The following is a 223888-nucleotide window of genomic DNA, read 5'->3' as shown; positions in this document are numbered from 1 at the left end:
CGGCCGCCTTCGGCGCGCGCGGCTTTTCGGTGCTCTGCGTCGATCCGGCGCCACCCGTCCGAACGATGGAGGACAGCGGCGCCGACCTGCGGTCCACCGCCTTCCTGCAGCCTGCCCGCGACCTGCTCGATGCGGCCGGGCTCTGGGATCGGCTGGCGCCTCATGCCACGCCTTTGCAAGTGATGCGGATCGTCGAGGCCGGGCGCGACGCGCCGGTCAGTCGCGATTTCGATGCTGCAGATCTCGGTCCCCTGCCCTTTGGCTGGAACCTTCCGAACTGGCTGCTGCGCCGGGAGATGGCGGCGCGGATCGCCGACATGGACCACGTGGAATTCCGCGCCGGCACGGGCTTTGCCGGGCTGACCGCGCGCGAGGACCGGGCGCTGGTGCGCCTCACCGACGGCAGCCGGGTGGCCGCGAAGCTGGTCGTCGCCGCCGACGGGCGGAACAGCGCGGTGCGCGAGGCCTGTGGCATCGAAGTACGCACGCGGCGCTACGGGCAGAAGGCACTGGCCCTCGCGGTCACGCATGAACGCCCTCATGACAACGTTTCGATCGAAATCCACCGCTCTGGCGGGCCGTTCACGCTGGTGCCGCTGCCCGATCACGAGGGAAAGCCCTCATCGGCGGTGATCTGGATGGAGCCGGGGCGCGAAGTCGAACGGCTCGCGGCACTGCCCATCTCGGATTTCGACATCGAGGCGACGGCGCGCTCCGAGCGGGCGCTGGGGCGGCTGCATCTCGTCACCGGGAGGCAGAGCTGGCCGATCATCATGCAGACCGCGCGCGCGCTCACTGCGAGGCGCGTGGCCCTGGTGGCCGAGGCGGCGCATGTGATGCCGCCCATCGGCGCGCAGGGGCTGAACACATCTCTTGCCGATGTCGCCTGTCTCGTGGATCTCGCGGCGGCACGCCCCGAGGGTCTGGGCGACGCGGCCATGCTCGATGTCTATGCCCGCAGGCGGGCCGGTGACATCGCGCTGCGCGAGCACGGGATCGACGCGTTGAACCGGATCGCCATGGCGGGCGGGCCGTGGGCGCAGGGGCTGCGTGGGTTCGGGCTTGGCCTTATGCATGACATCGCGCCGCTAAGACGCAGGCTCATGCGGCTCGGACTGGGGGCCGGACGCTAGAGCGGGCCCGGCAGACGTTCCTCCGAGAGCAGAACGTTGGCCTCGACCGGGCCGATGCCCGGCAAGGTCATGATGCGCCGACGCAGCACCCGCTCGAAATCCTCGAGATCGCGCGCCACGACGCGTAGCCGGTAGTCGTAGAGGCCCAGCACGTGCTCGACGGTCTGCACCTCGCGGATCGCGCAGACCGCGCGTTCGAAATCCTCGAGACTGGCGCGACCGCGGCTCGCGAGCTTGACCCCCAGGAACACGGTGACGCCGAAGCCCAGCGCCGCGGCATCGAGATCGAGGCGGCGGCCCTTGAGCGCGCCGATGTCGCGAAGCCGCTTGATGCGCCGCCAGGTCGCGGGCTGCGACAGGCCTAGCTCGCGGCCCAGATCCGCGGCGGGCCGCGCGGCATCCTCGGCAAGCGCGCGCAGCAGGGCCCGGTCCATGGCGTCGAGATCGGTCATAGAGGCAACTTCTCGTCGGATTTCACCACGCTTACCGTCATCAGGCTTTCGATATCCGCGATATGCGGCAGCGCGAGGATGCGTTCGCGGTACACGACCCGGTAATGGTCGAGGTCCCGCGCCACCAGCTGAAGCCGCACGTCGACACGGCCCAGAAAGGTCTGGATCTCGATCACCTCGGCCACTTCGCGGGCCCGCGCGAGGAATTCGTCGAAGGCGCGCGGCTGGGTCTTGTCGAGCGTCACGCGCAGGCTCACCGCCACCTCGAAGCCCAGCGCCTTCCAGTTGATCACCGCGCGGCTGCCACGCAGCACGCCCGCATCCTGCAGCCGCGCCAGCCTGCGGGCGCAGCGCATCGCCGTGAGCCCGGCGCGCTCCCCGAGCTCGGCGGTGGAAAGATCGGGCGCCTCCTGCAAAAGGCGAAGAAGCCGTCTGTCGGTGTCGTCACGCATGGAAATCGCGTATCAGGCCAACTTGACGAATGATAGGCCCGATATTGGCATGATTTTCATGTAGCCCCTCCTCGTAACCGCATCGCAGCTCGGTCATGTTGCCTCCAGATATCCCCGCCCCGGCGAATGAGAGAACGAGAGGACGACATCATGCGCGTTTATTACGACCGCGACTGCGACGTGAACCTGATCAAGGACAAGAAGGTCGCCATTCTCGGCTATGGCTCCCAAGGCCACGCCCATGCGCTGAACCTGCGCGATTCCGGCGCCAAGAACCTCGTCGTGGCGCTGCGCGAAGGCTCGCCGTCGCGTGCCAAGGCCGAGGGCGAGGGCCTGCAGGTCATGGGCATCGAGGAAGCCGCCGCCTGGTGCGACGTGATCATGTTCACCATGCCCGACGAACTGCAGGCCGAGACCTACCGCAAGCATGTGCATGACCACCTGAAGGAAGGCTCTGCCATCGCCTTCGCACACGGTCTGAACGTGCATTTCGGCCTGATCGAGCCCAAGCCCGGCGTCGACGTCATCATGATGGCGCCCAAGGGACCGGGCCACACCGTGCGCGGCGAATACGTCAAGGGCGGCGGCGTCCCCTGCCTCGTCGCGGTGCATCAGGATGCGACCGGCAAGGCGATGGAGATCGGTCTCTCCTACTGCTCCGCCATCGGTGGCGGCCGCTCGGGCATCATCGAGACCAACTTCCGCCAGGAATGCGAAACCGACCTGTTCGGCGAGCAGGCCGTGCTCTGCGGCGGCCTCGTCGAACTGATCCGCATGGGCTTCGAAACGCTGGTCGAGGCAGGCTACGAGCCCGAGATGGCCTATTTCGAGTGCCTCCACGAGGTGAAGCTGATCGTCGACCTGATCTATGAAGGCGGCATCGCCAACATGAACTACTCGATCTCGAACACCGCCGAATACGGCGAATACGTCTCGGGTCCGCGCGTCCTCCCCTATGAGGAGACCAAGAAGCGCATGAAGGACGTGCTGACGGACATCCAGAACGGCAAGTTCGTCCGCGACTTCATGCAGGAAAACGCGGTCGGTCAGCCGATGTTCAAGGCGACCCGCCGTCTCAACGACGAGCACCAGATCGAGCAGGTCGGCGAGAAGCTCCGCGCGATGATGCCCTGGATCTCCAAGGGCAAGATGGTCGACAAGGCGCGCAACTGATCGCCTCCGATCGACACGAACACGTCAAGGGGCGCCACGCGGCGCCCCTATTTCTTGTGTCGCTCGAAATTTCCGATATTTCGTATAGGTTTGGCGCGTTGGTATAGGCCTCGGCGTTCGACATCGTCTCGGTGCATTCTGGCCACAATTCCCGGCGAATTGCTTCCTGCATTACCAGTAGGAGTAACCATGATGATCGGCTCGCTTTCTTCAACGATCAATTCCGTCACTTCCTCGCTCTTGCAAGAATCTCAGAGCAGCACGGCAACTTCGTCCCAAGAGGAGATCGAAGACGCCGAAGAGGTGGAAATCGACGACGACGACATTGAAACCGCGGCGGCGAACGACCCCGAGAACGCGGTGGCCGTCGCCACCAACTCGAACACCCAGTCCAGCCTTTCGGTAGCTGGCGGACAAGCAGTCGAATCCTCCGAGAAATCGAGCGGCGCCGCTGCCAGCGCCAATCGCGCGGAACCGGCGGCGGCGACGGCCCGCAGCGCCGAACTCGAAGCCGAGGACGAGGCGATCGACGACATCGCGCGTTCCCGCGCGGAGGCAATCGCCGCCCAGAACCGGGATCGCCAGAGTGCGGTGGTCGAGTCGATCGGCCAGACGCCCACCTCCGTCCCCGAGATCAGCAAGGTCGAGGCAAAGCCCTCGTCTCAGGAGGCCGCGACCCGCTACGCCGCTGCCAACGAGTCGACCGCACCGGCCCGCGCGACCGCCGAACTGCGCGCCTGACACGCCGAACTGCGCGCCTGACACGCCGAACTGCGCGCCTGACACGATCGGGGCCGGCTGTGAGGCCGGCCCCGTCGAAGCGCTTCGTATCGCCGGTTCAACGCCTGATCACGTCGAACTCGCGCGTGGCGACGACCTGGCCGTCGACCCTGAGCACGGCAACGATGTCACGCTGCACCGGGTGGCCGATATGGACCCGCACGTTGTTGTTGGCACCGGCATGGACCGGCTGGCTGCCGAGAAGCGTCTGCGTGCCATCCGAATTCATGCTGTAGATTTCGACCATCCCCATGCCTTCGGACCTGACCCGCCCGACATCGATCAGCGAGCTTTGCGCCCTGATCCGCTCGAGCGAGGTGAAGGCATTGTCACCGATCATCGCCTCTGCGCCGGTGACCGTCGTGGCGAGCAATGCCGCCGCTAGGAGTTTCCCATACATGGTGGTGGACCTTCCCTGAATAGATTCGGGTTCTGCGACCCGTATTCACAGGCTGCGCCTTGCCCATTCACGGCGCGAGTGCTGTAACATCACAAGGACGATCCGGCCTCGTGAGCCCATTTCCCCCTTGTATGGGGTGATGTGCAGGAGGGCCCGCCCGGGAGCTGAGTCGCACCTTCCCAAAGGCCCGAGGCGCACAGACTTCAACCATGACGATATGTCCCCATGCCTCGCTTGGTAACGGCTCCGTGATACTCACGTGAGGCACACGAAATTTCTAACGATGCACATCCGGAGGATGTGAGCCCACGTTACAAGGGCCTGCATAGATTTACGGCATCCATCCTGCGCCACTTGCAGATTCCTACACCGATCGGTGCTGATCATAGGTCATAGACAATACCGGTCGCGCGTGCTGAACCGGCATCATGACCGCGAAACCAAGCACCGCCGACTGGCTCTCCATCCTCCTTCTCGGCCTCATCTGGGGCGGCACCTTCGCCGTGGTGCGCGTGGCGCTCGACGGTTACGGGCCGGTCACCGTGGCCTGCGCCCGCACCACGCTCGGCGCCGTCGCCATGCTGGCGCTGATGTGGGCCATGGGACGGCGGGTCCCGCGGCTCTCGGGACGCCTCATGGGCTATCTCGTGGCGATCGGCGCGCTGTCCACCGCGCTGCCTTTCCTGCTGCTGGCATGGGGGCAGCAATACGTCCCCTCGGCCTTCGCCGGCATCTCCATGGCGGCGCTGCCGCTCTTCGTGTTGCCGCTGGCCGCGCTGTTCTCGGACGAGTTGCTGAATTGGCGTTCGGCCGCGGGCGTCAGTGTCGGATTCTTGGGCGCGCTGATCCTGATCGGCCCCGGGGTGCTGGTGCCGGGGGCCGGACTGTCGGCCTGGGGGCAGATCGCCTGCCTCGCCGCGGCGTTCTCCTACGCGGTGGCCTCGATCCTCACCCGGCGCTGTCCGCCTCTGGATGGCGTGGTGCTGACCGCACTCAGCCTCGCGGTGGGCGCGGTGATCCTGATGCCGGTGATGCTGCTCACGGAGGGCGTTCCGGGCTGGACCGGCGCGGTCCCCGGCGCGGCGCTTCTGTTTCTCGGACTGCTGCCCACCGCTCTGGCAGCGCTGATCCGGGTCACGGTGATCCGCTCCGCCGGATCGGTCTTCATGACGCTGGTGAATTACCAGGTGCCGGTCTGGTCGATGGCGATCGGCGCGCTGGCCTTGGACGAGGCGCTGCCTTGGCGCTTCTTCGTCGCGCTGGCACTGATCCTCGCCGGGCTCGGCCTCAGTCAGGGCCGGAACCTGCGCGCGCTGTTCGCCCGCGCGGCCCCGGCCGGCTGAGTTCAGGCGACCGACTGCACTTCGGCGACGATGCCCTCGACCACTTGGACGAGCAGGGCGTCATCCTCGCATTCCGCCATCACGCGGATCAGCGGCTCGGTGCCGGATTTGCGGATCAGCAGCCGTCCCTTGCCATCCAGCAGCCCCTCGGCCTCGGCGATCGCCTTCTTAACCGCCGCCGCATCGAGCGGATCGTGACCGGGCGCGTAGCGCACGTTCTTCAACAGCTGCGGCACGCGTTCGAACTGGCGCACCAGCGCCGAAGCGGGGCGCCCGCTCTCGATCATCGCCGCGAGGAATTGCAGGCCCGCCAGCAGCCCGTCGCCGGTGGTGGCGTAGTCGGTCATCACGATGTGCCCCGACTGTTCGCCGCCCAGATTCCAGCCTCCGCGCCGCATCGCCTCGACCACGTAGCGGTCGCCGACCTTGGTGCGCTCGAGCTTCAGCCCGCGCGCGGTCATGAACCGCTCCAGCCCGAGATTGCTCATCACCGTGGCGACGAGCGTGCCGCCGCGCAGCCGGTCCTCCGCCGCCCAGCGCCCGGCCATCAGCGCCATCAGCTGGTCGCCATCGGCGATCTGGCCGGTTTCGTCGATGATCATCACCCGGTCGGCATCGCCATCGAGGCAGATGCCCAGATCCGCCCCTTCCTCCAGCACCCGTGCCGCCGCGTGGCGCGGCGCGGTGGAGCCGCAATTCTGGTTGATGTTGGTGCCGTCGGGATCCACCCCCACCGGGATCACCGTCGCGCCCAGCTCCCAAAGCACTTCGGGGGCGACCTTGTAGGCCGCACCGTTGGCGCAGTCGATCACCACCTTGAGACCGTCGAGCCGCTTGCCCTGCGGAAATGTCGATTTGAGCCGCTCAGCATAGCGGAAACGGCCGTCATCGACGCGCTTGGCGCGGCCGATATTGGCAGCCTTGGCGGGCTCCACCTGACCTGCCACCAAAGCCTCGATCTCGGCCTCGGCCTCGTCCGAGAGCTTGAAACCGTCGGGCCCGAAGAACTTGATGCCATTGTCATGATGCGGGTTGTGAGATGCCGAGATCATGATGCCCACATCGGCGCGCATGGAATGGGTCAGCAGCCCCACCGCAGGGGTCGGCACCGGCCCGAGCAGAAGCGCGTTCATGCCAGTAGAGGTGAGACCGGCGGTCAGCGCGTTCTCGAACATATAGCCGGACAGCCGCGTGTCCTTGCCGATCACGACGCGGTGGCCGTTCGAGCCGTCATTGCGGAAATAGCGCCCGGCGGCGGCGCCGATCCTGAGCGCGACCTCGGCCGTCATCGGCCAGGTATTGGCGGTACCGCGCACCCCGTCGGTGCCGAACAGCTTGCGTGTCATGGCTCTTCCCTCATCAATGCGTGCTGCAGGTCGAGCGCCTGCCGCGTTTCTTTTATGTCATGCACCCTGATCACCTGCGCGCCCTGTCGCGCCGCCCAGAGCGCCACCGCGATCGAACCGGGCATCCGATCCTTCGGCGCCTCGGCACCGCCGATCGTACCGATGAAACGCTTGCGCGAGACGCCGATCAATAGCGGCAGGCCGAAACCGTGAAAGGCGGTGAGGGATCGCAGAAGCGCGAAATTGTGGCCGAGATGCTTGCCGAAGCCGATCCCCGGATCGACCAGTATCCTGTCACGCGGGATTCCCGCCGCCACCGCCGCGTCGATCCGGTCGCCGAGCGCATCCATCACCTCGGCGAGCACATCATCGTAGCGCGGCGCCCGCTGCATCTCCTGCGGCGTGCCCTTGGCATGCATCAGGCAGATCGGCACGCCCGCCTCGGCCACGACACCGGCCATTCCCGGGTCATGGGTCAGGGCCGAGACGTCGTTGATCATGTCGGCGCCTTCGGCAAGCGCCGCGCGCGCCGTGGCGGCATTGCGGGTGTCGATGGAGATCGGCACGGTCAGACCGGCGGCGCGCAATGCGGCCACCACCGGGACCACGCGGGCCATCTCCTCGTCCACCGCCACCGCCTGCGCGCCGGGCCGGGTCGATTCGCCGCCGATATCGAGGATCTCGGCCCCCTCCTCGACCATGGCCCGCGCCCGTGCCACCGCATTGGCATGGCCCGCATGGTCGCCGCCATCGGAAAAGCTGTCGGGGGTGACGTTGAGAATGCCCATCAGTCGCGGCCGGTCGAGCGAAAGCCCGCAAAGCTTCGGGCGCGGCGCGCTCAGTCGCTCGATCGTCGTTGCGTCGAGCCCTTGGGCCGTGATCTCTCGTCCCTCATGATCGAGCGCATGCGCAAAGCGCAGCCCCGTCATGCCAGCCAGGAGCAGGCCACGCTCAGGCCCCAGCGGCCAGAGAGGCAACGGTACCACCGGCCTCATGCCGAACCGAGCGACCGAAGCGGTCGATCCGTCGAGGGGGCCGCAGCCCCCACGAGGAGGATTTCCCGCGCATCGAGGGTCTCGGCCAGCCAGGCCGCGAGATCCGCGCCTGTCGTGCTCTTCGGCCCGGCGACCGCCGAGACAGCCATGCGCGTCGGCGCCCACAGGCTGGGTGCCCCCTTGCGCTGCGCCCAGTCCAGCTCGGTGCGATTATCGCGCACCTCGATCTCGGGGAGCAGGGCCGACAATCGCCACGCGGCCTGGTCGAGCTCCAGAAGTTCGATCCGGCCCCGCGCGGCGGCGTCCGTCACGTCGGGCGCAACGCGCGCCGCTTCGACGCACAAGACCAACGGGCCGGTTTCGGCCAGCAACGCCTCGCGCCAGTCCTCGGGCCGTGCGGCGGCCTCGGCGGAGATCAGCGCCACGACGGGGCGCGGCGCGGCGCTGGGCGACACGCTGCTCGGACCGGAGCGGACGATCTCCACCCCCAACGCACCGGGGCCGCGGTCCAGCTTGCGGATGCGCACGAAGACCCGCTCGGCCTGCGGCTCGGCCAGAATGCGGTCGGCGATGCGCTCGGCCAAGGTCTCGAGCAGATCGAGGCGCTCCGTGGCCAGCGCGTCGGACACCGCCTCGGTCAGCCGGTCATAGGAAAGGATGCGGTCCACATCGTCGCCCGCCGGCGGTGCCGGGCGCAGCTCGGCCACGATGTCGAAGGCGAGGCGCTGCGTGGCGCCGCGTTCGGCGCGGAAGGCGCCGATTTCCACCTCGACCACATGGTCATCAAGCAGGATACGGTCCCGAAGCGTGTCGGCGGTCGCCGCGGCGCGCGCCCGAGGGTGCGCGAAGGCCTGGCGGGTTTCATCGGTCATCTGGCCACTCCGGGCTTGCGGGCATGGGGCATCTAACCTTCCCCTGCCCGCCCGGCAAGCCGTTGACGCCCGGCTCGCGTCTCAGTTCGAAGCGGTGCGGGTGGCCTCGCGGTAGAACAGATGCGCGCCGATCGCGGCCGTGCGGGGAATGCGCCCGGCCCAGGACGGGTTCACGGCGGTGGTGTGGTAATGGGTGGCGCCGGCGGTCAGCTCGCGCGGGCCGTCCTCGATCATGATCTCGGCGATCCGACCCAGCTTGTTCCAAGAGCGCTGGTCATTGACCGTGTCCGGAATGCCGTCGCAGGTATAGGAAAATTGGCAGGCATATTTGCGGCCGGTTCCCTGGTTCACCACCTTGCAGATGGTATCGGGATAGTCCGGGCTATCCACCCGGTTCAGGATCACTTCGGCAACCGCGAACTGCCCTTTCACGGATTCACCACGCGCTTCGAAATAAAGCGCCTCGGTAAGGCATTCCCATTGGGCATCGCCCTTCGCAGAAGGCTGCGATGCCAACAGAACGTCGTAATCCTGCTTGCCGTTGCTAATGTCGGTCTTCAGCCCCCGATCGGCAGCGGCAGGAAGCGCATCACCATCAGCCACGGCGGGAACAATCTGGCCCGCGTCGCGTTGATCGCCCAGAAGCAGGGAAAGACGGGTATCGGCCGCAGGCGCGGCAGCAACTCGGATATCCGCTTTCTGCGCCGCGACGAGGCCATCCTCGCCCGCGCTGGCTGGTGCTGCGGCTACAACCGTCGCAAGACAAGCCATCGCGCCAAACATGGGTAGGCGCAAAAAGTTCAGTTGCTTCATGATGATGTCCCCGGTTCCTCGCGGTCTGCCCCGCGCTGGCAGGGGGGACCTATGGGATCGAGGACGGGGTGTCTACCTTAAGGTCAGGAACCCTGATGGAACCGGCGAATCTCTGCCAAAATGGCAAGCGAAAAGTCGCCATTTTTTCAGAAAAAACGTCCGACCGTGACTTTTTCGTCGATATCGAGCCGTTCGCGCAGTGCCAGCTGTGCCGCGCTGAGGCGCGCCACCGGCACCCGGAATGGCGAACAGGACACGTAATCAAAGCCCTGTTTGCGACAAAACTCGATGGCGCTGCGCGATCCGCCATGCTCCCCGCAGATCGACAGGGTCACGTCGGGCCGTCCGGCGCGACCGCGTTCGGCACCGATCTTGAGCAGCTCCCCCACCCCTTCGAGATCGAGGCTATGGAACGGGTCCTCTTCGTAGACCCCGTTCTTGACGTAGATCGACATGAAGCGTCCCGCGTCGTCGCGCGACAGCCCGTAGGTCATCTGCGTGAGATCGTTGGTGCCGAAGGAGAGGAAGGCCGCGTGCTGGGCGATGTCGGCGGCGCGCAGCGCGGCGCGCGGCGTCTCGACCATCACCCCGAGCCGGTAATCGAACTCGATGCCGGACTGGGTGCGCACCTGCGCCGCGACCGCATCGATCCGCGCCTTGACCAGCTCGACCTCGCGCATCGCCGATACGAGCGGGATCATCACCTCGGGCACGACAGGATCCCCATCGCGGCTGGCCTGCACGGTGGCCTCGAAAATGGCGCGGGCCTGCATCTCGTAGATCTCGGGCACGGTGATGCCGAGGCGCACGCCCCGCATGCCGAGCATCGGATTGTACTCGGTGAGCGCCGAGACCCGCGCCTCGACATCCGACAGCGACACCGCGAGCCCGTCCGCCAGATCGCGTAGCCCGGCCCGATCCGAGGGCAGGAACTCGTGCAAAGGCGGGTCGAACAGGCGGATGCAGACCGGCTGGCCCTGCATGATCTCGAACAGCCGCGCGAAATCGGCGCGCTGCATCGGCAGAAGTCGCTCCAGCACGGTCCGGCGCGCCGCCTCGTCCTTGGCAAAGATCATCTCGCGCATCATTCCGATGCGCCCTTCCTCGAAGAACATGTGCTCGGTGCGGCACAGCCCGATGCCCTGCGCCTGGAAATTGCGGGCGGTCTGGGCGTCGGCCGGTGTGTCGGCATTGGCGCGCACGCCGATGTCGCGGAAATCGTCGGCCCAATCGAGCAGCCTGCGGAAAGCGCCGTCCAGCACCGCCTCGAACATGGCGGGCTCGCCCGCCAGCACCTCGCCCGAGGTGCCGTCGAGGGTGATGATCTCACCCTCCGACAGCCGGCGCCCGCCCGGCGCGATCACCTGCCGTTTCTTGCGGTCGATGGTGAGATCCGAAGCGCCCACCACGCAGGGCAGGCCGAGGCCGCGTCCGATCACCGCCGCGTGGCTGGTAATGCCGCCGCGGATCGTCAGCACGCCTTCGGCCGCATGCATGCCGCGAATGTCCTCGGGCGTGGTTTCGCGCCGCACAAGGATGCATGGCTCGCCGCGCGCCGCCGAGGCCTGCGCCGCGCTGGCCGAGAAGACGATCCGTCCCGTGGCCGCACCCGGCGAGGCCGCGATGCCCGAGACGATCAGGTCGCGCGGCGCCGAAGGGTCGACATGGCGGTGCAGCAACTCGGAAAGCGCCTGCGGCTCGACCCGCAGCACCGCCTCCTCACGCGGGATCATCCCGTCCTCCGCCAAGGCAACGGCGATCCGCACGCTCGCACGCGAGGAACGCTGCACCCGCACGGCGTCGAGCACATGCAGCTTTCCTTCCTGCAGCGTGAACTCGATCTGCATTTCCTCGCGCAGCCGCTCGCGGCACAGATCGCCCATGCGCAGGAGCCGCGCGAAGGCGTCGGGGCACAGCTCCTCGAAGGAGGGGCCGCGATCGTCGCGGGTGAGGTAGATCGCCCCCGCCCCGGCCTTGAGCGCGTCGCGCCCCTGGCTCTGGCTCAGGTAGCGCCCGGTGACCTGCGGCAGGCCGGTGAGACTGTCGACGAACTGGATCACGCCCGAGCCGCATTCCCCCTGCCCCACGCCAAGCGCCATCTGCTGCACCACGAGGCCGAGCCCGGCATCTGCGGGCGCACCCTTGGCCTGACGCAGCAGCCGCGCCGTGGTTCCCTCCCAGGCGCGGGCCATGGAGCGCAGGACTTCGCAAAGCTGTACGCTCGGATCCTGGGGGAACGGCTCGTCGGCCTCGACCTCGTAGGCGGCGAGCATCGCCTGCAGCGCATCCGGGCCGGGATGGTCGGGAATGTCGAAGCTGTCGGGATCGAGCCGCGCGACATGAACGGCCCAGCTCTGGATAAAGCGCAGGTAGAGCGAGGTCGCCGCCTCTTCCCCCAACTCGTCGCACATCCGGGCATGGCGGCTGTCGTTCATGCCGATATTGAGGATCGCGCCCGGTCCGCCCCAGTCGGGATCCTGGCTCGACGGCCGCACCGACAGGAGCGGCGCCTCGCCGAAATGGCGCATGATCTCGTCCATGTCCGGCATCCGGCCATTGGCGATGGCGTGCACGCAGGAGAAGGACAGCGCCACCGTGGTCGGCAGCGGCAGGTCCATCCGCACCAGCCTTTGCAGGCATTTCGCGCGGCCGCCATGGCGCGCGGCCGACATGTCGGCCTCGGGGGTGATCAGCAGGATCTTCGGGTCGCGCGGAAATTGCTGCACTGCGGCACTCCTTGATAGCCGCAAGATAGGCCGTGCAAGGCCTTCCGCCAAGCACGGCCTTCGTATCAGACGATCAGCCCTCGATCTTCGACAGATCCGCCACCGATCCGCAGGTCGTGCGAATCCGCGACAGCAGGTTCAGCCGGTTGCGTCGCAGCACCTGATTCTCGGTGTTCACCTGCACCGCTTCGAAGAAGGCGTCGATCGGCGCCCGCAGGCTCGCCATCGCGGCCATGGCACTGGCGAAGTCCTCGGAAGCCATCGCGGCATCGATCTTCGGCTGCGCCCCGTCGAGCGCGGCAAAGAGCGCCTTTTCCTCGGAGGCTTCGGCGAATTTCGCATCGGCGCCAAAGGAATACTCGACCCCGTCCTTCTCCTCGGCCTGGGTCAGGATGTTGTTGGCGCGCTTGAAGCCCTGGGTCAGGTTCTCGCCATCTTCGGTCTTGAGGAACCCCGCCAGCGCCTCGGCCCGCGCGACCAGCAGCGTCAGGTCGTCATTGCCGGGCATGGCGATGCAGGCGTCGATGACATCATGCGGGATGCCCTCGGCGCGCAGATGCACCTTGAGGCGGTCGTGGAAGAAGGAGAGGAGATCGTCGGCTTCCTCAAGAAGTTCATCCCATCCCTCTACGGCGCTGTGGCCCTCACCGATATCACCCAAGCCGGAAACGAAATTTCCGACTTTTCTAAGCCATGGGCGCTCATCATAATAGGATTCAAGCTCGAAATCGGGCACATCGTGCACATGCGGCGCATTGTCGATGTGTTCGGCGAGAACTTTCAAATGATCTTTAATTGCTTGCACTAGTGACAGCCGCAGCCCGTTCGACAGGACCAGACGGATCACGCCCAGCGCGGCGCGGCGCAGCGCGAAGGGGTCCTTGGAGCCGGTGGGCTTCTCGTCGATCGCCCAGAAGCCCGCCAGCGTGTCGAGCTTGTCGGCCAATGCCACGGCGACCGAGACCGGCGCGGAAGGCACGGCGTCGGAGGGGCCGAGCGGCTGGTAGTGCTCCTGCGCGGCGGCAGCGATCGCCGGTGAAAGCCCCTGCGCCTCGGCGTAGTAGCGTCCCATCAGACCCTGAAGCTCGGGGAATTCGCCCACCATCTCGGAGCGCAGATCGGCCTTGGCCACCTTCGCTGCCCGCTCGGCCTCGTCGGCCTCGGCCGAGACCTGCGGCGCGATCTCGCGCGCCAGCGCCGCGATACGGGCAACCCGGTCGGATTGCGAGCCGAGGCGGTTGTGGAAGGTCACGTTGGACAGCCCCTCGCCCATCGCTTCGAGGCCGCCCTCCTTCACCACGCGCAGGTCGTTCTCCCAGAAGAACTTGGCATCCGAAAGACGCGCGGCGAGCACCTTGCCGTTGCCGGCGAGGATGGTGGCGCCGTGATCGCGCGTCTCGATATTGGCGACGGTGACGAAGCGGGTGATCTTGCCCGATTTCGGATCGCGCACCGAAAAGAACTTCTGGTGCTCCTTCATCGAGGTCTGCAGCACTTCCGGCGGCAAATCGAGGAACTCGTCGCCGATCTCGCCCATCAGCACCACGGGCCATTCCACGAGACCCGCGACCTCGTCCAGAAGCCCGCGATCCTCGACCAGTTCGAGCCCCTGCGCAAAGGCCTGGCTGGAAGCCTCGGACCAGATCGTCTCGGCCCGTTCCTCGGCGCGCAGCAGCACGCAGCCGCGCTTCAGCTTGGCCTCGTAATCCTCGAAGGAGCTGACCGTGAATTCGTCCGGCCCCATGAAACGGTGGCCGCGCGTGACGTCACCGGCCGCGATCCCGTCGATCTGCATCGGCACCACCCGCGCGCCCTGCTCGTCCGACAGCAGGCACAGGATCGAGTGCAGCGGCCGGACCCAGCGCAGGTCGCCCGCACCCCAGCGCATCGATTTCGGCCAGGGGAAGTTGCGGATCGCGCCCTCCAGCACCTCGGCCACGATTTCTTCGGCCGGGCGCCCCTTGTGGGTGATCTTCGCGAAATAGGCCTGACCCTTCTTCTCGTCGCGGATCTCGAGCTGTTCCTTGGTCAACCCGGTGGAGCGCAGGAACCCCTCCAGTGCCTTTTCCGGCGCGTCGTTGCGCGGGCCCTTGCGCTCCTCGACGGTGTCGCGGCTCGCCTCCGAGAGCCCCTCGACCGAGAGCGCGAGACGGCGCGGCGTATGGAAGGCCCCGGCGGAGGCGTAGGTGAGGCCCGCCTCGACGAGGCCATCCGTCACCATGCGCTTCAGATCCTCGGCGGCACGCGCCTGCATGCGGGCCGGGATTTCCTCGGAAAACAGTTCGATCAGCAGGTCGGGCATCAATAGGTCCCTTCGGGTGGGGTCGGGCAGCCGGCGGGAGCCGGGTCGCCGTCGAAGACGGTTTCGCCGCAAAGGTTGATCTGGTTCCAGGCGAGGCCGCGCCCGTCCGGCATCACGACGAGAATCCGGTCGATGCCGTAGGGCTCGTTGAGTTTCCAGGCATAGGCGCGGGCCTGCCCGCTCTCGAGCGCCTCGCCCACCTCGCGCGCGTCGAAGCAGTCGAACCAGCCGGGCGCGACCAAGGGCTCGGCGTTCTCATGCTCGATGGCGTGCTCGAAAGGCGCGGCATCCTCGATCCGCATGCAGGCGCGGAAGCGGATCGGCGAGCTGTCGCTGTCGATCGCGCGCAGGTCGGAGACCGCGACGCGCACCGGTGCGGCCCGGTCGTCGAGCACCACGACCTCGCCCACCTGCGCGGGCGTCAGCTCCTCGTAATAGGCATAGACCTGCAGGTACCACATCAACACGCCCGACAGGAGCGCGAAGGCCAAGAGCGCCGAGATGACGATGCGGGTGATCATGCGGTGGCGCCGCCCGCCTCGGTGGTGACGAAGGCGTCGGCGCAGGCCTTGGCCAGCGCCCGCACGCGCCCGATATAGGCCTGCCGTTCGGTCACCGAGATCACGCCGCGCGCGTCGAGCAGGTTGAACAGGTGGCTGGCCTTGATCGCCTGGTCATAGGCGGGGTGCGCCATGACGATGCGCTTGCCGGTGCGCGGATCCTCGGCCGGCTGGCTCAGGATCTTCGCGCATTCGGCCTCGGCATCCTCGAAATGCCGCAGCAGCATCTCGGTGGTCGCGGTGTCGAAGTTGTGGCGGGAATACTCTTCCTCGGTCTGGCGGAACACGTCGCCATAGCTCAGCGCGATCGGCGCGTCGGGGTCGTTGAACGGCATCTCCATGACGTGGTCGACGCCGAGCACATACATCGCCAGACGCTCCAGCCCGTAGGTCAGCTCGCCAGAGACCGGACGACAGTCATGGCCGCCCACCTGCTGGAAATAGGTGAACTGCGACACTTCCATGCCGTCGCACCAGACTTCCCAGCCCAAGCCCCATGCGCCCAGCGTCGGGCTTTCCCAATCGTCCTCGACGAAGCGGATGTCGTGCAGAGAAGTGTCGATGCCGATCGCGCGCAGCGACCCGAGATAGAGATCCTGCAGATCCTTGGGCGAGGGTTTGATGATGACCTGATACTGGTAGTAGTGCTGCAGCCGGTTCGGGTTCTCGCCATAGCGCCCGTCGGTCGGGCGGCGCGAGGGTTGCACATAGGCCGCGGCCCAGGGGTTCGCGCCCAGCGCGCGCAGTGTCGTCGCCGGGTGGAAGGTGCCCGCCCCCACCTCCATGTCATAGGGCTGCAGCACGGCGCAGCCCTTGGTCGCCCAGTAGGACTGGAGCCGCAGGATGATCTCCTGGAAGGAACGGGGAGCATCGGTCATCTGGGGGCCTCTCGCCGGGTCACGGATCGCGGGCCTGCTTACGGCGCGCCGCTCAGAGGGTCAATCATGGCGCCGCGGCGCAACAGGCGGGGCCACTGCGGCGCTTTGGCATGGCCCACCCCGAGGGCGGTGCTATGCTCTTCGGCCAGATCCAGCAAAACGGGACGCGCGATTCACATGAAACGACTGCTTGCAGCCCTACTCGCCACCGGCTTCTTCTCCGGCCCCGGCTGGGCCCAGGATGGCGGCGTCTGGCTGCAGGTCGAGGCGCGACCGACGCTGAGCCAGGCCGAGGCCCGCGCCCGCGCCTATGCCGGGCGGTTCGACGCGGTGTCGGGCTACGCGCTGGGCTCGGGCTGGTACGGCATCGCGCTGGGCCCTTACGATCCGGCCGAGGCGCGCCGGCTCCTGGGCGAGCTGAAGGCCGCGGGCGCGATCCCGGGCGATGCCTTCGTGGCCGATGGCACGCAATATCGCTCGCGCTTCTGGCCGGTAGGCGCGCGCGGCGATGCGCCCGGTCGCGCATCTGCCGCGACCGCACCGGACAGCGCGGCTGCGCCCGAAACCGAGGCGACCGCCGCCCCCGCGCCTTCCGAACTCCCCGCCGCGCCGCGCGAGACCTTGGCCGAAGCCCGTGCCTCGGAAGCGCGGCTCGACCGCGCCGCGCGCGAGCAGTTGCAGGTCGCCCTGCGCTGGGCTGGCGTCTATGACGCGGCCATCGACGGTGCCTTCGGGGCGGGCACGCGCGCCGCGATGGCCGAATGGCAGCGGCAGAACGGCTTCGAGGCGACCGGTGTGCTCAGCTCGACCCAGCGTGCGGCGCTGATCGACGCCTACGAGGCCGTGCTCGACGGGCTTGGGCTGGAACTGGTGAGCGACGATCAGGCCGGGATCGCGGTGGAGATGCCGACCGCGCTGGTCGCACGCGGCGAGGTGCGGCCACCCTTCGTGCATTACGACGCGACCGGCGATCTGGACGCGCAGGTATTGCTGATCTCGCAACCCGGCGGCGCCAAACGGCTCGCCGGGCTTTACGAAATCATGCAGACGCTGGAAATCGTGCCCCCGGAGGGCCCGCGCGGCCTCGACGCGCGAAGCTTCGTGATCGAAGGCGCGGACGCAAACCGCGTCACCCATGTCGAAGCCGCGGTGATCGACGGCGCGATCAAGGGCTTCGCACTGATCTGGCCCGCCGGTGACGAAGGCCGTCGCCAGCGGCTGCTGTCGCGGATGCAGGCCAGCTTCGCGGCGCGCCCCGGCGTGTTGGAGCCGGCCGCGGTGCCCGCCGACGAGGCGCAGTCGATCGACCTCGTGGCCGGGCTGGAGCTGCGCCGGCCGCTGCGCGAGCGGGCCGGCATCTTCGTCGACGAGGCCGGCACCGTGGCGACCGCAGCCGAAGCGGTGGCGGGCTGCGGCGACGTGGCGATCGACGGGCTGCGCGGCGCCTCGGTCGAGATGGCAGATGCGGCCTCCGGGCTGGCGCTCCTGCGTCCTGCCGCGCCGCTGGCGCCGCGCGGCATCGCCACCTTCCAGACCGGGGTGCCACGGATCGGCGACAAGGTGGCGGTGGCGGGCTTTCCCTATGGTGGGGCGCTGTCTCTCGCGACGGCCACCTTCGGACGGCTGGCCGATATCAGGGGGCCAGGCGGCGAAGAAGATCTCAAGCGGCTTGAGTTGAAAACCCAGCCCGGCGATGTAGGCGGGCCGGTGCTCGACATGGGCGGCGCGGTGCTGGGGCTCTTGCTGCCGGGCGATCGGCAGGAGGACCGGGTGTTGCCCGACGGCGTGGCGCTGGTGCTGGAGAGCGAGACGCTGCTCGCCGCGCTCGATGCCGCCGGGATCGAGGCCAAGCGCAGCGAGGCGCGGGTCGAGGACACGGTTCAGGCGGTGGCCCGGCGCGCGGGCGAAATGACGGCTCTGGTGAGCTGCTGGGAGTGAGCCTCAGACCAGATCCGGCGTGAGCCGGATCAGGGTCGGCCCATCGGCCCGGAACGCACGCTCAAGCGCCGGGCCGATTTCATCGAGGCTTTCGGGCGCTTCTGACAGCGCCCCCCAGGCGCGGGCCAGGGCGCAGAAATCCGGGTTGCGTTGATGCACCGCATTCGGCGCGATCTGCGCGGCCCGCATGCTGGCCTCGATCTCGCCCAGCTGGCCATTGTCCCAGACCACGATCGGCAAAGGCAGCCCAAGCTCGACCGCCGTCCCAAGCTCGGGGATCGTGTATTGCAGCCCGTAATCCCCGGCCAGCGCCATGACCGGCAGATCGGGACGGCCCACCGCTGCGCCGATCGCGGCGGGCAGCGCGTAGCCCAGAGTGCCGAAGCCCGAGGGGTGATGCCACAGCCTCGGCACAGGCGCGGGCCAGGCCTCGACCGCCGCGTAGGCCAGCTGGGTCATGTCCGAGAACACCATCGCCTCGCAGGGCAACGCCGCGCGCAGCGCGTCGATCACCGGCAACAGGCCGGGACGCTCGCCGTCGATCTCGGCGAACCAGCGGCGCCGCGCGGCATCGACCCGGTCGGGCTGCCATTCTCCAATCGGGGCACCCGGCCCCAGCGCCTCGTGCAGCGCCGCCAGCCCCGCGGTCGCGTCACCCGCCAGCCGCAATTCGGAGCGCCGATCGGCGGCCAGAATCGCCGGGTCGAGGTCGAGGCGGATCACTCGCGCCGCCGGATCGAAGCCCGGCGCTTCGCACCACAGGTCGGTTTCCGACAGGGCACAGCCCACGATTAGCACGGCATCGGCCCGGCCGATCTCGCGGGCGCTGCCGGGGCGCGCTAGAAAACTGCCGTAATGCAACGGGTCGCCCGGGGCGATGACGCCGCGCCCGGCAATGCTGACGAAACTCGCTGCGCCAAGCCGCGCAACCAGGGCCCGCGCCTCGGTGGCGGCACCGGCGGCACCGCCGCCCAGGATCAGCAGCGGTCGCCGCGCCTCGCCAAGGATCCGCGCGGCCCGCCTCACCAATCCGGGATCGGGGGCGCGGGGTGGCGTCGGCTGGACCGGCGGCGGTGCCGGCGGCGCCCCGGCCTCGAGCAGCGGAATCGGCAGTTGCAGGTGGACCGGACGCGGGCGCCGCTCGGCAAAGCCGGCGAAGGCGCGATCGAGCAGCGCATAGGCGTGCTCGGCGTCGCGCGCCTCTTCGGACCAGGCCGTCACCGCCGCCGCGGCACCACGCTGGTCGCGCATCTCGTGCAGCCGGTGGTCGGGCGGACCGCCATTCGGCAGGCAGGAGGAGATCGCGAGGACCGCGACGCTGTCGGACCAGCTCTGGCCCAAGGGCGTCATCAGGTTGCACAGGCCGGGCCCGGAGATCACGCAGGCCACGCCGGGGCGGCCGGTGGCGCGGGCATAGCCGTCGGCCATGAAACCCGCGCCCTGCTCGTGCCGGGCCAGAACGTGGCGCAGCCCGGCGGTGTCGAGGCCGCGATAGATCTCCTGATTGTGGACGCCGGGGATGCCGAACACCACCTCGACGCCGCGATCTGCCAGCGCCGCCGCGATCTCCACCCCCAGCGGGCGACCTTCTGCACCGGACCTGTTCATGAGCGCCAGAACTCCCTCGTGACCACGACCAACACCACCAGAAGCTCCAGCCTGCCGATGAACATGGCGATGGTGAGGATCCATTTCGCCGCGTCGGGCAGCGGCTCGAAATTGCCGGCAGGTCCGATGATCGGCCCGAGGCCGGGACCGACATTGGCAATCGACGTCGCCGCCCCCGACACGCTGGTGATGAAATCGAGACCGGTCAGCGACAGCAGCACCGAGGTGATGCCGATCGAGACGATGAACACGACGAAGAACGACATCACCGAGGACAGCGCATCGGGCGGGACCGGCCGACCGTCATAGCGCGGAGTGAAGATCCCGTGCGGCTGGTGGATCTTGCGGATCTGGGCCGAGATCGAAGCGAAGAGGATCTGGTAGCGGAAGATCTTGACCGAGCAGGCGGTCGATCCGGCGCAACCGCCGATCAGCCCGATGAAGAAGAACATCGCCACCGGGAACGGACCCCAGGTCATGTAGTCGGCGCTGGCATAGCCGGTGCCGGACATGATCGAGATCACGTTGAACAGCGCCTCGCGGAAGGCCTGCTCGGTGAAGCCCTGGCTGTAATCCGCGAGCGACAGCGAGATCAGCAGCACGCAGACGAGGATCACCAGGAAGAAGTCGCGCACCTGGGCGTCGCGCAGCAGGGGCCGCGCCTGCCCCGCGGCGAGTTGGACGTAGCGAACGAAGGGCAGCGCCGCGAGGAACATGAAGGCCGCACCGACATACTGCACCCCGGCCCCGTAGGCGGCGAAGGAGGCGTCGGAATTGGCGAAACCGCCGGTGGCGATGGTGGTCATCGCGTGCACCGCCGCGTCGAAGGGGTCCATCCCGGTGGTGATATAGGCCAGCATGCAAGCCAAGGTCATGCCGACATAGATCACCGAGATACCGCTCGCGATCTCGGCGGCACGGGGCAGGATCTTCCCCATGGTCTCGAAAGCCTCGGAGCGGAACACCTGCATGCCGCCGACCTTGAGCTCGGGCAGAAACACCATTGCGACGACGATGATGCCGATGCCGCCCAGCCATTGCAGGATGCCGCGCCACAGCAAGAGCCCGCGCGGCAGGTCGTCGAGCCCGACCAGCACGGTTCCACCGGTGGTGGTGATGCCGGACATCGCCTCGAACACCGCATCGGTGATGCTGCTGTCGGTGACGCCGAGGATGAAGGGCAGCGCGCCGAAGCTGGGCAGCGTGATCCACACCGAGGAGGTGATCAGGAAGGTCTGCCGCAGCGTGAGCCGCGGCTTCACCCCGTTCTGGCACGACAGCGCCATCAGCACGCCTGTCAGAAGCGTCAGCACCGCGCTTTCGAGAAAGACCGGCCAGTGGCCATTGCCGGCGGCGATATCGGCCAGCATCGGGCCCAGCATGGTCAGGCCGAGCACCGACAGAAGAAGGCCGTTCACGTATCCGACGGGGCGCAGGTCGATCATGTCGGAGCGTTGGCTTAGCCCCTTCGCCCTGTCAAGCGAAGGGAAAATACCGTCGGCAGGCGTGGCAAGAGCGCCGCGCCCGCCCTGCCCGGATCAGCCTGCGTGCAGCAGGCTGGCAAAGAGCTGCGGGTCGAGGCTCTCCTGCGCGAAGGTCGGCCCCTCGGTCAGCAGGCTCACCGCGTCATGGCTGTGCAGGCTTTCCTGGTGGCTCGCCATGACCCGGAAATCGCCTACGCGCTCATCGGCCAGGAGCTGTTCGGCGAAGAGCCGGGCCGCGTCCTCGACGAAGATCGGATTGGCGGCGTTGAGTTCGGCAAAAGCCTGCTCGTCCTCGCGCTTGACCATCACCTGGGTCTCGGTCGGCACCGCGGCGCGGGCCATCTCGACCAGATCCTCGAACCACAGGACCGGACCCGGATTGACCACCACCGAAAGCCGCGCGACCGAGCGCTGCGAATGCGGCGTCGCAAGCTGGCCGCGGAATTGGCGCGCATGCTCAGACAGTTCCAGCGAACAGGGGCAGGTCGAGGAATAGACGTAGTCGAGATGCACGATCCGCTTGGCGACGCCGGCCTGCTCGATCAGCTCCAGCGTCAGGTCGTAATACTGGTAGCCCGAAAGCCCCGAGCGCAGCGAAGGGCGCAGCATCGGGAAGCGCACGCGCATCTGGATCCGCGCGTCGAAGCTCTTGAGATCGGCGATGTAATCGGCCAGAGCCGCCTCGATCACCTCGAAGGAGAAGGTCTTGTCGGCATGGCGGTAGAAGGACCGCATGATGCGCGACATGTTGATGCCCTTCTTCTCGGCCTCGAGGCTCACCGTGCCGGTCACGCTCGCCTCGAGCGCGATGTCGCCGCCGTCACGGGTGTGGAACTTGATCGGCAGGCGGAAGTTCGAGATGCCGACATGCTGGATCGGCCGCGCCGCGCCGCGGATCAGGCTGGCCGGCCCGTTCTGCAGGTCGGGCAGCATCTCCCGGTAGGCTTCGTCCACGACGAAATCCTCGGGATAGGCACGGGCCAGCGCCGGGTAGTTCGACAGTTCCTGGCCCGGCAGCAGACGACCGACCAGCGGATCGAGCGTCGCCACCTCTTCGGGGCTGGCCTGAGCCGCCCAGGCACGCAGCAGCCGCAGTGCCGCCGCCGCGTCGTCACGGCCGGGGGCGTCGGGATTGGCGGGCGCCGCCGGGCGATGCAGATCACGTGTGGCTTGGGTCACGATACAAATTCCTCCGGCGACGCGGCACTTAAGTATAGGTTTCTATACCGTTAGTGAGGGGTTGCATGGCCTTTCCGTCAACCCTCTTTCGACATGGTTCGAACAAAATTAAAGCATTCCGATCGCCTGGCGCAAATCGGCGATCAGATCTTCGGCATCTTCGAGTCCGACCGAAAGCCGGATCAACCCGGGCGTGATGCCGAGCGCGCTCTTCTGGGCCTCCGGCAGCCGCTGATGCGTCGTCGAGGCGGGATGCGTGGCGATCGACTTCGCATCACCCAAGTTATTAGAGATGATCACGATGTCGAGCGCGTTCAAGAGCTTGAACGCGGCGTCACGGCTGCCCGCGTCGAACACCACCACCGTGCCCCCGGCACCCATCTGCCGCATAGCGAGGTCGTGCTGCGGGTGCGCCGGCAACCCAGGATAGAGAACCTTGGTCAGCTTGCTTTCTTGCGACAGCGCCTCGGCAATTCGTATCGCGCTCTCGGCCTGAGCCTTGACACGGAGTTCGATAGTTTCAAGCCCCTTGAGCATCAACCAGGCGCTGAACGGCGAGAGCGAGCCGCCAGTGTGCTTCATGTAGGGCTCGACCGCGCCGCGGATGTGCTCCTCGGTGCCGAGGATCACGCCGCCGAGCGCCCTTCCCTGCCCGTCGATATGCTTGGTGGCGGAATAGACGACCACGTCGGCGCCCTGTGCGATCGCATCGGAGAAGACCGGGGTGGCGAAGACGTTGTCGCAGATCACCTTGGCCCCCACCGCGTGGGCAAGCTCGGCCACGGCGGCGATATCGACCACCTCGAGCGCCGGGTTCGAGACGCTTTCGAAGAAGACCGCCTTGGTGTCGGCGCGGATCGCGGACTTCCACTCGTCGATGTTCTTGCCATCGACGAAGCTCACCTCGACGCCGTAGCGCGGCAGGATTTCCTCGAGGATATAGAGGCAGGAGCCGAACAGCGCCCGGCTCGACACGACGTGGTCACCGGCACGCAACATGGAGGTCAGCGCGCCGTTCACCGCTGCCATGCCGGAGGCACAGGCAAAGCCCGCCTCGGCGCCTTCGAGGCTCGCGAGCCGCTCCTCGAACATCGCCACGGTGGGGTTGCCGTATCGGGCGTAGATGAACTCGTCGCCCTCGATCTTCACGAAACGTTGCTCGGCGGCCTCGGCGCTGTCGTAGACGAAGCCCTGCGTCATGTAGATCGCCTCGCTCACCTCGCCGTACTGGCTGCGGCGGGTGCCGGCGTGAACGGCGCGGGTGCGCTTGCGATATTGGGTCATGTCATGGCCTCCGGGCCCAGTTGTTCCGGGCGGGGGCTGGCACGGCGCGGGGCCGCGGCCCGGCCCGGCGCCGCTGTCTGACGTGGCGATAGCCCCCGGCCCCGCTACGGTCAAGCGCACCGCCCCGCTTGCATAAGCCGCACCATGCGGCAACCCTTCGCGCGACGCAGCCAGAGGACCGCCCATGCCCGCCCCGATCGATCTGCATTACTGGCCCACGCCAAACGGCTGGAAGGTCTCCATCGCGCTCGAAGAGATGGACCTGCCCTACAGGGTGCATCTGGTCGATATCGGCGCGGGCGACCAGCGCCGCCCCGAGTTCCTCGCGCTCTCGCCCAATGGCCGCATGCCCGCGATCACCGACCCCGATGGGCCCGACGGCGCGCCGATCTCGATCTTCGAAAGCGGCGCGATCCTGCAGTATCTCGCGCGAAAGACCGGGCGCTTCTGCGGCAGGACCGAGCGCGAGCGCATCGCCGTGGACCAGTGGCTGATGTGGCAGATGGGGGGCTTGGGCCCGATGGCCGGACAGGCGCATCATTTCCTGCGCTATGCACCGGACATGACGCCGCCGCAGGACATCCCCTACGCCAAGGATCGCTACAGGTCCGAGGTGGCGCGGCTCTACGGCGTGCTCGACCGGCAACTCGCCCAAGACGAACACGTTGCCGGTCCCGACTTCACCATCGCCGACATGGCGATCTTTCCATGGGCCCGACTCTGGCAGCGCCAGGACCAGGACATCGAGAACTTCCCGCATATGAATCGTTGGCTCGACGCGCTGGAGGCCCGGCCCGCGACCGCGCGCGGCGTCGCGCTGCATCTCGACAAGCGTCAGGCCAGGGCCGATCGCGACCAGCAAAAGCACATGTTCGGCGGCCGCTAAACGCGATGCCGCCGGGTCCTCTCGGCACCCGGCGGCAACTCTGTTCCAAAAATACGCAAAACCCGCGGTCGCGGCTACTTCTCGGGCTCGATCATGTAGCGCTGCAGCGACGCGATCTGCAGCCACAGGAAAAGGAACAGTGCCGCCGGGAAGGCGAAGGTCTCGATCTTGACCCAGAGTTCCTCGGGTTGGGTGCGCCAGACGATCTCGTTGGCCACGGCGAGCGCCGCGAACATCGCGATGAGCCGCCGCGTCAGCAGCATCCAGCCTTCGTGCCGCATCGGCAGCGCCTCGCCCATCACCCATTCGAGCCAGCTGCGGCCCAATGCCAGCCCGGTAGCGAGGATCGCCGCGAAAAGCCCGTAGACGATGGTGGTCTTCATCATGAAAAACCGCTCATCGTTGAACCAGGCGGTGAGCCCGCCGAAGAAGATCACCATGAAGGCGGTAAAGACCTGCATCCGGCTCAGCGCGCCGGTCAGCGCCCAGAGCGCCCCCATCGCGACCAGCAGGATCGGAATGAAGATCAGCGTCGCGAGGATGAAACCCGAATACTCGGTGCCGGCGATCAGGAAGCTGTCATCCTTGATCCGCAGATAGACGAGGAAGAAAGCCAAGGTCGGGCCCAACTCCAGAACCTGCTTGAGCCACGGGCTGATCTTGCGTTGCGCCATCTCGTTCCCCCTGTTCCGCGCATGCCCCGCGCCGCTTGCGGTGCCGTACATACGCATCCATGCGCGGTTCGACCAGTGCAGCGGACGCATGGGAACACGTGCCGGTGATTTCCGGTTTACCTGCAGGATGAGGCAGGAGGTTACGATCCATGTTCGAGGCGCTGCAGACCGATCTCGCCACCGGGTTCCGGGCAACAGGGCCTTGGGTGGCGGCGATGCGCCTGATGGCCGCGATCATCCTGAGCGGGATCATCGGGATCGAGCGCGAATGGCGCGGCAAACCCGCGGGCCTGCGCACCCATATCCTGGTCGGGCTGGCCGCCGCGCTGTTCGTGATGCTCGGGCAGGAGGTCACGCAGCTCGATTTCGGCGGCACCGATGACAAGCGGATCGATCCGCTGCGACTGATCGAGGCGGTGACCTCCGGCGTGGCCTTCCTCGCCGCCGGGATCATCTTCACTGCCAAGGGCGAAGTGCGCAACATCACCACCGGTGCCTCGCTCTGGCTCGCGGGGGCGGTGGGGCTGGGCTGCGGCGCCGGTCAGATCCCGCTCGCCGCGATGGCCTCGATCATGGTGGTGATCGTCCTGATGCTGCTGCGCGAGGTCGAGCGGCTGCTCGGCTGGCACGACTAGGCCAGTTCGCCCTCCGCGCCGGTGAGCGCGCGCGCGAATTCCTCGGGGTCGAACGGCGCGAGATCATCGATCTGCTCGCCCACGCCGATGGCATGGATCGGCAGGCCGAAGCGGTCCGCCAGCGCCACCAGTACGCCGCCGCGCGCCGTGCCGTCGAGCTTGGTCATCACGAGGCCGGACACATCCGCGATGTTGCGGAAGATCTCGACCTGGCTCAGCGCGTTCTGCCCGGTCGTCGCGTCGAGCACGAGGAGCGTGTTGTGCGGCGCGTCGGGATCCTTCTTGCGGATCACCCGCACGATCTTCGACAGTTCTTCCATCAGGTCCTGACGGTTCTGCAGCCGCCCGGCAGTATCGATCAACAGCAGGTCGGCACCATCGGCCTGAGCCTTGGTCATTGCATCGAAGGCAAGGCTCGCCGGGTCGGTCCCCTGCGGTGCCGTCATCACCGGCACGCCGGCGCGATCGCCCCAGATCTGAAGCTGCTCGACGGCAGCGGCGCGGAAGGTGTCGCCGGCCGCAATCACCACGGACTTCCCGGCCTCGCGGAACTGGCTGGCCAGCTTGCCGATCGTCGTGGTCTTGCCCGAGCCGTTGACGCCGACCACCAGCACAACCTGCGGCTTCTTGGGGTAGAGCGGCATCGGACGGGCCACTGGCTCCATGATGCGGGAGATCTCGCCCGCGAGCAGATCCTTGATCTCGGGCACCGAGAGCTTCCGGCCCATCCGGCCCTCTGCGATGTTGGCGGTGACGCGCAGCGCCGTCTCGACACCCATGTCGGATTGGATCAGCAGTTCCTCGAGCCGCTCCAGCATCCCGTCGTCGAGCTCGCGGCGCGGCGCGGTGGTCTCCCCTCCCTTGCCGAAGAGACGTCCCAGAAGACCCGGCTTCTGCGCCGCCGGTTCCGGAGCCGGCCCGGGCTGCGGCGCGGCTTCGCGAGCGGGTTCCTCGCGCACGGGCGGTGCGGGTGGCGTCACCGGTGCGGCGGGCATGCCCGGTGTCACCGGCGGCGCGACGGGCGGTTCCGCATCCGGGGTCGCCGGGCGCGGGCCAGCGGGGGCGCTGGGCTCCGGGCGCGGCGCGGCCTCGGGAGCCGTTTCGGGCACAGGTTCCGGCGGAGGCGCGGCGCGATCGGTCTCGGCGGGCCGCGGCGCCTCGGCGGTGTCATCGCCCTCCCCGACGATCTCCTCGAGCCCGCGATCCAGCTTGGAGGATGAGGTGAAGAGCCGGTCTTTGAGTTTTCCGAAAAACGACATGCGCGGCCCGGTCCTGCTGTCCTTGAGAATACCTTCTCCACCTAACCATTGCGGATCATCTTGGAAAGGGAGGCATGCCCATGGATTCGGGGCAGTACCATGGTGGTGGAAGGCATGGCGGCCCGATCGGCAGTCCTACCCCCCAGTCCGGCAGTGACTTCCAACAATGGACCCGTACATGGCGGAATGGCGCGCAGCCTCTGCAAAATGGCTGGCGGCGCGGGCGGCTGGATGCGAGCCTGAACGCATGACGTCGCTTCGCCTGATCGCCCTGATGAGCCTCGCCGCCCTGCCTTTGCGGGCGCAGGAGGCCGAACCGCTGAGCCCCGAGGAATTCGCCGCCCGGGTGCAGGGCCGGACCCTGACCTACCAGAGCGGCGGCGCTCCCTATGGCATGGAACGCTATGGGCCCGACCGGCAGGTGACGTGGTCCTTTCTCGACGGGCGCTGCCTCGACGGTGAATGGTACCCCAATGCGGGTGCGATCTGCTTCGCCTATGAGGACGGCACCGGTCCGGAATGCTGGCGCTTCTACGACCGGGACGGACGGCTCAGCGCCGAGTTCATCAACGACCCGGACATGCCGCAGCTTTACGAGACCCAGGACAGCGAGGCCCCGCTGTCGTGCCAGCCGGAGGTCGGCGTCTAGAGCAGAGTGCCCTGCTCGGGTGGCGTCGCTGGCTTGGTGCCGCGCTTGGGCTTCGCTCCCTGCCCGACCTGCAGCCGCCCGTCGCGGAACTCGATCTCCAGCACCGTGGCCGCCTGCGCGCCGGACAGGTCGGTGACGACATGGCCGTCGCCGCGCACCACCGCATAGCCACGCGCCAGCGTCGCCTCGTAGCCCAGCGTGACGCGCAGCCGCTCGAGCGCTGCAAGACGCTCGCGCCGGCGCTCGAGGCGGGTGGTGACGAGGTCGGGCCGCAGACGCGCCGCGAGACGCTCGAACTCCCGCCGCTCGCGGCGGAGCGCCGCGTCGAGCGCCGCCGGGTTGAGCCGCAGCCCTTCGAGCCGCAGCCGCTTTTGCGCCAGCCCGGCACGATGCGCCCCCGGCAGCCGTCCGGCGGCCGCCTCCAGCCGATCGCGGCCGCGCTCGACGGCGCGGGTGACGAGGCCGGGGCGCAGCGGGTGGTCCGACAGCTCGATCCGTTTCTTCGCGATGGCGGCGCGCAGCGCCCCGGGCAGCCGGGTCTCGAGCGCGTCGAGCCGCTGCGCCGGTGCCATCAGTAGCGCCTCGGGGCGCGGCAGAGCCCGTGACAGGTCGCGCAATCGTTCTGCGCGCCGATCGAGGCCCGCATGCGTGCATTGCCCCAGCCGTGCGCCGAACTGTGCCAGCACCGCCTGCAACTCGGCCCGCACCGGCACCGCGATCTCGGCTGCCGCCGTGGGGGTGGGCGCGCGACGGTCGGAGGCGTGATCGATCAGCGTGGTGTCGGTCTCGTGGCCGACCGCCGAGATCAGCGGGATCGCGCTATCGGCCGCGGCACGGACCACTATCTCCTCGTTGAAGCCCCACAGGTCCTCGATCGAGCCGCCGCCACGCGCCACGATCAGGAGATCGGGACGCGGCAGCGCGCCGCCCGGCGACATGGCATTGAAGCCGCGGATCGCGGCGGCCACCTCGGCGGCCGAGGATTTCCCCTGCACCGCCACGGGCCAGACCAGCACCTTGCGCGGAAACCGGTCGCGCAGCCGATGCAGGATGTCGCGGATCACCGCTCCCGTCGGCGAGGTGACGACGCCGATGATCTCGGGCAGATAGGGCAGCGGCCGCTTGCGCGCGGCATCGAACAGCCCCTCGGCGGCCAGCGCCTGGCGCCGCTTTTCCAGCATTGCCATGAGCGCGCCGGCACCCGCCGGGACCACCTCCTCGACGTTGAGCTGGTAACGCGATTGCGGGCCGAAGGTGGTCATGCGGCCGGTGGCGATGACCTCCATCCCCTCCTCGGGACGATGGCTGAGCTTGGCGACCTGCCCCTTCCAGCTGACCGCGGCCAGAACCGAGCGGTCATCCTTGAGATCGAAATACATGTGGCCGGTGCGCGCCACGGTGACGCGGCCCACCTCGCCGCGCACCCGGACATGGCCGAACTCGCCCTCGATGGTCTTCTTCACCGCGCCCGAAATCTCGGAAACGGTGAACTCATGCGCGTTGTCGCCCGCCTCGGGAGCGTCGTCTTCGAACAGGTCCATGGGCTCTGTCTGCACCAGAGCGGCGCGCGGGGCAACGGGGCTAGAACCCCGGCTCGGCCTCGTCGCGGCTGTCCGCTTCCACCTCTTCGAGCCACTCGGAATAGGCCCTGTCGGCGAGGTCCCCCATGAAGTTCTCGATCCCCTCGGCCGAGCTCATGTCCGGCTTGACCTGGCCGCGCGTCGTGGCGAACAGGAAGTCAGCGGCGCCGAACAGCCCGACCGCGAATTCGGCGCCCCAGCTCGCGTTCAGATTGCCGTCGTAGAACCCGGCGCGCGCCAGTTCCTCCTGCATCGCGCGACGCTCGGCCGGCGGAAACTGCATGAATATCTCGGAGAGGGAGGCATGGTCGGCGGAGGCCGCAGGCACGGCGAGCGCCGCGACGACGGCCGCTGCCGCAATGAAATTACTGAATCGCATAGGAAATCCGCCCTGTCCTCTCCTCGTTATATGCGGCGGCCTGTTTATATGGCCATGTTCGATAGACCGGGCTCCCGGTATCGTTACCGATCGGCCACATGATTGCCCAAGGGGCAGGTCGCGCATAGAAGCGGCCCCGATGGCAAGCGGCGCAGGAGACGCGACATGAACATTCTCATCCTCGGGTCCGGCGGGCGCGAACATTCCATCGCCTGGGCGGTGCTGCAAAACCCCAAATGCGACCGGCTGATCGTGGCGCCGGGTAATGCCGGGATCGCGCAGATCGCCGAATGCGCCGATATCGACATCTTCGACGGCGACGCGGTGGCGGGCTTCGCCACGGAGAACGCCGTCGATCTCGTCATCATCGGCCCCGAGGCGCCCTTGGCCGCGGGCGTGGCGGATGCCTGTCGCGCGGCCGGGCTGAAGGTGTTCGGCCCCTCCGCCGCGGCGGCTCGGCTCGAAAGCTCCAAGAGCTTCACCAAGGCGATCTGCGACGCCGCCCATGCGCCGACCGCCCGATACGCGCATTTCTCGGACCTCGAATCGGCCCGCGCCTACCTTGCCAAGCAGCCGATGCCGATCGTCATCAAGGCCGACGGGCTGGCCGCCGGCAAAGGCGTCGTCGTGGCGACCGAGCGCGACATGGCGGTCTCCGCGCTCGAGCACATGTTCGGCGGCGAGTTCGGCGCGGCAGGCTCCGAGGTGGTGATCGAGGAGTTCATGGAGGGCGAGGAAGCCAGCTATTTCGTGCTGGTGGATGGCGAGACGGTGCTGCCGATCGGCACGGCGCAGGACCACAAGCGCGTGGGCGATGGTGATACCGGACCCAATACCGGCGGCATGGGCGCCTACTCCCCGGCGCCGATCCTCGACGAAACGGTGGCTAGAAAGGCGCTCGACGAGATCATCCGTCCGACGATGCGCGAAATGGCCAAGCGCGGTACGCCCTATTCCGGCGTTCTCTATGCCGGGCTGATGATCCGCAATGGCGAGCCGCGCCTCGTCGAGTACAACGTCCGCTTCGGTGACCCAGAATGTCAGGTGCTGATGATGCGGCTAGGTGGTCAGGCGCTCGACCTGATCCAGGCCTGTGCCGAGGGGCGGCTGGACAGCGTCGAGGCGCAATGGGCCGAGGATCACGCGCTGACCGTGGTGATGGCGGCCAAGGGCTATCCGGGCAGCTATGAGAAGGGCTCGGAAATCCACGGCCTCGACGCGCTTGAGGAAAACTCGTCGGAAATGGTGTTCCACGCCGGTACGGCCGCGCGGAACGGCGCCATCACCGCCAATGGCGGGCGTGTGCTCAACGTCACGGCGCGTGGCGAGACCCTCGCACAGGCGCGCGAGGCGGCCTACCGGATGGTCGATGCGATCGACTGGCCGGATGGGTTCTGCCGCCGCGACATCGGCTGGCGCGCGCTGCCGCAGAAGCTTTGATCGCGAATCCCGCCTAGCGGATTCGAGCGGCGGACACGGCGGTACGGGTGGATCTCTCCCGTGCCGGCTCCGCCTTCTGATCAGAGCACACCCGATGTGATGGGCATCATACGAAAGGGCCGCACCTCTCGGTGCGGCCCTTATCTCGTCGCGATATAGCCCGATCAGGCGGCGGCGGCGCGGTTCACCAGCACGCCGTCGATCTCGCGGGCGGCGGCGGTCTCGTCGTTGCCCGAAACGGCCGCGATCTCGCGGATCAGCCGCTCGAGCGCGGCCTCGTAGAGCTGACGCTCGGAATAGGACTGCTCGCGCTGGTCGTCGGCGCGGTGCAGGTCGCGGACGACCTCGGCGATGGCGATCAGATCGCCGGAATTAATCTTCTGCTCGTATTCCTGTGCCCGACGCGACCACATCGCCTTCTTGACCTTGGCCTTGCCCTTGAGGGTCTTGAGAGCATGCGCCACGACGTCGGGCGACGACAGCGAGCGCAGACCGGCCTCGGTGGCCTTGTGAGTCGGCACGCGCAGAGTCATCTTGTCCTTCTCGAAGGAGATCACGAAGAGTTCGAGCGACATGCCCGCCACTTCCTGCTCCTCGATCGAGACGATCTTGCCGACGCCATGGGCGGGGTAGACCACGAAATCATCGGGACGGAATTCGTTTTTCTTCTTGCTCATGATGTCCTTCCTGTAGATCCGCACTGTGAGTACGACACGCAAAGAACCCGGCGAACCGAAAGGGTCCGTCAGGGGCAGTTACGGCCAAGTGGGATCAGGTTTTCAGCAGCATTACCGAAACAACATACCACAAAAACGCCCCCGACGGAAGCGGGGACGCGCAGGGCCCGTTTCGACGCCGCGCAGCGGCCTCAGCCGCCCTCGCCGGGCTTCTCCGAGAAGAGCTCCATCTTGCCGGGCTTGCCGTCCATTTCCTCGGCCCCGGGCAGGGGATCCTTCTTGGTGACGATTACCGGCCAGATCTCGGAGTATTTGCGGTTGAACTCGACCCATTTCTCGACGTCTGGCTCGGTGTCGGGCCGGATCGCGTCGGCCGGGCATTCGGGCTCGCAGACGCCGCAATCGATACACTCGTCGGGATGGATGACGAGCATGTTCTCGCCCTCGTAGAAGCAGTCGACGGGGCAGACCTCGACGCAATCCGTGTACTTGCAGGCGATGCAGTTGTCCTTGACGACGTAGGTCATTGGCGGGCCCTCGATGCTTGTTGCGGCCTAGCTAGAACAGTCCGCAGGGTCATTCAAGCGCCGCCGACCCATCCTCCTTGCCGTCGTCTCCGGGTTGCGGCGCGGCGGGCGGGTCGAGATCGTCGTAGAGCATGCGCGCCTCGGGAGCGGGCCCGCGCCGTTCGCCGAGCGCGAGAATCCGGATCACCCGGATCGCGTGGCCCTGCGGAAAGGTCAGCACGTCGCCCGCGCCGACACCGCGCGAGGGGCGCGCGGCGGGCTGGCCATTGACCCGTACCCGGCCCTTGGAAACCAGCGTGGCGGCGAGGCTCCGGGTCTTGAAGAACCGGGCCTGCCAGAGCCACTTGTCGAGGCGCAGCGTATCGCGCCGCGCCTCGGCCGGGTTGGCGTCGCCCCGGCTCAATCGCGCTTGAAGCCCGCCAGCGCGGCGGCGAAGGGATTGTCGGGGTCGATCTTCTTCTCGCGCTGCGGCTGCGAGGAGAAGCTGCGCGGACGCTCGCCCTGCTCCGGCTTGGGGCCGCGGCGCTTGCCGTCGCCCTTGCCTTCGCCGCGACCGTTCGGCTTGCCCTTGGCGCCGCGCGGGGCACCGCCATCCTTGCGGGCGTGATCGGGCTTGCCGCCCTGCCGCCGGCCCTTCGCGCCCTCGCCGCCCCGGCGCTGTCCGCGACCGGCCCAGGTGAAGGTGTAGAAGGTCTCCATCTCCGCCGCTTCGGCTTCGGCGGCTTCCTCCGCGCCTTGCGGTGCGGTCTCGCCCACGGCGATGGTGCCGGGCGGGATCTCGGTCGGCGTGCCGGCCGGGATGCCCGCGGGCGGATCGCTGTCGGGCATCTCGTCGGGCGCCGGCGCCGGGCCGCGATCGGGCGATTGCCCCGGCAGTTCGGAGGGCGGCAGGTCCGGCTCGGTCCCCGGCACGTCGGTCGGGCTCGCCGGCGCATTGTCCGGCCGATCCGGCGCTTCGGGCGTCTCGTTTGGCAGGTCCGGCTGCTCGGGCGCGTCGGGCGGGGTGATGCCCGGCGCGTCGGGCTGATCCGGCGCCTCGGGCGGCGTATTGCCCGGAACATCCGGCCCCTCGGGTGCCGGCGGCGTGGTATCGGGGGTTTCGCCCGGCACCTCTTCGGGGGTGGCGGCACGGACGGGTTTGACCTTGGGGCGCTCGCCCTTCTCGGCCTTGTAACCCAGCCCGGTCATCAGCTCGGCGAACTGCTCGAGCGACAAGCCGGTGATCGAGAGCATGTCGGGCACCGCCTCGAAGCCGCCCTTGCTGTCGCGGTCACGCAGCATGTCCGCGAGACGTTCCAGCATGTCGATGCGGATCGCCCGCTCGCCGGCAGCGCGGTAACCCGCCATCGCGTAGTAGCCCGGCACGGCGCCACGCGTGGCGGGCACGGTGACAAGGCCCGGCGGCGGCGTCTCGGGAAACTCCTGCAGGTTCTTCGACAGGGCCCAGAGCACGAGGCGGATGCGGGTCGGCGCGGGTTTCAGGAGCGCCGGCATGAACACGGTGAACTGGCCGAAGCGGATGCCGTGCTTGCGGAGCGCGCCGCGCGCCTCCTGATCCAGCGCCCGCACCTCTTCGGCGACGTCGCCGCGCGGAATGATGCCGAAATTCTCGACCATGCGGTAGGCAAAGCCCTTGGCCTGGCCGGTCAGGGTCTCGTCACCGCCCAGCGCCAGCAGCGGCTCCTGCGTCGCGGCGATCTTGCGGTCGATGAAATGCTGCAGCCGGCGTTTCACCTTCTCGGTGATCTCGGGACCGGCTTCCTCATCGACATAGGCCACGACCTGCGGCTTGAACGGATCGGCGCCGGAGACCAGCTTGCCGACGGCGGAAGAGCCCCACATCAGGCCGCCCTGCTCGGTCACGTCGATCTCGGTGTCGGGCGCGTTGTAGAAGCGGTCCGCGCGCAGGTGGAACTGCGGCGCGAGCGCCTTGTCCGCGGCCTGCCGCAGGGTCTTCGCCTCGTCCGGGCCGCCCGCCTTGTCGGCGCGGAACCGGAATCCTTCCAGCCGTCCGACGAATTCGCCCTCGACCGTCACGTCGCCGTTGTCTGTCACTTCGGCCACCATGACCTCCTTCTGCTTGAGCCGCCGGGCCAGAACGCTGGTCCGCCGATCCACGAATCTTTGAGTCAGCGCGCCATGCAGCGCATCCGACAGGCGATCTTCTACTCCGCGCGTGATCTCGCGCCAATGGCTTTCATCCCCGACCCAGCCGCGGCGCTGGGCCACATAGGTCCATGTGCGGATATAGGCCAGCCGTTTCGACAGCGCATCGATATCGCCGTCGGTTCGGTCGATGCGCTGGATACGCTTGGCGAACCAGTCGTCGGGAATGCGGCCGCGATCCTGCAGATGCGCGAAAATCTGCCCAACCATCTCCGCATGCTCGCCTCGGCCGATGCCGCGGAAATCCGGGAGCCGGCAGACATCCCACAGCAGCCGCACCGAGGCCCCGTCATGCGCGCGGCTCTGGATCAGCGGGTCGGCCGCGAGCGATTTCAGCGCCGCGAGATCGTCGCTTTCGCGCACCCGGCCCAACCAAGGGTTGTTGGTGCGTTGCTCGAGCGTCTGGATCAGCCGCTTCAGCGAGCCGAATTGCAGATCGGAATTGCGCCAGAACAGGCGGGTGACGGGCCGGAACTGGTGGTTCTCGATCGCCTCGATCACCTCGTCCTCGAGCGGCGGCGCCTCGCCAGTGACGCCGAAGCTGCCATTGGTGCGGTGCCGCCCGGCCCGACCGGCGATCTGCGCCAGCTCGTCGGGGGCGAGATGGCGCATCTTGTGGCCGTCGAACTTGATCAGCGACGAAAAGGCGACATGGCCGATATCGAGATTGAGCCCCATCCCGATCGCGTCGGTGGCGACGAGATAGTCGACATCGCCGTTCTGATACATCTCGACCTGCGCATTGCGGGTCCGCGGCGAGAGCGCCCCCATCACCACGGCGGCCCCGCCCTTCTGGCGGCGGATCAACTCGGCGATCGCATAGACGCTATCGACCGAGAAACCGACGATGGCGGAGCGTTCGGGCATCCGGCTGAGCTTCTTCGAACCCGCATAGCTGAGCGTCGAGAGCCGGTCGCGGCGCATGGTCTCGGCTTCCGGCACGAGGCTGCGGATCGCGGGCGCCATGGTTTCGGAGCCGAGAAACAACGTCTCGTAGCGGCCACGGGCGCGCAGCAGCCGGTCGGTGAAGACATGGCCACGCTCGGGGTCGGCGCAGAGCTGGATCTCGTCCACGGCGAGGAAATCGGCATCCATCTCGGGCATCGCCTCGACGGTGCAGACCCAATAGGCGGCGCGCGGCGGCACGATCCGCTCCTCGCCCGTCACCAGCGCCACCACCGAGGGGCCGCGCGCCTTGACGATCCGGTCATAGACCTCGCGTGCGAGCAGCCGCAGCGGCAGGCCGATGATGCCGGTGCGATAGGCCAGCATCCGTTCGATCGCGTAATGCGTCTTGCCGGTATTGGTGGGGCCGAGCACGGCGCCGATGCGGGAGGGGGTCATGGGAGGTCCTGTGGTCGCCCGCCGAGCGGGGCGGGAAAGATCAGAGCGTGCGGCCGCCAAGCATGATGTCGAGGCGCTGCGCGGTCTCGTTGGCCTGGGGGTCATGCGGCATCAAGGCCAGCACCCGGTCCCATATCTCGCGCGCATCCTCGGGGCGGCCCATCTCCTCGAGCAGCACGGCAAAGCCCTGCAGCGCGCCGAAATGCCGCGGCTCGAGCGCCAGCGTCGCGCGCAGGTCCTCGATGGCGGGGCCGGTCAGGCCGGCGAGGTAATAGGCGTTGGCCCGGAGCGCATAGGCTTCGGCGAAATCGGGGGCGTGGTCGATCACCGCGGTCAGATGCTCGATCGCGGCCCGGCCATCGCCGTTGCCCAGGGCCTCGCGCCCACGCTCCAGCAGCAGGTCGACCGTGGCCGAGCCGCTGCGCGACCATGCCTCGCGGATCCCGGACGCGATCTCGGAGGTTTGCTCCGGGTCGGCGCTCCGCAAGTCCTCGAACAGCCGCGCGACGCGATCGGCCTCCTGCGCCTGCACGGGAAGCACAGCCGCAACGCTGATCGCCAATGCCGCAAGGACAGGTTTGAAGGGAAGAATGCTTGCACCCATAGTCCCTAGTGTAGGGGCCCGCCCGGACCGAGACCAGAGGCACCCCATCACAAGGACCAGATCGGCGGCCATCCCGGCTTCCGCGAACCCGAAGGACGACATGATGAGTGAACTGGTGAGCCAGGCGGTGACGGCGCTCAACGCCAAGATGGACGGGCAAGGCCTCGAGGGCGGCCCGGCCAAGTTCGTGATCGCGGATGAGGGCGCGATCATGATCGACGAGAGCGGCGCGCGCGCGGGCGACGAGCCGGCCGAGGTGACGCTCACCGCCGATGCCGAAACCTTCCAGGCGATCCTCGAGGGCGATATCGATCCGACTGCCGCCTTCATGCAGGGCAAGCTGTCGGTCGATGGCGACATGGGGCTTGCCATGAAGCTGGCGGCGGTTCTTGGCTGACGGCACGAAGCCCTCGGCCGCCCCCTTCTTCGCGGAGGTGGCCGATGGCCCGGCGGCGGCGCAATGGATCGCCGCCGCGGACGGCGTGCGCCTCAGGGCCGTGCATTGGGACGCGGCCGCGCCGCGCGGCACGGTGCTGATCCTCACCGGGCGCACCGAATACGCAGAGAAATACGGACGTGTCGCCAGCGATCTCGTGGCACTCGGCTATGGCTGCGCGACGCTGGACTGGCGCGGTCAGGGGCTGTCGCACCGGGGCCATGACGACGCGATGCGCGGCCATGTCGATCGCTTCTCCGAATATCAGGACGATCTCGACGCCTTCCTGACGCATGTCCAGTCCCTCGGACTGCCGCGCCCCTATCACATGCTCGCCCATTCCATGGGGGGCTGCATCGGCCTCAGAGCACTGATCCGGGGCGTTGGCTTCGACAGCGCCTGCTTTACCGCACCGATGTGGGGCGTGCTGATGCGCCCCACCCTGCGCGTCGCGGCCTGGGGACTCAGCAGCGCTTCGCGTCTCGTCGGGTTGTCGCATCTTCCGTCGCCGGGACGTTCGGCCACGCTGGAAGAGGCGGCGGAGGCGGCCGAGGCCAACATGCTGACCCGCGATCAGGAGAGCTTCGACTGGGTACGCCGACAAGTGGCCCTGCATCCCGAACTGGGCCTCGCCGCACCGTCGCTGCACTGGCTGCACGAAGCACTGCGCGAGACCTGGGCGCTGTCGCGCCTGCCTTCGCCCGCCCTGCCCTGCCTGACGCTTCTGGGCACCGAGGAATGGGTGGTCGATTCGACCCGCATCCGACAGCGGATGGCGCGCTGGCCCGGTGCCGCGCTGGAGATGATCGAGGGCGGCCGCCACGAACTCCTGATCGAGGACGCCGAGACGCGGGGCACGCGGATCGATCGGATCGCAAGGCATTTCGGCTGAGGCCGAACTACTCCGCCGCGCCGAGATGACCGACCGTGGGCAGATCCTCGCCCGGCGCGGGCAGGCGCATCCGCGCCGGGTGCCCGCCCGCCACCGTCTCGTGCAGGCGCTCGGAAGGGTCGCGCCCGACGATGCGTCGCCGGCGCGACAGGAACAGCTTGTTCCAGCCGCGCCACGTGCTGACCGAGGGTGCCTGCGGATCGCAGGGAAACCGCGATCGCCAGTCTTCGGGCAGGGTCATGCCGCGTTGCTCCAGCCGCTCCAGCATCCAGACCAGCGGGATGTTGGCCAAGGGCCGGTGCTGCAGAGAGCCGCCGATCTGGCCGCCGATATCGCCATGTGTGCCCCTGAACCAGACCTGTTCCACATGGCCGCCAAAACCCTCGGGCGTAGTCCAGAGCACGGGCGTGTAGGCGCGGCGCGTCTCGTCGAGCGCCAGCGCATGGAACCCGTGCAACACGTGGCTGCCGAGCCGGTGGTCATGGAACATGTGGTTGGGCTCGGACCAGCGCCACAGGAGCGGCAGGCGCAAGCCCAGCGAAGCCACCGTGTCCCAGACCGCTACCGCCTCGATCTCCACCCGGTCGTGGCAGTGAAGCCGCGCGAAGGCGCGCGCCGCCTCGCTCGGCTCGGAGCCGCGATGACGGTAATGGCGATAGGCGTCGCGGACGTTGCGCTCGGTGGCGGCATCGGCGCGCAGCAGCCCGATCCGGCTGATCATTCCCGACAGCGACCGCACCGCGTAGGCGCCGCGCGAATACCCCACGAGAATGATCGTGTCGCCCGGACGAAACCGCGAGGCGAGCACGCCATAGGCGCGCTGGATCAGCCGGTTGATGCCACGTCCCATCAGCACGTCGAGCGTCTCGGCCCAGCTGCGCCACTGGATGCCCGCCTCGTAATGCACCGTCAGGTTCGCGTGGCGGCCGCTCTCGCGCAGCAGCTTGTAGGTCAGACCGGCATTGGTTTCGAAGCCACGGCGGAGCGTCGACATGGTGCCGTCGAGGATGATCACATGGGTGGCGGCGCCACGGGCGCGGGGCTGACCCTCGGCCTGCCGCGGCCGGCGTCCGATCAGCCCGAGCAGCCAGTCACGGACGCCCATCGGGGCCTCGTCTCTGCGCCACTGACCTGCTCGTCGCCCGCATGATTTCCCTTCCGCCGTTAACCTTTACCCTAAGGGACGAGACCGCTCTGTCCAGAGGCGCGCGACCTCTGCCCGATCATATGTTCCATATCCGTTGAAACAGGTCGTTACCCCGACCAGATAGGCCCCCGCCGAGCAGAACAGCAGCCAGTCGCCCTCGGCCGCGCAGCCCGGCAGGCGGGTTTCGCCGGGCAGCCGGTCGAGGCTGTCACAGGTCGGGCCGAACAGGACGAAGGGCTGGTCTGTGCCGAGGGGGCGACCGTCATGCGGGACCAGATCGACGCTGGGCACGCCGATCGAGGGGCATTCGGACAGCCCGCCATAGATGCCGTCACCGAGATAGAGCGCGGTGCCGCGCCGCGCCTTGACCGGCACCGCGTAGGCCATGGAATCCGCCACGAGGCCCCGGCCCGGTTCGCAGACCAGCGCGGGCGCGTCCTCGAATGCAGCGACACCCCGTGAGATCGCCGCGAATACCGGTTCGTGATCGGGGGCGATGCCGTCGCGACCCGAGGCGAAGCCACCGCCGACATTGAGCCGCGCCAGCCGCACCCCTGCCGCCCGGGCCAGATCCGCGCAGGCGCCGATATAGGTGGTCCAGGCCGTCGGATCGGCGCATTGGGTGCCGACATGAAAGGTCATCGAGACCCGGAAACCCGCCTCTGCCACGCGCTGCAGCAGCGCCAGCGCCAGTTCCGGCACGGCGCCGAACTTGGCACCGAAATCATAGGCCGCGCCTGCCACCGGCAGCTTCAGCCGCACCGCAATCTCGGCCTCGCGCCCGATCCCTTCGGCGATGAGCTTGTCGAACTCGGCCATGTCGTCGACCGACCAGGACGCTACCCCCGCGGCGATCCCGGCCCTGATCTCGGCGCGCGAGCGCACCGGGTTGTGGTAATGCAGCACAGCCTCGGGGCAGAGCCCGCGCACCAGAGCCATCTCGGCGGGCGAGGCGACGTCGAAAGCGCGCATCCCCTCCGCCACCAGCTGCGCGATCACCGCCGCGTCGGGATTGGCTTTTACGGCATAGGTCACCTCGCCCGGAAAGCCGCGCCGGAAGCTGGCGTGACGGGCGGCGAGGGCTTCGGGGCAGCTGAGCAACACCGGCGTATCGCCGCCATGGCGACGCAGCCAGTCACGCGGCGTCTCGGCACGAGGCGGCGTGGTGGGAAGTGGAATGGCAACGGGGCTTTGCAGCATATGGGTCCTCCTTGCCCCCATGCTGCGCCGCGTGACCGCCGGAACGAAGCGGCACTCCGTGCGATATGTCTCGACCTGCCGCCATATCGTCGGCAGGATCGGCGATATGACCGAACCCGATCCGACCGATGCCCGCCTCATCGCGCTTCTGACCGAGAATGCCCGCGCCCCCGTGGCGCATCTGGCGCAGCGGCTGGGGCTCGCTCGCTCCACGGTGCAGGCGCGGCTCGACCGGCTGGAGCGCGCGGGCGTGATCGCGGGCTATACGGTTCGGCTGGCCGATCGGGCGCGCGGCGGCATCTGCGCCACGGTGCTGGTGCAGATGACCCCCGCGCGGCAGGCCGCCGTGCTGGCCGGGCTCAAGCGGATCGCCGAGGTCGAGACCGTCCATACCACCTCGGGCCGCTTCGATCTCGCCTGCCGGTTGCGAGCGCAGACCACCGAGGCGCTCGACGCGGCGCTCGACCGGATCGGCGCGCTCGATGGCGTCAAGGCGACCGAGGCGCTCATTCACCTGTCCACGCGGATCGACCGGGGCTGATCCCTTTTCCTCCCCCGCCCGCCGCGCTAGAGACAAGGCCGATCTGCACGAGGAGCCCGGGACATGGCGATGGAAAAGACGTTCGACGCGGCCGAGGCCGAGGCCCGGCTCTACGCGGCATGGGAACAGGCGGGCGCGTTCCGCGCCGGGGCCGGCGCGCGCCGCTCCGAGACCTTCTCGATGATGATCCCGCCGCCCAACGTCACCGGCTCGCTGCACATGGGTCATGCGTTCAACAACACGCTGCAGGATATCCTCGCGCGCTGGCACCGGATGCGCGGCTTCGACACGCTGTGGCAACCCGGTCAGGACCACGCGGGCATCGCCACGCAGATGGTCGTGGAGCGCGAGATGGCCAAGGCCGGCAATGAGAGCCGCCGCGAAATGGGCCGCGAGAAGTTCCTCGAAAAGGTCTGGGAGTGGAAGGCGCAGTCGGGCGGCACCATCATCGATCAGCTCAAGCGTCTCGGCGCGTCCTGCGACTGGGAGCGCAATGCCTTCACCATGTCCGGCGCGCCGGGCGCGCCCGAGGGCGAGCAGGGCAACTTCCACGACGCGGTGATCAAGGTCTTCGTCGACATGTACGAGAAGGGCCTGATCTACCGCGGCAAGCGGCTGGTGAACTGGGACCCGCATTTCGAGACCGCGATCTCGGATCTCGAGGTCGAGAACATCGAGCAGCCCGGCAATATGTGGCACTTCAAGTACCCGCTGGCCGGCGGCGAGACCTACACCTATGTCGAGCGCGACGAGGACGGCAATGTCGTCTTCGAGGAGGAGCGCGACTATATCTCCATCGCCACGACCCGGCCTGAGACGATGCTGGGCGACGGTGCGGTGGCCGTGCACCCCGATGACGAGCGCTACGCTCCCATCGTCGGCAAGCTCTGCGAGATCCCGGTCGGGCCCAAGGAGCATCGTCGCCTGATCCCGATCATTACCGATGAATACCCCGAGATGGATTTCGGCTCGGGCGCGGTGAAAATTACAGGGGCGCACGACTTCAACGACTACGAGGTCGCCAAGCGCGGCGGCATCCCGATGTACCGGCTGATGGACACCAAGGGCGCGATGCGCGCCGACGGCGTCCCATATGCCGAGGCCGCCGCCCGGGCGCAGGAGGTCGCGCGCGGCGCTGAGATCTCAATCATGGAGGCCGACGCGCTCAACCTCGTGCCGGACGAGTATCGCGGCCTCGACCGCTTCGAGGCGCGCGAGCGGGTGATCGCCGACATCACCGCGCAGGGGCTCGCCGTGATGGTGCCCGAATGGGACCCCCGCCTCGGGCCCAAGGCCGCCAAGCGCGAGGCCGCCGAGGAAGGCGGCACCCCGCCCGAGACCCGGCTGGTGCCGCTGGTCGAGCACAAGCCGATCATGCAGCCCTTCGGCGACCGCTCGAAGGTGGTGATCGAGCCGATGCTCACCGACCAGTGGTTCGTCGACACCTCCAAGATCGTCGGCCCGGCGCTCGACGCGGTGCGGTCGGGCGAGACGAAGATCCTGCCCGACCGCGATGCCAAGGTCTATTTCCACTGGCTGGAGAACATCGAGCCCTGGTGCATCTCGCGCCAGCTCTGGTGGGGCCACCAGATCCCGGTCTGGTACGGGCCCGACAGCGTCGGTGACTGCCTCGAAGGCGACCCGGACATGCCGAAGGTCGACTCCGAGCTGCCCGCGACCTTCTGCGCCCCGACCTTCGAAGAGGCCGCGAATCTTGCGCGCGCGAAGTACGGCCGCGAGGTGGTGGAGTTCGCCACCAAGGAGGAGGCGCACGCCTTCATGATGGCCGAACCGATGCAGTCCCCCGAGGGCCGCGTCGCGATCTACCGCGACCCCGACGTGCTCGACACGTGGTTCTCCTCGGGCCTCTGGCCAATCGGCACGCTGGGCTGGCCCGAAGAGACGCCGGAGTTGGAGAAGTACTTCCCGACCAACACGCTGGTGACCGGCTTCGACATCATCTTCTTCTGGGTCGCCCGGATGATGATGATGCAATACGCCGTGGTCGGGCAGAAACCGTTCGACACCGTCTATGTCCATGCCCTCGTCCGCGACGAGAAGGGCAAGAAGATGTCGAAGTCCTTGGGCAACGTGCTCGACCCGCTCGACCTGATTGATGAGTTCGGCGCGGACGCGGTGCGCTTCACCCTCACCGCGATGGCGGCGATGGGGCGCGACCTGAAGCTCTCGACGCAACGCATCCAGGGCTATCGCAACTTCACCACCAAGCTGTGGAACGCCTGCCGATTTGCGGAGATGAACGGCGCGCTGGCGCCCGAGCGCCACGCCGCCCCCGCGGTGCCGCCCAAGGCGAACGCGACCGTCAACCGCTGGATCGTCGCCGAGACCGCGAAGATCCGCGAGGAGACCGACGCGGCGCTCAGCGCCTACCGTTTCAACGATGCCGCGAACGGGCTCTATGCCTTCGTCTGGGGCAAGGTCTGCGACTGGTATGTCGAGTTCTCCAAGCCGCTGCTGCAGGGCGACGACGATGCGGCCAGGGCCGAGACGCAGGCGGTCATGGCCTGGGTGCTCGACCAATGCATGATCCTGCTGCACCCGATCATGCCCTTCATCACCGAGGAGCTGTGGGGCAACACCGCGCAGCGCGACACGATGCTGGTCCATGCCGAATGGCCGGAATACACCGCAGCCGAGCTGGCCGACCCCGAGGCCGAGGCCGAAATGTCGCTCGCCATCGCGATGGTCGAGGGCGTGCGCTCGGCGCGGGCGCAGATGAACGTGCCCGCGGGTCTTCAGGTGCCGGTGGTGCTGGTCGGGGCCGAGGATGCCGTGCGCACCGCTTGGGACCGCAACGCCGCGATGGTGTCGCGGCTGGCGCGGATCGATTCGCTGGTCGAGGCCGAGGCCGCGCCCAAGGGGGCGATCACCGTGCCCCTGCCCGGCGCGACGCTGGCACTGCCGCTGGCCGACATCATCGACGTGGGTGCTGAAAAAGCGCGGCTGGAAAAGGTGATGGGCAAGCTGGCCAAGGAGATCGGCGGGCTGAAGGGGCGACTGAACAATCCCAAATTCGCCCAGAGCGCGCCCGAGGAAGTGGTCGAGGAGACCCAGCAGAACCTCGCGGCTCGCGAAGCCGAGGCCGCGCAACTCGCCGCCGCGCTCGACCGGCTGGCCGAGATCGCCTGAGACAGGACAAGCCGCAGACAATCACAGGGGGCGGGAATCGGTTGATGCCGCCCCCTTGGCTCGGGACGACGTCGTCATGCTCTCCCGCAGCGCGAGCGCGCCGCGTGGTCAGATGGTTTCGATGAACAACAGCCGGACGGCCAGCGTCAGGACGATGCCGCCGCCCGACAGCAACAGAATCACCCATACAAACTCGAAACCGGTCCGCTCTTCGCCTTCGCTGGCTGCAAAAGCCGATATGAGCGTCCTTAAAATATCACGCATCACTTGAACCACTATCACCTACAGGTTGTTACCGCACGCTAGGTGACGCACGTGCATCGTGCAAGCGTTTGCTGCTTGTGGCGGCGTCGGGGGCGCGGCATCCTCTGGCGCATGATCGATCCGCGCCTTACCCCGCTCGCCGCCTCGCTCCCCGATACCGTGCCCTTCGTGGGCCCGGAAACGCAGGAGCGGCGCATGGGCCGCCCCTTCGCCGCCCGGCTGGGCGCGAACGAAAACGTCTTCGGCCCCGCACCCGCCGCGATCGCGGCCATGCGAAAGGCCGCCGAGGATGTCTGGATGTATGGCGATCCGGAGGCGCATCAGCTGCGCCAGGCCATCGCCGCGCATCACGGGGTGGACCCGGCGCATATCCGGGTCGGAGAAGGCATCGACGGGCTGCTGGGCCTTCTGGTGCGGCTCACCGTCGGGCCCGGCGACTGGGTCGTCACCTCGGAAGGCGGTTACCCGACATTCGATTTCCACGTCACCGGTTTCGGCGGACGGATCGAACAGGTGCCCTATGACGGCGACCGCGTCGATACCAAGGGTTTGGTGGAGCGCGCCGGCTGGACCGGAGCCAAGCTCGTCTACATCGCCAATCCCGACAATCCGATGGGGGGGCTGCACGACGCCGCGACGATCCGCGAGATGATCGAGGCGCTGCCCGCCGATGCGTTGCTGGTGCTGGACGAGGCCTATGTCGAGTTCGCGCCCGAGGCGGAGCGACCCGAGGTCGATCCCGCCGACGACCGCGTGATCCGCTTTCGCACCTTTTCCAAGGCGCATGGGCTCGCGGGCGCGCGCGTCGGCTACGCGATCGGCCCGGCGCCGCTGATCGCGGCCTTCGACCGTGTGCGCAATCATTTCGGCCTGAGCCGGATCTCGCAGGAGGGAGCGCTGGCGGCGCTCTCGGCTCGCGACCATCTCGACCACGTGCTGAGGGAAGTGGCGGCGGCGCGCGCCCGCATCGCGGCGATCGCGCATGACAACGGCCTTATGCCACTGCCCTCGGCCACCAACTTCGTCGCCGTGGATTGCGGCGGCGATGGCGCCTTCGCGCGCCGGGTCATGGAGGGGCTGGCGGCGCGAGGTGTCTTCGTCCGGATGCCGGGCGTTCCGCCGCTGAACCGCTGCATCAGGGTGACCGCCGGGCGCGAGGCCGATCTGGACGCCTTCGCGAAAGCTTTACCACAGGCGCTGGAAGAGGCCCGCATCGCGCCCTAGCTCGCGAGGGGCCAAGGAGGTCGCCATGCGCCAGCCCGCCCCGGACTTCACCAACGCGTTTCTCGCCACCCTCGGCGTGCTGCTCTTCATGGGGCTGCTGACCGTCGCGGCGATCTGGGGCTGGGCCGGGGTGGTCTTCGGCGCACTGGGCTTCGACCGCCTTGCGCAGCCCCTCGCCCGCCGCGCCCGGCGCTAGGCCCGGGCCGAGACCTCCGCCACGCTAGCCGCGATCAGGTCGAGGCAATCGGGGGTCGAAAACCGATGGTCGGCCCCGTCGACCAGAGTCAGCCGCATGTCGGGCCCATCCGCGTGCTCCAAGAGCCGCAAGGCGGTGGCGACAGAGACATCCTCATCCGCCGTGCCTTGCAGGAACCGCACCGGGAAAGGCAGCGGCAGCGACGTGCGCAGCACCAGGTGGCCGCGCCCCTCCTCGATCAGGCGCCGGGTGATCCGCAGCGGATCACCGTAATCCGACGGGTAGTCGAGATAGCCGTCCGCCTCGAAGCGATTGCGCATATCGCCGGTCATGTCCGCCCAGAACCCGTCCTCGGTGAAATCCGGCGCGGCGGCGATGGTGACGAGGCCCGCGACCTTCTCTGGCACGGCGCGCGCCAGCAACAGCGAGATCCAACCGCCCATCGAGGAGCCGACGAGGATCTGGGGCCCCCTCGTCAGTGACAGCGCCGCCGCGGCGTCTTCGGTCCAGTCGCCGATCGCCCCCTCCTCGAAGCTGCCGCCGCTGCTGCCATGGCCGGAATAGTCGAAGCGCAGGAAGGCGCGGCCATTCCTCTTCGCCCAGTCCTCCAGAAAGACCGCTTTGGTCCCCTCCTTGTCGGAGCGGAATCCGCCCAGGAACACCACGCCCGGCCCCTCCCCCGGCGTGAGATCATAGGCGATGCGGCGGCCCTGCGGGCTGGTGAAGTCGGGCATGGTCGTCTCCGTCCTTGGTCGGGGCGCAGCATCGAAGCGCGCGGCCGCAATGACAAGCCCCGCGCTTGACACGCCGGTTCCGCCCGATCATCAAGCCCCGACACACATAACCCGCAACCGGGCGTTCCGTGGGCGCCAAACCGACGAGGAGGCCGAACATGGCCCAGATCTCCCTCACCTTTCCCGATGGCAACAGCCGCGAATATCCCGCCGGGGTGACCGCCGCCGAGGTGGCGCAATCGATCTCGCCCAGCCTCGCCAAGAAGGCCATCTCCGCGAATGTGAATGGCGACCATTGGGATCTGAGCTGGCCGATCCAGCATGACAGCAAGATCGCGATCCACTCGACCAAGGATGCCGAGCCGTCGCTGGAACTGATCCGCCACGCCTTCGCCCATGTGATGGCGCGCGCGGTGCAGGAAATCTGGCCCGACGTGAAGGTCACCATCGGCCCGGTCACCGAGAACGGCTGGTTCTACGACTTCGACCGCTCCGAGCCCTTCACCCCCGAGGATCTCGGCGCGATCGAGAAGAAGATGAAGGAAATCATCGCCAAGTCCGAGCCGATCCGCAACGAGGTGTGGGATCGGGCGCAGGCGCGCGCCTACTACCAGGAGCGCGGCGAGACCTTCAAGATCGAGCTTCTGGACCGCATCCCCGAGGACGCGCCGATCCGCATGTACTGGCATGGCGACTGGCAGGATCTCTGCCGCGGCCCGCATCTGCAGCATCTGGGCCAGCTGCCCGCCGACGCCTTCAAGCTGATGGGCGTCTCGGGCGCCTACTGGTTCGGCGACGTGAGCCGCCCGCAGCTGCAGCGGATTTCGGGCGTCGGCTTCCGCAACCGCGACGAGCTCAAGGCGCATCTGACCATGCTGGAGGAGGCCGCCAAGCGCGACCACCGCAAGCTGGGCCGCGAGATGGACCTGTATCACCTGCAGGAAGAGGCGCCGGGCATGGTGTTCTGGCACCCGAACGGCTGGACCGTCTACCGCGCGCTCGAGGATTACATGCGCCGCCGCCAGAACGCCGCCGGCTACCGCGAGATCCGCACCCCGCAGGTCGTCGACCGCGTGCTGTGGGAGAAGTCGGGCCACTGGGAGGCCTATCGCGAGAACATGTTCATCGTCGAGGTGGACGAGGAAGGCGCGAAGGAAAAGCGCACCAACGCGCTCAAGCCGATGAACTGCCCCTGCCACGTGCAGGTGTACAATCAGGGGCTCAAATCCTACCGCGACCTGCCGCTGCGGCTCGCCGAGTTCGGCTCCTGCCACCGCTACGAATCCTCGGGCTCCATGCACGGGCTGATGCGGGTGCGCGGCTTCGTGCAGGACGACGCGCATATCTTCTGCACCGAGGACCAGCTCGAGCAGGAATGCGCGGACTTCATCGCGCTGCTCGCCTCGGTCTACCACGACCTCGGCTTCGAGAAGTTCGACATCAAGCTCTCGACCCGGCCCGAGACCCGCGTGGGCTCGGACGAGATCTGGGACAAGGCCGAGACCGCTCTGGAAAAGGCGATCCAGAAGGCCGGGGCCGAGTACACCGTCGATCCGGGCGAAGGCGCCTTCTATGGCCCCAAGCTCGACTTCAAGCTCACCGACGCGATCGGGCGCGAGTGGCAGTGCGGCACCTTCCAGGCCGACTTCAACCTGCCCGACCGGCTGGATGCGGAGTTCGTCAACGAAAAGGGCGATAAGGCGCGGCCCGTGATGCTGCACCGCGCGATCCTCGGCTCCTTCGAGCGGTTCCTCGGCATCCTGATCGAGAACCACGCCGGACGCCTGCCGCTCTGGCTTGCACCGCGACAGGTCGTGGTGGCCTCGATCGTCTCGGATGCCGACGACTACGTGCACGAGGTGGTCGCCGCGCTGAAAAAGGCGGGCATCCGCGCCGAGGCCGACACCCGCAACGAGAAGATCAACTACAAGGTGCGCGAGCACTCGGTCGGCAAGGTGCCGGTGATCCTCGCCATCGGCGGCCGCGAGGTCGAGGAGCGCACCGTCAGCCTGCGCCGTCTAGGCGAGAACCGCTCCGAGGTGCTGGCCCTCGACGAGGTGCTGGCACGGCTCAAGGACGAGGCGACGCCGCCGGACCTGCGCCGGGGCTAGAGCCCCTGGCGGTAGCTGCCGCCCTCTTCGATCACCGGGCGTTTCAACAGCGCCGGGTGACCCTCCAGAAGCCCGGCCACCGGCCGGGCTTTTTCGTCCTCGGACAGCCCGCGCCAGGTTGTCGATGACCGGTTGATCGCCTTGTCGCCGAAGGTCGCGACGATCGCCGCGCGCTCTTCCGCGGCGAGCGGTACGGCCCGCACATCGACCAGAACCGGCTCATGCCCCTGTTCCTTCAGCGCCTTCATCGCGGCGCGCGTACGATCGCAGTTCTTCAGCCCGAGAACCCGCATCTTTCCCTCCACTTGTGATTTGCCTTTCCTGCACGCGACCTACTGTCCTTGGCAACCGCAAGGCGTGCGGTCGGACTTCAAGTGACGGGAGTAAGTGCCATGCCGAAGGGCACCGTGAAATGGTTCAACACCACCAAGGGTTATGGGTTCATCGCGCCGGAGGATGGCGGCAAGGACATCTTCGTCCACATCTCGGCGGTCGAGCGCTCGGGCCTCACCGGGCTGGCCGATGACGAGCCGGTGGAGTTCGACCTGATCGAGGGTCGGGATGGGCGCGAGATGGCGGGGAATTTGAGGAAGGTTTAGAAACCCGACAAACACCAAGTTATTTACTTCTTCGGCTTCGCTATAGAGCCTGAACTTGGAGGCTTTCCAGTATTCTGGGGGCCGCCGGGGGCTTGATAACCGCCTTGGTATCCTCTGGTCGCGGGGTGCGTAACAGGCTTAGGCTGCGTTGCTTGACCGCGATATCCTTCACTCAGCGGCTTGTCGCGTTCTCTACCACCTTTAGTCATCGCGTTTCCTTATTGGCTATGCGCTACAAATTGAACCATAACAATATCATCCTCCGAAATCCAGACACCTCTTGCCCGCCCCGGCTCCTCAACTGGATTCCAATTGTAATCCCGGACATCCTGAATATAAATATCCCGCCGTTCGAGATCAGACGATGCAAAAGACAACCCGCCAAAATAGCCGTATATATCTTCGTAGTTTTTCAAGGTAACTACTACCCAAGTCCCCGCCTCTAGTTTACTGAAAACGTAGTCCCAAGCAGTGGGCACAGGGTGAGCAATCTTCAGATTACATCGGGCCGCTATCCTGCTAACATATTCTTTCTGATAAGAAATCCCCAAGGCTGCGCCGATTAGCAACGGGATTCCAAAGAATAGAAAAAATATTGATATCGCCCCAAAGCCAGACCACTTTAAAAAGAACGGCAGTACGGCTGAATAGTATACTGATGATGAAATCAGGAACTCTAAGTACTTGTTCGACGCAATTTCGGCTCCGCCGATGACAAACTTGGATCGCACAAAAGCTATAATGAAACCAGGGGCTAGAGCAGCAATTGTAGTTAGCAACGAGCCTATTGACCCGATGTCAAAAATACTAGAAAAATCCATAAATATGGCTACTCTCCAAATCCGCTGACCTTGCAGAACTCCCGCCACTCCCTGGCGCTCATCCCCGACGTCTCTTGGGTCACTTCCTCCCCAGCGAGCATCCGGCGCAGGCACTCTACACCGGAAGCTGAAAGCGTCACCCCCCCGAGGCGATACTCCTCGAAGGCGCGGTAGGCGGCGGGCACCCAGTCCCTGACCATCTCGCAGATCGCGTCCGCATAGACCCGGATCTCGTATTGCGCATGGCTGTCGGCGCGCAGCCGCAGGAAGTGGAACAGGTTGTGCAGATCCACCTTCCAGTACCACTGCGTGTAGATGTTGGCGGGCAGGTTCATCCGGGCCAGTTCTCGCGCGAGGCCCTGCTGGCCCTCATCCGAGATCATCTGCTCGTAATGGTCATAGGCGCGGTGCGCATCCTCGCGCAGCCAGTCGAGCACGCGGGCCGATTCCTCCGGGCCCAGCACATCGCCCCGGCCCTGGTTGTTCTGGCTCGACTGCGCGGCAAGGTCCTCAGGCCTTGGGATGTAGAACTCCCGGTCGAGGATCGAGTAGCGGGCGGAGTATTCGTTGACGTTGGCGGTGCGGTGGCGGATCCACTGGCGGGCGACGAAGACCGGCAGCTTCACGTGCAGCTTCAGCTCGCACATCTCGAACGGCGTCGAGTGCCAGTGCCGCATCAGGTAGCGGATCAGCCCCTCGTCGTTCTGCACCGACTTGGTGCCGCGCCCGTAGCTCACCCGCGCCGCCTGGCAGATCGCGGCGTCGTCGCCCATGTAGTCGATCATCCGCACGAAGCCGTGGTCGAGCACCGGATGCGCCTTGTAGAGATGCTTTTCGGCACCCTCGGAGACGGCGCGCAGCGTCTGTCGGGGGGTGGCGCGGAGATCCTCGATCTCGGCGCTCTGCTCGGGCGTCAGCGGCATGGTCGTCTCCTGTAACTCGTGGCTTGCGCCTGCATAGCCCCGTGGCCGGATTGGAACAATCGCCGAGCCGCCTGCCCGCGCGCCCGGCCCATGCGTTGACAGCCCCCACCCGGCCCCGGATGGTCGGGATCAAAGAGCCTCAGGCCGAAGGGCAGCCCCGATGATCCGACCACTTTCCATTGCCGCATTGCTGCTGCTCGCCGCCTGCGGCGACGGCCAGCCCTTCGAGTTTTCCGAAGAGGAAGTGACGGAGGAGGACGAGGAAGAGGAGGAGACCGGCGGCTTCGACGGCGACGGCACGCCGCCCGAGGGCACCGAAGGTCCCAAGGCCGGGCCCGACGAGTCGATCTTCCGCACCGAGGCCGAGGATGGCGAGGGCGGCGGCTTCGTCACCGAGGTGGTCTACAACGCCGCGAGCGACAGCTTCACCGTCGACAACATCGCCTTCGACGGCGACCGGCCCTATCAGCGGCAGGACGGCTTCGACAGCCTCGCGGGCTATGCGCTCTATGCCAGTGTCGGCACGCCCGACGACGATCTCGTCGTGCGCGACCCGGTGATCGATCCGCGCACCGGCGAGACGGTCGATCAGTTCGACTACCGTGCGATCTACGGTGTCAGCCGCGACCAGGTCCGGGTCGACGGCAAGCTGGAACCGCGCTCGCGCTTTGCCATCGTGCGCACCGGCAGCTATCGCAGCTACGGCTTCGGCGGCTTTCTCTACGAGCGCAATGGCGGCGTCGAGCTGCCGCAGAATGGCCAGGCGGTGTTCGCGGGCGATTATGCGGGGATGCGCGTCTTCTCCGGCGCCGGCGGCCTCGAATACACCACCGGCGACATCGAAATCGCCGTGGATTTCGAGGATTTCAATTCGGGCGAAGGGGTCCGCGGCGTGATCGACAACCGCCAGGTCTTCGACTCGAACGGCAACCTCCTGTCGCTGGGTGGGGGCGACGAGGCGCTGGTCGCGCCGACGCTGGTCTTCGATGTCGGCCCCGGCGCGCTGCGCGCCAATGGTGAGATCGGCGGCACGCTGTCGAGCCGGCGGACGCTCGAGGACGGCACCGTCGAGACCTATGAATCCGGCACCTATCTGGGGATCATCGGCGGCGAGGCCGAGGAGATCGTCGGCATCGTGGTGATCGACTCGGATGACCCGCGCTTCGACGACGTCACCGCGCGCGAGACCGGCGGCTTCATTGTCTACCGCTGATGCGCCTCGGGTCGCTCTGCCTCGCGGCCGCGCTCTGGCTCGGCGCCTCTGTCATGGCCGCGCCGGTGGAGATCGGCCCGGACGCGATGCGCCGCCTCGCAGCCGAGGCGCTGGCGGCGGGTGAGGTCGAGACCGCGCAGGCGCTGACGCGAGCGCTGCTGACGCGCGATCCCGAAGACGCCACGGCGCTGATCCTCGCGGCGGAGGCGGCGGTGCGAGCCGAGGATTGGGCCGACGCGGCGCGGCTCGCAGCCGCGGCGCATGGTCGGGTCGAGGGGCCAGCGCGGTTCCGCGCGGCGCGTCTCGCGGCCTTCGCACTGACGCAGCAGGGCCGTTTTACCCGCGCCCAGATCTGGCTGCGCCGCGCCAGCCCGGACGCCCCCGACGCCGCCGCCCGCGCCGGGCTGGCCGCGGATTACCGCGCCGTGGCGGCGCGCAACCCGCTGGCGTTGCGGCTCGGCTTCGGCGTGGCGCCCTCCTCGAACGTCAATGGCGGCAGCCGTTCCGAGACGCTGAGCCTGCCGGGCCTGCCGGTGGAGCTGGAGCTGTCCGGCGCGGCGCGGGCGCTGTCGGGCACGGCGGTGACCGGGTCGGCCGGGGCGCGCTACGGGATCGCCGCCCCCGCCCTGCCCGGCCCGGCCTGGATCGACCTAGAGGCGGAAGGGCGCGGCTACAGGCTCAGCGACAGCGCACGCCGACAGGCCCCGGAAGCACGCGGCGCGGATTTCGCCCAAGCTACGTTGCGGCTCGGGCTGACGCAGCGGTTCGCGCGCCCAGAGATGCCGATCGATCTTTCGGTGGAGGCGGCGCGCCACTGGTACGGCGGTGACCCCTATGTCGACACGCTGGGCCTCGGGCTGGCCCGGCCGTTGCTGCGCCGCCCACGCGCGCGCCTCGATCTGGCGCTCGCCGCCCAATACAGCGACCGGCTCGACACCGGAACCGATTGGTGGACGCCGACCCTGAGGCTGGCCTGGTCACAGCGCCTCGACAATGCCGACAGCCTAGGTCTGAACGCGCGGCTGCGCCGCCAGACCGGCGATACGCCCGATCTGGCGCATGACGGGCTGACGCTCGGAATCGATTACGACGTCGCCAGACCGCTGGGCCCCGCACGGCTCGGCTTCGGCATCGAAGTCGAATGGCGCGATTATCCCGAAAGCCGCTACAGCTTGGACGGCCGTCAGGACGCTGAGCTGCGGCTCGAGGGCCGGATCGCCCTGCCCGGCCAGGAGCGCTATGGCTTTTACCCCGAGATCGGAATCGAGACGCGACGCAGCTGGTCGGATGTCGATCTTTTCGACGAAGAGGCCGTGACCCTCAGCCTCGGCCTGCGCTCCGCCTTCTGAACCTTCTGAGCCTGCCGCACTGGCATCGCACGTGTCGCGTGCTAGGCTCCGCCGCGTCGCGCAAGACCGCGCATGAGAGGGAGACCGCCGCGATGGCATTGAAATATCTGCACACCATGGTCCGGGTGAAGGATCTCGAGAAGAGCATGGCCTTCTACGAGCTTCTCGGCCTCAGGGAGACCAGTCGCAAGGAGAGCGAGGGCGGCCGCTTCACCCTCGTCTTCATGGCGCCCCCCGGACAGGAGGAATGCCCCCTCGAGCTGACATGGAACTGGGATGGCGACGACGGGCTGCCTTCCGACAGCCGTCATTTCGGGCATCTCGCCTATCGCGTGGACGACATCTACGAGACCTGCCGCCATCTGCAGGAGAACGGGGTGACCATCAACCGCCCCCCGCGCGACGGGCACATGGCCTTCGTCCGTTCGCCCGATAACATCTCGATCGAGCTTCTGCAGGCCGGAGACGCGCTGGCGCCGCAGGAACCATGGGCGAGCATGGAGAACACCGGCCACTGGTAGGCCCGTTCCGCTCGCGCCGGATTGGCGTGGGGGTCAGTAGATATAGCGGATCTGCTCGGTCCAGTAGCGTTCGATCCGCCGCAGCGACATGGTGATGTCGTCGATACCGGACTGGTCGAGCACGCCGCGAGACAGCATGCCCGCGGCGTGGCTTGCGAAGAGCTTGTCGACGATGTCGCGGATGCGCCGCCCCCGTTCGGTCAGCCGCACGCGGACCGAGCGCCGGTCGATCTGGCATCGCTGGTGATGCATGTAACCCGCCTCGACCAGCTTCTTGAGATTGTAGCTGACATTGCTGCCTTGGTAGTAGCCGCGCGATTTCAGCTCGCCCGCCGTGACCTCGTTGTCGCCCACATTGAAGAGCAGCAGCGCCTGCACCGCGTTGATCTCGATCACGCCTATGCGTTCGAATTCATCCTTGATGACGTCGAGCAGCAGCCGGTGCAGCCGCTCCACCAATGTCAGGCTATCGAGATAGCTCGCCATGAAGGCCGTGTCGCGCGCCCCGCGCAGCGCCGGTTCCAGGGAGGAATGCACGCTCATCGTCAACTCTCCGTTCTGCCCGCCCGAAGGCAGGAATGTCGGAGAATGACGAAGAAACGGTTAAATTGCGCGACCTTGCACCTGCGCGGCCCTGCCTCAGCGGGGCCGGGTCACGCCGCGCGCGCCATCTGCGATCTCGGCCACGAGCGCCGCGTAGCGTTCGGGCACCGGCAGGGAACCGGCGATCCAGCCATAGATGTCGTGGTCGTTTTCCGAAAGCAGCCGATCATAGAGCGCGAGCCCCTCATCCGACATTTCCGAGAGGCGACGGGTGGCGAAGTCCTGGAGGATCAGGTCCATTTCCTTGATTCCGCGCCGCATCGAGCGCATCCGCAGCCGCCGTTCGCGGGTCTCGCGCGGCTCGTCCAGCGGTGCAGCGGGTTCGATCGGCAACCCGGTCACGAGGTAACCTCGCCGACGCGCTTCAAACGCTTCTCCAGCGTCGCCATGCGCTCGGCCGCCTGCATCATCTCGGCGCGCAGCACCCGCATTTCCGAGAGGATCTCCGAAAGCGCCGGGGGCGGCGTCTCGGTCGAGGCCGGCGCCTCGGGTCCGTCACCACGACCGGTCAGCAGCCAGCTCAGCGACACGTTGAGCATTCCCGCCAGCATCTGCAGCCGGTTGGCGCGCGGCTCGTCCATGTCGTCTTCCCAGGCCTGCAGCGTCCCGACCTCGACCCCGAGCCGCGTCGCCAGCGCTTCCTGGCTGAGCCCGGCCCCCTCGCGCGCGCCTGCCAGCCTGTCGCCGAAGGTGGCGGCCGTCTCGCTGTAATAGCCTTCGTCCTGCATCGCGCATCCTCCTGCCCAGCGGCCGCTTGATGGCGGCCCGCCCCCGCCATATGACACTGGCGGGGCGCGGTTTCCAGTCACGGGCGCGACCTATGACACCCGACCAGCGACATCGGAGCCGCCATGCCCTTTCTGTCCGACACCCTCGCGCGGGTGAAGCCTTCGCCCACCATCGCCATGACCAACAAGGCGGCCGAGCTGAAGGCGCAGGGGCGCGACATCATCGGCCTCTCGGCCGGCGAGCCCGATTTCGACACCCCGGCCAACATCGCCGAGGCCGGGCGCCGCGCCATCGCCGAGGGCAAGACCCGCTATACCGCCGTCGACGGCATCCCCGAACTGAAACGCGCGATCTGCGCCAAATTCAAGCGCGACAACGATCTCGACTATGCGCCGAGCGAGGTCAGCGTCGGCACAGGCGGCAAGCAGGTGCTCTACAACGCGCTGATGGCAACGCTGAACCCGGGCGACGAGGTGATCATCCCCGCCCCCTACTGGGTCAGCTATCCCGACATGGTGCTGCTTGCCGGCGGCACGCCGGTCACCGTGGCCTGCGGGATCGAGACCGGCTACAAGCTGACGCCCGAGAGCCTCGAGGCGGCGATCACGCCGAACACCAAGTGGCTGCTGTTCAACTCGCCCTCGAACCCGACCGGCGCCGGCTACAGCCATGACGAGCTGAAAGCGCTCACCGACGTGTTGCTGCGCTACGACCATGTCTGGGTGATGACCGACGACATGTATGAGCACCTCGCCTTCGGCGATTTTCGCTTCACGACGCCCGCGCAGGTCGAGCCCGGCCTCAAGGATCGCACGCTCACCGTCAACGGCGTCTCCAAGGCCTATGCGATGACCGGCTGGCGCATCGGCTATGCGGCGGGGCCCGAACCGCTGATCCGCGCCATGGCCAAGCTGCAGTCGCAATCCACCTCGAACCCCTGCTCGGTGAGCCAGTGGGCCGCCGTGGAGGCCCTCGACGGGCCGCAGGACTTCATCGCCCCGAACAACGCGGTGTTCCAGAGGCGGCGCGATCTGGTGGTGGCTGGGCTGAACGCCGCGCCCGGCGTGACCTGCCCGGTGCCAGACGGGGCCTTCTACGTCTATCCCGACATCTCGAGCTGTATCGGCAAGACCAGCGCCGGCGGCACGGTGATCGCCGATGACGAGGCCTTCGCCACGGCGCTGCTTGAGGAGGAAGGCGTGGCCGTCGTATTCGGCGCGGCCTTCGGCCTTTCGCCGAATTTCCGGGTCAGCTACGCTACCTCAGACGCGGCGCTGGAGGAGGCCTGTGCCCGCATCCGCCGCTTCTGCGAGGGGCTGCGATAACCCGAAGGGGGCACCATGACGGACCTGTCCGGCTATTATTTCCGGGTCAAGGACTCGGGCGGCATCATGTTCCGCATCGGCGACGAGACGCGGCACCGCCGGGTCGAGCTCGAGCAGCTGGCCACGATCAACACGCGCAACGGCGAAATTCGCGCCCAGGGCAATCGTGAGCTTGCACCGGAAGATTGGGCCGCCGCCGAGGCTTGGCGCGAACAGCGCCGGGAGGTCCTCGCGGCGCGGCAGATCGACGATATCCGCCGCGCCATCGATCACCTGAACCTCACCGCGCATTGGGCCCAGAGCCAGGCCAGCGAGGCCGAGCTGGAGGCGGTGACCGAGCCGCTGCTCCTGGCCATGCACGATCTGCGCATGATCCTCGTGCGCAAGAAGGCCGATCGGGTCGAGGCGGCGCGGACGCGGCCGACGGAGACCGGTTGAGCCTCAGTCGCGCTGCCTGCGGCCTTTACCCCGGAACACGCGCCACAGATAGAGCGCGACGATCACCGCGATGACGCCATTGGTCACCGGGTTCAGCCACACCTGTACGCGCTCGTATTGCGCCTCGAGCAGATAGCCCGCACCGAACAGCCCGCCGACCCAGATCAGCGACCCGGCGGTGGTATAGGCCAAGAATTTGATCAGCCCCATGTGCTGGAGCCCTGCGGGCACCGAGATCAGCGTCCGGACCGTCGGGATCATTCGTCCGAAGAAGATCGCCGCCGCGCCGTGACGCTCGAACCAGCCCAGCGCCCGTTCCACGTCGTCGCAGGACAAGGTCAGCCAGCGGCCGTAACGGTCGACGAGGCGCATCAACCGGTCGCGGCCGAGTCTGCGGCCGATCTCGTACCAGACCCATGCGCCGGCCACCGAGCCGATCAGCCCGGCAATGAGGGTGAGCACCGGCCGCGCCTCACCGGTTGCGGCGTTGTAACCCGCGAGCGGCATCACCAGCTCGGAAGGGATCGGCGGGAAGACGTTTTCGAGGAACATGAGCGCGGCGACGGCGAAGGCGCCTCCGGCGGCGATCCAGCTGGTAATGAAATCGAACATGCCCCGCCAACCAGCGGGGCCGCCGGGTGGTTCCTAGGCGGACCCGATCCGTACCGACCGCGACCAGAACCGCCACAGCAGCGTCGATGCCGCCAGACCCAGACCGACGACCAGACCGAGCCAGACCCCGGCCGCGCCAAGACCGAGCGGAAAGCCCAGCAGATAGCCAGCCGGCATGCCGATGAGCCAGTAGCTGATCGCGGCGAACACCATCGGCACGCCGGTGTCCTGCACCCCGCGCAACAGGCCCAGCGCCATCACCTGCAACGCATCGACGATCTGAAACAGCGCCGCCAGCGACAAGAGCGTGATGCCGGTCGCCACGACCGCGTCGCGCGCCGGATCGCCCGGATCGACGAAGGCCGCGACGAAGGGCTCAGGCATCGTCACGAAGATCAGACCGACGAGACCGGCAGAGACCACCGACAGCGCCACGCCCGACTGGCCGATCATCCGAAGCGCCGCTTCGTCTCGCCGCCCCAGCGCCCGGCCGGCCCGCACAGTGGCGGCCTGGCTCAGCCCGACCTGAATCATGAAGGCGACCGAGGTGATCTGCAGCGCGATGCCATGCGCCGCCAGCGGCACCTCACCGATCCAGCCGACCATCACGCCGGTGGCGACGAAGAGTCCGCCCTCGGCGAGGCTGGTCAGGCCGATCGGCACGCCCAGCCGCACCACCTGCCACAGCACGTCGAGATCGGGCCGCCACAGGCGCCGCACGAGATCGTATTCCGGCAGGCGCCGCAGCGCGTAGGCCAAGAGCACGAGCGCCTGCAGCACCGCCATCGACAGCGAGGCGATGGCCGCGCCGCGGATGCCCAACTCGGGCGCGCCCCAATTGCCGAAGATCAGCGCGTAGTTGAGAAGCGCGTTGCAGACCGCCATTCCCAACGTGCTCCACAACAGCACCGCCGTGTGCTCGAGCGCCGAAAGGAAGGAGCGCATCACCATCGCCACGAGCCCCGGCACCATCGCCCAGGCGGCGATCCGCAGATAGGCCTCGCCCGCCGCCGCAACCTCGGGCTCCTGCCCCAGCGCCAGGAACAGATCCTCGGCCCACATCAACGGTGGCACGAAGACGGCGGAATAGATCATCCCGGCCCAGATCCCCATGCGCGTCACCCGCCGCACCCGCACCGGATCACCGGCCTCCGCGGCGGTCGCCACCACCGGCATCACCGCCCAGGCAAAGCCCGCGCCGACGATGAAGATGAGGAAATAGAGCGAGGTCGCCAGCGTCGCCGCGGCCAGCGCGGTGACATCGTACCAGCCGAGCATCACCGTGTCGGTGACGTTCATCGCCATCTGCGCGAGGTTCGAGCCGATCAGCGGCAACGCCAGCACGAGCAGGCGCCGCCCGTGCTGGGCGCGGGTGAGCGCCTCGAAGGGCCTGTCGGTGGAAGCGGTGAGGTCAGCTTGGGTCATGCATGTTCCCTACGTCGCCCCCGCCGTTCGCGTCCAGTTCGGGATTGTACCGGTGACGCCTCGGGCGGGTTCAACCCCCGAGCACCTCGCGCCACGAATGGGCGGGCGCGAAGCCCAGCATCCGCTTGGCCTTGTCGTTGGCGTAGAAGGTCTCGGTCTCGCCCATGTCGCGTCGAACCTCCACGCCCTCGTAGAATTGTGCCCGCACCTCGGCATTGCTCAAGCCCACCGAAAGATCGTCGTTCGAGACGTTGAACACCTCGAAGCCGAGGCCGTCGGTCTGCAGACAGCGCTCGACCATCTGGCCGAGATCGCGGGCGTCGATATAGGCGAAGATGTTGCGCCGACGGAGAGCGGGCTCCTGCATGTAGGCCGGAAAATTCTCGGCATATTCATGCGGTTCGATCACGTTGTTGATCCGCAGCCCGTAGATGTCGAAACCGGTGCGGGCCTGAAAGCTCCTTGCCGTCGCCTCGTTCACCACCTTCGACATGGCGTAGCTGTCCTGCGGCACGGTCGGATGCTCCTCGTCCACCGGCAGATAGGCGGGCTTCACCTCCCCATCGTGGAAGCAGACGCCGTAGGTCGTCTCGGACGAGGCGAAGATCACCTTGCGGATGTCGAGCTTCGCAGCCGCATCCAGCACGTTGTAGGTGCTCATCACGTTGACGCGGTAGGTCTCGTTGTCGGGCCTGAGCAGGATCCGCGGTACGGCGGCGAAATGCACGATCGCGTCGTAGCGGGGCACGCCGGTGCCCGGCTCGAGTTCATCGAAACCGGCATAGGCATGGGCCGCGTTGAAGACCTGCCCGGCATCGGTGAGGTCGCAGATCAGGTTGTCGACACCCGGATGATCGAGCGGCACGAGATCGAGATTGGTGACGCGGTGGCCGCGCTCCAGCAGATAGGGAATGGCGTGGCGGCCGGCCTTGCCGGCGCCGCCGGTGAACAGGATGCGCATGGTGTCCTCCCTCGCGTCTTGCTCCTCTGGTCATAGTGTGGCCCCATCCCGGTGCAACCCGGAGGAGAGAGAATGACCAAGTTCCTGCTGGCCGCCTCGGCGGCGCTGCTGGCTGCGCCCGCGACGGCGCAGAACCGCATCGACCTCGTGCGGCCCGATGCGCCCGAACTCGCCGCCCATGGCGATCATGTCGTCGGCGTCACAACGATGAGATTCACGAGAGAAGGCGTGCCTGACGTGGCGCGCGCGACCGAAGACGGCGTCGAACCCTATGACCGAGAAATCACCGTCGAGATCTGGTACCCGGCGGCCGAGGGCACCGATCCGGGCGGCAGCTACACGGCGCTGCTGCGCGACGGCGTGACCGAGGTGCGGCTGACGGGCCGCGCCGCGCGCGATGCCGAACCGGCGATGGCGGGCGATTTCCCGCTGGTCCTCGTTTCGCATGGTTATCCCGGCAACCGCTTTCTCATGAGCCACCTCGCCGAGAACATCGCCACCAAGGGCTATGTCGTGGCCTCGATCGACCATCCGGATTCGACCTATGACGACATGGGGGCCTTCGGCTCGACGCTGGTGAACCGGCCCCGCGACCAGGCCTTCGTGCTGGCGCGCATGGCCGAACTCGACGATCCGATCGGCGCCATCACCGACGGCGACACCGCCGCCGTGATCGGCTACTCGATGGGGGGCTACGGCGCGCTGATCTTCTCGGGCGCCGGGCTGACCGAGGCGTTCCGCAACTCGCGCTATGCACCGCCCCAAGAGCTTTTGGAAATCAATGCCGTGGGCGCCGACACCATGGCCGATCTGCCCGACGACCGGGTCAAGGCCGTGGTCGCCATCGGTCCCTGGGGCCGCAACCGCGACGCTTGGAACGCCGAGGGGCTCGGGGCGATCGAGACGCCGCTGATGCTCATCGCGGGCGGGGTGGATGACGTGTCGGGCTATGATGCGATCCGTTCGATCTTCGAGGAGACGACCGGCACCGAGCGGCACCTGCTGACCTTCGACAACGCCAACCACAACGCCGCCGCGCCGATGCCCGCGCCCGAGGAAAGCTGGGCCGTCTCGGAAAGCCTCGGCTACGCCCCCTTCGACCATTACGCCGATCCGGTCTGGGACACGGTGCGGATGAACAACGTCACCCAGCATTTCGTGACCGCCTTCCTCGACCTGCACCTCAAGGGCGAGGCGGAAAAGGCCCGGTATCTCGACCTCGTGCCCGACAGCGCCGACGCGGTCTGGGATCGGGCCGAAGACGGCACGCCGAACGAGGCCGACAGCTACTGGGCGGGCTTTCCCGAGCGCACGGCCAGAGGCCTGCGCTTTGAAACTCTCGCCCAAGGCGAATGAGCGACGGCCGCGCGCCCCTGGCGCGCGGCCATCCTGCGGGCAACGCGCATTCCATGGGCAAAGCCGCTGCAGGCGTGACTTCGTCGCGCTACGGGACAAAATGTGAACCTTCCGGTCGCGCCGTACCGTTGCCCCCGGCCCCGCCTCCGGGTTATATGGCCGGCACCCCAGAACAAGAGCAGTGCCCATGCCCGACGATCTCCTCTCCGGCGCCGAGCCCGCCTACGACGCCTCCTCCATCGAAGTCCTCGAGGGGCTGGAGCCGGTGCGCAAGCGGCCCGGCATGTATATCGGCGGTACCGACGAACGGGCGCTGCATCACCTCGTGGCCGAGGTGCTCGACAACTCCATGGACGAGGCCGTTGCCGGCCACGCCAACCGGATCGAGGTCGAGCTTCTGGCCGATTATTCGGTGGTGATCCGCGACAATGGCCGCGGCATCCCGATCGACCCGCACCCCAAGTTCCCCGGCAAATCGGCGCTCGAGGTGATCCTCTGCACCCTGCACGCGGGCGGCAAGTTCTCAGGAAAAGCCTATCAGACCTCCGGCGGTCTGCACGGCGTCGGCGCCTCGGTCGTGAACGCGCTGTCGGATTCGATGGTCGTGCAGGTCGCGCGCAACCGCGAGCTTTTCGAGCAGCGCTTCTCGCGCGGCATCCCGCAGGGCCCGGTGGAAAAGATCGGCGCGGCCCCGAACCGGCGCGGCACCACCGTGACCTTCCACGCCGACGAGGAGATCTTCGGCCATCACCGCTTCAAGCCGGCGCGGCTTTTGAAGATGGTGCGCTCCAAGGCCTATCTCTTCTCGGGCGTCGAGATCCGCTGGAAAAGCGAGATCGACGACGGCGAAACCCCGCGCGAGGCCAGCTTCCACTTCCCCGGCGGCCTTGCCGACTACCTTGCCGAGACACTGGGCAAGTCCTCGACCTATGCCGACAAGCCCTTCGCTGGCACGGTCGAGTTCTCAGAGAAGTTCAACGTGCCTGGCAAGGTCGAATGGGCGGTGAACTGGACGCCGTCGCGCGACGGCTTCACCCAGTCCTACTGCAACACCGTGCCGACCCCCGAGGGCGGCACGCATGAGAGCGGCTTCTGGGCCGCCATCCTCAAGGGCATCCGCGCCTATGGCGAGTTGGTCAACAACAAGAAGGCGGGCCAGATCACCCGCGAGGACCTGACCACGGGCGGCTGCGCGCTGGTGTCGTGCTTCATCCGCGAGCCGGAATTCGTGGGCCAGACCAAGGACCGCCTCGCCACCACCGAGGCGCAGCGCCTCGTCGAGAACTCGGTGCGCGACCATTTCGACAACTGGCTCGCCTCGGACACCAAGTCGGCGGGCGCGATCCTCGATTTCCTCGTGCTGCGCGCCGAGGAGCGGCTGCGGCGCAAGCAGGAGAAGGAGACGGCCCGCAAGACCGCGACCAAGAAGCTGCGGCTGCCGGGCAAGCTGGTCGATTGCTCGACCAATGCGCGCGAGGGGACCGAACTTTTCATCGTCGAGGGCGACTCGGCGGGCGGCTCGGCCAAGATGGCGCGCGATCGCAAGACGCAGGCGCTGCTGCCGCTTCGGGGCAAGATCCTCAACGTGCTCGGCGCGGCCTCGTCGAAGCTCGGCTCGAACCAGGAGATCAACGACCTGACCCAGGCGCTGGGCGTGGGTCTCGGCACCAAGTTCAACGTCGACGATCTGCGCTACGAGAAGGTCATCATCATGACCGACGCCGATGTCGATGGCGCGCATATCGCTTCGCTGCTGATGACCTTCTTCTTCAGCCAGATGCGCCCGATGATCGACCACGGCCACCTGTATCTGGCCTGCCCGCCGCTTTACCGGCTGACCCAAGGCGCCAAGCGCCTCTACGTTGCCGACGACGCGGAAAAGGAGCGGATGATGCAGAAGGGTCTTGGCGGCAAGGGCAAGATCGACGTGCAGCGCTTCAAGGGCTTGGGCGAGATGGACGCCAAGGACCTGAAGGAGACGACCATGGACCCCGGCTCGCGCAAGCTGATCCGGGTGTCGATCAACGACGAGGAGCCGGGCGAGACCGCGGATCTGGTGGAGCGGCTGATGGGCAAAAAGCCGGAGCTGCGGTTCCAGTACATTCAGGAAAATGCGCGGTTCGTGGAAGAGCTGGATGTATGAGGATCAACCCTGATTGATACCGCCGAGGCCACTCCCGTAAATTGTTAACGGGAGTGGCTTTCTATTTTGGCGCGAACACTGGCATTCGCTGGCGTCAGAACCGACAAGCGCGCTCTCGTTTATCGAATGAGGGTATGGATTGTCTTACAAGTTTGTTGGTTCGCTTTGTCTTGTCTTGCTACCGAGCGAACTGCTTGCCCATAGCGGTAGATTGAACGCGCAAGGATGCCACGCCGGGTCGCAGCCTTATCACTGCCATCGCACGCAGACTGCTGTCCCACAACTGGCCCCTTCTACGGGCCGGGACCGGGACTGCTCCGACTTCTCGACGCATAGAGAAGCGCAGGAGTTCTATGAAGCTGCGGGTCCGGGCGATCCTCATGGGCTGGACCGCGATCGCGACGGCATCGCCTGCGAAAGCCTCAGCTGAACCCAAGGCACGGGGTGAGACCTTACGCCACCACCCCGTGATCCATCCGGACCACCCGGTCCATTCGCCCTGCCAGCTCCAAATTATGCGTCGCGATCAGCGCCGACAGCCCCGTTCCCCGCACCAGCGCCATCAGCGCGTCGAACACCCGGTCGGAGGTGTCGGGGTCGAGGTTGCCCGTCGGCTCGTCCGCCAGCAAGAGCCGCGGCGCGTTGGCCAACGCGCGGCAGAAGGCCACCCGCTGCTGCTCGCCGCCCGACAGCGCCGCCGGGCGATGATCTGCGCGGGGGCCGACGCCGACCTGCTCCAGAAGCTCGCGCGCCCGGCCCTCGGCTTCGCGGCGCGGCGTGCCGGCAGCCAGCTGCGGCAGGGTGATGTTCTCCAGCGCCGTGAACTCGGGCAGCAGGTGGTGGAACTGGTAGATGAAGCCGACATCGGCGCGGCGTACCTGCGTGCGGCGGCGATCCGACAGCTTGGTCATCTCCTGCCCGCCGATGGCGACATGGCCCGCATCGGGCGTGTCGAGAAGCCCCGCGATGTGCAACAGCGTCGACTTGCCCGCGCCCGAGGGCGCGACCAGCGCCACCACCTCGCCCGGCCGGATCTCAAGATCCGCGCCGCGCAGCACCTGCACCTCGGAAGGCTTGCCGCGATTGTAGGTCTTGGTGAGGCCCGAGAGCTTCAGGATCGGATCACTCATAGCGCAGCGCCTCGACCGGGTTCATCCGCGCCGCGCGGCGGGCGGGAAAGAGGGTGACGACCCAGGACAGGGTCAGCGACAGCGCCACGGCGGAGATCACGTCGCCCGCCTCCAGCTTCGCGGGCAGCGCGTAGATGCCGCGGATCGACGGGTCCCAGACGCCGCCGCCCGAGAGGTAGTTCACCGCCGAGAAGATCGGGTCGATCCAGATCGCGAAGGCGCAGCCCAGCGCCACGCCGAGCACCGTCCCCAGCGTGCCGATCCCCGCGCCGCAGATGAAGAAGACGCGCAGCACCGACCCTTCGGTCAGACCCATGGTGCGCAGGATGCCGATGTCGCGCCCCTTGTTCTTCACCAGCATGATCAGCCCGGAGATGATGTTCATCGAGGCGATCAGCACCAAGATCGACAGGATCACGAACATCACGTTGTCCTCGACCGTGAGCGCGCGCAAAAACGCGCCCGCGCTGTCGCGCCATGTCCACAGGAACGCGGTCGGTCCCGCCACCTCGAGGATCTCGGGCAGAAGCTCCTGCACGTTGTCGGGATCCTCGACCATCACCTCGATCTCGCCCGCCACGCCGTCGCGGTTGAAGAAGAGCTGCGCCTCAGACAGCGGCAGGTAGGCGCGGGTGCGGTCGATATCGTAGCGTCCGGCGGTGAAGATGTAGGTCACCTCGTAGGCCGAGACGCGCGGACTCTGCCCCATCGGGGTCTGCGCGCCGTTGGGCGAGATGATCCGCACCTTGTCGCCGATCACCACGCCAAGCTCGCGCGCCACGCCCGAGCCCAGCGCGATGCCCTTCTCGAAGCGGGCGATGTCGCCGATGCCGGTCTCGGGATCGGCGATGCGGGGCAGCGAGGCGAGGTCCTCGGTCCGGATGCCGTAGATCTCGACGCCCGCATTGCCGGCGTCGAAGCTCGCCATCACTTGCCCGCGCACCACCGGGGCGGCGCGGGTGACGCCGTCGATCTGCAGCAGCCGCTCCGACAGGTCCTCGTAATCCTCGATCACCCGGCGGGTGATGTCGGTGCCCTCGATGACGCTGTCCTGATAGACGGTGACATGGGCGTTGGCGCCGAGGATGGTGTCGATGAACTCCTCGCGGAAGCCCGCCCGCACCGACAGCGTCGCGATCAGCGCGAAGACCGCGAGCGTGATGCCGACGAGGCTGATCCAGGTCATGACGCTGACCCCGCCCTCGGCGCGGCGGGCGCGGATGTAGCGCCAGGCGATCATCCACTCGAAGGCGGAAAACGGGGCGGTGCGGTTGGCCATGGGCGGGTCCTGTCAAATGCGCGCGGACCTTGGGGGCGAGCGCGATCGGGGTCAAGCCGCGACGCCGCCGCCTCACGCCACGGTGTCGGCGCTTGACGCGAGAGCCGGCACCGGGTCAGCTTGGTCCCGGGGGATGTCATGGGCGTGACGCAGACGCCGCGCAGCATGGCCGCATTTGGGGAGGAGCGTCGATGCGCGCCGTGATCTGCCGCGCCTATGGCGGCACGGAACACCTTGAGATCGTCGAACGCGCGCTGCCCGAACCGGGGCCGGGCGAAATCCGCGTCAGGCTCTGCGCCGGCTCGGTCAGCGCCGGTGACTGGCGCATCCGCTCGCTCAGCGTGCCCGCGGGCTACGGCCTCGTGGTGCGGCTGGCCTTCGGCTGGAGCGGCCCGCGCCAGCCGGTGCTGGGCACCGCCTTTTCCGGCATCGTCGAGGCGGTGGGCGAAGGCGTGACCCGCTTCGCCCCGCATGACGAGGTGTTCGGTTCCACCGGCATGAAGATGGGCGCCCATGCCGAGGCGGTGGTGCTGTCCGAGGCGGGAGCGGTGGTCCACAAGCCGCATGTGCTGAGCCACGCGCAGGCGGCCGCCCTGCCCTTCGGCGCCAGCACCGCCTTGCAGTTCCTGCGCGACAAGGGGCGGCTGCGATCCGGCGAACGGCTCTGCGTCGTCGGCGCCTCAGGCGCGGTGGGCACGGCGGCGGTGCAGATCGGCCGGGCGATGGGCGCGCATGTGACCGCGGTATGCTCGGCGGCCAATGCCGATCTCGTGCGCGATCTCGGCGCGCGAGAGGTGATCGCCCATGACGAGAACGAAAGACCCTTTGCGGTTCCGGACCGCTTCGACGTGATCCTCGACACCATCGGCCGGGCGCCGATGCGGGACCGGATCCGGGCGCTGGCACCAAAGGGGCGGCTGCTGGTGGTCAGCGGCGGCATGTCGGACGCGCTCCGCGCGCCCTTGCCCCGGGCCGGCGGCCGGCGCGTGAAGGGCGGCGTCGCGCAGGAAAGCCGCGCCGACATGGAAGAGATCGCCCGGCTGGTCGAAGCGGGCGATCTGCGCGCCGTCATCGACAGCCGCTATGCCCTGTCCGATATCGCGCGGGCCTATGACCGAGTCGCCACGGGCCGCAAGCGCGGCGCCGTGGTGCTCGACCCGGACGAGGGCTGAACCTCAGATATAGGCGTAGATCCGGGCGATCTTCTCCACCGCCTGCTCGGGCGGCAGCTCCTCGCTTTCGCCAGTACGGCGCGAGACCAGTTCGACCACGCCGTTCTTCAGCCCCTTCGGACCCACGGTGATCCGCCACGGCAGGCCGATCAGGTCCATCGTGGCGAACTTGGCACCGGCGCGCTCGTTGCGGTCGTCATAGAGCGGATCGAGGCCCAGCGCCTGAAGGCCGGCATAGATGCCAGCGCAGGCCGCGTCGGTCTCGGCGTCGCCCTGACGCAGGTTGACGATGCCGACATGGAACGGGGTCACGCCCTCGGGCCAGATGATGCCCTTCTCGTCATGGCTCGCCTCGATGATCGCGCCCACCAGGCGGCTGACGCCGATGCCGTGCGAGCCCATTTCGACCGGTACACGCTGGCCTTCGGCATTGGTCACGGTCGCGCCCATCGCCTCGGAATACTTGGTGCCGAAATAGAAGATCTGCCCGACCTCGATCCCGCGCGAGGAGCGGCGGCGCTCTTCGGGCACCTCGTTGAACAGCGCCGGATCATGGGTCTCGTCGGTGCGCGCATAGGGGGCCGTCCACTCGGCGACGATCTCCTTGAGCTGGTTCGGGTCCTCGTAATTCACCACGCGGTCGGCGAGCTGCAGGTCGAGGATCGCGCTGTCGTAGAACACCTCGCTCTCGCCGGTCTCGGCCAGCACCAGGAACTCATGCGTGTTCTCGCCGCCGATCGGGCCGCTGTCGGCGCGCATCGGGATCGCCTTCAGGCCCATCCGCTCATAGGTGCGCAGGTAGCTCACCATGTGGCGGTCATAGGCCTCCAAAGCGCTCTCGCGGTCGACGTCGAAATTGTAGCCGTCCTTCATCAGGAACTCGCGGCCGCGCATCACGCCGAAACGCGGCCGCATCTCGTCGCGGAACTTCCACTGGATGTGGTACAGCGTCTTGGGCAGGTCGCGGTAGGACGAGACGTAGCTGCGGAAGATGTCGGTGATCATCTCCTCGTTGGTGGGACCGTAGAGCAGGTCGCGGCCATGCCGGTCCTTGATCCGCAGCATTTCCTCGCCATAGGCCTCGTAGCGCCCGGACTCTCGCCACAGATCCGCCGATTGTAGCGTCGGCATCAGCAGCGGGATGTGCCCGGCCTTCTGCTGCTCCTCGTCGACGATGCGCTCGATGTTGCGCAGCACCTTCAGCCCCAGCGGCAGCCAGGAATAGATGCCGACGGCGGCCTGCTTGATCAGGCCCGCGCGCAGCATGTAGCGATGGCTGACGATCTGCGCCTCGGCGGGCGTTTCCTTGAGCACGGGCAGGAAATAGCGGGTCAGGCGCATCGGGAGATCCTATTGTCAGGGGCCGGGTCGGCGGCGGGGCGGACGAATCCCCCTGTAGGGGAGAGCCGGGCACCTGACAAGCGCAGTCCCGCCCTGCCCGTGCGCCCATCGGACCGGTCCAAAAGGCTTGCGCGCCCGCGCCCCGGCGGCGACATAGGTGCGACATCCGCGCAAGGAGCGATACCGTGGCACTTCCGATCCAGCAGCAGGCGCGCATCTGGGCCGTTATCGCGATCGTGACCTTCGCGCTGCTCTGGTTGCTCGGCGATGTTATCCTGCCCTTTCTCGTGGGCGGCGCGCTGGCCTATCTGCTCGACCCGGTCGCCGACCGGCTGGAGCGTCTGGGGCTCAGCAGGGCGATGTCGGTGGCGGTGATCGCGCTGGGCGTGGTGCTGATCTTCGTGGCCGCCGTGCTGCTTTTGATCCCGACGCTGATCCGGCAGACAACGCAGCTCGTGCAGACCGCGCCCGAGCTGTTCTCGGGCCTGCGAGACGGTCTCGCCGCGCGGTTTCCCGACCTGATGGACGAAAGCTCGACCATCCGGACCCAGCTCGACGCCATCGGCGCGGCGGTACAGGCGCGCGGCGGCGAAATCCTCAACAGCGTGCTGTCCTCGGCCATGGGCGTCATCAACCTGCTGGTTCTGTTCGTCGTGGTGCCCGTGGTCGCGGTCTACCTGCTGGTAGACTGGGACCGCATGGTGGCGCGGATCGACGAGCTTCTGCCGCGCGAGCACGCGCCGACGATCCGCCAGCTGGCCCGCGAGGTCGACCGCACGCTGGCCTCCTTCGTGCGCGGCCAGGGCCTGGTCTGCCTGATCCTCGGCACCTATTACGCGGTGGCGCTGGCGCTGGTGGGGCTCAATTTCGGGCTCGTTGTGGGCGCGCTGGCCGGGCTCGTCACCTTCATCCCCTATGTCGGCGCGCTCTTGGGCGGGGCCTTGGCCATCGGCCTCGCGCTGTTCCAGTTCTGGGGCGACTGGGTCTGGATCGGCGCCGTGGCGGGGATCTTCGTCGCCGGCCAGATGATCGAGGGCAACATCCTGACGCCGCGCCTCGTCGGCGGTTCGGTCGGGCTGCACCCGGTCTGGCTGCTGTTCGCCTTGGCCGTGTTCGGCGCGCTGTTCGGCTTTGTCGGCATGCTGGTGGCCGTCCCCTTCGCGGCAAGCCTCGGCGTCTTCGCCCGCTTCGCCATCACCCGCTACCAGCAAAGCGCGCTCTATCGCGGCAGCCCCACCGCGATGCCGCCACCTGCCGCGCCCCCCGAGCCGCATGGCACCCCGCCCCGTCTCGAGCAGACCCCGCCGGAGAGCGCATGGCGTGGCAACTGAGTCTCGACCTGCCGCTCGCGGTGGCGCTGGGGCCCGACGACTTCATCCTGTCCGAGGCGAACCGCGCCGCGCATGAGATGGTCACCGCGATGGGCTGGCCCGAGGGCAAGCTGGCGCTGATCGGCCCGCCCGGATCGGGCAAGAGCCACCTCGCGCGGGTCTGGCAGGCCTCGAGCGAGGCGATGATCCTACTAGCGCAGGATCTTGGACCGAGCCTGCCGCCGCCAGCCCCGGGGGCGGCCATCGTGGTCGAGGACATCCAGCGCCTGCCGCGCGCCGCCGAGGTCACGCTGTTCCACCTGCACAACCGGCTCGCGGCCTCGGGCGGGCGTCTGCTCCTGACCGCCGATCGCCCGCCGGCGCGGCTTGGCATCGCCCTGCCCGATCTCGCCTCGCGGCTGCAGGCCACCGCGGTCGCCCGGATCCACGACCCCGACGACCGGCTACTGCGCGCGGTGCTGGCCAAGCACTTCGCCGACCGGCAGCTGGTGCCCATGGCCGATGTGATCCCCTATCTCGCCGCCCGCATCGAGCGCAGCTTCGCCAGCGCCGCGGCGGTGGTGGCGCGGCTGGACCGGATGGCGCTGGCCGAGTCCCGCCCGGTGAGCCGGACACTCGCGCGCCGGGCCCTCGACAGGGATTGAGGCGGGCCGCTGGACAATCCGGGCGGGCGGGCGCGATAGTGGGGGCGATCGTCACCTCAACGTTGCGAAGATGCGCCAGACAGCACCCATGACACAGGCCGATTTCCTCGCCGCGGCGTTCCCCGAACCGATCGCGCTCGACGCCGAGCTTTCGGGGCCCGCGCGCTTCGTCAATCGCGAGCTGAGCTGGCTGGGCTTCAACTTCCGGGTGCTGGAGGAGGCCGAGAACCCGCGCGTGCCGCTGCTCGAGCGGCTGCGCTTCCTGTCGATCTCGGCCACCAATCTCGACGAGTTCTATACCGTGCGGGTCGCGGGCCTGCGCGAGCTGGCGCAAGCGGGCAATACCACCCCGGCGATGGACGGTCTGACCCCGGCCGAGCAACTGCGGCAGATCGACCGCGAGGCGCGGGCGCTGATGGCGCGCCAGCAGGAGATCTTCAAGACGCTCTGCGACGAGATGGCGCGCGAGGGCATCGCGATCCTGGGCCGCGCCGACGTCACCAAGAAGGACCTCGCCTACCTCTCCGACGCTTTCCTCAACCGCGTCTTCCCGGTGCTCTCGCCGCTGGCGATCGACCCGGCGCATCCGTTCCCCTTCATCCCGAACGAAGGCCTCGCGCTGGCGCTGGCGCTGGAACGGGCCTCCGACAAGAAACCGCTGCGCGCGCTCTTGCCGGTGCCGGGCCAGATCGATCGCTTCGTGCAATTGCCCTCGGAGGAGGGCCAGCGCTTCCTGCCGCTGGAGGAACTGCTGCTGCTCAATCTCGACCAGCTGTTCCCGGGCTACCGAATGAAGGGGCACTGCACCTTCCGGGTGCTACGCGACAGCGATCTCGAGGTCGAGGAGGAGGCCGAGGATCTCGTGCGCGAGTTCGAGGTGGCGCTCAAGCGCCGCCGCCGCGGCGAGGTGGTGCGAATGAAGCTCTCCGCCGGGGCGCCGCCCGCGCTCAAGGCCACCATCATGGAGGAGTTGCACATCCGCGACGCCGAGGTGATGGAGGTCGAGGGGCTGATCGGCATCGGCAATCTCAAGGAGCTCGTCACCGACGCGCGTCCCGACCTGCTCTGGCCCCCCTTCACCCCGCGCGTGCCCGAGCGGGTGCAGGATCATGACGGCGACATGTTCGCGGCGATCCGACAGAAGGACATGCTGCTGCACCACCCCTACGAGACCTTCGACATGGTCAACCGCTTCCTGCAGCAGGCGGCGACCGATCCGGACGTGGTGGCGATCAAGCAGACGCTCTACCGCACCTCGCGCAACTCACCGATCGTCGAGGCGCTGTGCGAGGCGGCCGAGGAAGGCAAATCGGTAACCGCGCTGGTCGAGCTGAAGGCCCGCTTCGACGAGGCCGCCAACATCCGCCAGTCGCGCCGGCTGGAACGGGCGGGCGCCCATGTCGTCTACGGCTTCACCCAGTACAAGACCCACGCCAAGATCAGCACGGTGGTCCGGCGCGAGGGTGACGGCCTCGTCACCTACACGCATTTCGGCACCGGCAACTACCACCCGATCACGGCGCGGATCTACACCGACCTGTCCTTCTTCACCTGCGACGCGGCGCTGGGCCGCGACGCCACGAAGGTGTTCAACTTCATCGGCGGTTCGGCCGAGCCGCTGGGTCTCGAAAACCTCGCCATCTCGCCGCTGACGCTGAAATCGCGTCTTCTGGAGATGATCGCCGCTGAGGCCGAGCATGCCCGCGCCGGGCGTCCGGCCGAGATCTGGGCCAAGATGAACTCGCTCGTCGAGGCCGAAGTGATCGACGCGCTTTACGAGGCGAGCCGGGCGGGCGTGAAGATCTCCCTGGTCATCCGTGGCATCTGCGGCCTGCGCCCGGGCATCGAGGGGCTGTCCGAGAACATCCGGGTGAAATCCATCGTCGGCCGGTTCCTCGAACACAGCCGCATCGTCTGCTTCGGCAATGGCCGCGGCCTGCCCTCCAAGAAGGCACGGGTGTTCATCTCCTCGGCCGATTGGATGGGGCGCAACCTCAATCGGCGGGTCGAGACCCTGGTCGAGATCACCAACGCGACCGTGAAGGCGCAGATCACCGACCAGATCATGGCCGCCAACCTCGCGGACGTGGCGCAAAGCTGGGTCATGGGGCCCGACGGGCGGTTTTCCCGCGCCGACTGGCCAGAGGATGGACGCGCCTTTTCCTGTCACCGCTTCTTCATGGAAAACCCGTCCCTGTCGGGCCGCGGCACAGCGGGCGCGGGCGACGTGCCGCAGCTGACCCACGCCCACGATTGAAACCTGCGGCGTTCTCTTTCGTAGAGGATTCAACGGCCCGGGCATTTTTCCTTTGCCCCGGCCGGTCATGCGGTTAAGACCGCGCCCGATGCGGAACGTTGACACCGCGCAAGGCCGGGCCACATGCTGCGGCAGGATCATGGGGGCTTCATGAACGAACAGAGCGACGCGCAGCGCGGCGACTGGGGGCCTTTCGGTCGACCGCTTTTCGATGATCCAGAAAGCCGCGCGCTGAGCCGGGTCGGCGTGGTCGATGTGGGGTCGAACTCGGTCCGGCTCGTGGTGTTCGACGGCGCGGCGCGCAGCCCCGCCTATTTCTACAACGAGAAGATCATGTGCGCCCTGGGCGAGGGCCTCTCCGAGACCGGCAAGTTGAGCCCGCGCGGTCGCGAGCGCGCGCTGAACGCGCTCAAGCGTTTCGCGACCCTCGCCGAAGGCATGAACATCACGCCGCTGACCGCCGTCGCCACCGCCGCGGTGCGCGAGGCCGAGGACGGGCCGGAATTCTGCGAGCAGGTGCTGCGCGAAACCGGAATCGAAATCCATGTGATCGAGGGTGACGAGGAAGCCCGGCTGTCGGCGCAGGGCGTGCTTCTGGGCTGGCCCGGATCCTACGGCATGGTCTGCGACATCGGCGGCTCGTCCATGGAACTTGCCGATATCGCGGAGGGCAAGGTCGGACGGCGTCTCACCTCGGCGCTGGGTCCGCTGAAGCTCAAGGAGGTCAAGGGCGGCGAGAAGGGCCTCGACGCCTATATCAAGAGCACGATCGAGCAGATCCACGAGGAGATGGACGGCGAGACCGGCATGCGGCTGTTCCTCGTTGGCGGCTCCTGGCGCGCCATCGCGCGCTGCGACATGACGCGGCGCGATTACCCGCTCACCGTGCTGCACGAATACCGCATGAGCACCGAGTCCGTGGCCGAGACCCGCAAATACATCGAGAAGGAAGACCCCGACGACCTGCGTGGTCGCGCCGGCGTCTCCTCCGACCGGATGGCTTTGGTGCCGCTGGCGATCCGGGTGCTCGACCGGCTGGTGCAGGTGTTCCAGCCCAAGGACATCACGATCTCCTCCTATGGTATCCGCGAAGGCATGCTCTACGAGCAGATGCCCCCTGCCCTGCGCGACCGCGATCCCCTGATCGAGGCCTGCCGCTTCGCCGAGGCCAAGGATGCGCGGATGCCGGGCTTCGGGCCGATCCTGTTCGACTTCGTCCGGCCGCTGTTTCCGCATGCCGACTGGCAGCGCAAGCGGATCATCAAGGCCGCCTGCCTGCTGCATGACGTGAGTTGGCGCGCGCATCCAGATTACCGGCCGCAGGTCTGCTTCGACAACGCGACCCGGGCCAATCTCGGCGGGCTCAAGCATTCCGAACGCGTTTTCCTGGGTCTCGCCCTGATGCACCGCTACTCCAACAAGCGCGAGGGCGTGCATTACAGCCAGATGTTCACGCTGGTCCCCGATGAGGATCAGCGCGAGGCCGAGGTGCTGGGGCGTGCCATGCGGCTGGGCGCGATGCTCTGGCTCGGCGCCGAGACGGTGCCGGGCAATCTCGCCTGGAACGCGGTGGACCGGACGCTGACGCTCGATCTCGATCCGCGCGCGAAGTCTCTCTTCGGCGAAGTGGCCGAGCAGCGATTCAAATCGCTTGCCTCGGCGCTCGACGCCACCGGTGAGGTCCGCATCCGCGACTAGGCCAGAAGCTCCGAGAGCCGGGCGAGCCGCTCGGCCTCGGGCACCGAAAGCCGCCCCGGCGCGGCCCAGCCGACGCCACGAAACGGCACACCCGCGGCCCGGGCCGTCGCTTCGTCGACCTCCGTGTCACCGACATAGACCGCCCGATCAACGCCCAACGCCTCAATCACCGCGCGCAGATGGCCGGGATCGGGCTTGCGCGCCGGCACGGCATCGGCGCCTCGTATGGCATCGAATAGGTGATCGATCCCGAGCCCGGCAAGCACGGCATGCGTCAGGGCCTGCGGCTTGTTGGTGCAGATGCCGAGGCGCCAACCCGCCGCCTTCAGCGCAGACAGATCCCGTGCCACATGCGGGTAGATCGTGGTCGAGACCACGGGCGCGTCGGCGTAGCAGCGCAGATAGGCATCGGCGAGAGCCTCGATATCCGAGGGCGCGGCGGGAATTCGCTGTCGCGCCAGCAGGTCCGCCACCAGACGGTGCGCACCATTGCCGATGAGGCCGGCCACGACCCCCGGATCGGTCGCCTCCAGCCCATGCGCCACGAAGGCACGGTTCACGGCGGCCGCCATGTCCGGCGCGCTGTCGATCAGCGTGCCGTCGAGATCGAAAACGGCGGCGCAGGGGCCGCCCTCCTTCTGGTTCATGGGCCTCTCCTCTATACTTCGGGAGAGGTTAAGCGGCGATGTCACCCGGAGGCGAGAGCTCAGATTTCAATTTCCGGTGCATCGGGATCTGGGGTGAACTCGGGCGCCTCGCGCTTGCGGCGGATGATGATGTCGCCGTTCTCGAGGATTTCGGGTGCCTCGTAATTGGCGATGTCGTCGATCCGGTCGAGCACCTGCATCAGTGCCGGGCCCATCTCCGACAGCAGCGATCTGAGATGCGGCTCGGCCATCTCCGCGAAGGCCCGGAAATCCTCGATGGCGGGCTCCATCTCGCCCATGATCCCGCGAAAGAACAGCTCCGCGCCTTCCTGCATCAGGCTGAAGCCCTCATCCTCTACGGGGGCTTCTTCCACTTGCGCGGAGACGGGACCGGCGAGCAGCGCGGCGACGAGAGCGGCATGGAATGCGTGTTTCATGTCGCTGAAGCTAGTCGGCGGCCGGGGTGTTTCCAGTCGGATCGAGGTCGAGCGTGACCGGAAAATGGTCCGAGGCCGCGAGCAGTGCCTCACGCAACTCGGCATCGGCATAGATCGCCGGGTCGTCGAAAGGGTGCCAGATGCGCCAGCGCGGCGCCCGGCCCATCAGGTCGGGCGACACCATCGCGTAGTCGAGAAGCGCCGAGAGGATGCGCCAGTCGGGCGGCACTGCGAAACGCGCGGTGGCAGGCTGCGCCGCGATGGGCTGCGACAGGGCCAGCCGGGCATGCGGATCGTGCAGCCGCCGCTCGGGTGGCTCGCCCTCCCCCAGCACGATCTCCACCCCGGAGCGTCCGAACAGCCGCTCCTGCGCATCGAGACCGGGACCGTCGTTGAAATCCCCCATCACCACGAGGCTGTCGCCCGCATCCAGGTGATCTTCGACGCGCGCTCGCAGCCAGCCGCACTGCGCGAGCTGCTTGCGGCGGTTTTCGATCGCGATGCGCCGCAGGTCGCCGGGGTTCTGCGCGCCGTGGGGGGCCTTGGACTTGGCATGGACCCCGATGAGGCGCAGCGCGACGCCCTCGGCCTCGATCGCCAGCTCGAGCGGCGGCTTGGACCAGCTGATCCGCGTCTCGCCATGGCCTGCCTTGAGATCGAAGCGCGGCGCGCGGGCGCTCTCCCGGGGATCGTGGCGGGCCCGAATGCGGTCGGGATCGTGGAGAAAGGCGATCTCCTGCTGTGTATGGCTGTGAAAGCCGATCAGCGCCTCCCGTGCCCGGAGCCCCGCCCTGGCCGCGAATGTTTCGAGGGCACGGACGCCGCTGCGCTTGCCGCCGGTATCGGGAGCCTCGACCACCACGATCCCATCGGCATCGAGCGCCTGCATCACCACGGCGATGCCGTCGAGCTGCCGCGCCCGGGTGATGCCGTGACGGGCCGAGTCGCCCTCATCATGCAGCATCACGCCCGCATCATCGAACAGCCGGTCGAACCAGGCGACGTTCCACGTCGCCAGTCGCATCAGGCGCGGTTCCCCTCGCCACCCGGCGCCATGGCATGGCCCTGCCCCGCCTCGATCCGTTCCCAGGCGCGGTTGGCGGCGATCAGACGGCTTTCGGCCAGCTTCATCGCCTCCTCCGGCAAGCCCCGCGCGGCGAGCCGGTCGGGATGGGTTTCGCGCACGATGGCGCGCCAAGCGCTGCGAGCGGCATCGCGCCCTTCGTCGGGGGTCACGCCGAGGACATCCCACGGATCGGGCTCGCAATCCGGCACGAATCGCGCGCGCAGCCGCGCGAAGGCCCGCGCATCGATCTCGAAGATCTCGGCGACGCGTTTGAGAAAGGCGTTCTCCGCCGGGTGGTAGTCGCCATCCGCGAGCGCGATGTGAAACAGCCCCTCCATCAGGTCGCAAAGCGGCCCCTTCTCGCCCCCGAACATCGCGGCGATCTTGCGGGCGTAATCCTCGAATCCCGCCACGTCGGTGCGCGCGATGTTGAACACCCGAGCGGCATTGGCCTCCTCCTCGGGCGGGATCGTAAAGACCTCGCGGAAGGCCGCGACCTCGCCGCGCGTCACCTGACCGTCGGCCTTGGCCATCTTTGCGCCCAGAGCGATCACCGCGATGGCGAAGGCCACCGAACGTTCGGGCGGCGTGCGCAGCCGGTCGAAGATCGAGGCGAGGCTTTCGCCCTGCCTCAACGCGGCGATGATCTCGGCTATGCGGGTCCAGATCGACATGGGGCCACCTTAGCGCCGCGTTGCGGCATTGTCAGAGTCGTTTCTGCAGGATCGCGAGGTCGAGCCAACGGCCGAACTTGCGCCCCACCTCGGGCATGGTGCCGGTGCGCACGAAGCCCATGCGTTCGTGAAAGGCGATGCCGGCCGTGTTTTCCGCCGTAACGCAGGCCACCATGACGTGCTTGTCCGCCTCCCGGGCGGTCTCGAAAAGCCGCTGCATCATCGCCTGACCGACGCCGCGCCCCTGCAGGCCGGAGGCGAGCAGGATCGTGTGCTCGACGGTATGACGGTAGCCGTCCGTGCCGCGAAACGGAAACCAGCGGGCCATGCCTTTCACCCCATCCTCGTCCCAGACGAAAAAGGGATCGCCGGACAGGGTAATCTCGGCGATCTCTGCCTCGCTGCGCTCGGTCGCGTTGAAGATCGAAGTGGTTTCGCGGATCACCCGGTTCCAAATGGCGGAAAGGGCGGGCGCATCGTCTGGCGTGGCGGGGCGGATCATCTCGCGGGGCTCCGAAGGGCGGGTGACGTCGGACCCTGTGATGTCGCGTCCCGCCGGGCGCCGCAAGAGCCCTGTGGGTCGCGGGCGGGTGTCTTGCCTTCATATCGGGAATGCGAACCGACGGGCATGGTACTGCATGGGGAGGCGCCGTCTCCCTGATCAAGCTAGCCCGGCACCAACACGGCCAACCTTGCTCGCGACACGGAAGCGTTCGGTGCTGTGGCGAACACGTACCAGGGGGTTCATGCTTGGAGCTGAGGCGGGCGACCTTTTTCTCGGCCGAGCATGCGCCCTCTGCGATACCGCAATCTCGGTAGTCGGCGATCTTTCTTTCCGATCCCGAAACGGGACGTTGCGCCCTACCCCGCACCGTTTGTCGCAGCACCCTTCGCGTGAGCGACATTCGCGCCTATGTTGAGGGCATGACACAGTTTCATTCCCTGTTCGCGCTCCTCGCCCTGCTTTGGGCCGCCCCCCTCGCCGCGGCACAGGAGGCGCCGGAGCTTCTGGAGCGCTGGCAGGAAGAGCCGCGCGCGGCCTACCCGGTGGGCGAGGCGGAGCTGGAGGATTTCGAGTTTCGCGCCCGCCCCATCATCGTCTTCGCCGACGGGCCGGGCGATCCGCAGTTCGAGCGGCAGATGGGGTTTCTGGCGGAGCGGATCGACGAGTTGGCGGCGCGCGACGTGATCGTCCTGATCGACACCGCCCCCGAGGCGCGCAGCCCGATCCGCCGGGCGCTGCGCCCGCGCGGCTTCGCGGTGATCTTGATCGGCAAGGACGGGCGCATCGCGCAACGCAAGCCCGCCCCCTTCACGGGACGCGAGTTGATTCATGCGATCGACAAGCTGCCGCTGCGCCAGCAGGAGATCCGCGACGCCAACCGCCCCGTGGGCGGGGCGGGCGCTCAGGCATTGGAGACGCGGTAGTACCTCTGCGACACGACCGGCTAGTTGCCTGGGCCCTTACGGGGCAATGGCGGTTCACCCGAACCACACGCGATTCGAAGCGGAATGTTCGAGCCGCAGCCTCGGCTTTCCTTTTTAGGGACGTAGAAACCGGTAGGAGAGCCTCTTGTCGGCATCGTGATAGATAACGGCGGAGCGGAACGCGCCCCGGCATTATCTCGATCCCGAGACGAAAAGAACCGCCGAGGTTTCCCCCGGCGGCCCTGAAGATCAATCGCCTCCGACCAAGGCCGGAAGGCGCGGTGCGCTTAGTAGCAGCCGGCCGCGTTCGGGTTGGTCACGCAGGGCGCGATGCCGCCGATCGCACCGCCGACCAGCGCGCCGGTCACGGCGTCTTCGCCAGTCAGTTCGGCAGCGGCAGCGCCAGCCAGCGCACCGGTGGCTGCACGCTCGCCGGGGGTCGCGCCACAGGCAGCGAGGGTGGCGGCGACGCCGAGCGCGCCGAAGAGTTTGAACATGGATGCCATTCTTGGTCTCCGAAAATGAATGGTTGTGCCCCAGATGAAGACGTCACTGCCACTTCGCAGAGGCCTGTGCAAGTGAGACCGGCGCGGCTCGGGTCGCGTCCGGGTCCTGAGCCGGGGCATGGGCGACAACCCGCCGCCCCGTGGGGGAGATTTTCTCCCGAACCCGGTTCGCGAGGTCTCTACCAATCCTCGTCTTCGACCTCGTCATCGTCGTCGCTCTCGCCGAACACGTCCGGAAAGGAGCGCCGCGCCTGCGCCACGTCGATGCGCAGCAGCGCGTCGTAATCCTGCGGGTCGAAGGGGTCCTCGGCGGGTACCACCTCGCGGCCGAAGAGCCAGCTCAGCCGCCCGGCGTCGAGATTGCCACGCACGAAAGGCTCCTCGCCGAAATGCGCCCAAAGCGCGGCCATGAAGCCCTCGTCGGCGCGGCGATCGGGCGGGCGGCGGTCGCGAAAGCGCTCGCGGCGGATGATCTTGGTCGGACCCTCCTTGGCGGCGCGGCGGATGGTGAACTGGAAATCGGTGCCGGGCAGCCGGCCGGGAAATCCGCGATGCTTTTCCATGTCAGTCAAGTCCTCGGGCTGCGCCGCGTCGGGTGCGGCAGACCGGCTGATAGCCCGCCACGCGCCGCCGCACCATCCCGTGCAGCGCATTCCCTCGGCCCAAGCACGCGAGATGAGAGGCAGAATGCCGGGATGGTCCCTGCCCTGCATCATCCCGGAGAACATTTCTCGCTCCTGCTCCGAACCAATCGGGCTCCAGTCACAAGGGGCGCGCCGCCCCGAGGCCGGGACCTATCAGCTTCCGGCGGGACGCCAGCCTGCGCGGCGGGCCTCGCTCTCATTACAGAACCAGCGCTCGCCCGCGCTGGTGTCGATCTTGGTGCGTCCGTAAAGCGGATCGCCCGGCATATGATAGATACGGCCCCGGCTTGAGACGTTGCCCTTGATGGCGCATCCGCCGGCCTCGACACGTTCCTGCGTGGGCACGGAGGCTGCCTGGCCCTCGCGCTTGGCACGCCGCCAGTCCCATGGAGCTTCGACCTCACCGCGCCAGATGCCCCGTCCTGCCTGCCGCGCGGCGGCCTCGCTTTGCACATAGGCGTCGGAATATTCGACATAGGCCAAGGCCAGCCCCTCGGAGACCAGCGCCTCACCGATATCGGTGCCATCCACCGCGCAGCGCGCAACGATGCGCTCGTAGCGATCTATATCGACGGTCTCGCAGACCGCCTTGCGGCCTGCAAAGCGCAGCGAGGCTTCCTGCGTGACCCAATCACCGCAGTCCCATTGCGCCCCCGATCCGGTGCCGCAGCTCTGCGCGTTCTCTGGTGCATCGACGCCGTGCAGCCGCACCCGCGCGCCGCCCACATCGATCGTGTCGCCATCGATCACGGAGATGCGTCCCGCAGGACCGGTGGGAGCAGGCTCGGTAGAGCACAACCCGAGCAGGGCGAGGATCGCGAAACAGGCCATGCCGGAGATCTCGGCGCTTTCGAGGCCTCCGGCAAGTGTTTCGTTAACTTTAAATTAGGAACTTCGTGCTCCAGGCGAAAATCACCGTTGCGCCACACGCCATGCGGGGTGAATCCACGGTTTTTCATCCAAAGCGGCGAGGCTGCGGCCGAGGATGTGGTCCGATGCCTTTTCCCCCACCATGATCGAAGGAGCGTTGAGGTTGCCATTGGTGATGCGTGGAAAGATCGAACTGTCGGCCACGCGCAGGCCCTCGACCCCGATCACCCGGCATTCGGGATCGACCACCGCGCCCGTATCCTCCGCCGCGCCCATCCGGCAGGTGCCGCAGGGGTGGTACGCGCTCTCGACATGTTCGCGGATCGCGTCGTTCAACTGCTCGTCGGTCTGGACATCATCCCCCGGAAGGATCTCGTGACCGCGATAGGGTGCGAAGGCGCGCTGACCGAAGATCTCGCGGGTCAGGCGGATGCAGATCCTGAAGTCCTCCCAATCCTTCTCGGTCGACATGTAGTTGAACAGGATCTTCGGCGCCTCGGCGGGATCGGCGGATGCCAAGGTTACCTGCCCGCGCGAATCCGAACGCATTGGGCCGACATGGGCCTGAAATCCATGCCCTTCGGCGGCCGCCTGCCCGTCATAGCGCACAGCCATGGGCAGGAAGTGATACTGGATGTCCGGATATTCGACGCCCGCGCGCGAGCGGATGAAGCCTGCGCTCTCGAACTGGTTCGAGGCGCCGAGACCCGAGCGTGTCAGCATCCATTGCGTGCCGACCTTGCCCTTGCCCCAGAGGTTCCAGTGGCTGAACAGCGAGACCGGTTGCGTCGCGGCCATCTGGATATACATCTCGAGATGATCCTGCAGGTTACGGCCGACGCCCGGGCGATCGGCGACGACTGCGATGCCGTGCTCGGACAGATGTGCGGCCGGGCCGATGCCCGACAGCATCAGCAGCTTGGGCGAGTTGATCGACGAGGCCGCGATGATCACCTCGGCGCGCGCCCGTATCACCTCGGTCTTCGACCCGCGACTTATCTCCACGCCCCTCGCGCGGCCCTCTTCGATCACCACGCGATGCGCGAGGCCGCGCAGAAGCGTGCAGTTGTCGCGCTTGAGCGCAGGACGCAGATAGGCATTGGCGGCGGACCAGCGGGTCCCCTGCCAGATCGTCGCCTCCATGGGTCCGAAGCCTTCCTGCTTCTCGCCGTTGTAATCGTCGGTGAGTGGGTAGCCCGCCTGCCCGCCGGCCTCGACGAAGGCGCGGGTCAACGGGTTGTCGCGCGGTCCGCGTGTGACATGGAGCGGTCCGTCATGCCCCCGGCGGGCGGGATCACCCCCATGGCCCCCGTCATGCCAGTTTTCCATCCGTTTGAAATAGGGAAGCACGGAGGCGTAGTCCCAGCCCTTGGCTCCCAACTCGGACCAGGTATCGAAATCGCGCGCATGGCCGCGCACATAGACCATGCCGTTGATCGAGGACGAGCCACCGATCACTTTGCCGCGCGGGGTCGCCAGGCGCCGGCCACCCAGATGAGGTTCGGGCTCGGAGCGATAGCCCCAATCGTAGCGCGACATGTTCATTGGGTAGCTCAGCGCGCCGGGCATCTGGATGAACGGCCCGGCATCGGTACCACCATGCTCGATGACGATAACGCTGCGCCCCGCCTCGGACAGGCGATAGGCCATGGTACAGCCGGCGCTGCCGGCTCCGACGATCACGTAATCCGCTTCCATGCTGGTCATCCATGTCCTGCCGGACCGGACATTTGGAAATGTCCGGTCCGGATTATTGCAATAATCCGGCTCTCGGCCGCTCAGAAGGGCGCTTCGACCGCACCCATCGCCACGTAGACGGTCTTGAGCTGGCTCCAGTGCTCGATCGCCACCTGTCCGTTCTCACGCCCTACGCCGGACATCTTCATGCCGCCGAAGGGCGCCTCGACCGGCGTCAGATTGTAGGTGTTGATCCAGCACGACCCCGCCTGAAGCCCCGCTACCATCCGGTGCGCGCGAGCGAGATCGCGGGTGAAGACACCGGCGGAGAGGCCATAAATCGTGGCATTGGCGCGCTCGAGCACCTCCTCTTCGGTCGCGAAACCGAACACCGACATGACCGGGCCGAAGATCTCTTCGCGCGCGATGGTCATGTCGTCCTCGACATCGGCGAAGACCGTGGGTTCGATCCAGAAGCCGGCGCCCTCGGGGCGACCGCCACCGGCGACGAGGCGCGCGCCTTCCTCGCTTCCCTTGGCGATGAACCCCTCGACGATCTCGCGCTGGCGCTCGGAGACCATCGGCCCGAAATTGGTTTCCTCATCGAGCGGATCCCCCGCTTTCACCCCCTTCAGCCGTTCGCTCAGCCGCTTGAGGAAGGCCTCCCGGATGCCGTCCTGCACGAAGACGCGGGTGCCGTTGGAGCAGACCTGACCCGTCGAGTAGAAGTTCGCGTTGATCGCCGCGGAGACCGCATCCTCGAGGCTGGCATCGTCGAAGATGACGAGCGGCGACTTGCCTCCAAGCTCCATCGTCACCGACTTCATGCCCGAAGCGGCGGCCGAGTAGACCTTGCGCCCCGTCGGCACCGAACCGGTGAGCGAAACCTTGGCCACGCGCTCGTCCTCGACGAGTTGCGCGCCTACCTCGCCATAGCCCTGCACCACGTTGAACACGCCCGGCGGTGCGCCCGCTTCCAGCAGGATCTCGGCCACCTTGAGCGCCGAGAGCGGCGTGGTCTCGGAGGGCTTGAACACCATGGTGTTGCCGCAGGCGAGCGCGGGCGCGGCCTTCCAGCAGGCGATCTGGGTGGGATAGTTCCACGCGCCGATCCCCACTGCCACGCCCAGCGCCTCGCGGCGGGTATAGACGAAGTCCTCGCCCATCTGGATGTGCTCGCCCGACAGCGTCGCGGCCAGACCGCCGAAATATTCCAGCGCGTCGGCACCCGAGGTGGCGTCGGCCACCAGCGTTTCCTGCAACGGCTTGCCGGTGTCCTTCGTCTCCAGCTCCGACAGTTCGCGGTTGCGGGCGCGCATGATGTCGGCGGCGCGGCGCAGGATGCGGCCGCGCTCGGTTCCGGTCATCGCCGCCCAGGCAGGTTGCGCCCGCCTGGCTGCCGCCAGAGCCCGATCGACGAGAGCGGGCGTCGCCGAATGCAGCGTGGCGATGGTTTCCCCGGTGGCCGGGTAGATCACGGGAATGGCCGCGCCGCTGTCGTCCTCGACATAGGCGCCGTCGATGAAGTGGCTGGCCTCGGGTTGGGTCGGATAGGTCATGACTGCGTGCTTTCGCAAAGGTGAAAGGGAGCGCTCACTCGCCGCGTGGATAGCGCTGGCTCTCCTCGAGAATGTTCAGGTCCATGTGGTTGCGCATGTATCGCTCGGAAGCGGCGCGCAGCGGCTGGTAGTCCCACGGGTAGTAGCCGCCCTGGCGCAGCGCTTCGTAAACCACCCAGCGGCGGGCCTGGCTCTGGCGTACCTGGGCATCGGCGAGATCGAGGTTCCAGCGCTCCGCGGCCATGGCCCGAAACCGCTCGAGCGTCTCGGCATGGGCGGGATCGGCGGCGAGGTTGGATCGCTCGGCCGGATCGGCCTCGAGATCGAAGAGCTGTTCGGGATCGACCGGACAGGCGGTGTATTTGAAGCGCCCCTCGCGCAGGGCGATCATCGGCGCGATCGAACCTTCGGCGGCGTATTCCATCGCCACGGGCGTCTGGCGTTTCGCGCCCTGCCCGAGCGGCACGAGGCTTTCGCCATCGGTCCAGGGCGTGACTTCGGACATGTCGACGCCGGCGAGATCGCACAGCGTCGGGGTCACGTCGATGGCCGAGACCGGGTCGGTGACGAGAGCAGGCTCCATGCCGGCGGCCGAGATCATCAGCGGCACCCGTGCCGAGCCCTCGAAGAAGCTCATCTTGAACCACAGCCCGCGGTCCCCGAGCATGTCGCCATGGTCCGAGACGAAGACCACGATCGCCTCCTGTCGCGTGTCCTCGAGCACCTGCAAAAGCTCGCCCAGCTTGTCGTCGACATAGCTGATATTGGCGAAGTAGCCCTGCCGGGCCCGGCGGACCTGCTCTTGCGTGATCTCGAAGCTGTTCGCGTCGCAGGCGTCCCAGAGCCGCTTCGAATGCGGATCCATCTGCTGGTAGGGGATCGCCTCACCCGGCGCGTCGAGATGGTCGCAATCGTTGTAGAGGTCCCAGTATTTGCGCCGCGCCACGTAGGGATCATGCGGATGGGTGAAGCTCACCGTCAGGCACCAGGGCCGCGCGTCATGGCCGCGCGCCAGATCGTAGAGCTTGGTCTTGGCCTGATGCGCGACATCGTCGTCATATTCGAGCTGGTTGGTGATCTCGGCGACCCCGGCGCCGGTGACCGATCCGAGGTTGTGATACCACCAGTCGATCCGCTCGCCCGGCTTGCGCCAATCCGGGGTCCAGCCGAAATCGGCGGGGTAGATGTCGGTGGTGAGCCGCTCCTCGAAGCCGTGCAGCTGGTCGGGACCGACGAAATGCATCTTGCCCGACAGGCAGGTCTGCCAGCCGGCGCGGCGCAGGTGATGCGCAAAGGTCGGGATGTCCGAGGGGAACTCGGCGGCGTTGTCGTAGACGCCGGTGCGGAACGGCAGCTGGCCCGACATGAAGGATGCCCGCCCCGGCGCGCAGAGCGGGCTGCCGGTATAGGCATTGGCGAAGCGGGTCGAGCGCGCGGCGAGCTTCTTGAGGTTCGGCGCGTGCAGCCAGTCTGCCGGACCGTCGGGGAACAGCGTTCCGTTCAGCTGGTCGGCCATGACGATGAGGATGTTGCGGGTCGGTGTCATTTCAGCTCCAGTTCGAGCGCGGCGAGCAATTGCCTCGTGGCGGCGGGGCCATCGGCCGGACCGCCCGCGAGTCCCTGCTTCAGATACATCCCGTCGATCAGTGCCGCGAGACGCTCCGCCGCGTCCATCGCCCCGGCCCCCAGCAGCGGGCGCAGGTCATGCGCGAGATTCGCCCGCAGCCGCCGGTGATAGATCCGCAGCAGGCGCGCCGCCTGCTCCGAAGTCCGCGCCAGGACGTAGAAGTTGAGCCAGGCCGCGATCACCTCGGAGCGGAAGTTCGAGGGGCCGAAATTGGCCCGCAGGATCGCCGCGACGCGGGCACGCGGATCGCCCTTCGCCGCGATCAGCGCCTCGCGCACCTCGGTGGAATACTCGGCCAGCAGGTGTCGCATCGCGGCCAGGAATATCCGCTCCTTGTTGCCGAAATAGTGATGCGCCAGCGCCGAGGACATGCCGGCGCGGCGGGCGATCTGCGCCACCGTGACGTCGAGCGAACCCTGCGCGCCGATCTCCTCGATCGTCGCTTTGATCAATGCAGAGCGCCGTATAGGTTCCATCCCGAGCTTGGGCATCAAGGGTCTCCGATCCGCCCCGGCCCAATGACCGGGTTGCAACCGTGACCCTAATAGGGTTTTTATTGACGCGTCAATCAAGAACCCGGAACAGCAGAGAGGACGACTTCGATGAAGCTTCGCACCATGATCAGCGCAGTTGCGCTGACCACCGCCGCCACCGGCGCGTTCGCCCAAGACGCAGCCGAGTGCCGCGACATCGTGATGTCGGATGTGGGCTGGACCGACATCACCGCCACCACGGCGACCACCGCCATCGTGCTCGAGGCGCTGGGCTACGAGCCCGAGATCAAGGTGCTCTCGGTGCCCGTCACCTTCACCTCGATGTCGGATGGCGACATCGACGTGTTCCTGGGCAACTGGATGCCGACCCAGTCGAGCGAGATCGCGCCCTATACCGAGGATGGCAGCATCGAGACGGTGCACAAGAACCTCACCGGCGCGAAGTACACGTTGGCGACCAACGCCGCGGGCGCCGCGCTGGGCATCGCGAACTACGCCGACATCGCCGAGCATGCCGAGGCGCTCGACAACACCATCTACGGCATCGAGCCGGGCAATGACGGCAACCAGTTGATCCTCGAGATGATCGAGACCGACGCCTTCGGGCTGGGCGATTTCGAAGTCAAGGAAAGCTCCGAGCAGGGCATGCTGGCGCAGGTCGACCGCGCCTCCAAGCGCGACGAGCCGGTGATCTTCCTCGGCTGGGAACCGCACCCGATGAACGCCAATTACGACATGACCTATCTCGAGGGCGGCGACGACTGGTTCGGCCCCAATCTCGGCGGCGCCGAGGTCTATACCGTGACCCGGCAGGGTCTCAGCGAGGAGTGCCCCAATCTCGGCACCTTCCTCACCAATCTCGAATTCACGCTCGAGATGGAGAACGAGATCATGGGCTCGATCCTCAATGACGGAATGGACCCGCGCGATGCCGCGCAGGAATGGCTCGCCGCCAACCCGCAGGCCGTCGAGCCTTGGCTCGAAGGCGTGACCACGCTGGACGGCTCCGAGGCCCTGCCCGCCGTGCAAGGCGCGATCGAAGGCTGATCCGCGCCTCGAAAGGGCGCGCCACCGCGCGCCCCTGCCTCGGCCCCGATCGGGGCCGAGCTCTGGTTTTCCGGCCGCCTGACGCGGTCCCCGCCCATCCGATCCGCGGCCCTCAGCGCCGCCTTCCCGACACGGAGACACCGATGACCCGACCGATCCGAGGCGCCGTCCCATGGAACTGACCATTCCCAAGATTCCCGTGGGTGACTGGGCCGCCGACGGCTTCGATTGGCTCGAAACCAACCTCGCCATCGTGTTCGACACGCTCTCGATGCTGCTCGAGGCGATGATCGAGGGCATCCTGTGGCTCCTGCAGACGCCGCCCGAGCTGCTCGTTATCGCCGTCTTCGTCGGCCTTACCTACGCCTTGCAGCGGCGCTGGCAGCCGGCGCTTCTGGTGGCGCTGGGCTTCCTGTTCGTGCTGAACCAGGGCTACTGGGAGGAGACGAGCGAGAGCCTGACGCTGGTGCTGTCGGCCTGCGTCGTCTGCATGGGCGTCGGCGTGCCGATCGGCATCGCCGTGGCGCACCGCCCCAAGCTCTACGCCTGGGTCGCGCCCGTGCTTGACCTGATGCAGACGCTGCCGACCTTCGTCTACCTGATCCCGGCGATCGTCTTCTTCGGCATCGGCATGGTGCCCGGCCTGATCGCCACGGTGATCTTCGTGCTGCCCGCGCCGATCCGCCTGACCCAGCTCGGCATCTCCAACACGCCGACCGCGCTGGTCGAGGCGGCGCAGGCCTTTGGCGCGACGCCGCGCCAGCTGCTGTGGAAGGTCGAGCTGCCCTCGGCGTTTCCGCAGATCATGACCGGGCTGAACCAGACCATCATGCTGTCGCTGTCGATGGTCGTCATCGCCGCGCTTGTCGGCGCCGACGGTCTCGGCGTGCCGGTGGTGCGCGCGCTCAACTCGGTCAACACCGCGCTCGGCTTCGAGAGCGGCTTCGTGATCGTCGTGGTCGCCATCATGCTCGACCGCGCGCTGCGCGTGAAGCGAGGGTAAGTAAGACATGTCAGACAACACCCCCCGCAGCACCGGCAAACGCAACGCCGTGGAGTTCGATGCCGTCAACATCGTCTTCGGCGACCGTCCCGAGGCGGCGCTGCCGCTGATGGACGAAGGGCTCGAGCGCCCCGAGATCGCCGAAAGGACCGACCAGGTTCTCGGCGTTCACGACTGCACGCTCGACGTGCCCGAGGCGGAGATCCTCGTGCTCATGGGCCTTTCGGGCTCGGGCAAGTCGACGCTCCTGCGCGCCGTCAACGGGCTCAACCCCGTGGTGCGCGGCGACGTCCGCGTGCGCATGAACGGCGAGATGACCTCGGTCACGCAGGCCAACAAGAAGACGCTGCGCGAGATTCGCCTGCACCACGTCGCCATGGTGTTCCAGCAATTCGGCCTGCTGCCGTGGCGCAGCGTGCGCGACAATGTGGGCCTCGGGCTGGAGCTGGGCGGCATGAGCCGCGCCGAGCGCCGCGACCGGGTCGAGACCGAGCTGGAAATGGTCGGTCTCGCCGATCGGGCCGACGCGCTGGTCGGCGAGCTTTCGGGCGGCATGCAGCAGCGTGTCGGTCTTGCCCGCGCCTTTGCCACCGACGCGCCGATCCTCTTGATGGACGAGCCTTTCTCGGCGCTCGACCCGCTGATCCGTTCGCGGCTGCAAGACGAGCTTCTGGACCTGCAGGCGCGCAAGCAGCGCACCATCATCTTCGTCAGCCACGATCTCGACGAGGCGTTCAAGCTCGGCAACCGTATCGCCATCATGGAGGGCGGGCGTATCGTGCAGGCCGGCACCCCGCGCGAGATCTTCACGCGGCCCGCGAACGGCTACGTGCGCGATTTCGTGGCGCATATGAACCCGCTCGGCGTGCTCTGCGCCCGCGACGTGATGGACCCGGACGCCAAGCTCGCCGCCGAGGGCCGGGTCACGGCAGACACGCCGATCCTCGAGGTGATGGCGCTGATCCACGCCACGCCCGCGCCGCTCGACGTGACCGAGGATGGCCGGGTGATCGGTCAGGTCAGCCCCGGCTCGATCCTCGAGCGTCTCGGCCAGATGCCCGCCGACTGAGCACCGCCTCGGGCGTGGCGGCAGTCGCCGCCCGCCGCGCCCGGGTTTCGCGCCAGCTGATGAACAGCACCGATCCCATGATGATCGCGCCACCCAGAACGGTGAAGGAATCCACCGGCTCGCCGAACAGCAGCGCCCCGAGCAGCACGGCCCAGACCAGCTGCAGAAAGGTCACCGGCTGCGTGACCGTGAGCGGCGCCGAGGCGAAGGCACGCGTCATCGCGTAATGCCCGCCGGTGCCGAGCCCCGCAGCAAGGAACAGAAACACCAGATCGCCGGCGGCCGGCGCCGCCCAGACCGGCAGCGCGAATGGCAGTAGCCCCAGCGGCACCATCAGCGACAGCATCGCCACGATCACCTCCGGCGACAGGTCCTCCGACAGGCGTTTGACCACCAGATAGCCAGAGGCGATCAGCATCGCCGTCCCCATCATCGCCACGTGACCGGGATCGATCTCGCGCAAGCCGGGGCGCAGCACCACGAAGGCCCCGATAAAGGCCGCGCCCACCGCCGCGAGACGGCGCGGCGGCAGCGCCTCGCCCATCAGGAGCGCCGCGCCGACCGTCACCCAGATCGGGTTGAGGTAGTTGATCGCCGTCACGTCGCCCAAGGGGATGCGGGCGATGGCGTAGAACCACAGCCCGACCCCGCAGCTATGCAGCACCGCGCGCAGGCTGAGCAGTCGCCAGTGCCGCGCCGTGATCCGGGCCCGTCGCAAGGCGGGCAGCATCGGCAGCAGGAAGGGCAGGCCCAGCGCGAAGCGCAGCAACGCCGTCTGCGCCGCCGGAAGCGCCGTGCCCACCGATTTGATCAGCACCGTCATGCCGACGAAGCACAGCCCGGCGGCCACCATCCAGCCGATCCCGGCAATGGGCGAGCCCTCGCTGCGCATGATGGATGCTGTCGTCATGCAAATCTCCTCGCGCCACCTGATGGCAAAGCGTATGGGGATGCAAGCCCGGCCGTCGGGCATGGCGGGGCCGGGTCATGCGTATTTGCGGAACAAAGTAGCCTTCAGCCGCCCAGCACCAAACCGGCGGCAATGCTCCACATCACCAGCGCGATGCCCGCATCGAGCAGGCGCCAGGCGGTGGGCTTCGCGAAGACGGGGCGCAACAGCCGCGCCCCATAGCCCAAGGCGAAGAAGAACAGGAAGGACGCGGTGACGGCACCGCTTCCGAAGGCCCAGACCCGCCCTTCGAAGCGTGAGGCGATCGATCCCAGCAGCACCAGAGTGTCCAGATAGACATGGGGGTTGAGCCAGGTCAGCGCGAGACAGGTCAGCACCGCGCGGCGCAGGCCCGCCGTGCCCTCCTCCGCGGCCCGAAGCGCGGCCCCACCCCTCCACGCGGCCAAGGCCGCCTTGGCGCCATAGACCAGCAGGAAGGCCGCGCCGCCCCAGCGCAGCAACGGCGCGATCCAAGGCGCGGCCTCGGCCAGCGCCGCGAAGCCCGAGACACCGGCGGTGATCAGCACCGCGTCCGACAGCGCGCAGGTCAGCACCACCGCCAGCACGTGGTCGCCCCTGAGCCCTTGGCGCAGCACGAAGGCGTTCTGCGCCCCGATGGCGAGGATCAGCGACAGCCCGAGCGCGAGCCCGGCGGCAAAGGCGGAGAGCAAAGCGGCATCCATGGGGGCGGCTTAGCCGCGGCCCCCTGCCCTCGCAATATCAGAAAGGCACGTCGTCGGCCTGATCCGATGCCACGACGAAGCGCGCCACCACCTTCTTCTGCCCCGCCTTGTCGAAGGCGATGTCGAGCTTGTCGCCCTCGACCCCCACCACCTCGCCATAGCCGAACTTCTGGTGAAACACGCGGTCCCCGGTGGTGAAGGAGGACACCGCCGTCATGTCGATGGTGATGTTCTTGGCCTCGGCCGGCTGGCGCATCTGCCGGTGCTGGCCGCGCGCCTGCAGCCGCTTCCAGCCCGGGGAGTTGTAGACGTCCGCCTTGGCCGCGTTGTCGTGGAGCCGCGAGCCTTGCGCCGCGTTGATCGCCGGCGACGCCGAAGACGACATCCCCGCCGCGCCGTAACCGCCGCCATAGAGGCCCGGCGGCGTCAGTACCTCGACATGACCCTCCGGCAGCTCGTCGATGAAGCGCGAGGGCAGCTGGCTCTGCCACTGGCCGTAGACCCGCCGATTGGCGGCGAAGGAGATCGTGCAGACGGCCTCGGCGCGGGTGATGCCGACATAGGCCAATCGCCGCTCTTCCTCGAGGCCGCGCAGCCCGCTCTCGTCCATCGAGCGCTGCGACGGGAACAGCCCGTCCTCCCAACCCGGCAGGAACACCACTGGAAATTCGAGACCCTTGGCGGCGTGCAGCGTCATGATCGACACCTTCTCGCCCTCCTCGGCCTGCTCGTTGTCCATGATCAGCGCCACGTGTTCGAGGAATCCCTGCAGGCTGTCGAAGCCTTCCAGCGCCTTCACGAGTTCCTTCAGGTTTTCGAGCCGACCCGGCGCCTCCGGAGTCTTGTCGTTCTGCCACATGCCGGTATAGCCGCTCTCGTCGAGGATCATCTCGGCCAGTTCGACATGGGTGTCGCTCTCGTTCACCACCTGCCCGTGCCAGCGGTCGAGCGCGTCGACGAGGATGGTCAGCTCCTTGAGCCCCTTGCCGCCCAGAAGCTTGGTCTGCACCACGATGCGCGCGCCCTCGACGAGGCTCACCCCGTTCGAGCGGGCGGCGCGCTGGATCGTCTGCACGGCCTTGTTGCCCAGCCCGCGCTTGGGCGTATTGACGATCCGCTCGAAGGCGAGATCGTCGTCGAGCGAGACGGCGAGGCGAAAATAGGCCATCGCGTCGCGGATCTCCAAGCGCTCGTAGAAGCGCGGACCGCCGATCACCCGGTATGGCAGGCCGATGGTCAGGAACCGGTCCTCGAAGGCACGCATCTGGTGGCTGGCGCGCACGAGGATCGCCATGGAATCGAGACCCACCGGGTCCATCCCCCGGGTGCCGCGCTGCGCCGCCTCGATCTCCTCGCCGACCCAGCGTGCTTCCTCGTCGCCGTCCCAATGGCCGATCAGCCGGACCTTCTCGCCCTCCTGCTCCTCGGTCCAGAGCGTCTTGCCCAGCCGTCCCTTGTTGGCGGTGATGAGGCCGGAAGCCGCGCCGAGAATATGCGGCGTCGAGCGATAGTTCTGCTCCAGCCGGATCACCTCGGCGCCCTCGAAATCCTTTTCGAAACGCAGGATGTTGCCCACTTCGGCGCCGCGCCAGCCATAGATCGACTGGTCGTCATCACCGACGCAGCAGATGTTCTTGTGTCCGCCCGCCAGCAGCCGCAGCCAGAGATACTGCGCCGCGTTGGTGTCCTGATACTCGTCCACGAGGATGTAGCGGAACCAGCGGCGATACTGGTCGAGCACGTCGTCGCGATTCTGGAAGATGGTGACCATGTGCAGCAGCAGGTCGCCGAAATCGACGGCGTTCAGATCCTTGAGCCGCGCCTGATAGGCGGCGTAGAGCTTGCGCCCCTTGCCGTCATAGGCCGAGGCGTCGGCGGTCGGCACGTTCTCGGGCGTCAGCGCCCGGTTCTTCCAATCGTCGATGATCCCTGCCAGCATCCGCGCGGGCCAACGCTTGTCGTCGATGTTCTCGGCCGAGACGAGTTGCTTCAGAAGCCGGATCTGGTCGTCGGTGTCGAGGATGGTAAAGTTCGATTTCAGCCCGACCAGCTCGGCATGCCGGCGCAGGAGCTTCACGCAGATCGCGTGGAAGGTGCCAAGCCACGGCAACCCCTCGACCGTCTCGCCGAGCATCTTGCCGATGCGCTCCTTCATTTCGCGCGCGGCCTTGTTGGTGAAGGTCACGGCGAGGATCTCGTTCGGCCGGGCACGCCCGGTGCGCATCAGGTGCACGATCCGCGCGGTCAGCGCCCGGGTCTTGCCGGTTCCCGCCCCCGCCAGCATCAGCACGGGGCCGTCCATCGTCTCGACCGCGAGCCGCTGCGCCGGGTTCAGCCCGTCGAGATAGGGGGCGCCGCCCGGCTGCGCCATGGCGCGACGCGACAATGGCATGGAAGCGGCCTCGAAGGCCTCGTCATCGGAAAAGCTGCTCATGGCGCCAATCTAGCGCCCATGCCCCCCGATGAAAAGCAGCGTTCCATATATGTTCGCAATGCGGCAACCGCCGGGCGATTGCCTTGAAAGCGCGGCATCTTTCTCCCGCCCGCGCCGCTGGTCCCCTGACTTGTTAACCGGCCCGTAGCCGGAGCCTGCCAGTTTGCATGGGCAATCACAGGAAGGTCCCCATGACCAGAATCCGCTTTCTCGGACGCCCCCGGCTCAACATGCTGCTGATGCTGTTTCTCGGGCTGGCCACCGCCGTGGCCTGGCTGTCGGTGGTCTATCTGCCGACGCCGCTGGTCAACCGGATGATGCGCGAGGATATCAGCCGCGAGGCCGAGAACTGGCGCTTTCGAGTGCTGCACACGCTCGAGAATGGCAGCCTCGCCTTCGAGCGTGGTCACCTGAGCGAGGTCGACATCGCCTGGCTCGAAGAGGTCACGACGCTGTCGGACATCTACCGCTTCAAGCTCTTCACGGCCGATGGCCGTGTGTTCTGGTCGTCGCGGGCCTCCGACATCGGCACGATCAACGACAAGCCCTATTTTCAAAGCGTCGTGGCGCAGGGCGAGAAATACTACAAGGCCGAGATGAAGCCCATGGGGGAGGTCGACGGCCACCTGCACGGGGCTGCCGACCACCACCTGCCCGGCGACATGCTCTGCGTGGCCGAGATCTATACGCCCGTGATGCGCGACGGTCGCTTCGTCGGTGCGATCGAGTTCTACACCGACGTGACCGCCATGGGGCACACCTTTACCATAAGGCTGCGCAACATCTTCATCGGGTTGTCCGGCATCTCGCTGATCCTTCTGGTGCTGACCACCGTGGTGATCCGCCGCGCCGGGCGCATACAGGTCGCCGCGATGCGCGAGCGCGCCGAGGACGAGCGCGAGATGATGCAGGACCAGATGCGGCTGACCCGCGAGGTGCAGCTCCTGGGCGAACTCAACGAGTGGCTGCAATCCTCGCGCTCGCTCGACGAACTCTTCCAGATGGTCGGCCGCTTCATGACCCACATCCTGCCCCACTGCGAAGGCAGCATCTACGTCTACTCCAACTCGCGCGACGTGCTGGTCGGCGCGACGAGCTGGAACGGCGGCCATCATTGCGATCACATCCGGGCCGAGGATTGCTGGGGGCTGCGCCGCGGCCGCACCTACAGCTATGGTGCCGCCGAGGTCGATTTCCCCTGCGGCCATACCGAGACGCAGGATACGCGCCCGGCCTATTGCTTTCCGGTGCTGGCGCATGGCGAGACGATCGGCCTGCTGCACCTCAAGGCGCGGCCCGAAACCAACCTTCTCGATTTTCGCGCCAGCCAGAAGCGCGCCCAGATGTGCGCCGAACAGATCAGCCTCGCCATCGCCAATGTGCAGATGCGTGACCAGCTGCATGACCGCTCGATCCGCGACCCGCTCACCGGGCTCTACAATCGTCGCCACCTGACCGAGACGCTGCGCCGTCATCTCGACCGCGCCCAGCGCGAGGATCGGCCGCTTTCGCTGCTGTCGCTCGACGTGGATCACTTCAAGCGATTCAACGACAATCACGGCCACGACGCGGGCGACATGGTGCTGCGCGCTGTCGGCTCGGCGCTCGAACAGTTCTGCGATGGCGACGAGACCGCCTGTCGCATCGGCGGAGAGGAATTCATGCTGCTCCTGCCCGATTTGCGGTTGGAGGCGGCGGCGTTGCGGGCGGAAGCGCTGCGCGGCGCCGTGGAGCGGATCTCCGTGCGCTATGGCGAAAAGACCCTGCCGCGCATCACCGTCTCGATCGGCGTGGCCGCGCATCCCGATGACGGCGCGATGCCACAACAACTGATGAAGGCTGCCGACGATGCGCTCTACGACGCCAAGGGGCGCGGCCGGAACCAGGTGGCGATCGCGGGCGAGGCGGACCCCGCCAAGGACGATGCCCCCACCCTGTTCGCGAAACCGCCGCAGGCGGAGGCTCTCGATCGCGCTGGCTGAGATCGCGATCCGGCGATCGCTCCGCTCACGCAAGACCGCCCTCGGCCCTGCTGGCAAAGAGACGCCGCTATCATCTCCATGCCGGAAGACGCGAGGATACCTTACCGCCCCGTTAGCGCTATCAGTAGTGAGTGCCGCCCCCCTCGGCACAGCATCTCGGGGCTATACTGCACCGCAGAAACCCCTAGACTGCCGGCGACCAAACGGAAGGGGTGGACATGGCCGAATTCGAGAAGATCCTCGTAGCCAACCGCGGCGAAATCGCGATTCGTGTGATGCGGGCAGCCAACGAGATGGGCAAGAAGACCGTCGCGGTCTATGCCGAAGAGGACAAGCTCGGCCTGCACCGTTTCAAGGCAGACGAAGCCTACCGCATCGGCGAGGGCCTGGGCCCGGTCCAGGCCTATCTCTCGATTCCCGAGATCATCCGCGTGGCCAAGATGTCGGGCGCCGACGCGATCCACCCCGGATATGGTCTGCTATCCGAGAACCCGGAATTCGTCGATGCCTGCACCGCGGCCGGCATCACCTTCATCGGCCCCAAGGCCCAGACCATGCGCGAGCTGGGTGACAAGGCCTCGGCCCGGCGCGTGGCGATCGAGGCGGGCGTGCCGGTGATCCCCGCCACCGAGGTGCTCGGCGACGACATGGCCGCGATCCGCAAGGAGGCCGCAGAGGTCGGCTACCCGCTGATGCTCAAGGCGAGCTGGGGCGGCGGCGGCCGCGGCATGCGGCCGATCATGGATGAGAGCGAGCTCGAGGAGAAGGTGCGCGAGGGCCGCCGCGAGGCCGAGGCCGCCTTCGGCAACGGCGAGGGCTATCTCGAGAAGATGATCACCCGCGCCCGCCATGTCGAAGTGCAGATCCTCGGTGACCAGCACGGCCAGATCTACCACCTGTGGGAGCGCGACTGCTCGGTGCAGCGCCGCAACCAGAAGGTCGTCGAGCGGGCCCCCGCTCCCTATCTGTCCGAGACCCAGCGCGAGAAGCTGTGCAATCTTGGCCGCCAGATCTGCGCCCATGTGAACTACGAATGCGCCGGCACGGTCGAGTTCCTGATGGACATGGATTCGGGCGAGTTCTACTTCATCGAGGTGAACCCCCGCGTGCAGGTCGAGCACACGGTGACCGAAGAGGTCACCGGCATCGACATCGTGCGCGCGCAGATCCTGATCGCCGAGGGCAAGTCGATCGTCGAGGCCACCGGCTGCGCCAGCCAGTACGACGTGAAGCTCGACGGCCACGCGCTGCAATGCCGGGTTACCACCGAGGATCCGCATAACAGCTTCATCCCCGATTACGGCCGGATCCAGACCTACCGTTCGGCCACCGGTCCCGGCATCCGTCTCGACGGCGGCACTGCCTATTCCGGCGCCGTCATCACCCGCTTCTACGACTCGCTGCTGACCAAGGTAACGGCGCGCGCGCCCACGCCCGAGATGGCGATCGCGCGCATGGACCGGGCCCTGCGCGAGTTCCGGATTCGCGGTGTCAGCACCAATATCGACTTCGTCATCAACCTGCTGAAGCACCCGACCTTCCTGTCGAACCAGTACACCACCAAGTTCATCGACACGACGCCGGAGCTGTTCAAGTTCGACACGCGGCGCGACCGCGCGACGCGGCTCCTGACCTACGTGGCCGACATCACCGTCAACGGTCACCCCGAAACCGAAGGTCGCACCCTGCCCCCGCGCGACGCCAAGACGCCGCGGGCCCCTGCGCCCAAGGGCGAGGCGATCCGCCCCGGCACGCGGCAGATCCTCGACGAACAGGGCCCCAAGGCCGTGGCCGAGTGGATGAAGGCGCAAGAGCAACTGCTGATCACCGACACCACGATGCGCGACGGGCACCAGTCGCTCCTGGCCACGCGGATGCGTTCGATCGACATGATCCGCGTCGCGCCGTCCTATGCCGCCAATTTGCCCGAGCTGTTCTCGGTCGAATGCTGGGGCGGCGCCACCTTCGACGTGGCCTATCGTTTCCTGCAGGAATGCCCTTGGCAGCGGCTGCGTGACATCCGCAAGGCCATGCCCAACATCATGACGCAGATGCTGCTGCGCGCCTCGAACGGGGTCGGCTATACCAACTATCCCGACAACGTGGTGCAGGGCTTCGTGGCCCAGGCCGCGAAGTCGGGCGTCGACGTGTTCCGGGTCTTCGACAGCCTGAACTGGGTCGAGAACATGCGCGTCGCGATGGATGCGGTGATCGAGGCCGAGAAGGTCTGCGAGGGCACGATCTGCTACACCGGCAACATGCTCGACCCCAAGCGGTCCAAGTACGATCTGAAATACTACGTCGAGATGGCCAAGGAGCTGGAAAAGGCCGGGGCGCATGTGCTCGGCGTCAAGGACATGGCGGGCCTCCTGAAGGCCCCGGCGGCGACCCAGCTCTTCACCGCGCTGAAGGAGGAGATCGGCCTGCCGATCCACTTCCACACGCACGACACCTCCGGCGCGGCGATCTCGACCGTGCTGGCGGCCTCGGCGGCGGGCGTCGACGCGATCGACGCGGCGATGGACAGCTTCTCGGGCAACACCTCGCAGCCGACGCTGGGCTCGATCGTCGAGGCGCTCGACAAGACCGACCGCGACACCGGGCTCGACATCGAGGCGATCCGCGAGATCTCGAACTATTTCGAGCAGGTCCGCGCGCATTACGCCGCCTTCGAAAGCGGGCTGCAGGCTCCGGCCTCGGAGGTCTATCTCCACGAGATGCCCGGCGGGCAGTTCACCAACCTCAAGGCGCAGGCGCGTTCGCTGGGTCTCGAAGAGCGCTGGCACGAGGTCGCCAAGACCTATGCCGAGGTGAACATGATGTTCGGCGACATCGTGAAGGTCACGCCCTCCTCCAAGGTGGTGGGCGACATGGCGCTGATGATGGTGAGCCAGGGGCTGACCCGTGAACAGGTCGAGGACCCGAATGTCGACGTGTCCTTCCCCGACAGCGTCATCGACATGATGAAGGGCAATCTCGGCCAACCGCCGGGCGGCTGGCCCACCGCGCTGCAGGCCAAGGTGCTGAAGGGCGAAAAGCCGCTCAAGGACCGGGCGGGCAAGCATCTGAAACCCGTGGATTTCGAAGCGGCGCGCGCCGAGGCGATCAAGGCCACGGGCGAAACCGAGATCGACGACGAGGATCTCAACGCCTACCTGATGTACCCCAAGGTCTTCACCGACTATGCCCGCCGGCACCAGCAATACGGTCCGGTCCGCACCCTGCCGACCCGGACCTTCTTCTACGGCATGGAGCCGGGCGAGGAGATCTCGGCCGAGATAGATCCCGGCAAGACGCTGGAGATCCGTCTGCAGGCGGTCGGCGAGACCGGCGACGACGGCGAGGTGCGGGTGTTCTTCGAACTCAACGGCCAGCCGCGTACGGTGCGGGTGCCCAATCGCAAGGTCGCGGCCAAGGCGCAGAAGCGCCCCAAGGCCGAGATCGGCAACCCCGCCCATGTCGGCGCACCGATGCCGGGGGTGGTCTCGACCGTCGCCGCGCAGGCCGGACAGAAGGTCAAGCAGGGCGACATGCTGCTGACGATCGAGGCGATGAAGATGGAAACCGGCCTGCACGCCGAGCGCGACGGCACCATCAAGGCGGTGCATGTGACACCGGGCGCGCAGATCGACGCGAAAGACCTGCTGGTCGAGATCGAATGACCCGGCTCGGCGCGGTCAGCCTCGTCGTGCCCGATTACGACGAGGCGATCGCCTTCTTCACCGGCCCCATGGCCTTCACCCTTGCCGAGGATTTGGAGATGGGGGTCGGAAAGCGCTGGATCCGCGTGGTGCCGTCCGCGGGCGGCACCGGCATCATCCTCGCCCGTGCCGAGACACCTGCGCAGCGGGACGCGATCGGAGCGCAGGGCGGCGGCCGGGTCTGGCTGTTTCTCGAGACCGATGATTTCGTCCGCGACGCCAACCGGATGAAAGCCGGCGGCATCGTCTTCGAGGAGGAGCCGCGCCACGAGCCCTACGGCATCGTGGCGGTGTTTCGGGACCCATGGGGCAACCGCTGGGACCTGATCGAGCCGAGCCTCGCCGGCTAGGGGGGACACCTCGGGCCTCGGCCCGACCCACCGGTTCGGTCGCCCATGCCGATGCTCGGGTTTCGAGACCGCGATGCCCCGCCGGAGATTTCCGCGCCGGGCGTTCGTTTTTCCGCTTGCACCCCCCCGCTGCCTTGGCTACATCCGCCCCACGAAACGGAAGCGGGTGTAGCTCAGGGGTAGAGCATTACCTTGCCAAGGTAAGGGTCGTGAGTTCGAATCTCATCACCCGCTCCAGTTTCGATCCTCCCTGATAGCAGACGGCAGATAGACGCGCCCGGGCGCGGCGCTGCATTTCGCATGTCCTGCAGTCCACGGGTCCCAGCATGCCCTTCGTGGCTGCCGCACGCCATGGCGACCGGGTCCTGTACTGGGCACGTGCCGTCCTGCCTGCACTGCCCTTCACCTAGTGCCAATCGCCCCCCGAGAACCATGGGCGGCAACAGTCCGATCATGTTTGCGGTCACGCCCTTTCAAAGCGCGTATCCGGCCGTGCGGGACTTCCGCGAAGTCGCCCGGATTTTCTCATTCTCCCCTCTTGCACCCCACCGCGGCTCCGGCTACATCCGCCCCACGAAACGGAAGCGGGTGTAGCTCAGGGGTAGAGCATTACCTTGCCAAGGTAAGGGTCGTGAGTTCGAATCTCATCACCCGCTCCAGTTTCGATCCTCCCCGACATCGCCGAACGCGCTCTTGGCCCCGCCTCCCTCGCCGCCTATACGGTCGGCGAAACCAGCTGAGGGATGCCATGCGGACCGCCAAGATCACCCGCGCCACCGCCGAGACGTCGATCGAGGTCGAGATCGATCTCGACGGCACCGGCGCCTATGACAACAAGACCGGCGTCGGCTTCTTCGATCACATGCTCGACCAGCTGTCGCGCCATGCGCTCATCGACATGAAGGTGCGCGCAGAAGGTGACCTGCATATCGACGACCACCACACGGTCGAGGATACCGGTATCGCGCTGGGCCAGGCGCTCAGGCAGGCGTTGGGCGACAAGAAGGGCATCCGCCGCTACGGTGCGTGCCACCTTGCGATGGACGATGCGCAGGTGCGCTGCGCGCTCGACCTGTCGGCGCGGCCCTTCCTGATCTGCAACCTCGATTTCCGGTCCTCCAAGATCGGCACCTTCGACACCGAACTGGTACAGGAGTTCTTCCAGGCGCTGGCCACGCATGGCGGCATCACGCTGCACATCGACCGGATCCACGGCCACAACGCGCATCACGTCGCCGAGGCCGCCTTCAAGGCCGTCGCCCGCGCGTTGCGCGAGGCGGTGGAGCCGGACCCGCGCCGCTCGGACGCGATTCCCTCGACCAAGGGGGCGCTATGAGCCTCACCGCGCTGATCGATTACGAAAGCGGCAACCTGCACTCGGCCCAGAAGGCCTTCGAGCGCATGGCGCGCGAGGGCGATGCGGGCGAGGTGATCGTCACATCGCGCCCCGAGGACGTGGCCCGCGCCGACCGGATCGTGCTGCCGGGCGACGGGGCGTTCCCGCATTGTCGCAACGCGCTTTCGGCACAGCCCGGGCTGCGCGAGGCGCTGGTCGAGGCGGTCGAGATCAAGGGGCGGCCGTTCCTCGGGATCTGCGTCGGCATGCAGCTTCTGGCCGAGGTGGGCCATGAATACGAGCGGACCGAGGGGCTGGGCTGGGTGCCGGGCGAGATCGTCCGGATCGAACCCTCGGACCCGAAAATGAAGGTGCCGCATATGGGCTGGAACGATCTTGTGATCGACCGCCCCCACAAGCTGCTCGAAGGGATCTCGACCGGCGATCATGCCTATTTCGTGCATAGCTGGCAGTTCCGGCCCAGCGACCCGGACACGCTGCTCGCGCATGTCGATTACGGCGGCCCGGTGACTGCGGTGGTGGGGCGCGACAACGTGGTCGGCGCGCAGTTCCATCCCGAAAAAAGCCAGGCGGCGGGGCTCAGGCTGATCGCCAATTTCCTGAACTGGAAGCCTTGACGACAAGAGGCCCGCGCGATGCGCGGGCCTTCTCGTTTCACGGGCAACAGCCTCACTTCAGGAACGCGGCGAGGTCCTCGTAGAGCCGGTCGGCATGGGTCGCGGTGAGCCCGTGCGGCGCGTCATCATATACCTTGAGCGTGGCGCTGGAGCCCGCGAGCTTGGCCGCGCGGCGGCCCGAGGGGTCGATCGGCACGGTTTCGTCCTTGGCCCCGTGCACCACCAGAGTCGGGACCTCGAAGGCCGCCATGTCATCGGTAAAGTCGGTTTTGCCGAAGGCATCGACGCAGTCGAGCGTGGCCTTCGGGCTGGCCTGCATCGCCATCATCAGCGACCAGTGCAGCACGCCCTCGCTGACCTTGTTGCCATAGAAGGTCTTGAAGAACTCCCGCAGGAACTCGGGGCGATCCTTGCGCAACCCCTGTTTGATGCCTTCGAACACATCGGCGGTGACGCCGTTGGGGTTCTTGTCGGATTTCAGCATTCCCGGCGCGATCGAGGCGATCAGCCCTGCGGCGCGAATGTTGCGTCCCTCGTGGCGCGACACGTAGCGCGCGACCTCGCCGCCGCCCATCGAGAAGCCGATGATCGCCGCATCCTTCAGGCTCAGCTCGCGGATCACCGTGTCGAGGTCGTCGGCCATTGTGTCGTAATCATAGCCCTGGAAGGGCTGGCCGGACCGACCGAAACCGCGGCGATCATAGGACACGACGCGGTGCCCGGCCTCGGCCAGCCGCATCGCCTGATACTCCCAGCTGTCGGAATTGAGCGGCCAGCCATGAATCAGGACGACGGGGCGGCCTTCACCCCAATCCTTCACGTAGAGCTGGGTCTGATCCTTGGTGGTGACGAGGGGCATGCGCTGTCCTTCCCTTGTTCGCTTCCGGAAGAAAACCGGCACGCCCCCCGCGCTGTTCCGGCGCCTAGGGCAGCTTTTGCCAGACGCCGCCCTCGCGACAGAAACCCAGCACGCAGCCCGAAACCGACAGCCGATCGCCCGCGAGCACCAGCTTGGAGTTGTAGGTCTTGCCGCTGTCGGGGGCGAAGACCTTGCCGCGATACTCGCCACCGCCCACCGGCTCGGTGGCGGAGATGATGTTGCGCCCGAGGTTCGGCGAGGCGATCTCGGTCCCGCCCGGGCCGAACGCCTTTACCAGCTGACCGCAAAGCTGCGCGCCGCAGGGCGCGACCTGCACGAGGCCGCTATTGCCGTTGTCGTCAGGCGCGGTGCGCCAGGTGCCGAGCAGCGGCTCGGCCGAAGCCGCCCCCGCCAGTGCCACGAGCGCGCATGCGGCCCATGCCAGTCTCTTCATGATCGTCTCCTCCTCAATCATGCGGCGAAGCTGACGCGAAGGTCATCCGGGCTGGCAAGGCTGACGTGGCGTTGCATCCGGCGCGCTTGCATGCAACGAGGCGGCCGCAACACCCTGCCGGAGACAGCGCGATGATCCTCTACCCCGCCATCGACCTCAAGGACGGCCAGGCCGTGCGCCTGCTGCGCGGCGAGATGGACAAGGCGACCGTGTTCAACGACGATCCCGCCGCGCAGGCGCGCGCCTTCGTCGAGGCCGGGACCGAATGGCTGCACCTTGTGGATCTCAACGGCGCCTTCGCCGGAGAGCCGGTGAACGGCGCCGCGGTCGAAGCGATCCTCGCGGCCTGCCCCGGCGTCCCGGCGCAGCTCGGCGGCGGCATCCGTGACATGAAGACCATCGAGGCCTGGATCGAGAAGGGCCTCGCCCGCGTCATCCTCGGCACGGTGGCGGTCGAGAACCCGGATCTCGTGCGCGAGGCGGCGAAGGCGTTTCCGGGCAAGGTCGCGGTCGGGCTCGACGCCCGGGAAGGTCGCGTCGCCACGCGCGGCTGGGCCGAAGAGACCGACGTGATGGTCACCGATCTCGCGAAGAGCTTCGAGGACGCGGGCGTGGCCGCGATCATCTACACCGACATCGCCCGCGACGGGGCGATGGCTGGCCCGAACGTTGCGGCGACCGAGGCGCTGGCGCGCGCCGTATCGATCCCGGTGATCGCCTCGGGCGGCGTGTCCTCCCTCGACGACCTGAAGGCGCTGAAAGCGACCGGCGTGATTGCGGGCGCCATCTCGGGCCGCGCGCTCTATGACGGTGCGATCGACCTCGCCGAGGCGCTGAAGCTTCTGAACGCCTGATACGCAGAGGCGCCGCACGATCTCTCGCGCGGCGCCTTCGTGACTTTGTTCCTCAAATACGCATGGCGCCCCACTTGTCCCGGATGCGCCGGTGCGGATCATTCACCGGCCGCAGCCTTGGCGAATTTCTCCAACGCGTCTTCCATCTTCTCGATGGCTTCGAGATCATCATCCACCTGAAGGTCGTCGAAGGTCTCCTCCGGCTCTTCATAGGCCACGAAGACCTGCCCCGAGCCGTCGTCATAGGCGAGCATCTTGAGCGGCAGGTAGAGCCCGGCCAGCGGGTCTTCCTGCATCACCGGTGTCCCGAGCTGCGGGTTGCCGAAGATCAGCAGCTGGCTGTCGGCCAAGGTCATGCCGGCCTCTTCGGCGCCCGCACCGTGATCGACGCGCGCGAATACCGTCGCCCCGGCCTCGGTGACGGCGGCCTCAAGGCGGTCCATCACCTCGGCGACGGTGCCGGTGGCCTGCATGGTCTCGGTTTCGGCGGTGGCGGGCGCCGCGAGGGTGGCGGCGGCGAGCCCGGCGAGAATCGTGCGTTTCATGTGAAATGCTCCCATTGTGCTGCCGCCCAACGAGAAGCTCGGGTTTCCGTTCCGGCACTGGCCCCGGCGCGGCTTGGAGGCTAGAAGGGCCGCGACCGCAGGAGGGCCACATATGCTCAAGACCCGCATCATTCCCTGTCTCGACGTGGCCGATGGCCGCGTGGTGAAGGGCGTCAACTTCGTGGATCTGCGCGATGCCGGGGACCCGGTCGACGCCGCACGCGCCTATGACGCCGCCGGAGCCGACGAGCTGTGCTTTCTCGACATCCATGCCACGCACGAGAATCGCGGCACGATGTTCGATCTCGTCCGCCGCACCGCCGAAAGCTGCTACATTCCCCTGACCGTGGGCGGCGGCGTGCGCAGCCACCATGACGTGCGTGCGCTCCTGCTGGCTGGCGCCGACAAGGTGAGCTTCAACTCGGCCGCCGTGGCCGACCGCACGGTGGTGACCGAGGCCGCGCAGCGCTTCGGCGCGCAATGCATCGTGGTGGCGATCGACGCCAAGACGGTGGAACCGGGCCGCTGGGAGATCTTCACCCATGGCGGCCGCAAGCCCACAGGCATCGACGCGGTCGAGTTCGCCATCGACATGGAACGGCGCGGCGCCGGGGAGATCCTGCTCACCTCGATGGATCGCGACGGCACCCGGGCGGGCTTCAACCTGCCCCTCACCCGCGCCATATCGGATGCGGTCGACATCCCGGTGATCGCCTCGGGCGGCGTCGGCACGCTCGACCATCTGGTCGAGGGCGTGACCGAGGGCGGCGCCAGCGCGGTGCTCGCGGCCTCGATCTTCCATTTCGGTACCCACACCATCGCCGAAGCCAAGGCTCATATGGCCGCGGCCGGCATTCCGATGAGGATGTCATGAGCCTGCATGATCTCGCCGCGACGATCCTCGCACGGCGCGGCGCCGACCCCGAAACCAGCTGGACCGCGAAGCTTCTGGCCAAGGGCCCGGAGAAATGCGCCGAGAAATTCGGCGAGGAGGCGGTCGAGGCGATCATCGAAGCGGTGAAGGGCGACCGCGAGAGGCTCACCTCCGAGGCCGCCGACGCGCTTTACCACCTCCTCGTGATGTGTGCCGCGCGCAATGTGAGCCTCGACGATATCGAGGCCGAGCTGACGCGGCGCGAGGGCCGCTCGGGCATTGCCGAGAAGGCTTCCCGCTCCAGATGAAAAAAAGCCCGGGCGGTGCCCGGGCTTCAAGGTGTGGAACGAGGGACAGTGAAATGAAACGCATATGTTCCAGATACGCGCTCCCATGAAACCATCTAATCACCGAATGGTTCCATGCGAAGATACCTTCCCTAAAATGTGAACGCCACGTCAACCATAGCGGGTCAATCCGCCGATTGTGCACGTGCCGCATAGAGCGCGACAGCGGCTGCGTTCGAGACGTTGAGCGAGCCGAACCCGCCCGCCGCGTCGATCCGCACCAAGGCGTCGCAGGTCTCTCGTGTGCGCTCCCTGAGCCCAGGCCCTTCGGCCCCCAGCACCAGCGCCACGGGACGGTCGCGCTTGCCCTCGATCGCCCGTTCGATGCTTTGCTCGGCCTCGCCCGCGAGCCCTAGCACCAGGTAACCCATCTCCTTGAGCCGGCCCATCGTGTCGGCGAGGTTGCGCACCCGCAGATAGGGCTGACGCTCCAGCGCGCCCGAGGCGGTCTTGGCCAGCGCCCCGGTCTCCGGCGCGGAATGGCGCTGCACGCCGATCACGGCGCGGGCGCCGAACACCTCGGCCGAACGCAGGATCGCGCCCACATTATGCGGATCGGTGACCCGGTCGAGCAGCAGCAGGCGCGGCGGGCCGTCCCGCTCACCACCCAGCGCGATGTCGTCGAGCGACCCCCAGTCGAGCGGCTTCACCTCGAGCGCCGCGCCCTGATGCACCGAATCCGCGTCGATCGGCGCGGCGAATTTGCGCGGGTCCGAGATCTCGGGCTCCATGCCGCTTGCCGCGATGGCGTCGGCGAGCTTGCCTTGGGCATTCAGCGTCACGACCAGCCGCAACCGCTCGCGGCGCGGGTTCAAGAGCGCGTCGCGTACCGCGTGCAGGCCGAAGAGCCAGACCGTCTCGGCCGCCGAGGCGCGCTTGGACTGTTCCTTCTCGATCACCCATTTCGGCTTTTTCATGGTGCTCTCCGATGTGCTCCGCTTGCGCCTGATTGCGCGCTCGGGCCCGCGAAGTCCAGCCGAAGCCCCGGCCATGCCGCGCCGTCGGGGAAGCCGGATTTTCCGGTTGACGCCTCTCGGCCGAGCGCCTATTCCCGCTCTCGCACCGGGTCGAGGCCCGGCTGCGGGCGACGAGCTGCAAGGTGCGGCAGCGGACTGTAACTCCGCCGGGGAGACCCACGCCTGGTTCGATTCCAGGGTCGCCCACCATCTCCCCCCCCTTTCGAGACATGGTGGTTTGACCGGTCACGCGGCCCTCCATAGGGTCGCGCCGAGAGCGTGCGTCCCGTCGGTCGCGCGCGGGGGCACGCATGGGACAGTTCGACATCGTGATCATCGGCCAGTCGGGCCGGATCGAGGCCGAGGCGCTGCTTCTCGCCGCCTCGCTGCGCCGGCACGCACCGGGATTCGCCGGACGCCTCATCGTCGCCGAGCCCCAGACCGGCCCGCTCTGGCCCGAGAACCCGCGCATGACCGAAGACGGCCGGGCGATGCTTCGGGACCTCGGCGCCGAAATCCTGCCCTTCGAGAACCGGCATTTCGGCGCGGCCTATCCGCATGGCAACAAGATCGAGGCGCTCGCCGCCCTGCCCGCCGCGCCATTCCTGTTCCTCGACAGCGACACACTGATCCTAGGCGAGATCGGATCGCTGCCGATCGATGCGCTGCCGCCCTCGGCCTCGATGCGGCGCGAGGCCACGTGGCCGGTGCCGCGCCCCGAATGGCCCGGCTACACGGCGAGCTGGCGCTCTCTGTACGACCGCTTCGGTCTGGATTTCAAAAGCTCGCTCGACCCGACATGGCCCGAAGGTGTCTGGACCCGCTATCTCTACTTCAACGCAGGCTGGTTCTGCGGCCCGGATGCCAATGCCTTCGGCGCACGGTTCCTAGAATACGCGGTTGCGATCCGGGACGATCCACCGACCGAGATCGCCGCACAGCCCTTCGATCCCTGGCTCGACCAAGTGGCGCTGCCCTTGGTGATCCATGGCCTTGGCGGCGGCCGTCCGGGACCGGCGCTCGATGGGCTCGACGGCGCGCTCACCTGCCATTACCGCAGCTTTCCATTGCTCTATGCGCGTGAAAGCGACGCGGTGGTCGATGCGCTGGAACGTGTCGCGGCGCCGAACCGTCTCAAGATGCTGTTGAAGCGGCACGACCCGATTCGGCGTATGGTCTATCAGCGCCGTGGCGCCAAGGTGCGGGCGCTGTTCGACCGCGCCGCTCTGCCGCCTCGGGAAAGGGAAATCCGAACCATCCTGCGCGCCCACGGTTTCTGGATGAGGTGACTTGGAACCGAGGGGGTACGCGATGATCGAGAACATGTTGTTCCAGAATTGGAGCGGGATTATCCGCACCATCCTCGTCGGTACGCTCGCCTATGCCGGTCTGGTGGCCTTCCTGCGCATTTCCGGCAAGCGGACCCTGGCCAAGCTCAACGCCTTCGACCTCGTGGTGACGGTGGCGCTCGGCTCGACGCTGGCGACGATTCTGCTGTCCGAAAGCGTGGCCTTGGCCGAAGGGCTCACCGCCTTCGCGCTGCTGATCGGCCTGCAATATCTCGTGGCGAAAAGCTCGGTCGGCTCCGGGCGGATCGCCCGGCTGGTGCGCTCGGAGCCGCGGCTGGTGATGCACAAGGGCAAGATCCTGCACGATGCGCTGCGCCGCGAGCGGGTCACGAAGGAGGAATTGCTCTCGGTGATCCGCAACAATGGCAGCGCCGCGCCGGAGGAGATCGCCGCCGTCGTGCTCGAAAGCGACGGCTCCTTCAGCGTGATTCCCAAGCCCGATGATGGCGGCGCGGCGGATTTCGCCGTCGCCGACCTGCCCGGTCGCGGCTGATGCGCTCACTCGATCGCGTAGACCATGCTGACCCCGGCCGAGACCTCGACCTCGCCTTGGGCGATCGGCACGCCCGCATCGGCGGCCATGCGCATCTCCATCATCGGCCGTGGCCCGAAATCGGCCCGCGTTTCGGAGAGCGACAGGACCTCGCCCAGCTCGACCCCGGCGGCCTCGGCATAGAGCCCTGCACGGGCCTGTGCGTCGGCCACGGCGGCACGGCGCGCCTCGTCATGCGCCGCGGCCCGGTCGGCCAGCATGAACTCGATCCCCTCGAGCCGGTTCGCCCCCTCGCCCACCGCGGCGTCGAGCACGGTACCGAGCGAATCGAGATCCGTGACCCGCAACTCCACCAGCGTCGTGGCGACGAAACCCTCGGGCTCCGATTGCCCGTCGCGCATCCGCGCATAGTCCCGATCAAGGCTGAGTTGACCGGTCTGCACGTTCTCGGGCGCGATTCCGGCCGCGCTCAGCCGGTCGAGCACCCGGCCCATGGCTGCGTTCATCGCGTCGAGCGCGGCGCGGGCGGTTTCGGCAGTCTCGCTGACCCCGAGCCGCACCTGGGCCATCTCCGGCGCGGCGCGGACATGGCCCTCGCCGGTGACGGTCACGGAACGGGGCGGCGTCGCCGGGGCCTCGACCGGTTGCGCGACGGCAGCCGTGGCCAGACCGATGGCGAGCGCGACGGCGGAAAGCGTGGCTTGCTTCATGGTATCCTCCTGAATCTGGCGGCATCGAACGCCCCGGCGCGCCGCCTTGCAAGAGCGGTGCGATCACAACCTCCGGGGGGCGGGTTGCGCGCGCGGAAAGCTGCTTGCAAAATGCCGCCGGTCTGGCACGCCCGTTCCCGGACCCTGCCAGTGATGCTAAGGCCTGCCACATGACACCCAATTTCGCCCTGTCGCTCTCGCTCGAGGGCCTGAGACTGCTGCACCGCGCGCCCGCGGGCTGGACCCGGATCGGCGAGGTGCCGCTCGACAGCGCGGATCTCGCGGGCGATCTGGCGCGGCTGCGGGCGGCCGCGCTCGCCCGCGCGCCGGAAGGGCTGCGCACCAAGCTGCTGATTCCCAACGACCAGATCCGCTACCTCGTGCTCGAGGACGTGCTCGGTGCCGACGAGGTGGCAAAGGCGCTGGAGGGGACGACCCCCTATGCCGTGGACGAACTGGCCATCGACTACGTGGTCGAGAACGGGCGCACCCATGTCGCGGCGGTGGCGCGCGAGACGCTGGAAGAAGCCGAAGGCTTCGCGCGGGAGCACGCGCTGGAGCCGGTGGCCTTCGCCGCCGTGCCGGAGTCGGATGGTTTCCCGGGCGAGGTGCTGTTCGGTCCGGTGGAGGGCCTGAATGAGACGGTGACGCGCGACGAGGTCGCGGTGCACGAGCTGCCGCCCGAAGCCCAAGGCGATCCGTTGGAAATCACCGATATGGATTCCGCCGTGTCGGACGCGTCTTTCGAGGCGGAACCGCCGATCGACGAGGACGACCTCCCCCCGGCACCCCTGCCCGCGCAGCCCCCGGCCGATGCCGCCGAGGCCGGGACCGGCCCCGAGGCCGATGCGTCGGAACAGGAGATGGCTGCGATCGATACCCAGGCCCTGGAGATCGGGGCGGGTGACGAGATGCCCGCACCGCAGTCTGAACCCTTGGACACGCAGCTTGAGGTGCCGAAGGAGAGGGTATCGCGGGACCGCGACCCGACCTCGTCCGCCCCGGTCATGCCGGCCGCCGAGCCGGAAGATGAGGACGAGGCGCTGCTGGCCCCTGCCCCGGACACCACCGCACCCCGACCGGCGGAGCCGTTGCCGCAGGCGGGGGCTCCGGTGATGCCGGACCTGCCGATGCCCGACCAGAGTGGCATCGATGACGACGAGACCATGCTGGCAGAGCCCGCGCATCGCGAGCCCCCCCGCCCAGCTGCTCCCCCGGCCGCGCCGCCGCTACCGCCACGCGGTGACGCTGCCCGCGACAAGGCCACCCCGCCACGTACCGATGAGAGCGCCGATGCCGCGCGCCGGATCATGCCGCCCGCGATGCCGCGGCCCGGCGCACCTCCAGCCGTCATGCCGGCCATGCCGCCCGCGACGCCCGGTGAAAGCCAGGAGAACGGGGAGAACGCCGAGGCTGCCGCCCTCGCCGCCGGTGCGTCGCTGGTCGCGCCCGAGGCCTCCGCCGAGGCGCCCCAACCGGCGACCACGCCCCGCGCCGAACCCGGCAGCCGCCGCAGCGTCGATCTGGCCAGCGAACGCGAGCGCATGACCGTGTTCGGCGCGCGCCGCGCGACGCCCGACAAGCGGCCGGGCCGTCTCGCCCTGATCGCTGGTGCCATCGTCACCGCGCTTCTGGTGCTTCTGTTCGGGTTCTGGCTGAACGCCGCCGAAGATGATCCGCAGGCGGGTCTGTTGCGCGACACGAGCGCCGATCCGGCGGCGCTGGCGCCTGACGAACCCGAAGAAGCGCCTGCGGACACGCCCGAGCCCGAAGCCGCTGTCGCGGTGCCAGAGCAGCCCGCGCCGGAACCGGTGCCCGACTACGACGATTACCCGGAGCCCGATCGCGGTCCTGCCGCGGCGGTGAGCCCGGCCGAGGCCGAACGCGTCTATGCGGCCACCGGCGTCTGGCTGCGCGCGCCCCGCCTGCCTCTGACGCCGCGCGCGGAGCAGCTCGGCATGCCGGTCGCAGTGACGAGCGAAGCGGTCGCGGAATTCGGCATGGACGGTCTGCGCCTCGCCGCCGTCGCGCCGGATGGCGGGCTGCCGGTGCAGGCCGTGCCGCCGCCGGCAGGCAGCGTCTTCGAGCGCGACGCGCGCGGCTTCATCGCCGCCACCGCCGAGGGAACGGTGACGCCGCAAGGCCTCGTGGTCTACGAGGGACGACCCGAGGTTCTGCCGCCGACCCGGCCCGGCACGGTCGCCCCGCCCGCTGCGGCCCCTGCCGACGAGAGCGAAGCGCCCGAAGCCGAAGCAACCGAGGACGACAGCGCCGCGCTCGTCGATCCGGCTGCCACCCCCGAGGCCCGACCGGAGGGGGTGGAGCTGATTCCTGGCGCGCCGCCCGTGGTGCCGCCGACCCGGCCCGGCACTACCGCTTCGGAAACCGACGAGGCAGAGGCCGCCGGGGTGACGCCCGGCGGCGTCGCGCTCGACGCGCTGCGCCCCATCAGGCGTCCCGAAGATGCGGTGCTGCCGCCGCTCGCGGCCTATGAGGGGCCGCGTCCGCCGCTTCGCCCGGAGGGGCTGGCCCCCGATGCCGAGAGCCAGGTCACCGAGGCCACCGATGCCCAGGCAGCCGCCTTGGCCGAGGCCGTGGGCGAGACGCCTTCCCCGCCGGCGCGGGCCTCGGTCGCCGACGCGCTGGCCTCGCTGATGGCCGATGCGCCCGACCCGCTGGCCAACGCGACGCCGCAGGCGGTTCCGACCGCGCGCCGTCCGGATTCGCGGCCGCGCAACTTCGACCGCGTGGTGGCCCAGAGCCGAACCCGCGCTCCCGCTGCGGCCGCCTCGACCGCCGCCAGCGCGCCGCAGCAGGTCGCCAACGCGACCGTCGCCCCGGATGGGCCGGTGCCCGGCAGCGTCGCCCGGGCCGCCACCCGCGACAATGCCATCAACCTGCGCGACATCAATCTCATCGGCGTCTACGGCAAGCCGGGCGCGCGGCGGGCGCTGATCCGCATGGAGAACGGTCGCTACCTGCGCGTCGGCGTCGGCGACGCCCTCGATGGCGGCAAGGTCACGGCGATCGGCGACGACGTTCTGAACTATGTCCGGCGCGGTCGTACCATGGTCCTGAAGATCCCCGACTGACCCCTCTCGGTTGAACCGGCCCCGGCGATCGCCGCGTTGCCTTTGGCGGCGTCAGCGGCGATAGCTGGATCATGCAGGGATTTCTCTTTCAAGCCACGATCTATCTCGGTGCAGCGGTGCTGGCCGTACCGCTCGCCGCGCGGCTCGGCCTCGGCTCGGTGCTGGGCTATCTCGCCGCCGGCATCATCATCGGACCGGCCACGGGACTGGTCGGTGCCGAGACCGAGGATCTTCAGCATTTCGCCGAATTCGGCGTGGTGATGATGCTGTTCCTGATCGGGCTGGAGCTGGAACCGCGGGCGCTGTGGAACATGAGACAGCGGCTGATCGGACTGGGCGGCGTGCAGGTCGTGCTGACCACCGGCGCGCTGTTCATCGCGGGCAGTCTGCTCGGGCTCGACGCCAACGTGGCGCTCGCCACCGGGCTTATCTTCGCGCTCTCCTCCACTGCCATCGTGCTGCAGACGCTGTCCGAAAAGGGGTTGATGCAGACCCAGGGCGGGCGCTCCGTCTTCTCGGTGCTGCTGACGCAGGACATCGCGGTGATCCCGATGCTGGCGCTGCTGCCGTTGCTCGCGGTGTCGGGGCATGGCGGCGGCAGCGCGCATGGGGCGCCCGCGAACCCCGACGCGCCGGGCGTCAAGGAGGTCGAGGCCGCCCGCACGCTGATCGAGAACCTGCCGGGCTGGGCGGTGACGCTGGTGACGCTGGGCGCGGTGGCGGTGGTGGTGCTGACCGGCATCTACCTGACGCGGCCGGTGTTTCGCTACATCCACCACGCGCGTCTGCGCGAGCTCTACACCGCGCTGGGCCTGCTGATGGTGGTCTCCATTGCGGTCCTGATGGAGCTGGTCGGCCTGTCGCCCGCGCTCGGGACCTTTCTCGCCGGCGTCGTGCTCGCCAACTCCGAGTTCCGGCACGAGCTCGAAAGCGATCTCGAACCCTTCAAGGGGCTGCTCCTTGGGTTGTTCTTCATCACCGTCGGCGCCGGCATCGATTTCGGCGTGCTGCTGGACAACCCGATGCGGATCGCGGCGCTGACGCTCGCGGTGATCGCGATCAAGGGCGGGGTGCTCTACCTGCTGGCCCGGATCGCGCAGATGCACACACGCGACCGCTGGCTGTTCACGCTGGCGCTGGCGCAGGCGGGCGAGTTCGGCTTCGTGCTATCCTCTTTCTCGCTGCAACAGGGCGTGCTCACCTCCGGCGAGGCCAGTGTCATCCGGCTGGTGATCGGGCTGTCGATGCTGATCACGCCGCTGCTGTTCATCCTCTACGAGCAGCTGGTCAAGCGCGCCGAAAAGGCCCCGGACCCAGACCCCGACGAAATCGACCGGCAGGCGCCGATCATCATCGCCGGCATCGGTCGCTTCGGCCAGGTGGTGAGCCGTCTCGTGCAGGGCGCGGGCTTCGACACGGTGGTGCTCGACCACGACATGGAGATGATCGACACGATGCGCCGCTTCGGCTTCGGCGGTTTCTTCGGCGATCCGACCCGGCCCGACATCCTGCATGCCGCGGGGCTGGAGACCGCCAAGGTGCTGGTGGTGGCGCTCGACGACCGCCATGCCGCGCTCAAGCTGGTGCGTCATGCCCGTGCGATGCGGCCCGATCTGCACATCGTGGCGCGCGCCTATGACCGCGAGCATGTCTACCAGCTGTTCCAAGCCGGAGCGAACGACATCGTCCGCGAGATGTTCGATTCGAGCCTGCGGGCCGGGCGCTACGTGCTCGAGAATATCGGCCTGTCGCAGTTCGAGGCCTCCGAACTGGAGATGGCCTTCTACCAGCAGGACCGCGCCGTGGTCCGCGAGCTGGCACAGCTGTGGAAACCCGGCGTGCCGGTGTCGCAGAACCCCGAATACGTGAAGCGCGCGCGCGAGCTGAACAAGGATCTCGAGACCTCAATCCTCGAGCGGCTGCACCCGCAGGGCGACGCCACCGAAACCGAGCCGCTCGAAGGCGCCAGCACGGTGGGTTATCGCAGCAAGGATCGCGGTTAGCGCGCGGACGGGCGGGCCTCAACCGTCGCTGACGCCCGCTTCGGCAAAGGTCGCCATGCCCGACAGGCAGGCCAGCGCCCCGCGCAGCACGCCGATCGCCAGCGTGCCGCCCGACCCCTCCCCGAGGCGCAGCCCCAGCGACAGCAGCGGCGCCTTGCCCAGCGCGTCGAGCAGCCGCGCATGGCCGCTCTCCGCGCCCTGGTGGCCGGCGACCGCGTGGTCGAGCGCAGCCGGGGCGGCGCGGTGCAGTACCAGCGCGGCGGAGCAGCAGATGAAGCCGTCGAGGATCACCGGGATGCGGTGATGCCGGGCCGCGAGGATCGCCCCCGCCATCGCCACGATCTCGCGCCCGCCGAGCTGGCGCAGCACCTGCAGAGGATCGCTTTCTCCGGCGATCCGCGCCGCGCCCTGCGCCACCGCCTCGGCCTTGCGGGCGAGACCGGCATCGTCGACGCCGGTGCCGCGCCCGGTCCAGTCGCGCGCCTCGCCGCCTTCGAGCGCCAGCGCGATGGCCGAGGCGGCGCAGGTATTGCCGATACCCATCTCGCCCGCGACCAGAAGGTCCGCCTCGGGGTCCACCGCCCTCCAGCCCACAGCCATCGCCGCGACGAGATCGGCCTCGCTCATCGCCGGTTCGGTGACGAAATCGCCCGTGGGCCGGTCGAGGTCCAAGGGATGCACGGTCATCGTGGCGCCGAACGCCAGGGCCAGCTGGTTCACCGCCGCGCCGCCGGCCTCAAAATTGCCGACCATCTGCGCGGTGACCTCCGCCGGGAAAGCCGAGACGCCGCGCGCCACCACCCCGTGATTGCCCGCGAAGATCGCCACCTGCGGTCGGGACAATCGCGGCCGCGACGTGCCGCGCCAACCCGCATACCACAGCGCCAGCTCCTCGAGCCGTCCCAGAGAGCCCATCGGCTTGGTCAATTGCGCGTTGCGGGCGGCCGCCTCGGCCTGCGCCGTGACATCGGGAGCGGGAAGCTCCCGCAGCAGGGCACGCAGACCTGCGAGATCGGTAAAGGGGGCAGTCATGCGGCGTCCTCGTTGCATCGCGGCTCCGGCCTGCCTAACCCTAGAGGGTACGACTTGAAAAGAGGTCCAGATGCTTCAACCAATCCGCGCGGCCTTCGGCCTGCTGACCCGCCTGCCCGTCGGCCCGGCGCCGGTACAACCGGAAGGGGTCTGGGCCTTTCCGGTGGCGGGTCTGGCGGTCGGTGCGATCGCGGGTTTGAGCTTCTGGGTCGCGCTGGCGCTGGGGCTGCCGCCCGGCCCGGCGGCGGCACTGGCGCTCTTTGGGCAGATCCTGCTGACCGGGGCGCTGCACGAGGACGGGCTCGCCGACTGCGCCGACGGGCTCTGGGGCGGCTTCGAGCGGGCCGGTCGGCTCGAGATCATGCGCGACAGCCGCGTCGGCAGCTATGGCGTGCTGGCGATCGGAACGAGCCTGCTGATCCGCTGGTCGGCGCTGGTGGCGGCGGGTCCCTGGGGGTTGGTGATCGCCGCCGTGCTGAGCCGGGCGGCCATGGTCTGGCCAATGGCGCGGCTGCCGCATGCGCGCAAGGACGGGCTGGCGCGGCTCGCCGGGCGGCCCAGCGGCCGAGCCATGGCGCTGGCCTGTGGCGTCGCGGCTCTCATCGTGCTGCCGCTGGCTGGGTGGAGCCTTCTGCTGCTGGCTCCGGCGGTGGCGTTGGCGGCTCTGGCCGGCACCGCCATCGCACGCGCCAAGATCGGCGGCCAGACCGGCGACATTCTCGGTGGCACCCAGCAATTGGCTGAAATGGCCGCGCTTCTGGTGCTGGCGGCTCTGGTTTAACCCGCGCAGTCAAGCGCCAAGGCGAAACCGGCCTCTTCCAGCGGCCCGATATCGCGCGCCGACAGCGTGCCTTCCACGAGCCGTACCGCCATGATCCGACGCCATGACGCATCGGCGAGCACGAGTTCCGGCCCCTCCCCACAATCGCGCACCCCGCCCGAGATGTCGGGCGCGCCGAAGCGGTGATTGGTCAGCCCTTCCAGCGCCGCGACCTGTTCCAGCACGCCGTCCCGCAGCCGCCAGACCCGCAGCACCCGGGCCAGATGCGGCCGGTCGACATAGGCCAGCTCGATATGCCCGTCGCCGTCCAGTTCGGCAGGCGGCAGCGGCGCCAGCCAGCGATGCGAGGTGCCGATATAGGGCGTCGCGGCGATCAGCCCGTCGGGGCCGTAGACGGAAAGCCGCGCGCCCTGCGCCGCATCCGTCTCGACCACCACGGCCTCCATGGCGCCGTCGCCGTCGACATCGGCCAGCCGCGGTGCGGTGTCCTCGAAGACACGGGAATCGGGGAGCCGGATCAACCGGGTCTCGCCGGTTTCGGTCACCATCTCGAGCGCGCCCCATTCCTCGGTTTCACCGAAGACACCATGCGCGTAGCGCGTGGTGGGCTCGGTGAACCGTGCCTCGGAGAGGCCTTGGCCCTGCGCCATGGCCGGCCCGGCAAGGAGCCATGTCAGCAGGGCCGCGCGCATCAGATCTGCCGCTCGGGCATGCGCACCACGAGACCGTCGAGCGCGTCGGAGACCTTGAGCTGGCAGGTCAGCCGCGAGCGCGTCTCGTCCGGCTCGTAGGCGAATTCCAGCATGTCCTCTTCCATCGGGTCCTTCTCGGGCAGCTTCCCGACCCAGGCCTCGTCGACATAGACATGGCAGGTCGAGCAGGCGCAGGCGCCACCGCAATCGGCCTCGATGCCGGGGATGCCGTTGTCGCGCGCCCCCTCCATGACGGTCAGCCCGTTGGCCACGTCGACGACATGCTCGGTGCCGTCATGCTCGATATATGTGATCTTCGCCATCTCAGGCTCCTCTGTCGCGTTGCGCCGCCCTGTCTAGGCGAGCCGCCGCGGCGCCGCCAGTGCCCGGATGCCGCCCCCTTTCCAGAGCTGCTGCGTCCGCCGTGCCACGCGGCGCCCATGTGATCCGCCAAGGCTTCCGGCGCCGGGCGCGGGCGTCTAGGTTCGGGCGGGTAACGACCGCCGGTGCCCGATGTTCCGACTTCTACTTCTTGTGCCCCTCGCGGCCTGCGCTTCCGCCGCGCCGCAGGTGCCGGCCTTCATGTCGGCCGAGATCGAAACCGGCGCCGGAGGACGCTGCTACGGGCGCGACATCACCCCCGCGGTGATCGAGACCGTGCGCGAGCAGCAGCGTGAGCCCGGCGAGGGTCCCGCACGCTATCGCAGCATCACCCGCCAGCAGATCCTGCGGGAGCGGCGCGAAGTGCTGTTCGAGACGCTCTGCCCGCCCGAGTTCACCCCCGCCTTCGTCGAGACCTTGCAGCGCGCGCTGGTGACGCGCGGCTTTCATCCCGGCCCGGTGACCGGGCAGCTCGACAGGGTGACGCTCGACGCCGTGCAGGCGTTCCAGCGGGGCAGCGGCGGGCCGGACAGCCCGGTGCTGTCTCTGGCCTCCGCGCAGCGCCTCGGCATCGCGCCTCTGACCGCCGAACAGCTGGACATCATGAACCGCCGCTAGGGCCATGAAAAAGGGCGCCCGAAGGCGCCCTTCCCGGTCCGAGCGGATCCTCTGCGGATCACTCCGCCGTCTCTTCCAGCCCCAGCGCCACGAAGCGCGGATCACCGGCGCGCCGCACCAGGAGCAGCAGCGACTTGCGGCCGGCCTCGCGGGCCTCTTCGACGCGGGCCTCGAAATCGGCCACGGAGGCGACGGGCTGCTGCCCGGCCTCGGTGATCACGTCACCCGCGGCGACGCCCTTTTCGGCGGCATCCGAGGCCGGGTCCACATCGGTCACCACCAGGCCTTCCGCGTCCTCGGGCAGATCGAGCTGCTGGCGCAGTTCCGGCGTCAGCTCGGACAGGCTGAGCCCGAACATCTCGGTCTCGGCGCCTTCGCCCGACCCCTGCGCCGAGGCGGGCACCGCGCTTTCGGCGTCCTCGCGGCGGCCCAGCGTCACGGCCAACTCGACCATTTCGCCATCGCGCAGAACCGTCACCGGCACCTCCTCGCCCACCGGGGCGCGGCCGACCATGCGCACGAGGTCGCGCGTATCGGGCACCTCGTGGCCGTCGAAATTGACGATCACGTCGCCCGCCTCCATGCCGGCCTCCATCGCCGGACCCTCGGGCACATCGGTGACAAGCGCACCGGCGGCACCTTCCAGCCCCTCGATCGCCTCGACCATGTCGGGCGTCACGTCCTGGATCCGCACGCCGAGCCAGCCGCGCCGGGTCTCGCCGAATTCCTGCAGCTGGTCGACCACCTCGGTCACCACGTCCGAGGACATTGCGAAGCCGATGCCGATCGAGCCGCCATTGGGCGACAGGATCGCGGTGTTCACGCCGATCACCTCGCCCGACATGTTGAACAGCGGGCCACCCGAGTTGCCGCGGTTGATCGCGGCATCGGTCTGGATGTAGTCGTCATAGGTGCCCGAGAGCGCCCGGCCCCGGGCCGAGACGATACCGGCCGAGACCGAGAAACCCTGACCCAGCGGGTTGCCCATCGCCATCACCCAGTCGCCCACGCGAGCGCCTTGGCCGGTGCTGTCACCGAACTCTACATAGGGCAGATCCTCGCCCTCGACCTTCAGCAGCGCGATGTCGGTGGAGGCATCGGTGCCCACCACTTCGGCCTTGAGCGTCTTGCCGGAGAAGAACTCGATATTGATCTCGTCGGCGCCGTCGATGACGTGGTTGTTGGTGACCACGTAGCCATCGGCCGAGATGACGAAGCCCGAGCCCAGCGCCGAGGAGCGGCGCGGCGCGCTGTCGCCGCGATTCTGGAAGTCGCGGAAGAACTCCTCGAAGGGCGAGCCCTCGGGCACGATGCCCTGCGGTCCGGCCGGGGCCGAAACCATGGTCGAGGTGGTGATGTTGACCACCGCCGGGCTCACCTGCTCGGCGAGATCGGCGAAGGTGAGCGGCCGCGTCGCATCGGGCGCATCGGCCGTCGTCTGGGCCTCCGTCTCCGGCGTCACGGCGGTGTCCTGCGCAGCGAGCGGGGCCACTTGGCCCAGCCCCAGCGCGGCGCCCAGGGCCAGCACCGAAACGGCGCGGACGGGGGTGACGAGGGACGTGGAATTGGTCTTGGCGTTCACGGGCACACTCCTGTTTCGTCCTGTGCGTCGGAGCGCGATGCATCGAGCCGCTCCGGTCGGCGCAGACCATCAACGTAAGGCCGCTTCGGTGCAACTCAAGCCCGGGTCGCGACGCGTCAAAGCGGTGTGACGGGTTGTAACATGAACGGATGCGGATCAGAGCGTGGTCAGGCGCGCCATCCACAACAGCGCCACCCCGAGCGCCAGCGCCACCAGCCCCGCCAGGCGACGCTGCTCGGGCGGCATGTCGCGCAGCGTCTCAAGCATCCTAAGAACGAGCGAAGGGGCCAGCGCCCAGGCCAGCCCCTCAATCACGAGCACCAGGCCTAGGCCCAGCAGGATCGGCGTCACTGCGTCGCCACCCCGGCACCGGCGTCAGCGTCGTCCTCGGGCAGCGTCACCCGCGGCGTCAGCGCTTCGGCCTGACCCTCGGCCGCAGCATCGGCTTCGGCTTGCGCATCGATCTCGCCCTCCTGGGTCGAGAAGGTCACGGTGCCGTCCTCGCCCTGGCGGACTTGCAGGCTGTCGAGCCGGATCACGCCGGCATCCGCCTCGCCCGAGGCCGTCTCCTCCTCGGCGCCGCCACTGAGGGGGCCGCGCGCCCGCGCGGGCGCCGGGGTCATCCCCTCGGGCAGGTCGTCGTTGTAGAGGTAGTCGAAGAAGGCGCTGTCTGGGGTCAGCACCAGCTGCGAGTTGGAGCCCTGCAGCGCTCGTTCATAGGCCTGCAGCGACCGGTAGAAGTCGAAGAACTCCGGATCGGCATTGTAGGCGGCCGCGAAGATCGCGTTGGCCTCGGCATCGGCTTCGCCTCGGGTCACCTGCGCCTCGCGCTCGGCCTCCGACAGAGTCTCGATCACGGTCCGGTCGGCCAGCGCGCGAACCCGCTGCGCGGCCTCGTTACCGCGGGCGATCTCGTCGGCCGCCTCGCGCTCGCGCTCGGCGCGCATCCGCGCGAAGGTCGCGTCGAGGTTCTGGCTCGGCAGGTTGGTCTGCTTGAGACGCACGTCGACCACGTCAATGCCGAGGCCCTGCGCCGAGCGCTGCGCCTGCTCGCGGATGCGGTTCATCAGTTCGCGGCGATCCGAGGACAGGATAGTGTCGGAAGTCACCTGGTCGGCGCCGAGCACCTCGCGGATCTGCGCGTTGAGGATCGAGCTGAGCCGATCCTCGGCAGCACGCACGCCGCCCACGCCGACGGCCTGCCGGAACTGCACCACGTCGGCGATGCGGTAGCGCGCGAAGGCGTCGACCACGAGCCGGCGGTCGTCCGAGGGCGTGACCTCGATGGTCTCGGTGTCGAGCGACAGGATCCGGTCGTCATAGGTCACGACCTCCTGGATCAGCGGAATCTTGACCCCGAGGCCGGGCTCTTCCTTGACCTGGCGAATCTGGCCGAACTGCAGCACGAGCGCCTTTTCGCGCTCGTCGACGACGTAGATCGACGACAGGCCCACCGCGACGGCGATGACGATGGCGGGTAGCAGGATTGCGGTCTTCTTCATCTCAGTTCCCCTGCCCGGTGGTGGCGTTGGAGGCGGAGGCCGCGCCCTGCTGCTGCTGGTTGCCCGACTGGCGGCCCAGCTCGTTCAGCGGCAGGAACGGCACGATGCCGGTGCCGCCGCCCTCGCCGCCGGTGATCGAGGGGTCGAGCACCATCTTGTCGACGTCGCCCAGAACCCGCTCCATCGATTCGAGATAGAGACGGCGGCGGGTGACCTGCGGCGCCTGCGCGTATTCGTCCTGCACTGCCGAGAAGCGGCTGGCCTGACCCAGCGCGTCGTTGATGGTCTGGGCGCGGTAGCCCTCGGCCTGCTCGACGGTCTGCGCGGCTTCGCCACGCGCCTCGGCAAGAACCCGGTTGGCATAGGCGTCGGCCTGGCGCTGCAGGCGGTCGCGCTCCTGCTCGGCGGCCTGCACGTCGCGGAACGCGTCGATCACCTCCGAGGGCGGGTCGGCGCGGTCGAGGTTGACCCGGACGATGTTGATGCCGCTCTCGTAGGCGTCGAGCGTCGCCTGGATCGACTCCATCGCCGTGTCGGCGATCAGACCCCGGTCGCGGTTGAGGATCGGCGCCAGGTTCGAAGCGGCGATGATCTCGCGCATCACGGATTCCGACACCGCCTGCACGGTGAGCTGCGGGTCGCGGATGTTGAACAGGAACTTGGCCGGGTCGGACACGTTCCAGACCACCTGGAAGCCGATATCGACGATATTGGCGTCGGTGGTCAGCATCAGCCCGTCATTGTCGCGACCGATACCGATATTCTCGGTCCGCTCGGAGGTGACGTTGACGACCTCGTGCGTGACCAGCGGCCATGGCGCGAAGTTCAGGCCGGGGCTGCCGGTGGAGGAGTAGGAGCCGAGGAACAGTTCGACCGACTGCTCTTCGGGCCGCACCGTGTAGAAAGACATCACGCCCCAGAGCACCAGCGCGCCCGCGGCGATGAGGCCGATGGTTCCGCGCGACATGTGAAAGCCCGGTCCGCCATTGCCGCCGGATCCGGTGCCGCGACCGCCGCCGCCCATCAGCACGCGCAGCTGTTCGCGGCCCTTGTTCATCAATTCGTCGATCTGCGGGCTCTCGCCGGGCCGGCGCGGCCGCTGCGGGCCGCCGGGCCGCCTGTCGTCATCCCCGCCGCCGGGTCCGCGCCCGCCGCCACCGCCACCCCAAGGGCCGCCGTTGTTTCCAGCCATGAAGCCTCTGTTCCCCTGTTGGTTTCCCCCGCGCCGGTTTCACCCGGCACGCTTTGCATGTGTGGGCAAACGCCCGGTATTCAAGAACGCCGCACCGGCTCGCGCATGGTGACGATCTCCTCGGCCATGGTCGGATGCACCGCCACGGTCCGGTCGAAATCCTCCTTCGTGGCGCCCATCTTGACCGCGATGCCCGCGAGCTGGATCAGCTCGCCCGCCTCGGGTGCGACGATGTGACAGCCCAGGATCTTGCGGGTCTCGATCGACACCACGAGCTTCATCAGCACCCGGTCGGCCGATCCGGCGAAGGCCGACTGCATCGGCTTGAATGACGAGCAGTAGACCTCGACCGGCTCGATCTCGCGCGCCGCTTCCTCGGTCAGGCCGATCGTGCCCAGCTCGGGCTGAGTGAACACCGCCGAGGGGATCAGCGCATGATCCACCGGCGTTGGGTTGCCCTTGAATACGGTCTCGACGAACTGCATCCCCTCGCGGATCGCCACCGGGGTGAGGTTCACCCGGTCGGTGACGTCGCCGATCGCATAGATCGAAGGACAGCCGGTCTGGCTGTACTCGTCGACCTCGATGGCGCCGCCCCGCGCGAGGGTCACGCCCGCCTCCTCGAGCCCAAGGCCGTCGGTGTTGGGCTTCCGCCCGGTGGCGAAGAGCACCGCGTCATAGACCCGCTCGTCGCCATTGGTCGCCTTGACCCAGACCGGTCCCTTGGTGCCGGGCGCCGCCTCGGCCAAGCCATTCGACCCCGCAGCGTCCGAGTCGGTGCCGTGGTGGCGCACGGCGTCGCCCGCCTCGGCCTCGGGGCACATCTCGACCACGTTGGTGCCCAGATGCAGGTCGATGCCGCGCTCGCGCATCGAATCCGCGATCAGGCCGCGCGCCTCGTCGTCGAAGCCGCGCAGGATCTGCGCGCCGCGGTAGAACTGCGTCACCTTCACGCCGAGCCCGTGCAGGATGCAGGCGAATTCGCAGGCGATGTAGCCGCCGCCGACGATCAGGATCGATTTCGGCAGTGACTCGAGATCGAAGATGTCGTCCGAGACCATGCCCAGATGCGCGTTCTTCATGTCGGGGCGCACCGGGCGGCCGCCGGTCGCCACGAGGATGTGCTTGGCGGTCTTGCGGCTGCCATCGGCAAGCTCGACCGTGTGCGGATCGGCGATCTTGGCGCGGGCGTCGAACATCTCGACCCCGGAGCCGTCGAGCAGGCGGCGATAGACGCCTTCGAGCCGGTCCAGCTCGGCATGCAGCTTCTCACGGAAGGGGCGCCAGTCGAAGCGGCCCTCGCCGATCTCCCAGCCATAGGCGCGCGCCTCGTCGAGCACCTCGCCATAACCCGAGGCATAGACCATGAGCTTCTTCGGCACGCAGCCGCGGATCACGCAGGTGCCGCCCATGCGGCTCTCCTCGGCCAGCGCCACGGTTGCGCCGGTGGCGGCGGCGGTGCGCGCGGCGCGTACCCCGCCCGAGCCGCCGCCGATCACGAAGAGATCATAGTCGAATGCCATAAGTCGGTCAGTCCTAGTCGGAAATGTCTGTGAAGATGTTGTCGGGGGCGAGAAAATCGAAATGCGTCTCCTGCGCGTCGCCATGCAGATCGTAGCTCTCGACCCGGCCATCGCCATGGCCGATCACCACCGCGTCGCAGATATCGACGAACAGGCCGTTCTCGACCACCCCCGCGATCTGGTTGAGCGCGAGGCCAAGCTGGCGTGCATTGCCGATGCGGTTGAGGTGCAGATCGAGGATGTGGTTGCCCTCGTCGGTGCGCACCGGCTGGCCGTCCTTCATCCGCAGCGCCACCTCGCGGCCCAGCACGTCGAGCCCGACCAGCGTCTCCTCGACCAGCACCTTGGTGGCCTGCCAGCCGAAGGGGATGATCTCCACCGGCAACGGGAACGCCCCCAGCGTCTCGACCCGCTTGGTCGCGTCGGCGATGACGACCATTCGGTCCGAGGCCGTCGCCACGATCTTCTCGTGCAGCAGCGCGGCGCCACCGCCCTTGATCAGGTTCAGCTCGCCGTCGACCTCGTCGGCGCCGTCGATGGTCAGGTCGAGCCAGCCGGCCTCTTCCAGCGTCACCACCTCGATCCCGAGTTCGCGCGCCAGATCGGCGGTGCGGTGCGAGGTCGGCACGGCGCGGATGTCGAGCCCCTCGTCGCGCACCATCTCGCCCAGGCAGCGCACCAGCCATTCGGCGGTGGAGCCGGTGCCAAGGCCCACGCGCATGCCGCTTTCAACGAGACGGCTCGCCTGCTTGGCGGCGACGAACTTCGCCTTTTCAACGGGTGACAGGTCCTTGGCCATGCTGCGCCTCCTCGCGGGTCCGCCCCGGTTATAGGAAAGATGCCCGGCGCCTGCGAGGGGCAATCGTCCCTGTTCGGGTGCCGTCGGATCGGGCCTTGCGCGGATCGCGTGCGAATGGTCGCATCAGGAGCAGCGGCCCCAACCCGCACCTCGGAGGATGAGCCCATGACACTGCGACTGCATTACGCGCCCGACAATGCCTCGCTCTGCGTGCGTCTCGCGCTCGAGGAACTGGGCCTCGATTATCGCACCGCGCTGGTGGACCGGCGCGCGCAGGGCCAGCGCGCACCCGCCTATCTCGCGCTCAATCCTCATGGCATGATCCCGGTGCTAGAGACGGAGGAAGGGCCGATCTTCGAGACCGCGGCGATCCTGCTGTGGCTGTCGGACCGGCATCGCGAGCGCGTGGCGCTGATGCCTGCCCCCGACGCGCCCGAGCGAGGAATGGCGCTGGCCTGGCTGTTCTGGCTGTCGAACACGCTGCACCCTGCGCTCAGGATGCTGTTCTATGGTGGCGAGCATATCGCCCCGGAGATGGTCTTCGCGCTGCACGAGCGCACGGCGCAGCGCACGCTGGGCATGCTCGACAGGCTCGAGGCCGCGGCGCCGGCGCTCGGTGGCTGGCTCGGGGCGGCACAGCCCTCGGCGCTGGACTGCTACCTCGCGCCCATGCTGCGCTGGTGCGCCCTCTACCCCGAAAGCGGCACCGGCTGGTTCGAACTGAGGCGCTGGCCTGCCCTGCGAGCGGCGCTGGAGCGCTTCGAGGCCCGCGCCTCGGTCGCGGCGGCGATCCGGGTCGAGGGTCTGGGCGCCCGCCCCTTCACCGATCCGCGACCGCCACGCCCACCCGAAGGACACGCAACCTGATGTTTCTCTCCGTCTTCGACATCTTCAAGATCGGCATCGGCCCGTCATCATCGCATACCATCGGCCCGATGGTCGCGGCCGAGCGGTTTCTCGACCATCTGCGCGCGCAACCCTTCAAGGTGGCGGGCGTGTCGGCCCGGCTGCACGGCTCGCTCGCCTTCACCGGGGCGGGGCATGCCACCGACCGGGCGGTGATGCTGGGCCTCGCCGGGATCACCGTGGCGGGATATGACGCCGAGGCGGCGGAGGCTGAACTGGCCCGGCTCCGGGCGGAGAGGACGCTGCATCCCGGGGGGCTGGCACCGCTGCGCTTCGACCCGGGGAGCGATCTGGTCTTCGATTACGGCCCGCCGCTGCCGGCTCATGCCAACGGGCTGGTGCTCCGGGGCCACGACGCCCAAGGCGACGTGGTGGTCGAGCAGACCTACTACTCGATCGGCGGTGGCTTCGTGCGTACCGCCGAGGAGCTGGCGGCCGGCCCCGCCCCCGATCACGGCCCGGCCGTGCCCTACCCCTTTGCCAGCGCCAAGGAAATGCTGCGCATGGCGGCGGAGAGCGGCATGTCGATCGCGGCGATGAAACGGGCCAACGAGCGCGTGCGGCGTCCCCGTACCGATCTCGATGGCGACATCCGCAGGATCTGGCGCGTCATGTCCGATTGCATCGACCGCGGGCTCGAGGCCGAGGGCACGCTTCCCGGTGGTCTCGGCGTGCGCCGCCGCGCGGCGGCGATCCACGCCTCGCTGCGCGCCGAACGCGGCGGCAACATGGCCGCGCCGCATCTCGTGACCGACTGGATCTCGGCCTACGCGATGGCCGTGAACGAGGAGAATGCCGCCGGCGGGCAGGTGGTGACCGCGCCCACCAACGGTGCCGCGGGGGTAGTACCGGCGGTGATGCGCTACTGGCTCGACCACGTGCCGGGCGCCAGTCGTGAGCAGGTGCCGGAATTCCTGCTTACCGCCGCCGCCATCGGCGGGCTGATCAAGGAGAACGCCTCGATCTCGGGCGCCGAATGCGGCTGTCAGGCCGAGGTGGGCTCGGCCGCCGCGATGGCCGCAGCAGGGCTGGCCGCGGTGCTGGGCGGCACGCCCGCGCAGGTCGAGAACGCCGCCGAGATCGCGCTCGAACATCATCTGGGCATGACCTGCGATCCCGTGGCCGGCCTCGTTCAGGTGCCCTGCATCGAGCGCAACGGCATGGGCGCGGTCAAGGCGGTGGCGGCGGCGAGCCTCGCGCTCAGGGGCGATGGCGCGCATCTGGTGCCGCTCGATGTCGCAATCGAGACGATGCGCCAGACGGGGCGCGACATGAGCGACAAGTACAAGGAAACCTCGCAAGGGGGACTGGCCGTGAACCTGCCAAATTGCTGAGGGCGGCACCGGTCGGACGGGGCGGGATTTGCGTATTTCGGGAACAAAGTAGCCAAGCGCATTCGGCAACTTTGTTCCTTAAATACGCAGGACACGCCCTTGGCCACGCAGAGAACCTTCAGCCCCCGAAGTACCTTTCGGCTTTCATGAAGCCCGCCGCCCGCGCCGCTTCGGCCCAGTCGCGTTCGAGCGCGGTGTCACCTATCACGAGGAACCGATCGGCAGGCCCGTCGAGCATGTCGCGCAATCGGTCGCCGGTGGCACGCCAGCCCTCTGAAAGCCCCGGCGCACGCCCGGCGACGTCGATCGGAGCCGAAACGCGCACGCGCGCCGGATCGAGTGGTGGATGTACCGCCGCGACCCGGCGCGCCGCCAGGCTGGCCAGCCTGGCGCGCCGTTCCTGCGGCATGGCATCCCCCGGCCGCAGCAGCCGCAGCGCATTCGACGAAAACAGGAAGCCGATCAGGTCATGGCCAGTCGCCGCCCGCACCGAGGCATAGCTGCGATAGTCGAGACCGAGCGCCGCGGCGCGTTTCACCCGCAACCTCACGACCTCGACCGGAAGTGTAGGCAGCAATTCGCGGCGGGCCCGGGCCCAGGCGTGGCGGCGCCAGCCCGCGCCCGGCACCAGCGACGGGCCGCCATTGTGACCGAGGCTCATGCGTCCCAGTCGCGCAGCCGCGCCACGTAGCGCGCCATGGTGTCGATTTCGAGATTGATGAACTGGCCTTGGGCGATCTCGCCCCAATTCGTCACCTCGCGGGTATGCGGGATCAGGTTGACGCCGAACTCCGTGCCGTCGACCTCGTTGACGGTGAGCGAGGTGCCGTTGAGCGCGACCGAGCCCTTGGGGGCGATGAACTTGGCCAGTGCCTCGGGTGCACGGAAACGCACCCTCAGGCTGTCGCCCTCGTCGCGGGTCGACACCACCTCGGCCACGCCGTCGACATGGCCCGACACGATATGCCCGCCCAATTCGTCGCCGACCTTGAGCGCGCGCTCGAGGTTGATCCGCTTGCCCACATGCCAACCGTTGCGGCCGATATTGGTCAGGCCGACCGTCTCGGCCGAGATTTGCACGTCGAACCAGTTGCGCGGTTCGCGGCCCAGCGCGACGACGGTGAGACAGACGCCGTCGCAAGCGATCGAGGCGCCGATATCGATGGTCTCGGGATCATAGGACGTGGCGATGCGGGCGCGCAGGTCGCCCTCCTGCACCACGTCGAGAACCTCTCCGACGTCGGTGATGATGCCTGTGAACATGGGCGCGCTCCTGTCTTGCGTCCCAAGACCTAGAACCGCTGCGGGATGCGCACAAGGGTGGGCACTTTCACACGTCATCCCGACGCCATAAAACGGCCCGGAGCCGATGCGAAACGAAAGGGATCGTACGTCAACATGGTCCGCAACATGACCGATCCCGCCAAGAGACGCTTCTTGTTCCTGCAGGGCCCGCACGGCCCCTTCTTCCATAGGCTTGCCCGGATGCTGCGCGCGGCCGGCGCCACGACCTGGCGTGTCGGCTTCAACGCCGGCGACGCGGCCTTCTGGCACGACCGGGCCAGCTACATCCCCTATCGCGGCAATGCCGATGACTGGCCCGACGCCTTCGAGGCGCTGGTCGATAAGCACGGCATCACCGACATCGTGCTGTATGGCGACACGCGGCCGGTCCATGCCGCCGCCGTCGCGGCGGCACGGGCGCGCGGGCTGACCGTGCACGTCTTCGAGGAGGGCTATCTGCGCCCTTGGTGGGTCACCTACGAGCGGGGCGGCACCAACGGCCATTCGCGGCTGATGGAGATCGGCATAGACGAGATGCGGGCGGCGCTGGAGCGCTCGGACCCCGAGATCACGGAGGCGCCTGCCCATTGGGGCGACATGCGCCAGCACGTGTTCTATGGCGCGCTCTACCACTGGTTCGTGCTGTTTCGGAATCACGCCTATGCGGGATTTCGCGCGCATCGCGAGTTGCCGCTCGCGACCGAGGCGCGGCTCTACACGACGCGGCTGCTGCTGATGCCCTTCCTCGCGCTCGACCGGATCCTCGCGACGGCGCGGATTCGCCATGGCGGCTACCCCTATCACCTCGCGCTGCTGCAGCTCGAACACGATGCCAGCTTTCGCGCGCATTCGCCCTTCACCCGGATGTCCGAGTTCCTCGAACTGGTGATCGAGGGCTTTGCCAAGGGCGCGCCGCGTCATCACCATCTCGTCTTCAAGGCGCATCCGCTCGAGAACGGTCAAGCCCCGCTCCGGCGGATCATCCGCGATCTCGCCCGTGTCCACGGTGTCGACGGGAGGGTTCACTACCTGCGCGGCGGCAAGCTGGCGCGGCTTCTGGACGCCGCGCGCACCGCCGTCACGGTCAACTCCACGGCCGCGCAGCAGGTGCTGTGGCGTGGCATCCCGCTCAAGGCCTTCGGTCGCGCGGTCTACTCCAAGCCCGACCTCGCCTCGACCCAGCCGCTGGCCGAGTTCTTCGCGCAGCCGGTACGCCCGGATCGACGCGCCTATCGGGACTACCGGCGCTTCCTGCTGGAGACGAGCCAGGTCTCGGGCGGCTTCTACTCCTCGGGCGGGCGCAGGCGACTGTTGCGGCAGGTGGCCGACATGATGCTCGCTGCCGAGGACCCCTATGACGCGCTGCGCGCGGGCCGCGCCGCACCGCGTCAGCCGCTGCGCGCCTTGCCCTGACCCTCTGGCGCGTCTCGCAGGCCACACCGCCCCCGGATGCTCCCGGCTGCTGATGCGCAACAACTGGTCATGGCCCGTGTCGCGCGCTAGCCTTGCCCGCAACGGGCAGATTCTGCCCAACAATTACAATGGCAGGCCCGGGCCACAACGGGTCGCAGGCAGACCGGTCCCGGCGAGGGGCCGCAGGCAGACAGGAACAGGTCGAGGAGACCGCGCAGTGACACCCCTTACCCACCGCCTCGCACGCGGCGCGGCCCTTGCGGCCGCGCTCGCCCTCGTCGCCGGCTGCGGGCTCACCCCGCGCTCCGGCCCCAACAAGCGCGAGATCTTCGCGGGCTCGGTGCTGCGCGAGGGCGACGCCTTCGTGGTCGCGGTGGACGACCGGGTGAACCGGATCGCCGGCGTCACCCCGGCGCTGGGCTTTGCCGCCGCCTTCGAAAGTGCCGGGCTGCTGGGCTCCGACACGATCCAACCCGGCGACGTGCTCGGGCTGACGATCTGGGAAAACGTCGATGACGGGCTTCTGGTGCCGACGGGCCAGAACGCCACCGTCCTCGAAGAGGTGCAGGTCGACGGCTCGGGCTTCATCTTCGTGCCCTATGCCGGCAGGATCCGCGCGGCGGGCAACACGCCCGAGGCGATCCGCCGGATCATCAGCGAAAAGCTCGAGGCGCAGACGCCCGATCCGCAGGTGCAGGTGCGCCGCCTCGCCGGTGACGGCTCGACCGTCTCGGTGGTGGGCGATGTCGGCGCGCAGGGCGTCTACCCGATCGAACGCCCGACCCGCACGCTCTCGGCGATGCTGGCCTCGGCGGGCGGCGTCACGGTGCGTCCCGAAGTGGCGCAGGTCACGGTGACGCGCGGCTCCACGACCGGCGAGGTCTGGTTCCAGGACCTTTACGAGCACCCGCGCGCCGACATCGCGCTGCGCGCCGGCGACCGGATCCTCGTCGAAGCCGACACCCGCGATTTCACGGCGCTGGGCGCCACCGGCACGCAGGATCTCGTGCCCTTCGAGAGCCGCAACATCTCGGCGATCGAGGCGATTGCCCGGGTCGGCGGCCTCAACCCGACGCTGGCCGATCCCACCGGCGTCTTCGTGTTCCGCAACGAGCCGGCGGTGATCGCCAGCCAGATCACCGGCATTCCCGATCTCGTCGGCACGCAGCGCGTGGTCTACGTGCTCGACCTGACCAAGCCCAACGGCATGTTCATGGCCCGCGACTTCGCGATCCGCGACGACGACACGGTCTATGTCACCGAGGCGCCGATCGTCGAGTTCGGCCGGGTGATCGGCGGGCTGACCGGCACGCTGACCTCGTCCCGCGAAGCCGTCAGCGCCGTGAACTGACCTTGAGCGGCGCGCCGGGACCGCGCCCGCTCTTCGTCTGCAATGGCGGGCTGCTGCGGCGGCCGATGCGCCGGCGCCTGCGCGCCGCCGGCTACGCGCCGCGGCCAGGCCTGCCGAATGCCGGGGACCTCGTCGGCGTCTGGGGCCAGAGCCCGACCGCATGGCGCGGCGAAGCCCTGGCCCAACGGCGCGGTGCGCAGCTCGTACGGATCGAGGACGCCTTCTTGCGTTCGGTCCGACCGGGCCGCGCCGGGGGCCCGCCGCTGGGGCTGCTGATCGATCACGGCGGCACGCATTTCGATCCGGCCACGGTCTCTGACCTCGAAAGCCTGCTCGCCACCCACCCGCTCGACGACACGGCGCTGCTCGACCGGGCCCGCGACGGCATCGCCCGGCTGCGCGAGGCCGAACTGTCGAAATACACGGGCTTCGACCCCGAAGCCCCGGTGCCCGCACCGGGATACGTGCTGGTGATCGATCAGACAGCGGGGGATGCCGCGGTGCGCGCCAGCCGCGGCGACCGCAACCGGTTTCTCGAGATGCTGTTCGAGGCGCGCGAGGCGCATCCCGGTGCCCGGATCGTCATCAAGACCCATCCCGAGACCCAGCAGGACTTCCGGGCCGGGCATTTCCGGCCAGACGATCTCGGCCCCGGCATGTCGTTCTGCGATGCACCGGTCTCGCCATGGCGGCTGCTCGACGGTGCGATCGCGGTGCATGTCTTTTCCTCGCAGATGGGCTTCGAGGCGATCCTCGCCGGGCATCGCCCGGTGGTGCATGGTCAGCCCTTCTATGCTGGTTGGGCGCTCAGCGAGGATCGCGACCCGGTCTGGCGCCGGCAGAGGCGGCTGACCCGCGCCCAGCTCTTTGCCGCCGCGATGATCCTCTATCCGCATTGGCACGACCCGCTCCGCGACCGGGCCTGCAGCTTCGAGGAGGCGCTGGACGCCATCGAGGCCGACACCCGCGCCTGGCGCGAAGACCGGGCCGGATGGGTGGCTGCGGGCATGCGGTTGTGGAAGCGGCGGCACCTGCAGGCGGGCTTCGGCACCGTCCGGCCGGTGATCTTCGCCGATCCCCCATCCCGTGCGACCCGGCAGGCCGAGCACAGCGACCGCCGGCTGATGGTCTGGGGCGACCGCGAGGCGCCGGAAGGCGCGATGCGCGTCGAGGACGGCTTGCTACGCTCGAAAGGCCTTGGCGCGGCGCTGGTGCCACCGGCGAGCCTCGCGCTCGATGATCTCGGCCTGCATTACGACCCGAGGCGGGAAAGCCGGCTGGAGAGGCTGATCGCCGCCTCTCCAACCCTGCCGGATCATGCGCGGCGCCGCGCGTCGCGGCTGGTGGAGCGTCTGATCGCTGCCGGTCTGTCGAAATACAACCTCGCCGGAGTGGCGCTGCCCGAGCTGCCGCCCGGCCACCGCATCCTGGTGCCGGGGCAGGTCGAGGACGACGCGGCGATTCGTCTCGGCGCGGCGCGGGTCCGAACCAATCGCGCCCTGCTCGAAGCCGTCCGAGCCGCGCATCCCGACGCCGTGATCCTCTACAAGCCGCATCCAGACGTCGAGGCCGGATTGCGGCCCGGCGCCGTACCGGATGCGGAGCGACTTGCCGATGTGGTGCTGGCGGGCACCGACATTCTTGCCGCGCTCACCGTGGCGGACGAGGTCTGGACGATCACCTCGGGCACCGGCTTCGAGGCGCTGCTGCGTGGCGTGAAGGTGACCTGCCTCGGCACGCCGTTCTACGCGGGCTGGGGGCTGACCCGCGACCTCGGCCCGCCCTGTCCCCGCCGCGTGGCGCGGCCCGACATCACGGCGCTCGCCCATGCGGCGCTGATCGGCTGGCCGCGCTACTTCGATCCGTTGAGCGGCCGGCCCTGCCCGCCGGAGCTCGCGCTGGAACGGCTGGCCGCTGGCCTTGCTCCGCGCCGTCCCGGGCTGCGGGCTCTCGCGAAGCTGCAAGGTCTCTTTGCCACGGCCGCGCCGCTCTGGCGCCGCTGAGCCGTTCGGCGGGATGCCACCGAACGGCCCCGGCTCCATGGAACATGCGATGCGGCGCGCCGTTGCCCCCGCGAAGCGCCGGCCACACCGCCGGCCCGGCCCCGTAATGGGCCGCCGAACGACAGACGGAAAGGACATCGCATGACCTTCACGACCAAGAGCCTTACCGCCATCGCCCTTGCGGGCGGCCTCGCCGCGACCGGCGTGCAGGCGCAGGAGGCGACCTTCGGAATGGTCGACGTCGACGGGGATGGCTATCTCAGCAAAACGGAGCTCACCGACGCCTTCGGCGAGGTTGGGCTGACGCTGCTGCGCTACGACCTCGATGGCGACGGCCAGCTGACGCCGCAGGAGATCGAGGCCCGCAACGAGGCCCGTGTCGGCTCGGAAGATACCGACGAGGTGCCATCCGATGTCGACGATATCCTCGAACGGGGCCGGGTCGGTAATGATCGCGACAATGACGACGACGAGGACGTGATCGAAGAAGACGAGTTCGGCGAGACCGAGCAGCCCATGGGCGATGTCGAGGAAGACGAGGGCGACGGCTCGAATGACGAGTTCGGCAATCTCGAAGAGAACGAAATCGACGATGACGAAGCGGATGAGTCCGACGGCAACTGATCGTCATTCGAACCCATGCGTCGCAGCCGCCCTTCAGGGCGGCTGTTGTCGTATCAGCCGCCGCTCGCCCGCCAGACGCTCATCACGTCGCCGCCCACGCGGTCCAGGCCTGCGAGCCGCAGCCGCGGCGCCTCGGCCAGAGCGCCGATCCCCATGGCAGAAAGGGCCGGCGTGCCTTCGGCTCCGATCGCGCAGCCGGCGGTGAACAGCACCAACTCGTCCACCAGCCCTGCCCCGAGAAGAGATGCGGCGAGGCCGGCACCGCCTTCGCAGAACACCCGCGTCAGCCCCGCAGCCCCCAGCGCCTGCAGCACGGCGGCGGGATCGAGCTGCCTCGCCGAGATGGGGCAGCTCAGGCTTTCGGCCCCCAGCGCTCTCCACGGCGCCGCATCGGCCTCGGGGCCGTGGCAGAGCCAGAGCGGCACCTCGCGCGCGCTGCGCGCCAGCGCCCCGTCCATGGGCAGATCCAGCCGCCGCGACAGCACCACCCGCACCGGCTGCCGATCGATACCGAGACCGCGCACGTTGAGCATCGGATCGTCGGTCCGAGCGGTGCCGCCACCGACCATCACCGCGTCGTGCCGCGCGCGCATCATGTGGACCCGGGCCCGGGCCTCGGGCCCGGTGATCCAGCGGCTTTCGCCGGCACCGGTGGCGATGCGCCCGTCGAGGCTAGAGGCGAGCTTCAGCGTCACGAAGGGGCGGCCGCGCTCGACCCGGCTCAGGAACCCGGCCAGATCACGGCGCGCCTCGTCCTCCATCAACCCGGTCTCGACCGCGATCCCCGCCGCCCGCAGCCGTTCGATGCCGCGCCCCGCGACGCGCGGATCAGGGTCCTGCGCGGCGACGACCACCCGCGCCAGCCCGGCGGCGACCAGCGCATCGGCGCAGGGCGGCGTTTGGCCGTGATGGGCGCAGGGCTCCAGCGTGACATAGGCCGTGGCCCCACGCGCCGCCGCGCCGGCCTGCGCCAGCGCCTGCGTTTCGGCATGGGGCCGACCACCATCCGCGGTGCGGCCGCGCCCGAGGATGCGGCCGTCGCGGACGATCACGCAGCCGACATTGGGGTTGGGCCAGACCCGGCCCAGCCCGCGCCGTCCCAACGACAGCGCCAGCGCCATGAAGCGACGGTCGAGTGCGCGGCTCACTTCTCTGCCGGGTTGGGGCGAAGCTCGGACATGAACTTGTCGAAATCGCCCACGGCCTGGAAGTTCATGTAGACGCTGGCAAAACGCACATAGGCCACGGTGTCGATCCGCGCGAGCGACTCCATGACGATCTCACCGATCTTGGAAGACGGAATGTCGGTGTCGCCGAGGCTTTCGAGCCGTCGCACGATGCCCGAGATCATCTGGTCCATGCGCTCGGGCTCCACCGGGCGCTTTTGAAGCGCGATGCGGATCGAGCGCTCGAGCTTGTCGCGGTCGAACTCCTCGCGGCGGCCATTCGACTTGATCACCACGAGGTCGCGCAGCTGCACCCGCTCATAGGTGGTAAAGCGACCACCGCAGGAGGGACAGAACCGCCGACGGCGGATCGCGGCGTGATCCTCGGCCGGGCGGGAATCCTTGACCTGCGTGTCGACATTTCCGCAAAACGGGCAGCGCATCCGGGATCCTCATCGTCTCTTGGGGGCCTGTGCCCGTGGTCCACAGCCAGTATAGGGGGGCGCCCAAGGATTGGGTAGGGGTCGCGGCGGACCCACCATATGACGCGAGCCGCTTCAGCGCAGCAGTGCCACGACCTCGCGATGATGCGGGCGTGAGCGATGCTCGAACAGGTAGATCCCCTGCCAAGTCCCGAGCGCCATGCGCCCGCCGATCACCGGGATCTGCAAACTCGTGGGCAGGAGCGCCGCCTTGATATGGCCCGGCATGTCGTCAGGCCCCTCATAGGTATGGGTGAGATAACCCATCGACGGATCGTCCGAAGGCGGCACGAGACGATGAAAGAAGGCGGCCAGATCCGTCCGTACCTCTGGATCGGCATTCTCCTGAATCAGTAGTGAACACGAGGTGTGCCGCACGAAAAGCGTCAGGAGCGCCTCGTCTGGCGCCTCCTGCGCGATCCATTCGGCCACCTGCCGGGTGAACTCGGTCAGCCCGGGACCTCGGGTCTCGATGACGAAGCTCGTGTTCAAGGCTCAGCCGGTGACGACGCAGCGCACCGAGGGGCTGCCTGCGGCACCGCCTTCGGCGCCGACGAAGACCTGCTCGAGCGTCGCCCGGCAATCCGCGAGCTCGGCGGCGGTGACGGGGATTTCGATCGGGCCGTCGAGGTCATAGCGCGCGGCTGGCTCGGTCACGTCGGCAAAGCCCGCGGCCGAGGACAGGATCGGGGCGACGCCCATCAGCGGCATGGTGATGACGGCGGCAAAGGCGATGGCGATCAGCTTGTTCATGGCGGTGTCTCCCGTCTCGATCCTGCCTGACCAACACCGGAACATGGAGAAGGTTTCGAACTAGTTCACATGACCTTGGAGGCCAGTGTCCGAGCGGCAACACTCGCTCTTCGAGAGGCTACTCGGCGGGCTCCTGCACGCCGATGGCGCGTGGCGCCGGATCATCCTCATCGGCCTCATCGAATGCGACACCGAGGCTCTTCTGGGTGCGCGCGCCCATGGATTTCAGCATTTCGATCTGTCGCAGAACGTTGCCATTGCCGGTCGAAAGCTGCCCCATCGCATCGCCATGCGCCTTGCTGGCCTGTTCGAGGGCACGGCCCACCTGCTGCATGTTGCCGACGAAGTTCGCCACCTTGTCGTAGAGCTTGCCCGCCCGGTCGGCGATCGCCTCGGCATTGCTCTCGCGCCTCTCTACGGTCCAGATGTGATCGACGGTGCGCAGCGTCACCATCAGCGTCGAGGGGGTCATCACCCCCACCCCCTTGGACACTGCATAGGCGGTCAGGTCACCGCTCTCGGCCAGGGCCGCCGAGAGCGCCCCCTCGATCGGCATGAACATCAGCACGTAGTCGACCGACCCCTCCTCCATCGCGTGATAGCCCTTGGCGGCGAGCTGATCGATGTGGCGGCGCACGGAGGCCACGTGTTCACGCAGGTGCCGGGCCCGCTCCTCCTCGGTCTCGGCGTTGACGGCGGCCTCGTAGGCCACGAGGCTCACCTTGCTGTCGATCACGAGGCTCTTGCCACGCGGCATCTTCACCACCACGTCGGGACGCCAGCGCGCGCCCTGCTCGTCGGTGCGGCTTTCCTGCACGAGGTAATGGGTGTCGCGCTCCAGCCCCGAGCTTTCGAGGATGCGTTCGAGGATCATCTCGCCCCAGGCGCCCTGCTTTTGCTTGTCGCCCTTGAGCGCGCGGGTCAGGGCCGCGGCCTCGGAACGGATCGTCTCGGACTGGGTGGTCAGCATCTCGATCTGCTTGCCGAGCCGCGCGCGTTCCTCATCGGCCTTGCCATGGACCTGCCGCAGCTCGGACTCGAAGCGCGAGACGTGGTCGCGGAACGGGGTCAGCAGTTCGGTGAGCGTCCGGGTGTTGGCCTTGGAGAAATCTTCCCCGGTCTGGCGCAGGGTTTTCGTCGCCAGCTCCTCGAAGCGGCGCGACATCTCCTCGCGCAGTTCCTTGAGTTCCTTGATGCGCGTCTCTGCGGCCTCGATCTCGCCAGCGCGCCGGGCCTGCAGCGTCGCATGGTCGGACTGCAGCTGCGCGTGGCGCTCCTGCAGCTCGCGCATCTCGGCGGTGAGACCCGAGAGCTGCCCTTTCAGGTCGTCGCGCGCCTGCTCCAGCCCCCGCTTGGCTTCCTCCAGCGCCGCCTTGGCGGCGCGGGTCTCGCCATGCGCGGCCTCGGTCTCGAACTGGGCGCGCCGCGCTGCCCTCAGCTCGTCCTTGAGCGCTGCCAGCTCGCGCTCGCGCTCCTCGAGCCGGGTGCGCTGCCCCTCGGCCTGACCACGGATCTCGTCGGCGTCGCGCCGCCCCGCCTCCATCTCTCCGCGCAGCCCCGCAAGCGTGGACCGCGCGCCTCTCAGGGCGGTGATGGTCGCCGCAAGGGCAATCAGCAGAATAAGGGTAGTGGCCAAGGCAACGAGGCTGAGGGGATCGGAGGGCATGAAGGCATCCTTGCTGGAACTGCGGCGATGTTCACGGTTCGACCCCGATCCGTCAACCCGGCGTTGCAGGTACGAAAAACGGCGGCGGGATGTCCCGCCGCCGTTCTGGTCCCAACCGAACGAACTTATTGATCGAGGAAGCTGCGCAGCTTGCGCGACCGGCTCGGATGCTTGAGCTTCCGGAGCGCCTTTGCCTCGATCTGGCGAATACGTTCGCGGGTGACGCTGAACTGCTGGCCGACCTCTTCGAGCGTGTGATCGGTGTTCATGCCGATGCCGAAGCGCATCCGCAGAACCCGCTCCTCGCGCGGGGTGAGCGAGGCCAGAACCCGCGTCGTGGTTTCCTTCAGGTTCTCCTGAATGGCGGAATCCAGCGGCAGGATCGCGTTCTTGTCCTCGATGAAATCGCCGAGCTGGCTGTCTTCCTCGTCGCCGATCGGCGTCTCGAGCGAGATCGGTTCCTTGGCGATCTTCATCACCTTGCGAACCTTCTCGAGCGGCATCTGCAGCTTCTCGGCCAGCTCCTCCGGCGTCGGCTCGCGGCCGATCTCGTGCAGCATCTGGCGGCCGGTGCGGACCAGCTTGTTGATCGTCTCGATCATGTGCACCGGGATCCGGATGGTGCGCGCCTGATCGGCGATCGAGCGGGTGATCGCCTGACGGATCCACCAGGTCGCGTAGGTCGAGAACTTGTAGCCGCGGCGATACTCGAACTTGTCGACCGCCTTCATCAGGCCGATGTTGCCTTCCTGAATCAAGTCGAGGAACTGCAGGCCCCGGTTCGTGTATTTCTTGGCGATCGAGATCACGAGACGCAGGTTGGCCTCGACCATCTCCTTCTTGGCCTGCCGGGCCTCCTTCTCGCCCTTCTGGACCTGCTGGACGATGCGGCGGAACTCGCCGATGTCGACGCCGACATACTGGCCGACCTGCGCCATCTCGGCGCGCAGTTCCTCGATCTTGCCGGCCGAGCGCTCGAACAGCGCCTGCCAGCCGCGGCCTGGCTTCTCGGCCATGCGGTCCATCCAGGACGGGTCGAGCTCGGCGCCGCGATACTCGTCGATGAACTCGCGGCGGTTGATGCGGGCCTGGTCCGCCAGCTTCACCATGCTCGAGTCAATCGACATGATCCGGCGGTTGATGCCGTAAAGCTGGTCGATCAGCGCTTCGATCCGGTTGTTGTGCAGATGCAGCGAGTTCACCAGCACGACCAACTCGGAGCGCAGCGTCTGGTACTCGGCCTCGTTGGCCTTGGAGAAGCTCGCATCCTCGTTCAGCGTCGCGGACATCCGCGCGTCCTGCATCGCAGAGAGGCGGTCGAAATTCTCGGCGATGGTATCGAGCGTCTCGAGCACGCGCGGCTTCAGCGCGGCCTCCATCGCGGCGAGCGACATGTTGTGCTGCTCGTCGTCCTCGTCATCGTCGTCATTGTTGCGGATCGGATTGCCGTCTGCGTCGTATTCGGCCTTGTCGCCGCCGCGCTCGGCCTTCTCGCCGCCGGTCGCGGTGGCGGCCTCGACCACGGGCTCGTCGCCCTCTTCCTCGCCCATCTGGCCCGAGAAGGTGGTCTCGAGATCGATCACGTCGCGCAGCAGGATGTCCTCGGACAGAAGCTCGTCGCGCCAGATCGTGATCGCCTGAAAGGTCAGCGGGCTTTCGCAAAGCCCCGCGATCATGGTGTTGCGACCGGCCTCGATGCGCTTGGCGATGGCGATCTCGCCCTCGCGCGACAGCAGTTCGACCGAGCCCATCTCGCGCAGATACATGCGGACCGGATCGTCGGTGCGGTCGAGCTTCTCGGCCTCGGCCCCGGCCAGCGCCACGTCGCGATTGCCGCCCACCGTGGCGATCTCGCGCGAGCCGCCATCCTCGGACTCTTCGCTTTCCTCGGCCTCGGTCACCTGGATGCCCATCTCCGAGAGCATCGACATGACGTCCTCGATCTGGTCCGAGGAAACCTGATCCGGCGGCAGCACCTGATTGAGCTGGTCGTAGGTGATGTAGCCGCGCTCGCGCGCCTCGGAGATCATCTTCTTGACCGCCGCCTGGCTCATGTCGAGCGTCATCGCCCCGTCCTGGTCATCGTCCTTGCGGTCGTCGGTGTCTTTCGCGGCCATGAAGGGCTCCTCGTTCGGTGAACGTCCTGTCCAGCGCCGGGCAGTGATTCGGACTGTCCGAATCAACCCTCAAGGGTCGCGATTCGCAACCACCCTGCGCCCGATTCTTTGATGTATGCGCAACCTCCGTCGCCGAATCGGATGCGACGGGCTGCGATTCAGCTGCCCTTGGGCCCCGCCTTGCCGAAGGCGATGGTCCCCAGAAGCGCGTCGAATTCGGACCGCTCGTCGCGCCGCATCGGGGCGCCGTTGGTGCCGTACTCGTATTCGGTCGTATCCTCCCCATCGCCCCGTCCGGCGCGGTCGAGCGCCTCGGCGGCGCGCGACAATCGCCAGGTCAGCCCTTCGTCGCTGAGCCCGGACAGATCCTCGACCGCCTCCGCGAGCTCCCTCGCATGGCCGCGCCTCGCATCGAGCTTGGCCAGTTCCTCGGCCAGGCACATGCGCGCGAGTTCGGGGTCGCCAGGCTTCCGGACCGCCGGGCTGATCGCCACATGGCGTTGTGCGAACAGGGTTTCAAGAGCCTCCGCGCCGAGCCGCGCCTCAAGCGCGCCTCGCAGATCGGTCTCGTGGTGGCAGGCGAGTATGCAATGCACCAGCGCCGCGTGGTCGGGATCGCGGCAGTCCATCCGCTCCAGCGCCGGTTCGAACTCGTGCAGCACCTGCGGCGTCGCGATCAGCGTCGCGAGGATCACCGCTTCGCGCAGGTGGTCCTCGACCGCGCCGCCGGTCGCGAGCATCGAGGCGCGCGCCGAGGGGCTGGGCGCCAGCGGCAGCTGGCCCGGCTTGAAGAAGCTGCCCTTGCCGCCGCGGTCGATCCGGGTCGGACCGTTCTGGCGGCGCGGGTTGAACAGCTCCCATTTCAGCCGCTTCAGTTCCTGCTCGTAATGGCCGCGCAGGTCGGGATCGCGGATCAACGCCACCGCGTCGCGCAGCCGCTTGTCGAGAGCGGCGCGCCGTTCGGGGCTGTCGAAATCATGCCCCTCGGTCTCGCGTCGCCACAGCAGCTGCACCATCGGCTGCGCGTTCGACACGATCTCGCGCATCGCGCCCGCGCCCTTGGCGCGGATCAGGTCGTCGGGGTCGAGCCCCTCCGGCATCAGCGCGAATCGCAGGCCGTGCCCCGCGCCGATCAGCGGCAGCGCCAGATCGATGACCCGCCGTGCCGCGCGCAAACCGGCCGCGTCGCCGTCAAGCGCGATCACCGGCTCGGGATGGACGCGCCACATCAGCTGCAGCTGGCTTTCGGTGACGGCGGTGCCCAGCGGCGCCACCGCCGCCGTCAACCCGGCCTCGGACAGGGCGATCACGTCCATGTAGCCCTCGGCCACCACGAGCGGCGCGCCCTTGCCGGCGGCCTCGCGCGCGGGCGCAAGGTTGTAGAGATTGCGGCCCTTGTCGAAGAGCTCGGTCTCGGGCGAATTGAGGTATTTCGCGCGCGCATTCGGGTCCATCGCCCGCCCGCCCAGCGCGATGGCGCGGCCGCGCCCGTCGCGGATCGGAAAGATGATGCGGCCCCGGAACCGGTCGTAGAGCGCGCCACCGCCTTCGGGTTTCGCCGCAAGACCGGCCGCGACGATCATCTCCTCGGCGATGCCCTTGCCCTTGAGCGCCCGGGTCAGCGCGGCACGGTCATCGGGGGCGAAGCCCAGCTCCCAACGCGCCTGCGCCTCCGGGTCAAGGCCGCGCCCGGCGAGGTAGTCGCGCGCCGCGCTCGCGGCGTTGGTCTTGAGCTGCATGCGGAACCACTGCACCGCCTGCTCCATCACCTCGACAAGCTCGGAGCGGCGATCCGCCTTCTTCTGCGCCTGCGGGTCGCGCTCGGGCATCGGCATGCCCGCCTCGGCGGCGAGGATCTTCACCGCGTCGATGAAGTCGACATTCTCGGTCTCGCGCACGAAGGAGATCGCGTCGCCCTTCGCGTGGCAGCCGAAGCAGTAGTAGAAGCCCTTGCGGTCATCGACGTGGAAGCTCGCCGATTTTTCCTGATGGAACGGGCATGGCGCCCAGAAGTCGCCCTTGCCCTGGTTCGACTTCTTCATGTCCCACGCGACCTTGCGCCCGACCACCTGGCCGAGGCTGAGACGCGTGCGCAATTCGTCGAGGAAACCGGGAGGCAGACTCATGGCCACAATATCGGGCCGGGCCGCCGCCAAGTCCAGAACCCGCCCCACCCGTGACCGATCAATTCTTCCGCCCCGCCCCTCAGGTTCATCTCTCCGCAAATGCGCACGGCGCGACATCGCCACCGCGTATTCGGCTCATCCCTTGCGAAGCCCCGCGAAGAACCGGGTCAGCAACGCCTCGGCCTCGGCCTCCGCGATGCCATCGAAGATTTCGGGCCGGTGGTGGCATTGCGGATGCGCGAACACCCGCGCCCCTTGCGCGACCCCGCCCGACTTGGGATCCGCCGCGCCGTAATGCAGTCGCGCGAGGCGGGCGAAGGAGATGGCCGCGGCGCACATCGGGCACGGCTCGAGCGTTACCCAGAGGGCGCAGCCCGTGAGCCGCTCGGAGCCCAGCGCCGCGCAGGCGGCGCGGATCGCCAGCATTTCGGCATGGGCCGTGGGGTCGCACAGCTCGCGGGTCCGGTTGCCGGCGCGTGCGATCACCGCGCCCGAGGCATCCGTCACCACGGCCCCCACGGGCACCTCGCCGCGCGTGGCGGCGGCGCGCGCCTCGACCAGCGCCAGATCCATGTGCGAGTGAAACCTCATGCGCCCTGATGCCCCGGCGCGCGCGGCGCTGGCAAGGGACCGCGCAAGCGGGTATGGCGGGAAGATGGACAAGAACGACACCCCCGAGGGCGACCGGATCGCCAAGGTTCTCTCCCGCGCAGGCGTCGCCTCGCGGCGCGAGGCGGAGCGCATGATCGAGGACGGCCGCGTCAAGGTGAACGGCGAGCGGATCTTCAGCCCGGCGCTGAACGTCACCGCGAAGGACCGCATCACCGTCGACGGCGCGCCTCTGGCCGCGCCCGAACCGGCGCGGCTCTGGCTCTATCACAAGCCCGCCGGGCTGGTGACCAGCGCCTCGGACGAGAAGGGCCGCAGGACCGTCTTCGACGACCTGCCCGAAGACATGCCGCGCGTGATGAGCGTGGGCCGGCTCGACCTCAATTCCGAAGGTCTGTTGCTGCTCACCAATGACGGCGAGCTGAAGCGGCAACTGGAGCTGCCCTCGACCGGCTGGCTGCGCCGCTACCGGGTGCGGATCAACGGTTCGGTCAGCGAGGAAAAGCTCGACCGGCTGCGCAAGGGCATCTCGGTCGAGGGCGTGGACTACCAGCCGATGCAGGTGACCTTTGACCGCCAGCAGGGCGCCAACGCCTGGCTGACGATCGGGCTGCGCGAGGGCAAGAACCGCGAGATCCGTCGCGCCATGGCGGCGCTGGACGTGACGGTGAACCGGCTGATCCGGATCAGCTACGGCCCGTTCCAGATCGGCAATCTCGAGCCCGGCGAGGTCGAGGAAATCCGTCCCAAGGTACTGCGCGAACAACTCGGCGAAAGCGATGGCCCCAAGGTGCAGCGCCGCCGCCCCGATGGCAGCAACGGCGCCAAGCCCGGCCTGCGCGGCGGCGGCGGCCCCAAGGGGCCCGGCGGCGCGCGCAAGCAGGCGAGCGAGGCCAAGCGGTCCGGCTCGGCCAAGGGGACCACGCCCGACGCGGCCAAGCGGCCCGGCGGCACCGGCCGCGTGTTCGGGGCGAAAACCCCGGGCGGCGGCGACCGGCCCGGCCCCGGCAGCCAGCGGCCCAGCCCGAAGGGCGATCGGTCCGGGCCGAAAACCGACCGTCCGACGCGCGGGGGACCGGGAGGCAACAGGGGCGCCAAGTCTCCCAAACGCTGAGCGCCCCTCGAAAAGCCGCGCGGCACCCCCTATTATCAAAAGTGCCTAGCCAAGGGACCGCCCGGCCATGACGCGATTGATTCTGTTGCTCCTTGTCGCCTCCGCGCTGGTCTTTGCCGGGGCGCAATTCCTCGCGGCGCTGCGCGGCATGTCGCAGCGCCGCGCGGCGTTGCCAGCCACACAGGAGGACGCCATGCCCGCGCCGTTCCGTACCATCGCCTATCTCGTGCTGCTGGCCCTGATGGCCGGCACCGCCACCGGCCTTTTGGGGGCCGGCTGATGGCGCGGCGCTTCGGCGGGCGCTACAGCCCCGGACAGCAGGGCAGCCCCGCCGCCCCCGATCCGCGCGATGCCGCGCGCGTCGATCCGGCGGGCGCACGGGTGAACCTGCTCTTCGTGCCCCCGGCCCTTCTGGCGCTGTTTTCGCTTGGCGCCGGGCCGGCCGGGCTGGTCGCGGGGCTTCTCGGCGCGGGCGTGCTCACCGCGGCCGCGTTCCTGCTGCGCGACGGGTTGCGCGCCGAGGCGGAGTGGCGCGCCCGTCCGGTTGCCCGCCGCCCCGCCTGGCCGCGCAAGATGATGGCCTCCGCGCTGACCGGCGTCGGCGTGGCGCTGGCGGCCTGGTCCGGCGATGGCGGGGTGATCGGCGCGGCGCTTTACGGCATCGCCGCCGCGGGGCTGCATGTCGCGGCCTTCGGCATCGACCCCCTGTCCGACAAGCGCATCGAGGGCGTCGACGATCACCAGCAGGACCGCGTGGCGAAGGTGGTGGACGAGGCCGAGAGCTACCTCGCGCAGATGCGCGAGGCGATCGCAGGACTGCGCGACCGCCGTCTCGACGAGCGCGTCGCCGCCTTTCAGGCCAGGGCGCGGGAGATGATCCGCACCGTGGAGCGCGATCCGCGCGACCTGACGCAGGCACGGCGCTATCTTGGCGTCTATCTGATGGGCGCGCGCGATGCTTCGGTGAAATTTGCGGAACTTTGGTCCCGCAACCGCGACAGCGCCGCCCGGGCCGAGTATGAATCGCTCCTGACGGATCTCGATCGCAACTTCGCGGCCCGGACCGAGACGATGCTGCTCTCGGACCGGACCGACATGGATATCGAGATCCGGGTATTGCGGGACCGGCTGGCGCGCGAAGGCGTTGTGGCGAAGTCTGAAGAGGGGAACGAGTGATGTCCGACAAGACCCGCGACGCGGCGGCAGCCCGCCTGGCCGAGATCGAAACGCTGAACCAGAGCCGCCTGCCCGAACCGAGCGGCGAGCTGACGCTGGAAGCGGCGGCGCCGGAACAGAGCGCCGAAATCCGCCGCCGGATGACCGAGATCGATCTGGGCGACACCAATTCCATCGTGCGCTTCGGCTCCGGCGCGCAGGCCGAACTGCAGCAGATCAGCCAGTCGATGCTGGCCGGGGTGCAGAACAAGGATGTGGGTCCGGCGGGCGACAGCCTGCGCGACATCGTCGCCACGATCCGTGGTTTCGACGTGGGCGAGCTCGACCCGAACCGCAAGCGCTCGCTCTGGGACAAGCTGATGGGCCGCGCCAAGCCGCTGGCCAAGTTCACCGAGCGCTACCGCGAGGTGCAGGGCCAGATCGACCGGATCACCGACGAGTTGCTGCGCCACGAGCACGCGCTGATGAAGGACATCGAGAGCCTCGACGTGCTCTACGACAAGACGCTGGCCTTCTACGACGAGCTGGCGCTTTACATCGCCGCCGGCGAGGCACGATTGAAGGAGATCGACGCCAAGGAGATCCCGGCGCAGCAGGCCCGGATGGAAGCCGCCTCCGAAGAGGCGCAGGTGATGGCGGCGCAGGAACTGCGCGACATGCGCGCCGCGCGCGACGATCTGGAGCGCCGTGTGCATGATCTGAAGCTCACCCGGCAGGTAACGATGCAGTCGCTGCCCTCGATCCGGCTGGTGCAGGAGAACGACAAGTCGCTCGTCACCAAGATCAACTCGACCCTCGTCAACACCGTGCCGCTATGGGAGACGCAGCTCGCGCAGGCGGTGACGATCCAGCGCGGCGCGTCGGCGGCTGGCGCGGTGCGCGAGGCCAACGACCTGACCAACGACCTGTTGCGCTCGAACGCCGAGAACCTGCGATCGGCCAACAAGGCGATCCGCACCGAGATGGAGCGCGGCGTGTTCGACATCGAGGCGGTGAAGGCGGCCAATGCCGACCTGATCGCCACAATCGACGAGAGCCTGAACATCGCCGATGAGGGCAAGCGCCGCCGCGCCGAGGCCGAGGCCGAGCTGCGACGGATGGAAAGCGAGCTGAAATCGGCTCTGGGTGCCGCGCGGGGCCGGGCCGCGACGGGCGCGGGCGCGCGCGGGTAGGACGAGGAATGGTCGTGCGGTCGGTCAGGCTGGTCTACGGGGTCATGGCCCTTGCATTCGTGGCGAGTTGTGCGCCCGAGGTCGAACTCGTGCCGGTGACGCCGCCGCGCAACCAGCCGGTGGCCAAGCTGCCTGCCGTCAGCGCGCCCACCGTCGCCGCGCCGCCGCCTGCGCGTCCGGCCAACACCCCCGACCCGGTCCGCTCGACCACCAGCCAGGCGCTGAGCCAGCACTATGCCAAGCTGCAGGCCGATCTGGTCACCCAAGGGTTGCTCCGCGGCGATGGCGGCGGACCCGATACGCCCTTCACCGACACGATGCTGGCGCGCAACTTCATCCGCATCGCGCTGTTCGACGAATACGTGGCCGACGGCCCTGACCTTCGCGCCGAGGCGACGATGAGCCGTTTGCGGCGCTGGGAAAGCCCGATCCGCATGGATGTGCAGTTCGGCGACACCGTCCCGGCCAAGCAGCGGGTGCGCGACCGCAACGCCGTCGCGGCCTATGCCGCGCGCCTGTCTCGGCTCACCGGCGTGCCGATCTCGCAGACCGCGGGCGAGGGCAATTTCTCGGTGCTGATCCTGAACGAGGACGACCGCCGGGGCTACGAGGAGCGGCTGCGCCGGATGGTGCCCGGGATCGCGGAAAGCTCGGTGCGGGCATTCCTCAACCCGCCGCGCTCGACGCTGTGCCTCGTCATCGCCTTCTCCGGCGATGGCGGCAACACCTACAGCCGCGCCGTGGCGCTGATCCGGGGCGAGCACCCGGACATGCTGCGCCTTGCCTGCATCCACGAGGAGCTCGCGCAGGGCATGGGGCTTGCCAATGACAGCCCGCAGGCGCGACCTTCGATCTTCAACGACGACGAGGAGTTCGGCCTGCTGACACGGCATGACGAGCTGCTTCTGAAGATGCTCTACGACCGGCGGCTCAAGCCTGGCATGAGCGCCGTCGAGGCCGCGCCAATCGCGCGCGAGATCGCGGCGGAACTGCTGGGCGGCAACGCCTGAGCGCAACACGGGAGACGACCCATGGGCATTCTCGATTTTCTCGCCGGCCAGTTCATCGACGTCATCCACTGGACCGATGACAGCCGCGACACGATGGTCTGGCGTTTCGAGCGCGAGGGCCACGAGATCAAGTACGGCGCCAAGCTGACGGTGCGCGAGGGGCAGGCCGCGGTCTTCGTGCATGAGGGCCAGCTCGCCGACGTGTTCAAACCCGGTCTCTACATGCTCGAGACCAACAACATGCCGATCATGACCTCGCTGCAGCACTGGGACCACGGGTTCCGGTCGCCGTTCAAATCCGAGGTCTATTTCGTCAACACCACCCGCATCACCAACCAGAAATGGGGCACCAAGAACCCGGTGATGTGCCGCGATCCGGAGTTCGGGCCGGTGCGGCTGCGCGCCTTCGGCTCCTACGCGATGCGGGTCAAGGACCCGGCCCTGTTCCTGCGCGAGATCGTCGGCACGGATGGCGAGTTCACCACCTCGGAGATCTCCTACCAGATCCGCAACATCGTGGTGCAGGAGGCGAGCCGCGTGCTCGCGGGTTCGGGCATCCCGGTGCTCGACATGGCGGCCAATACCGGCGATCTCGGAAAGGTCGTCCGTGACGCCATCGCCCCGGTGATCGCCCAGTACGGGCTCGAGATTCCCGAATTCTACGTCGAGAACATCTCGCTGCCAGAAGCGGTGGAGCGCGCGCTCGACAAGCGGACCTCGATGGGCATCGTCGGCGATCTCGGCCGGTTCGGCCAGTATTCCGCGGCCGAGGCGATGACCACCGCCGCCGCCAACCCGTCGGGCACCATGGGCGCGGGCATGGGCTTTGGCATGGGCATGGTCGCGGGTCAGGGCCCGTGGGGGCCGATGCCCGGAGCGCAGGCGCCGCAGCAGCAACCCCAGGCCGCGCCGCCGCCTCCCCCGCCGCCGCCGGCCGAGCATGTGTGGCACCTCGCCAGGGACGGGCAGACCTCGGGTCCCTTCTCCAAGGCACGGCTCGGACGGATGGTGACCGAGGGCGGCTTCACCCGCGACACCTTCGTCTGGACCGCCGGCCAGGATGGCTGGAAGCGCGCCGAGGATGTCGACGAGCTGGCGCAGCTCTTCACCGTGATGCCCCCGCCTCCGCCGCCCGCCCCATGAACCGACCCGTGAGCCGCCCCGCGTGAGTGATCTTCCGAACCTATCCCGCTCCGCGCCCGGCGGCGTGATCGAGGAGCACCGCTTTCCCTGCCCGGTCTGCGGCAGCGACATGCATTTCGCCCCCGGCACCACCGAGCTGGCCTGCACCCATTGCGGCCACCGCGAGGCGATCGCGCCGCTGCGCGATCCGGACGCCACACGCGAGATCGACTTCGAAAGCGCCCGGCGCGGCGACGTGCCGGTGTCGGAAATCGAGGAGACGCGCACCGCCTCCTGTCCCAATTGCGGCGCACAGGTGGAATTCGCGCCCGGCACTCATGCCACCCGCTGTCCCTACTGCGACACCGCCGTGGTCGCAGATACCGGCACCCACCGCCACATCAAGCCGCGCGCGCTCCTGCCCTTCGAGATCGACGAGGCGCGCGCCCACGAGGCGCTGACGGCTTGGCTTGGCAGCCTGTGGTTCGCGCCGAACGGGCTGAAGGCATACGCGCGCAAGGGGCGGCGGATGAACGGCATCTACGTGCCGTTCTGGACCTTCGACGCGCAGACCCGGAGCGAGTATCGCGGCCAGCGCGGCGACACCTACTACGTCACCCGCACCGTGATGCGCGACGGCAAGCCCACGCAGGTGAGCGAGCCGCGCATCCGCTGGAGACGCGTGCGCGGCCGGGTTGCGCGGTTCTTCGACGACATCCTCGTGCTCGGCTCGAAATCGCTGCCCAAGGCGCATACCGACGCGCTCGGACCATGGGATTTGCCGGCGCTCACCCCCTACCGGCCGGAATTCGTGGCGGGCTTCATGGCCGAGGGTTATCAGGTCGAGCTCGACGCCGCCTATGAGGAGGCGCGCCAGATCATGGATGAGGTGATCCGCTCGGACGTGCGACGCGACATCGGCGGCGACCAGCAGCGGATCGAGGCGCTGGAGACGCGCATCTCGGACGTGACCTTCAAGCACGTGCTGCTGCCGGTCTGGACCGCCGCCTACCGCTACCGCGGCCAGAGCCACGCCTTCGTGGTCAACGCCAGGTCCGGCAAGGTTCAGGGCGCGCGGCCTTATTCCAAGTGGAAGATCGCGCTGGCGGTGCTCGCGGCGCTGGTCCTGGCGGCGATTCTCGCCGCTTTGGGCTATCTCAACCAGTGAGCGCGCTTGCATGACCCGGCGTCGGGCGGCATTGTCCGCGCCGATCGAGAAGCCCCAAGATCCGGAAGGAAACCCGATGATCCTCGCCTGCGGCGAAGCCCTGATCGACATGCTGCCCCGCCGCACCGAGGCGGGCGAGACCGCCTTCGCCCCCTATGCGGGCGGCGCGGTCTTCAACACCGCCATCGCGCTCGGCCGCCTCGGCGCGCCCGCCGGTTTCTTCTCGGGGATCTCCTCGGACATGTTCGGCGATATCCTGCGCCAGACGCTCGAAGCCTCGAAGGTCGACAGCTTTCCCGCGCATATCTCCGACCGTCCGACCACGCTGGCCTTCGTCAAGCTGACCGACGGCCATGCCAGCTACAGCTTCTATGACGAGAACACCGCCGGGCGGATGCTGACCGAGGACGATCTGCCCGAGCCCGGCGCCGAGGCGTTGTTCTTCGGGGGCATCTCGCTGATGGTGGAGCCCTGCGCCACGGCCTACGAGGCGTTGCAGGCGCGCGAAAGCGCCACCCGCGTCACCATGCTCGATCCGAATATCCGTCCGAGCTTCATCCGCGACGAGGCCGCCTACCGCGCCCGGATCGAGCGGATGATCGCGCGCGCCGACATCGTGAAGGTCTCTGACGAGGATCTGCACTGGCTCGAAGGCGCGGGCGATACCGCCGACCTCGCGCGCCAGATGCTGGCCAAGGGCCCGAAGCTCGTCTGCATCACAGAGGGTTCGAAAGGCGCGACCGGCTATACCGCCGAGCATGTGGTCAGCGCCGCCGCGCCCAAGGTGCAGGTGGCCGACACGGTCGGCGCGGGCGACACCTTCAACGCGGGGGTGCTGGCGAGCCTGCACCGCGCCGGTCTGCTCAACAAGGCCGATGTCGCGACGCTCGACGAGGACGAGATTCGCGACGCGCTGAGCCTCGGCGCCCGCGCCGCAGCGGTCACCGTCAGCCGCCCCGGCGCCAACCCGCCCTGGGAACACGAGCTTTGAAGGCACTGGTCCAGCGCGTCTCGGAAGCCAGCGTCAGCGTCGATGGCGAGGTGATCGGCCGCTGCGGTCCGGGGCTGCTGGTACTGGTCTGCGCGATGCAGGGCGACGGCGACGCCCTGCCCGCCAAGCTGGCCAACAAGGTCGCCAAGCTCCGGATCTTTCGCGACGAGGCGGGGCGGATGAACCGCTCGCTGCTCGACATCGGTGGCGGCGCGCTGGTGGTGAGCCAGTTCACCCTGGCCGCCGACACGCGTACCGGCAACCGGCCCGGCTTTTCCACGGCCGCGCCGCCGGAGATCGGCGAACGGCTCTATGCCGCTTTCGCCGAGGAACTGGCGGCGCTCGGGGTGCCGGTCGAGACCGGGCGCTTCGGCGCCGACATGAAGGTGGCGCTGGTCAATGACGGGCCGGTGACCATCCCGCTGGAGATCACCGGCTGAGCCGTCTCAGCAGGGCTGCGCCATCACCAGCACCCAGACCGGGCCCTTCGCGCCTTGCGCGATGCCGACGCCGAACTCGCGCGCGCGGTCGAGTTCCATCACCTGCCGGTGGCCGGGCGAGCCCTGCCAGCCGGTGATGATCTGGTTCGCGCGGGGATAGCCCCAAGCCAGGTTCTCGGCGCTGACACCGGCGCAGTAACCGGTGCGTTCGAGCCGCACCCGATGGTCGGAACCGTCGCTGCCGCGATGCCCGAATTGCCCGGTGCGGGCGAGATCGCAGGCCTGAACCTGCGCAGCCTTGGACAGGTCCCGGTCATGGGTGACCCGGCCGAGTCCCTGAGAAGCGCGGAAGGTATTGAGACCGGAAGCGATCCGCGTCGCCTTGGCATTCACCTCGGCGGGAAGCGCGCAGCCGCTCGATGCGGCGCTGGCGGTGCTGGCTGAAAAACCGGTGATCTCGGGCGCAAAGCCGAGCGCGGGCAGCGCGGCCAAGGCCGCGGCCATGATGTATCGTTTCATCTGCTCTCCTCAGACACGTTTTCGCGCTAGGTCGCAGATCGATTGTGGCAAGGGCAAGGCGGGCCGGTTTTTTGCCTACCCGCCGGCGATCATCCGCGCGCAGCCCTAAACACCCTGAGCGGCAGGCTGCCGGCAAAGAGCACCACGGCGACGCAGACGATCGAGGGGCCGACCGGGGTGTCGAGCCACAGCGCGACCTGAAGTCCGCCCAGCGCAGACACCGCCGCAGCCGCGAGCGCCAAGAGAGCCATGGTCTCTGGCGTGCGCGCGGCGCCGCGCGCAGCCGCGGCCGGGATCACCAGGAGCGCGGTGATCAGCAATGCGCCCACCACCTTGATCGCTACCGCCACCACCGCAGAGAGGAGCAGGGTCAGGACCAGCGCCTCGCGCCGCGGGGCAATGCCCGAGGCATGGGCGAGGTCGGGCGAGAGCGTCGCCGTGAGCAACCGGCGCCAGCGCCAGACCAGCACACCCACCACCAGCGCCGCCCCGCCCCAGATCCAGGCGAGGTCGCCGCGCGTCACCGTGAGGACGTCGCCGAAGAGGTATAGCTCCAGATCGACGCGCACGCCCCCGGTCAGGGCCACGGCGACGAGCCCCGTCGCCAGCGCACCGTGCGACAGCACCCCCAGCACCGTGTCATGCGCGAGGCCGCGCCCTGCGAGCGCATGCACCGCCAGCGCCATCGCCAGTGCTGAACCAAGCACGCCGGGAAACACCGACAGCCCCTGCCCCAGCGCCAGCGCGACGCCAAGGATTGCCGCGTGGCTCGTGGCATCCCCGAAATAGGCCATGCGGCGCCAGACCACGAAGCAGCCGAGCGGACCCGCAGCCAATGCGGTGCCCAGCGCGGCGAGCCCCGCGCGGATCATGAAGTCGTCGAGCATGTCAGCCCTCGGCGTGATGATGATGATGGTGGTGATGATGATGCGCGGCGCCACCGCCCTCATGGGCGTGGTCGTGCTCATGACGATAGAGCGCCAGCTGGCCACCGGTGCCGGTGCCGAACAGCTCGCGATAGGCGGGCGCGGCCGAGACCACCTCGGGCGTGCCTTCGCAGCAGACATGGCCGTTGAGGCAGATCACGCGGTCTGAGGCCGACATCACCACGTGCAACTCGTGGCTGACCATCAGCACCGCGCAGCCCATCTCCCGGCGCAGCGCCGCGATCCGGCGGTAGAACGCCGCCTGCCCCGGCTGGTCGAGACCCTGCGTCGGCTCGTCGAGGATCAACAATTGCGGCCGGTTCAGCACCGCGCGCGCCAGAAGCACGCGCTGGAACTGCCCGCCCGACAGCGCGGCCATCTGCTTGTGCGCGATTCCGTCAGCGCCGGACTGCGCCAGCGCCGCCTCGGCCTCGGCATCGCCCACCCGGTGCGGCAGGTCGAGAAAGCGCCGCACCGTGATCGGCAGAGATGGGTCGAGCACGAGGCTTTGCGGCACGTAACCGATGCGCAGACCCCGCGCACGGCGCACCATGCCGCGTCGCGGCGCCAGCGCGCCGATCATCAATCGCAACAGCGTACTCTTGCCCGAGCCGTTCGGCCCCACCAGCGTGACGATCTCGCCCGGATCGACCCGGAGCGACACGTCACGCAGCACCGGCGCGGCCTTCGGTCCGAACTCCAGTCCCTTCGCCTCGATCAACGGGCTCATGCCGCGGGGCCCTGACAAGCGGGGCACAGGCCTTCGGCCTCGATCACGGTCTGCTCGATCACGAAACCCGCCTCGGCCGCCGGCCGGGACAGGCCCTCCGCCCCTTGGGTTTCGGCCACCGCACCGCAGCCGCGACAGATCAGGAAGGCGGGCGCATGCGTCGTCCCGGGGCGGGCGCAGGCGACATAGGCCGAAAGCCGCTCGATCCTGTGGGCAAGCCCGTGATCCACCAGAAAGCCCAATGCCCGGTAGGCCACGGGGGGCTTCGAGCCCAACCCCTCGGCATCGAGCCGGGCGAGCACGTCATAGGCGCCCATCGCCGAATGCCCCTCCAGCAGGATCTCGAGCACGCGGCGACGCAGCGGGGTCAGCCGTGCGCCGTCCGCGGCACAGCGCGCTTCGGCGGCCCCGAGCGCGCCGCGGATGCAGGCCGCGTGATCGCCGCAAGCGAAACTGGGTCCGTCCATGACTGCCTCCCTTATCCCGATGACGGGTCTTGACCATCTGTTACGTTATAACATAGCGCATAGCCTCCGAGTACCGGATGCACAAGAGGTTCCCCATGCGCCCCACCCTCCCCGTCGCCGCCGCCTTCGCCCTCGTCACCTCCCCCGCGCTTGCCGAGACGCCGAGCGTGGTGGTCGACACCGCGCCATTGCACAGCCTCGTGGCGCGGGTCATGGCTGGCGCCGGTACGCCCGAGCTGTTGCTGCCGCCGGGCGTCTCGCCCCATGATGCCGCGCTGCGCCCCTCGGATGCGCGGCATCTGTCGCAGGCGGACATGGTGGTCTGGACCGGTCCGGCGCTCGTGCCTTGGCTGGCCGAAAGCCTCGCGGCGCTGGCGCCCGAAGCCGAAACACTGGCCATGCTCGACAGCGACGGCTGGGAGCGGCTGCCGCTACGCGAGGACCCGGCCTTCGAAACCGCGCATGGTCATGGAGATGCGGCGCATGACAACGATCATGATGCTGGCGAGCACGAGGAAGCCGAGGGGCATGGAGAGGCCGACGAGCATGCCGATCACGTCGAAGACCCGCAGGGCGACCACGGCGACGACCACGCGCGCGACGACGAGATGACGCAGACGAGCGAGCATGCCGGAGGCGACACGGACCCGCATGCCTGGCTCGACCCGCAGGTAGCGGCGGTCTGGATGACGCGGCTGGCCGAGGCGCTGGCCGAGATCGATCCGGAGAATGCCACGCTCTACCGCGACAATGCCGCCGCCGCGATCGCCGCGGATGCCGATCTTGGCGCGGACATCGCCGAGCGGCTGGCTTTGCTGTCCGGGCGCCCCTACCTGGTTCCGCACGACGCCTACCAGTATTTCGAGCGTCGCTTCGGCCTGCCGGCGACGGGGGCGGTCTCGCTGTCGGACGCCTCGGCTCCGGGGCCGGCCAGGCTCGCGGCGCTGCGCGAGATGATCGAGGCCGGGAGCATCACCTGCATCCTGACCGATCCCGAAACCCCGCCGGAACTCGTGGCGCTGCTGCGCGAGAACACGCAAGCCAAGACAGCCATGGCCGATCCCGACGGGCTGCGGCTCGAGCCCGGCCCCGATCTCTATCCGGCGCTGATCGAGGATCTGGCCGCAGCCTTCGAAAGCTGCCTCGGCTAGGCCGCGCTCGGGCTTACCGTGACGCGGTTTCGCCCGGTCTGCTTGGCCGCGTAGAGCGCCGCATCGGCGTGGCGCATCAGCGTTTCGGCCTCGGTCGCCGGGGCGCCGTGGCACGGCCCCGTCGCCACGCCCACCGAAACGGTGACCTCGCAAGGCAGCCCCTCTCCGGGCAGGACGAAGGGCTGGTTGCGGATCTTCAGGCGCAGCCGCTCGGCGGCGCCGCGGGCCTGTTCGAGGCTGGTCTCGGGCATCGCCACGAGGAACTCCTCTCCGCCGATCCGTGCCAGCAGGTCGGCGGGCCGCAGCCCGTCGCGCAGGCGCCGGGCGACCTGCGCCAGCACCCTGTCCCCCGCTGCGTGGCCATGGCGGTCGTTCACCATCTTGAAATGATCGATGTCGAGCAGCATCACCGCGATGGGCCGCCGCCGCTTCCGTGCCTCGTCGATCAGCCGCGCCAGATGCGGCAGCGCGTAGCGCCGGTTCCACAGCCCCGTCAGCTCGTCCGTCAGCGCGGCCTGCAACCCCTGTCGCTCCGTCGCGCGCAGCCGATCGGCCAGCGCCTTCCGGGCCAGCAGCCGCGCGGCCCGGAAGGCGATCTCCTCGGGCAGCACCCCGGCCGGCACGACATCATCCGCCCCTAGATCGAGCAGCATGGCCGCCTCGCGCCCCGGCTCCGGCAGCATCACGAGCTGCGCGGCGCGGCGGGTGGCCGATCGGCTGCGCAGCTCGGCGACGATGCGAAACAGCTCGCGCGAGGGCTGCCCTTCGGCGCGCAAGGCAGCGCCATCGATCACGTAAAGATCCTCCTCTCCCGCCTCGGCCGCAAAGCTCTGTTGCGGTGCGATGCGGCGCGTCGCCCCCCTTAGGCCAAGGCGCGCGACCGTTCCATTCTCGGCCCGGGGCGTGATGACGGCGACCTTCTGACGGGGGGTGAACCCCGTAGCGGCCTCGCAAAAGCCCAGCGCCTGATGGGTGGCGGCCCGGCGCGACAGCTCGCCCTCGGTATCGCGGGCGCGCATCAGGTTGCGGATCCGGGCCTGCAGCAGCGCCACCTGCATCGGCGCCTCGGCCACCTCGTCCGCGCCCGCGCGCAGCAGCGCCAGCCTGCAGCCCGGATCGGGCCAGCGTCCGGTCACGACCACGGGCAGCCGAGTCGTCGCTGGCCCGGCGCGAAGCCGCTCGAGCAAGCCACGGGCCTCAGCGGGATCGGCGGCACCGTCCAGCGGCAGTAACAGCAGGTCGATCCCGGGATCGGGAAGCCGGGCGAGCGCCACCGCCCCATCCCGGCAGTGCAGGCACTCGAAGCCCGCGGCCGCGAGAAGCGCGTCATGCGCGCCCCTTTGCGTTGCGATTCCATCGACGATCAGGATACGACCCGACATGAGCATGTCCTTGTTCGGGCCCATCGCCCGCTCCCGGTCACAGGGTCGGGAATATTAGTTAACAAAACCCTGCCAATACCTTCGGAGGAAAACCATGAAGCGGGAACGTGCCGAGGTGATCGCGCTGGGAGCGCTGGGCTGGCTCGCGGCCAATGACGAGTTGTGGCCGGTCTTTCTCGGCTCGACCGGCGCCGCGGCGGAGGATCTGCGCGACCGCGCGGCCGAACCCGCCTTTCAGGCCTCGGTGCTGGAGTTCCTGACCATGGACGACGCCTGGGTCACGAGCTTCTGCGACGGCGCCGGGTATGACTATGACGAGCCGCATACCGCCATGCTGGTGCTGGCGGGGCCGTCGCGGATGAACTGGACATGAAGCCCACCGCGCTGATCTTCGACAAGGACGGCACGCTGTTCGACTTCCATGCCACCTGGGGCGGCTGGTCGCGCGGGTTGATCGAAGCAGAGGCCGAGGGCGACCCGGTGCGAATCGCGGCGATCGCCGCGGCGCTCGGCTATGACCTCGAAACCGAGCGCTTCGCACCCGACAGCCTCGTCATCGCCTCGACCACCGCCGAGATCGCCGATGCAATGCTGCCGCATCTTCCGGGCTGCGACCGACGGGCCCTGATCGCGCGGATGAACGCGCGGGCTGCGGAGGCACCGCAGGTCCCGGCGGTGCCGCTCGCGCCGCTCTTTGCCAAGTTGGCGGCGCGCGGCGTGGCGCTGGGGCTGGTGACCAATGATTCCGAGGCTCCCGCCCGCGCGCATATCGGCGCCGCCGGTCTGGCCGCGGCGTTCGGCTTCGTCGCCGGGGCCGATAGCGGTTTCGGCTTCAAACCGGGCCCCGGCCAGCTGCTCGCCTGCGCCGAGGCGCTGGGCGCGGCGCCCGACGCCTGCGCGATGATCGGCGACAGCCTGCACGATCTGAAGGCCGCCCGCGCCGCCGGGATGATGGCGGTGGCGGTCCTGACCGGGCTGGCGCCGCGCGACGCGCTGGCCCCGCATGCGGATCTGGTGCTCGACGATATCGGCGCTCTCCCCGACTGGCTCGATGCGGGAGGGATCACGCAAGCGTGATGTCGAGCGTTGCAACCGGCATCGCTACGCCGCCGTGTCTGCTGGCGTCACGAGGGGGCAAGCACGCCCCCCGAACCGTCAGGGAGACGACATCATGAACCTCAAGGCCATTCTCACCGGCACCGCGCTTGCCTTCACCTCGACCATGGCTCTGGCCGAGACCCACGCCGAAACCGGCAACCCGATGGTCGGCGGCGCCGCCATGTTCCCGGAGATGAACATCGTCGAGAACGCGGTGAACTCGGCCGATCACACCACGCTTGTCGCGGCCGTGCAGGCCGCCGATCTGGTGGAGACGCTTTCGGGCGAGGGTCCCTTCACCGTTTTCGCGCCGACCAATGCCGCCTTCGAAGCGCTGCCCGAGGGCGCGGTCGAAGAACTGCTCCTGCCCGAGAACAAGGACCGGCTGACCGAGATCCTCACCTGCCACGTCGTGGCGGCGAACGCGATGTCGGATGCGATCTCCGGCATGATCGCGGACGATGGCGGCATGCACGAGGTCGAGACCGTCGGCGGCTGTACCTTTACCGTCAGCGAAGGCGAGGACGGCACCATCATGATCACCGATGGCCAGGACCGCACCGCCAGCGTCACCATCGCCGACGTCAAGCAGTCGAACGGCGTGATCCACGTGATCGATACCGTGTTGCTCCCCGCCGTCGAGTAACCCCCGGGAAGCGCGCCGGGATCGGCTTTTTCATTCCGGCCGACGAGCCCGCCGCACGTTACGCGGCGGGCTCTCTCGCGCGATATGGCACCGGTCTGCCGCGCGGCATGGCGACGCAACCCCGGCGCATGGTCTTTCAAAATGCTCTCGAAGCGCTCATGTGAGGGGCAAGACGCCACCTCCCGAGGAGCCGCGGATGAGCGAGCACCCCCCCCAGCCGAACGCAGAGACCGAGGACCGACCGACGCGGCCCGCGCTTCTGCGCGGCTTTCGCAAACGTTGCCCGAACTGCGGCGAAGGGGGGCTGTTCCAAGGCTATCTCAAGGTAGTCGACCGTTGCCCGGTCTGCCGCGAGGAGTTGTGCCACCATCGCGCCGATGACGGCCCCGCCTATCTCACCATCCTGATCGTCGGCCACCTGCTCGCGCCGGTGATCCATGTCGGCTTCACCCGGTTTCGCCCCGAACCTCTAGTGATGGCGACGGTGCTGACCGTGGTCGCCGTGGCGCTGTCGCTTTATCTGTTGCCGCGCCTCAAGGGGCTCGTGGTCGGCATCCAGTGGGCGCGGCGCATGCACGGCTTCGGCAAGGCGCATTGATGCAAGGCGCCGCGGCACCGCGCGACGCGGCGACGATCATCGTGCTGCGCCACATGGCCGAGGGCCCGACGGTGCTGATGGGTCGACGCGGCGCGGGGGCGGCCTTCATGCCGTCGAAATACGTGTTTCCCGGCGGCGCGCTCGACCCGGTCGATGCCCGCGTGCCGCTGGACGCCCCGCTTGGCCCCGATCACGAGGCGGAGCTGGGGCCGATGGCCGGGGCGCTGGCAGCCTGCGCGATCCGCGAGCTTTGGGAGGAAACCGGGCAGATCCTCGGCCGACCCGGCGATTGGCCGGACGCGCCGCCCGGCTGGCGCGGCTTCGCCCGCTCGGGCCACCGGCCCGACGCCGCGCCGCTCTTGCCGATGTTTCGCGCGGTGACGCCACCGGGGCAGTCGCGGCGCTTCGATGCGCGGTTCTTTCTTGCCCCCGCCTCGGCGCTGGCAAGCGATCCCGATGATTTCTCGGGCGCCGAGGACGAGTTGGCGCATCTGCACTGGGTGCCGCTTGCGCGCATTGACGCTCTCGACCTGCCCGACATCACCCGGCTGGCGCTGCGCGAGTTGCAGGCCCGGCTCGACGATCCCGAGGCCCGCCGCCCGGTGCCGTTCTATCACGGCACGATGGAGGCCCGCGCGATGCGCGGTTGAGCCCGGCGGCTCACTCCTGCGGATCGGGCTGGCGTTCGGGCGGGCGGCCCACCGCGGCGCCCGCGCCCTCCGGCTCGGGCAGATGCGCATGCGCCTTGGCCACGCGCGCCAGCTTGTCCTGAAGCTCCGACGGCGGCATCACCGCCCGGCGGCTTTCGAGATCGACATGCACCAGCATATGCTCCCCGGTGGCCACCAGCCGCGAGCTTTCCCACATCCGGTGGAAGATCCGCAGCCTGCGGCCTTCGGCCAGCAGCAGCCGCGTGTCGATCTCGATCCGGGCCCCCGCGTGAACCTCCGCGAGATGCCGGATATGGGTCTCGGCCGTGAAGTAGCTGTGGCCGCAGGCGATGTATTCGTCATCGCAGCCCACCAGCGCTAGGAACCGATCGGTCGCATCGCCGAAGGCCTGCAGGTAGCGATGCTCGGTCATGTGGCCGTTCTGGTCACTCCAGTCGAGCGGCACCGCGCGTGCGCCGGTGGGCAGTGGCGAGGTGAGCGACAGCGCGTCGAGGCTTCGGGCGGCGCCGCCGATCCGACGTTCGGCCGCGTTCAAAAGCCGCCCCGCGCCCCAATCGCGCGCCTTAAGCCCGCGCAGGATCGCCACGAGATTGGCGTCGCGAATGCGCTCTAGCTCCGCGATGGAGCGGCGACCGGATTGCGCGTCGGACTGGCTAGCGATCGTCTCGACCAGCTCGTCGGTCAGTTCCGGAACGTCGGTGAGCTTGCTCCAGGGCCATTTCAGCGCCGGGCCGAACTGAGTCAGGAACTGCCGCATCCCCGCCTCGCCGCCGGCGATGCGGTAGGTTTCGAACAGCCCCATCTGCGCCCAGCGCAGACCGAAGCCGTAGCGGATCGCATCGTCGATTTCCGCGGTGTCGGCGACCCCGTCCGAGACCAACCACAGCGCCTCGCGCCAGACGGCCTCGAGCAGCCGGTCGGCGATATGCGCGTCGATCTCGCGGCGCAGGAACAGGGGATGCGCGCCGATGTCGCGCAGCGTCGAGCGGATCCGGTCGATCCTCGCCGTGCCGGTGCCGGGTCCGGTGACGACTTCGACAAGCGGAATCAGGTAGACCGGGTTGAACGGGTGCGCCACGACGATCTGGCCCGGCCGCGCCGCCCCCTCCGACAGCTCCGAGGGACGAAAGCCCGAGGTCGAGGAGCCGATGATCGCGGCCTCGGTACAAGCGCCTTGGATCGCCGCGTAGATCTCGTGTTTGAGATCGAGCCGCTCGGGCACGCTTTCCTGGATCCATTCGGCGCCTTCAACCGCCTCGGCGAGGTCGTCGTGAAAGCAGATCCTGCCCTCATCGGGCAGCGCCACGTCCCACAGACCCGGCATCGCGGCGCGGGCGCGATCGATCACCTCGTTGATGCGGCGTTCGGCATCGCGGTCGGTGTCGTGGATGCGCACGTTCCAGCCCATCAGCGCAAAGCGGGCGGCCCAGCCGCCGCCGATGACCCCGCCGCCAATGATCGCCGCCGTTCTGGCCCCGGATGCCGCCATGGTTCAGCCCTCCCGTGCGGTCTTCAGAGCATCGGTGTCATAGCCGTTGAAGTCCAGCATTTCGCGCGCCGCCCGCGCCCGGTCGGCTCCGGCCTGACCGGGGCGATCCATGATCCAGCCATATTCGCCGCCCGGCGCGCCGATCACCGCGGTGCGGAAATCATCATCGGTCCAGAGCAGCCACCAAGGCTCGCCGCCGATATCGAAGCGTCCGCGCCCCTCTGCCGTCACCGGCACGAGCCGTGCCTCGCCTGATCCTGAAATCCGCGCGACCCCGCCGCCCGAGGCGTCGAGGCGCAGCGTCACCCGGTCGCCGGGCGCGACCGGCCCGCCGGGATAGGCGGCGGCGACGATCCAGTCGCCGTTCAGATCGGAGGCGCTGCCGCGCAGGCTCGAGGCGATCGGCGCGCCCACGGTCCGGAACACCGGCGTGGGCACTGGCGGCTCCACCGCGCCGCAGGCCGAGAGCAACAGCAATGCCGCGAGCGCCCGCTTGGGCGCGAGGCGGATCCGCGATGGGATGGTGACGGTCACGGTGCCCTCCTCGGGTCGCAGGGGACGCCCGGGCATGGCTGCGCCGGACGCGGATCTCGGTTCAATAGGGCAGCGGGTGCTGCTTGTGGGCAGCATCGATCTCGGCCACCATCTCGTCCGACAGCACCACCTCGCGTCCCGCGAGGATGCGCTCGAGCTGATCCGTGTTGGTCGCGCCGAAGATCGGGCAGATCGGGAAAGGCCGCGTGCGCTGCCACGCCAACGCCATGTGCACCGGGTCGAGCCCGTGGCGCGCGGCGATGTCGAGATAGGCCTGCGTCGCCGCGATCACCCGGTCTGTCTTGCGACCGCCGAGATCGCCATTGATCGCCAGCCGCGAGCCCTCGGGCACGCCGTCTTGATACTTGCCGGTCAGATACCCGCAGGCCAGCGGCGAATAGGCCAGCAGCAGCACCTCCTCGTTCACCGCCATCTCCGCCATGTCGGTGTCGTAGAGCCGCGACAGCAACGAGTATTCGTTCTGCACGGAGACGACGCGCGGTCCGCCGATGGCCGCGGCGCGGTCGATCCAGCGGGTGGTGCCCCAAGCGGTCTCGTTCGACAGGCCGAATGCGCGGATCTTGCCCTCGGCCACCAGCGCCTTCAGCGTTCCGAGTACCTCATCCATATGCGCAAGCGTCCGCTCGGCGTTCTGGTCCGAGGGATCGTAGGACCAGTAGCGACGGAAATGGTAGTGGCCGCGCTCGGGCCAGTGCAGCTGGTAGAGATCGATCACCTCCGTCTTGAGCCGCCGCAGCGAGCCCTCGACGATCTCGCGCAGATTGCCACCATCATAGCCCTTGCCGTCGCGGGCCCAGCCCGGGTTGGGGCCGGCGGCCTTCGTGGCGATCTTGTAGGCGCCGCGCTTGCCGCTCTTCTCGATCCAGTTGCCGATGAATTCCTCGGTGCGGCCCACCGTCTCGGCCTTTACCGGGTTCACCGGGTACATCTCGGCCGCGTCGAGGAAATCGATCCCGGCATCGAGCGCCATGTCAAGCTGGCGATGCGCGTCGTCCTCGGGGGTCTGGCTGCCATAGGTCATGGTGCCGAGGCACCATTCGCTGACCTCGATGCCGCTGCGGCCGAGTGGGGTCTTCTTCATATGGGGCCTTCCTGTCGTCCTGCCGGGCCACACGCGCCCGGTCCGCGAGGCGCAGAGGTAGGGCGGCTTGGACCGCTGGGCAAGCGTTCAAGGCCGCACTGGCCTTGGGCGGGCGGGATCGCTACATGGGGCCCCGGACGCATCGAAGGACGGCAGCACAGCATGGCACGGCATCTCATCACCTCGGCCATCCCCTACATCAACGGGATCAAGCATCTGGGCAACCTGGTGGGCAGCCAGCTTCCCGCCGACCTCTTCGCCCGCTACCAGCGCGGGCGCGGTCACGAGGTGCTGTTTCTCTGCGCCACCGACGAGCACGGCACCCCGGCCGAGCTGGCCGCCGCCAAGGCCGGCAAGCCGGTGGCCGAGTACTGCGCCGAAATGCACGAGACGCAGGCCGAGATCGCGCGCGGCTTCCGGCTCTCCTTCGACCATTTCGGCCGCTCGTCCAGCCCGCAGAACCATCGTCTGACCCAAGCCTTCGCCGCGCGTCTCGACGAGGCCGGGCTGATCGAGGAGCGGGTCGAGACCCAGATCTACTCCAAGGCCGACGGCCGCTACCTGCCCGACCGCTACATCGAGGGCACCTGCCCCAATTGCGGCTTCGAGAGCGCGCGCGGCGACCAGTGCGACAACTGCACCAAGCAGCTCGACCCCGTCGACCTGATCGAGCCGCGCTCGGTGATCTCCGGCTCCACCGATCTGGAGCCGCGCGAGACCAAGCATCTCTACCTGCGCCAGTCGAAGATGCGCGGCGAGCTGTCGGACTGGATCGACAGCAAGACCGACTGGCCGGTGCTGACCACCTCGATCGCCCGCAAGTGGCTCAATGACGGCGACGGGTTGCAGGATCGCGGCATCACCCGCGATCTCGACTGGGGCATCCCGGTCCGGAAGGGCGAGGCCGAGTGGCCGGGCATGGAAGGCAAGGTCTTCTACGTCTGGTTCGACGCACCGATCGAATACATCGCCTGCGCCCAGGAATGGGTCGATGCGGGCAAGGGCGAGGATTGGGAGCGCTGGTGGCGCACCGACAAGGGCGCCGACGACGTGCGCTACACGCAGTTCATGGGCAAGGACAACGTGCCGTTCCACACCCTGTCCTTCCCCGCGACGATCCTCGGCTCGGGCGAGCCGTGGAAGCTCGTCGATTACATCAAGTCGTTCAACTACCTGAACTATGATGGCGGCCAGTTCTCGACCTCGCGCGGGCGCGGCGTGTTCATGGATCAGGCGCTCGAGGTGCTGCCCGCCGACTACTGGCGCTGGTGGCTGCTGAGCCACGCGCCCGAAAGCTCGGATGCCGAGTTCACCTGGGAGAACTTCCAGCAGTCGGTGAACAAGGATCTCGCCGACGTGCTCGGCAACTTCGTCAGCCGAGTCACCAAGTTCTGCCGCTCCAAGTTCGGCGAGGAGGTGCCGGCTGGCGGTGCCCATGGCGACCGCGAATTGGCGCTGATCGCCGATCTGGAGCGCCGGGTGCGCGCCTATGAGGGGCACATGGACGCGATCGAGGTGCGCAAGGCCGCGGCCGAGCTGCGCGCGATCTGGGTCGCGGGCAACGAATACCTGCAGGACGCGGCGCCTTGGGCCAGCTTCAAGACCGATCCCGAAGCGGCGGCGATGCAGATCCGTCTCGCGCTCAACCTGATCCGGCTCTACGCGGTGCTGTCCGCGCCCTTCATCCCCGATGCCAGCGCGCAGTTGATGGAGGCGATGAAGATCGATGACGACGCCTGGCCCGGGAACGTGACCGAGGCGCTGTCGGTACTGCCGGTGGGACATGGCTTCGCGGTGCCGGACGTGACATTCCGCAAGATCACCGACGAGGAGCGCGCCGACTGGCACGCGCGTTTCGCCGGAATCCGGAGCTGAGGAGAAAAAACCCCGGCACCTTATACATCCGGACTGGATCGATTTCCCGAGAGTTGCGCTAGACTGGCCGCGCAGCAAGGGAGTTTACCATGACCCAGCCTTTTCATCGTATCCCGTCCACCCGCGGGACCCTTTCCTCGTCCGTTCTTCACGCCGGTACGACCCGAATCGCCGGGATGGCGATCTTGACGGGTGGCCTGATCGGCCTCGGCCTGATGGTGCCATTGATGCTTTTGTGGCGCGGCCTTGCCGGGACGCTGCCGGAGCCTAGCGGGCTGTGGCCCGCGCTGCTGACATTGCCGACGCTGTTCGCGGCGGGCTGGAGCGCCGCCGCGCTGTCGGGGGCCACGCGCCGCCGGGTCGCGGCGCTGCACGGTGTCGGGGTCTGGGCGCTGCTGCTTGTCGCGATCGCCGCGAGCGCGATCTTCGCGCCCGGCGCGGTCGATCGCGCGATCCCGGGTCTGTCGGCGCTGACGCCGGTCGGTGGTGGTGACCTCGTGCTCGGCACGCTGGCCCTGGCGGGGCTTTGCGCGGCGGCGCTGGGGGCCAGCCTGGGCATGGACGACAGCTGACCTAGCGCCCCGGCCGCAACTCCAGCGTCAACTCGCGGCGACGGCCGTCGCGCAGCAGGGTCAGCGTCACGCTGTCACCCGGCCGATGCCGGTCGACCATGGCCAGAAGATCGTCGAGCCCTTCGACCTCTTCGCCGTCGAGCGCGATCACCACGTCGCCCGGCAGCAGCCGGCCGCGTGCGACCCGAGCCGGTTGGACCCCGGCGCGCGCCGCCTCCGAGCCCGGCGCCACGTCGAGCACGAGAGCCCCCGGGAGACCCTGCCGGTTCACCGCCGCGTTGATCCGCGCATCGAAGCCCAGCCCCAGCGAGGGCGGGCTGTAGCGCCCGGTCTCGATCAGCTGCGGCACCACCCGCGCCACGGTCGAGACCGGCACCGCGAAACCGATCCCGGCGCTGGCGCCGGAGGGGCTGTAGATCGCGGTGTTGACGCCGACCAGCCGCCCGCGCGCATCGAGCAGCGGCCCGCCCGAATTGCCCGGATTGATCGCCGCATCGGTCTGGATCAGCCCGCTGATCGCGCGCCCCGCCTCGCCGGGCAGGTCGCGGTCCAACGCCGAGACGATGCCGGTGGTCAGCGTCCAGTCCAGCCCGAAGGGGTTGCCGATCGCCAGCACCGACTGGCCGACCTCCAGACCGCCCTCCCCCGGCTTCGGGCGCGGCAGTGGGGCGGGCAGCGCATCGCCCCCGATGCGCAGCACCGCGAGGTCATGGCTCGGAGCGCGGCCCACCACCTGCGCCTCGAGCGAGCGGCCATCGGCAAGCTGCACCAATGCACGGCTCGCGCCCTGGATCACGTGGTCATTGGTGACGACATGCCCCTGAGCGTCCCAGACGAAGCCCGAGCCCGAGCCGAGTTGCGTCTCGCCGGTCCGCCGGGTGAACGGATCGATGATGCGGGTCGAGGTGGTGATCGCCACGACGCTGTCGCGCGCGGCGCGGAACACCGCGATGGTACGCGCCTCCTCGATCTCGAGACTGGCCGGGCCCGGCGGCAGCGGCTCCGTCTCCGTCTCCGTCTCCGTCTCCGGCGGCGAGGCTTCCGTTTCGACGGCATAGCGTCCGGCCAGAAAGGCCGCGATCAACATCAGGGCAAATGCCACCCCGGCAAGGCTGGCGCGCATGCTCGCTCCTTCGCTCGATATTGCCGCTCCATCGGCTCGTGCTAGGTGGAGCGGTGATCCCGGCCGCCAAGCGGCCGAAGCCATTTTCACGGGAGTTACCCTTTGCGATACGTGCTTTCCACCCTTCTCGCGCTGGGCCTCGGCGCCTCCACCGCAGCCGCTGCAACCTGCGGCAACGATGCCTCGGGTTTCGAACGCTGGAAGCAGGAATTCGCTGCCGAGGCCGCCGCGCAGGGCGTGGGTCAGGCCGGGCTGAACGCGCTGTCCCAGACCAGCTACGCCCAGCGGACCATCAATGCCGACCGCAATCAAAAGAGCTTCGACTATTCGCTCGACAAGTTCATGCAGGTGCGTGGCGCCGATACGATCGTCGCGCAGGGACGCCAGAAGCTCGCCTCCAATCCCGGCTTCTGGCAGAGCCTCGAGAGCCAGTATGGCGTGCCCGCGGGCGTGCTGATCGCGATCCACGGCATGGAAACCGGCTTTGGCAACTTCATGGGCGACAGCAATGTGCTTTCGGCGATCGCGACGCTGGCCTATGACTGCCGCCGCTCGGATTTCTTCTCGCAGCACGCGCTGGCGGCGCTGATGCTGGTGGATCGCGGCGCGGTTTCGCCCGGTTCGATCGGCGCGATGCATGGCGAGCTGGGCCATACGCAGTTCCTGCCGGGCAACATCCTGCGCTATGGCGTGGATGGCGACGGCAATGGCCGCGTCGACCTCACAAACCTGACCGACGCTATGGCCTCCACCGCCAATTACCTGCGCCAGAAAGGCTGGCAGCCGGGCGCCGGCTACCAGGAAGGGCAGCCGAATTTCCGGGTGATCCAGGAATGGAACGCGGCGGGCGTCTACCAGAAGGCGATCGCGCTCATGGCGGCGCGCATCCAAGGCTAGGGCCTTGCGGCGCGGGCGGGGCTCAGGCCTCGACCCGCGCCTCGATCCGGGACCGTGCCGCCGCGAGCGCTCCGGACACCTGATCTTCCAACTCCGCGACCTCTTCGGGGGCCAGATGCGTGGGCGCGCGCAGTTCCAGCGCGCCCAGCATCTCCGCCGGACCGAAGAGCCCGAGCATCGCAGCACCACCCCGCAGCTTGTGCAGAATGCCGACCGCGCTTTCGCCATCGGCATCCTCGGGCCGAGACGCGAGCCGGGCGCTCGCCTCGCGCCACTCGCTGCCGAAGCTGTCGAGCGCGCGGTTCACCCGCTCCGGTCCGAGCATGTCGAGCATTTCGTCGAAGGCGTCGGTGTCGATGTCCGCCGTATCGATCGCTTTTGACGGCGGTGGCGATGGCGGATCCTCGACAAGGCTGGCGAGGATCTTGCGCAGCACCGGCAAGCGCAGCGGCTTTGCATAGACTTCGTTCATCCCCGCCGCGATACCTGCGAGCCGCGCTTCGGCCGAACCATGCGCCGTCAGCCCGATGATCCGGGGCTCGTTCCGGTCCGGCAGGAATTCGCGGATCTCGCGCGTAGCGTCGATGCCGCCCAACACCGGCATCTCGAAGTCCATCAGCACCAGATCGAAGCACTCTTCGCGCAGCAGTGCCACGCCTTCGGCGCCGTTCGGCGCTTCGGTGATCTCGTGCCCGAATTGTTGCAGCATGCCGCGCAGCACCATGCGGTTCACGGCGTTGTCCTCGACCACCAGCACCGACAGGCTGGTGCCCGGCGCGGCCGGGATCACGGCTTCGGGCTCGGGCGCCTCGATCGGGGCCGCGACGCTCTTCAGCGGTAGCTGCAGGTAGAAGCTGCTGCCCTTGCCGGGCGTACTTTCGACCGTGATGTCGCCCGACATCAACCGGGCCAACCGCCGCGAGATCGCGAGGCCCAGACCGTCCGAGCGCCCCTGCCGCCCCTCGGGGCGGGCACGGATCACGAATTCGGTGAAGACCCGTTCGATATCCTCCGGCGCGATGCCGATGCCGGTATCGTGCACTCCGATCTCGACCGCGCCATCCTCGAGCTGGAGCGTCACGGTGATCGAGCCGCGCTCGGTGAACTTGATGGCGTTGCCGATCAGGTTGGTGACGACCTGCGCCACGCGGTTCGGATCGCCCTCGTACCACTGACCGAGATCCGCCTCCTCGGCCACGAGTTCGAGCGGCAGGTCCTTTTCCGCCGCTAGAGGCCGCAGCACCGACAACAGCCGATGCAGCATCGGGCCCGGTGCGAAAGGCACGGTTTCGATCACCTCTTCGCCGGTCTCGATCCGGGTGATGTCCAGCGATTCGTTCACCAGCTGCAGCAGGATCTCGGCCGAGGCCAGGGCGATCCCGACCTGTTGGCGCTGTTCGGTCGAAAGGGTCGAGGTGTTCAGCAGGTCCAGCACCCCCATGATGCCATTGAGGGGAGTGCGCATCTCGTGGCTCATCACCGACAGGAAGCGCGACTTTGCCCGGTCCGCCCGCTCGGCGGTATCGCGCGCGGCGATCAATCGCTCCTGACTGGCCTTGAGCTCGGTGATGTCGCGCAGATAACCGATGAAGACCGGCGCATCCGGCCCATCGACATGGGTGATCACCGCCTCGATCGGAAAGATTTCGCCACTGCGCCGCCGGGCGACGAGTTCGACCCGCCCCGCGTCGATCAGATACTCGTGCCCCTTCGCTGCGAAGTTGCGAAGCCGCTCGTCGAAGATCTGGCGCCGCTCCGCCGTCACCAGCGTTTCGCGCACGTTCTGGTTCAGAATCTCGTCCTTGCGCCAGCCGAACATCTCCTCGGCAGCGGGGTAGAAATCGACGATCCGGCCCTGTTCATCGGCCACCACGATCGCATCGAGCGAGTTGCCGATGACCGAGTTGAGCCGCTCGGCGGTGCGCGACAGCACCCGGTCGCGATCCATCACGCGCCGCCGCTGCACGTCGATCAGCCGCAAGAGCGCCCCGAGCAGGATCAGCAGCAGTCCCCCGGCCAGCGCGGTCAGCTCGGCCTGGCGGCGCACCTGGTGACGGTAGGCCTCCGCATCCTCGGCAAGAACATCGAGACCGTTGAGCGACAGCTCCCGCATCACCGGCTGAATGTCGAGTGTTTCCTGATAGATCGCCTCCAGATCGGCGACGCTTGCCCCGTTGGCGAACAGCGCGTCGACCCGGTCGGCGTAATTATCGACAGCCTCCAGCAGTTCCGGCACCCCCTCATGCACGGACAGCGCGCGGCCGATCTCGCCGCTGCGCACCAGACCGAGCCGGCTCAGCAGGATGTCGAAGCGCAGCTGCAGCCCGCTGGCATTGCCGCGCACGCCCTGTGCCGCGGCGATCACGTCCCGCGCGAAGATCGCGGTCTCGAGCTCGAGCTGGGCGAGGGTCCACTGGGTGTTGTCGATGCCCGCGGTTTCGAGGTCACGGATCTGCCGGCCGAGAATCCAGCCCAGCGACAGCACAAGGGTCAGCAGGATCGCCGCCGCGAAGCCAAGGCCGCTGCGGATGTTCAGCCGGGGCGTCGATCTCCCGGCGCGTGGCTTGGGGATGTTCACGCCGCCCGCGCTCACTCCAGCACGATCATCTGCGCCAGCTGCCAGATGCTGCGCTTGTAGGTTTCCTCGGTGCGGTACTCCGCCGCGCGATCAAAGGGATAGATCAGCCAGTAGGGGCCCTTCTCTCGGATCGAGACGGTCTCGCCGTCGATCCGGGTGGCCACGATCGGCAGCTCGTCGCCGATATCCTCGATCGGGATCTGCACCCGGTAATCATTGAGGGCGACCAGCTCCAGCGTCGCGCCGCTCTGCTCCATCATCTCGCCCATCCCGGCTTCTTCGAGCAGCGTCGCGACCGATACACCGGAGTAAAGGCTGCTGCCGTCGGTCCAGATGGTGCTCGTCTCGAAGCTGACCTGCGGCAGCGCATCGAGCGCCTCGAGATCGAAGGAGACGAACTCCTCGTCCGCCTGCCCCACCTGCAACACGCCGGGCTCCACGTAAAACGGGTCTTGAAGCTCTGTCGAGCTCGCGTAAGTTGCTACCGTGGCCATGGCCAGCCCGGTGAGGGCGCTCTTGATGGCTTGATTCATATCGACCCCTTTCCCGATCCGGTTATGGCCAGTGCGACCGTGTGCAGAATGCGCGATCTGCACGCATATTGCGAATCCCTTTAGCCGGGCAATGTCCAAACGTGGCAGCAAAGCCCCAATAAAGGATATACACTCGGCCAAGGGTATCTGGCGCCTCGGATTCGCCCGTTTCGCCACTTAACGATTCTCAGTATGCTAACCTCAACGCCGTCTCGCGCCGGCCCAGACGTTCAAGATGAAACCGAGAGGACGGATATGCGTATCCTGATTGCCGACGACCACGACCTCGTACGCGAAATGATGGCCACCTATCTCGAGCGCGATTGCGGCGCGAAAGTGGTGCAGAGCCCGAGCTTCGACGATGCGATGGCCGAGATCGCCCGCAGCGGTGCGTTCGATCTGGTGCTGCTCGACTACCGGATGCCGGGAATGCGCGGGCTCGAAGGGCTGCATGCGGCACTCGAAGCGTCGCAGGGCAAGCCGGTGGCGCTGATCTCGGGCACCGCGGACAAGACGATAGCCGAAGAGGCGCTGGCCGCCGGTGCCGCGGGCTTCCTGCCCAAGACCATGTCGGCCCGGTCGATGAGCAACGCCGTGCGCTTCATGACGATGGGCGAAACCTATGTGCCGATCGACTTCATGACCGCCAAGGAGACCGAGAACCCGGCCCTGGCGCATCTGACCCCGCGCGAGCGGCAGGTGCTCGAAGGCATCAAGAAGGGTCAGTCGAACAAGGAGATCGCGCTCGACCACGACATCCAGGAGGTCACGGTCAAGCTGCACGTCAAGACGCTCTGCCGCAAGATGGGGGCGAAGAACCGCACCCAGGCGGCGATGATGGCCCGCGACCAGGAAATGGTCTGAGCCGCCGGTTCGTCCCCTGTACGCTCAGCCGACCCGGCGCAGGAAGTCGCGGGTGCGCGGGTCCTGAGGGGCGTCGAAGATCTGGCTCGGCGGCCCCTGCTCGACGATGCGCCCGCCTTCCATGAAGATCACCCGGTCGGCGATCTCGCGCGCGAACTGCATCTCGTGGGTGACGATCAACATGGTCTGGCGCGCCTGCGCCACCTTGCGCATCAGGTCGAGCACCTCGCCCACCCATTCGGGATCGAGCGCCGAGGTCGGCTCGTCGAACAGCATCAATTCGGCGTCGAGCGCCATCGCCCGGCCGATGCCCACGCGCTGCTGCTGCCCGCCCGAGAGCGCGGCCGGATAGCTGCCCGCCTTCTCCGCGAGGCCGATCTCGCGCAGGATTTCGTCGGCGCGCGCCTCGGCCTCGGCGCGCGGACGCTTCTGCACCGTGACCAGCGCCTCGGTGATGTTCTGCCGCGCGGTCTTGTTGGCGAAGAGCGCGTAGTTCTGGAACACGAAGGCGGTGCGGCGGCGAACCGCGAGGATCTCGGCCTTGGTGGCCTTCGCGGCATCCACCGTCATGCCGTTCAGCCGGATCGTCCCGGCATCGGGCCGGTCGAGGAAGTTGAGGCAGCGCAGCAACGTCGACTTGCCGGTCCCCGACGGCCCGATCACCACGATCCGCTCACCCGGCGCGACGGACAGGTCGATGCGGTTCAGTACCGGCGTGCCGCCGAAATTCTTGGTCAGTCCCGAAATCTCGATCATCGCGCATAGGCCCTGTTGAGACGGATCTCGACGCCCCGCTGCAGCAGCGACAGCGCCTCGACGATGATCCAGTAGAGCACCGCCACCACGAGGAACGCCTCGAAGTAGAGGAACGAGCCCGCCGCCTCCTTCTGCGTGGCACCCATCATCTCGGTCACGCCCAAGGTAAAGGCCAGCGAGGTACCCTTGATCATGTCGATGAAGTAGTTGACCAGAGTCGGCGCCGCGACGCGTGCTGCCTGTGGCAGCACGATGCGCGCCATCATCTGGCCCTGCGTCATCCCCACCGCCTGGCTCGCCTCCCACTGGCTGCGATCGACGCCAAGGATCGCGGCGCGGATGCTCTCGGCCATGTAGGCCGAGAAGTGCAGCGTCAGCCCCATGATCGCGGCGGTGACACCATTGATCTGCGCCAGCGCCGAGACCACCTGCGGCAGCCCGTAATAGAACAGGAACAGCTGTACCAGGAGCGGCGTGCCGCGGAAGAAGCTGATGAACAGCTTCACGAAGCTGTCGAGCACGGGCACCTTCACCACGCGCTCGACCGCCATCAGGGACGCCAGCACCAGCGCGAAGGCCATGGCGGCGAGCGCCATGCCCAGCGTCAGCGGCACATAGCCGAGGATCACGGGCACCAGACCCAGCATGTAGTCGAGATCGAGCGCCCGCATGAGTTTACTCCGCCGAAGTGATGTCGGCGTCGAACCACTTCTGCGAGATCTCGGCCAGCGTGCCGTCCTCGCGCAGATCGCTCAGCGCCGCGTCGATGCGGTCGCGCAGGGCGCGGCCTTCCTCGTCGTCGCGGAACGGCAGCGCGTTGCGGATCTCCGAGAAGGGCTGCCCGGCCAGCGCCAGCGGCAGCGGGCTTTCCTTGATCACCTGCGCCGAGGAAACGCGGTCCATCACGAAGGCGTCGACCCGGCCCAGCGCCGTGTCCTGCTCGATATTGCTCTCATAGGTTCGGATGTCGATCTCGTCGGCATAGGGCAGCTCGTTGAGAAGCTGCTCGAAGTTGGAGCCCAGATTGACCGCGACCGAGCGGCCCTTGAGATCCTCGGGGCCGGTGATCTCGTCCTCGTTGCCGGCCTTCACCACCACCTGCGCGCCGTCATAGACGTAGGGCTGCGTGAAGACGAACTTCGCCTCGCGCTCGGGCGTGATGGTGATCTGGTTGGCGATGGTGTCGATGCGGTTCGATTCCAGCGCGCCGACGAGGCCCGAAAAGGACATGGTGACGTATTCGACCTCGAGCCCGGTCTCCTCGGCCACCGCATCCATCACGTCGACCTCGAAGCCCTGCAGCACGTCCTGCTCGACGAAGGTGAAGGGGAAATAGCCACCCGACATGCCGACCCGCAGCGTGCCTTCGCCCTCGGACTGGGCGGCGGCCGTGGAGGCGATCGAGGTGGCGGCAAGGCTTGCGAAAGCGAACTGTTTCAGCATGGCGGTGTCCTTTCGGTTTGAGCGAGGGAGGTAATGCGCCGGGCGGGGAAGGATCAATGGAGTTTCGCAATAAGGATCGGGCGTTCTGCACGCGACGCGGTGGCGAAACGTTATCATCTTTGGGCCGTTTCGGGCGGAACGCTGTCCGCCGCCTCGCGGGTTCCCGACCCCGCCGATTGTCGCGCGAGGGCCGCTCTGGTATCCAAACCCATCGCCTCGGCAGCACCGGAAAGACCGCGACATGGCCCTGATGGACGACCCGCAGCGCATGGCCGATCGGCTCAGGGCCCTGGCCGAGCTGGAACGGCGCCTGTCGTTTCGGATCAGCCGGTTGTCGAAGCTGCTCGACACCCATGCGGCGCGACAGCTCGCGGTGCATGGCACCGGCCTCACCTCGTACCGCATCCTGATGGTGCTGGGCATTTTCGGCGAAACCACCGCGGCGGATCTGAGCCGGCTGATGGTGATCGACCGGGCGCAGATCAGCCGCTCGGTGTCGGACCTCCTGGCGCAGGGGCTGCTGGAGCAGCGCAGCGACGGCGCCAATCGCCGCCGCAGGCTGCTTCGGCTCTCGGCCACCGGGCAGGAGGCGTTGGGCACCTTCGAGCCGGGCCTGCTGGAGCGCCAGAAGGTGTTCGAGGAGCTTCTGGATGCCGAGGAGCTGCGTGGGCTGAACAGCGCGGTCGACAAGATCACCCGCTATCTCGCGGAAACGCTGGAAGCGCCCGATGCGGCCCCCGTGGCGCTGCGGCCGGGCAGCGACGCGACCGGCTAGGTCGATCCGATACGGATCTCGCCGCCCGTCTCCTCGACCGGCACCGGGATCAGCGCGCAGCCCTGACCCAGACCTTCCACCCCCTGCCCTGTCGCAGCATCGAAGCCGGCGGCGTGGTTCGAGCAGCGCAGCAGCCGCTCATCGGCCGAGAGCACCCGCCCGCCACGCCAGTCGAGCGGCAGGTGCTGATGTGGACAGGCGTTGAAATAGCCGAACAATCCGATCCCCGTCCGCACCAGAAGCAGGGGGAAGCCGTCGAGATCGAGACCGAGCGTGCCCGGCTCTGCAAGTGCTCCGGCGGTACAGACGGGAGCGCCGGGCGCGGGCGCGCGCGGCAGATCGCGCCAGTCGCGCGCGCCCATCGCCTCAGGCCTCGGCCTTGAGCACGCCGCGCTGGATCTGGTCGGCCTCGATCGACTCGAACAACGCCTTGAAGTTGCCCTCGCCGAAGCCGTCATCGCCCTTGCGCTGGATGAACTCGAAGAAGATCGGTCCGATCACCGTCTTCGAGAAGATCTGCAGCAGGATGCGGGTATGGCCGCCATCCACCACGCCTTCCCCGTCGATCAGGATGCCGTGCTTCTTGAGCTTTTCGATCGGCTCTTCATGGCCGGTCACCCGGTCGTGGCTCATGTCGTAATAGGTCGCGGGTGGCGGCGGCATGAATTCGATGCCCTTCTCCGATATCCGGTCGGTGGCGGCATAGATGTCCTCGGTACCGACCGCGATGTGCTGGATGCCCTCGCCTTTGTATTCGCGCAGATACTCCTCGATCTGGCTGTTCTCGTCGGCGCTCTCGTTGATTGGGATGCGGATCTTGCCATCCGGCGAGGTCAAGGCGCGCGAGGTCAGCCCGGTCTGCTTGCCCTTGATATCAAAGAAGCGGATTTCGCGGAAGTTGAAGGCCTTGGCGTAGAAATCGTACCAGGTCGACATGTTGCCGCGCTCGACGTTGTGGGTGAGGTGGTCGAGATAGTAGAATCCCGCTCCTTCGGGTTTCGGATCGGGCTCGCCCAGCCAGTCGAACTCGGCCTCGTAGCAGGAGCCCGTCTCGCCATAGGTCTCGATGAAATACAGAAGCGAGCCGCCGATGCCGATCACCGCCGGCACGTCGAGCGACTTGCCCGGGCCGGTGTATTCCTCGGCGCCGTAATCGAGCGCACATTTCAGCGCGTGCTGCGCATCGACCACGCGCCAGGCCATCGCGGGAGCGCAAGGGCCGTGCTCGGCCACGAACTGCGCAGCGTGGCTGCCGGCCTCGCGGTTGACGAGATAGTTGATGTTTCCCTGCCGATAGAGCGAGATGTCCTTGGTCCTGTGCCGCGCCACCTCCTCGTAGCCCATGCTTTCGAACAGGGCCTCGAGCCTGCCCTGCTCGGGATGCGCGAACTCGACGAATTCGAAGCCGTCGGTCCCGGCCTTGTTCACCTCGTCGATCTTGGCCTTCGGCGCGTCATGCGGAAACGGTCCCATGGGGTCCTCCTTGATGAGCGCATGGGTTGCGTGCCCCACCATGCTGTCCAGGAATGCCCGGCCCGCGGGGTGGCGGATCTCGTCGCCATGCCGCAGGATTAGCGCCGCATATGGTGCGTCGTCAACATTCAGGTTGCGGCCGCACATCCCCTGCCCGCCGCTGCCCGGCGCAGCCCCCTGACCTGGGCCAAGTGCCCAGCTCCGCGATCTCGTAGCCCTGCGGATAGCCGCGCCGAAACCGCGCCGTGACGAGGCGCGGGCGACGGCGCCTAGGCAGCAGCCGCAGGATCCCGGCGCGCAGCCGCATCGCCCCCAGCACGCCACGCCGCAACCACCCCGGGGGCGGCGCGAAGCCCATCGCGTCGAGCAGTGGCGCGTCCATCAGCGACAGCGCCATGGGCCGTCCCAGCCGGAACAGCGGGCGCGGCAGGTAAAAGCCCAGCAGAAGATCTAGCGTTGCCTCGCCCACCGCCCGGTTGCTCGACGCGAAACGCATGTAGCGCCTTTCGTAATCGGTATTCATTGCAGCGAAGGCATCGAAATCGGCAGGAATGTCCGCAATCCCCATGCGCGTCCCCAAGCCTCGGTAGTAGTTGGTCCAGGCCTGCCGCTCCGGGGTCGTCATGCTCCTCCGTCCGAAGCGCTCGAGCCAGCGGACAGGCTCGAGCACGAAGGTGCCGAGCACATAAAGCATGTCCTCGTTCGAGATCCGGTAGCAGCCATGCATCTCGTTGATGCGCCCGATCGCCGCGCGGCCGCGCGGGCTATCGAGCCCGTTCTCCAAGGGCTCCGACAGCAGCAGCTCGGTGTCGTCGTAGCGCTTCTCGGCGCCGCGTCCGAACTCGCCGGTGCGATCCAGTAGTCCCGAGATCGAAGGGATGGCATAGGTGCGAAACAGCGCGAATTCGAGCGCCCGTTCGATGTCCCAGGCGAAGGCGCAGGTGGTCAGCAACCGCGCGATCTCCTCGAAATCGCGCTCGGGCGACAGCTCGGGAATCCGGTCTTCGGGACAAGGGCTTTTCATGAGAATCCCAATGCGATCGAGGCGGGGCGCGCTCGTCACGCGCCACGGCACGAGGCTAGCCCCGCGCCGGCCGGGCCACAATCGCGCCGGAACCGAACCCGGCGCTCGACCGATGGGCCTGCATGAACGCCGGCCGTCGCGCCGGACGCCCCGCTGCGGAGACATGCCCGATGAGAGTCCTTGCCACGCTCCTGATGCTGATCCTGACCGGCACCGCTGCCTTTGCGCAAAGCGCCGCGACGCCCTCGGAGCCGCTGGTGATCGGCGTGTTCGAGCGCCCGCCCTATGCCAGTCGCACCAATGACGGGGCGTGGCTCGGCCTCGCCGTCGACCTGTGGCGGCTGACCGCCGAGGGCGAAGGCTGGCGTTACGAATTTCGCGACATCGCGCCCGAAGCCGCGGCCGAGGCGCTCTCGAACGACCGCGTCGACGCGGTGCTGGCGATGGACGCGACCCCCGCGGCCGAAACGGCGATGGATTTCAGCCACCCGCTGCATACCGCGACGATGGGCGTGGCCGTCCAGCAGCGCGCGGCGCTGCTGCGCGTGCTGGACGGGTTCCTGACCTGGCAATTCCTGCGGCTGGTGCTCGGCATCTCCGCGGTGCTGCTCGTGGTGGGCGCGCTGATCTGGTTGCTCGAGCGGCGCCGCAACGACGAGCAATTCTCGAAAAGCCCGCTCAGGGGGCTTGGCGACGGGTTCTGGTGGGCCGGGGTCACGCTGACCACCATCGGCTATGGCGACAAGGCGCCGGTCACGCTGCCGGGGCGCGTCGTCGCGATGCTGTGGATGCTGAGCGGGCTGGCGATCAGCGCGGCGCTGACGGCAGCGGTGGTCAATCTCACCGACATGCGCAGCTCGGTCGAACTGCCCGAGCGGTTCCATGACCAGCGTGTCGGCGTCGTCGATGGCAGTACCAGCGCCAGCTTTCTGGAGGCGGAGGGCGTGGAGTTGCGCCGCTATGGCTCGGTGGCCGAAGCGCTGCGCGCGATGCAGGCCGAGGAGGTCGACACCGTCGCCGCCGCACGACCGGTGCTGCAGGCCACGGTCGCCGAGAACGGCGCCTTCGACACGCAGGTGCAGCGCACGGATTTCGATCCGCACTACGTGAGCATCGCACTGCCAGAGGATTCGGAGTTACGCGAGCCGCTCAACCGCGCGCTGCTGACCCGGCTGACCAGCGAGAGCGGCTGGAACCTCGTCGCGCGCTACCTGCCCGAATGAAGGGAAAAGGCCCGCCCCGAGAAGGGGACGGGCCTCGCATGTCGTGATAGCGATGCCGGATCATCGACCGTTCGGCGAGGCCGTACGATGACCGGTCCGGTTGGCCCCGTATCCGGGCGCGGCTTTGAAAACACGGCCCCGATACGAGATCCAAATCAGTTCGCGATGACCTTGACGATCACCTCGTCGAGCGCCTCGGTACAGGCCGCTTCATCGCCTTCTTCGGCCATCTCCCGCGCCTCCTGCAACGCGGTGCGGGCATCGATGACGTTTTCGCCGGCATTGCCGGATTCATCGGCCTCTTCGACCGCCGCCGCTTCTTCGACCTCGTCCTGCACCGGCACCACAGGCTCCTCGCCGTCGGCATCGGGTGCGGTGCCGGTCTCTTCGGTGTCCGATACGGCACCGCTGTCCTGCACCGCCTGCGCCTCGCGCGCGCCGGCCACGGCCTGACCGCTCGACGAGGCGGAGATCGCCTCCTTGGCAGCGAGATCGAGCAGTCGCTCGAAATCGTCGATCCGCCCGGCGCAGTCATGCGCGAGGGCGGGACCCGCCAGCAGGGAGGCGGCGATGGCCGCCCCCAGTGTCGTCCTGAATGTCGTCACGCTGGCTCTCCCTTTCAGCTGCGCAGTTGATCGGCGATCGGCAGGCGGCGGATGCGCTTGCCGGTGGCCGCGAAGACCGCGTTGGTGATCGCGGGCACGACAGGGGGCAGGCCCGGTTCGCCGACGCCGCCGAGCGGACGGTCATAGGCCGCGTCGCTGCCGACGAAATGCACGTCGATCCGCTTGGGCGCCTCTTCCATGCGCGGAATCAGATAGCTGTCGAAGTTGTCCTGCACCGCGCGCCCCTCGGCAAAGGTCACCTCGGTCATCAGCGCCTGCCCGACACCCATGATCACCGCGCCCTCCATCTGGCTGCGGATGCGGTCGGGGTTCACATGCGCGCCGCAATCGATGGCGATCGAGACGCGGGGCACCGTGACCCGGCCGTCGACCACCTCGACCTCGGCCGCCACCGCGACATAGGAGACGAAGCTGTAATGCCCGGCGATGCCGAGGCCCTGCCCTTCGGGCATGTCGCGACCCCATTCGATGCCCTCTGCCGCCGCCTCGACCACCGCCGCCATGCGCCCGGTATCGATCGGGTAGACATCCGGGTTCTCGCCGTAGTTCCAGACATCGCCCTGATTGGTCGGGTCGATCTGCCGCGGCGGCCCGATCAACTCTAGCAGATAGTCCTTCTGGTCGCGCCCCGCCGCATCCGCGAGCTCGGCCGCGAAGGACTGGATCGCGAAGGCATGCGGGATGTTCGAGACCGAGCGGTACCAGCCGATGCGCACATGCGCCTGCGCCTCAGGGTTCTCGGCGCGGATGTTCTCGACCGCCAGCGGCATGTTGAGAAGGCCCATGCCAAGCTCGAAGGGCAGCTTCTGCGCCGGGTCGGGCGCGAAGATCGAGCCGATGGTCGGCGCCGCCGTACGATGCCGCCAGGCCACGGTCTTGCCGCTCTCGTCGAGACCGGCCGACATCTTCTCGACCGAGACGGTGTGGTAGTAGCCGTGGTGGATATCGTCCTCGCGGGTCCAGGTGAGCTTGACCGGTGCCCCGTCCATGGCCTGGCTGAGGATGCCCGCCTCCAGCACGAAATCGGGCTTGGACTTGCGGCCGAAGCCGCCGCCCAGCAGCGTCACGTTCACCTTGACCGCGTCCTCGGACAGCCCGAGCCGCTCGGCCAGCCTGAGCCGCGTCACTTGAGGCGCCTGCACGCAGGCCCAAGCCTCGGCCTTGCCGTCCTTGATCTCGACCACCGCGGCCGGCGGCTCCATCGGCGCCTGCGCCAGATGCGGGATGTAGTATTCCGCCTCCACGGTCTGGGCCGCGCCGGATGCCGCCTCGTCGTAGTCGCCCTCGTCACGGATCACCTTGCCGCCCGGCGAATTCGCGGCCTGCGACAGGGTCTCGCGGTAGGACTCGCTGTCATAGTCGGCGTTGGGGCCATCCTCCCACTCGATCTGCAGAGCTTCGCGGCCCTTCATCGCGAGATAGGTGTTGCGTGCGATCACCGCGACCCCGCCCAGCGGCGCGAACTCGGTCGGAAACTCGGCCGGATCGATCTGCACCACCTTCTCGACACCCTCGATGGCGAGCGCCGCGCTGTCGTCGAGCGAGGCCACCTTGCCGCCATAGACAGGTGGGCGCGCGACCACGGCATGGAGCATGCCGTCGCGCTTCACGTCGATCCCGTAGGTCGTATTGCCGGTGGTGATATCCATGTTGTCGACGAGGCCGATCGAGCCCGTGCCGATATAGCGGAACTCGGACGGGTCCTTGAGCGCGAGGCTGTCGCGCTCGGGCACCTCGAGATCCATCGCCGCTACGGCAAGCTCGCCATAGCCCAGCGACTTGCCCGAGTTCGCATGGCTCACCTTGTGGCCATCGGCCTTGACCTCGGAGACGTCGACGCCCCACTGATCGGCCGCCGCCTGCTCCAGCATGGTCCGCGCGGCGGCACCGGCGCGGCGCAGCGGCATGAAGTGATGCCGCAGGCTGCGCGAGCCGTCGGTGTCCTGGTTGCCGTATTTCTCTTCGTCGCCCGGCGCCTGGTCGACGCGGACATTCTCCCAGTCCGCGCCTAGCTCGTCCGCCACGACCATGGCGATCGAGGTGCGCACGCCCTGCCCCATCTCCTGACGGTGGCAGGTCACGGTGACGATGCCGTCTTCGGCGATGGCGATGAAGATCTTCGGATCGTCGCGCCAGCCATTGGGCATGGCATCACGGCCGAATTCCGGCTCTTCCTCCTGCGCCCGTCCGGGGCGCGGCAGCCCCACGGCCAGAACGAAGGCTCCGGCGCCCATGCCCCCCAGGAGTCCACGGCGGCTCACATTGGTGATCGACATCTTCCGCATCACTGGGCCTCCGCTTCCGAAGTGCCGGACTTGGCCACCGAGGCCTGCTTCACGGCGGCGCGAATGCGCGGATAGGTCCCGCAGCGGCAGAGATTGGCGCTCATCACCGCGTCGATGTCCTCGTCCGTGACGGTGTTGTACTGGTCGACGAGAGCCGCGGCCTGCATGATCTGTCCGGCCTGGCAGTAGCCGCACTGCGCGACGTTGAGATCGCGCCACGCCACCTGCACCGGATGGTCACCCTGCTCCGACAGCCCCTCGATCGTGGTGACCTCGGCGCCTTCGAGCACGCCGATCGGCGTCACGCAGGCAAAGGACGGCGCGCCGTCGATATGCACGGTGCAGGCGCCGCAGGCCGCGATGCCGCAGCCGAACTTGGTCCCGGTGAGCCCCATCTCGTCGCGCAGGACCCACAGCAGCGGCGTGTCCTGATCGCCGTCGAACTGCCGCTCCTCGCCGTTGATGACTAATGTGACCATGCGGTTGTCTCCCGTGCGTTTGGCTCCCGGCGGCTCGTTCTGCCGGATGTCGCTGAGGGGGCCATCTGGCCCGCAAGTGCCATCCGTCCAGTCGGCGGGCGTGATTTTCGATGCTGCACGGCCATTTGACCTCAAGGTCGCGTGGAACCCGCACCGTCTTCCCGGAATTGATATCGGTATTCGCGCGCCTGTCGCGCACATCATGCCATTTGCGCCGAGAGGATCCGTATCATGAGATTGCTGACCGCCCTTGCAACCACCACGACCCTGCTGGCCGCTCCTGCCATGGCGCAGGACATGGAAGCCGACGTCGCCAACGGCGAATCCGAATTCGCGCGGCAATGCGTCAGCTGCCATGTCATCGCAGACGAGTCGGGCGAGGTACTGGCGGGTCGCGCCGGGCGCATCGGCCCGAACCTTCATGGCGTGATCGGCCGGCAACCCGGAGCGGTCGAGGATTTCCGCTACAGCGACGCGATTGTCGCCTATGGCGAACTGGCCCCGGGCGATGACATGACCGGCACCGCGCCGACCGGCGACGACTTCGAGAACGTGGTCTGGGCGCATGACAACACCGTCGCCTACCTGCAGGACCCGACCAGCTTCCTGCGCGAGGCGCTGGATGACGAGCGCGCCCGCGGCAAGATGGCCTACAAGGTACGCGACGAGCAGACAGCCATCGACATCTCCGCCTATCTCGCGACCTTCAGCCCTGATTTCGAGGTCCCCGAAGGCGAGTCCGGCGGCGCCGAAGATGCCGAAACCGAGGCGGAAACGGACGGCGAAGCCGAAATGACCGACGGCGCGGCTGAGGCCGATGCTGAGATGGAAATGGATGGCGAAGCCGATACGACCGAGGGTGACGACGCCTCGGACGACACCGCGAACTGATCCCGGCGGGGCCGCCCACGAGGCGGCCCCCTCTTCTTCGGCCACGATCCTCACGATATGCGCCGTCTTCCGGGGCCAGGCCCCGATCCCGACATCCAGGAGCACCGTGATGCTTGATCATAGCGGCCGGACGGAACTGCATGTCGCCGAGGCGACTGACGCGCCGCGCTTTGGCCTGACGGCAGCCGAGGTCGAACCGGCGCTCGAAGCGCTCGCCCTGCATGGTGGCGTGCTGGCCATGATCACCGGGATCGACGGCGCCTTTTACCGCCCGCTCGGGGCCGTGATGGCCTTTCCTGATGGGGCTAAGCCGATCGGCCGGCTATCCTCGGGCTGCATCGAAGGCGACCTTGCGATCCATGCCCAGGCGGTGCGACAGGAGAACCGATCCCGCAGCCTGCGCTATGGTCGCGGCTCGCCCTTCGTCGATATCCGCCTGCCTTGCGGAAGCGGCATCGACGTGACGCTCGTGCCCGTCGAGTCCGGTGCGTTCGATGCGACGCTTCGGACGATCTCGGCACGCCGGCATGCGGTGCTCGCCCTGCCGGGCCTGCCGTCTCTGGAGATCCGCCCGGACCCCAGGATGGCCGTGTTCGGCACGGGTCCGGAGGCTGAAACCTTTGCGGAGCTTGCGCGCGCCGCGGGCTACCCGGTCGAACGGCTCGAGCGGCCGGAGACAGCGCGCATCGATGCGGAAACGGCGGTGGTGCTGTTCTTTCATGATCATGAACGCGAGCCGGACATCCTGCGAACGGCGCTGCGCAGCCCGGCCTTCTGGATCGGCGCGCAAGGCAGCCGCACCGCGCAGACGCGCCGCCTCGATCTTCTGCGGGACGAAGGTTGGGATGCAGAGGCGCTGGCACGGCTGCGCGGCCCGATTGGCCTGATCAAGGGCACCCGCGACCCACGCGTGCTCGCGGTGTCCGTGCTTGCCGAGATCGTTGAGGCGGCGACCGCCCCGGATCGCCCATCCCCGTCCCGACCCCGCTGCGTCTGAAAGCGAAGCGCCCTTTGGCGGGCAGGATGCCCCTCCTCGCGCCCTTGCGAATGAAACCACTTGGGATTCCTGCTAAGTCGGATCATGACATTCCCTACGGAATGCCTCGCGACTTCAGGCGGAAGGAAAGCCCATGCGATTCCTGCGACGGGTTCTTGTCGGCCTGTTCCTGATGGCCCTGACGGCGGCGCTGCTCGCACAGGCTGGCCGTCAGATCTATGGCGCGGTCAGCGAAGCGATGTCGCAGGAGCCGCGCGATTTCACGCGCGAGGAACAGCCGCAGATCGTCGAGACCGTGCCCTATGAGCCCGGGACTATTGTGCCGGTGATGACCGCTTATGGAGAGCTGCGTGCGACTCGGCAGCTGGCGCTGCGCGCGCCCTTGGGCGGCATCGTCATCGAGACCGGTGCGGCATTGGTCGAAGGTGGCAGGGTCGAGGCAGGCGAGATGCTGCTTGAGATCGACCCGGTCGAGGCGGAGGCGGCGCTGGCCCGGGCCGAGGCGGACCTGTCGGAAGCCCGCGCCGCCGAGCGCGACGCCGAACGAGGGCTGGAACTGGCGCGGGACTCGCTTGCAGCGGCTGAGACACAAGCGGCATTGCGCGAGGCGGCACTGGCGCGCCAGCGCGACCTCGAAGGGCGCGGCATCGCCACCGCCGCCGATCTCGAAACAGCCGAGTTGGCCGCCTCCTCGGCAGCGAGCGCGGTGCTCTCGGCGCGCGAGGCGTTGCGCGCGGCAGAGGCGCGCATCGATCAGGGCGCGATCGCGCGCAGCCGGGCCGAGATCGCCCGCGACGAGGCGCGGCGCTTGCGCGACAGCACCATCCTGACCGCGCCCTTCGGCGGCGTGCTCGCGGGGGTGTCGCTGCGCGAAGGCGCGCGCGTCACCGCCAACGAACAGGTGGCCGAACTGATCGACCCGACGGATCTGGAGCTGGCGCTGCGCCTCTCGACCGCCCAATATGCGCGGCTCGCGGCCGGCGACGGAAGCCCGGTCGGCGCGCCGCTCACCGTCATGCTCGACACCGGCCCTGACGCGCCGCGCGTGCCCGGCAGGATCATCCGCGAAGGCGCGAGCGTGGCCGAGGGCCAGACCGGGCGGCTGCTCTTTGCCCGGATCGAGGATGCGCCTACGCTGCGTCCGGGCGATTTCGTCACCGTGGAGATCGAGGAGCCACCGCTCGGCGACGTGGCGCTCCTGCCCGCCTCGGCGCTGGGCGCGGACGGCGCCGTGCTGGCGTTACGCGGCGAACGGCTCGAAGCGGTGCCGGTGACGTTGCTGCGTCGGCAGGGCGACACGGTGCTGGTGCGGGCCGAGGCGCTCGACGGTGCCGAGGTGGTCGCGACCCGCACGCCGCTCCTCGCCGACGGGATCAGGGCCCGTGCCGCCAGGCCCACGGAAACACGGGCCGCGGAGACAGGCCGGGCGCAAGGTGCACGCGCGGAAGATGAGGACTTGATCGCGCTCGATGCCGCGCAGCGCGAGCGTCTGCGGGAATTCCTGCGCACCGACACCGAGCTTCCCCAGGCGCGTCGCGCGGCGCTGCTCGACCAGATCGAGGCCGACCGCGTGCCCGCCGCGCTGGTGGCGCAGATCGAGCGGAGGATGGGCGGATGAGCGGGCTGCCCGCAGGCGGCATTCTTTCCTATTTCACCCGCCACCCGACCGCGGCGAACCTGCTGCTGGCGCTGATGCTGGTGGCGGGGCTGCTCGCGTTGCCGAACATGCGGGCACAGTATTTCCCCGACATCGTCATCGACCGGATCTCGGTCACGGCCGAATGGGAAGGTGCCGGTGCCGAGGATGTCGACACCGGTATCGTGCAGATCCTCGAGCCGGTGCTGCGCACGGTCGATGGCGTCACCGGCTCGGAGGCCACCGCGTCCGAAGGCCGCGCTTCGGTCAGCCTCGATTTCGCGCCGGGCCACGACATGGACCGCGCCGAAAAGGACGTGGCGACGGCGATCGACGGGCTGAGCGGCCTGCCCGAGGGGGTCGAGACGCCGGAACTGCGCCGCGCCGCGTGGAGCGACCGGGTCACCGACATGGTGCTCACCGGTCCGGTGCCGCTCAACCGGCTGGGCCGGATCGCCGACGACACCGTGGCGCGGCTGTTCGAGGCGGGCGTCACACGCGCCACGGTGCAGGGCCTCGCCGCGCCGCAGATCCTGGTCGAGGTCTCGACGCTCTCGCTGATCCGCCATGACCTGTCGCTGTCGCAGATCGCCGAGGCGGTGGCCCGCGAGGCCCGGGCCAATCCCGCGGGCGAGGTGTCGGGCGCGGCGCGGCTGCGCACCGGCCAGCCCGCGCAGGCGCCCGAAGAGGTCGCCGCCATCGTGCTGCGGCAGCAGCCCGACGGGACCAGCCTCAGCCTGGGCGAGGTGGCCGAAATCAGGACCCTCGGGCCCGGCCGCGACCGCGCCTATTTCGTGGACGAGGATCCGGCGTTGCTGATCCGGGTCGAACGCTCGGCCGAGGGCGACGCGATCGGATTGCAACGCGAGGTCGAGGCGGTGGCGCGCGAGATCCGTACCGGTCTCCCCGAGGGGGTGAGCCTGCAACTTACCAACAGTCAGGCCGAACAGATCTCGGGGCGGCTTGCGCTATTGCTCGACAATGGCCTGACCGGCCTGGCACTGGTGCTGGCGCTGCTGTTCCTGTTTCTCAACACCCGTACCGCGATCTGGGTGGCGGCGGGCATTCCGGTCTCGATGCTGGCGGCGCTGGCCCTGATGCATGCCGCCGGTCTCACGCTCAACATGATCTCGCTCTTCGCACTGATCCTGACGCTGGGCATTGTCGTCGACGATGCCATCGTGGTGGGCGAACACGCCGATTGGCGCGCGCGCCGGCTGGGCGAGGACCCCGAGAGCGCCGCCGAGCGGGCGGCGCGGCGCATGTTCCTGCCGGTCTTCTGCGCCTCGCTCACCACCATCATCGCCTTTTGGGGCCTGGTGCTGATCGGCGGTCGCTTCGGCGACCTCATCCGCGACATCCCCGTCACCGTGATCCTCGTGCTCGTGGCGAGCCTCGTGGAATGTTTTCTGGTGCTGCCCAACCATTTGTCGCATGCGGCGGCGGCCGCGCTGCGGCCACGCTGGTATGACTGGCCCTCGCGGCAGGTGGACCGGGGATTCCGCGCCCTGCGAGAGCGCGGCTTCCGGCCGTTGATGGGGCTGGCGGTCCGGGCCCGCTACGCGGTGGTGGCGGGAGCGCTGCTGGCCTTGTCGGGACAGGTGGCACTGGTGATCTCGGGCGAGGTGCAGTGGCGCTTCTTCTCGGCACCGGAGCGCGGTTCGGTCACCGGCAACTTCGCGATGCTGCCCGGCGCCACGCCCGAGGACGGCATGGCGCAGCTGCGCGAAATGCAGCGCGCCGCCGATGCGGTGGCGATGCGTTTCGAGGCCGAGACCGGCGTGAACCCGGTCACCAACGCGCTGGGCCAGATCGGCGGCGGCGCCGGGCGCGGCCTCTCGGGCACCGACGACCGCGAACCGTGGCAGTTCGGCGGCCTCTCGGTCGAGCTGATCGAAGCCGATCTGCGGCCCATCTCCAGCGGCGAGTTCCTGGCCGCATTGCAGGAGGAAATCGTCACCCTGCCCGCCGCCGAGACGGTGAGCTTTCGGAGCTGGGGCGCGGGCCCCGGGGGCGATGCCATCGACATCGAGATCTCGGGCGCCGGAGCCGAACGCCTGAAGCGCGCCGCCGAGGCCCTCAAGGCACGGCTCGCGACCTATCCGGAAATCTCGGGGCTGGAGGATTCGCTGCCTTGGGACAAGGAGGAGATCGCGCTTGCCCTGACCGCGCGCGGCCGGGCGCTGGGCTTCGACATCGACGGCCTCGGCGCCGAGTTGCGCGACCGGCTGGGCGGCATCGAGGCGGCCAGCTACCCGGTCGGGGCGCGGCAGGCGACGATCCGGGTCGAACTGCCCGAAGACGAGATCGCCGCCGATTTCCTCGACCGGACCCTGCTGCGCAGCGAAGCGGGCGACTGGCTGCCCTTGGCCGATATCGTCACGGTGGAGCGGCGCGACGGGTTCTCGACGCTCCGGCGCGAGAACGGCCTGCTGCTGGTCTCGGTCAATGGCGGGCTCGACGATGAGGATGCCGATCGCGCAAGCGCGATCATGACCGAGATCGAGACCGAAATCCTGCCCGCGCTCGAAGCCGAGTTCGGCGTCGTCACCGCCTTGTCGGGCCTCAGCGAGCAGGAGGACGAGTTCCTCGGCGACGCGCAGGTCGCGCTGATCCTCTGCCTCACCGGGATCTATCTGGTGCTGGCCTGGATCTTCGGCAGCTGGAGCCGGCCGCTGGTGGTGATGTCGATCGTGCCATTCGGCCTCGTTGGGGCGATCTGGGGCCATGCGTGGTGGGGTATCCCGCTGTCGATGTTCTCGGTGATCGGGCTGATCGGCATGGTCGGCATCGTCATCAACGACTCGATCGTTCTGGTCACCACCATCGACGAGCACGCCCGCACACGCGATCTGGTCACCTCGGTGATCGACGGCACCTGCGAAAGGCTGCGCCCGGTCTTCCTCACAACCGCGACCACGGTGCTGGGACTGAGCCCGCTGCTCTACGAAGGCTCGGCGCAGGCGCAATTCCTGAAGCCCACGGTGATCACGCTGGTCTACGGGCTGGGCTTCGGCTTCGTGCTGGTGCTGTTCGTGGTGCCGGCGCTGGTGGTGATCGGCGCCGATATCGGTCGGCTGCTGCGCTCGGCCCGGCGCGGACTCAGGCGGGGGCTGCGCGCGGCGTGGCTCGGGGCCGTGATCGGGGCGGCGCTGTTCGCCCTGCTGCTCGTGCCGCCGCTCCTTGGCACGGCACCGCTCGCACCCGCACTGCCAAGTGAATTCTGGCCCGCCTTCCTGATCTACGCGCTGCTGCTGGCCGGCGGCTTGGCGGCGATCCTCGCCTTCTCCGCCTTCACGGGACGCTCCGGGCGGCGGTCCTAGGCACGCCTGTCTCGAACTCTTCCCCAGAGCACGACGAGCCAGACGATACCCCATCCAAGGGAAGAGCATTCCTTTCGGATAGAGCCACCCCTTTTCATATTGAACGTTTCATTTCCTGAACTATACCGTTCGGTTCAGTTTGACGGGATTCGCTATGAAGACTGGTGACGGTGACGATATGGCGCCGGGCGAAAGGCTGCTCAGCCTCGCGCTGCTCTACTGGGCGATGCATGAACGTTTGGAATGCCCCCTGCCGGGGCTAACCAAGCAGGAGCGCCTGATGCTGCTGAAGCTCGGTGCGCCCGCCCGGATGGGGCAGCTGGCCCGCGAGATGCAGGCCCTGCCCTCGACCGTCACGGCGCTGGCCGACGGGCTCGAATCGCGTGCGCTGGTCGCACGGCGGCGCGACCCCGACGATCGCCGCGCCTGGCTGCTCGAACTGACACCACGAGGGCGCGAGATGCGCCACGAGATGCTGGAGCTGCTCGAGCGGGTCTGGCGCGAGGTCACCGGCCTCGCCCCCACCGAGCTCGACCGGCTGGGAGCGCTGCTCCTCAAGACCCGCGACAACATCAAGGCCAACGGCCTGCCGAAGGGATTTCCTCTATGACACGTATGTTCCTCCTCGCCGCGCTGCTCGCGCTCGGTGCGGGCCAGCTGGCCGCGCAACAGGCGCAGGACACGCCTCGCCCCGTGAAGCTGATGACGGTCGAGGCCGAAAGCGCGGGCATCAGCCGTCAGTTCTTCGGCCGGATCGCCGCGCGCCAGACCGTCGAACTCGCCTTTCAGGTCAACGGGCAGATCGTCGAATACCCCGTGCTCGAGGGTGAGACCGTGGACAAGGGCGGACTCGTGGCCGCGCTCGACCCCGAACCCTTCGACCTGGCGCTCGAACAAGCCAAGCTGCGTCAGGCCCAGGCCGACCGCGAGCTTGAGCGGCTGAGCCAGCTCAGCCGCTCCACGGTAAGCGAGGCGGCGCTTCAGGATGCGCGCACCGCCGCGGAACTGGCCGCGGTGAGCGTGCGCGACGCCGAGCGCGCGCGCGACAAGGCCAGCCTCGAAGCCCCGTTCGAAGCGATGGTCGCCGAGCGTCTCGTCGCCAACTTCACCACCGTCTCGGCCGGCACGCCGATCGCGCGGCTGCACGACATGTCGGCGCTGCAGGTCGAGATCGAGGTGCCCGAGATCCTGTTTCAGCGCGCCGGGCGCGACCCGGACATGGATCTGAGCGCCCGCTTTCCGGGCGGCACCGAAAGCTATCCGCTGAGCATCGCCGAGGTCACCTCGCACACCACCGCGCTGGGCCAGACATTCCGGCTCAGCCTCTCCTTCGATGCCGAGAAAGCGCCGCAGGTGCTGCCCGGCTCGTCGGTCACGGTCACGGCAAAGCTGCCGGGCGGCGCCGGGGGGATCTCCGTGCCGACCGCCGCGCTGGTCCCCGCCCCCGATGGCAGCGTCTCGGTGATGCTGTTCGAGGAGGGCGACGAGAGTGCCCGGGTCGCGGCTCACCCGGTCGAGATCGAGCCCACCGAAGATGGCGGCTTCATCGTCACCGAGGGGCTCTCGGGCGGCGAGGAGATCGTCGCCGCGGGCGCGGCCCGGCTCGAAGACGGTCAGGCGGTACGCCGCTTCACCGGCTTTCCCCAGTAAGCAGGAGCGCAAGGCATGAACATCGCACGCGCATCGATCGAGAAGCCGATCCTGACATGGCTGCTGATCCTCGGCTGCCTGTTCGGCGGCATCTGGGGCTTCGCCACGCTGGGCCGACTCGAAGACCCGTCCTTCACCATCAAGGCGGCCGTGATCTCCACCTCCTATCCCGGCGCCTCGGCCGAACAGGTCGCCCGGGAGGTCAGCGAGCCGCTCGAATCCGCGATCCAGAAGATGGGCGAGGTCGACCGCATCACCTCGGTCAATCGCCCCGGCGTCTCGCTGATCGAGGTAGAGATGAAATCCACCTATGACGGCTCCGCCCTGCCCGGCATCTGGACCAAGCTGCGCGCGCGCATCCGGGACGCGGCGCGGGATCTGCCGCCGGGGGTGAACGAGCCGCTGGTCAATGACAGCTTCGGCGACGTGTTCGGCCTTTACTACGCCGTCACCGCGCCGGGCTTCGAGGATGCCGAGATCCATCGCCTTTCCACCTATCTGCGGCGCGAGCTGCTGGCGGTCGAGGGCGTGGCCGATGTCGATCTCGCGGGGCTGCCGCAGGAGGCGATCTTCGTCGAGCCCGACCTCGCGCTGTCAGTGGCGCAGAACCTGCCGGTCCAGTCGGTGCTCGGCGCGATCTCGGAGGCGGATTCGGTGGTGCCGGCCGGCACCGTCGAGACGGGCGGCCAGCGCACCGTGATCGAAGCGCCCGAGGGCTCCGACAGCGTATCGGAGATCTCCGGTCTCTCGGTCGGGGTCGGCGGCGAGGTGATCAACCTTTATGACGTGGCCGAGGTGTATCGCGGCCGGGTCGAGCAACCTTCGCTGATCGTGCGCCATGACGGAACCGAGGCATTCACCTTCGGCGTCGCCGGCCTGTCGACCGAGAACATCGTCGAGGTCGGCAAGCGCGTCGATGCCCGGCTCGCCACGCTGTTCGCCGAGATGCCCGCGGGCGTCGAGCTGCACCCGATCTACCAGCAGCACGAGGTGGTCGAGGAGGCGTCGAACGCCTTCCTCGTCAACCTCGCCATGTCGGTCGGCATCGTGGTGGCGGTGCTGGCGCTGTTCATGGGCTGGCGCGCGGCGGTGGTGGTCGGCGTGACGCTGCTGCTCACCGTGGTCGGCACGCTGTTCTTCATGGCGATCTTCGCGATCGAGATGGAGCGGATCTCGCTCGGCGCGCTGATCATCGCGATGGGCATGCTGGTCGACAACGCCATCGTGGTGGCCGAGGGGATGCAGATCGCGATGCTGGGCGGCCAGTCCTCCCGGCGGGCGGCGGGCGAGACGGCGGGCAAGACGCAGGTGCCACTCCTGGGTGCCACGGTGATCGGCATCATGGCCTTCGCGGGGATCGGACTGTCGCCGGACGCCACCGGCGAGTTCATGTTCTCGCTCTTCGCGGTGATCGGCATCTCGCTGCTGCTGAGCTGGGTGCTGGCGATCACCGTGACGCCGCTGCTCGGGCACTACTTCTTCAAGCGCGGCGAAGCGGGCGGTGCCGGCGCCTATGAGGGTGCGCTGTTCCGCGCCTATGCCGCGACGCTGCGCGGCGCGCTGCGCGCGCGCTGGCTTGTGGTGGCGGCGCTGATCGGGATCACCGTGGTCTGCTTCGCGGGCTTCGGACAGGTCCGGCAGCAGTTCTTCCCCAACTCCAACACGCCGCTCTTCTTCGTGCATTACAAGCTGCCACAGGGCAGCACGGTGCAGCAGACCGCCAGCGACCTGGCGCAGGTCGAGGCCTGGCTCGCGGAACGCGACGAGGTGGTTTCCTACACCAGCTATGCCGGCGGCGGGGCGACGCGCTTCATGCTCACCTACTCGGCCGAGAAGTCCAACCCGAGCTATGGGCACATGATCATCCGGACCAACGGTATCGACGAGATCCCGGCGCTGGCCACCGCGCTCGAGGAATTCGGCCGCGAGGCTTTGCCCGAGGGCGAGTTCCGGACAAGGCGGCTGGTCTTCGGCCCGGGCGGCGGCGATCCGATCGAGATGCGGGTTTCGGGACCCGACCCTGAGATGCTGCGCGAGATCGGCGATCGGGTGATCACCGCGATGGCGGACGCCTCGCCCGACATCCTGCAGCCACGCACCAATTGGCGCGAGCCCGAACTGGTGATCCGGCCCGATTACGCGACCGAGCGCGCGCAAAGCGCCGGGATCGACCGCGACGATGTCGCCTCGGTGCTGCGCTTCGCCACGGATGGCATCGAGGGTGGCCTCTATCGCGAGGGCGAGCGGTTGATCCCGATCGTGGTGCGCGAGCCGCGTGATGCCGAGACCGGGCTGCGCGACCAGCCGATCTGGTCGGAGACCGCGCAGCAGTTCCTGCCGATCGAGCAGGTGATCGACGGGCTCGGCCACGAACTGCGCGACACGCTGGTGCATCGCCGCGACCGGGTGCCCACCCTGACCGTCGGCGCCGACATCCCGCCCGAGCGCACCGCCGCCGAGGTCTTCGCGCAGGTCCGCGCCGCGGTCGAGGCGGTCGAGGTGCCCCCGGGCTACGCGCTCCACTGGGGCGGCGAGTTCGAAAACTCGGCCGATGCGCAGGAGAGCCTCGGCAAGCAGCTGCCGCTTTCGCTTCTGGTGATGGTGCTGATCTCGGTTCTGCTGTTCAACGCGATCCGCCAGCCGGTGATCATCTGGCTCTTGGTGCCGATGTCGGTCAACGGCGTGGCGCTGGGGCTGTTGGGCACCGGGTTGCCCTTTACCTTCACGGCGCTTCTGGGCCTGCTGTCGCTCTCGGGCATGCTGATCAAGAACGGCATCGTGCTGGTCGAGGAGATCGACCTCGTGCGGGCCGAGGGCGTGCCCCTGCGCGAGGCGATCGTCACCGCCAGCGTGTCGCGTCTGCGCCCCGTGGTGCTGGCGGCGGCGACAACGATCCTCGGCATGCTGCCGCTGCTCTCGGACGCGTTCTTCGTGTCGATGGCGGTGACGATCATGGGCGGCCTCGCCTTCGCCAGCGTGCTGACGCTGATCGCGGCGCCGGTCTTCTACGACCTGTTCTTCTCCCGTGGCGATAGGCGCGCGCGGGCTACGGCCGCCGTTCCCGCCTGAGGCGGTTTCGTCCCGGCCCCCTCGGGGGCCGGGACGGCAAGGATCAGGCCAGCAGCCTCGCCATCCGCCGCAGCGCCAGTTCGTAGCCCTGCACGCCGAAGCCCGCGATCACCCCCTCGGCGCGCAGCGAGACGTAGGAGTGATGGCGAAAGCTCTCGCGTTTGTGGACGTTGGAGATATGCACCTCCAGCACCGGTCCCTCGAAGGCGTTGAGCGCATCGAGAATCGCGACCGAGGTGTGGGTATAGGCGGCCGGGTTGATGATGATCCCCGCCGCATCCTCGCGAGCGCGGTGGATCCGGTCGATGATCTCGCCCTCGTGGTTTGACTGGAACATCTCCGTCTCCAGCCCCAGCTCGGCCGCCAGCGCCGCGCAGGCGCGACCGACATCCTCGAGCGTGTCGTGCCCGTAGATCTCGGGCTGCCGCTTTCCCAGCAGGTTCAGGTTCGGCCCGTTGAGAATGCAGATCCGTGCGGCCATCGATGTCACTCCTCCGGTTCGGCTCGGAGAAGGTATGACCAGAAGCGGCCCCGGCATAAAGGGAATTGGCGCGGCCCGCCCCGTATTCGGGGGCGGGCCGCGTCGTCTCAGGCGGCTTCGGGCCGCGGCACGGGCTGCGCCATGGCGAGGAGCGCCGCGATCTCCGGGCGGCAGGAGCCGCAATTGCTGCCCGCGCCGAGTGCCGCCGCGATGGCGTCGAGGCTCGTCGCGCGTCCATCGGCGATCGCCGCGCGGATCGTGTTCACCCCGACATTGAGACAGGCGCAGAGCACCGGGCCGGGATCGGCGCGCCCAGCCGCCGCGCGCCCGGCCAGCGCCTCGGCGCCGTCCTGTCCCAAGAGCCCCGCGAGATGCGCGCGCGACAGCGCCACCGGCTCGCGCGAGACGAACAGCGCCGCGCGCAGGCGGCCCTCCTCGACCAAGGCCAGCCGCTCCAGCCCGCGCGCCGGGTCGGAGACCCGGACGATCTCGGCATCGGGCAGGTCGAACATTCGCCGCGCTTCGGCCTCCCAGTCCGCCGGCGCGTCGGGTCCGGCCATCTCGACCTGCCAGCCGTCGGCACCCCGGCTGCGCGCCCAGTAGCCGCAGTCAGGCTCGGGACGCGAGGCCGAGACCGCGAAGCCGAACCAGCCTGCGGCATAGGGCGCGACGGAGACCGCCGCCGCCTTGCTTTCTGGCTGGCCCGAAACCGGATCGGTCCAAGCCGCCACCAGCGCGTCGACGCGGCCCGTGGGCGCGGTGTCACTGCTCCAATGGATCGGCGCGAAGACCTCGCCCTCGCGCACCCGGTCGGTCACGAGTACCCGCAGCACGGCGCGACCCGTGGCGCCGCGCAGTTCCGCGAGCCCCGCGGGGGCGAGGCCGAGGCGCGCGGCGTCGTTCGGGTGGATCTCGACGAAGGGCTCGCCCATGTGCCGATTGAGCCGCGCCGCGCGCCCAGTGCGGGTCATGGTGTGCCACTGGTCCCGGATGCGCCCGGTGTTGAGCCGGAACGGGCGCGCCTCGCAGGTCTCGATGGCCAAGGCACGCGCGCTGACCGGGATCATCCGGCCCCGCCCAGAGGGCGTGAAGAACCGGCCATCGCCGAAGAACCGCCCGCCCTGCCGGGTGCCCGCGGCGGGCCAGCGGAACGGTGCCAGCGCAGCGTAGCCCTGCGCGTCTAGCGCCGCGTGATCGGAAATGTCGAAATCACCGCCGAGGCGCCCGGCGATGCCCGACAGCGCCGCATGTTCGCGAAACACCGCCGCCGCATCCGGCCAGTCGAAAGCCTTGGCCCAGCCCATGCGACGGCCGACTTCGGCGAGGATCGCCCAGTCTGGCCGCGCCTCGCCCGGCGGCGGCAGCACGGCGCGCTGGCGGCTGATCGTGCGGTCCGAGTTGGTGACGGAGCCGTCGCGCTCGCCCCAACCGGCGGCGGGCAGCAGCACATGCGCCAGCCGCGCGGTGTCGGTGCGATCGGTGATGTCGCTCACCACGACGAAATCGCAGCCGGCGATGGCATCGCGCACCCGGTCCGCCTCGGGCATCGAGACGGCGGGGTTGGTACAGATGATCCAGAGCGCCTTGATGCGCCCCTCCTCGACGGCGCGGAACATGTCGACGGCCTTGAGACCGGTGCCTTCCGGCATCGCGGGAGCGGCCCAGAAGGCCTGCACCGCATCGCGATGCGTATCATTCTCGATGTCGAGATGGCACGCCAGCGTGTTGGCCAGCCCGCCGACCTCGCGCCCGCCCATGGCGTTGGGCTGGCCGGTGACGCTGAACGGTCCCATGCCGGGGCGGCCGATGCGGCCCGTGGCAAGGTGGCAGTTGAGGATCGCGTTCACCTTGTCGGTACCCGATGTCGACTGGTTCACGCCTTGGCTGAACACGGTGACGACCTTTTCGGTGCCGATCCACATGTCGCAGAAGGCGGCGATCTGCGCCGAACTCAGCCCGGTGCGCGACACGTCCTCCGCATGGGCGGCGGCCAGTGCCTCTTCCATGCTGTCGAGATGGCGCGCGAAGCGCGGGTCGCGGGCGCCGCGCCGGTCGATCTGCGAAAGCAGCGCGTTGAACAGCGCCACGTCCGCCCCCGGCGCGATGGCGAGGTGCAGGTCGGCGATGTCGCAGGTGGCGGTGCGGCGCGGGTCGATGACGACGACGCGCATCGCGGGCCGTTCGGCCTTGGCGGCGACGATGCGCTGGTACAGCACCGGGTGGCACCAGGCGAGGTTGGAGCCGGTCAGCACGACGAGATCCGCGAGTTCGAGATCCTCATAGTTGCCCGGCACGGTGTCGGTGCCGAAGGCGCGCTTGTGACCCGCCACCGTCGAGGCCATGCAGAGCCGCGAATTGGTGTCGATATTGGCAGAGCCGATGAAGCCCTTCATCAGCTTGTTGGCGACGTAGTAATCCTCGGTGGTCATCTGCCCCGAGACGTAGAAGGCGACGCTGTCGGGGCCATGTTCCGCGATGGTCTCGCGGAACCGCTCGGCCACATGGTCGAGCGCCGTGTCCCAATCCGCTCGCGCGCCATCGATCACCGGGTACAGAAGCCGGTCCTTGTGACCCATCGTCTCGCCCAGCGCCGTGCCCTTGGAGCAGAGCCGTCCGCGGTTGGCAGGGTGGTCCGGGTCGCCGCGCACCGTCAGGCCGCCCTGCCCGTCCGGCTTGGCGAGCACGCCGCAGCCGACCCCGCAATAGGCGCAGGTGGTGCGGATCTCGCCGGGCTGCGCGGAGAGATGCGCGGGCCCGGTCATGCCGCCGCCCTGCGGCCCACCGCGTCGCCGTCCAGCAGCAGCCGTCCGTTCTCCACGCGCAGCGGATAGGTCGGGATCGAGCCCTCATCCGCGCCCTGCGCCTCGCCGGTTTCCAGGCTGAACACCCAGTTATGCAGCGGGCAGGTCACGGCGCGGCCATGCACGATGCCCTCGGACAGCGGCCCCCCCTTGTGCGGGCAGCGGTCGGAGGCGGCGAAGACCTCCGCTTCACCGGTGCGGAACAGCGCCACGCAGCCGACCGGCGTCTTGACCAGCCGCGCGCCGCGCAGCGGGATGTCCTCGAGAGCGCCCACATCGATCCAACTCATTCCGCAGCCTCCAGCGTGAGATCGGCCAGCGGCTGGAAGCGGCGCGCAGCCGCCGGTTCGGCCCGCTCGGCCCAGGGGTCCTTTTGATAGATCGTCTGGCTCAGGTCGAAGCGCGCCACGAGCGCCGCGCGCTCCGTTGCGTTCGACAGCGCCTCGCGCACCCAGTCCATGCCGACCTTGGCGATCCACTTGTAGGGCCGGTCGAGATACTTGGCATGCTCGCGGTAGAGCTGCACGAAGGCCACCGACCATTCCTCGGCCTCAGCCTCGGTCGCGACCTTCACCAGCGGCTGGATCTCCTTGAGGTCCATGCCAGCCGCGCCACCGACGCCGATCTCGAAGCCGCTGTCGACGCAGACGATGCCCAGATCCTTGCAGGTCGCCTCGGCGCAGTTGCGCGGGCAGCCCGACACCGCGAGCTTGACCTTGTGCGGCGTCCACGAGCCCCAGAGCCGCTTTTCGAGTTTCACGCCGAGCCCGGTGCTGTCCTGCGTGCCGAAGCGACAATGCTCGCGCCCGACACAGGTCTTCACCGTCCTGAGACCCTTGGAATAGGCGTGCCCCGAGACCAGCCCGGCCTCGTTCAGATCGGCCCACATGGCGGGCAGGTCCTCCTTGCGCACGCCCAGAAGATCGATGCGCTGGCCGCCCGTCACCTTGACCGTCGGCACGCCGTACTTGTCGGCGGCATCGGCGATGGCCCGCAGCTCGCGCGCGTTGGTGAGCCCGCCCCACATCCGGGGCACCACCGAATAAGTGCCGTCCTTCTGGATGTTGGCGTGGTTGCGCTCGTTGACGAAACGGCTCTGCGGGTCGTCCTGATATTCGAGCGGCCAATCGGCCAGCAGGTAGTAGTTCACCGCCGGGCGGCAGACATGGCAGCCATTGGGCGTGCTCCAGCCCAGTTCCTGCCAGACGGCGGGCTGCGACTTCAACTCCTGCGCCTTGATCAGGCGGCGGACATCCTCATGGGTGAGGTCGGTGCAGCCGCAGACCGGCTTGGCCGTCGGCATGACGAAATCATCGCCGAGGCTGAGTGCCATGACCTGCTCGACCAACCCGGTGCAGGTGCCGCAGGAGCCCGAGGCCTTGGTCACGGCGCGAACATCCTCGATGGTCGTGGCGCCACCCTCGACGGCTTCCACGATCCGACCCTTGCACACGCCGTTGCAGCCGCAGATCTCTGCGTCAGCCGGTAAGGCTGCAACGGCCGCCATAGGGTCCGCTTGGGCGCCACCTTGAAAGGCGGGCCCGAAGATCAGCGTGTCGCGCATTTCCGAGACGTCCTCGCGGTCCTTGATGAGACCGTGGAACCACGCCCCATCGGCGGTGTCGCCATACATCACCGCGCCGATCAGCCGCTCGCCTTCCAGCACGAGGCGTTTGTAGACGCCGCGTGCCGGGTCGCGGAACACGATGTCCTCCCGCCCCTCGCCTTCCGTGAAATCACCCGCCGAGAACAGGTCGCAGCCCGTGACCTTGAGCTTGGTCGCCACCTCCTTGGGCTGGAACGCCGCGTCGCGGCCCAGAAGCGTCTGCGCCAGCACCTTGGCCTGATCGTAAAGGGGTGCCACGAGGCCGAAGACCGCGCCGTTGTGTTCGACGCATTCGCCCAAGGCCAGGACGTCCGCGTCGGAGGTCACCATCCGGTCGTCGACATGCACGCCGCGCCCGATCGCAAGGCCGGCGGATTTCGCGAGCGCGACGCTGGGCCGGATGCCCACCGCCATCACCAGCAGGTCGCAAGGCAGCTCGGTGCCGTCGTCGAGCATGAGCGCCTTCACATGGCCGTTCTCGCCCAGGATCTCCTTGGAGTTGGCCGAGCACATCACCTTGATGCCCTTGTCGGTCAGGGCGCGGCGCAGGAGATACCCCGCCGCCTCGTCGAGCTGGCGCTCCATCAGGTGGCCCATGATGTGCACGACGGTCACGTCGACGCCACGCGCGGCCATGCCGGCGGCCGCCTCAAGCCCGAGGAGACCGCCGCCGATCACCACCGCCTTCGCGTCCGGTTTGGCCGAGAGGCCCATCATCCGCTCGGTGTCTTCGAGATCGCGGTAGGGGATCACGCCTTCGAGGTCGTGACCCGGCAGCGGGATCATGAAGGGGTCGGAGCCGGTGGCGATGACGAGCTTGTCATAGGGCACCGCGCCCTTCTCGCCGACGACGATCTTGCGGTCGCGGTCGATCTCGACCACCCGCTCGCCGAAGCGGCAGGCAATGCCATGGGTCTCGTACCAGTGGTCGTCATGGGTGACGATCTCGGCATAGGTCTTTTCGCCTGACAGCACCGGCGAGAGCATCAGCCGGTTGTAGTTGCCGCGCGGCTCGGCGTTGAACAGCGTGATCTCGTAGGCGGCGGGGTCGCTCTCGATCAGGCTTTCCAGCATCCGGCCCGAGGCCATGCCGGCGCCGATGACGACGAGTTTCTTGGTCATGGCGGTCACTCCGCTGCGATGGCGCTGGGCGCCGGTTTGGAGGGGGTGCGGCCGTGCTCGTATTCCTCGAGGAAATCGAGCACCTCCTGCCGGTAGTGGTAGTAGTCCGCGTGTTCCAGCAGTGCCTTGCGGGTGCGCGGACGCGGTAGCTTCACATCGACGATCTTGCCGATCGTGGCGCGCGGGCCGTTGGTCATCATCACCACCCGATCGGCCAGAAGGATCGCCTCGTCGACGTCATGGGTGACGCAGACCGCCGTGGTCTTGGTGCGATCCCATACATCCATGAGCACCTCCTGCAGCTCCCAGCGGGTCAGGCTGTCGAGCATGCCGAAGGGCTCGTCGAGCAGGAGCAGCTTCGGGGAGAGCGCGAAGGCGCGGGCGATGCCGACGCGCTGGCGCATGCCGTTCGACATCTCGGACGCCATCCGGTCCATCGCGTCGCCCAAGCCGACCCGTTCGAGGTAATGCTCGACCACCTCCTGCCGCTCTGATTGCGAGGCACGGGGATAGACCCGGTCGACGCCCACGGCGACGTTCTCGCGCGCGGTGAGCCAGGGGAAGAGCGACGGGCTCTGGAACACCACCGCCCGCTCGGGATCGGCGCCCTCGACATGGCGGCCGTCGAGTTTGATCGCGCCCTTGGAGATCTCGTTGAGACCGGCGGCCATGGTCAGCACGGTGGACTTGCCGCAGCCGGAATGGCCGATCAGCGAAATGAACTCGCCCCGGTTCATCTTGAGATTGAAGTCCTCGACCACCGTGAGCGGCCCCTTGGGCGTCGGGTAGACCTTGTGCAACTGGCTGAAGTCGAGGAAGCGCTCCTCGATCAGCCCCTCCTGTGCCTGCTTCTGCGCGGCGGGCAGGTCGTGGCTCCGGTCATGAACGGGACGGATGTCCGGCAGGCGTCGCGTTCCCTCGACCTTGGCGGCGATGCCGACATCCATGAGATAGCCCGTGACCTGCGCGCGCAGCGCCTTGAAGGCGGCGTCGGAGTTCATCGCCGAGCGGTCACGCGGACGCGGCAGCGTCACCTTCACGGCTTCGCCCAGTGTGCCGTCGGGATTCAGCGGCACGATCCGGTCGGCCAGCAGGATCGCCTCGTCCACGTCATTGGTGATCAGCACGCAGGTGGTGCGCTCGCGCTCCCAGATCTCGAGGATCTCGTCGGCAAGATTGGCCCGCGTCAACGCGTCGAGCGCCGAGAGCGGCTCGTCCAGAAGCAGCACCTCGGGCTCCATCGCCAAGGCGCGTGCGACCGAGACGCGCTGGCGCATGCCGCCCGACAGCTCGGCAGGGCGGCGGCTCGTGGCATGGCCCAGCCCCACCATCTCGATATAGCGCTGCGCCTTGGCGGACTTCTCGGCCTTGGACAGCTCGGGATGCACCGCCTCGACCGCGAGCATGACGTTGCCCGCGACCGTGAGCCACGGCATCAGCGAGTAGCTCTGGAACACCAGCCCGCGCTCGGGGCCGGGGCCGGTGACGGGCTTGCCCTTGAAGGTGACGGCGCCCTGATCGGGGGGCACCAGACCGGCCATCAGGTTCATCAGCGTCGACTTGCCGCTGCCCGAAAAGCCGAGGATCGCCACGAACTCGCCTTGGCCCACCTCGAGATCGATGCCCTTGAGCACGTCCTTGCGGGTCTTGCCCTCTCCGAAGCCCTTGGAGACGTTGTCGAAGTTGAGAATGCTGGTCATGGCGATCACCGGTTCGGGGCGTAGGTGAAGAGCGATTGCAGCGCGAACATCACCCGGTCGAGCAGGAAGCCGATGATGCCGATGGTCAGCACCGCGACGATGATCCGCGCCAGCGAGGAGGAGGAGCCGTTCTGGAACTCGTCCCAGACGAATTTTCCGAGGCCCGGGTTCTGCGCCAGCATCTCGGCGGCGATCAGCACCATCCAGCCCACCCCGAGCGACAGGCGAAGCCCAGTGAAGATCAGCGGCAGCGCCGAGGGCAGCACCAGCTTGGTGATCTTGGCGCGCGGGCTCATCTTGAGGACCTTGGAGACGTTGACCAGGTCGCGGTCGACCTGCGCCACGCCGAGCGCGGTGTTGATCAGCGTCGGCCAGAGCGAACACAGCGTCACGGTGATCGCCGAGACGAGGAACGACTTGGCGAAGAGCCCCTCGCCTCCCGCGGAGGCGGCGGAGACGACCATGGTGACGATCGGCAGCCAGGCCAGCGGCGAGACCGGCTTGAAGATCTGGATCAGCGGGTTCAGCGCCGCGTTGGCGGTGGCCGAGAGGCCCGCCATGATGCCCAGCGGGATCGCCACGGCGCTGGCCACCAGAAAGCCGAAGAACACCGTCATGATCGAGGTGCCGATCTGGTCGTAATAGGAGGGCGAGCCGGTGAAGGCGATGTTCTTGACCTCGTCGGCCCGGCCCTGCTCCACGAGGCGCTCGTTGCGCAGCGCCACCTGCTCCTCGAAGCGGGCCTTCTTCTCGGCGGTGCGCACCGCGTCCTCGTGCAGCCCCACCGCCTCCTGCCAGACCTGCGCTGGCCCGGGAATCGCGCCGAGCGAGGTCTGCACCTGCGGCGCCAGCACGGCCCAGAGCGCGAGGAAGCCCGCGATGGCGAGGAGCGGCACGCCCAAGAGCCGCCAGACGTCGCGCATCTGCGCACGCGGGTTGTCGCCGGCGGCGGCCTTGAGCAGCGGGGTGAGCCAGGCCAGGCCGAGGACCTGGAACCAGCGGTCGGCGACGCCGAGGCGCGCGAACCAGCGGGCGCGTCTTGCCTCCTTGTGGCCGGCCTCGATGGCGGTGGGGTCAATCGCGGTCATGAGGGTGCTCCGGGGGTTGGATCTGCGGAGGGAATGGGAGAACGGGGCCCCGCGCCGGGACCCCGGCGGGTCAGCCCTGGATCTCGGAGCCGACGACGGTCTGGTCGCCCTTCAGCCCGATCGGCAGGCTGTCGAGATAGGCGTTGGGGGTCCGACCGTCATAGCCGATGCCGTCGATGATATCGGCGGCGGGCGTCGGCGTCTTGTAGCCATCGCTGTCCCAGGGGAAATCGGCCTCGTTCGCCAGCCCTTCGTCGACCAGCATCCGCGCGGCTTCGAGATAGATCTCGGGCTTGTAGACCGAGCGGGCGACCTCGTCGTACCAGCTATCGGGCTTGGCCTCGGCGATCTGGCCCCAGCGGCGCATCTGGGTGAGGTACCACACCGCGTCCGAGTAGAAGGGATAGGTCGCGTGGTGACGGAAGAAGGTGTTGAAGTCCGGCACCTCGCGCACGTCGCCCTTCTCGTACTCGAAGGTGCCGGTCATCGAGGCGGCGATCACCTCCGCGTCGGCGCCGACATAGTCGGGGCGCGACAGGATCTCGACCGCCTCCTCGCGGTTGGCGTTGTCGTTCTCGTCGAGCCAGATCGCGGCACGGATCAGCGCCTTGGTGATGGCGATGGTGGTGTTGGGGTTCTCCTCGACGAACTCGGCGGTCAGGCCGAACACTTTTTCGGGGTTGTTCTTCCACAGCTCGTAATCGGTGATCACCGGCACGCCGATGCCCATCGCGACGGCCTGCTGGTTCCACGGCTCGCCCACGGCATAGCCGTAGATCGTTCCGGCCTCGAGCGTGGCGGGCATTTGCGGCGGCGGTGTCACCGACAAGAGCGCCTCGGCGCCGATCTGGCCGGTGGTGTTCTGCTCGGAGTAGTAACCGGGTTCGATACCGCCGGCGGCGAGCCAGTAGCGCAGTTCGTAATTATGGGTCGAGACCGGGAAGACCATGCCCATGTTGAAGGGCTTGCCTTCGGCGCGGTACTGCTCGACCACCGGCTTCAGCGCTTCGGCCGAGATCGGGTGCTGCGGGCGGCCCTCGGAATCGATGGGAATGTTGGGCTTCATCGCCTCCCAGACCTCGTTCGACACGGTGATGCCGTTGCCGTTCAGATCCATGGAGAAGGGCGTGACGATATGCGCCTCGGTGCCGTAGCCGATGGTCGCGGCGAGCGGCTGGCCCGCCAGCATGTGCGCCCCGTCGAGCTGGCCGTCGATGACGCCGTCGAGCAGCACCTTCCAGTTGGCCTGCGCCTCGAGCGTCACGAACAGCCCTTCATCGATGAAATAGCCCTGCTCGTAGGCCACCGCGAGCGGCGCCATGTCGGTGAGCTTGATGAAGCCGAATGTCAGCTCGTCCTTCTCCAGCGGCAGCATCTCGGCCATGGCCGGGCCAGCAAGCAGCGTCGTGGTGGCAAGGATCGCGGTCAGTCTGGTCATGCGCGTCGCTCCGGTTTCGGGGCCCGGCGGGAGGTCCGGGCGAAAACAAAAATAGCCGCCGACACATCGCGCGACGGGTGTCGCGAAACGGTCGAGCGGCTTTGCTCCAGATCGCCCAGTCGCTGGGAGAAGTCGGTCGGTCAGGCGCCATTGCCTGCCCTACATCCCGATTTGACCGCTCCGCCCGTGTTGCCGCAAGGGCATTGCCGCACTGCGGCAGGACGGAAACGGGGCTGTCGCGGGATTGACTAAACTTTGGTCACTCGGCGCGCGAAGTGTCAAAAACGCGACTGTCGAAGAACCGGCCTCGCTGCAGGCCGGGGGCCGTCTCCCGCGACTCGGCCGAGGGCATGGCGGCCCCAGTGCCCGCGAGCATCCGGCGATAGAGATCACTGCGGAACACCTCTCGCGCGGCGCGCTCCGCGCTTTCCAAATCCTGCCCGGCCCGCCGCGCCAGCCGTCGCCCGATCCAGGCGGCCTGGTCGCCCCATGGGAATCCGGCCCGGTCGGGGTCGAACGCGACCAGCCCCTCGACCCGGCGCGCATCGCCGCGGGCCGAAACGGTCATCCGCCCCGACAGGGCCCGGTCGACCACCTCGGCGGGCATGTCGAGATATTCGGGCCGGGCCAGCAATTCAGCCGCGGCGGTGCGGCTCCCGGGCTGGGCGAGCCAGCGCCCGGCGCGCCACAGGGCCCGCATGAGTGGTGCGAAGCGCGCGGGTTCCGCCTCGTCCGAGCGCATGGCCAGCACCTTCTCGGGCGCCGCGTCCCAGATCGCGCAGCCCGGAAGCAGCAGCTCTCCAGGGCCGGTCTCGACCGCGATCGAGCCCCAAGGCTCGCCCACGCAGAAGGCGTCGATCTCTCCCGCGCCGATCGCCTCGGCCATCAGCGGCGGCGGCACGGTGCGGATCTCGACCCCGGCTTCGGGCGCGACCGGCAGCGCGGCGAACCAGTAGCGGATCAGCTCGGCATGCATGGAAAAGGGGAATGGCACGCCGATCCTGAGCCCCGGCCCCGCCGCGTCTAGGAGCGCCGCTCCGGCGGCGCGTGCATCGCGGAAATCGAAGCCGAAGCCCTGCCCGCGCATTCGTGAGGCAAGCGCGCGGCTGACGCCGATCACGTTGCCATTGACCGACAGCACCGAAAGCGCATGGATCGGCGCCCCGGCACCACCCAGCCCCAGCGCCGTCGCCACCGGCACAGCCGACAGCATATGCGCTGCATCCACCGCACCGAAGGCCAGCATGTCGCGCGAGGCGGACCATGAGGGCGCGCGGTGCAAGGTGATCGCCACGCCCTCGGCCCGGGCGAACCCCATCTCGCGCGCCACGATCACCGGAGCGGCATCGACCAGCGGCGTGAAGCCGACCGAAAGCGCGGGCAAGCTCATGACAGCAGCCCCGCCGCGGTCACCAGCGCCTCGGCGACATCGGCGACACGGCGTCCCTGATCCATCGCGGTGCGGCGCAGCAGCGCGTAGGCTTCTCCCTCGTCGATCCCCCGCGCCTTCATCAGGAGGCCCTTGGCGCGGTCGATCACCTTGCGCTCCTCGAGTGCGCGGCGCGTCGCGGCCAGTTCAGTGCGCATCTGGCGGAACATCTGAAACCGGGCCATCGCCGCGTCCAGCACCGGCTTGAGGCGCTCGGCCCGCAGCCCGTCGACCACATAGGCCGAGACCCCCGCCTCGATCGCCGCGCGGGTCAGCCCCTGCTCGCTTCGATCGACGAACATCGCGACCGGCCGATCCAGCGGGCCGGAGGCCAGCGCCAGCTCTTCGAGCGTGTCGCGCGAGGGGTCGGCGATGTCGATCAGCACGATATCGGGATCCGCCTGACCGATCCGTCGGGCCAGCCCGGTCGTTTCACGGATGACAAGGATCTCGTGATCGCCCGCGGCGCGCAGGCTCTCGACGATCAGGCGCGCCCGCTCCTGATCCGGCTCGACCACCACGATGCTCAGCCTGACGCTCATGAGCCGGGCATCCACGCCGCGCAGTCGGGGGACAAGGTCCATCACACAACAAGGCCGCATGGCGGGGAGCGAGAAATCGCAGCGCCTAGAATTCAGGCATTCCGGTGAAGCGTCGCCTTATGCGCGGGCAAGTCCGGGTCGGGGGTCCTTCCGAAAACGATCTGCCCAGCCAGACCCTGCATGACTTTCGGTGGAGACCTGTTCCCTCGGTCCTGCTCTACCTGCTGCAGGTGGAACAAACGAAAACGCCCCCTCCGCGACAGCGGAGGAGGCGTTTCCGGAACAGGCGCCGAAGCGCCCGCTCTTCAACTCAGGCGAGTTGCAGGTTCACAGCCGACTCGCGGCCATCGCGGCCGGTCTCGATGTCGAAGCTGACTTTCTGGTCGTCGCGCAGGCCGGTCAGGCCCGACCGCTCAACGGCGGAGATGTGGACGAAGACGTCCTTGCTGCCGCCATCGGGAGCGATGAAGCCGAAGCCTTTGGTGGTGTTGAACCATTTCACGGTGCCAGTGGCCATCGTGAGATCTCCTATCATGCGCTGCCCGCGGAAATGCGGCAGCCTGGCTTGGTCAGTGTCGCAACGAGGGGAACTGCAGCCGATGATGGAGAACAGTGGTCGAGGGAATAACGTTCGCACCCCCCGTATGACGACCTCCCGCTTCCGAAGCAAGATGTTTCGATGAAGCCACCCTTCGCACAGCGGATAATCGCTTGTCATCCTGTGCTGACCGATCCCTGCGACATTTCTGGCCCCTGTCGCTTTGCCGCCTCTGATCGGGACGCGCTGCAAACCCGCCGTCAGCCCAGAGAGAAATGCCGCACACGGTTCGACCTGCCCGCCCCTCCCCTGAGCAGCAGTTCCCGTCGGTCACGCCGAGCCGGGCCGCCTTCAGGCGGCTTTGATGGGAAGCCCGGCCCGGCGCAGGGCCGACAGCAGAAGCTCGACGGTAGTGTCGCTTTCGAGATAGCGACGCAGTTCGCGCTCTGCCCGGCTGGCGATCGCTTCGGCGGCCGCAGGGTCGGACAGGTAGCGGTCGCAGATCTCGCCCAGATCGGAGAAGTCCCACGCGCAGGGCACGTATGTCTCATGGGGGCGAAACAGGTCCGGCGCCGTGCGCAGATGGCCCATGTCCGGCTTGATCAGCAGCGCGCCGCAGAGCATGACCTCGAAATCGCGCCAGCAGATCTCGCCGAATCCGAAGGGGCTGACCGAGATCCGGCTGCGCAGCATCTCGTCGTAATAGACCGGTTGCGGAACGCGGGTTGCAGGCGCGTGAACCTTGTAACGCTCATCGAGCGCGCGGATCGCCTTGATCGCGGGGCTGCGCAGGGCTTCGATCCAGCTGCCATCCGGGATCATGGCGCGGCAGGAAATATCGATGTCGCGCGGCCGTTCGATCCGTGGCCTGGCGGCCAGCGTGGCGATGACGTCATCGAAAGCGATATTCCAGCCCAGCGCGATGCGGGGCACCAGCGCCGGATCGAGGCCATCGCTGCTCGGGGTGATATCATCGGTGAAATCCGCCTTGCCGAGCTTGGCAACGTGATCGGTCAGATTGGTCTTGCCGATCCTCGGCTCCAGATAGCGTTCGGGTTCGGCAAAGACATGCTTCTTGAGCCAGACATCGCATTCGGCCAGAACCTCGGGGAACACCACGCCCAGATCGTCATCGCCGTCGAAATAGATAAGCGGTCGACCTCGTGGCAGCGTATGGCGGAGCTGACGTGCGATCTGCGCCGCCGTCTCGCGCGGGGTATCGAAGCCGAGCTTGAGCCCCAGCGCGTCGCATTCCGGCAGCCTCGGAGCAGCCAATGCCTGATCGAGTGGCATCCTCCGCAGCACCAGCCCGGCAGCTCGCCTCAACCGTCCCGCATGCCGCATCAGGGGGGCGATCTGCTGCTCGCTGGTGTAGGAGCTGCCATCGGTGACAATGAGAAGCCGCACCCGGGGTGGGCCACCGATACGCTGCCCGGCACCGGCCCGGACCCCGTGCAACCAGGTCGCCATCACGCTGTAGCGCCATCGACGCGACAATCCCTGACTGCCCCTTACCAAAGCGCGTTCGAAGGCTGCCGCATCCATATTCGTTTGCCTCTGCTCATGCTGGCGCCATTCGAAAGAGGCTCCGCCGGAAGTGGTAACGCCTAGTCCGAACGGGTTAAGCCCTATACAAAAGAACTAGTGCTAAAGTCGAATGCTTGCGCAATCATGTCGAGGATGCAGGGACGAGGGCAACCGGGCGGACGCGGGAGACATCGCGCCGTCCGGATTTCGTCATTCCGGCAGAAGCCTGTGATCAACGAAGCTCGCGAAATCCGTGGTTGCCCCACTTTCCCCGGGGCGACGCACCATCGGCGATCGTGGCTCCCATGGTCTGCAGATCGGCCACGGACAAGGGCTCGAGAAAATGCACACCGGTCTGCTTTTCGTTGGACCAGACCACCTTGGCCGGGATCTTGAGGTGCAACAGGCAGATGAGCACCAGCCTGTCGGGCTCCATTTGTGACAGTTGTCCCAGCCGCGCGCCCGTCGCGCTCACATTGATAAGCCGGGCGCGCTGAATCTCCTTGCCATATACCACCCTCAGTTCCCTGTCGGTGGCGAAACGAGGCTCACGGTATCGCATGATGAAACTTCGACCTTTCGGTGACCGAGACATTTTCGGCCGCGGCCAAGGAATAGGAAGAGACCGGCGCGGAGGCAACGGCTACTTGGTCGATTGAGGCCGAAGGGAGCGGCCAGGCCGACGACCCGATCCGGCCAAGCAGCGCCAAGACCTCGTCCGTGTGGACCGCGGGGCTGAAGTAATAGCCCTGCACCTCGGTGCAGCCCTCGCGGCGCAGCTTCTTGAGTTGGTCCAGCGTCTCCACGCCCTCGGCGGTCGTGGCCATGCCGAGGCTTGCCCCCATGCTGGAGATCGCCCGCACGATGGCCTCGGCATCGTCGTGATGCACCACGTCCTTGATGAAGGAACGGTCGATCTTGATCTTGTCGAAGGGGAAGGTGCGCAGGTAGCTGAGCGAGCTGTAGCCGGTGCCGAAATCATCCATCGAGATCCGGACACCGATCGCGCGCAGCCGCTTCAGGATCGACAGCGTCAGCTCGGTATGGCGCAGCAGCACCGTTTCGGTGATCTCCAGTTCCAGCCGCTCGGGCGCAAGCCCGGAGGCCTTGAGCGCGGCCTCCACTTCGGAGATGAGCGCCATCGACCGGAACTGCACCGGCGACAGGTTGACCGCGACGCGCACCCCGTCGGGCCACTGCGCCGCCATTCGGCAGGCCTCGTGCAGCACCCAAGCGCCGAGCTGGGTGATCAGCCCGATCTCCTCGGCCAGCGGCACGAACTCGCCCGGGGATACCGCGCCCCGGGTTTCGTGACGCCAGCGCAGCAGCGCCTCGAAGCAGCTGACCTTGCCGGTCTCGAGGTTGATGATCGGCTGGTAGTGAAGCTCCAGCTCGTTCTTCGCGAAGGCCGCCCGCAGATCCAGCTCGAGGGCGCGCCGCTCCTGCATCCGCGCATCCATCGCCTTCTCGAAGAAGCGGTAGGTGCCGCGGCCCTCGGACTTGGCGCGGTAGAGCGCAAGATCGGCAGCCTTCACCAGCTTGTCGGCGCTGCGGCCATCCGAGGGCGCGAGAGCGATGCCGATGCAGCTGCCGATGACGATCTGGTGCCCGTCGATCTCGTAGGGCTCACTCAGCGCGTGGACGAGACGGTCGGCGAGCTGGCCGGTCTCCTCGACCGAGGCGACGTTCTTTTCGATGATCGCGAACTCGTCGCCGCTGAGCCGCGCCACCACGCTGGACTGGCGCAGGGCGCCCTGCAGCCGTTTGCCGACCTGCTTGAGCAGCGCGTCGCCCACCGGGTGGCCCAGCGTGTCGTTGACGGCCTTGAAGTGGTCGAGGTCGAGGCAGAGTACCGCAAGCTGCTGACCACGCGGCGCCTGCAGCAGCGCCTCTTCAAGTTTCTGGCGGAAGCTGAGCCGGTTGGGCAGGCCGGTCAGGTTGTCATGCATCGCCATGTGCTCGATCTTGGCCTCGGTACGCTTGCGCTCGGTGACATCCTCGAAGGTGGCCACCCAGCCCCCCTCCGGCATCGGCACCCGCACGACCGAGATGACCCGCCCACCCGTGAGGGATTCGAGCGAATGCAGCGGTCGCGGAGTCCGGTTCGCCCGGGTCAGGGTCTTCTCGATCTCCTTGATCCGCTGGTCCGAGTAGTTGCCCGCATCCCGGCACGCCTGCAGCACCTCGCTGATATGCATGCCTTCGGTCAGGGCACCCGTGGGCAGCCCGTAGATTTCCTCGACCCGCCGGTTGCTCATCACCAGCCGATGCGCGCCGTCGAACAGGCACAGCCCCTGCGCCATGCTTTCCAATGCGGCGTCGAGCTGATTTCGGCGGGTCATGATCTGCGCGTTGGACTGCGCGAGAAGCGCCTGGAACCGGTTCGCGAGACTGCCGATCTCGTCGCGGCGCTCGAGCACGGCGCGGGGCATTCGCGAGAGGTTGCCGGTCGCCTGAATCCGCTCCACCGCCCGAGCCAGCGAGCCGATCGGACGCAGCACCAGCCGCTGCATGGCCAGACCGGTAAGCAGCATCACCGCCAGCGCGGCGGCAAAGCCGATCATCGCCGAGCGCAAGGTGGAGGTCATCACGCCCGCGCGCAGGTGCCAGTGATCCCAGGCGATGCTGATGGCGCCGATCACGTCGCGGCCGCTCTGGTCACGCACCGGCGCCGAAACGAGCAGGAGATCGCCCTGCCGCCCCTCCTGCACCTCGCCCTGCTCCATCGCGGTGAGCGCCATGTCGTCGAGTTGCTGGGTCGCGACCTGCGGCCCGTTCGCCATCTCGTAGCTCGGCAGGCCACGACCGCCGGTTTCGGACACGCGCAGCATCCTGATCCGGGCCGCCTCATGCGTCTCGTCGCTCTGCCCGAAGACGAGATCCGAATAGATGTTTTCGAGATAGCTCTCGTCCCCGGCCTCGATGCCTGCCCGCGCCTGCCCCGCCGCCAGCATCGTCTGGTTGCGGCTCGCGGCCTCGGCAAGCTCGACGAGCGCGCCGAGCTTGGACGAACTCAGATGCAGGATCATCAGGCTGAACGACAGACCGAGTCCGAGCATCAGGGCTGCGAGGACCTTGAACCGCAGCGAGCGCGAGAAGGCGGGAAAATCGAATGCCATGTGACCAACGCTCCTCGGATCAGGGCAGGATGATTGCGAATTGGCTCGACCGGATTGCGGTCGACTTGACGGTTCACATGCAATGAACAATGGGGCGGAAAGTTGACGCATCCTGCACAACGATGAGCCCTGCCAGCGTTTGTCGCGGAAATGCCCATGCGCGACGCGATCACCACTGGAGGGAAACGTTGCGGTGTCATCGAGGCAGGCAAGCGAGCTTCTCTACAGAGGCTCGGCAAGCCTCAATATCGAGTGATCGCTCAACTACGCTCTTGCAGCGGGGCGTGAGGTTGCCATCTGCGCAAGTGACAGCGTCGGCACTGCCGATTTCGACCCATTCCCCCCGACTATGCGCCGCTTGCTCTCCGCGGCCCATCGCTGGCTACACCATCAAGGATCTGACATGCCCACCCAACCGCTCCGTATCGATATCGTCTCCGACGTGGTCTGCCCTTGGTGCGTCATCGGCTACCGCCAATTGGCACGTGCCCTCGAGGCGACCGGTACGGCGCATGAGATTCACTGGCACCCGTTCGAGCTCAATCCCGACATGGCGGCCGAGGGCCAGAACATGCGCGAGCACATCATGGAGAAATACGGCAGCACGCCGGAGCAATCGGAAGAGAGTCGTATCCGCATGGCCGATCTTGGCGCCGAACTCGGTTTCGAGTTCCGCTGGTCCGAGGATATGCGGATGCACAACACGTTCGATGTTCACCAGCTGCTGCACTGGGCCGAAAGCCAAGGTCGCATGCATGATCTGAAGCAGGCGCTTTTTGCGGCCCATTTCACCCATCGGCGCGATCTTTCCGATCGGACCGTTCTGGCTGATATCGCCGCGGAGATCGGTCTCGATCGCACGGAGGTGCTCACCGTACTGAATGAGCAGCGCTTCGCAGGCGAAGTACGCGCGGCGGAAACGCATTGGCTGCGCCAAGGCATCCGTGGCGTGCCGGCAATGATCTTCGACCGGCGCCATCTCGTGACCGGCGCCCAAGGGGTCGAAAACTATACCCGCATCTTGGAGCAACTGGCCGGAATGCGCGGCTGAGCCCGGACCAGGCGCGAAAGCGTCTGAGTGCCTTACTCGATGATCAGGCCGCCCCGTCGCGTCCCGGCCGTATCCCCGATAACCGGCTCGCGCCCGCCTCTGAGAATCGAGTTGTCGTTGAACAGGGTGCGCTGGTCGATCTGCGGCGGGTCGAGCCAGTCATCCTCGTGCATCTGCCCGCTCTGCCCATAGGCAGCGAGCGCGTTGCCGTAGCAGACCTTGCGCACGGTCTCTTCGGGGATACCGCTTTGCAATGCCAGCTGCGCGGTCTTCGGTACGCCGAGCGGGTCGGAGATCCCCCAATCGCAGGCGCTGTCGACGATGATCCGCTCGCCGCCATATTGCTTCAGCAACTCCACCATCCGACGGTTGCCCATCTTGGTCGAGGGATAGATCGAGAAGCCGGCCCAGTAGCCGCGCTGCAGGGTTTCGGCCACGGTCTCCTCGTTGTTGTGGTCGATCACCACCATCGAGGGATCGAGGCCATGCTCCTCGATGACGTCCATCGAGCGGGAGGTGCCGCGCTTCTTGTCGCGATGCGGCGTGTGCACCATCACGGGCAGGTGCAATTCCTTGGCCAGTTCGAGCTGCGCCCGGAAGTACTTGTCCTCGAGCGGGGTCTGCTCGTCATAGCCGATCTCGCCGATGGCCACGACGCCTTCCTTGAGCGCGAAGCGCGGCAGCCAGTCCATCACGCCTTCCGCCAACTCCTCGTTGTTGGCCTCCTTGGAATTGAGCCCGATGGTGCAGTAGTGGCGGATGCCGAACTGCCCGGCGCGAAACCGCTCCCAACCGACGATCGACGACAGGTAGTCGACATAGGTGCCGACGAAGGTACGAGGCTGGCCGGTCCAGAAGGCGGGCTCGATCAGCGCCACGATGCCGGCCGCCGCCATCGCCTCGTAATCATCGGTGGTGCGGCTGATCATATGGGCATGCGGGTCGATATACATCAGGCGGCCTCCTCCAGCCGGTTCCAGTCCAGGCGCCCGGCCGCGATCTCCTCGGCCTCGGCCCTGCCCTCCAGCAGCTGCCGCGCCTCGGGCGCGGGCGAGGCCGCGAGCGCCAGCGCGGCGCCGCACGCACCTGCCCCGCCCTCGGAGAGCGCACGCTCCAGATCGGAAAGCGCCGCCTCGTCCTGTGCATAGGGCCCGACGCAGCGCCACAGCTCCGGCGTGACGGTCCGGCCGGCCGCCCAGCGTTCATGGGCGTATTCGCGCAGGATTCGGGCTAGCTCGGGATTGGCGCGTTCGTCCAGACCGATAATCGGTGCCAGCCGGCTGCCGACGAAGAGCGCCTTGAGGATCATGTGGTTCCAACGGTGCTCGTCGAAATGATCTCGGGGAAAGGGATTGTCATGGGCGATCGCCTCGAAGACCGGCCTGAGGTTCGAGCGCAGCCCTTCGCCCACTTCGAAATGCAGCGTTTCCGGTTCCGGATAAAGCGGCAGGCCGCGATAGAGCGCGATCATCTCCGCCACGTCCGAAGTCCGGCGCAGGTCCTTGAACCGGTCGGCAAATGGTCGCTGCCCCGCATGCACCAATAGCGCGAGTACGCGAGCGGCTCCGTCGAGGCTCCAGCCATCGATCCGCCAGCCCGGCCGGGCTGCCTCGGCGGCCTCGCACTCCGCGGCGGTCGGTACCAGATCGGCCTTGCCCAGCCGTCGGGGCGCCAGCCCCAGGAAAATGTGCAGGTCGCGCTCGGGCGCCCCCCTTCGAAGCGCTTCCAGGTTCTCTTCGACCCAGCCTGCTTCGCTTCCTGCGCGTGCCAGTACGATGTCCCTCAGGACCGCATCCGCTGTCGGCATGAACGTCCTCCCAGTCCACCCTTTCACGATATAGAAGGCCGGAACTGTTGCAACGTTTTAGCCGGCACCGCATGGTGCTCGCATGAAAAAGACGCTGGTGATCCTCGTTGTCGGCCTCGCTCCGCATCTGGTGGGACGCGATACGCCGCACCTCAAGAAGCTGGCCGAGCGGGGCGCCTTGCGACCGCTCGACACGGTGACGCCCGCAGTCACATGCACGGCACAGGCGACGCTTCTCACCGGGCTCATGCCGTCCGATCACGGTGTGGTGGCGAATGGCTGGTACTTCCGCGACCTGCGGGAAATCATGCTTTGGCGGCAGCCCAACAATCTCGTGGAAGGCGAGAAGGTCTGGGAAGCTGGACGCAAGAGGAACCCTGATTTCACCTGCGCCAAGATGTTCTGGTGGTACAACATGTACTCCAGCGCCGACTGGTCGGCGACACCGCGGCCGATGTATCCGGCGGACGGCCGCAAGATACCGGATCACTACGCCTTCCCCCCGGAACTGCATGACGAGCTGGATGCGGCGCTGGGGCCGTTTCCCCTGTTCAAGTTCTGGGGCCCTCTGGCGGACATCAGCTCTTCGGAGTGGATTGCCAAGGCGACGCTGCACGTGATGCAGACCCGGGACCCGACCTTGACCCTGACCTATCTGCCGCATCTCGACTACAATCTGCAGCGGCTCGGCCCGGATCTGGACCACCCGCGTCTTCGGGCCGATCTGCGCGAGGTCGACGCGCTGTGCGGCGAGTTGATCGAGGAGGCCGACCGGACCGGGCGGCGTATCATCGTCGTGTCGGAATACGGAATCACGAAAGCCACGGATGCGGTCCATATCAACCGCGCCCTGCGAGAGGCCGGCCTTCTTGCGGTCCGCCGCGAGGAGCATGGCCGCGAGACCCTCGATTGCGGCGCGAGTACCGCCTTCGCCATGGCCGACCACCAGATCGCCCATGTTCATGTAGAGGATGCCGCGCGCATTCGAGAGGTGAGGGCATTGATCGAGGGCCTGGACGGGGTCGAGCAGATCTGGGACGCCGAGGGCAAGCGCGCGCATGGGCTGGACCACCCCCGCTCGGGTGAGTTGGTCGCGGTCTCGAAGCCGGATCGCTGGTTCAGCTATTACTACTGGCTCGACCCGGACAGGGCGCCAGATTTCGCCCGCACCGTCGATATCCATCGCAAACCGGGCTACGATCCGGTCGAGCTCTTCGTCGATCCCGAGATCCGCCACCCCCGGCTCACAGCGGCAATGAAGCTGGCAAAGCGCAAGGCGGGCTTCCGGCAGCTCCTGGACATCATCTCGCCATCGGCCACGCATCTCGTGAAGGGCACGCATGGACGGATCACGGACAATCCCGATGAAGGGCCGCTGGTGATTTCCTCGGAGCCGGGCGCGCTACCCGATGGGCGGGTCGCGGCCACCGATTTCAAATCGCTGGTCCTGCGACATGTCTTCGACTGAGGATCTCAGGTGCCGGGCACGACCCTTTGAAGCAGCAGGGTCAGCCCGCACCCCGCCACTGCCAGGATCGCAAGTCCCGGCGCGCCGACCGCTGCCAGCAGCGCCGCATCATAGAGCGACATGCCGGCGATCAGCGTCACGACCGCCTTCGGCACGTCGCCCTTGTCGCTGCGGAACAGGCGGCGGAGCGCCACAGCCATCAGCGCCGCGAGGCTGAGGCAGATCGCCAGCGCCAACGCATTGCCCCAAGCCAGAACCAGCGCCACCAGCAGTGGAAATGCCAGCACGGCCAGGGGCCAAGCCCGGTCGAGCCTGTCATAGGCCTCCTGCTTCGCCGCATAGGTCAGGCCGACCACATAGGCAAAGAGACCGAACGCCGCGACCAGCACCAGCCAAGGCAGCGCCCCGAGCGCCAAGGCGGCGAAGACATAGCACAAGAAGCGCGTCGCCCCCATGATGACCGGGCTCGACACCGTCCGCTTGTGCAGCCAGTCATAGAGCAGCACCGTCGCCGCGAGTGCCAACGCCGCCGCTCCTGCAGCGGGGCCGAAGCCAAAGCCGCCGACGATCCCAATTGCCAGCAGCGCGCCTCCGACGGCAAAGACCGCCACCCGCCCGATCTCGCCCGCGGGGATGGGCCGTGTGCTGCGTTCCCTTGCATCGATCTCGGCATCGAAGGCGTCGTTCAGCCACATGCCGCCGATATAGAACAGGCTGAGGATCGCCGCCGCGGCCAGAACGGTCCTACCGGGCAGCGTCGCCCCGGCAGCCAACACCGCGGCGGCAAGCGCGTTCGTCCAGACGGTCGGCAGGTTCGAAACCCGGCCGAGCCGCAGGATGGTCGCGACGCGCGTCATGCCAGCCGCTCCGATACCCAGCGCAGCTCGCGCAGCACAGCCTCCTCCATGCGCTCGCTTCGCAACCGCTCGGGCAGCACGTTCCAAGTATAGGTCTCGACCTCCAGATGCGGCGAGATCGGCTGCTGGCGATGCAGTCGCAGGATCTCATCGAGGAAATCGCGCGTGCTCTCGAAGGCCCCGAGATCCTTGAGAAAGATCGGGACGTGGAAATGCACGCGCCATTCCTCGCCATCCGCCTCGGCGCCGCGCGCCAGGGCCTCAGGCAGATCCGTCAAACGCTCAAGCGGGCCGTCGCCACGACGGCTGACCACCTGGTGCAGGTAGGTGGGCTCGGCGAAACTCGACAGGGCCTCACGCGCCTGCGGGGTTACCTCGGCCACCCGAAGCGCCGCGCTGAGCTGCAGCTTGTGCACCGGCACGCCAGCCTGCCGCAGCATCTCGAGGCTTCCGGCCGGATCCTCGAACTCCACGGCGGCGTGGCAGACGTCGTAGCACAGCCCGATATAGCGGGGCAGCGCCGCGCGTGCCGCATCGCGCCCGAGATCGGTCATTTCCGCCAGCCGCTCGGCCGCCGAGTCCGACAACAGGTGGTCGCGGAAGAAGGCTGCGGTTTCCTCGATCGTCTCGAACATGCAGGCCGGTTCCGGTTCGATCGCCAGCGCCACCCGGACACCGGTCCGCCGTTCCAGATCCACCATATGCGCCACTGCGCGCAGGTAGTTGTCCGCGACCGCGCCCTCCTGCCCCACCGACAGTGCGCGCAGACAACCCGGCACGGTGCTCAGGCTCACCAGCGGCTCGATAGGCGCGATCTCGGCCATGAGATCGGCCAGCTCGCAGGTATAGGCCAACCGCTCCTCTTCGCGCCAATCCGGACGATAGACGTCTTCCTTCACGCGGGTGCCGTGAAAACGGCCATAGGGAAAGCCGTTCACGGTGACGGCCCGCAACCGCTCGCGTTTGAGGATGGTCTTGAGGTCTTCGCGTGCCTCGGTGGCACGCAGGTCGTGCAACGCCTGCCCGGAAAAACGTAGGCCCACCGGGAAATCCCCATTCCCCGCGATCCCGTCGCGCACCTGCAGAACGGGTCCGAGCAAGGCCGCGCGCACCTCCTCCCAGGTCTCGGTCGGATGGATATTGAGACAGTAGGTCAGCTCCTGCTTCATGCCTGCGCCTCACGGCGCGCCAGCCAATCGAGCGCCTGCCGCACGAGATCCGGGTCGATTTGGTGCAGTTCGATGCCGGAACCCAGCCCTTCGAGCAGCGTCACGGTCAGTTCGCCCCCCAGATGCTGGCGGAACTCGTCGAGGCCGGCCAGCAGGGCCGGCTGGCCATCCGCTCCGGGTAGACCCAACCCGGCATGAAACAAGGCAAAGCCCAACCGCTCGAGAAGCGCCGCGACCCTTTCCTCGGCGCCGGCGGGCAGCAGCCCGGCCAACACCGAATAGCGGGTATCGAGGGCGATGCCGATGGCCACGGCTTCGCCGTGATTGACCGTATGCCCGCTCAGCGTTTCGAGCTTGTGCGCGGCCCAGTGACCGAAATCGAGCGGGCGGGCCGACCCCCTCTCGAACGGATCGCCGCCATGGGCGATCTGCGCCATGTGCAGCTCCGCGCAGCGCCGGACCATCCACTCCTCGGCGTCGCGCTCGAATGCCCTCAGACGGTCGGCATTCGCCTCGAGCCAGGCGAAGAAACCCCCGTCGCGGATCAGCGCGACTTTCACTGCCTCGGCGATACCGGCGATACGCTCGCGCCGAGGCAGATGCTGGAGGAAGTCGAAATCATTCACGACGGCCCATGGCGGGGCGAAAGTGCCGGTGAAGTTCTTGTAGCCATCGAGATTGACCGCGTTCTTCACTCCCACCCCGGAGTCGTTTTGCGACAGGACCGTGGTGGGAACGCGGATCAGCCTGACGCCGCGATGGGCCACCGCCGCGCCAAGCCCGACCGCATCGAGCATCGCGCCGCCGCCGATGGCGACCACGCAGGAATGCCGATCGATGCCATGCCGATAAACAGCCCGCTGCACCGCCTCGACATGCGTACCATCGCTCTTGATCGCTTCGCCTCCCGGAACGATGACAATATCCCCGGCGAGGCTCACGCCGCTGGTACGCGCGAACCATTGCGCGATGCGGGCGGTGATCATGGGCTGCGCCGCGACGACACCGCCATCGACGAAGACGAGGCACCGATGGGTCTTGTCGGGCTCCGCATGGCCGATGGCATTGGCAAGGATGCGGTTCTCGGGGTTGAAGATGTCGCGGGCGAAGACCACCGGGTATTCGAAGGGGACCGAGAACCGTTGCCAGTGCACCTGGTCGCTCACCTCTGCCGCCCGTTCTGTCAGGGCCCTCACCGGGGTCGCGCCGTCGAGGCGCGGCAGGACGCCATCACGCAGCCCCTGCACACAGATATCCAACGAGGCCACGACACAACCCTCCCGATCACTCACACCCGAAATACTGGCCTCATGCTGGCACTGCCCGCTGCGCCGAAGCAAGAAGTTTCGCGGTCTCGTTGCGCATGTCCGAAAGGACCGGGGTCGACTGCAGAAACGAAAGTCGAAGACCCGCGAACGTCGAGAGTCCGACATCTCTATTTCATGGGGCAGAGCAAACGGTTGGCTGCGAATGACACTCTCCAAGTCATAGTCCGTCTATTGGCAAAAGGTTGGCGCTCCTACTGTGGCAAGCTTCTTGATCGACCGCCGCGCCCTGCACCGCGCAGCCAAAATATCCAATCAATTCCGCTAACTGCCATGTGATGAAACTTCCGGGATCGCCGGACGTGTATGCAGGGTCAACTTCTGGTGGCGAAACCATTCGCACCTTGTAACAGGGAGGAGAGCCCGTGGCTCATCTTGATAGTTCCTACGGATCCTTTGAAACGTTCCTGCGCGGTTCCGAAGGAACTTGGGCCGTCGACCTGACGGCGCTGAACAACTCCGGCGTCTATGGCAACGCCATCGTTTCGCTCGGCCAAGCCGAGGATAAGCCCTATATCAACGTGGCGATCCTGGCCGAGAACCTGACGCCCGATATGGCCCATGCCCAACACATCCACGGCGTGTTCGATGACGAAGGCAACCCGGCCAATTCGCGGACCCCGACGCTGCCGGACGATGCCGACGGCGACGGCTTCGTCGAAGTTCTCGAAGGGGTACCGGCCTATGGCGATGTCCTGCTGTCGCTGACCGGTGCCGATGGTATGAGCCCGATGGCCGATTCAAAGGGCCAGCTCTCCTATATCCAGAGCTTCGACCTGACCGACATGGACAATCTGAAGAGCCCGGTCACCGGCAACCAGTATGACATGGAGGACCTGATGCCGCTGATGCTGCGCGAGATCGTGCTGCATGGCCAAAACGTTAATGGCGGCTATGGCGAAGGCACCGACGGCGAGATCAACGGCGAACAGGATGGCTATGTCGGTATCCTGCCGGTCGCAGCCGGCGAGATCATGGAGATCGATCTCGAACAGGCCCTCGATCTGCTTGCCGGGCAGCGCGCCTCGGCCAGCGGCAAATTCGGGCTGAGCGCCTCTGATGACGTCTTCAATGCCGGGGCCGGCGACGATGTCGTGAAGGGCTTCAAGGGCAACGACGTGCTCGATGGCGGGGCCGACAACGACGTTCTGCGCGGCTTTGCAGGCGATGACCGGCTGGATGGCGGTACCGGGAACGACCTTCTGGCCGGTGGCGCGGGTGCGGACGTTCTTGCCGGCGGCAAGGGTAACGACACGCTGAACGGCAAGGCCGGCGCCGATATTCTCATCGGCAACCAGCAGCGTGACACGCTAAATGGCGGCGCGGGCGACGATCGCCTTCTCGGCAACTTGGGACGCGATACGCTCGACGGTGGTGATGGCGCCGACATTCTGAACGGCGGGCGGCACAACGACGTGCTGACCGGCGGCGACGGGGCGGACATCTTCGCGTTCCGCAGCCAGAGGGATGGCGACGATATCATCACCGATTTCGAGGATGGGTCGGACCTGCTCGACTTCACCCGGACGTCTCTGGAGTTCGAGGATCTGTCCATCGAGAACCAGGGCGACGATGCCGTGATCAGCTATGGCAACTCGCAGATCACGCTTCTCGGGATCGATGCGGGCGCGATCGATCGCGACGATTTTCTGATCTGATTTCATCAATGTGCAGATACGACATGGGCCGCCCTAGGGGCGGCCCATTCTGCTATGTCCTTGGCGTGTGCGGGACGCTGCTCCTCTCGAACCCGGTCCAAGCGCTATGTCAAAGTTCGACGTCGGGCAGCTGCTCGAACGCCGCGCGGAGCGCCTCGCTCCAGCCTTCCGAGATTGCGTGGTATTGCGGGTCGTCCGCCTCGATCCGCAGCGTCTTGCCGGGCTGGAGGCTGTCCGTCTCGTAGATCTGAAGATCGAGCGGCAGCCCGACCGAGAGGTTCGCCTTGATGGTCGAATCGTAGCTGACCATCAGGAGCTTGACCGCCGCGGCAAAACTCATCGCAGGGTCGAAGGCACGCACCAATATCGGGCGGCCATACTTGGTCTCGCCGCTCTGGAACCAAGGCATGTCGTCGCCCGCCTCGATGAAGTTGCCCTCCGGGTAGATCAGGAACAGCCGCGGCGCGCTGCCGCGCACCTGGCCGCCAAGGATCAGGGTCGCACCGAAGGTGCCGGCATCCGCGTTCATCTGCCCGGCGCCTGCGCGCGCGATCTCCTCCTTGAGCAGGTCGCCCACCATCCGGGCCACCACGAACATAGAGGGCTGGCCGAGGATCGAGGGGCTGCGCTCGCCCGGGGATTTCAGCCGCTCCTCGATCAGGCTGACCACCGCCTGGGTGGTGGCGAGGTTGCCGGCCGTCAGCAGGGTGATCGAGGACTCCCCGTCGGACCAGCTGAACATCTTGCGGCAGCTCGAGATGTTGTCGACCCCGGCATTGGTGCGGGTGTCCGACATGAAGACCAGGCCCCGATCGAGCCTGAGGGCGACACAGTAGGTCATTGCGAGTCCGTTTCAGCCTGACGCACCTCGATCGCGACCGAGAGTTCCTCGCGGGCGGTGCCGAAGCGAAAGCCATTTACCGGCGCTGCCTCGGTGTAGTCCAGCCCCGTCGCCACGCGCACGTAACGCGCATCCGGGGAGATCGCGTTCGAGACATCGAAACCGACCCAGCCGAGATCGGGCACATGCGCCTCGGCCCAGGCATGCGTCGCATCCTGCGAAACCTGCCCCTCCATCATCAGGTAACCAGAGACATAGCGCGCCGGGACCCCCATGAGGCGCGCACAGGTGATGAATACATGCGCGTGATCCTGGCAGACCCCGGCCCCGGCCTCGAGCGCGTCCTCGGCGGTGGTCGCCACGTTCGAGCTTCCGGTTCGGTATTGCACCGTCTCGGCCACTGCCGAGGACAGGGTGTGCAGCCGTTCCAGCGGCGCGTTGCCGGCCCGCAGCCCCGACACCAGCTTGCGGCAGCGTGCGCCGGGCCGTGTCAGAGACGTGGACCGCTTGAACAGCCAGAGCGGCATGTAGCCTGCATGCGGGCCGTGCACCCCTGCCCGGTCCTCGACTTCCAGTTCGCCCTCCGACAGCACGCTGATCTCTCGTGCACCCGGAGTAACCGAGACGAGCTCGACCTTGTTGGCGTGCTGATCCTCGAAGCTCAACTCTGTCTGACCATCGCTGACGGTATTGCTCCAGCGCAGCACGCGCTGCGCACCGCCCGGTTTGGGCGTCAGCCGCAGCTGCTGCAGCGCGTAATCGACCGGCGCGTCGAAGCTGTAGGTGGTGCGGTGCGAAATGCTCAGACGCATGGGTGCGCTCCTGCGACGGCATGGGGGGTCATCGGTAGAACCTGTAATCGATCTCGATCTGCTGGCTCAGATGCGCAAGGCAGTGCTGTACTTCCATCAGGAACTCGTGCAGCCCGTTTTCGAAGATCGTGTCGATCGACCGCCCGAGCAGCCTCTGGTTCAGCTTTTCAGCAATCTCGTGCGACGGCAGGCGCGTGCCGTAATCCATCGCAAGGTAACCGAGGTTTTCCTCGAGCTTGTGGGCGCAGAAGGCGAGGCTGCGCGGCATGGCACGGTCATGGATGATGAACTCCGCGATCTCGCGCGGGCGCAGTTGCTGGCCGTAGCGCATCTGGAAGGCGCCCACGCCCGAGACGCTGCGCAGGATCGTCTCCCATTGCACGTCATCGAGCCGCGAGCCCACCGCCGTCGCGGATGGCAGCAACACGAAGTACTTCACGTCGAGGATGCGCGCAGTGCAGTCCGCGCGTTCGTTGAACATCCCCAGCCGGCAGAAATCATAGATGTCGTTGCGCAGCATCGTGCCATGTATGGCGCCGCGCACGAAGGCGGCGCGCTGTCGGATCAGTGCCAGCACATCCTGCAGGTCGCGGTCATGCACCTTGCGACGCATCGCGGCGCAAAGCGTCATCCAAGCCTCGTTCACCGCCTCCCAGACCTCGCGGGTGAGCGCGGTGCGCACGACGCGGGCATTGTCGCGCGCGGCCTTGACCACCGACAGCACCGAGGACGGGTTGTCCGGGTCACGCAGCATCCAGTCCAGCGCAAGGTCGCGCGTCACCTCGCCATGCTTGGCGACATAGCCGGCATGTGTCGCCGCCGCCTGCAGGATGCTGCCCCATTCGTCATCATCCGACGACCGGGTGAGCGCGATGCGCTGGCCCACCTCGATCATCCGGGCCGTGTTCTCCGAACGCTCCAGATGCCGGGACATCCAGTAGAGCCCGCCTGCGGTCTTGCCCAGCGTCGTCATTGTTCGAGCACCCAAGTGTCCTTGGTGCCGCCGCCCTGGCTCGAATTGACCACCAGCGACCCCTTCTTGAGCGCCACGCGGGTCAGCCCGCCCGGCGTGATCGACACGCCGTCGGGCGAAACCAGCACGAAGGGGCGCAGGTCGACATGGCGCGGCGCGAGGCCAGCGCGGGTAAAGATCGGCACGGTCGAGAGCGACAGCGTCGGTTGCGCGATGTAATTGCCGGGTCGCGCCTTGAGCTTGTCGCGGAACGCCGAAAGCTCCTTCTTGGAGGCGGTCGGGCCGATCAGCATGCCGTAGCCGCCGGACCCGTGCACCTCCTTGACCACCAGCTCGGACAGGTTGTCGAGCACGTAGGACAGCGCCTCGGGCTCGGCACAGCGGCGAGTCGGCACGTTCTTCAGAAGCGCCTTCTCGCCGGTATAGAACTCGACGATTTCCGGCATGTAGGAATAGATCGCCTTGTCGTCCGCGATGCCGGTGCCGGGGGCGTTGGCCAAGGTGATCCGGCCGGCGCGATAGACATCCATGATGCCCGGCACGCCGAGCGCGCTGTCCGGATTGAAGTTGAGCGGATCGATCCAGTCGTCATCGACACGCCGGTAGAGCACGTCGATCGGCTGGTAGCCCTGGGTGGTCCGCATGGCCACCCGGCCGTCGACGACACGCAGGTCCTGCCCCTCGACCAGCTCGACCCCCATCTTGTCGGCGAGGAAGCTATGCTCGTAATAGGCCGAGTTGAAGCTGCCCGGCGTCATCACCCCCACCACCGGCCGGCCACTGCTCGAACTCGGCGCGCAGGCGCAGAGCGAGCGGTGCAGCATCGCCGGGTAGGATGAGACCGGCCGCACCCGGGTCTTCATGAACAATTCGGGGAACATGTGCAGCATGGTCTCGCGGTTCTCGAGCATGTAGCTCACCCCCGAGGGCGTGCGGGCGTTGTCCTCGAGCACGTAGAACTCGTCCTCGCCGGTGCGCACCAGATCGGTGCCGACGATATGGGTGTAGACGCCGCCGGGCGGGTCGACCCCGATCATCTGCGGCAGGAAGGCGGCGTTGCGCTCGATCGCCTCGATCGGCACCCGCCCGGCGCGGATGATTTCCTGCCGGTGATAGATGTCGTGCAAGAAGGCGTTGATCGCGCGCACCCGCTGCTCGATGCCCCGCGACAGCCGGTCCCATTCGCGCCCCGCGATGACCCGGGGAACGATATCGAAGGGGATCAGCCTCTCGGCCGCGTCCCGGGCACCATAAACGTTGAAGGTGATACCGGTGAGGCGGAACAGATCCTCCGCGTCTCGCGCCTTGCGGCGCAACCGCCCGGCATCCTCCTGCTGCAACCACTCGTCAATCGGTACGTACGGATCCCGGAGCACGGTCTCGTGCCCCCACATCTCGTCAAAACTGCTGCTCTTGCTCATGGGACGAGAGTAGCCCGACTTCGATGGCCCAAGTGGAGCGGAAAGAGCGAAACGAGGCGCTCGACCAGAGCAGCCACGAGAAATCGCCCGGAGATTGAGCAATCTGCGTCGTCTCGGGACGCTCCTGCTCGATCTTCAGGCATTTCGACTTCCAGTTCCGCGGTGATTTCGAGCTTTCGGGTTTCTGCCGAAGGCCGGTTCGCCTGCATGAAGCCTCGGCTCCCGGAGCCGTAGGCTGGACCGATCAGCGCGCAGGGGGCGCCCCGCCGGGCTACGGAAATGGGCCAAAGGCGGTTGCATGGTTCGAGTATGTCGAGATCGCGATACAGGAGGCGGCCAACCGCGAGCCCGCGACCTACGTCCGCAACATTTTGATACCACCTCTCCTACCGACTGCTGGCCGATCCGGAGGCAAAGGCGCGCCTAGAGTAGAGGAGCGCCAGCGGCGATGCGACTTGGCGATCCTAGCCCGACCGGGCCTTGCCGGTTTCGGCCAGCCCCGCGAACCGACCCCGATCGACTAGCCCAACTCGACCCAGCCGCCACCCTCGCGAACATAGGTAGTGTCGTCGAACTCCAACCGCTCCATGCCGATCAGCACATCGCGATCCTTGTCGATGGTCACGATCACTTGCTTGCCGAACTTCACGCCGTAATCGCCGAAGTCACCATCGAACGTGACCGTGTCGCGACCCCTGCCGCCGACCAGCTTGTCGCTGCCGAGATCGAAGATGAAGGTGTCGCTTCCTCCCCCGCCCAGCACCTTGTCATTGCCGGCGCCACCGTCGAGCATGTCCTTGCCGCCACCGCCCACGAGCTTGTCGTTGGCCGCGCCGCCCGACATCTTGTCGCTGCCTTTTCCACCTAGCAGCTTGTCCCGGCCGGCACCGCCGTCGAGCTTGTCGCCGCCGGCGCCGCCCATGAGCTTGTCTCGGCCATCATCGCCGACGAGAACGTTCTTGCGGCCATCGCCGGCGAGGACGTCATTATGCATGCTGCCATGAACGTTCTCGATCTTCAGCAGCCGGTCGCCCTCGGCATCCCCGCCGGACCCGCTGCGCTTGGCCAGGTTCACCGTCACGCCCGCATCCGAGGCATGGTAGTCGGCCCAGTCCTTGCCGCCTCGACCATTGAGAACATCGGCACCATCGCCACCAATGAGAAGGTTGCCACCTTTGCTGCCGAGGAGCCTGTCGTCCCCCTCGGAGCCGATCACGCCTTCCATGCTCTTGAACTTGTCGCCGCGGGCTTCGCCCCCCTTACCCACGCCCTTCTGCAGGTTGATCGTGACGCCCTTGATGGAGTCGCTGTAATCGAGCGTGTCGAATCCCTTGCCGCCCAAGAGCATGTCGGCACCCTTGCCGCCGGCAAGGATGTCGGCGCCGTTCCGGCCGGCAAGCGTATCCTTGCCCCCGAGACCGAGGATCAAACCATTGGTCTTTGAATCCTTGAGCGTCTCGCCGGCATTGCTGCCTTCCACCACTTTGGCCACGGCCGATAGCCGGCCTTCGGCCACGTCCTGCACCGCGATCTGGAAATCCTGAGTCAGGCTTCGACCGTTCGAACCCGTCCCGGTGATGGCAAGGTCGATGCTGTGGGCCTCCTCGAAATCGAGACTGGTCTTGGCCTTCAGTTTCAGCAGGCCGTCCACGACCTGAAAACGACCGTCCGAGACGGAGAACTCATACGCGTCGTCGTCTTCCAACCCTACGAGAGAAAGCTGGCCAACCACGGCGCCGGTCGCGTTTTCGGCCACCTCATTGGAAGACAGGGCGATATCCGTAGGCTCATCGAGGATTTCGCTGATCTGGATCGCGTTGATCTTGGGGTTCTGGTTGTTGTAAATGAAGGCGAGGTTCAGCTGGTCGTCGACGGCGGTGTAGATCAGCTCGCGCGTCAGCACCGTGCCGAGGAAGGGCTG

The 223888-nt window shown here is 67.9% G+C and carries 207 protein-coding genes and 3 tRNA genes (1 of these 210 cut by a window edge); 88 read left to right on the top strand and 122 right to left on the bottom strand.

Annotated features, from left to right (window positions below; all coding sequences use genetic code 11):
• Nucleotides 1-1133 carry the 3' portion of an FAD-dependent monooxygenase gene (locus O4G76_RS06630; protein ID WP_269396573.1) on the top strand. Its footprint begins 58 nt before the window's first position, so 1133 of the gene's 1191 nt are visible here — the last part of the coding sequence; its start codon lies off the left edge, out of view; the stop codon is at nucleotides 1131-1133.
• Here the strand turns inward: O4G76_RS06630 and O4G76_RS06625 are convergent.
• The gene (locus O4G76_RS06625) at nucleotides 1130-1585 is read right to left on the bottom strand and encodes an Lrp/AsnC family transcriptional regulator (protein ID WP_085894589.1); all 456 of its coding nucleotides are present in this window, start codon (nucleotides 1583-1585) and stop codon (nucleotides 1130-1132) included. The two genes, O4G76_RS06630 and O4G76_RS06625, sit on opposite strands and share 4 nt — an antisense overlap.
• A complete protein-coding gene (locus tag O4G76_RS06620; protein ID WP_269396572.1) occupies nucleotides 1582-2037 on the bottom strand; it encodes an Lrp/AsnC family transcriptional regulator in 456 nt (151 codons plus the stop codon). Before O4G76_RS06620 ends, O4G76_RS06625 begins: the two co-directional genes overlap by 4 nt.
• A 126-nt stretch (nucleotides 2038-2163) precedes the next feature.
• Between O4G76_RS06620 and ilvC the strand changes: the two genes are divergently transcribed.
• Nucleotides 2164-3210, top strand: coding sequence for a ketol-acid reductoisomerase (gene ilvC, locus O4G76_RS06615; RefSeq protein WP_269396571.1), 1047 nt, complete (start codon nucleotides 2164-2166; stop codon nucleotides 3208-3210).
• A gap of 189 nt (nucleotides 3211-3399) precedes the next feature.
• Complete coding sequence (locus O4G76_RS06610; RefSeq protein ID WP_269396570.1) at nucleotides 3400-3951, top strand: hypothetical protein; 552 nt, start codon at nucleotides 3400-3402, stop codon at nucleotides 3949-3951.
• Nucleotides 3952-4048: 97 nt separating this feature from the next.
• Here the strand turns inward: O4G76_RS06610 and O4G76_RS06605 are convergent, their stop codons facing one another.
• The gene (locus tag O4G76_RS06605) at nucleotides 4049-4390 is read right to left on the bottom strand and encodes a hypothetical protein (protein ID WP_269396569.1); all 342 of its coding nucleotides are present in this window, start codon (nucleotides 4388-4390) and stop codon (nucleotides 4049-4051) included.
• Nucleotides 4391-4818: 428 nt separating this feature from the next.
• Here O4G76_RS06605 and O4G76_RS06600 point away from each other — a divergent pair, with 428 nt between their 5' ends.
• The gene (locus O4G76_RS06600; protein ID WP_269396568.1) at nucleotides 4819-5733 is read left to right on the top strand and encodes a DMT family transporter; all 915 of its coding nucleotides are present in this window, start codon (nucleotides 4819-4821) and stop codon (nucleotides 5731-5733) included.
• A gap of 2 nt (nucleotides 5734-5735) precedes the next feature.
• Here the strand turns inward: O4G76_RS06600 and glmM are convergent, their stop codons facing one another.
• The 8 genes from glmM to O4G76_RS06560 all read right to left on the bottom strand — a co-directional run bounded on the left by glmM (nucleotide 5736) and on the right by O4G76_RS06560 (nucleotide 16225).
• The gene (gene glmM, locus O4G76_RS06595) at nucleotides 5736-7079 is read right to left on the bottom strand and encodes a phosphoglucosamine mutase (protein WP_085894583.1); all 1344 of its coding nucleotides are present in this window, start codon (nucleotides 7077-7079) and stop codon (nucleotides 5736-5738) included.
• Nucleotides 7076-8074, bottom strand: coding sequence for a dihydropteroate synthase (gene folP / locus O4G76_RS06590; RefSeq protein ID WP_269396567.1), 999 nt, complete (start codon nucleotides 8072-8074; stop codon nucleotides 7076-7078). Before folP ends, glmM begins: the two co-directional genes overlap by 4 nt.
• Entirely contained in the window at nucleotides 8071-8946 is an 876-nt protein-coding gene (locus O4G76_RS06585) for a dihydroneopterin aldolase (RefSeq protein ID WP_269396566.1), read from the bottom strand. Before O4G76_RS06585 ends, folP begins: the two co-directional genes overlap by 4 nt.
• An 81-nt stretch (nucleotides 8947-9027) precedes the next feature.
• Nucleotides 9028-9759 carry a cell wall hydrolase gene (locus O4G76_RS06580; RefSeq protein ID WP_269396565.1) on the bottom strand — a complete coding sequence of 244 codons (732 nt, stop codon included), beginning with the start codon at nucleotides 9757-9759 and terminating at the stop codon, nucleotides 9028-9030.
• A gap of 146 nt (nucleotides 9760-9905) precedes the next feature.
• Nucleotides 9906-12431 carry a putative PEP-binding protein gene (locus O4G76_RS06575; protein ID WP_269396606.1) on the bottom strand — a complete coding sequence of 842 codons (2526 nt, stop codon included), beginning with the start codon at nucleotides 12429-12431 and terminating at the stop codon, nucleotides 9906-9908.
• Nucleotides 12432-12558: 127 nt separating this feature from the next.
• Entirely contained in the window at nucleotides 12559-14787 is a 2229-nt protein-coding gene (gene glyS, locus O4G76_RS06570; protein ID WP_269396564.1) for a glycine--tRNA ligase subunit beta, read from the bottom strand.
• The gene (locus O4G76_RS06565) at nucleotides 14787-15308 is read right to left on the bottom strand and encodes a DUF6446 family protein (RefSeq protein ID WP_085894577.1); all 522 of its coding nucleotides are present in this window, start codon (nucleotides 15306-15308) and stop codon (nucleotides 14787-14789) included. Before O4G76_RS06565 ends, glyS begins: the two co-directional genes overlap by 1 nt.
• The gene (locus O4G76_RS06560) at nucleotides 15305-16225 is read right to left on the bottom strand and encodes a glycine--tRNA ligase subunit alpha (RefSeq protein ID WP_269396563.1); all 921 of its coding nucleotides are present in this window, start codon (nucleotides 16223-16225) and stop codon (nucleotides 15305-15307) included. Before O4G76_RS06560 ends, O4G76_RS06565 begins: the two co-directional genes overlap by 4 nt.
• 177 nt (nucleotides 16226-16402) lie before the next feature.
• Here O4G76_RS06560 and O4G76_RS06555 point away from each other — a divergent pair, with 177 nt between their 5' ends.
• Nucleotides 16403-18163, top strand: a complete 1761-nt coding sequence (locus tag O4G76_RS06555; protein WP_269396562.1) for a trypsin-like peptidase domain-containing protein — start codon at nucleotides 16403-16405, stop codon at nucleotides 18161-18163.
• A 3-nt stretch (nucleotides 18164-18166) separates the two neighbouring features.
• Here the strand turns inward: O4G76_RS06555 and O4G76_RS06550 are convergent, their stop codons facing one another.
• From O4G76_RS06550 to metZ, 4 genes are all read right to left on the bottom strand, one after another.
• Nucleotides 18167-19771, bottom strand: a complete 1605-nt coding sequence (locus O4G76_RS06550; RefSeq protein ID WP_269396561.1) for a thiamine pyrophosphate-binding protein — start codon at nucleotides 19769-19771, stop codon at nucleotides 18167-18169.
• Nucleotides 19768-21216, bottom strand: coding sequence for a TrkH family potassium uptake protein (locus O4G76_RS06545; protein WP_269396560.1), 1449 nt, complete (start codon nucleotides 21214-21216; stop codon nucleotides 19768-19770). Before O4G76_RS06545 ends, O4G76_RS06550 begins: the two co-directional genes overlap by 4 nt.
• 93 nt (nucleotides 21217-21309) lie before the next feature.
• On the bottom strand, nucleotides 21310-22413 hold the full coding sequence (gene folE2, locus O4G76_RS06540; protein ID WP_269396605.1) for a GTP cyclohydrolase FolE2: 1104 nt from the start codon (nucleotides 22411-22413) through the stop codon (nucleotides 21310-21312).
• 129 nt (nucleotides 22414-22542) lie between these two features.
• On the bottom strand, nucleotides 22543-23718 hold the full coding sequence (metZ, locus tag O4G76_RS06535; protein WP_269396559.1) for an O-succinylhomoserine sulfhydrylase: 1176 nt from the start codon (nucleotides 23716-23718) through the stop codon (nucleotides 22543-22545).
• 184 nt (nucleotides 23719-23902) lie between these two features.
• Here metZ and O4G76_RS06530 point away from each other — a divergent pair, with 184 nt between their 5' ends.
• Complete coding sequence (locus tag O4G76_RS06530) at nucleotides 23903-24604, top strand: glutathione S-transferase N-terminal domain-containing protein (RefSeq protein WP_269396558.1); 702 nt, start codon at nucleotides 23903-23905, stop codon at nucleotides 24602-24604.
• A gap of 74 nt (nucleotides 24605-24678) precedes the next feature.
• Here the strand turns inward: O4G76_RS06530 and O4G76_RS06525 are convergent, their stop codons facing one another.
• Nucleotides 24679-25278, bottom strand: a complete 600-nt coding sequence (locus O4G76_RS06525; RefSeq protein ID WP_269396557.1) for an inner membrane-spanning protein YciB — start codon at nucleotides 25276-25278, stop codon at nucleotides 24679-24681.
• A gap of 149 nt (nucleotides 25279-25427) precedes the next feature.
• Between O4G76_RS06525 and O4G76_RS06520 the strand changes: the two genes are divergently transcribed.
• Nucleotides 25428-25913, top strand: a complete 486-nt coding sequence (locus tag O4G76_RS06520; protein ID WP_269396556.1) for an MgtC/SapB family protein — start codon at nucleotides 25428-25430, stop codon at nucleotides 25911-25913.
• Here the strand turns inward: O4G76_RS06520 and ftsY are convergent.
• Nucleotides 25910-27172, bottom strand: coding sequence for a signal recognition particle-docking protein FtsY (gene ftsY, locus O4G76_RS06515; RefSeq protein WP_269396555.1), 1263 nt, complete (start codon nucleotides 27170-27172; stop codon nucleotides 25910-25912). The genes O4G76_RS06520 and ftsY overlap by 4 nt on opposite strands.
• A gap of 247 nt (nucleotides 27173-27419) precedes the next feature.
• Here ftsY and O4G76_RS06510 point away from each other — a divergent pair, with 247 nt between their 5' ends.
• Nucleotides 27420-27821, top strand: a complete 402-nt coding sequence (locus O4G76_RS06510; RefSeq protein WP_269396554.1) for a hypothetical protein — start codon at nucleotides 27420-27422, stop codon at nucleotides 27819-27821.
• Here the strand turns inward: O4G76_RS06510 and xseA are convergent.
• Nucleotides 27818-29362 (bottom strand): exodeoxyribonuclease VII large subunit, encoded by a 1545-nt coding sequence (gene xseA / locus O4G76_RS06505; protein ID WP_269396553.1) that lies wholly within the window; start codon nucleotides 29360-29362, stop codon nucleotides 27818-27820. The two genes, O4G76_RS06510 and xseA, sit on opposite strands and share 4 nt — an antisense overlap.
• 40 nt (nucleotides 29363-29402) lie before the next feature.
• On the bottom strand, nucleotides 29403-29780 hold the full coding sequence (locus O4G76_RS06500) for a hypothetical protein (protein WP_269396552.1): 378 nt from the start codon (nucleotides 29778-29780) through the stop codon (nucleotides 29403-29405).
• Nucleotides 29781-29945: 165 nt separating this feature from the next.
• Between O4G76_RS06500 and purD the strand changes: the two genes are divergently transcribed.
• A complete protein-coding gene (gene purD, locus O4G76_RS06495; protein ID WP_269396551.1) occupies nucleotides 29946-31220 on the top strand; it encodes a phosphoribosylamine--glycine ligase in 1275 nt (424 codons plus the stop codon).
• 164 nt (nucleotides 31221-31384) lie between these two features.
• Here purD and O4G76_RS06490 read toward each other — a convergent pair whose 3' ends face one another.
• From O4G76_RS06490 to O4G76_RS06470, 5 genes are all read right to left on the bottom strand, one after another.
• A complete protein-coding gene (locus tag O4G76_RS06490; protein ID WP_017927150.1) occupies nucleotides 31385-31897 on the bottom strand; it encodes a CarD family transcriptional regulator in 513 nt (170 codons plus the stop codon).
• Nucleotides 31898-32088: 191 nt separating this feature from the next.
• Nucleotides 32089-32424 (bottom strand): ferredoxin FdxA, encoded by a 336-nt coding sequence (fdxA, locus tag O4G76_RS06485; RefSeq protein ID WP_085894564.1) that lies wholly within the window; start codon nucleotides 32422-32424, stop codon nucleotides 32089-32091.
• A gap of 49 nt (nucleotides 32425-32473) precedes the next feature.
• Entirely contained in the window at nucleotides 32474-32827 is a 354-nt protein-coding gene (locus O4G76_RS06480) for an RNA-binding S4 domain-containing protein (protein ID WP_269396550.1), read from the bottom strand.
• Nucleotides 32824-35934, bottom strand: coding sequence for a helicase-related protein (locus tag O4G76_RS06475; protein ID WP_269396549.1), 3111 nt, complete (start codon nucleotides 35932-35934; stop codon nucleotides 32824-32826). The genes O4G76_RS06480 and O4G76_RS06475 overlap by 4 nt, the downstream gene beginning before the upstream one ends.
• A 40-nt stretch (nucleotides 35935-35974) precedes the next feature.
• Nucleotides 35975-36475, bottom strand: coding sequence for a tetratricopeptide repeat protein (locus tag O4G76_RS06470; RefSeq protein ID WP_269396548.1), 501 nt, complete (start codon nucleotides 36473-36475; stop codon nucleotides 35975-35977).
• Nucleotides 36476-36641: 166 nt separating this feature from the next.
• On the opposite strand from O4G76_RS06470, the gene O4G76_RS06465 reads away from it, so the two are divergent.
• Together O4G76_RS06465 and O4G76_RS06460 are read left to right on the top strand one after the other, a co-directional pair.
• A complete protein-coding gene (locus O4G76_RS06465) occupies nucleotides 36642-36935 on the top strand; it encodes an SCP2 sterol-binding domain-containing protein (RefSeq protein WP_269396547.1) in 294 nt (97 codons plus the stop codon).
• Nucleotides 36928-37866: an alpha/beta fold hydrolase gene (locus O4G76_RS06460; protein WP_269396546.1), complete on the top strand. Its 939-nt coding sequence runs from the start codon at nucleotides 36928-36930 to the stop codon at nucleotides 37864-37866. The genes O4G76_RS06465 and O4G76_RS06460 overlap by 8 nt, the downstream gene beginning before the upstream one ends.
• Nucleotides 37867-37873: 7 nt before the next feature.
• On the opposite strand, the gene O4G76_RS06455 is transcribed toward O4G76_RS06460, so the two are convergent.
• Nucleotides 37874-38971 carry a DUF2235 domain-containing protein gene (locus O4G76_RS06455; RefSeq protein ID WP_269396545.1) on the bottom strand — a complete coding sequence of 366 codons (1098 nt, stop codon included), beginning with the start codon at nucleotides 38969-38971 and terminating at the stop codon, nucleotides 37874-37876.
• A gap of 66 nt (nucleotides 38972-39037) precedes the next feature.
• Nucleotides 39038-40213 carry a type III PLP-dependent enzyme gene (locus O4G76_RS06450; RefSeq protein WP_269396544.1) on the bottom strand — a complete coding sequence of 392 codons (1176 nt, stop codon included), beginning with the start codon at nucleotides 40211-40213 and terminating at the stop codon, nucleotides 39038-39040.
• A 106-nt stretch (nucleotides 40214-40319) separates the two neighbouring features.
• Between O4G76_RS06450 and O4G76_RS06445 the strand changes: the two genes are divergently transcribed.
• Both O4G76_RS06445 and O4G76_RS06440 read left to right on the top strand, forming a co-directional pair.
• Nucleotides 40320-40754, top strand: a complete 435-nt coding sequence (locus O4G76_RS06445) for an Lrp/AsnC family transcriptional regulator (RefSeq protein ID WP_242665473.1) — start codon at nucleotides 40320-40322, stop codon at nucleotides 40752-40754.
• Nucleotides 40755-40817: 63 nt separating this feature from the next.
• Nucleotides 40818-43904, top strand: coding sequence for a valine--tRNA ligase (locus O4G76_RS06440; protein WP_269396543.1), 3087 nt, complete (start codon nucleotides 40818-40820; stop codon nucleotides 43902-43904).
• A gap of 108 nt (nucleotides 43905-44012) precedes the next feature.
• Here the strand turns inward: O4G76_RS06440 and O4G76_RS06435 are convergent, their stop codons facing one another.
• A complete protein-coding gene (locus O4G76_RS06435) occupies nucleotides 44013-44168 on the bottom strand; it encodes a hypothetical protein (protein WP_165761362.1) in 156 nt (51 codons plus the stop codon).
• Between the two features lie 111 nt (nucleotides 44169-44279).
• On the opposite strand from O4G76_RS06435, the gene O4G76_RS06430 reads away from it, so the two are divergent.
• Together O4G76_RS06430 and O4G76_RS06425 are read left to right on the top strand one after the other, a co-directional pair.
• Nucleotides 44280-45392, top strand: a complete 1113-nt coding sequence (locus O4G76_RS06430; RefSeq protein WP_269396542.1) for a pyridoxal phosphate-dependent aminotransferase — start codon at nucleotides 44280-44282, stop codon at nucleotides 45390-45392.
• Nucleotides 45393-45417: 25 nt separating this feature from the next.
• The gene (locus O4G76_RS06425; protein WP_269396541.1) at nucleotides 45418-45588 is read left to right on the top strand and encodes a hypothetical protein; all 171 of its coding nucleotides are present in this window, start codon (nucleotides 45418-45420) and stop codon (nucleotides 45586-45588) included.
• Here O4G76_RS06425 and O4G76_RS06420 read toward each other — a convergent pair.
• A complete protein-coding gene (locus O4G76_RS06420; protein WP_269396540.1) occupies nucleotides 45585-46322 on the bottom strand; it encodes a carboxylesterase in 738 nt (245 codons plus the stop codon). The genes O4G76_RS06425 and O4G76_RS06420 overlap by 4 nt on opposite strands.
• 158 nt (nucleotides 46323-46480) lie before the next feature.
• Here O4G76_RS06420 and thrS point away from each other — a divergent pair, with 158 nt between their 5' ends.
• Nucleotides 46481-48433 carry a threonine--tRNA ligase gene (gene thrS / locus O4G76_RS06415; RefSeq protein ID WP_269396539.1) on the top strand — a complete coding sequence of 651 codons (1953 nt, stop codon included), beginning with the start codon at nucleotides 46481-46483 and terminating at the stop codon, nucleotides 48431-48433.
• Here thrS and O4G76_RS06410 read toward each other — a convergent pair.
• Nucleotides 48430-48726, bottom strand: a complete 297-nt coding sequence (locus tag O4G76_RS06410) for an arsenate reductase family protein (protein WP_269396538.1) — start codon at nucleotides 48724-48726, stop codon at nucleotides 48430-48432. The two genes, thrS and O4G76_RS06410, sit on opposite strands and share 4 nt — an antisense overlap.
• A 99-nt stretch (nucleotides 48727-48825) precedes the next feature.
• On the opposite strand from O4G76_RS06410, the gene O4G76_RS06405 reads away from it, so the two are divergent.
• Nucleotides 48826-49032, top strand: a complete 207-nt coding sequence (locus tag O4G76_RS06405) for a cold-shock protein (RefSeq protein WP_269396537.1) — start codon at nucleotides 48826-48828, stop codon at nucleotides 49030-49032.
• Nucleotides 49033-49250: 218 nt separating this feature from the next.
• On the opposite strand, the gene O4G76_RS06400 is transcribed toward O4G76_RS06405, so the two are convergent.
• Nucleotides 49251-49901, bottom strand: coding sequence for a DUF6338 family protein (locus O4G76_RS06400; RefSeq protein WP_269396536.1), 651 nt, complete (start codon nucleotides 49899-49901; stop codon nucleotides 49251-49253).
• On the bottom strand, nucleotides 49862-50776 hold the full coding sequence (gene thyX / locus O4G76_RS06395; RefSeq protein WP_269396535.1) for an FAD-dependent thymidylate synthase: 915 nt from the start codon (nucleotides 50774-50776) through the stop codon (nucleotides 49862-49864). The genes O4G76_RS06400 and thyX overlap by 40 nt, the downstream gene beginning before the upstream one ends.
• Before the next feature lie 160 nt (nucleotides 50777-50936).
• Between thyX and O4G76_RS06390 the strand changes: the two genes are divergently transcribed.
• The 3 genes from O4G76_RS06390 to O4G76_RS06380 all read left to right on the top strand — a co-directional run bounded on the left by O4G76_RS06390 (nucleotide 50937) and on the right by O4G76_RS06380 (nucleotide 53859).
• On the top strand, nucleotides 50937-51989 hold the full coding sequence (locus O4G76_RS06390) for a hypothetical protein (RefSeq protein WP_269396534.1): 1053 nt from the start codon (nucleotides 50937-50939) through the stop codon (nucleotides 51987-51989).
• Complete coding sequence (locus O4G76_RS06385) at nucleotides 51989-53338, top strand: hypothetical protein (RefSeq protein ID WP_269396533.1); 1350 nt, start codon at nucleotides 51989-51991, stop codon at nucleotides 53336-53338. The genes O4G76_RS06390 and O4G76_RS06385 overlap by 1 nt, the downstream gene beginning before the upstream one ends.
• Nucleotides 53339-53430: 92 nt before the next feature.
• Nucleotides 53431-53859 carry a VOC family protein gene (locus O4G76_RS06380; protein ID WP_269396532.1) on the top strand — a complete coding sequence of 143 codons (429 nt, stop codon included), beginning with the start codon at nucleotides 53431-53433 and terminating at the stop codon, nucleotides 53857-53859.
• Between the two features lie 33 nt (nucleotides 53860-53892).
• On the opposite strand, the gene O4G76_RS06375 is transcribed toward O4G76_RS06380, so the two are convergent.
• The 3 genes from O4G76_RS06375 to O4G76_RS06365 all read right to left on the bottom strand — a co-directional run bounded on the left by O4G76_RS06375 (nucleotide 53893) and on the right by O4G76_RS06365 (nucleotide 55190).
• On the bottom strand, nucleotides 53893-54402 hold the full coding sequence (locus O4G76_RS06375) for a MarR family winged helix-turn-helix transcriptional regulator (protein ID WP_269396531.1): 510 nt from the start codon (nucleotides 54400-54402) through the stop codon (nucleotides 53893-53895).
• A 96-nt stretch (nucleotides 54403-54498) separates the two neighbouring features.
• On the bottom strand, nucleotides 54499-54804 hold the full coding sequence (locus O4G76_RS06370) for a succinate dehydrogenase assembly factor 2 (protein WP_269396530.1): 306 nt from the start codon (nucleotides 54802-54804) through the stop codon (nucleotides 54499-54501).
• The gene (locus tag O4G76_RS06365) at nucleotides 54801-55190 is read right to left on the bottom strand and encodes a helix-turn-helix domain-containing protein (protein ID WP_269396529.1); all 390 of its coding nucleotides are present in this window, start codon (nucleotides 55188-55190) and stop codon (nucleotides 54801-54803) included. The genes O4G76_RS06370 and O4G76_RS06365 overlap by 4 nt, the downstream gene beginning before the upstream one ends.
• A 123-nt stretch (nucleotides 55191-55313) precedes the next feature.
• Between O4G76_RS06365 and O4G76_RS06360 the strand changes: the two genes are divergently transcribed.
• Together O4G76_RS06360 and O4G76_RS06355 are read left to right on the top strand one after the other, a co-directional pair.
• Nucleotides 55314-56516, top strand: coding sequence for a pyridoxal phosphate-dependent aminotransferase (locus O4G76_RS06360; protein ID WP_269396528.1), 1203 nt, complete (start codon nucleotides 55314-55316; stop codon nucleotides 56514-56516).
• Between the two features lie 15 nt (nucleotides 56517-56531).
• The gene (locus O4G76_RS06355) at nucleotides 56532-56954 is read left to right on the top strand and encodes a hypothetical protein (RefSeq protein ID WP_269396527.1); all 423 of its coding nucleotides are present in this window, start codon (nucleotides 56532-56534) and stop codon (nucleotides 56952-56954) included.
• Nucleotides 56955-56957: 3 nt separating this feature from the next.
• Here the strand turns inward: O4G76_RS06355 and O4G76_RS06350 are convergent, their stop codons facing one another.
• From O4G76_RS06350 to O4G76_RS06340, 3 genes are all read right to left on the bottom strand, one after another.
• A complete protein-coding gene (locus O4G76_RS06350; protein WP_269396526.1) occupies nucleotides 56958-57566 on the bottom strand; it encodes a DedA family protein in 609 nt (202 codons plus the stop codon).
• A gap of 33 nt (nucleotides 57567-57599) precedes the next feature.
• Nucleotides 57600-58991 carry an MATE family efflux transporter gene (locus O4G76_RS06345; RefSeq protein ID WP_269396525.1) on the bottom strand — a complete coding sequence of 464 codons (1392 nt, stop codon included), beginning with the start codon at nucleotides 58989-58991 and terminating at the stop codon, nucleotides 57600-57602.
• A gap of 70 nt (nucleotides 58992-59061) precedes the next feature.
• Complete coding sequence (locus O4G76_RS06340; RefSeq protein WP_269396524.1) at nucleotides 59062-59952, bottom strand: NAD(P)-dependent oxidoreductase; 891 nt, start codon at nucleotides 59950-59952, stop codon at nucleotides 59062-59064.
• A 72-nt stretch (nucleotides 59953-60024) separates the two neighbouring features.
• On the opposite strand from O4G76_RS06340, the gene O4G76_RS06335 reads away from it, so the two are divergent.
• The 3 genes from O4G76_RS06335 to O4G76_RS22000 all read left to right on the top strand — a co-directional run bounded on the left by O4G76_RS06335 (nucleotide 60025) and on the right by O4G76_RS22000 (nucleotide 63881).
• Nucleotides 60025-61308 (top strand): dienelactone hydrolase, encoded by a 1284-nt coding sequence (locus tag O4G76_RS06335; RefSeq protein WP_269396523.1) that lies wholly within the window; start codon nucleotides 60025-60027, stop codon nucleotides 61306-61308.
• Nucleotides 61309-61495: 187 nt separating this feature from the next.
• Nucleotides 61496-63451 carry a DNA topoisomerase IV subunit B gene (gene parE, locus O4G76_RS06330; RefSeq protein WP_269396522.1) on the top strand — a complete coding sequence of 652 codons (1956 nt, stop codon included), beginning with the start codon at nucleotides 61496-61498 and terminating at the stop codon, nucleotides 63449-63451.
• Nucleotides 63452-63590: 139 nt separating this feature from the next.
• Complete coding sequence (locus O4G76_RS22000) at nucleotides 63591-63881, top strand: excalibur calcium-binding domain-containing protein (RefSeq protein ID WP_373568012.1); 291 nt, start codon at nucleotides 63591-63593, stop codon at nucleotides 63879-63881.
• A gap of 22 nt (nucleotides 63882-63903) precedes the next feature.
• Here O4G76_RS22000 and O4G76_RS06325 read toward each other — a convergent pair whose 3' ends face one another.
• Together O4G76_RS06325 and O4G76_RS06320 are read right to left on the bottom strand one after the other, a co-directional pair.
• Entirely contained in the window at nucleotides 63904-64581 is a 678-nt protein-coding gene (locus tag O4G76_RS06325) for an ABC transporter ATP-binding protein (protein ID WP_269396521.1), read from the bottom strand.
• Complete coding sequence (locus O4G76_RS06320) at nucleotides 64574-65860, bottom strand: lipoprotein-releasing ABC transporter permease subunit (protein WP_269396520.1); 1287 nt, start codon at nucleotides 65858-65860, stop codon at nucleotides 64574-64576. The genes O4G76_RS06325 and O4G76_RS06320 overlap by 8 nt, the downstream gene beginning before the upstream one ends.
• A gap of 191 nt (nucleotides 65861-66051) precedes the next feature.
• Here O4G76_RS06320 and O4G76_RS06315 point away from each other — a divergent pair, with 191 nt between their 5' ends.
• Nucleotides 66052-67032 (top strand): NAD(P)-dependent alcohol dehydrogenase, encoded by a 981-nt coding sequence (locus tag O4G76_RS06315; RefSeq protein WP_269396519.1) that lies wholly within the window; start codon nucleotides 66052-66054, stop codon nucleotides 67030-67032.
• A 3-nt stretch (nucleotides 67033-67035) separates the two neighbouring features.
• Here the strand turns inward: O4G76_RS06315 and proS are convergent, their stop codons facing one another.
• A complete protein-coding gene (gene proS / locus O4G76_RS06310) occupies nucleotides 67036-68373 on the bottom strand; it encodes a proline--tRNA ligase (protein ID WP_269396518.1) in 1338 nt (445 codons plus the stop codon).
• Between the two features lie 185 nt (nucleotides 68374-68558).
• Here proS and O4G76_RS06305 point away from each other — a divergent pair, with 185 nt between their 5' ends.
• The 4 genes from O4G76_RS06305 to O4G76_RS06290 all read left to right on the top strand — a co-directional run bounded on the left by O4G76_RS06305 (nucleotide 68559) and on the right by O4G76_RS06290 (nucleotide 74303).
• Nucleotides 68559-69704 (top strand): AI-2E family transporter, encoded by a 1146-nt coding sequence (locus O4G76_RS06305; RefSeq protein ID WP_269396517.1) that lies wholly within the window; start codon nucleotides 68559-68561, stop codon nucleotides 69702-69704.
• Nucleotides 69689-70348, top strand: coding sequence for a DnaA ATPase domain-containing protein (locus O4G76_RS06300; RefSeq protein WP_269396516.1), 660 nt, complete (start codon nucleotides 69689-69691; stop codon nucleotides 70346-70348). Before O4G76_RS06305 ends, O4G76_RS06300 begins: the two co-directional genes overlap by 16 nt.
• An 88-nt stretch (nucleotides 70349-70436) precedes the next feature.
• Nucleotides 70437-72605: an RNA degradosome polyphosphate kinase gene (locus tag O4G76_RS06295; protein WP_269396515.1), complete on the top strand. Its 2169-nt coding sequence runs from the start codon at nucleotides 70437-70439 to the stop codon at nucleotides 72603-72605.
• Between the two features lie 123 nt (nucleotides 72606-72728).
• Nucleotides 72729-74303, top strand: a complete 1575-nt coding sequence (locus tag O4G76_RS06290; protein WP_269396514.1) for a Ppx/GppA family phosphatase — start codon at nucleotides 72729-72731, stop codon at nucleotides 74301-74303.
• Here O4G76_RS06290 and O4G76_RS06285 read toward each other — a convergent pair.
• The 5 genes from O4G76_RS06285 to O4G76_RS06265 are packed head-to-tail and all read right to left on the bottom strand — an operon-like array spanning nucleotide 74300 to nucleotide 77629.
• Complete coding sequence (locus tag O4G76_RS06285) at nucleotides 74300-74950, bottom strand: HAD-IA family hydrolase (protein ID WP_269396513.1); 651 nt, start codon at nucleotides 74948-74950, stop codon at nucleotides 74300-74302. The genes O4G76_RS06290 and O4G76_RS06285 overlap by 4 nt on opposite strands.
• A gap of 59 nt (nucleotides 74951-75009) precedes the next feature.
• A complete protein-coding gene (locus O4G76_RS06280; RefSeq protein ID WP_269396512.1) occupies nucleotides 75010-75387 on the bottom strand; it encodes a hypothetical protein in 378 nt (125 codons plus the stop codon).
• A 10-nt stretch (nucleotides 75388-75397) separates the two neighbouring features.
• A complete protein-coding gene (locus tag O4G76_RS06275; protein ID WP_269396511.1) occupies nucleotides 75398-76411 on the bottom strand; it encodes an endonuclease/exonuclease/phosphatase family protein in 1014 nt (337 codons plus the stop codon).
• Entirely contained in the window at nucleotides 76411-77127 is a 717-nt protein-coding gene (locus O4G76_RS06270) for a molecular chaperone DjiA (RefSeq protein WP_269396510.1), read from the bottom strand. The genes O4G76_RS06275 and O4G76_RS06270 overlap by 1 nt, the downstream gene beginning before the upstream one ends.
• A 31-nt stretch (nucleotides 77128-77158) precedes the next feature.
• Entirely contained in the window at nucleotides 77159-77629 is a 471-nt protein-coding gene (locus tag O4G76_RS06265; protein WP_269396509.1) for a GNAT family N-acetyltransferase, read from the bottom strand.
• Nucleotides 77630-78051: 422 nt separating this feature from the next.
• Here O4G76_RS06265 and O4G76_RS06260 point away from each other — a divergent pair, with 422 nt between their 5' ends.
• On the top strand, nucleotides 78052-78555 hold the full coding sequence (locus O4G76_RS06260) for a DUF4174 domain-containing protein (RefSeq protein WP_269396508.1): 504 nt from the start codon (nucleotides 78052-78054) through the stop codon (nucleotides 78553-78555).
• 287 nt (nucleotides 78556-78842) lie between these two features.
• On the opposite strand, the gene O4G76_RS06255 is transcribed toward O4G76_RS06260, so the two are convergent.
• From O4G76_RS06255 to betI, 7 genes are all read right to left on the bottom strand, one after another.
• Nucleotides 78843-79052: a hypothetical protein gene (locus O4G76_RS06255; RefSeq protein ID WP_106535020.1), complete on the bottom strand. Its 210-nt coding sequence runs from the start codon at nucleotides 79050-79052 to the stop codon at nucleotides 78843-78845.
• 188 nt (nucleotides 79053-79240) lie between these two features.
• The gene (locus O4G76_RS06250) at nucleotides 79241-79624 is read right to left on the bottom strand and encodes a hypothetical protein (RefSeq protein ID WP_269396507.1); all 384 of its coding nucleotides are present in this window, start codon (nucleotides 79622-79624) and stop codon (nucleotides 79241-79243) included.
• A 234-nt stretch (nucleotides 79625-79858) separates the two neighbouring features.
• A complete protein-coding gene (locus tag O4G76_RS06245) occupies nucleotides 79859-80536 on the bottom strand; it encodes a thermonuclease family protein (RefSeq protein WP_269396506.1) in 678 nt (225 codons plus the stop codon).
• An 81-nt stretch (nucleotides 80537-80617) separates the two neighbouring features.
• On the bottom strand, nucleotides 80618-82273 hold the full coding sequence (betA, locus tag O4G76_RS06240; RefSeq protein ID WP_269396604.1) for a choline dehydrogenase: 1656 nt from the start codon (nucleotides 82271-82273) through the stop codon (nucleotides 80618-80620).
• An 80-nt stretch (nucleotides 82274-82353) separates the two neighbouring features.
• Nucleotides 82354-83811 (bottom strand): betaine-aldehyde dehydrogenase, encoded by a 1458-nt coding sequence (gene betB, locus O4G76_RS06235; RefSeq protein ID WP_269396505.1) that lies wholly within the window; start codon nucleotides 83809-83811, stop codon nucleotides 82354-82356.
• A 34-nt stretch (nucleotides 83812-83845) separates the two neighbouring features.
• The gene (gene betC, locus O4G76_RS06230; RefSeq protein ID WP_269396504.1) at nucleotides 83846-85357 is read right to left on the bottom strand and encodes a choline-sulfatase; all 1512 of its coding nucleotides are present in this window, start codon (nucleotides 85355-85357) and stop codon (nucleotides 83846-83848) included.
• A complete protein-coding gene (betI, locus tag O4G76_RS06225; RefSeq protein ID WP_269396503.1) occupies nucleotides 85354-85929 on the bottom strand; it encodes a transcriptional regulator BetI in 576 nt (191 codons plus the stop codon). Before betI ends, betC begins: the two co-directional genes overlap by 4 nt.
• A gap of 111 nt (nucleotides 85930-86040) precedes the next feature.
• Between betI and choX the strand changes: the two genes are divergently transcribed.
• The 3 genes from choX to choV all read left to right on the top strand — a co-directional run bounded on the left by choX (nucleotide 86041) and on the right by choV (nucleotide 89051).
• On the top strand, nucleotides 86041-86979 hold the full coding sequence (gene choX, locus O4G76_RS06220) for a choline ABC transporter substrate-binding protein (RefSeq protein WP_269396502.1): 939 nt from the start codon (nucleotides 86041-86043) through the stop codon (nucleotides 86977-86979).
• A 172-nt stretch (nucleotides 86980-87151) separates the two neighbouring features.
• Nucleotides 87152-87982 carry a choline ABC transporter permease subunit gene (choW, locus tag O4G76_RS06215; protein WP_269396501.1) on the top strand — a complete coding sequence of 277 codons (831 nt, stop codon included), beginning with the start codon at nucleotides 87152-87154 and terminating at the stop codon, nucleotides 87980-87982.
• Nucleotides 87983-87989: 7 nt separating this feature from the next.
• A complete protein-coding gene (choV, locus tag O4G76_RS06210) occupies nucleotides 87990-89051 on the top strand; it encodes a choline ABC transporter ATP-binding protein (RefSeq protein WP_269396500.1) in 1062 nt (353 codons plus the stop codon).
• Here choV and O4G76_RS06205 read toward each other — a convergent pair.
• The 3 genes from O4G76_RS06205 to O4G76_RS06195 all read right to left on the bottom strand — a co-directional run bounded on the left by O4G76_RS06205 (nucleotide 89002) and on the right by O4G76_RS06195 (nucleotide 93117).
• On the bottom strand, nucleotides 89002-89961 hold the full coding sequence (locus tag O4G76_RS06205) for a DMT family transporter (RefSeq protein WP_269396499.1): 960 nt from the start codon (nucleotides 89959-89961) through the stop codon (nucleotides 89002-89004). The two genes, choV and O4G76_RS06205, sit on opposite strands and share 50 nt — an antisense overlap.
• Nucleotides 89962-90065: 104 nt before the next feature.
• Nucleotides 90066-90683 carry a LysE/ArgO family amino acid transporter gene (locus O4G76_RS06200; protein WP_085894510.1) on the bottom strand — a complete coding sequence of 206 codons (618 nt, stop codon included), beginning with the start codon at nucleotides 90681-90683 and terminating at the stop codon, nucleotides 90066-90068.
• A gap of 37 nt (nucleotides 90684-90720) precedes the next feature.
• Complete coding sequence (locus O4G76_RS06195) at nucleotides 90721-93117, bottom strand: ATP-dependent helicase (protein ID WP_269396498.1); 2397 nt, start codon at nucleotides 93115-93117, stop codon at nucleotides 90721-90723.
• A gap of 191 nt (nucleotides 93118-93308) precedes the next feature.
• Here O4G76_RS06195 and O4G76_RS06190 point away from each other — a divergent pair, with 191 nt between their 5' ends.
• From O4G76_RS06190 to hisH, 7 genes are all read left to right on the top strand, one after another.
• Nucleotides 93309-95099 (top strand): sensor domain-containing diguanylate cyclase, encoded by a 1791-nt coding sequence (locus tag O4G76_RS06190; protein ID WP_269396497.1) that lies wholly within the window; start codon nucleotides 93309-93311, stop codon nucleotides 95097-95099.
• Between the two features lie 218 nt (nucleotides 95100-95317).
• Nucleotides 95318-98761 (top strand): pyruvate carboxylase, encoded by a 3444-nt coding sequence (locus tag O4G76_RS06185; RefSeq protein ID WP_269396496.1) that lies wholly within the window; start codon nucleotides 95318-95320, stop codon nucleotides 98759-98761.
• A complete protein-coding gene (locus O4G76_RS06180) occupies nucleotides 98758-99150 on the top strand; it encodes a VOC family protein (protein WP_269396495.1) in 393 nt (130 codons plus the stop codon). Before O4G76_RS06185 ends, O4G76_RS06180 begins: the two co-directional genes overlap by 4 nt.
• A 162-nt stretch (nucleotides 99151-99312) precedes the next feature.
• A tRNA-Gly gene (locus O4G76_RS06175) sits at nucleotides 99313-99387 on the top strand.
• Between the two features lie 347 nt (nucleotides 99388-99734).
• Nucleotides 99735-99809, top strand: a tRNA-Gly gene (locus tag O4G76_RS06170).
• 89 nt (nucleotides 99810-99898) lie between these two features.
• Entirely contained in the window at nucleotides 99899-100486 is a 588-nt protein-coding gene (gene hisB / locus O4G76_RS06165; RefSeq protein ID WP_269396494.1) for an imidazoleglycerol-phosphate dehydratase HisB, read from the top strand.
• Complete coding sequence (hisH, locus tag O4G76_RS06160) at nucleotides 100483-101124, top strand: imidazole glycerol phosphate synthase subunit HisH (RefSeq protein WP_085894504.1); 642 nt, start codon at nucleotides 100483-100485, stop codon at nucleotides 101122-101124. Before hisB ends, hisH begins: the two co-directional genes overlap by 4 nt.
• A 52-nt stretch (nucleotides 101125-101176) precedes the next feature.
• Here hisH and O4G76_RS06155 read toward each other — a convergent pair whose 3' ends face one another.
• Together O4G76_RS06155 and O4G76_RS06150 are read right to left on the bottom strand one after the other, a co-directional pair.
• The gene (locus tag O4G76_RS06155; RefSeq protein WP_269396493.1) at nucleotides 101177-101983 is read right to left on the bottom strand and encodes an alpha/beta fold hydrolase; all 807 of its coding nucleotides are present in this window, start codon (nucleotides 101981-101983) and stop codon (nucleotides 101177-101179) included.
• A 64-nt stretch (nucleotides 101984-102047) separates the two neighbouring features.
• On the bottom strand, nucleotides 102048-102437 hold the full coding sequence (locus O4G76_RS06150; RefSeq protein ID WP_269396492.1) for a DUF2147 domain-containing protein: 390 nt from the start codon (nucleotides 102435-102437) through the stop codon (nucleotides 102048-102050).
• Between the two features lie 131 nt (nucleotides 102438-102568).
• Between O4G76_RS06150 and hisA the strand changes: the two genes are divergently transcribed.
• On the top strand, nucleotides 102569-103291 hold the full coding sequence (hisA, locus tag O4G76_RS06145; RefSeq protein ID WP_269396491.1) for a 1-(5-phosphoribosyl)-5-[(5-phosphoribosylamino)methylideneamino]imidazole-4-carboxamide isomerase: 723 nt from the start codon (nucleotides 102569-102571) through the stop codon (nucleotides 103289-103291).
• A gap of 98 nt (nucleotides 103292-103389) precedes the next feature.
• On the opposite strand, the gene O4G76_RS06140 is transcribed toward hisA, so the two are convergent.
• Nucleotides 103390-103836, bottom strand: a complete 447-nt coding sequence (locus tag O4G76_RS06140; protein WP_269396490.1) for a DUF302 domain-containing protein — start codon at nucleotides 103834-103836, stop codon at nucleotides 103390-103392.
• Nucleotides 103837-103948: 112 nt separating this feature from the next.
• Here O4G76_RS06140 and hisF point away from each other — a divergent pair, with 112 nt between their 5' ends.
• Nucleotides 103949-104710 carry an imidazole glycerol phosphate synthase subunit HisF gene (gene hisF / locus O4G76_RS06135; RefSeq protein WP_269396489.1) on the top strand — a complete coding sequence of 254 codons (762 nt, stop codon included), beginning with the start codon at nucleotides 103949-103951 and terminating at the stop codon, nucleotides 104708-104710.
• Nucleotides 104707-105018 carry a phosphoribosyl-ATP diphosphatase gene (locus O4G76_RS06130; RefSeq protein ID WP_269396488.1) on the top strand — a complete coding sequence of 104 codons (312 nt, stop codon included), beginning with the start codon at nucleotides 104707-104709 and terminating at the stop codon, nucleotides 105016-105018. The genes hisF and O4G76_RS06130 overlap by 4 nt, the downstream gene beginning before the upstream one ends.
• 164 nt (nucleotides 105019-105182) lie before the next feature.
• Here O4G76_RS06130 and rlmB read toward each other — a convergent pair whose 3' ends face one another.
• Complete coding sequence (gene rlmB, locus O4G76_RS06125; RefSeq protein ID WP_269396487.1) at nucleotides 105183-105974, bottom strand: 23S rRNA (guanosine(2251)-2'-O)-methyltransferase RlmB; 792 nt, start codon at nucleotides 105972-105974, stop codon at nucleotides 105183-105185.
• Nucleotides 105975-106139: 165 nt separating this feature from the next.
• Between rlmB and O4G76_RS06120 the strand changes: the two genes are divergently transcribed.
• The 3 genes from O4G76_RS06120 to O4G76_RS06110 all read left to right on the top strand — a co-directional run bounded on the left by O4G76_RS06120 (nucleotide 106140) and on the right by O4G76_RS06110 (nucleotide 107855).
• Nucleotides 106140-106223 (top strand) — tRNA-Tyr (locus O4G76_RS06120).
• Between the two features lie 101 nt (nucleotides 106224-106324).
• Nucleotides 106325-107302 (top strand): hypothetical protein, encoded by a 978-nt coding sequence (locus O4G76_RS06115; protein ID WP_269396486.1) that lies wholly within the window; start codon nucleotides 106325-106327, stop codon nucleotides 107300-107302.
• Nucleotides 107303-107324: 22 nt separating this feature from the next.
• A complete protein-coding gene (locus O4G76_RS06110; protein WP_269396485.1) occupies nucleotides 107325-107855 on the top strand; it encodes a DUF421 domain-containing protein in 531 nt (176 codons plus the stop codon).
• 5 nt (nucleotides 107856-107860) lie between these two features.
• Here the strand turns inward: O4G76_RS06110 and O4G76_RS06105 are convergent, their stop codons facing one another.
• Nucleotides 107861-108565 carry an SIMPL domain-containing protein gene (locus O4G76_RS06105; protein WP_269396484.1) on the bottom strand — a complete coding sequence of 235 codons (705 nt, stop codon included), beginning with the start codon at nucleotides 108563-108565 and terminating at the stop codon, nucleotides 107861-107863.
• A 170-nt stretch (nucleotides 108566-108735) separates the two neighbouring features.
• Between O4G76_RS06105 and O4G76_RS06100 the strand changes: the two genes are divergently transcribed.
• Together O4G76_RS06100 and O4G76_RS06095 are read left to right on the top strand one after the other, a co-directional pair.
• On the top strand, nucleotides 108736-111657 hold the full coding sequence (locus O4G76_RS06100) for a hypothetical protein (protein WP_269396483.1): 2922 nt from the start codon (nucleotides 108736-108738) through the stop codon (nucleotides 111655-111657).
• Between the two features lie 71 nt (nucleotides 111658-111728).
• Complete coding sequence (locus O4G76_RS06095; RefSeq protein WP_269396482.1) at nucleotides 111729-113660, top strand: monovalent cation:proton antiporter-2 (CPA2) family protein; 1932 nt, start codon at nucleotides 111729-111731, stop codon at nucleotides 113658-113660.
• An 18-nt stretch (nucleotides 113661-113678) separates the two neighbouring features.
• Here the strand turns inward: O4G76_RS06095 and cobT are convergent, their stop codons facing one another.
• A complete protein-coding gene (gene cobT / locus O4G76_RS06090; protein ID WP_269396481.1) occupies nucleotides 113679-114692 on the bottom strand; it encodes a nicotinate-nucleotide--dimethylbenzimidazole phosphoribosyltransferase in 1014 nt (337 codons plus the stop codon).
• A gap of 70 nt (nucleotides 114693-114762) precedes the next feature.
• On the opposite strand from cobT, the gene O4G76_RS06085 reads away from it, so the two are divergent.
• Nucleotides 114763-115473, top strand: coding sequence for an adenosylcobinamide-GDP ribazoletransferase (locus O4G76_RS06085; protein ID WP_269396480.1), 711 nt, complete (start codon nucleotides 114763-114765; stop codon nucleotides 115471-115473).
• Here O4G76_RS06085 and O4G76_RS06080 read toward each other — a convergent pair.
• Both O4G76_RS06080 and O4G76_RS06075 read right to left on the bottom strand, forming a co-directional pair.
• On the bottom strand, nucleotides 115470-116165 hold the full coding sequence (locus O4G76_RS06080) for a VCBS repeat-containing protein (protein ID WP_269396479.1): 696 nt from the start codon (nucleotides 116163-116165) through the stop codon (nucleotides 115470-115472). The genes O4G76_RS06085 and O4G76_RS06080 overlap by 4 nt on opposite strands.
• A complete protein-coding gene (locus tag O4G76_RS06075) occupies nucleotides 116165-116488 on the bottom strand; it encodes a 2Fe-2S iron-sulfur cluster-binding protein (protein ID WP_269396478.1) in 324 nt (107 codons plus the stop codon). The genes O4G76_RS06080 and O4G76_RS06075 overlap by 1 nt, the downstream gene beginning before the upstream one ends.
• Before the next feature lie 190 nt (nucleotides 116489-116678).
• Here O4G76_RS06075 and O4G76_RS06070 point away from each other — a divergent pair, with 190 nt between their 5' ends.
• Complete coding sequence (locus O4G76_RS06070) at nucleotides 116679-117164, top strand: peptidoglycan-binding domain-containing protein (protein ID WP_269396477.1); 486 nt, start codon at nucleotides 116679-116681, stop codon at nucleotides 117162-117164.
• Between the two features lie 58 nt (nucleotides 117165-117222).
• Here O4G76_RS06070 and O4G76_RS06065 read toward each other — a convergent pair whose 3' ends face one another.
• From O4G76_RS06065 to rpiA, 6 genes are all read right to left on the bottom strand, one after another.
• Complete coding sequence (locus O4G76_RS06065) at nucleotides 117223-118746, bottom strand: Do family serine endopeptidase (protein WP_373568011.1); 1524 nt, start codon at nucleotides 118744-118746, stop codon at nucleotides 117223-117225.
• A 156-nt stretch (nucleotides 118747-118902) separates the two neighbouring features.
• Complete coding sequence (locus O4G76_RS06060; protein WP_085894486.1) at nucleotides 118903-119097, bottom strand: DUF2065 domain-containing protein; 195 nt, start codon at nucleotides 119095-119097, stop codon at nucleotides 118903-118905.
• The gene (gene hflC / locus O4G76_RS06055; RefSeq protein ID WP_269396476.1) at nucleotides 119094-120248 is read right to left on the bottom strand and encodes a protease modulator HflC; all 1155 of its coding nucleotides are present in this window, start codon (nucleotides 120246-120248) and stop codon (nucleotides 119094-119096) included. Before hflC ends, O4G76_RS06060 begins: the two co-directional genes overlap by 4 nt.
• A 1-nt stretch (nucleotide 120249) precedes the next feature.
• Entirely contained in the window at nucleotides 120250-121440 is a 1191-nt protein-coding gene (gene hflK, locus O4G76_RS06050) for an FtsH protease activity modulator HflK (RefSeq protein ID WP_269396475.1), read from the bottom strand.
• Nucleotides 121441-121520: 80 nt separating this feature from the next.
• The gene (locus O4G76_RS06045) at nucleotides 121521-122963 is read right to left on the bottom strand and encodes an FAD-dependent oxidoreductase (RefSeq protein ID WP_269396474.1); all 1443 of its coding nucleotides are present in this window, start codon (nucleotides 122961-122963) and stop codon (nucleotides 121521-121523) included.
• 13 nt (nucleotides 122964-122976) lie between these two features.
• Nucleotides 122977-123762, bottom strand: coding sequence for a ribose-5-phosphate isomerase RpiA (gene rpiA / locus O4G76_RS06040; RefSeq protein WP_269396473.1), 786 nt, complete (start codon nucleotides 123760-123762; stop codon nucleotides 122977-122979).
• Between the two features lie 165 nt (nucleotides 123763-123927).
• Here rpiA and O4G76_RS06035 point away from each other — a divergent pair, with 165 nt between their 5' ends.
• Together O4G76_RS06035 and O4G76_RS06030 are read left to right on the top strand one after the other, a co-directional pair.
• The gene (locus O4G76_RS06035; protein WP_269396472.1) at nucleotides 123928-124629 is read left to right on the top strand and encodes a glutathione S-transferase family protein; all 702 of its coding nucleotides are present in this window, start codon (nucleotides 123928-123930) and stop codon (nucleotides 124627-124629) included.
• Nucleotides 124629-126002: an L-serine ammonia-lyase gene (locus O4G76_RS06030; protein WP_269396471.1), complete on the top strand. Its 1374-nt coding sequence runs from the start codon at nucleotides 124629-124631 to the stop codon at nucleotides 126000-126002. The genes O4G76_RS06035 and O4G76_RS06030 overlap by 1 nt, the downstream gene beginning before the upstream one ends.
• A gap of 118 nt (nucleotides 126003-126120) precedes the next feature.
• Here the strand turns inward: O4G76_RS06030 and O4G76_RS06025 are convergent, their stop codons facing one another.
• Together O4G76_RS06025 and O4G76_RS06020 are read right to left on the bottom strand one after the other, a co-directional pair.
• The gene (locus O4G76_RS06025; RefSeq protein WP_269396470.1) at nucleotides 126121-126663 is read right to left on the bottom strand and encodes a hypothetical protein; all 543 of its coding nucleotides are present in this window, start codon (nucleotides 126661-126663) and stop codon (nucleotides 126121-126123) included.
• Nucleotides 126660-127265, bottom strand: coding sequence for a riboflavin synthase (locus tag O4G76_RS06020; RefSeq protein WP_269396469.1), 606 nt, complete (start codon nucleotides 127263-127265; stop codon nucleotides 126660-126662). The genes O4G76_RS06025 and O4G76_RS06020 overlap by 4 nt, the downstream gene beginning before the upstream one ends.
• 147 nt (nucleotides 127266-127412) lie before the next feature.
• Between O4G76_RS06020 and O4G76_RS06015 the strand changes: the two genes are divergently transcribed.
• The 4 genes from O4G76_RS06015 to O4G76_RS06000 all read left to right on the top strand — a co-directional run bounded on the left by O4G76_RS06015 (nucleotide 127413) and on the right by O4G76_RS06000 (nucleotide 132677).
• Entirely contained in the window at nucleotides 127413-128699 is a 1287-nt protein-coding gene (locus O4G76_RS06015) for a capsule biosynthesis protein (RefSeq protein WP_269396468.1), read from the top strand.
• 217 nt (nucleotides 128700-128916) lie between these two features.
• A complete protein-coding gene (locus O4G76_RS06010; protein ID WP_269396467.1) occupies nucleotides 128917-130050 on the top strand; it encodes a polysaccharide biosynthesis/export family protein in 1134 nt (377 codons plus the stop codon).
• 2 nt (nucleotides 130051-130052) lie between these two features.
• Nucleotides 130053-132053 (top strand): capsular polysaccharide biosynthesis protein, encoded by a 2001-nt coding sequence (locus O4G76_RS06005; protein WP_373568010.1) that lies wholly within the window; start codon nucleotides 130053-130055, stop codon nucleotides 132051-132053.
• 141 nt (nucleotides 132054-132194) lie between these two features.
• Nucleotides 132195-132677, top strand: a complete 483-nt coding sequence (locus O4G76_RS06000) for a hypothetical protein (protein ID WP_269396466.1) — start codon at nucleotides 132195-132197, stop codon at nucleotides 132675-132677.
• Between the two features lie 53 nt (nucleotides 132678-132730).
• Here O4G76_RS06000 and ribD read toward each other — a convergent pair whose 3' ends face one another.
• The 8 genes from ribD to O4G76_RS05960 form a co-directional block, all read right to left on the bottom strand.
• Nucleotides 132731-133798, bottom strand: coding sequence for a bifunctional diaminohydroxyphosphoribosylaminopyrimidine deaminase/5-amino-6-(5-phosphoribosylamino)uracil reductase RibD (gene ribD / locus O4G76_RS05995; protein ID WP_306467219.1), 1068 nt, complete (start codon nucleotides 133796-133798; stop codon nucleotides 132731-132733).
• 23 nt (nucleotides 133799-133821) lie between these two features.
• The gene (nrdR, locus tag O4G76_RS05990; protein ID WP_085894473.1) at nucleotides 133822-134286 is read right to left on the bottom strand and encodes a transcriptional regulator NrdR; all 465 of its coding nucleotides are present in this window, start codon (nucleotides 134284-134286) and stop codon (nucleotides 133822-133824) included.
• A 114-nt stretch (nucleotides 134287-134400) separates the two neighbouring features.
• Nucleotides 134401-134817, bottom strand: a complete 417-nt coding sequence (locus O4G76_RS05985) for a secondary thiamine-phosphate synthase enzyme YjbQ (protein ID WP_269396464.1) — start codon at nucleotides 134815-134817, stop codon at nucleotides 134401-134403.
• Nucleotides 134818-134820: 3 nt separating this feature from the next.
• A complete protein-coding gene (locus O4G76_RS05980; protein WP_269396463.1) occupies nucleotides 134821-135078 on the bottom strand; it encodes a hypothetical protein in 258 nt (85 codons plus the stop codon).
• Between the two features lie 118 nt (nucleotides 135079-135196).
• Nucleotides 135197-136744 (bottom strand): DNA recombination protein RmuC, encoded by a 1548-nt coding sequence (rmuC, locus tag O4G76_RS05975; protein WP_269396462.1) that lies wholly within the window; start codon nucleotides 136742-136744, stop codon nucleotides 135197-135199.
• Between the two features lie 125 nt (nucleotides 136745-136869).
• On the bottom strand, nucleotides 136870-138861 hold the full coding sequence (gene rpoD, locus O4G76_RS05970) for an RNA polymerase sigma factor RpoD (protein ID WP_269396461.1): 1992 nt from the start codon (nucleotides 138859-138861) through the stop codon (nucleotides 136870-136872).
• A 158-nt stretch (nucleotides 138862-139019) separates the two neighbouring features.
• Nucleotides 139020-140987 carry a DNA primase gene (gene dnaG / locus O4G76_RS05965; protein WP_269396460.1) on the bottom strand — a complete coding sequence of 656 codons (1968 nt, stop codon included), beginning with the start codon at nucleotides 140985-140987 and terminating at the stop codon, nucleotides 139020-139022.
• A 135-nt stretch (nucleotides 140988-141122) separates the two neighbouring features.
• Complete coding sequence (locus tag O4G76_RS05960) at nucleotides 141123-141578, bottom strand: nucleoside deaminase (RefSeq protein ID WP_269396459.1); 456 nt, start codon at nucleotides 141576-141578, stop codon at nucleotides 141123-141125.
• Nucleotides 141579-141642: 64 nt separating this feature from the next.
• On the opposite strand from O4G76_RS05960, the gene O4G76_RS05955 reads away from it, so the two are divergent.
• The 9 genes from O4G76_RS05955 to dtd all read left to right on the top strand — a co-directional run bounded on the left by O4G76_RS05955 (nucleotide 141643) and on the right by dtd (nucleotide 149789).
• Entirely contained in the window at nucleotides 141643-142710 is a 1068-nt protein-coding gene (locus O4G76_RS05955; RefSeq protein ID WP_269396458.1) for a pseudouridine synthase, read from the top strand.
• Nucleotides 142711-142777: 67 nt separating this feature from the next.
• Nucleotides 142778-142990, top strand: coding sequence for a hypothetical protein (locus O4G76_RS05950; protein ID WP_269396457.1), 213 nt, complete (start codon nucleotides 142778-142780; stop codon nucleotides 142988-142990).
• Nucleotides 142990-143886 carry a 5-bromo-4-chloroindolyl phosphate hydrolysis family protein gene (locus O4G76_RS05945; protein WP_269396456.1) on the top strand — a complete coding sequence of 299 codons (897 nt, stop codon included), beginning with the start codon at nucleotides 142990-142992 and terminating at the stop codon, nucleotides 143884-143886. The genes O4G76_RS05950 and O4G76_RS05945 overlap by 1 nt, the downstream gene beginning before the upstream one ends.
• Nucleotides 143886-145058 carry a toxic anion resistance protein gene (locus O4G76_RS05940; RefSeq protein ID WP_269396455.1) on the top strand — a complete coding sequence of 391 codons (1173 nt, stop codon included), beginning with the start codon at nucleotides 143886-143888 and terminating at the stop codon, nucleotides 145056-145058. Before O4G76_RS05945 ends, O4G76_RS05940 begins: the two co-directional genes overlap by 1 nt.
• 44 nt (nucleotides 145059-145102) lie before the next feature.
• The gene (locus O4G76_RS05935) at nucleotides 145103-146068 is read left to right on the top strand and encodes a DUF2927 domain-containing protein (RefSeq protein WP_269396454.1); all 966 of its coding nucleotides are present in this window, start codon (nucleotides 145103-145105) and stop codon (nucleotides 146066-146068) included.
• Nucleotides 146069-146089: 21 nt separating this feature from the next.
• Nucleotides 146090-147211 (top strand): SPFH domain-containing protein, encoded by a 1122-nt coding sequence (locus O4G76_RS05930; protein ID WP_269396453.1) that lies wholly within the window; start codon nucleotides 146090-146092, stop codon nucleotides 147209-147211.
• A 109-nt stretch (nucleotides 147212-147320) separates the two neighbouring features.
• On the top strand, nucleotides 147321-148358 hold the full coding sequence (locus O4G76_RS05925; protein ID WP_269396601.1) for a primosomal protein N' (replication factor Y) - superfamily II helicase: 1038 nt from the start codon (nucleotides 147321-147323) through the stop codon (nucleotides 148356-148358).
• A gap of 76 nt (nucleotides 148359-148434) precedes the next feature.
• Nucleotides 148435-149349 carry a carbohydrate kinase gene (locus O4G76_RS05920; protein ID WP_269396452.1) on the top strand — a complete coding sequence of 305 codons (915 nt, stop codon included), beginning with the start codon at nucleotides 148435-148437 and terminating at the stop codon, nucleotides 149347-149349.
• The gene (gene dtd / locus O4G76_RS05915; RefSeq protein WP_269396451.1) at nucleotides 149346-149789 is read left to right on the top strand and encodes a D-aminoacyl-tRNA deacylase; all 444 of its coding nucleotides are present in this window, start codon (nucleotides 149346-149348) and stop codon (nucleotides 149787-149789) included. Before O4G76_RS05920 ends, dtd begins: the two co-directional genes overlap by 4 nt.
• A gap of 6 nt (nucleotides 149790-149795) precedes the next feature.
• On the opposite strand, the gene O4G76_RS05910 is transcribed toward dtd, so the two are convergent.
• From O4G76_RS05910 to O4G76_RS05895, 4 genes are all read right to left on the bottom strand, one after another.
• The gene (locus O4G76_RS05910; RefSeq protein WP_269396450.1) at nucleotides 149796-150308 is read right to left on the bottom strand and encodes a CAP domain-containing protein; all 513 of its coding nucleotides are present in this window, start codon (nucleotides 150306-150308) and stop codon (nucleotides 149796-149798) included.
• 89 nt (nucleotides 150309-150397) lie between these two features.
• Complete coding sequence (locus tag O4G76_RS05905) at nucleotides 150398-151195, bottom strand: metal ABC transporter permease (RefSeq protein ID WP_269396600.1); 798 nt, start codon at nucleotides 151193-151195, stop codon at nucleotides 150398-150400.
• Between the two features lies 1 nt (nucleotide 151196).
• Nucleotides 151197-151964 (bottom strand): metal ABC transporter ATP-binding protein, encoded by a 768-nt coding sequence (locus tag O4G76_RS05900; protein WP_269396449.1) that lies wholly within the window; start codon nucleotides 151962-151964, stop codon nucleotides 151197-151199.
• Entirely contained in the window at nucleotides 151961-152431 is a 471-nt protein-coding gene (locus O4G76_RS05895) for a transcriptional repressor (protein WP_269396448.1), read from the bottom strand. The genes O4G76_RS05900 and O4G76_RS05895 overlap by 4 nt, the downstream gene beginning before the upstream one ends.
• 95 nt (nucleotides 152432-152526) lie before the next feature.
• On the opposite strand from O4G76_RS05895, the gene O4G76_RS05890 reads away from it, so the two are divergent.
• Nucleotides 152527-153582 carry a zinc ABC transporter substrate-binding protein gene (locus O4G76_RS05890; protein WP_269396447.1) on the top strand — a complete coding sequence of 352 codons (1056 nt, stop codon included), beginning with the start codon at nucleotides 152527-152529 and terminating at the stop codon, nucleotides 153580-153582.
• Here the strand turns inward: O4G76_RS05890 and O4G76_RS05885 are convergent.
• Nucleotides 153579-154988 (bottom strand): diguanylate cyclase, encoded by a 1410-nt coding sequence (locus tag O4G76_RS05885; protein WP_269396446.1) that lies wholly within the window; start codon nucleotides 154986-154988, stop codon nucleotides 153579-153581. The two genes, O4G76_RS05890 and O4G76_RS05885, sit on opposite strands and share 4 nt — an antisense overlap.
• Before the next feature lie 70 nt (nucleotides 154989-155058).
• Here O4G76_RS05885 and O4G76_RS05880 point away from each other — a divergent pair, with 70 nt between their 5' ends.
• The 5 genes from O4G76_RS05880 (at nucleotide 155059) to O4G76_RS05860 (ending at nucleotide 157956) form a co-directional block, all read left to right on the top strand.
• Nucleotides 155059-155337: a DUF3572 domain-containing protein gene (locus O4G76_RS05880; protein ID WP_269396445.1), complete on the top strand. Its 279-nt coding sequence runs from the start codon at nucleotides 155059-155061 to the stop codon at nucleotides 155335-155337.
• A complete protein-coding gene (locus O4G76_RS05875) occupies nucleotides 155334-156041 on the top strand; it encodes an HAD family hydrolase (RefSeq protein WP_269396444.1) in 708 nt (235 codons plus the stop codon). Before O4G76_RS05880 ends, O4G76_RS05875 begins: the two co-directional genes overlap by 4 nt.
• A 94-nt stretch (nucleotides 156042-156135) precedes the next feature.
• Complete coding sequence (locus tag O4G76_RS05870) at nucleotides 156136-156708, top strand: fasciclin domain-containing protein (protein ID WP_269396443.1); 573 nt, start codon at nucleotides 156136-156138, stop codon at nucleotides 156706-156708.
• 196 nt (nucleotides 156709-156904) lie between these two features.
• The gene (locus O4G76_RS05865; protein WP_269396442.1) at nucleotides 156905-157306 is read left to right on the top strand and encodes a DUF983 domain-containing protein; all 402 of its coding nucleotides are present in this window, start codon (nucleotides 156905-156907) and stop codon (nucleotides 157304-157306) included.
• A complete protein-coding gene (locus tag O4G76_RS05860; protein ID WP_269396441.1) occupies nucleotides 157306-157956 on the top strand; it encodes an NUDIX domain-containing protein in 651 nt (216 codons plus the stop codon). Before O4G76_RS05865 ends, O4G76_RS05860 begins: the two co-directional genes overlap by 1 nt.
• Before the next feature lie 10 nt (nucleotides 157957-157966).
• On the opposite strand, the gene O4G76_RS05855 is transcribed toward O4G76_RS05860, so the two are convergent.
• From O4G76_RS05855 to O4G76_RS05845, 3 genes are all read right to left on the bottom strand, one after another.
• Entirely contained in the window at nucleotides 157967-159466 is a 1500-nt protein-coding gene (locus tag O4G76_RS05855) for a carnitine 3-dehydrogenase (protein WP_269396440.1), read from the bottom strand.
• Between the two features lie 3 nt (nucleotides 159467-159469).
• A complete protein-coding gene (locus O4G76_RS05850; RefSeq protein ID WP_269396439.1) occupies nucleotides 159470-160000 on the bottom strand; it encodes a lipocalin family protein in 531 nt (176 codons plus the stop codon).
• A 61-nt stretch (nucleotides 160001-160061) separates the two neighbouring features.
• Complete coding sequence (locus tag O4G76_RS05845; RefSeq protein WP_269396438.1) at nucleotides 160062-161102, bottom strand: aldo/keto reductase; 1041 nt, start codon at nucleotides 161100-161102, stop codon at nucleotides 160062-160064.
• Between the two features lie 162 nt (nucleotides 161103-161264).
• On the opposite strand from O4G76_RS05845, the gene metG reads away from it, so the two are divergent.
• Both metG and O4G76_RS05835 read left to right on the top strand, forming a co-directional pair.
• Nucleotides 161265-162977, top strand: a complete 1713-nt coding sequence (gene metG / locus O4G76_RS05840) for a methionine--tRNA ligase (protein ID WP_269396437.1) — start codon at nucleotides 161265-161267, stop codon at nucleotides 162975-162977.
• Nucleotides 162978-163153: 176 nt separating this feature from the next.
• Entirely contained in the window at nucleotides 163154-163549 is a 396-nt protein-coding gene (locus O4G76_RS05835) for a hypothetical protein (protein WP_269396436.1), read from the top strand.
• A gap of 1 nt (nucleotide 163550) precedes the next feature.
• Here O4G76_RS05835 and O4G76_RS05830 read toward each other — a convergent pair whose 3' ends face one another.
• Nucleotides 163551-164672 (bottom strand): S1C family serine protease, encoded by a 1122-nt coding sequence (locus O4G76_RS05830; protein WP_269396435.1) that lies wholly within the window; start codon nucleotides 164670-164672, stop codon nucleotides 163551-163553.
• A gap of 102 nt (nucleotides 164673-164774) precedes the next feature.
• On the opposite strand from O4G76_RS05830, the gene O4G76_RS05825 reads away from it, so the two are divergent.
• Nucleotides 164775-165569 carry a lytic transglycosylase domain-containing protein gene (locus O4G76_RS05825; protein ID WP_269396434.1) on the top strand — a complete coding sequence of 265 codons (795 nt, stop codon included), beginning with the start codon at nucleotides 164775-164777 and terminating at the stop codon, nucleotides 165567-165569.
• A gap of 22 nt (nucleotides 165570-165591) precedes the next feature.
• Here O4G76_RS05825 and O4G76_RS05820 read toward each other — a convergent pair whose 3' ends face one another.
• Nucleotides 165592-168147, bottom strand: coding sequence for an ATP-binding protein (locus O4G76_RS05820; RefSeq protein WP_269396433.1), 2556 nt, complete (start codon nucleotides 168145-168147; stop codon nucleotides 165592-165594).
• An 11-nt stretch (nucleotides 168148-168158) separates the two neighbouring features.
• The gene (locus O4G76_RS05815; protein WP_269396432.1) at nucleotides 168159-168680 is read right to left on the bottom strand and encodes an oxidoreductase; all 522 of its coding nucleotides are present in this window, start codon (nucleotides 168678-168680) and stop codon (nucleotides 168159-168161) included.
• 255 nt (nucleotides 168681-168935) lie between these two features.
• Here O4G76_RS05815 and O4G76_RS05810 point away from each other — a divergent pair, with 255 nt between their 5' ends.
• Entirely contained in the window at nucleotides 168936-169544 is a 609-nt protein-coding gene (locus O4G76_RS05810; protein ID WP_269396431.1) for a response regulator transcription factor, read from the top strand.
• A gap of 24 nt (nucleotides 169545-169568) precedes the next feature.
• On the opposite strand, the gene O4G76_RS05805 is transcribed toward O4G76_RS05810, so the two are convergent.
• From O4G76_RS05805 to O4G76_RS05795, 3 genes are read right to left on the bottom strand one after another with little or no spacing between them, the layout of a single operon-like run.
• Entirely contained in the window at nucleotides 169569-170300 is a 732-nt protein-coding gene (locus O4G76_RS05805; RefSeq protein WP_269396430.1) for an amino acid ABC transporter ATP-binding protein, read from the bottom strand.
• Entirely contained in the window at nucleotides 170297-170971 is a 675-nt protein-coding gene (locus O4G76_RS05800) for an amino acid ABC transporter permease (protein WP_269396429.1), read from the bottom strand. Before O4G76_RS05800 ends, O4G76_RS05805 begins: the two co-directional genes overlap by 4 nt.
• Before the next feature lie 4 nt (nucleotides 170972-170975).
• Complete coding sequence (locus tag O4G76_RS05795; protein WP_269396428.1) at nucleotides 170976-171743, bottom strand: amino acid ABC transporter substrate-binding protein; 768 nt, start codon at nucleotides 171741-171743, stop codon at nucleotides 170976-170978.
• Nucleotides 171744-171984: 241 nt separating this feature from the next.
• On the opposite strand from O4G76_RS05795, the gene O4G76_RS05790 reads away from it, so the two are divergent.
• Complete coding sequence (locus tag O4G76_RS05790; protein ID WP_085894437.1) at nucleotides 171985-172518, top strand: MarR family winged helix-turn-helix transcriptional regulator; 534 nt, start codon at nucleotides 171985-171987, stop codon at nucleotides 172516-172518.
• Here the strand turns inward: O4G76_RS05790 and O4G76_RS05785 are convergent.
• From O4G76_RS05785 to O4G76_RS05775, 3 genes are all read right to left on the bottom strand, one after another.
• A complete protein-coding gene (locus tag O4G76_RS05785; RefSeq protein ID WP_269396427.1) occupies nucleotides 172515-172880 on the bottom strand; it encodes a Rieske 2Fe-2S domain-containing protein in 366 nt (121 codons plus the stop codon). The two genes, O4G76_RS05790 and O4G76_RS05785, sit on opposite strands and share 4 nt — an antisense overlap.
• A gap of 4 nt (nucleotides 172881-172884) precedes the next feature.
• Nucleotides 172885-173991 carry a 4-hydroxyphenylpyruvate dioxygenase gene (gene hppD, locus O4G76_RS05780; RefSeq protein ID WP_269396426.1) on the bottom strand — a complete coding sequence of 369 codons (1107 nt, stop codon included), beginning with the start codon at nucleotides 173989-173991 and terminating at the stop codon, nucleotides 172885-172887.
• Nucleotides 173992-174112: 121 nt separating this feature from the next.
• Nucleotides 174113-175015, bottom strand: a complete 903-nt coding sequence (locus O4G76_RS05775) for an oxygenase MpaB family protein (RefSeq protein WP_269396425.1) — start codon at nucleotides 175013-175015, stop codon at nucleotides 174113-174115.
• A gap of 170 nt (nucleotides 175016-175185) precedes the next feature.
• Here O4G76_RS05775 and O4G76_RS05770 point away from each other — a divergent pair, with 170 nt between their 5' ends.
• On the top strand, nucleotides 175186-176238 hold the full coding sequence (locus tag O4G76_RS05770) for an ABC transporter substrate-binding protein (protein ID WP_269396424.1): 1053 nt from the start codon (nucleotides 175186-175188) through the stop codon (nucleotides 176236-176238).
• Between the two features lie 155 nt (nucleotides 176239-176393).
• Here O4G76_RS05770 and O4G76_RS05765 read toward each other — a convergent pair whose 3' ends face one another.
• From O4G76_RS05765 to O4G76_RS05755, 3 genes are read right to left on the bottom strand one after another with little or no spacing between them, the layout of a single operon-like run.
• On the bottom strand, nucleotides 176394-176843 hold the full coding sequence (locus O4G76_RS05765; protein WP_269396423.1) for a hypothetical protein: 450 nt from the start codon (nucleotides 176841-176843) through the stop codon (nucleotides 176394-176396).
• 14 nt (nucleotides 176844-176857) lie between these two features.
• A complete protein-coding gene (locus O4G76_RS05760) occupies nucleotides 176858-179149 on the bottom strand; it encodes a xanthine dehydrogenase family protein molybdopterin-binding subunit (protein WP_269396422.1) in 2292 nt (763 codons plus the stop codon).
• Entirely contained in the window at nucleotides 179149-179628 is a 480-nt protein-coding gene (locus O4G76_RS05755) for a (2Fe-2S)-binding protein (protein WP_269396421.1), read from the bottom strand. The genes O4G76_RS05760 and O4G76_RS05755 overlap by 1 nt, the downstream gene beginning before the upstream one ends.
• 231 nt (nucleotides 179629-179859) lie before the next feature.
• Between O4G76_RS05755 and O4G76_RS05750 the strand changes: the two genes are divergently transcribed.
• From O4G76_RS05750 to O4G76_RS05720, 7 genes are all read left to right on the top strand, one after another.
• Entirely contained in the window at nucleotides 179860-180519 is a 660-nt protein-coding gene (locus tag O4G76_RS05750; RefSeq protein WP_306467213.1) for a cytochrome c family protein, read from the top strand.
• Nucleotides 180520-180628: 109 nt separating this feature from the next.
• Nucleotides 180629-181516, top strand: a complete 888-nt coding sequence (locus O4G76_RS05745) for an XdhC family protein (protein WP_269396599.1) — start codon at nucleotides 180629-180631, stop codon at nucleotides 181514-181516.
• Nucleotides 181517-181649: 133 nt separating this feature from the next.
• Complete coding sequence (locus O4G76_RS05740; RefSeq protein WP_269396420.1) at nucleotides 181650-183134, top strand: efflux RND transporter periplasmic adaptor subunit; 1485 nt, start codon at nucleotides 181650-181652, stop codon at nucleotides 183132-183134.
• On the top strand, nucleotides 183131-186475 hold the full coding sequence (locus O4G76_RS05735) for an efflux RND transporter permease subunit (protein ID WP_269396419.1): 3345 nt from the start codon (nucleotides 183131-183133) through the stop codon (nucleotides 186473-186475). The genes O4G76_RS05740 and O4G76_RS05735 overlap by 4 nt, the downstream gene beginning before the upstream one ends.
• Before the next feature lie 154 nt (nucleotides 186476-186629).
• Entirely contained in the window at nucleotides 186630-187085 is a 456-nt protein-coding gene (locus O4G76_RS05730; RefSeq protein ID WP_269396418.1) for a MarR family winged helix-turn-helix transcriptional regulator, read from the top strand.
• Nucleotides 187082-188125: an efflux RND transporter periplasmic adaptor subunit gene (locus O4G76_RS05725; protein WP_269396417.1), complete on the top strand. Its 1044-nt coding sequence runs from the start codon at nucleotides 187082-187084 to the stop codon at nucleotides 188123-188125. The genes O4G76_RS05730 and O4G76_RS05725 overlap by 4 nt, the downstream gene beginning before the upstream one ends.
• 15 nt (nucleotides 188126-188140) lie before the next feature.
• Nucleotides 188141-191194, top strand: a complete 3054-nt coding sequence (locus O4G76_RS05720) for an efflux RND transporter permease subunit (RefSeq protein WP_269396416.1) — start codon at nucleotides 188141-188143, stop codon at nucleotides 191192-191194.
• 43 nt (nucleotides 191195-191237) lie between these two features.
• On the opposite strand, the gene aroQ is transcribed toward O4G76_RS05720, so the two are convergent.
• The 13 genes from aroQ to O4G76_RS05655 all read right to left on the bottom strand — a co-directional run bounded on the left by aroQ (nucleotide 191238) and on the right by O4G76_RS05655 (nucleotide 208585).
• Complete coding sequence (aroQ, locus tag O4G76_RS05715) at nucleotides 191238-191675, bottom strand: type II 3-dehydroquinate dehydratase (protein ID WP_269396415.1); 438 nt, start codon at nucleotides 191673-191675, stop codon at nucleotides 191238-191240.
• Between the two features lie 107 nt (nucleotides 191676-191782).
• Nucleotides 191783-194437: a nitrate reductase gene (locus O4G76_RS05710; protein WP_269396414.1), complete on the bottom strand. Its 2655-nt coding sequence runs from the start codon at nucleotides 194435-194437 to the stop codon at nucleotides 191783-191785.
• Nucleotides 194434-194766 carry a nitrite reductase small subunit NirD gene (nirD, locus tag O4G76_RS05705; protein ID WP_269396413.1) on the bottom strand — a complete coding sequence of 111 codons (333 nt, stop codon included), beginning with the start codon at nucleotides 194764-194766 and terminating at the stop codon, nucleotides 194434-194436. The genes O4G76_RS05710 and nirD overlap by 4 nt, the downstream gene beginning before the upstream one ends.
• Nucleotides 194763-197204: a nitrite reductase large subunit NirB gene (nirB, locus tag O4G76_RS05700; protein WP_269396412.1), complete on the bottom strand. Its 2442-nt coding sequence runs from the start codon at nucleotides 197202-197204 to the stop codon at nucleotides 194763-194765. The genes nirD and nirB overlap by 4 nt, the downstream gene beginning before the upstream one ends.
• Before the next feature lie 5 nt (nucleotides 197205-197209).
• Nucleotides 197210-198904, bottom strand: coding sequence for an ABC transporter ATP-binding protein (locus O4G76_RS05695; RefSeq protein WP_269396411.1), 1695 nt, complete (start codon nucleotides 198902-198904; stop codon nucleotides 197210-197212).
• A gap of 5 nt (nucleotides 198905-198909) precedes the next feature.
• Nucleotides 198910-199992 (bottom strand): ABC transporter permease, encoded by a 1083-nt coding sequence (locus O4G76_RS05690; protein ID WP_269396410.1) that lies wholly within the window; start codon nucleotides 199990-199992, stop codon nucleotides 198910-198912.
• Nucleotides 199993-200062: 70 nt separating this feature from the next.
• Nucleotides 200063-201430 (bottom strand): CmpA/NrtA family ABC transporter substrate-binding protein, encoded by a 1368-nt coding sequence (locus tag O4G76_RS05685; protein WP_269396409.1) that lies wholly within the window; start codon nucleotides 201428-201430, stop codon nucleotides 200063-200065.
• 259 nt (nucleotides 201431-201689) lie between these two features.
• A complete protein-coding gene (locus O4G76_RS05680) occupies nucleotides 201690-202820 on the bottom strand; it encodes an ABC transporter substrate-binding protein (protein ID WP_269396408.1) in 1131 nt (376 codons plus the stop codon).
• Nucleotides 202817-203401, bottom strand: a complete 585-nt coding sequence (locus O4G76_RS05675) for an ANTAR domain-containing response regulator (protein ID WP_269396407.1) — start codon at nucleotides 203399-203401, stop codon at nucleotides 202817-202819. The genes O4G76_RS05680 and O4G76_RS05675 overlap by 4 nt, the downstream gene beginning before the upstream one ends.
• A gap of 310 nt (nucleotides 203402-203711) precedes the next feature.
• Complete coding sequence (locus O4G76_RS05670) at nucleotides 203712-203918, bottom strand: cold-shock protein (RefSeq protein WP_269396406.1); 207 nt, start codon at nucleotides 203916-203918, stop codon at nucleotides 203712-203714.
• Nucleotides 203919-204290: 372 nt separating this feature from the next.
• On the bottom strand, nucleotides 204291-205409 hold the full coding sequence (locus O4G76_RS05665) for a glycosyltransferase (protein ID WP_269396405.1): 1119 nt from the start codon (nucleotides 205407-205409) through the stop codon (nucleotides 204291-204293).
• Between the two features lie 289 nt (nucleotides 205410-205698).
• Complete coding sequence (locus O4G76_RS05660; protein ID WP_269396404.1) at nucleotides 205699-205983, bottom strand: PilZ domain-containing protein; 285 nt, start codon at nucleotides 205981-205983, stop codon at nucleotides 205699-205701.
• A gap of 31 nt (nucleotides 205984-206014) precedes the next feature.
• Nucleotides 206015-208585 (bottom strand): bifunctional diguanylate cyclase/phosphodiesterase, encoded by a 2571-nt coding sequence (locus O4G76_RS05655; protein ID WP_269396403.1) that lies wholly within the window; start codon nucleotides 208583-208585, stop codon nucleotides 206015-206017.
• A gap of 403 nt (nucleotides 208586-208988) precedes the next feature.
• Between O4G76_RS05655 and O4G76_RS05650 the strand changes: the two genes are divergently transcribed.
• Nucleotides 208989-209636 carry a DsbA family protein gene (locus O4G76_RS05650; protein ID WP_269396402.1) on the top strand — a complete coding sequence of 216 codons (648 nt, stop codon included), beginning with the start codon at nucleotides 208989-208991 and terminating at the stop codon, nucleotides 209634-209636.
• A 32-nt stretch (nucleotides 209637-209668) separates the two neighbouring features.
• Here the strand turns inward: O4G76_RS05650 and O4G76_RS05645 are convergent, their stop codons facing one another.
• Both O4G76_RS05645 and O4G76_RS05640 read right to left on the bottom strand, forming a co-directional pair.
• Nucleotides 209669-210589, bottom strand: a complete 921-nt coding sequence (locus tag O4G76_RS05645) for a TatD family hydrolase (RefSeq protein WP_269396401.1) — start codon at nucleotides 210587-210589, stop codon at nucleotides 209669-209671.
• Nucleotides 210589-211443, bottom strand: coding sequence for an EboA domain-containing protein (locus O4G76_RS05640; protein ID WP_269396400.1), 855 nt, complete (start codon nucleotides 211441-211443; stop codon nucleotides 210589-210591). The genes O4G76_RS05645 and O4G76_RS05640 overlap by 1 nt, the downstream gene beginning before the upstream one ends.
• Nucleotides 211444-211525: 82 nt before the next feature.
• Here O4G76_RS05640 and O4G76_RS05635 point away from each other — a divergent pair, with 82 nt between their 5' ends.
• Nucleotides 211526-212911 (top strand): alkaline phosphatase family protein, encoded by a 1386-nt coding sequence (locus tag O4G76_RS05635; protein WP_269396399.1) that lies wholly within the window; start codon nucleotides 211526-211528, stop codon nucleotides 212909-212911.
• Between the two features lie 5 nt (nucleotides 212912-212916).
• Here the strand turns inward: O4G76_RS05635 and O4G76_RS05630 are convergent, their stop codons facing one another.
• From O4G76_RS05630 to O4G76_RS05620, 3 genes are read right to left on the bottom strand one after another with little or no spacing between them, the layout of a single operon-like run.
• On the bottom strand, nucleotides 212917-213768 hold the full coding sequence (locus O4G76_RS05630) for a UbiA family prenyltransferase (RefSeq protein ID WP_269396398.1): 852 nt from the start codon (nucleotides 213766-213768) through the stop codon (nucleotides 212917-212919).
• Nucleotides 213765-214937: a metabolite traffic protein EboE gene (gene eboE, locus O4G76_RS05625; protein ID WP_269396397.1), complete on the bottom strand. Its 1173-nt coding sequence runs from the start codon at nucleotides 214935-214937 to the stop codon at nucleotides 213765-213767. Before eboE ends, O4G76_RS05630 begins: the two co-directional genes overlap by 4 nt.
• Nucleotides 214934-216205, bottom strand: coding sequence for a 3-dehydroquinate synthase (locus tag O4G76_RS05620; protein ID WP_269396396.1), 1272 nt, complete (start codon nucleotides 216203-216205; stop codon nucleotides 214934-214936). Before O4G76_RS05620 ends, eboE begins: the two co-directional genes overlap by 4 nt.
• Nucleotides 216206-216627: 422 nt before the next feature.
• Between O4G76_RS05620 and O4G76_RS05615 the strand changes: the two genes are divergently transcribed.
• A complete protein-coding gene (locus tag O4G76_RS05615) occupies nucleotides 216628-217920 on the top strand; it encodes a calcium-binding protein (protein ID WP_269396395.1) in 1293 nt (430 codons plus the stop codon).
• A 109-nt stretch (nucleotides 217921-218029) separates the two neighbouring features.
• Here the strand turns inward: O4G76_RS05615 and O4G76_RS05610 are convergent, their stop codons facing one another.
• From O4G76_RS05610 to O4G76_RS05590, 5 genes are all read right to left on the bottom strand, one after another.
• Nucleotides 218030-218761, bottom strand: coding sequence for a peptidase (locus O4G76_RS05610; protein WP_269396394.1), 732 nt, complete (start codon nucleotides 218759-218761; stop codon nucleotides 218030-218032).
• On the bottom strand, nucleotides 218758-219573 hold the full coding sequence (locus O4G76_RS05605) for a transglutaminase family protein (RefSeq protein ID WP_269396393.1): 816 nt from the start codon (nucleotides 219571-219573) through the stop codon (nucleotides 218758-218760). The genes O4G76_RS05610 and O4G76_RS05605 overlap by 4 nt, the downstream gene beginning before the upstream one ends.
• 28 nt (nucleotides 219574-219601) lie before the next feature.
• Nucleotides 219602-220546, bottom strand: coding sequence for an alpha-E domain-containing protein (locus O4G76_RS05600; RefSeq protein WP_269396392.1), 945 nt, complete (start codon nucleotides 220544-220546; stop codon nucleotides 219602-219604).
• Nucleotides 220543-221967 (bottom strand): circularly permuted type 2 ATP-grasp protein, encoded by a 1425-nt coding sequence (locus O4G76_RS05595; RefSeq protein WP_269396391.1) that lies wholly within the window; start codon nucleotides 221965-221967, stop codon nucleotides 220543-220545. The genes O4G76_RS05600 and O4G76_RS05595 overlap by 4 nt, the downstream gene beginning before the upstream one ends.
• Nucleotides 221968-222487: 520 nt before the next feature.
• Nucleotides 222488-223888: calcium-binding protein (locus tag O4G76_RS05590; RefSeq protein ID WP_269396390.1), on the bottom strand; the 1401-nt coding region annotated here is incomplete at its 5' end.

Origin of the sequence: Limimaricola sp. G21655-S1 (genome assembly GCF_027213785.1) — a bacterium.
Lineage (GTDB): Bacteria > Pseudomonadota > Alphaproteobacteria > Rhodobacterales > Rhodobacteraceae > Limimaricola.
The sequence above is the reverse complement of the archived record's forward strand: the minus strand, read 5'-3'. Positions and strand labels throughout refer to the sequence as shown.

Excerpts from the sequence above, each read along its gene's own strand:
- O4G76_RS06625 (WP_085894589.1), bottom strand. The coding sequence starts at position 1,585 with ATGACCGATCTCGACGCCATGGACCGGGCCCTGCTGCGCGCGCTTGCC.
- O4G76_RS06620 (WP_269396572.1), bottom strand. The coding sequence starts at position 2,037 with ATGCGTGACGACACCGACAGACGGCTTCTTCGCCTTTTGCAGGAGGCG.
- ilvC (WP_269396571.1), top strand. The coding sequence starts at position 2,164 with ATGAGAGAACGAGAGGACGACATCATGCGCGTTTATTACGACCGCGAC.
- O4G76_RS06610 (WP_269396570.1), top strand. The coding sequence starts at position 3,400 with ATGATGATCGGCTCGCTTTCTTCAACGATCAATTCCGTCACTTCCTCG.
- O4G76_RS06605 (WP_269396569.1), bottom strand. The coding sequence starts at position 4,390 with ATGTATGGGAAACTCCTAGCGGCGGCATTGCTCGCCACGACGGTCACC.
- O4G76_RS06600 (WP_269396568.1), top strand. The coding sequence starts at position 4,819 with ATGACCGCGAAACCAAGCACCGCCGACTGGCTCTCCATCCTCCTTCTC.
- glmM (WP_085894583.1), bottom strand. The coding sequence starts at position 7,079 with ATGACACGCAAGCTGTTCGGCACCGACGGGGTGCGCGGTACCGCCAAT.
- folP (WP_269396567.1), bottom strand. The coding sequence starts at position 8,074 with ATGAGGCCGGTGGTACCGTTGCCTCTCTGGCCGCTGGGGCCTGAGCGT.
- O4G76_RS06585 (WP_269396566.1), bottom strand. The coding sequence starts at position 8,946 with ATGACCGATGAAACCCGCCAGGCCTTCGCGCACCCTCGGGCGCGCGCC.
- O4G76_RS06580 (WP_269396565.1), bottom strand. The coding sequence starts at position 9,759 with ATGAAGCAACTGAACTTTTTGCGCCTACCCATGTTTGGCGCGATGGCT.
- O4G76_RS06575 (WP_269396606.1), bottom strand. The coding sequence starts at position 12,431 with ATGTCGGCCGCGCGCCATGGCGGCCGCGCGAAATGCCTGCAAAGGCTG.
- glyS (WP_269396564.1), bottom strand. The coding sequence starts at position 14,787 with ATGCCCGACCTGCTGATCGAACTGTTTTCCGAGGAAATCCCGGCCCGC.
- O4G76_RS06565 (WP_085894577.1), bottom strand. The coding sequence starts at position 15,308 with ATGATCACCCGCATCGTCATCTCGGCGCTCTTGGCCTTCGCGCTCCTG.
- O4G76_RS06560 (WP_269396563.1), bottom strand. The coding sequence starts at position 16,225 with ATGACCGATGCTCCCCGTTCCTTCCAGGAGATCATCCTGCGGCTCCAG.
- O4G76_RS06555 (WP_269396562.1), top strand. The coding sequence starts at position 16,403 with ATGAAACGACTGCTTGCAGCCCTACTCGCCACCGGCTTCTTCTCCGGC.
- O4G76_RS06550 (WP_269396561.1), bottom strand. The coding sequence starts at position 19,771 with ATGAACAGGTCCGGTGCAGAAGGTCGCCCGCTGGGGGTGGAGATCGCG.
- O4G76_RS06545 (WP_269396560.1), bottom strand. The coding sequence starts at position 21,216 with ATGATCGACCTGCGCCCCGTCGGATACGTGAACGGCCTTCTTCTGTCG.
- metZ (WP_269396559.1), bottom strand. The coding sequence starts at position 23,718 with ATGACCCAATATCGCAAGCGCACCCGCGCCGTTCACGCCGGCACCCGC.
- O4G76_RS06530 (WP_269396558.1), top strand. The coding sequence starts at position 23,903 with ATGCCCGCCCCGATCGATCTGCATTACTGGCCCACGCCAAACGGCTGG.
- O4G76_RS06525 (WP_269396557.1), bottom strand. The coding sequence starts at position 25,278 with ATGGCGCAACGCAAGATCAGCCCGTGGCTCAAGCAGGTTCTGGAGTTG.
- O4G76_RS06520 (WP_269396556.1), top strand. The coding sequence starts at position 25,428 with ATGTTCGAGGCGCTGCAGACCGATCTCGCCACCGGGTTCCGGGCAACA.
- ftsY (WP_269396555.1), bottom strand. The coding sequence starts at position 27,172 with ATGTCGTTTTTCGGAAAACTCAAAGACCGGCTCTTCACCTCATCCTCC.
- O4G76_RS06510 (WP_269396554.1), top strand. The coding sequence starts at position 27,420 with ATGACGTCGCTTCGCCTGATCGCCCTGATGAGCCTCGCCGCCCTGCCT.
- xseA (WP_269396553.1), bottom strand. The coding sequence starts at position 29,362 with ATGGACCTGTTCGAAGACGACGCTCCCGAGGCGGGCGACAACGCGCAT.
- O4G76_RS06500 (WP_269396552.1), bottom strand. The coding sequence starts at position 29,780 with ATGCGATTCAGTAATTTCATTGCGGCAGCGGCCGTCGTCGCGGCGCTC.
- purD (WP_269396551.1), top strand. The coding sequence starts at position 29,946 with ATGAACATTCTCATCCTCGGGTCCGGCGGGCGCGAACATTCCATCGCC.
- O4G76_RS06490 (WP_017927150.1), bottom strand. The coding sequence starts at position 31,897 with ATGAGCAAGAAGAAAAACGAATTCCGTCCCGATGATTTCGTGGTCTAC.
- fdxA (WP_085894564.1), bottom strand. The coding sequence starts at position 32,424 with ATGACCTACGTCGTCAAGGACAACTGCATCGCCTGCAAGTACACGGAT.
- O4G76_RS06475 (WP_269396549.1), bottom strand. The coding sequence starts at position 35,934 with ATGACCCCCTCCCGCATCGGCGCCGTGCTCGGCCCCACCAATACCGGC.
- O4G76_RS06465 (WP_269396547.1), top strand. The coding sequence starts at position 36,642 with ATGAGTGAACTGGTGAGCCAGGCGGTGACGGCGCTCAACGCCAAGATG.
- O4G76_RS06455 (WP_269396545.1), bottom strand. The coding sequence starts at position 38,971 with ATGGGCGTCCGTGACTGGCTGCTCGGGCTGATCGGACGCCGGCCGCGG.
- O4G76_RS06450 (WP_269396544.1), bottom strand. The coding sequence starts at position 40,213 with ATGCTGCAAAGCCCCGTTGCCATTCCACTTCCCACCACGCCGCCTCGT.
- O4G76_RS06445 (WP_242665473.1), top strand. The coding sequence starts at position 40,320 with ATGACCGAACCCGATCCGACCGATGCCCGCCTCATCGCGCTTCTGACC.
- O4G76_RS06440 (WP_269396543.1), top strand. The coding sequence starts at position 40,818 with ATGGCGATGGAAAAGACGTTCGACGCGGCCGAGGCCGAGGCCCGGCTC.
- O4G76_RS06435 (WP_165761362.1), bottom strand. The coding sequence starts at position 44,168 with ATGCGTGATATTTTAAGGACGCTCATATCGGCTTTTGCAGCCAGCGAA.
- O4G76_RS06430 (WP_269396542.1), top strand. The coding sequence starts at position 44,280 with ATGATCGATCCGCGCCTTACCCCGCTCGCCGCCTCGCTCCCCGATACC.
- O4G76_RS06425 (WP_269396541.1), top strand. The coding sequence starts at position 45,418 with ATGCGCCAGCCCGCCCCGGACTTCACCAACGCGTTTCTCGCCACCCTC.
- O4G76_RS06420 (WP_269396540.1), bottom strand. The coding sequence starts at position 46,322 with ATGCCCGACTTCACCAGCCCGCAGGGCCGCCGCATCGCCTATGATCTC.
- thrS (WP_269396539.1), top strand. The coding sequence starts at position 46,481 with ATGGCCCAGATCTCCCTCACCTTTCCCGATGGCAACAGCCGCGAATAT.
- O4G76_RS06410 (WP_269396538.1), bottom strand. The coding sequence starts at position 48,726 with ATGCGGGTTCTCGGGCTGAAGAACTGCGATCGTACGCGCGCCGCGATG.
- O4G76_RS06405 (WP_269396537.1), top strand. The coding sequence starts at position 48,826 with ATGCCGAAGGGCACCGTGAAATGGTTCAACACCACCAAGGGTTATGGG.
- thyX (WP_269396535.1), bottom strand. The coding sequence starts at position 50,776 with ATGCCGCTGACGCCCGAGCAGAGCGCCGAGATCGAGGATCTCCGCGCC.
- O4G76_RS06390 (WP_269396534.1), top strand. The coding sequence starts at position 50,937 with ATGATCCGACCACTTTCCATTGCCGCATTGCTGCTGCTCGCCGCCTGC.
- O4G76_RS06385 (WP_269396533.1), top strand. The coding sequence starts at position 51,989 with ATGCGCCTCGGGTCGCTCTGCCTCGCGGCCGCGCTCTGGCTCGGCGCC.
- O4G76_RS06380 (WP_269396532.1), top strand. The coding sequence starts at position 53,431 with ATGGCATTGAAATATCTGCACACCATGGTCCGGGTGAAGGATCTCGAG.
- O4G76_RS06375 (WP_269396531.1), bottom strand. The coding sequence starts at position 54,402 with ATGAGCGTGCATTCCTCCCTGGAACCGGCGCTGCGCGGGGCGCGCGAC.
- O4G76_RS06365 (WP_269396529.1), bottom strand. The coding sequence starts at position 55,190 with ATGCAGGACGAAGGCTATTACAGCGAGACGGCCGCCACCTTCGGCGAC.
- O4G76_RS06360 (WP_269396528.1), top strand. The coding sequence starts at position 55,314 with ATGCCCTTTCTGTCCGACACCCTCGCGCGGGTGAAGCCTTCGCCCACC.
- O4G76_RS06355 (WP_269396527.1), top strand. The coding sequence starts at position 56,532 with ATGACGGACCTGTCCGGCTATTATTTCCGGGTCAAGGACTCGGGCGGC.
- O4G76_RS06350 (WP_269396526.1), bottom strand. The coding sequence starts at position 57,566 with ATGTTCGATTTCATTACCAGCTGGATCGCCGCCGGAGGCGCCTTCGCC.
- O4G76_RS06345 (WP_269396525.1), bottom strand. The coding sequence starts at position 58,991 with ATGACCCAAGCTGACCTCACCGCTTCCACCGACAGGCCCTTCGAGGCG.
- O4G76_RS06340 (WP_269396524.1), bottom strand. The coding sequence starts at position 59,952 with ATGCGCATCCTGTTCACCGGCGGCGCCGGCAAGGCCGGCCGCCACGCC.
- O4G76_RS06335 (WP_269396523.1), top strand. The coding sequence starts at position 60,025 with ATGACCAAGTTCCTGCTGGCCGCCTCGGCGGCGCTGCTGGCTGCGCCC.
- parE (WP_269396522.1), top strand. The coding sequence starts at position 61,496 with ATGCCCGACGATCTCCTCTCCGGCGCCGAGCCCGCCTACGACGCCTCC.
- O4G76_RS06325 (WP_269396521.1), bottom strand. The coding sequence starts at position 64,581 with ATGAGTGATCCGATCCTGAAGCTCTCGGGCCTCACCAAGACCTACAAT.
- O4G76_RS06320 (WP_269396520.1), bottom strand. The coding sequence starts at position 65,860 with ATGGCCAACCGCACCGCCCCGTTTTCCGCCTTCGAGTGGATGATCGCC.
- O4G76_RS06315 (WP_269396519.1), top strand. The coding sequence starts at position 66,052 with ATGCGCGCCGTGATCTGCCGCGCCTATGGCGGCACGGAACACCTTGAG.
- proS (WP_269396518.1), bottom strand. The coding sequence starts at position 68,373 with ATGCGCCTGACCCGCTATTTCCTGCCCGTGCTCAAGGAAACGCCCGCC.
- O4G76_RS06300 (WP_269396516.1), top strand. The coding sequence starts at position 69,689 with ATGGCGTGGCAACTGAGTCTCGACCTGCCGCTCGCGGTGGCGCTGGGG.
- O4G76_RS06295 (WP_269396515.1), top strand. The coding sequence starts at position 70,437 with ATGACACAGGCCGATTTCCTCGCCGCGGCGTTCCCCGAACCGATCGCG.
- O4G76_RS06290 (WP_269396514.1), top strand. The coding sequence starts at position 72,729 with ATGCTGCGGCAGGATCATGGGGGCTTCATGAACGAACAGAGCGACGCG.
- O4G76_RS06285 (WP_269396513.1), bottom strand. The coding sequence starts at position 74,950 with ATGAACCAGAAGGAGGGCGGCCCCTGCGCCGCCGTTTTCGATCTCGAC.
- O4G76_RS06280 (WP_269396512.1), bottom strand. The coding sequence starts at position 75,387 with ATGAAACACGCATTCCATGCCGCTCTCGTCGCCGCGCTGCTCGCCGGT.
- O4G76_RS06275 (WP_269396511.1), bottom strand. The coding sequence starts at position 76,411 with ATGCGACTGGCGACGTGGAACGTCGCCTGGTTCGACCGGCTGTTCGAT.
- O4G76_RS06270 (WP_269396510.1), bottom strand. The coding sequence starts at position 77,127 with ATGTCGATCTGGACCCGCATAGCCGAGATCATCGCCGCGTTGAGGCAG.
- O4G76_RS06265 (WP_269396509.1), bottom strand. The coding sequence starts at position 77,629 with ATGATCCGCCCCGCCACGCCAGACGATGCGCCCGCCCTTTCCGCCATT.
- O4G76_RS06260 (WP_269396508.1), top strand. The coding sequence starts at position 78,052 with ATGACACAGTTTCATTCCCTGTTCGCGCTCCTCGCCCTGCTTTGGGCC.
- O4G76_RS06255 (WP_106535020.1), bottom strand. The coding sequence starts at position 79,052 with ATGTTCAAACTCTTCGGCGCGCTCGGCGTCGCCGCCACCCTCGCTGCC.
- O4G76_RS06250 (WP_269396507.1), bottom strand. The coding sequence starts at position 79,624 with ATGGAAAAGCATCGCGGATTTCCCGGCCGGCTGCCCGGCACCGATTTC.
- O4G76_RS06245 (WP_269396506.1), bottom strand. The coding sequence starts at position 80,536 with ATGGCCTGTTTCGCGATCCTCGCCCTGCTCGGGTTGTGCTCTACCGAG.
- betA (WP_269396604.1), bottom strand. The coding sequence starts at position 82,273 with ATGGAAGCGGATTACGTGATCGTCGGAGCCGGCAGCGCCGGCTGTACC.
- betB (WP_269396505.1), bottom strand. The coding sequence starts at position 83,811 with ATGACCTATCCGACCCAACCCGAGGCCAGCCACTTCATCGACGGCGCC.
- betC (WP_269396504.1), bottom strand. The coding sequence starts at position 85,357 with ATGACACCGACCCGCAACATCCTCATCGTCATGGCCGACCAGCTGAAC.
- betI (WP_269396503.1), bottom strand. The coding sequence starts at position 85,929 with ATGCCCAAGCTCGGGATGGAACCTATACGGCGCTCTGCATTGATCAAA.
- choX (WP_269396502.1), top strand. The coding sequence starts at position 86,041 with ATGAAGCTTCGCACCATGATCAGCGCAGTTGCGCTGACCACCGCCGCC.
- choW (WP_269396501.1), top strand. The coding sequence starts at position 87,152 with ATGGAACTGACCATTCCCAAGATTCCCGTGGGTGACTGGGCCGCCGAC.
- choV (WP_269396500.1), top strand. The coding sequence starts at position 87,990 with ATGTCAGACAACACCCCCCGCAGCACCGGCAAACGCAACGCCGTGGAG.
- O4G76_RS06205 (WP_269396499.1), bottom strand. The coding sequence starts at position 89,961 with ATGACGACAGCATCCATCATGCGCAGCGAGGGCTCGCCCATTGCCGGG.
- O4G76_RS06200 (WP_085894510.1), bottom strand. The coding sequence starts at position 90,683 with ATGGATGCCGCTTTGCTCTCCGCCTTTGCCGCCGGGCTCGCGCTCGGG.
- O4G76_RS06195 (WP_269396498.1), bottom strand. The coding sequence starts at position 93,117 with ATGAGCAGCTTTTCCGATGACGAGGCCTTCGAGGCCGCTTCCATGCCA.
- O4G76_RS06190 (WP_269396497.1), top strand. The coding sequence starts at position 93,309 with ATGACCAGAATCCGCTTTCTCGGACGCCCCCGGCTCAACATGCTGCTG.
- O4G76_RS06185 (WP_269396496.1), top strand. The coding sequence starts at position 95,318 with ATGGCCGAATTCGAGAAGATCCTCGTAGCCAACCGCGGCGAAATCGCG.
- O4G76_RS06180 (WP_269396495.1), top strand. The coding sequence starts at position 98,758 with ATGACCCGGCTCGGCGCGGTCAGCCTCGTCGTGCCCGATTACGACGAG.
- hisB (WP_269396494.1), top strand. The coding sequence starts at position 99,899 with ATGCGGACCGCCAAGATCACCCGCGCCACCGCCGAGACGTCGATCGAG.
- hisH (WP_085894504.1), top strand. The coding sequence starts at position 100,483 with ATGAGCCTCACCGCGCTGATCGATTACGAAAGCGGCAACCTGCACTCG.
- O4G76_RS06155 (WP_269396493.1), bottom strand. The coding sequence starts at position 101,983 with ATGCCCCTCGTCACCACCAAGGATCAGACCCAGCTCTACGTGAAGGAT.
- O4G76_RS06150 (WP_269396492.1), bottom strand. The coding sequence starts at position 102,437 with ATGAAGAGACTGGCATGGGCCGCATGCGCGCTCGTGGCACTGGCGGGG.
- hisA (WP_269396491.1), top strand. The coding sequence starts at position 102,569 with ATGATCCTCTACCCCGCCATCGACCTCAAGGACGGCCAGGCCGTGCGC.
- O4G76_RS06140 (WP_269396490.1), bottom strand. The coding sequence starts at position 103,836 with ATGAAACGCACGATTCTCGCCGGGCTCGCCGCCGCCACCCTCGCGGCG.
- hisF (WP_269396489.1), top strand. The coding sequence starts at position 103,949 with ATGCTCAAGACCCGCATCATTCCCTGTCTCGACGTGGCCGATGGCCGC.
- O4G76_RS06130 (WP_269396488.1), top strand. The coding sequence starts at position 104,707 with ATGAGCCTGCATGATCTCGCCGCGACGATCCTCGCACGGCGCGGCGCC.
- rlmB (WP_269396487.1), bottom strand. The coding sequence starts at position 105,974 with ATGAAAAAGCCGAAATGGGTGATCGAGAAGGAACAGTCCAAGCGCGCC.
- O4G76_RS06115 (WP_269396486.1), top strand. The coding sequence starts at position 106,325 with ATGGGACAGTTCGACATCGTGATCATCGGCCAGTCGGGCCGGATCGAG.
- O4G76_RS06110 (WP_269396485.1), top strand. The coding sequence starts at position 107,325 with ATGATCGAGAACATGTTGTTCCAGAATTGGAGCGGGATTATCCGCACC.
- O4G76_RS06105 (WP_269396484.1), bottom strand. The coding sequence starts at position 108,565 with ATGAAGCAAGCCACGCTTTCCGCCGTCGCGCTCGCCATCGGTCTGGCC.
- O4G76_RS06100 (WP_269396483.1), top strand. The coding sequence starts at position 108,736 with ATGACACCCAATTTCGCCCTGTCGCTCTCGCTCGAGGGCCTGAGACTG.
- O4G76_RS06095 (WP_269396482.1), top strand. The coding sequence starts at position 111,729 with ATGCAGGGATTTCTCTTTCAAGCCACGATCTATCTCGGTGCAGCGGTG.
- cobT (WP_269396481.1), bottom strand. The coding sequence starts at position 114,692 with ATGACTGCCCCCTTTACCGATCTCGCAGGTCTGCGTGCCCTGCTGCGG.
- O4G76_RS06085 (WP_269396480.1), top strand. The coding sequence starts at position 114,763 with ATGCTTCAACCAATCCGCGCGGCCTTCGGCCTGCTGACCCGCCTGCCC.
- O4G76_RS06080 (WP_269396479.1), bottom strand. The coding sequence starts at position 116,165 with ATGCGCGCGGCCCTGCTGACATGGCTCCTTGCCGGGCCGGCCATGGCG.
- O4G76_RS06075 (WP_269396478.1), bottom strand. The coding sequence starts at position 116,488 with ATGGCGAAGATCACATATATCGAGCATGACGGCACCGAGCATGTCGTC.
- O4G76_RS06070 (WP_269396477.1), top strand. The coding sequence starts at position 116,679 with ATGTTCCGACTTCTACTTCTTGTGCCCCTCGCGGCCTGCGCTTCCGCC.
- hflC (WP_269396476.1), bottom strand. The coding sequence starts at position 120,248 with ATGAAGAAGACCGCAATCCTGCTACCCGCCATCGTCATCGCCGTCGCG.
- hflK (WP_269396475.1), bottom strand. The coding sequence starts at position 121,440 with ATGGCTGGAAACAACGGCGGCCCTTGGGGTGGCGGTGGCGGCGGGCGC.
- O4G76_RS06045 (WP_269396474.1), bottom strand. The coding sequence starts at position 122,963 with ATGGCATTCGACTATGATCTCTTCGTGATCGGCGGCGGCTCGGGCGGG.
- rpiA (WP_269396473.1), bottom strand. The coding sequence starts at position 123,762 with ATGGCCAAGGACCTGTCACCCGTTGAAAAGGCGAAGTTCGTCGCCGCC.
- O4G76_RS06035 (WP_269396472.1), top strand. The coding sequence starts at position 123,928 with ATGACACTGCGACTGCATTACGCGCCCGACAATGCCTCGCTCTGCGTG.
- O4G76_RS06030 (WP_269396471.1), top strand. The coding sequence starts at position 124,629 with ATGTTTCTCTCCGTCTTCGACATCTTCAAGATCGGCATCGGCCCGTCA.
- O4G76_RS06025 (WP_269396470.1), bottom strand. The coding sequence starts at position 126,663 with ATGAGCCTCGGTCACAATGGCGGCCCGTCGCTGGTGCCGGGCGCGGGC.
- O4G76_RS06020 (WP_269396469.1), bottom strand. The coding sequence starts at position 127,265 with ATGTTCACAGGCATCATCACCGACGTCGGAGAGGTTCTCGACGTGGTG.
- O4G76_RS06015 (WP_269396468.1), top strand. The coding sequence starts at position 127,413 with ATGACCGATCCCGCCAAGAGACGCTTCTTGTTCCTGCAGGGCCCGCAC.
- O4G76_RS06000 (WP_269396466.1), top strand. The coding sequence starts at position 132,195 with ATGACCTTCACGACCAAGAGCCTTACCGCCATCGCCCTTGCGGGCGGC.
- ribD (WP_306467219.1), bottom strand. The coding sequence starts at position 133,798 with ATGGCGCTGGCGCTGTCGTTGGGACGGCGCGGGCTGGGCCGGGTCTGG.
- nrdR (WP_085894473.1), bottom strand. The coding sequence starts at position 134,286 with ATGCGCTGCCCGTTTTGCGGAAATGTCGACACGCAGGTCAAGGATTCC.
- O4G76_RS05980 (WP_269396463.1), bottom strand. The coding sequence starts at position 135,078 with ATGAACAAGCTGATCGCCATCGCCTTTGCCGCCGTCATCACCATGCCG.
- rmuC (WP_269396462.1), bottom strand. The coding sequence starts at position 136,744 with ATGCCCTCCGATCCCCTCAGCCTCGTTGCCTTGGCCACTACCCTTATT.
- rpoD (WP_269396461.1), bottom strand. The coding sequence starts at position 138,861 with ATGGCCGCGAAAGACACCGACGACCGCAAGGACGATGACCAGGACGGG.
- dnaG (WP_269396460.1), bottom strand. The coding sequence starts at position 140,987 with ATGAGTCTGCCTCCCGGTTTCCTCGACGAATTGCGCACGCGTCTCAGC.
- O4G76_RS05960 (WP_269396459.1), bottom strand. The coding sequence starts at position 141,578 with ATGAGGTTTCACTCGCACATGGATCTGGCGCTGGTCGAGGCGCGCGCC.
- O4G76_RS05955 (WP_269396458.1), top strand. The coding sequence starts at position 141,643 with ATGGACAAGAACGACACCCCCGAGGGCGACCGGATCGCCAAGGTTCTC.
- O4G76_RS05950 (WP_269396457.1), top strand. The coding sequence starts at position 142,778 with ATGACGCGATTGATTCTGTTGCTCCTTGTCGCCTCCGCGCTGGTCTTT.
- O4G76_RS05945 (WP_269396456.1), top strand. The coding sequence starts at position 142,990 with ATGGCGCGGCGCTTCGGCGGGCGCTACAGCCCCGGACAGCAGGGCAGC.
- O4G76_RS05940 (WP_269396455.1), top strand. The coding sequence starts at position 143,886 with ATGTCCGACAAGACCCGCGACGCGGCGGCAGCCCGCCTGGCCGAGATC.
- O4G76_RS05935 (WP_269396454.1), top strand. The coding sequence starts at position 145,103 with ATGGCCCTTGCATTCGTGGCGAGTTGTGCGCCCGAGGTCGAACTCGTG.
- O4G76_RS05930 (WP_269396453.1), top strand. The coding sequence starts at position 146,090 with ATGGGCATTCTCGATTTTCTCGCCGGCCAGTTCATCGACGTCATCCAC.
- O4G76_RS05925 (WP_269396601.1), top strand. The coding sequence starts at position 147,321 with ATGCATTTCGCCCCCGGCACCACCGAGCTGGCCTGCACCCATTGCGGC.
- O4G76_RS05920 (WP_269396452.1), top strand. The coding sequence starts at position 148,435 with ATGATCCTCGCCTGCGGCGAAGCCCTGATCGACATGCTGCCCCGCCGC.
- O4G76_RS05910 (WP_269396450.1), bottom strand. The coding sequence starts at position 150,308 with ATGAAACGATACATCATGGCCGCGGCCTTGGCCGCGCTGCCCGCGCTC.
- O4G76_RS05905 (WP_269396600.1), bottom strand. The coding sequence starts at position 151,195 with ATGCTCGACGACTTCATGATCCGCGCGGGGCTCGCCGCGCTGGGCACC.
- O4G76_RS05900 (WP_269396449.1), bottom strand. The coding sequence starts at position 151,964 with ATGAGCCCGTTGATCGAGGCGAAGGGACTGGAGTTCGGACCGAAGGCC.
- O4G76_RS05895 (WP_269396448.1), bottom strand. The coding sequence starts at position 152,431 with ATGGACGGACCCAGTTTCGCTTGCGGCGATCACGCGGCCTGCATCCGC.
- O4G76_RS05890 (WP_269396447.1), top strand. The coding sequence starts at position 152,527 with ATGCGCCCCACCCTCCCCGTCGCCGCCGCCTTCGCCCTCGTCACCTCC.
- O4G76_RS05885 (WP_269396446.1), bottom strand. The coding sequence starts at position 154,988 with ATGGGCCCGAACAAGGACATGCTCATGTCGGGTCGTATCCTGATCGTC.
- O4G76_RS05880 (WP_269396445.1), top strand. The coding sequence starts at position 155,059 with ATGAAGCGGGAACGTGCCGAGGTGATCGCGCTGGGAGCGCTGGGCTGG.
- O4G76_RS05875 (WP_269396444.1), top strand. The coding sequence starts at position 155,334 with ATGAAGCCCACCGCGCTGATCTTCGACAAGGACGGCACGCTGTTCGAC.
- O4G76_RS05870 (WP_269396443.1), top strand. The coding sequence starts at position 156,136 with ATGAACCTCAAGGCCATTCTCACCGGCACCGCGCTTGCCTTCACCTCG.
- O4G76_RS05865 (WP_269396442.1), top strand. The coding sequence starts at position 156,905 with ATGAGCGAGCACCCCCCCCAGCCGAACGCAGAGACCGAGGACCGACCG.
- O4G76_RS05860 (WP_269396441.1), top strand. The coding sequence starts at position 157,306 with ATGCAAGGCGCCGCGGCACCGCGCGACGCGGCGACGATCATCGTGCTG.
- O4G76_RS05855 (WP_269396440.1), bottom strand. The coding sequence starts at position 159,466 with ATGGCGGCATCCGGGGCCAGAACGGCGGCGATCATTGGCGGCGGGGTC.
- O4G76_RS05845 (WP_269396438.1), bottom strand. The coding sequence starts at position 161,102 with ATGAAGAAGACCCCACTCGGCCGCAGCGGCATCGAGGTCAGCGAATGG.
- metG (WP_269396437.1), top strand. The coding sequence starts at position 161,265 with ATGGCACGGCATCTCATCACCTCGGCCATCCCCTACATCAACGGGATC.
- O4G76_RS05835 (WP_269396436.1), top strand. The coding sequence starts at position 163,154 with ATGGCGATCTTGACGGGTGGCCTGATCGGCCTCGGCCTGATGGTGCCA.
- O4G76_RS05830 (WP_269396435.1), bottom strand. The coding sequence starts at position 164,672 with ATGCGCGCCAGCCTTGCCGGGGTGGCATTTGCCCTGATGTTGATCGCG.
- O4G76_RS05815 (WP_269396432.1), bottom strand. The coding sequence starts at position 168,680 with ATGAATCAAGCCATCAAGAGCGCCCTCACCGGGCTGGCCATGGCCACG.
- O4G76_RS05810 (WP_269396431.1), top strand. The coding sequence starts at position 168,936 with ATGCGTATCCTGATTGCCGACGACCACGACCTCGTACGCGAAATGATG.
- O4G76_RS05805 (WP_269396430.1), bottom strand. The coding sequence starts at position 170,300 with ATGATCGAGATTTCGGGACTGACCAAGAATTTCGGCGGCACGCCGGTA.
- O4G76_RS05800 (WP_269396429.1), bottom strand. The coding sequence starts at position 170,971 with ATGCGGGCGCTCGATCTCGACTACATGCTGGGTCTGGTGCCCGTGATC.
- O4G76_RS05795 (WP_269396428.1), bottom strand. The coding sequence starts at position 171,743 with ATGCTGAAACAGTTCGCTTTCGCAAGCCTTGCCGCCACCTCGATCGCC.
- O4G76_RS05790 (WP_085894437.1), top strand. The coding sequence starts at position 171,985 with ATGGCCCTGATGGACGACCCGCAGCGCATGGCCGATCGGCTCAGGGCC.
- O4G76_RS05785 (WP_269396427.1), bottom strand. The coding sequence starts at position 172,880 with ATGGGCGCGCGCGACTGGCGCGATCTGCCGCGCGCGCCCGCGCCCGGC.
- hppD (WP_269396426.1), bottom strand. The coding sequence starts at position 173,991 with ATGGGACCGTTTCCGCATGACGCGCCGAAGGCCAAGATCGACGAGGTG.
- O4G76_RS05775 (WP_269396425.1), bottom strand. The coding sequence starts at position 175,015 with ATGAAAAGCCCTTGTCCCGAAGACCGGATTCCCGAGCTGTCGCCCGAG.
- O4G76_RS05770 (WP_269396424.1), top strand. The coding sequence starts at position 175,186 with ATGAGAGTCCTTGCCACGCTCCTGATGCTGATCCTGACCGGCACCGCT.
- O4G76_RS05760 (WP_269396422.1), bottom strand. The coding sequence starts at position 179,149 with ATGCGGAAGATGTCGATCACCAATGTGAGCCGCCGTGGACTCCTGGGG.
- O4G76_RS05755 (WP_269396421.1), bottom strand. The coding sequence starts at position 179,628 with ATGGTCACATTAGTCATCAACGGCGAGGAGCGGCAGTTCGACGGCGAT.
- O4G76_RS05750 (WP_306467213.1), top strand. The coding sequence starts at position 179,860 with ATGAGATTGCTGACCGCCCTTGCAACCACCACGACCCTGCTGGCCGCT.
- O4G76_RS05745 (WP_269396599.1), top strand. The coding sequence starts at position 180,629 with ATGCTTGATCATAGCGGCCGGACGGAACTGCATGTCGCCGAGGCGACT.
- O4G76_RS05740 (WP_269396420.1), top strand. The coding sequence starts at position 181,650 with ATGCGATTCCTGCGACGGGTTCTTGTCGGCCTGTTCCTGATGGCCCTG.
- O4G76_RS05735 (WP_269396419.1), top strand. The coding sequence starts at position 183,131 with ATGAGCGGGCTGCCCGCAGGCGGCATTCTTTCCTATTTCACCCGCCAC.
- O4G76_RS05730 (WP_269396418.1), top strand. The coding sequence starts at position 186,630 with ATGAAGACTGGTGACGGTGACGATATGGCGCCGGGCGAAAGGCTGCTC.
- O4G76_RS05725 (WP_269396417.1), top strand. The coding sequence starts at position 187,082 with ATGACACGTATGTTCCTCCTCGCCGCGCTGCTCGCGCTCGGTGCGGGC.
- O4G76_RS05720 (WP_269396416.1), top strand. The coding sequence starts at position 188,141 with ATGAACATCGCACGCGCATCGATCGAGAAGCCGATCCTGACATGGCTG.
- aroQ (WP_269396415.1), bottom strand. The coding sequence starts at position 191,675 with ATGGCCGCACGGATCTGCATTCTCAACGGGCCGAACCTGAACCTGCTG.
- O4G76_RS05710 (WP_269396414.1), bottom strand. The coding sequence starts at position 194,437 with ATGACCGGGCCCGCGCATCTCTCCGCGCAGCCCGGCGAGATCCGCACC.
- nirD (WP_269396413.1), bottom strand. The coding sequence starts at position 194,766 with ATGAGTTGGATCGATGTGGGCGCTCTCGAGGACATCCCGCTGCGCGGC.
- nirB (WP_269396412.1), bottom strand. The coding sequence starts at position 197,204 with ATGACCAAGAAACTCGTCGTCATCGGCGCCGGCATGGCCTCGGGCCGG.
- O4G76_RS05695 (WP_269396411.1), bottom strand. The coding sequence starts at position 198,904 with ATGACCAGCATTCTCAACTTCGACAACGTCTCCAAGGGCTTCGGAGAG.
- O4G76_RS05690 (WP_269396410.1), bottom strand. The coding sequence starts at position 199,992 with ATGACCGCGATTGACCCCACCGCCATCGAGGCCGGCCACAAGGAGGCA.
- O4G76_RS05685 (WP_269396409.1), bottom strand. The coding sequence starts at position 201,430 with ATGACCAGACTGACCGCGATCCTTGCCACCACGACGCTGCTTGCTGGC.
- O4G76_RS05680 (WP_269396408.1), bottom strand. The coding sequence starts at position 202,820 with ATGAGCTTGCCCGCGCTTTCGGTCGGCTTCACGCCGCTGGTCGATGCC.
- O4G76_RS05675 (WP_269396407.1), bottom strand. The coding sequence starts at position 203,401 with ATGAGCGTCAGGCTGAGCATCGTGGTGGTCGAGCCGGATCAGGAGCGG.
- O4G76_RS05670 (WP_269396406.1), bottom strand. The coding sequence starts at position 203,918 with ATGGCCACTGGCACCGTGAAATGGTTCAACACCACCAAAGGCTTCGGC.
- O4G76_RS05665 (WP_269396405.1), bottom strand. The coding sequence starts at position 205,409 with ATGGCGACCTGGTTGCACGGGGTCCGGGCCGGTGCCGGGCAGCGTATC.
- O4G76_RS05655 (WP_269396403.1), bottom strand. The coding sequence starts at position 208,585 with ATGGCATTCGATTTTCCCGCCTTCTCGCGCTCGCTGCGGTTCAAGGTC.
- O4G76_RS05650 (WP_269396402.1), top strand. The coding sequence starts at position 208,989 with ATGCCCACCCAACCGCTCCGTATCGATATCGTCTCCGACGTGGTCTGC.
- O4G76_RS05645 (WP_269396401.1), bottom strand. The coding sequence starts at position 210,589 with ATGTATATCGACCCGCATGCCCATATGATCAGCCGCACCACCGATGAT.
- O4G76_RS05640 (WP_269396400.1), bottom strand. The coding sequence starts at position 211,443 with ATGCCGACAGCGGATGCGGTCCTGAGGGACATCGTACTGGCACGCGCA.
- O4G76_RS05635 (WP_269396399.1), top strand. The coding sequence starts at position 211,526 with ATGAAAAAGACGCTGGTGATCCTCGTTGTCGGCCTCGCTCCGCATCTG.
- O4G76_RS05630 (WP_269396398.1), bottom strand. The coding sequence starts at position 213,768 with ATGACGCGCGTCGCGACCATCCTGCGGCTCGGCCGGGTTTCGAACCTG.
- eboE (WP_269396397.1), bottom strand. The coding sequence starts at position 214,937 with ATGAAGCAGGAGCTGACCTACTGTCTCAATATCCATCCGACCGAGACC.
- O4G76_RS05610 (WP_269396394.1), bottom strand. The coding sequence starts at position 218,761 with ATGACCTACTGTGTCGCCCTCAGGCTCGATCGGGGCCTGGTCTTCATG.
- O4G76_RS05605 (WP_269396393.1), bottom strand. The coding sequence starts at position 219,573 with ATGCGTCTGAGCATTTCGCACCGCACCACCTACAGCTTCGACGCGCCG.
- O4G76_RS05600 (WP_269396392.1), bottom strand. The coding sequence starts at position 220,546 with ATGACGACGCTGGGCAAGACCGCAGGCGGGCTCTACTGGATGTCCCGG.
- O4G76_RS05595 (WP_269396391.1), bottom strand. The coding sequence starts at position 221,967 with ATGAGCAAGAGCAGCAGTTTTGACGAGATGTGGGGGCACGAGACCGTG.